The sequence below is a fragment of the Kistimonas asteriae genome, from assembly GCF_018263925.1.
Classification (GTDB): Bacteria; Pseudomonadota; Gammaproteobacteria; order Pseudomonadales; family Endozoicomonadaceae; genus Kistimonas; species Kistimonas asteriae.
On the sequence record NZ_JAEVHF010000010.1, the window covers coordinates 1 to 189,293 of the forward strand.

Annotated in this window: 158 protein-coding genes, 17 tRNA genes and 1 pseudogene; 126 read left to right on the forward strand and 50 right to left on the reverse strand. The window is 51.9% G+C overall.

What is annotated here, in order from left to right:
* The first annotated feature begins 69 nt into the window (after positions 1-69).
* The 11 genes from KHS78_RS12135 (at position 70) to KHS78_RS12185 (ending at position 1,513) form a co-directional block, all read left to right on the forward strand.
* Positions 70-145, forward strand: a tRNA-Glu gene (locus KHS78_RS12135).
* Positions 146-413: 268 nt separating this feature from the next.
* Positions 414-489, forward strand: a tRNA-Ala gene (locus KHS78_RS12140).
* Between the two features lie 22 nt (positions 490-511).
* Positions 512-587 (forward strand) — tRNA-Glu (locus KHS78_RS12145).
* A 69-nt stretch (positions 588-656) separates the two neighbouring features.
* Positions 657-738 (forward strand) — tRNA-Gly (locus tag KHS78_RS12150).
* 34 nt (positions 739-772) lie between these two features.
* Positions 773-848, forward strand: a tRNA-Gly gene (locus KHS78_RS12155).
* 9 nt (positions 849-857) lie between these two features.
* Positions 858-933 (forward strand) — tRNA-Ala (locus KHS78_RS12160).
* A gap of 22 nt (positions 934-955) precedes the next feature.
* A tRNA-Glu gene (locus KHS78_RS12165) sits at positions 956-1,031 on the forward strand.
* A 70-nt stretch (positions 1,032-1,101) separates the two neighbouring features.
* A tRNA-Asn gene (locus KHS78_RS12170) sits at positions 1,102-1,185 on the forward strand.
* A gap of 9 nt (positions 1,186-1,194) precedes the next feature.
* Positions 1,195-1,270: transfer RNA gene (locus tag KHS78_RS12175), tRNA-Ala, on the forward strand.
* Positions 1,271-1,292: 22 nt separating this feature from the next.
* Positions 1,293-1,368 (forward strand) — tRNA-Glu (locus KHS78_RS12180).
* A 69-nt stretch (positions 1,369-1,437) separates the two neighbouring features.
* Positions 1,438-1,513: transfer RNA gene (locus KHS78_RS12185), tRNA-Gly, on the forward strand.
* Positions 1,514-1,656: 143 nt separating this feature from the next.
* On the opposite strand, the gene pgi is transcribed toward KHS78_RS12185, so the two are convergent.
* From pgi to KHS78_RS12210, 5 genes are all read right to left on the reverse strand, one after another.
* Positions 1,657-3,351, reverse strand: a complete 1,695-nt coding sequence (gene pgi / locus KHS78_RS12190; RefSeq protein ID WP_211828749.1) for a glucose-6-phosphate isomerase — start codon at positions 3,349-3,351, stop codon at positions 1,657-1,659.
* A gap of 36 nt (positions 3,352-3,387) precedes the next feature.
* Positions 3,388-4,218, reverse strand: coding sequence for a Cof-type HAD-IIB family hydrolase (locus KHS78_RS12195; protein ID WP_211828750.1), 831 nt, complete (start codon positions 4,216-4,218; stop codon positions 3,388-3,390).
* A gap of 71 nt (positions 4,219-4,289) precedes the next feature.
* On the reverse strand, positions 4,290-6,071 hold the full coding sequence (gene ptsG, locus KHS78_RS12200) for a PTS glucose transporter subunit IIBC (protein WP_211828751.1): 1,782 nt from the start codon (positions 6,069-6,071) through the stop codon (positions 4,290-4,292).
* 3 nt (positions 6,072-6,074) lie between these two features.
* Entirely contained in the window at positions 6,075-8,636 is a 2,562-nt protein-coding gene (gene ptsP, locus KHS78_RS12205) for a phosphoenolpyruvate--protein phosphotransferase (protein ID WP_246506430.1), read from the reverse strand.
* A 340-nt stretch (positions 8,637-8,976) separates the two neighbouring features.
* Positions 8,977-9,052 (reverse strand) — tRNA-Trp (locus KHS78_RS12210).
* A gap of 164 nt (positions 9,053-9,216) precedes the next feature.
* Here KHS78_RS12210 and KHS78_RS12215 point away from each other — a divergent pair.
* The 3 genes from KHS78_RS12215 (at position 9,217) to KHS78_RS12225 (ending at position 9,536) form a co-directional block, all read left to right on the forward strand.
* A tRNA-Ala gene (locus KHS78_RS12215) sits at positions 9,217-9,292 on the forward strand.
* Between the two features lie 22 nt (positions 9,293-9,314).
* A tRNA-Glu gene (locus tag KHS78_RS12220) sits at positions 9,315-9,390 on the forward strand.
* Positions 9,391-9,460: 70 nt separating this feature from the next.
* Positions 9,461-9,536 (forward strand) — tRNA-Gly (locus tag KHS78_RS12225).
* Between the two features lie 57 nt (positions 9,537-9,593).
* Here the strand turns inward: KHS78_RS12225 and KHS78_RS22665 are convergent.
* Positions 9,594-9,722 (reverse strand): annotated as a pseudogene (locus tag KHS78_RS22665) (high-potential iron-sulfur protein); the annotation flags it as partial.
* Positions 9,723-10,064: 342 nt separating this feature from the next.
* Between KHS78_RS22665 and phrB the strand changes: the two are divergent.
* Positions 10,065-11,495 carry a deoxyribodipyrimidine photo-lyase gene (gene phrB, locus KHS78_RS12235; RefSeq protein ID WP_211828753.1) on the forward strand — a complete coding sequence of 477 codons (1,431 nt, stop codon included), beginning with the start codon at positions 10,065-10,067 and terminating at the stop codon, positions 11,493-11,495.
* Positions 11,496-12,149: 654 nt separating this feature from the next.
* Here phrB and KHS78_RS22590 read toward each other — a convergent pair.
* Entirely contained in the window at positions 12,150-12,293 is a 144-nt protein-coding gene (locus KHS78_RS22590) for a hypothetical protein (RefSeq protein ID WP_211828754.1), read from the reverse strand.
* 158 nt (positions 12,294-12,451) lie between these two features.
* Here KHS78_RS22590 and KHS78_RS12245 point away from each other — a divergent pair, with 158 nt between their 5' ends.
* From KHS78_RS12245 to KHS78_RS12255, 3 genes are all read left to right on the forward strand, one after another.
* Positions 12,452-13,426, forward strand: a complete 975-nt coding sequence (locus KHS78_RS12245; RefSeq protein WP_211828755.1) for a YbgA family protein — start codon at positions 12,452-12,454, stop codon at positions 13,424-13,426.
* A 104-nt stretch (positions 13,427-13,530) separates the two neighbouring features.
* Positions 13,531-14,493: a MerR family transcriptional regulator gene (locus KHS78_RS12250; protein ID WP_211828756.1), complete on the forward strand. Its 963-nt coding sequence runs from the start codon at positions 13,531-13,533 to the stop codon at positions 14,491-14,493.
* A 52-nt stretch (positions 14,494-14,545) separates the two neighbouring features.
* Positions 14,546-14,908 (forward strand): YIP1 family protein, encoded by a 363-nt coding sequence (locus KHS78_RS12255; protein ID WP_211828757.1) that lies wholly within the window; start codon positions 14,546-14,548, stop codon positions 14,906-14,908.
* Here the strand turns inward: KHS78_RS12255 and KHS78_RS12260 are convergent.
* Together KHS78_RS12260 and KHS78_RS12265 are read right to left on the reverse strand one after the other, a co-directional pair.
* Positions 14,810-15,343 (reverse strand): lipocalin family protein, encoded by a 534-nt coding sequence (locus tag KHS78_RS12260; protein WP_211828758.1) that lies wholly within the window; start codon positions 15,341-15,343, stop codon positions 14,810-14,812. The two genes, KHS78_RS12255 and KHS78_RS12260, sit on opposite strands and share 99 nt — an antisense overlap.
* A 5-nt stretch (positions 15,344-15,348) precedes the next feature.
* A complete protein-coding gene (locus KHS78_RS12265) occupies positions 15,349-16,299 on the reverse strand; it encodes an alpha/beta fold hydrolase (RefSeq protein WP_211828759.1) in 951 nt (316 codons plus the stop codon).
* 204 nt (positions 16,300-16,503) lie between these two features.
* Here KHS78_RS12265 and rmuC point away from each other — a divergent pair, with 204 nt between their 5' ends.
* Together rmuC and KHS78_RS12275 are read left to right on the forward strand one after the other, a co-directional pair.
* Entirely contained in the window at positions 16,504-18,030 is a 1,527-nt protein-coding gene (rmuC, locus tag KHS78_RS12270) for a DNA recombination protein RmuC (RefSeq protein WP_211828760.1), read from the forward strand.
* A gap of 336 nt (positions 18,031-18,366) precedes the next feature.
* Complete coding sequence (locus tag KHS78_RS12275) at positions 18,367-19,176, forward strand: SDR family oxidoreductase (protein ID WP_211828761.1); 810 nt, start codon at positions 18,367-18,369, stop codon at positions 19,174-19,176.
* A gap of 11 nt (positions 19,177-19,187) precedes the next feature.
* On the opposite strand, the gene KHS78_RS12280 is transcribed toward KHS78_RS12275, so the two are convergent.
* Positions 19,188-19,583: a PA2817 family protein gene (locus KHS78_RS12280; protein WP_211828762.1), complete on the reverse strand. Its 396-nt coding sequence runs from the start codon at positions 19,581-19,583 to the stop codon at positions 19,188-19,190.
* A gap of 208 nt (positions 19,584-19,791) precedes the next feature.
* Here KHS78_RS12280 and KHS78_RS12285 point away from each other — a divergent pair, with 208 nt between their 5' ends.
* The 3 genes from KHS78_RS12285 to queF are packed head-to-tail and all read left to right on the forward strand — an operon-like array spanning position 19,792 to position 22,366.
* Positions 19,792-20,706 (forward strand): ABC transporter ATP-binding protein, encoded by a 915-nt coding sequence (locus KHS78_RS12285; RefSeq protein ID WP_211828763.1) that lies wholly within the window; start codon positions 19,792-19,794, stop codon positions 20,704-20,706.
* Between the two features lie 20 nt (positions 20,707-20,726).
* Positions 20,727-21,524 (forward strand): ABC transporter permease, encoded by a 798-nt coding sequence (locus KHS78_RS12290; RefSeq protein WP_343216910.1) that lies wholly within the window; start codon positions 20,727-20,729, stop codon positions 21,522-21,524.
* Positions 21,525-21,535: 11 nt separating this feature from the next.
* Complete coding sequence (queF, locus tag KHS78_RS12295) at positions 21,536-22,366, forward strand: NADPH-dependent 7-cyano-7-deazaguanine reductase QueF (RefSeq protein ID WP_211828765.1); 831 nt, start codon at positions 21,536-21,538, stop codon at positions 22,364-22,366.
* A 26-nt stretch (positions 22,367-22,392) separates the two neighbouring features.
* Here queF and KHS78_RS12300 read toward each other — a convergent pair whose 3' ends face one another.
* Positions 22,393-23,799, reverse strand: coding sequence for an adenylate/guanylate cyclase domain-containing protein (locus tag KHS78_RS12300; protein WP_211828766.1), 1,407 nt, complete (start codon positions 23,797-23,799; stop codon positions 22,393-22,395).
* A 172-nt stretch (positions 23,800-23,971) separates the two neighbouring features.
* Between KHS78_RS12300 and KHS78_RS12305 the strand changes: the two genes are divergently transcribed.
* Positions 23,972-24,535 (forward strand): nitroreductase family protein, encoded by a 564-nt coding sequence (locus KHS78_RS12305; RefSeq protein WP_211828767.1) that lies wholly within the window; start codon positions 23,972-23,974, stop codon positions 24,533-24,535.
* 31 nt (positions 24,536-24,566) lie between these two features.
* Here the strand turns inward: KHS78_RS12305 and KHS78_RS12310 are convergent, their stop codons facing one another.
* The 3 genes from KHS78_RS12310 to rnd are packed head-to-tail and all read right to left on the reverse strand — an operon-like array spanning position 24,567 to position 26,488.
* The gene (locus tag KHS78_RS12310; protein ID WP_211828768.1) at positions 24,567-25,028 is read right to left on the reverse strand and encodes a YcgN family cysteine cluster protein; all 462 of its coding nucleotides are present in this window, start codon (positions 25,026-25,028) and stop codon (positions 24,567-24,569) included.
* A 1-nt stretch (position 25,029) separates the two neighbouring features.
* Complete coding sequence (locus KHS78_RS12315; RefSeq protein ID WP_211828769.1) at positions 25,030-25,323, reverse strand: YcgL domain-containing protein; 294 nt, start codon at positions 25,321-25,323, stop codon at positions 25,030-25,032.
* Between the two features lies 1 nt (position 25,324).
* Positions 25,325-26,488 carry a ribonuclease D gene (gene rnd, locus KHS78_RS12320; protein WP_211828770.1) on the reverse strand — a complete coding sequence of 388 codons (1,164 nt, stop codon included), beginning with the start codon at positions 26,486-26,488 and terminating at the stop codon, positions 25,325-25,327.
* A gap of 154 nt (positions 26,489-26,642) precedes the next feature.
* Between rnd and KHS78_RS12325 the strand changes: the two genes are divergently transcribed.
* Positions 26,643-26,888, forward strand: a complete 246-nt coding sequence (locus tag KHS78_RS12325; protein WP_211828771.1) for a YecH family metal-binding protein — start codon at positions 26,643-26,645, stop codon at positions 26,886-26,888.
* Here KHS78_RS12325 and ddpX read toward each other — a convergent pair.
* The 3 genes from ddpX to KHS78_RS12340 all read right to left on the reverse strand — a co-directional run bounded on the left by ddpX (position 26,882) and on the right by KHS78_RS12340 (position 30,866).
* Positions 26,882-27,454 carry a D-alanyl-D-alanine dipeptidase gene (ddpX, locus tag KHS78_RS12330; RefSeq protein ID WP_343216911.1) on the reverse strand — a complete coding sequence of 191 codons (573 nt, stop codon included), beginning with the start codon at positions 27,452-27,454 and terminating at the stop codon, positions 26,882-26,884. The genes KHS78_RS12325 and ddpX overlap by 7 nt on opposite strands.
* Before the next feature lie 121 nt (positions 27,455-27,575).
* On the reverse strand, positions 27,576-29,285 hold the full coding sequence (locus KHS78_RS12335) for a bifunctional protein-serine/threonine kinase/phosphatase (RefSeq protein ID WP_211828773.1): 1,710 nt from the start codon (positions 29,283-29,285) through the stop codon (positions 27,576-27,578).
* 111 nt (positions 29,286-29,396) lie between these two features.
* Positions 29,397-30,866: a NarK family nitrate/nitrite MFS transporter gene (locus KHS78_RS12340; RefSeq protein ID WP_211828774.1), complete on the reverse strand. Its 1,470-nt coding sequence runs from the start codon at positions 30,864-30,866 to the stop codon at positions 29,397-29,399.
* A gap of 417 nt (positions 30,867-31,283) precedes the next feature.
* On the opposite strand from KHS78_RS12340, the gene nirB reads away from it, so the two are divergent.
* Genes nirB through KHS78_RS12360 form a run of 4 tightly spaced genes read left to right on the forward strand, consistent with a single transcriptional unit; the run spans position 31,284 to position 38,139 of the window.
* On the forward strand, positions 31,284-33,821 hold the full coding sequence (gene nirB, locus KHS78_RS12345; RefSeq protein ID WP_211828775.1) for a nitrite reductase large subunit NirB: 2,538 nt from the start codon (positions 31,284-31,286) through the stop codon (positions 33,819-33,821).
* Between the two features lie 23 nt (positions 33,822-33,844).
* The gene (nirD, locus tag KHS78_RS12350) at positions 33,845-34,192 is read left to right on the forward strand and encodes a nitrite reductase small subunit NirD (protein WP_211828776.1); all 348 of its coding nucleotides are present in this window, start codon (positions 33,845-33,847) and stop codon (positions 34,190-34,192) included.
* 3 nt (positions 34,193-34,195) lie between these two features.
* The gene (locus KHS78_RS12355) at positions 34,196-35,425 is read left to right on the forward strand and encodes an NAD(P)/FAD-dependent oxidoreductase (RefSeq protein ID WP_211828777.1); all 1,230 of its coding nucleotides are present in this window, start codon (positions 34,196-34,198) and stop codon (positions 35,423-35,425) included.
* A gap of 32 nt (positions 35,426-35,457) precedes the next feature.
* Positions 35,458-38,139, forward strand: a complete 2,682-nt coding sequence (locus tag KHS78_RS12360; protein WP_211828778.1) for a nitrate reductase — start codon at positions 35,458-35,460, stop codon at positions 38,137-38,139.
* On the opposite strand, the gene KHS78_RS12365 is transcribed toward KHS78_RS12360, so the two are convergent.
* From KHS78_RS12365 to gltA, 4 genes are all read right to left on the reverse strand, one after another.
* Entirely contained in the window at positions 38,136-38,396 is a 261-nt protein-coding gene (locus KHS78_RS12365; RefSeq protein ID WP_211828779.1) for a hypothetical protein, read from the reverse strand. The two genes, KHS78_RS12360 and KHS78_RS12365, sit on opposite strands and share 4 nt — an antisense overlap.
* A 99-nt stretch (positions 38,397-38,495) precedes the next feature.
* Positions 38,496-39,098, reverse strand: a complete 603-nt coding sequence (locus tag KHS78_RS12370; RefSeq protein ID WP_211828780.1) for an SCO family protein — start codon at positions 39,096-39,098, stop codon at positions 38,496-38,498.
* Positions 39,099-39,127: 29 nt separating this feature from the next.
* Positions 39,128-39,856: a TerC family protein gene (locus KHS78_RS12375; protein WP_211828781.1), complete on the reverse strand. Its 729-nt coding sequence runs from the start codon at positions 39,854-39,856 to the stop codon at positions 39,128-39,130.
* 163 nt (positions 39,857-40,019) lie between these two features.
* Entirely contained in the window at positions 40,020-41,309 is a 1,290-nt protein-coding gene (gene gltA / locus KHS78_RS12380; RefSeq protein WP_211828782.1) for a citrate synthase, read from the reverse strand.
* A 464-nt stretch (positions 41,310-41,773) separates the two neighbouring features.
* Between gltA and sdhC the strand changes: the two genes are divergently transcribed.
* The 11 genes from sdhC (at position 41,774) to KHS78_RS12435 (ending at position 55,559) form a co-directional block, all read left to right on the forward strand.
* Positions 41,774-42,148: a succinate dehydrogenase, cytochrome b556 subunit gene (gene sdhC, locus KHS78_RS12385; protein WP_211828783.1), complete on the forward strand. Its 375-nt coding sequence runs from the start codon at positions 41,774-41,776 to the stop codon at positions 42,146-42,148.
* Complete coding sequence (sdhD, locus tag KHS78_RS12390; RefSeq protein ID WP_211828784.1) at positions 42,142-42,510, forward strand: succinate dehydrogenase, hydrophobic membrane anchor protein; 369 nt, start codon at positions 42,142-42,144, stop codon at positions 42,508-42,510. Before sdhC ends, sdhD begins: the two co-directional genes overlap by 7 nt.
* 3 nt (positions 42,511-42,513) lie before the next feature.
* The gene (gene sdhA, locus KHS78_RS12395) at positions 42,514-44,286 is read left to right on the forward strand and encodes a succinate dehydrogenase flavoprotein subunit (RefSeq protein WP_211828785.1); all 1,773 of its coding nucleotides are present in this window, start codon (positions 42,514-42,516) and stop codon (positions 44,284-44,286) included.
* Between the two features lie 23 nt (positions 44,287-44,309).
* The gene (locus KHS78_RS12400; protein WP_281417067.1) at positions 44,310-45,014 is read left to right on the forward strand and encodes a succinate dehydrogenase iron-sulfur subunit; all 705 of its coding nucleotides are present in this window, start codon (positions 44,310-44,312) and stop codon (positions 45,012-45,014) included.
* Positions 45,015-45,430: 416 nt separating this feature from the next.
* Positions 45,431-48,271 carry a 2-oxoglutarate dehydrogenase E1 component gene (locus KHS78_RS12405; protein WP_211828787.1) on the forward strand — a complete coding sequence of 947 codons (2,841 nt, stop codon included), beginning with the start codon at positions 45,431-45,433 and terminating at the stop codon, positions 48,269-48,271.
* A gap of 40 nt (positions 48,272-48,311) precedes the next feature.
* Positions 48,312-49,547: a 2-oxoglutarate dehydrogenase complex dihydrolipoyllysine-residue succinyltransferase gene (odhB, locus tag KHS78_RS12410; RefSeq protein WP_211828788.1), complete on the forward strand. Its 1,236-nt coding sequence runs from the start codon at positions 48,312-48,314 to the stop codon at positions 49,545-49,547.
* 65 nt (positions 49,548-49,612) lie between these two features.
* Positions 49,613-51,052 (forward strand): dihydrolipoyl dehydrogenase, encoded by a 1,440-nt coding sequence (lpdA, locus tag KHS78_RS12415; RefSeq protein WP_211828789.1) that lies wholly within the window; start codon positions 49,613-49,615, stop codon positions 51,050-51,052.
* Between the two features lie 178 nt (positions 51,053-51,230).
* Entirely contained in the window at positions 51,231-52,400 is a 1,170-nt protein-coding gene (sucC, locus tag KHS78_RS12420; protein ID WP_211828790.1) for an ADP-forming succinate--CoA ligase subunit beta, read from the forward strand.
* Positions 52,397-53,269: a succinate--CoA ligase subunit alpha gene (gene sucD, locus KHS78_RS12425; protein WP_211828791.1), complete on the forward strand. Its 873-nt coding sequence runs from the start codon at positions 52,397-52,399 to the stop codon at positions 53,267-53,269. The genes sucC and sucD overlap by 4 nt, the downstream gene beginning before the upstream one ends.
* A 172-nt stretch (positions 53,270-53,441) precedes the next feature.
* Positions 53,442-54,563, forward strand: a complete 1,122-nt coding sequence (ald, locus tag KHS78_RS12430; RefSeq protein WP_211828792.1) for an alanine dehydrogenase — start codon at positions 53,442-53,444, stop codon at positions 54,561-54,563.
* A 129-nt stretch (positions 54,564-54,692) separates the two neighbouring features.
* Positions 54,693-55,559 carry a prenyltransferase gene (locus KHS78_RS12435; RefSeq protein ID WP_211828793.1) on the forward strand — a complete coding sequence of 289 codons (867 nt, stop codon included), beginning with the start codon at positions 54,693-54,695 and terminating at the stop codon, positions 55,557-55,559.
* Positions 55,560-55,617: 58 nt separating this feature from the next.
* Here KHS78_RS12435 and gspD read toward each other — a convergent pair whose 3' ends face one another.
* Together gspD and KHS78_RS12445 are read right to left on the reverse strand one after the other, a co-directional pair.
* Positions 55,618-57,615 carry a type II secretion system secretin GspD gene (gspD, locus tag KHS78_RS12440; RefSeq protein ID WP_211828794.1) on the reverse strand — a complete coding sequence of 666 codons (1,998 nt, stop codon included), beginning with the start codon at positions 57,613-57,615 and terminating at the stop codon, positions 55,618-55,620.
* Positions 57,616-57,653: 38 nt separating this feature from the next.
* Entirely contained in the window at positions 57,654-58,289 is a 636-nt protein-coding gene (locus tag KHS78_RS12445) for a type II secretion system protein N (RefSeq protein ID WP_211828795.1), read from the reverse strand.
* Positions 58,290-58,657: 368 nt separating this feature from the next.
* Here KHS78_RS12445 and gspE point away from each other — a divergent pair, with 368 nt between their 5' ends.
* The 12 genes from gspE to bamJ all read left to right on the forward strand — a co-directional run bounded on the left by gspE (position 58,658) and on the right by bamJ (position 67,427).
* Entirely contained in the window at positions 58,658-60,154 is a 1,497-nt protein-coding gene (gspE, locus tag KHS78_RS12450) for a type II secretion system ATPase GspE (RefSeq protein WP_211828900.1), read from the forward strand.
* Between the two features lie 26 nt (positions 60,155-60,180).
* Positions 60,181-61,401 carry a type II secretion system inner membrane protein GspF gene (gene gspF / locus KHS78_RS12455; protein WP_211828796.1) on the forward strand — a complete coding sequence of 407 codons (1,221 nt, stop codon included), beginning with the start codon at positions 60,181-60,183 and terminating at the stop codon, positions 61,399-61,401.
* Positions 61,402-61,425: 24 nt separating this feature from the next.
* The gene (gene gspG / locus KHS78_RS12460; RefSeq protein ID WP_211828901.1) at positions 61,426-61,860 is read left to right on the forward strand and encodes a type II secretion system major pseudopilin GspG; all 435 of its coding nucleotides are present in this window, start codon (positions 61,426-61,428) and stop codon (positions 61,858-61,860) included.
* Between the two features lies 1 nt (position 61,861).
* A complete protein-coding gene (gspH, locus tag KHS78_RS12465; protein ID WP_211828797.1) occupies positions 61,862-62,356 on the forward strand; it encodes a type II secretion system minor pseudopilin GspH in 495 nt (164 codons plus the stop codon).
* 40 nt (positions 62,357-62,396) lie between these two features.
* The gene (gene gspI / locus KHS78_RS12470) at positions 62,397-62,780 is read left to right on the forward strand and encodes a type II secretion system minor pseudopilin GspI (protein WP_211828798.1); all 384 of its coding nucleotides are present in this window, start codon (positions 62,397-62,399) and stop codon (positions 62,778-62,780) included.
* Positions 62,741-63,439 carry a type II secretion system minor pseudopilin GspJ gene (gspJ, locus tag KHS78_RS12475; protein ID WP_211828799.1) on the forward strand — a complete coding sequence of 233 codons (699 nt, stop codon included), beginning with the start codon at positions 62,741-62,743 and terminating at the stop codon, positions 63,437-63,439. Before gspI ends, gspJ begins: the two co-directional genes overlap by 40 nt.
* A complete protein-coding gene (gspK, locus tag KHS78_RS12480) occupies positions 63,439-64,446 on the forward strand; it encodes a type II secretion system minor pseudopilin GspK (RefSeq protein ID WP_211828800.1) in 1,008 nt (335 codons plus the stop codon). Before gspJ ends, gspK begins: the two co-directional genes overlap by 1 nt.
* Positions 64,447-64,449: 3 nt before the next feature.
* Positions 64,450-65,805, forward strand: coding sequence for a type II secretion system protein GspL (gspL, locus tag KHS78_RS12485; RefSeq protein WP_211828801.1), 1,356 nt, complete (start codon positions 64,450-64,452; stop codon positions 65,803-65,805).
* 56 nt (positions 65,806-65,861) lie between these two features.
* Positions 65,862-66,368: a type II secretion system protein GspM gene (gene gspM / locus KHS78_RS12490; protein WP_211828802.1), complete on the forward strand. Its 507-nt coding sequence runs from the start codon at positions 65,862-65,864 to the stop codon at positions 66,366-66,368.
* A gap of 140 nt (positions 66,369-66,508) precedes the next feature.
* Positions 66,509-66,584, forward strand: a tRNA-Val gene (locus tag KHS78_RS12495).
* Positions 66,585-66,606: 22 nt separating this feature from the next.
* Positions 66,607-66,683: transfer RNA gene (locus tag KHS78_RS12500), tRNA-Asp, on the forward strand.
* A gap of 126 nt (positions 66,684-66,809) precedes the next feature.
* Positions 66,810-67,427 carry a BamJ family beta-barrel-assembly machinery protein gene (gene bamJ, locus KHS78_RS12505; protein ID WP_211828803.1) on the forward strand — a complete coding sequence of 206 codons (618 nt, stop codon included), beginning with the start codon at positions 66,810-66,812 and terminating at the stop codon, positions 67,425-67,427.
* Between the two features lie 12 nt (positions 67,428-67,439).
* On the opposite strand, the gene KHS78_RS12510 is transcribed toward bamJ, so the two are convergent.
* Positions 67,440-68,471: an AraC family transcriptional regulator gene (locus KHS78_RS12510; RefSeq protein WP_211828804.1), complete on the reverse strand. Its 1,032-nt coding sequence runs from the start codon at positions 68,469-68,471 to the stop codon at positions 67,440-67,442.
* Between the two features lie 218 nt (positions 68,472-68,689).
* Between KHS78_RS12510 and KHS78_RS12515 the strand changes: the two genes are divergently transcribed.
* From KHS78_RS12515 to KHS78_RS12560, 10 genes are all read left to right on the forward strand, one after another.
* Positions 68,690-70,735, forward strand: a complete 2,046-nt coding sequence (locus KHS78_RS12515) for an NADPH-dependent 2,4-dienoyl-CoA reductase (protein ID WP_211828805.1) — start codon at positions 68,690-68,692, stop codon at positions 70,733-70,735.
* Positions 70,736-71,111: 376 nt separating this feature from the next.
* A complete protein-coding gene (locus tag KHS78_RS12520; protein WP_211828806.1) occupies positions 71,112-72,143 on the forward strand; it encodes a substrate-binding domain-containing protein in 1,032 nt (343 codons plus the stop codon).
* An 82-nt stretch (positions 72,144-72,225) separates the two neighbouring features.
* Positions 72,226-73,755 (forward strand): sugar ABC transporter ATP-binding protein, encoded by a 1,530-nt coding sequence (locus KHS78_RS12525; RefSeq protein ID WP_211828807.1) that lies wholly within the window; start codon positions 72,226-72,228, stop codon positions 73,753-73,755.
* Positions 73,752-74,774, forward strand: a complete 1,023-nt coding sequence (locus tag KHS78_RS12530) for an ABC transporter permease (RefSeq protein WP_211828808.1) — start codon at positions 73,752-73,754, stop codon at positions 74,772-74,774. The genes KHS78_RS12525 and KHS78_RS12530 overlap by 4 nt, the downstream gene beginning before the upstream one ends.
* Before the next feature lie 39 nt (positions 74,775-74,813).
* Positions 74,814-75,788 (forward strand): sugar-binding transcriptional regulator, encoded by a 975-nt coding sequence (locus KHS78_RS12535; RefSeq protein ID WP_211828809.1) that lies wholly within the window; start codon positions 74,814-74,816, stop codon positions 75,786-75,788.
* A 22-nt stretch (positions 75,789-75,810) separates the two neighbouring features.
* Positions 75,811-76,779 carry an aldo/keto reductase gene (locus KHS78_RS12540; RefSeq protein ID WP_211828810.1) on the forward strand — a complete coding sequence of 323 codons (969 nt, stop codon included), beginning with the start codon at positions 75,811-75,813 and terminating at the stop codon, positions 76,777-76,779.
* A 131-nt stretch (positions 76,780-76,910) separates the two neighbouring features.
* Positions 76,911-78,698, forward strand: coding sequence for a glycerol-3-phosphate dehydrogenase/oxidase (locus tag KHS78_RS12545; RefSeq protein WP_211828811.1), 1,788 nt, complete (start codon positions 76,911-76,913; stop codon positions 78,696-78,698).
* Positions 78,649-79,494 (forward strand): class I fructose-bisphosphate aldolase, encoded by an 846-nt coding sequence (locus KHS78_RS12550; RefSeq protein ID WP_211828812.1) that lies wholly within the window; start codon positions 78,649-78,651, stop codon positions 79,492-79,494. Before KHS78_RS12545 ends, KHS78_RS12550 begins: the two co-directional genes overlap by 50 nt.
* Before the next feature lie 20 nt (positions 79,495-79,514).
* A complete protein-coding gene (locus tag KHS78_RS12555) occupies positions 79,515-81,068 on the forward strand; it encodes an FGGY-family carbohydrate kinase (protein ID WP_211828813.1) in 1,554 nt (517 codons plus the stop codon).
* A gap of 24 nt (positions 81,069-81,092) precedes the next feature.
* Positions 81,093-82,277 (forward strand): iron-containing alcohol dehydrogenase, encoded by a 1,185-nt coding sequence (locus KHS78_RS12560; protein ID WP_211828814.1) that lies wholly within the window; start codon positions 81,093-81,095, stop codon positions 82,275-82,277.
* Positions 82,278-82,378: 101 nt separating this feature from the next.
* On the opposite strand, the gene KHS78_RS12565 is transcribed toward KHS78_RS12560, so the two are convergent.
* Positions 82,379-83,818, reverse strand: coding sequence for a catalase (locus tag KHS78_RS12565; RefSeq protein WP_211828815.1), 1,440 nt, complete (start codon positions 83,816-83,818; stop codon positions 82,379-82,381).
* Positions 83,819-84,222: 404 nt separating this feature from the next.
* Between KHS78_RS12565 and KHS78_RS12570 the strand changes: the two genes are divergently transcribed.
* Positions 84,223-85,161, forward strand: a complete 939-nt coding sequence (locus tag KHS78_RS12570) for a 1-aminocyclopropane-1-carboxylate deaminase/D-cysteine desulfhydrase (RefSeq protein ID WP_211828816.1) — start codon at positions 84,223-84,225, stop codon at positions 85,159-85,161.
* Here KHS78_RS12570 and KHS78_RS12575 read toward each other — a convergent pair.
* Positions 85,144-86,079, reverse strand: coding sequence for a DUF1853 family protein (locus KHS78_RS12575; RefSeq protein ID WP_211828817.1), 936 nt, complete (start codon positions 86,077-86,079; stop codon positions 85,144-85,146). The genes KHS78_RS12570 and KHS78_RS12575 overlap by 18 nt on opposite strands.
* A 90-nt stretch (positions 86,080-86,169) precedes the next feature.
* Here KHS78_RS12575 and KHS78_RS12580 point away from each other — a divergent pair, with 90 nt between their 5' ends.
* The 11 genes from KHS78_RS12580 (at position 86,170) to KHS78_RS12630 (ending at position 100,836) form a co-directional block, all read left to right on the forward strand.
* Entirely contained in the window at positions 86,170-87,051 is an 882-nt protein-coding gene (locus KHS78_RS12580) for an NAD(+) kinase (RefSeq protein WP_211828818.1), read from the forward strand.
* 56 nt (positions 87,052-87,107) lie between these two features.
* On the forward strand, positions 87,108-88,106 hold the full coding sequence (locus tag KHS78_RS12585; protein WP_211828819.1) for a metallophosphoesterase: 999 nt from the start codon (positions 87,108-87,110) through the stop codon (positions 88,104-88,106).
* 44 nt (positions 88,107-88,150) lie between these two features.
* Positions 88,151-89,035 carry a rhomboid family intramembrane serine protease gene (locus tag KHS78_RS12590; protein WP_211828820.1) on the forward strand — a complete coding sequence of 295 codons (885 nt, stop codon included), beginning with the start codon at positions 88,151-88,153 and terminating at the stop codon, positions 89,033-89,035.
* 37 nt (positions 89,036-89,072) lie between these two features.
* Positions 89,073-89,345 (forward strand): YeaC family protein, encoded by a 273-nt coding sequence (locus tag KHS78_RS12595; RefSeq protein WP_211828821.1) that lies wholly within the window; start codon positions 89,073-89,075, stop codon positions 89,343-89,345.
* Between the two features lie 36 nt (positions 89,346-89,381).
* Positions 89,382-90,224 carry a DUF2797 domain-containing protein gene (locus KHS78_RS12600; protein WP_211828902.1) on the forward strand — a complete coding sequence of 281 codons (843 nt, stop codon included), beginning with the start codon at positions 89,382-89,384 and terminating at the stop codon, positions 90,222-90,224.
* A 99-nt stretch (positions 90,225-90,323) separates the two neighbouring features.
* Positions 90,324-92,969, forward strand: coding sequence for an aminopeptidase N (pepN, locus tag KHS78_RS12605; RefSeq protein WP_211828822.1), 2,646 nt, complete (start codon positions 90,324-90,326; stop codon positions 92,967-92,969).
* Between the two features lie 429 nt (positions 92,970-93,398).
* Positions 93,399-95,405, forward strand: a complete 2,007-nt coding sequence (locus KHS78_RS12610) for a DUF1302 domain-containing protein (RefSeq protein WP_211828823.1) — start codon at positions 93,399-93,401, stop codon at positions 95,403-95,405.
* Between the two features lie 75 nt (positions 95,406-95,480).
* The gene (locus KHS78_RS12615; protein WP_211828824.1) at positions 95,481-96,851 is read left to right on the forward strand and encodes a DUF1329 domain-containing protein; all 1,371 of its coding nucleotides are present in this window, start codon (positions 95,481-95,483) and stop codon (positions 96,849-96,851) included.
* A 336-nt stretch (positions 96,852-97,187) separates the two neighbouring features.
* The gene (locus KHS78_RS22315) at positions 97,188-98,102 is read left to right on the forward strand and encodes a WD40/YVTN/BNR-like repeat-containing protein (RefSeq protein ID WP_211828825.1); all 915 of its coding nucleotides are present in this window, start codon (positions 97,188-97,190) and stop codon (positions 98,100-98,102) included.
* A gap of 16 nt (positions 98,103-98,118) precedes the next feature.
* A complete protein-coding gene (locus KHS78_RS12625; RefSeq protein ID WP_211828826.1) occupies positions 98,119-100,494 on the forward strand; it encodes an efflux RND transporter permease subunit in 2,376 nt (791 codons plus the stop codon).
* A gap of 126 nt (positions 100,495-100,620) precedes the next feature.
* Positions 100,621-100,836: a hypothetical protein gene (locus tag KHS78_RS12630; RefSeq protein ID WP_211828827.1), complete on the forward strand. Its 216-nt coding sequence runs from the start codon at positions 100,621-100,623 to the stop codon at positions 100,834-100,836.
* A gap of 12 nt (positions 100,837-100,848) precedes the next feature.
* On the opposite strand, the gene KHS78_RS12635 is transcribed toward KHS78_RS12630, so the two are convergent.
* Positions 100,849-101,991, reverse strand: a complete 1,143-nt coding sequence (locus KHS78_RS12635) for a cation:proton antiporter domain-containing protein (RefSeq protein WP_211828828.1) — start codon at positions 101,989-101,991, stop codon at positions 100,849-100,851.
* A gap of 239 nt (positions 101,992-102,230) precedes the next feature.
* On the opposite strand from KHS78_RS12635, the gene minD reads away from it, so the two are divergent.
* The 3 genes from minD to KHS78_RS12650 all read left to right on the forward strand — a co-directional run bounded on the left by minD (position 102,231) and on the right by KHS78_RS12650 (position 105,458).
* Entirely contained in the window at positions 102,231-103,061 is an 831-nt protein-coding gene (minD, locus tag KHS78_RS12640) for a septum site-determining protein MinD (RefSeq protein WP_343216913.1), read from the forward strand.
* The gene (minE, locus tag KHS78_RS12645; RefSeq protein WP_211828830.1) at positions 103,051-103,317 is read left to right on the forward strand and encodes a cell division topological specificity factor MinE; all 267 of its coding nucleotides are present in this window, start codon (positions 103,051-103,053) and stop codon (positions 103,315-103,317) included. The genes minD and minE overlap by 11 nt, the downstream gene beginning before the upstream one ends.
* Before the next feature lie 197 nt (positions 103,318-103,514).
* Positions 103,515-105,458 (forward strand): transglycosylase SLT domain-containing protein, encoded by a 1,944-nt coding sequence (locus KHS78_RS12650; RefSeq protein WP_211828831.1) that lies wholly within the window; start codon positions 103,515-103,517, stop codon positions 105,456-105,458.
* Positions 105,459-105,469: 11 nt separating this feature from the next.
* On the opposite strand, the gene KHS78_RS12655 is transcribed toward KHS78_RS12650, so the two are convergent.
* From KHS78_RS12655 to KHS78_RS12670, 4 genes are all read right to left on the reverse strand, one after another.
* The gene (locus KHS78_RS12655; protein ID WP_211828832.1) at positions 105,470-106,450 is read right to left on the reverse strand and encodes an ABC transporter substrate-binding protein; all 981 of its coding nucleotides are present in this window, start codon (positions 106,448-106,450) and stop codon (positions 105,470-105,472) included.
* A 47-nt stretch (positions 106,451-106,497) separates the two neighbouring features.
* On the reverse strand, positions 106,498-107,259 hold the full coding sequence (locus KHS78_RS12660) for an ABC transporter permease (RefSeq protein WP_211828833.1): 762 nt from the start codon (positions 107,257-107,259) through the stop codon (positions 106,498-106,500).
* On the reverse strand, positions 107,249-108,004 hold the full coding sequence (locus KHS78_RS12665; RefSeq protein ID WP_211828834.1) for an ABC transporter ATP-binding protein: 756 nt from the start codon (positions 108,002-108,004) through the stop codon (positions 107,249-107,251). The genes KHS78_RS12660 and KHS78_RS12665 overlap by 11 nt, the downstream gene beginning before the upstream one ends.
* Positions 108,005-108,199: 195 nt before the next feature.
* Entirely contained in the window at positions 108,200-108,808 is a 609-nt protein-coding gene (locus KHS78_RS12670) for a hypothetical protein (protein WP_211828835.1), read from the reverse strand.
* A 453-nt stretch (positions 108,809-109,261) separates the two neighbouring features.
* Between KHS78_RS12670 and KHS78_RS12675 the strand changes: the two genes are divergently transcribed.
* The 3 genes from KHS78_RS12675 to KHS78_RS12685 all read left to right on the forward strand — a co-directional run bounded on the left by KHS78_RS12675 (position 109,262) and on the right by KHS78_RS12685 (position 114,314).
* Complete coding sequence (locus tag KHS78_RS12675) at positions 109,262-111,421, forward strand: type I secretion system permease/ATPase (RefSeq protein ID WP_211828836.1); 2,160 nt, start codon at positions 109,262-109,264, stop codon at positions 111,419-111,421.
* Between the two features lie 10 nt (positions 111,422-111,431).
* Positions 111,432-112,886: an HlyD family type I secretion periplasmic adaptor subunit gene (locus KHS78_RS12680; protein ID WP_211828837.1), complete on the forward strand. Its 1,455-nt coding sequence runs from the start codon at positions 111,432-111,434 to the stop codon at positions 112,884-112,886.
* A 141-nt stretch (positions 112,887-113,027) separates the two neighbouring features.
* Complete coding sequence (locus KHS78_RS12685) at positions 113,028-114,314, forward strand: TolC family outer membrane protein (RefSeq protein ID WP_211828838.1); 1,287 nt, start codon at positions 113,028-113,030, stop codon at positions 114,312-114,314.
* A gap of 56 nt (positions 114,315-114,370) precedes the next feature.
* Here KHS78_RS12685 and KHS78_RS12690 read toward each other — a convergent pair whose 3' ends face one another.
* A complete protein-coding gene (locus KHS78_RS12690; protein ID WP_211828839.1) occupies positions 114,371-115,450 on the reverse strand; it encodes a malate dehydrogenase in 1,080 nt (359 codons plus the stop codon).
* A 104-nt stretch (positions 115,451-115,554) separates the two neighbouring features.
* Positions 115,555-115,989 carry a universal stress protein gene (locus KHS78_RS12695; protein WP_211828840.1) on the reverse strand — a complete coding sequence of 145 codons (435 nt, stop codon included), beginning with the start codon at positions 115,987-115,989 and terminating at the stop codon, positions 115,555-115,557.
* Between the two features lie 136 nt (positions 115,990-116,125).
* Here KHS78_RS12695 and KHS78_RS12700 point away from each other — a divergent pair, with 136 nt between their 5' ends.
* From KHS78_RS12700 to KHS78_RS12725, 6 genes are all read left to right on the forward strand, one after another.
* Positions 116,126-116,575, forward strand: coding sequence for a hypothetical protein (locus KHS78_RS12700; RefSeq protein WP_211828841.1), 450 nt, complete (start codon positions 116,126-116,128; stop codon positions 116,573-116,575).
* 311 nt (positions 116,576-116,886) lie between these two features.
* Positions 116,887-119,031 carry a fatty acid oxidation complex subunit alpha FadB gene (gene fadB, locus KHS78_RS12705; RefSeq protein WP_211828842.1) on the forward strand — a complete coding sequence of 715 codons (2,145 nt, stop codon included), beginning with the start codon at positions 116,887-116,889 and terminating at the stop codon, positions 119,029-119,031.
* A 79-nt stretch (positions 119,032-119,110) separates the two neighbouring features.
* A complete protein-coding gene (gene fadA, locus KHS78_RS12710) occupies positions 119,111-120,286 on the forward strand; it encodes an acetyl-CoA C-acyltransferase FadA (RefSeq protein WP_211828843.1) in 1,176 nt (391 codons plus the stop codon).
* A gap of 503 nt (positions 120,287-120,789) precedes the next feature.
* Positions 120,790-123,435 (forward strand): type I DNA topoisomerase, encoded by a 2,646-nt coding sequence (gene topA, locus KHS78_RS12715; RefSeq protein WP_211828844.1) that lies wholly within the window; start codon positions 120,790-120,792, stop codon positions 123,433-123,435.
* Entirely contained in the window at positions 123,432-123,941 is a 510-nt protein-coding gene (locus KHS78_RS12720) for a DUF6586 family protein (RefSeq protein WP_343216914.1), read from the forward strand. The genes topA and KHS78_RS12720 overlap by 4 nt, the downstream gene beginning before the upstream one ends.
* Before the next feature lie 78 nt (positions 123,942-124,019).
* Entirely contained in the window at positions 124,020-124,253 is a 234-nt protein-coding gene (locus KHS78_RS12725) for a hypothetical protein (protein WP_211828846.1), read from the forward strand.
* On the opposite strand, the gene KHS78_RS12730 is transcribed toward KHS78_RS12725, so the two are convergent.
* The gene (locus tag KHS78_RS12730; RefSeq protein ID WP_211828847.1) at positions 124,231-124,755 is read right to left on the reverse strand and encodes a SulA-like leucine-rich domain-containing protein; all 525 of its coding nucleotides are present in this window, start codon (positions 124,753-124,755) and stop codon (positions 124,231-124,233) included. The two genes, KHS78_RS12725 and KHS78_RS12730, sit on opposite strands and share 23 nt — an antisense overlap.
* Positions 124,756-124,816: 61 nt before the next feature.
* A complete protein-coding gene (gene lexA, locus KHS78_RS12735) occupies positions 124,817-125,422 on the reverse strand; it encodes a transcriptional repressor LexA (RefSeq protein ID WP_211828848.1) in 606 nt (201 codons plus the stop codon).
* Positions 125,423-125,671: 249 nt separating this feature from the next.
* Between lexA and KHS78_RS12740 the strand changes: the two genes are divergently transcribed.
* From KHS78_RS12740 to KHS78_RS12775, 8 genes are all read left to right on the forward strand, one after another.
* Positions 125,672-126,304, forward strand: coding sequence for a TetR/AcrR family transcriptional regulator (locus tag KHS78_RS12740; RefSeq protein ID WP_211828849.1), 633 nt, complete (start codon positions 125,672-125,674; stop codon positions 126,302-126,304).
* 55 nt (positions 126,305-126,359) lie between these two features.
* Positions 126,360-126,839, forward strand: a complete 480-nt coding sequence (locus KHS78_RS12745) for a L,D-transpeptidase (RefSeq protein WP_211828850.1) — start codon at positions 126,360-126,362, stop codon at positions 126,837-126,839.
* A 15-nt stretch (positions 126,840-126,854) separates the two neighbouring features.
* Positions 126,855-127,889 carry a beta-N-acetylhexosaminidase gene (gene nagZ, locus KHS78_RS12750; protein ID WP_211828851.1) on the forward strand — a complete coding sequence of 345 codons (1,035 nt, stop codon included), beginning with the start codon at positions 126,855-126,857 and terminating at the stop codon, positions 127,887-127,889.
* A complete protein-coding gene (locus KHS78_RS12755) occupies positions 127,880-129,010 on the forward strand; it encodes a mechanosensitive ion channel family protein (protein WP_211828852.1) in 1,131 nt (376 codons plus the stop codon). Before nagZ ends, KHS78_RS12755 begins: the two co-directional genes overlap by 10 nt.
* Entirely contained in the window at positions 129,007-129,750 is a 744-nt protein-coding gene (locus KHS78_RS12760) for an S-methyl-5'-thioinosine phosphorylase (RefSeq protein ID WP_211828853.1), read from the forward strand. Before KHS78_RS12755 ends, KHS78_RS12760 begins: the two co-directional genes overlap by 4 nt.
* A 159-nt stretch (positions 129,751-129,909) precedes the next feature.
* A complete protein-coding gene (locus tag KHS78_RS12765; protein WP_211828854.1) occupies positions 129,910-131,103 on the forward strand; it encodes a PP2C family protein-serine/threonine phosphatase in 1,194 nt (397 codons plus the stop codon).
* A 29-nt stretch (positions 131,104-131,132) separates the two neighbouring features.
* Complete coding sequence (locus KHS78_RS12770; protein ID WP_211828855.1) at positions 131,133-131,462, forward strand: STAS domain-containing protein; 330 nt, start codon at positions 131,133-131,135, stop codon at positions 131,460-131,462.
* Between the two features lie 30 nt (positions 131,463-131,492).
* A complete protein-coding gene (locus KHS78_RS12775) occupies positions 131,493-131,933 on the forward strand; it encodes an ATP-binding protein (RefSeq protein ID WP_211828856.1) in 441 nt (146 codons plus the stop codon).
* Between the two features lie 41 nt (positions 131,934-131,974).
* Here the strand turns inward: KHS78_RS12775 and KHS78_RS12780 are convergent, their stop codons facing one another.
* Positions 131,975-132,892, reverse strand: a complete 918-nt coding sequence (locus KHS78_RS12780) for a CsiV family protein (RefSeq protein WP_211828857.1) — start codon at positions 132,890-132,892, stop codon at positions 131,975-131,977.
* 56 nt (positions 132,893-132,948) lie between these two features.
* Positions 132,949-136,398, reverse strand: a complete 3,450-nt coding sequence (gene mfd, locus KHS78_RS12785) for a transcription-repair coupling factor (protein ID WP_211828858.1) — start codon at positions 136,396-136,398, stop codon at positions 132,949-132,951.
* A gap of 306 nt (positions 136,399-136,704) precedes the next feature.
* Here mfd and KHS78_RS12790 point away from each other — a divergent pair, with 306 nt between their 5' ends.
* The 10 genes from KHS78_RS12790 to sthA all read left to right on the forward strand — a co-directional run bounded on the left by KHS78_RS12790 (position 136,705) and on the right by sthA (position 147,448).
* Positions 136,705-138,141, forward strand: coding sequence for a glyceraldehyde-3-phosphate dehydrogenase (locus KHS78_RS12790; protein ID WP_246506452.1), 1,437 nt, complete (start codon positions 136,705-136,707; stop codon positions 138,139-138,141).
* Positions 138,142-138,630: 489 nt separating this feature from the next.
* Positions 138,631-139,962: a Na(+)-translocating NADH-quinone reductase subunit A gene (locus tag KHS78_RS12795; RefSeq protein ID WP_211828859.1), complete on the forward strand. Its 1,332-nt coding sequence runs from the start codon at positions 138,631-138,633 to the stop codon at positions 139,960-139,962.
* Positions 139,963-139,964: 2 nt separating this feature from the next.
* The gene (locus KHS78_RS12800; protein ID WP_211828860.1) at positions 139,965-141,170 is read left to right on the forward strand and encodes an NADH:ubiquinone reductase (Na(+)-transporting) subunit B; all 1,206 of its coding nucleotides are present in this window, start codon (positions 139,965-139,967) and stop codon (positions 141,168-141,170) included.
* Positions 141,163-141,951 carry a Na(+)-translocating NADH-quinone reductase subunit C gene (locus tag KHS78_RS12805; protein ID WP_211828861.1) on the forward strand — a complete coding sequence of 263 codons (789 nt, stop codon included), beginning with the start codon at positions 141,163-141,165 and terminating at the stop codon, positions 141,949-141,951. Before KHS78_RS12800 ends, KHS78_RS12805 begins: the two co-directional genes overlap by 8 nt.
* A gap of 1 nt (position 141,952) precedes the next feature.
* The gene (locus KHS78_RS12810; RefSeq protein WP_211828862.1) at positions 141,953-142,615 is read left to right on the forward strand and encodes an NADH:ubiquinone reductase (Na(+)-transporting) subunit D; all 663 of its coding nucleotides are present in this window, start codon (positions 141,953-141,955) and stop codon (positions 142,613-142,615) included.
* 2 nt (positions 142,616-142,617) lie between these two features.
* Positions 142,618-143,217, forward strand: coding sequence for an NADH:ubiquinone reductase (Na(+)-transporting) subunit E (gene nqrE, locus KHS78_RS12815; protein WP_211828863.1), 600 nt, complete (start codon positions 142,618-142,620; stop codon positions 143,215-143,217).
* 14 nt (positions 143,218-143,231) lie between these two features.
* Positions 143,232-144,464 (forward strand): NADH:ubiquinone reductase (Na(+)-transporting) subunit F, encoded by a 1,233-nt coding sequence (nqrF, locus tag KHS78_RS12820; RefSeq protein ID WP_211828864.1) that lies wholly within the window; start codon positions 143,232-143,234, stop codon positions 144,462-144,464.
* Between the two features lie 149 nt (positions 144,465-144,613).
* Positions 144,614-145,711: an FAD:protein FMN transferase gene (locus KHS78_RS12825; protein ID WP_211828865.1), complete on the forward strand. Its 1,098-nt coding sequence runs from the start codon at positions 144,614-144,616 to the stop codon at positions 145,709-145,711.
* 46 nt (positions 145,712-145,757) lie between these two features.
* A complete protein-coding gene (gene nqrM, locus KHS78_RS12830; RefSeq protein ID WP_211828866.1) occupies positions 145,758-145,982 on the forward strand; it encodes a (Na+)-NQR maturation NqrM in 225 nt (74 codons plus the stop codon).
* Between the two features lie 71 nt (positions 145,983-146,053).
* Positions 146,054-147,448: a Si-specific NAD(P)(+) transhydrogenase gene (sthA, locus tag KHS78_RS12835; protein ID WP_211828867.1), complete on the forward strand. Its 1,395-nt coding sequence runs from the start codon at positions 146,054-146,056 to the stop codon at positions 147,446-147,448.
* A gap of 98 nt (positions 147,449-147,546) precedes the next feature.
* Here the strand turns inward: sthA and KHS78_RS12840 are convergent, their stop codons facing one another.
* Complete coding sequence (locus KHS78_RS12840; protein WP_211828868.1) at positions 147,547-148,242, reverse strand: hypothetical protein; 696 nt, start codon at positions 148,240-148,242, stop codon at positions 147,547-147,549.
* Positions 148,243-148,461: 219 nt separating this feature from the next.
* On the opposite strand from KHS78_RS12840, the gene KHS78_RS12845 reads away from it, so the two are divergent.
* Positions 148,462-149,805, forward strand: a complete 1,344-nt coding sequence (locus tag KHS78_RS12845) for a sodium-dependent transporter (protein WP_211828869.1) — start codon at positions 148,462-148,464, stop codon at positions 149,803-149,805.
* 1 nt (position 149,806) lies between these two features.
* On the opposite strand, the gene KHS78_RS12850 is transcribed toward KHS78_RS12845, so the two are convergent.
* The 3 genes from KHS78_RS12850 to KHS78_RS12860 form a co-directional block, all read right to left on the reverse strand.
* A complete protein-coding gene (locus KHS78_RS12850) occupies positions 149,807-151,126 on the reverse strand; it encodes an MATE family efflux transporter (RefSeq protein WP_211828870.1) in 1,320 nt (439 codons plus the stop codon).
* Positions 151,127-151,172: 46 nt separating this feature from the next.
* Positions 151,173-154,871, reverse strand: a complete 3,699-nt coding sequence (gene metH / locus KHS78_RS12855; protein WP_211828871.1) for a methionine synthase — start codon at positions 154,869-154,871, stop codon at positions 151,173-151,175.
* A 123-nt stretch (positions 154,872-154,994) separates the two neighbouring features.
* On the reverse strand, positions 154,995-156,272 hold the full coding sequence (locus tag KHS78_RS12860) for a multidrug effflux MFS transporter (RefSeq protein WP_211828872.1): 1,278 nt from the start codon (positions 156,270-156,272) through the stop codon (positions 154,995-154,997).
* A 127-nt stretch (positions 156,273-156,399) separates the two neighbouring features.
* On the opposite strand from KHS78_RS12860, the gene nfuA reads away from it, so the two are divergent.
* Positions 156,400-157,002, forward strand: coding sequence for a Fe-S biogenesis protein NfuA (gene nfuA, locus KHS78_RS12865; protein ID WP_211828904.1), 603 nt, complete (start codon positions 156,400-156,402; stop codon positions 157,000-157,002).
* Between the two features lie 135 nt (positions 157,003-157,137).
* Positions 157,138-157,980 (forward strand): redoxin domain-containing protein, encoded by an 843-nt coding sequence (locus KHS78_RS12870; RefSeq protein WP_211828873.1) that lies wholly within the window; start codon positions 157,138-157,140, stop codon positions 157,978-157,980.
* Between the two features lie 99 nt (positions 157,981-158,079).
* Here the strand turns inward: KHS78_RS12870 and greB are convergent, their stop codons facing one another.
* From greB to KHS78_RS12885, 3 genes are all read right to left on the reverse strand, one after another.
* Positions 158,080-158,583, reverse strand: a complete 504-nt coding sequence (gene greB / locus KHS78_RS12875; protein ID WP_211828874.1) for a transcription elongation factor GreB — start codon at positions 158,581-158,583, stop codon at positions 158,080-158,082.
* A gap of 123 nt (positions 158,584-158,706) precedes the next feature.
* The gene (locus tag KHS78_RS12880) at positions 158,707-159,003 is read right to left on the reverse strand and encodes a hypothetical protein (RefSeq protein ID WP_211828875.1); all 297 of its coding nucleotides are present in this window, start codon (positions 159,001-159,003) and stop codon (positions 158,707-158,709) included.
* Between the two features lie 46 nt (positions 159,004-159,049).
* Positions 159,050-160,135 carry a 3-deoxy-7-phosphoheptulonate synthase gene (locus KHS78_RS12885; protein ID WP_211828876.1) on the reverse strand — a complete coding sequence of 362 codons (1,086 nt, stop codon included), beginning with the start codon at positions 160,133-160,135 and terminating at the stop codon, positions 159,050-159,052.
* 517 nt (positions 160,136-160,652) lie between these two features.
* On the opposite strand from KHS78_RS12885, the gene KHS78_RS12890 reads away from it, so the two are divergent.
* Both KHS78_RS12890 and KHS78_RS12895 read left to right on the forward strand, forming a co-directional pair.
* Positions 160,653-161,882, forward strand: a complete 1,230-nt coding sequence (locus tag KHS78_RS12890; protein WP_211828877.1) for an L-lactate MFS transporter — start codon at positions 160,653-160,655, stop codon at positions 161,880-161,882.
* A 141-nt stretch (positions 161,883-162,023) separates the two neighbouring features.
* On the forward strand, positions 162,024-162,968 hold the full coding sequence (locus KHS78_RS12895) for a 5'-nucleotidase (RefSeq protein ID WP_211828878.1): 945 nt from the start codon (positions 162,024-162,026) through the stop codon (positions 162,966-162,968).
* Here KHS78_RS12895 and KHS78_RS12900 read toward each other — a convergent pair.
* Positions 162,924-163,685, reverse strand: coding sequence for a sulfite exporter TauE/SafE family protein (locus KHS78_RS12900; protein ID WP_211828879.1), 762 nt, complete (start codon positions 163,683-163,685; stop codon positions 162,924-162,926). The genes KHS78_RS12895 and KHS78_RS12900 overlap by 45 nt on opposite strands.
* A gap of 194 nt (positions 163,686-163,879) precedes the next feature.
* Here KHS78_RS12900 and cysB point away from each other — a divergent pair, with 194 nt between their 5' ends.
* Positions 163,880-164,854, forward strand: a complete 975-nt coding sequence (gene cysB, locus KHS78_RS12905; protein ID WP_211828880.1) for an HTH-type transcriptional regulator CysB — start codon at positions 163,880-163,882, stop codon at positions 164,852-164,854.
* Between the two features lie 60 nt (positions 164,855-164,914).
* On the opposite strand, the gene KHS78_RS12910 is transcribed toward cysB, so the two are convergent.
* Positions 164,915-165,208 carry a hypothetical protein gene (locus tag KHS78_RS12910; protein ID WP_211828881.1) on the reverse strand — a complete coding sequence of 98 codons (294 nt, stop codon included), beginning with the start codon at positions 165,206-165,208 and terminating at the stop codon, positions 164,915-164,917.
* 238 nt (positions 165,209-165,446) lie between these two features.
* Between KHS78_RS12910 and thrH the strand changes: the two genes are divergently transcribed.
* Entirely contained in the window at positions 165,447-166,067 is a 621-nt protein-coding gene (thrH, locus tag KHS78_RS12915; RefSeq protein ID WP_211828882.1) for a bifunctional phosphoserine phosphatase/homoserine phosphotransferase ThrH, read from the forward strand.
* 42 nt (positions 166,068-166,109) lie between these two features.
* On the opposite strand, the gene pabB is transcribed toward thrH, so the two are convergent.
* Entirely contained in the window at positions 166,110-167,498 is a 1,389-nt protein-coding gene (gene pabB, locus KHS78_RS12920) for an aminodeoxychorismate synthase component I (RefSeq protein ID WP_211828883.1), read from the reverse strand.
* A gap of 362 nt (positions 167,499-167,860) precedes the next feature.
* Here pabB and KHS78_RS22485 point away from each other — a divergent pair, with 362 nt between their 5' ends.
* From KHS78_RS22485 to prpD, 10 genes are all read left to right on the forward strand, one after another.
* Positions 167,861-167,986, forward strand: coding sequence for a hypothetical protein (locus KHS78_RS22485; protein ID WP_281417066.1), 126 nt, complete (start codon positions 167,861-167,863; stop codon positions 167,984-167,986).
* Positions 167,987-168,156: 170 nt separating this feature from the next.
* Complete coding sequence (locus tag KHS78_RS12925) at positions 168,157-169,494, forward strand: DUF6160 family protein (protein ID WP_211828884.1); 1,338 nt, start codon at positions 168,157-168,159, stop codon at positions 169,492-169,494.
* 109 nt (positions 169,495-169,603) lie between these two features.
* Positions 169,604-170,407, forward strand: a complete 804-nt coding sequence (locus tag KHS78_RS12930; protein ID WP_211828885.1) for a C39 family peptidase — start codon at positions 169,604-169,606, stop codon at positions 170,405-170,407.
* 140 nt (positions 170,408-170,547) lie between these two features.
* Positions 170,548-171,624, forward strand: coding sequence for a transporter (locus KHS78_RS12935; protein WP_246506434.1), 1,077 nt, complete (start codon positions 170,548-170,550; stop codon positions 171,622-171,624).
* Positions 171,625-171,817: 193 nt separating this feature from the next.
* Positions 171,818-173,350: an outer membrane protein transport protein gene (locus KHS78_RS12940; protein WP_211828886.1), complete on the forward strand. Its 1,533-nt coding sequence runs from the start codon at positions 171,818-171,820 to the stop codon at positions 173,348-173,350.
* Positions 173,351-173,421: 71 nt separating this feature from the next.
* Positions 173,422-174,648, forward strand: coding sequence for a MalM family protein (locus KHS78_RS12945; RefSeq protein WP_211828887.1), 1,227 nt, complete (start codon positions 173,422-173,424; stop codon positions 174,646-174,648).
* Between the two features lie 102 nt (positions 174,649-174,750).
* The gene (locus KHS78_RS12950; RefSeq protein WP_211828888.1) at positions 174,751-175,431 is read left to right on the forward strand and encodes a GntR family transcriptional regulator; all 681 of its coding nucleotides are present in this window, start codon (positions 174,751-174,753) and stop codon (positions 175,429-175,431) included.
* Between the two features lie 66 nt (positions 175,432-175,497).
* Complete coding sequence (gene prpB / locus KHS78_RS12955) at positions 175,498-176,385, forward strand: methylisocitrate lyase (protein WP_211828889.1); 888 nt, start codon at positions 175,498-175,500, stop codon at positions 176,383-176,385.
* A 71-nt stretch (positions 176,386-176,456) separates the two neighbouring features.
* On the forward strand, positions 176,457-177,581 hold the full coding sequence (gene prpC / locus KHS78_RS12960) for a bifunctional 2-methylcitrate synthase/citrate synthase (protein WP_211828890.1): 1,125 nt from the start codon (positions 176,457-176,459) through the stop codon (positions 177,579-177,581).
* A 52-nt stretch (positions 177,582-177,633) separates the two neighbouring features.
* On the forward strand, positions 177,634-179,082 hold the full coding sequence (prpD, locus tag KHS78_RS12965; RefSeq protein ID WP_211828891.1) for a 2-methylcitrate dehydratase: 1,449 nt from the start codon (positions 177,634-177,636) through the stop codon (positions 179,080-179,082).
* 59 nt (positions 179,083-179,141) lie between these two features.
* Here prpD and ppsR read toward each other — a convergent pair whose 3' ends face one another.
* The gene (gene ppsR, locus KHS78_RS12970; protein WP_211828892.1) at positions 179,142-179,960 is read right to left on the reverse strand and encodes a posphoenolpyruvate synthetase regulatory kinase/phosphorylase PpsR; all 819 of its coding nucleotides are present in this window, start codon (positions 179,958-179,960) and stop codon (positions 179,142-179,144) included.
* Between the two features lie 304 nt (positions 179,961-180,264).
* Here ppsR and ppsA point away from each other — a divergent pair, with 304 nt between their 5' ends.
* The 4 genes from ppsA to acuI all read left to right on the forward strand — a co-directional run bounded on the left by ppsA (position 180,265) and on the right by acuI (position 186,083).
* Positions 180,265-182,637 (forward strand): phosphoenolpyruvate synthase, encoded by a 2,373-nt coding sequence (gene ppsA / locus KHS78_RS12975; protein WP_211828893.1) that lies wholly within the window; start codon positions 180,265-180,267, stop codon positions 182,635-182,637.
* Positions 182,638-182,928: 291 nt separating this feature from the next.
* Positions 182,929-183,417, forward strand: a complete 489-nt coding sequence (gene rraA / locus KHS78_RS12980) for a ribonuclease E activity regulator RraA (RefSeq protein WP_211828894.1) — start codon at positions 182,929-182,931, stop codon at positions 183,415-183,417.
* 208 nt (positions 183,418-183,625) lie between these two features.
* The gene (locus tag KHS78_RS12985; RefSeq protein WP_211828895.1) at positions 183,626-184,972 is read left to right on the forward strand and encodes a hypothetical protein; all 1,347 of its coding nucleotides are present in this window, start codon (positions 183,626-183,628) and stop codon (positions 184,970-184,972) included.
* Positions 184,973-185,102: 130 nt separating this feature from the next.
* Complete coding sequence (acuI, locus tag KHS78_RS12990; protein WP_211828896.1) at positions 185,103-186,083, forward strand: acrylyl-CoA reductase (NADPH); 981 nt, start codon at positions 185,103-185,105, stop codon at positions 186,081-186,083.
* Positions 186,084-186,152: 69 nt separating this feature from the next.
* On the opposite strand, the gene KHS78_RS12995 is transcribed toward acuI, so the two are convergent.
* A complete protein-coding gene (locus tag KHS78_RS12995) occupies positions 186,153-187,064 on the reverse strand; it encodes a LysR family transcriptional regulator (RefSeq protein WP_246506436.1) in 912 nt (303 codons plus the stop codon).
* A 356-nt stretch (positions 187,065-187,420) separates the two neighbouring features.
* Here KHS78_RS12995 and KHS78_RS13000 point away from each other — a divergent pair, with 356 nt between their 5' ends.
* Entirely contained in the window at positions 187,421-188,494 is a 1,074-nt protein-coding gene (locus KHS78_RS13000; RefSeq protein WP_211828898.1) for a DNA-binding protein, read from the forward strand.
* Between the two features lie 39 nt (positions 188,495-188,533).
* On the opposite strand, the gene KHS78_RS13005 is transcribed toward KHS78_RS13000, so the two are convergent.
* Positions 188,534-188,863, reverse strand: a complete 330-nt coding sequence (locus tag KHS78_RS13005; protein WP_211828899.1) for a MarR family winged helix-turn-helix transcriptional regulator — start codon at positions 188,861-188,863, stop codon at positions 188,534-188,536.
* Positions 188,864-189,293 lie beyond the last annotated feature (430 nt).

Below are 189,293 nucleotides of genomic sequence, written 5' to 3' on the forward strand. Positions count from 1 at the left end.
TGGTAGAGCACAACCTTGCCAAGGTTGGGGTCGCGAGTTCGAGTCTCGTTTCCCGCTCCAGTGTTGTGTGTCCCCTTCGTCTAGTGGCCTAGGACACCGCCCTTTCACGGCGGTAACAGGGGTTCGAACCCCCTAGGGGACGCCACTCTTTTTTTAAGCCGGTCTGAGGATCGGCTTTTTTTTGCCTGAAATTTTTGCGTGTCTTTTAGGCTCGTTGTTCTTATTGATTAAACAGCACTTATTGCATCGGATAGTTGTGCTTTTGTCTCTGTATGTCTTATGCGTCGATATTCGTATATTCCGCAGGTGATTGGGGACGGTTGTCCTTGACAGTATCGGGGGCTGTCCATAAAATTCGCTCCCGTTCGCAGCTGTTACCGCAAGCATTTTGCTGAAACAGTTCAACGGATATCGGGGCCATAGCTCAGCTGGGAGAGCGCTACAATGGCATTGTAGAGGTCGGCGGTTCGATCCCGCCTGGCTCCACCAAATTCTGCTTGTAAGAATTTGCGTCCCCTTCGTCTAGTGGCCTAGGACACCGCCCTTTCACGGCGGTAACAGGGGTTCGAGTCCCCTAGGGGACGCCACTTTTATTTGAGTGGTGTCATCTGCTCGAGACCGGATGTCGGTCGTTAAATAAAGCATCAGGGTTTTAAGCGGGAATAGCTCAGTTGGTAGAGTACAACCTTGCCAAGGTTGGGGTCGCCCAGAGCTGGAGAGTGAGTCTTGTTCCCCGCTCCGACGTTGAAAATGTCGAAAAACAACTTTCATTGCGGGAATAGCTCAGTTGGTAGAGCACAACCTTGCCAAGGTTGGGGTCGCGAGTTCGAGTCTCGTTTCCCGCTCCAGTGTTAGACGGGGCCATAGCTCAGCTGGGAGAGCGCTACAATGGCATTGTAGAGGTCGGCGGTTCGATCCCGCCTGGCTCCACCAAATTCTTCTTGTAAGAATTTGCGTCCCCTTCGTCTAGTGGCCTAGGACACCGCCCTTTCACGGCGGTAACAGGGGTTCGAGTCCCCTAGGGGACGCCACTTTCTATTTGAGTGGTGTCATCTGCTCGAGACCGGATGCCGGTCGTTAAATAAAGCATTAGTGTTTTAAGCGGGAATAGCTCAGTTGGTGGAGCCCGACCTTGTTAAGGTTGGGGTGCGCAGGGCTAGAGAGTGAGTCTCGTTTCCCGCTCCAGTGTTAGACGGGGCCATAGCTCAGCTGGGAGAGCGCTACAATGGCATTGTAGAGGTCGGCGGTTCGATCCCGCCTGGCTCCACCAAATTCTTCTTGTAAGAATTTGCGTCCCCTTCGTCTAGTGGCCTAGGACACCGCCCTTTCACGGCGGTAACAGGGGTTCGAGTCCCCTAGGGGACGCCACTTTTATTTGAGTGGTGTCATCTGCTCGAGACCGGATGTCGGTCGTTAAACAAAACATCAGTGTTTTAAGCGGGAATAGCTCAGTTGGTAGAGCACAACCTTGCCAAGGTTGGGGTCGCGAGTTCGAGTCTCGTTTCCCGCTCCAGATTAAAAAAACCGTCATCATTGGTGACGGTTTTTTTTGTGTTTGCGTATATCCATCCTTTTATATCTGTTGACGTCGTTTCTTGTGCTTTCGATGTTAGCCGGCGAGAAATGTCAGCATTCCCGCCGGCAATGGAAGAGAAGTTATCGGTTGTTGTTACAGCGATTGTGTACTCGGCGATAGCGCTGTATCCATTGCTTCAGTGCCGGGTCTTCTGACGCGCATGGGGTGGTGCCGTGGAGTTGCTCAAAGATCTGGTCACCCAGTACTTTACCCAGTTCGACCCCAAACTGATCAAAACTGTTGATGCCCCAAATTACACCTTGAACGAATATCTTGTGCTCATACAGGGCAATCAGTGCGCCTAATGCTTCTGGGGTCAGGCTTTCCATGACCAGCAGGGAAGCGGGTTTGTTGCCTGGAATGGTTTTCTGTGGCGCCAGGGTATCGATAACTTTCTGGCTGACGCCTTCTTTTGACAGATCATTCCGGATCTTTTCCTCTGAACAACCCAATGCCAGCGCTTGGGATTGTGCTAATGCATGGGCAAACAGCCAATCCTGTTGTTCGCCGATGGGTGCTTGACTGACCATCGGAACAATAATATCGACAGGAATAAGGCGAGTGCCCTGGTGCAGCAACTGATGGTACGCATGCTGACCATTGGTGCCGACACCGCCCCAGATCACGGGGCCGGTCTGCCAGCTGACGGGTTGGCCGTCAGCGGTTACCCGTTTGCCATTACTCTCCATATCCATTTGCTGCAGGTGGGCAGGGAATGCTTCCAGGTCACTGGCGTAGGTCAGCACGGCATGGCTTTGTGCGCCAAAGTAGTTGCTGTACCAGATGCCCAGCAGGGCCATGATCACCGGCATGTTTTGCTCTAATGGGGCAATCCTGAAGTGTTCATCCATGCTGTAGGCGCCGTGGAGCAGTCGCTCGAAGACAGTAAAACTGGTCATCAAGGGGATCATCAGGCCGATGGCTGACCAGAGTGAATAACGTCCGCCGACCCAGTCCCACAGTGGCAGGATGTTATCCGGTGCAATGCCGAACTGTGTGGCTTTGTCGATGTTGTTTGACACTGCAACGAAGTGACGGTGACTGTCCTGCTCTGGCATGCCCTGTTCCAGCATCCAGGCTTTGGCAGCCTCTGCATTGACGCGTGTTTCCAGAGTGCTGAAAGATTTCGAGGCAACAATGAACAGCGTGGTTTCAGGATCAATCATCTTCAAGGTTGCAGCAAGATCCGCCGGGTCAACATTCACAACATAATGTGCGGTTAACCCTTCACGGTGAAAGGGGCGTAATCCATCCAGCGCCGTCTTGACGCCCAAAAAGGAGCCGCCAATACCAATGTTGACGATATGTTTGATCGGTTTTCCGGTGTAGCCGGTCCATTCACCGCTGTGAACGCGCTGGCATAATGCGCGCATCCGGTCCAGTGTGTCTCGGATGGCAGGCATGACATCTGAGCCCTCAACCAGTACCGGCCGCTGGCTTCGATTGCGCAGTGCGGTGTGGAGGACGGCACGTTGCTCCGACGTGTTGATGGTGCTGCCACTAAACATGGCTTCCCGGCACTCTTCTAGTCGGGCTTCTCTGGCCAGTTTAATGAGATCTGACAAGGATTCTGTTGTGACCCGATGGCGGGAGTAATCCAGGCAGAGCCCAGCGGCGTCGATGGTGAGTTGCCGGCAACGTTCCGGTTGTTCCATCAGTCTCGCGAGAGGGGTTTCTGCGAGATTTTTACAGTGTGTTTCGAGCGAGGGTGAAACAGCGTATTGGCGCAGGGGAGAGGGGAGGCCAGGCTGTTGTTCGATTGGGGGTGTTTTCATTTCTGGACTGATGTATTCGCAAGGTAAGTTGGTATCTTACCGCATTGCGGCGCTGATACCGGGATCATTGAGTGAAAAGGTCTTTTCCAGATACGTTGCCACGGCTTCTTCGGCATCGGAACCAATAATTTCAAGCGCTGGCAACCGTTGTTTAAGGCGTTTATCGGCGTTTTGCATGATGAGTCCCTTACCGGCCGTAGTCAGCATATCGGCATCATTCAGGCCATCACCAAAGGCGATGCACTGTTTGGGTGAGATATTAAGGTGTCGGGCTATGCGCTGCATGGCGTTGCCCTTGCTGACGCCTGCCGCAGTAACCTCCATGCTCCAGGGGAGGGAAAAGGCAATGGCTACCTTATCTGAAAAACGGCTTTGCAGTTCCTCGCCATAAGCGGCAAGGCGATGGGTGTCGTGGCAGCTGAAGAAAAGCTTGGTGACGAATGTTGTTGGTAATGCGTCTCTGTTGCAAAAGAATCGCGGCAGGGCGGTGTCTTTATGATAGGACAATAGTGCTTCGTCGTACTGGTTAAAATACCAGCCTGAATCTTGGTAGAGGTGCACGGTGATGCCGGGTTTATCGATGAGGGCTGAAATTATCGCTTCTACAACGTCTGCAGGTAGATCTTTATGGAGTAGTGGTTCATTGGTGGGCGTGTAAGTACGGGCGCCATTGGCTGTGATCATAAAGGCGGGTAGCCCGAGAGTGTTTCTCAGGTCGGATACTTCGCTGGCATGACGGCCGCTGGCTAAAATCAGCTGACAACCTTTTTGGTTCAGTTGTTTAAGGGTCGAGGCTGTGTAAGATCCCAGTCGGTGGTCCGGTGTCAGAAGGGTGCCATCCAGGTCGGCTGCGATCAGTTGAAACATGCGGCTTCTTCTATGGTTTGTCTGTGATGGCAATCAGTATGGGCGCCTTCTGTCGAAGGCGCCCATTATTATCAGGCTATGGCCTCCCTGGTGTGTTCATTCAATGCCTGTTCCCAGCCGGATGTGTTCTGTTCGCCAACCAGCAGGTGAATGACGGTATCGCTGCAGTGCATGGCTTCGGTGATGCCGGCCTGTTTCAGTGCTTGCGTGTCTGGCTCAATACCTTGTCCGAGTTCAACCCTTATACGGGTAAGCGCGCAGGCTTTGGCTGATCGGATGTTTTCTGCACCACCCAGAGCCTGAATTGCTGTTAAGGCATCGCTGTCTTTGATGTTGTTGCGTGGAGCAGTGTTTGTGGCGACAGCTTCTTTAGGCGCTTTCTCGGTCGCTGCAGCATCTGGCTGGGTTTGTGGGTGTTGTTTCAGGTACTGCTCCATATCGGTCTTGAGGTTGTCTGAACGGGTACCAAAAATGGCTTGAACGCCGTTACCGACACGGACGACACCGGTTGCGCCGAGTTGCTTCAGGCGCGCGTCATTGACCTGTTCGGGGTGTCTGACTGCAATGCGCAGGCGCGTAATGCAGGCGTCCAGGCTGGTGATGTTGCCTGCGCCGCCGAAGGCAGCAATTAATTCACCGGCCATTGACGTGGTGTCATAGTCGACAGTGACGTCAGATTCATCTTCACGCCCCGGTGTTTTCAGGTTGAGCCACTGGATGGTGACACGGAAGATGACGTAATACAGGACGGCGAACGCCAGACCCAGCACCAGGATGCCCCAGCCATTGGTGGAATTGCCGTAAAGCAGAGAGAAATCTATGAATCCATGGGAAAACGTCATGCCGTGCTTGATGCCCAGGGCAATACAGGTGAAATAGGCCAGACCCGCCAGCAGGGCATGGATGCCATAAAGAACGGGGGCGACAAACAGGAACGAAAATTCAATGGGTTCGGTGATCCCGGTCAAAAACGAGGTCAGTGCGGCAGAGATCATGATGCTGGCGATTCGGGCGCGGTTTTCCGGTTTGGCGGTGTGCCAGATGGCAATGGCTGCTGCGGGCAGGCCGAACATCTTGAAGAGATAACCACCGGCCATGTTGCCTGCTGTTGGGTCGCCGGCGACATAGCGGGCAATCTCGCCAGTGAATTCCTTGCCGGTTTGAGGGTCGACGTATTGGCCGACCTCAAAGAAGAAAGGCACGTTCCAGATATGGTGCAGTCCAAAAGGGATCAGCGCCCGCTCCACAATACCGTAAATGGTAAAAGCGGCGGCAGGGTTTTCGCTGGCAGCCCAGGTGGAGAAGGACTGGATTGCTGCACCGATGGGAGGCCAGACCAGCGCCAGGATGGCGGCCACGCCAATCGCCGCAAAAGCGGTCGCGATTGGTACGAACCGTTTACCGGCAAAGAAGCCGAGATAGGCTGGTAGCTCAATCCGGTAATAGCGATTGAATAGCCAGCTCGCAACAGCCCCGATAATTATCCCGCCCATGACGCCGGTATCAATAGAATCGATACCCATGATGCGCGTGGTTTCGAGATCAAGCGCCGTGGCGAAAACGCCCATTGTGGCAATCATGACCGCGTAACCGACCATGGCTGCCAGTGCAGCAACGCCGTCATTCTCGGTAAAGCCCAGTGCGACGCCGATGGCGAATATCAGCGGCAGGTTGCCGAACACGGCGCCACCGGCCTGGGCCATGATCGTATTAACAATATCCGGAAAGAGTGAGAACCCCGCGGAACCCACGCCCAGCAGGATGCCGGCGGCGGGCAGTACTGCCACCGGCAGCATGAGTGACTTGCCGATTTTCTGAAGACTGGCAAAGGCGCGATGTGCAATTGTTGTCATGAATTACTCCTTCTCTTTCCATTGCGCCAGCAGCGCGCGCACCTGGGTGGCGTCTTCCAGGGTGAGAGCTTGTTGTGCCAGCGTACGGCAATCAGCAAGGCTGAGTTCACGGATGCGAGCTTTCACTAGTGGCAGGGATGGGACGCTGACGGACAGTTCGTTCACCCCAAGTCCCAGTAGCAGCGGGATGGCGGTGATATCGCTGGCAATGCCGCCACAGACACCGGTCCAGCGATTCTCTGTCCTGGCGCCTTCCACCGTCATGGCGATCAGGCGCAATACTGCCGGGTGCAGGCTGTCTATCCGGCTGGCCAGTTTAGGATGGCCGCGGTCCATGGCGAGGGTGTATTGGGTCAGGTCGTTGGTGCCGATGGAGAAAAAGTCAGCTTCTCGTGCCAGTTCCCGGGCCATCAGGGCGGCGGAGGGGACTTCTATCATGATACCCAACTCAACGGCGCCATTCAGTGATTGACGTTCTTCCTCGACCAGTTTCCTGACCGCACGGAATTCTTCCAGGCTGGCAATCATGGGTAGCATGATACGAAGGTTGCCGGCTTTCGCGCTGCGTAAGAGTGCGCGAATCTGCCGGCGGAGCATGGTGGGGCGATTGATGCCGACACGAATACCGCGTTCTCCCAGGAAGGGGTTTTCTTCTTCGGGCAGTGGCAGATAGGGCAGGGGTTTGTCGCCGCCGACATCCAGGGTGCGGATGATGACCGGACGTTCTTTGCCCATCGCGCTGATAATATCGCTATAGATCTGCGTCTGTTCGTCTTCATCCGGTTCGGTTGTGCGATTAAGGTAGAGGAATTCGGTGCGCAATAGCCCAATACCTTCTGCGCCCAGTTCCACGGCTTTGCGGGCTTCATCCAGTCCGCCCACGTTGGCAGCGACTTCTATAGATATGCCGTCCCGTGTGATAGCGGGTTGCTGGGTGGTTTGCAGGGCGGCCTGGAAGGTGCGTTCAGCCTGGTCTTTTTGTGTCTGACATAGGCTGATTTCATCCTCGGAGGGTGACAGCAGCAGGTAGCCCGCATCGGCATCCATAATGACGTTGGAACCGTCCGGTTGCTCGTTGATGCGGCTATCCATGCCGGCAAGGTAAGGAATGCCTAAAGAGCGAGCAATAATGGCGGCATGAGAGCTGGCGCCGCCTTCGAGGCTGCAGACACCGGCTACTTTGTCGCGGTCCAGACTCAGCAGGTCTGATGGGGTAATGTCGAGGTATACGGGGATCGCGTTGTCAGGCCAGTTTTCTGTGCCGAACGAGATGCCTGTCAATACAGCCAGAACGCGTTGGCCTACGTCATCAATGTCTGCGGCCCGGCCGGCCAGTAGGGGATTGTCCAGTGACTGCAGTGCCCGAACCTGTTGGTTGACTGAATCATTCCAGGCCCATGCGGCACTGCGCCCTTCTGAAATCAGGTTGCTGGCGGTTTCGGCCAGTGCAGGGTCTTCCAGCAGTTGCGCGTGGGCATTGAAGATTTCGGATTGTTCCTGTTCTCCAGCCGCGGCGAGTTTGGTGACCAGCTGTCGCAAATCATCAAAGGTTGATGCAATCGCGGTGTTCAGCTGATCGTGTTCAGCGGCTTTATCGGAGGCCCACTCCTGAAGTTCCGGATGTTGTTGGCGAATATGGGTGAGCTGCCCTATACCGAGACCGGGCGCGGCGCGAACCCCGTATAGACGGCGAGGGTCGCTTTGTTCGTTGGACAGTAGTGGGGTTTCAGTTTCTTCAGTGATAGCGGTTGGGGTGGTTGTTGAGGCAACGTCTTCCCCCAGGCCTGATTCAATGGCAGCAATGATGGAGGATACTGCGTTCCTGGCATCCTCTCCCCAGGCTTTGATGGTGACTACGTCGCCCAGTCGGGTGTTGAGTTTCATCAGTTCGGTGACACTGTCACCCCGGGCTTCGATGCCATTACAGCTCAGCTTCACGGTTGCGTTGCACTGACGGCACAGTTCGGCGAGAACGGCAGATGGGCGTGCGTGAAGACCTTCCGGATTGGGGATGCGAATAGCATCTTCGGCATCCGCTTCACCCTGTTCTTGAAGTGATGTGCCGGGGGCGCTGGTTGATGCTGCGGAGCTGAGTACTAGCAGGCGATCGCTGCCAGCGTTGACATGTCCCGATGCTGGGTGGTTGATGGAGATGCCTTCTGGTCCCGTTTGTATAACGACGGTGATCAGGCTGCGTGCGTGGCAGGCGAGGTAGTCTGCATCAAATTGAAGTAGGGGTTGTCCAGCTTTTACTTTGTCGCCTTCGCTCACCTGTGGGCTGAAACCTTCCCCGCGGAGCGTCACGGTATCCAGGCCGACATGCATCAGGATCTCAATGTCGCTGTCGGTTTTCAGTGTCAGTGCATGGTGAGCGGCATGTAGCTGTACAACTTCTCCATCAGCCGGTGCAAGCAGCATGTTATCGACGGGGTCAATGGCAATGCCGTCACCGAGCATACGCTCGGCAAACACCGGGTCGGGCACCTGATCGATAGGGATAATGGGGCCTGATAGGGGTGCCAGTAATGTGGTGTCATGCTGTACGGGAGGGGATGAAGGATTCAATCGTATTGCTCCGCGATAACAAGGCGTAAGGAAATATCCAGGGAGCGGCCGGCGTAGTGTGAACGTTGATGTACGTCATGCGCTGGTGCTTCCCGCTGCCCACTGTAAGGATTTTGGGGGCACTCATATTGATACAGCTCAAATACGCAAGGTATTTGGGTGCAGAACAGGGCGCCGCTATAAGCGTAAGCTGTAGGCACCTGTTACCGATTTATCATCAGACTGTAGTCTGGTATCGGTAGGGGAAACGTTCAAGGAATTGGGTGTATTTGAAGCGAAAACGCTGATGCTTCAGAAGGTATGTAAAACTGGAATGAGGTAAAATGAACGGCTTTCGATATGGCAGGCCAAGAGGGAATCGAACCCCCAACCCCCGGTTTTGGAGACCGGTGCTCTACCAATTGAGCTATTGGCCTGTGAAGTGGCTGCAGTATAACACGAGAATGACGCTGCTTTTCCAGTCTTTTTTCGAAAAAGTCTTTTTGTTTCAGTCGGTTGACAAGGCTTCTTAAGGTTCATAGAATGCGCTCCATCTTCGCTGAGACAGCTTATTGTTTGTCTTGGTTGAGAGCTTGTATGTGGGGCCATAGCTCAGCTGGGAGAGCGCTACAATGGCATTGTAGAGGTCGGCGGTTCGATCCCGCCTGGCTCCACCAAATTCTTCTTGTAAGAATTTGTGTCCCCTTCGTCTAGTGGCCTAGGACACCGCCCTTTCACGGCGGTAACAGGGGTTCGAGTCCCCTAGGGGACGCCACTTTCTATTTGAGTGGTGTCATCTGCTCGAGACCGGATGTCGGTCGTTAAACAAAACATCAGTGTTTTAAGCGGGAATAGCTCAGTTGGTAGAGCACAACCTTGCCAAGGTTGGGGTCGCGAGTTCGAGTCTCGTTTCCCGCTCCAAGTTAAAAAAGCCGTCATCAATGATGACGGCTTTTTTTTGTTATTTGAGGCCGCGTTTCACTGTGCGGTGCCGGGCTTCAATGCCCATGCTCTACACCAGACATCCGGGTTGACCTTATGGCCCTGAAACAGATCGCAGCCTTTACTTCCTTCGACATAAAGCACGTAGTTATCACTCTTTTGCCCAGCCTCGTATTTTCCTCACCTTTTGCGCCTGATGCGCTGAGGATATAGCCAAAGTTTTTTGCCATCGGCTCATCGACAGACACAGCCTGTCATCCGCAAGGGAGTGTCGCGAGTGGAATCAAGGAAACGCCGATGGCGTTTTTTTTCAAAAAATCACGTCTGCTTTGTATTGGGACTCTCCTCTTTAGATTGTTTGCGGCTAATCACGTATAAAAACCTTCATAAAATGACTAACTTATTGGTCTTTTTGTCTTGATTGAATTTATATTTGTACAGATGTAAGTAATTGTATAAATATATTCTGAGGTGTTCTCAAAGTTCTGCCAGAGAGGAGGGTAAGGGGTGGCTAGAACCCGACAGCTGGTATGGTTCCGAACCGATATCAGGGCTGATGACAACAAGGCGCTTTCCCAGGCATCTCAGTCTGGTGATGTGGTGGGTGTTTACCTGATCCATCCGAATCAGTGGGTTGACCATGATGACAGCCCCAATAAACTGTTCTTCAGGTTGTCCTGTGTCGCATCACTTCAGCGGCGTCTGGCCAGGTTCAATATTCCCTTACTGATAAAAGAAGCCGGTTATTATTCTGACTCTGCAGAGCTCTTGCTCAATCTCGCTCGTTCCCTGAATTGTCAGGGTATCTGGTTTAATGATGAATATGGTGTTAACGAGCAAACCAGAGATCAGACAGTGATAGAAGCGTTTGACGCAGCGGGCCTCTCTTTACATCGATTCACGGATGCGGTCCTGGTGGAACCGGGTCGGGTAACGACAGGCAAGGGGGAGGCTTACAAGGTTTTCACGCCATTCAAGAAAGCCGTTTACCGGTATTTACAGCCCCAGGACTGGATGCCGTGTCCATCACCATCAAAACAGGCGCCACTTGATATCGCTGCGGATCCTGTACCTGTTGATCGTTATTCACCTACAGCATCCAACATCCTGAAGCGATGGACGCCTGACGAAAAATCTGCTCATAAAAGTCTAAACGAATTTATTGAAGCGCGTGTTCAGCGTTATGTTGAACAGCGGGATTTTCCCGCGCTGGATGGCTCAAGCAGTCTGTCACCCTGGCTGGCTGCCGGTGTATTGTCTGTTCGGCAGTGTTTTGATGCTGCCGCTCGTGCCAATGATGGTGAGCTCGATAGTGGGAATCCTGGTGTTACCTGCTGGTTGGGGGAGCTGGTTTGGCGGGAGTTTTACAAGCATATACTGGTTGCGTTTCCCCGGGTTTCGAAACACCGTCCTTTTCAGGTTGAAACTGACAGGCTGGACTGGCGACAGGTGCCTGCTCTACAGGAAGCCTGGGAGACTGGAAAAACCGGGTTTCCTCTGGTCGATGCGGCTATGCGGCAGCTGGTGGCAACGGGCTGGATGCATAACCGTTTACGGATGGTGACGGCGATGTTCCTGTCCAAAAACCTGATGCTGGATTGGCGAGTCGGGGAACGCTTTTTCATGCGCCACCTGGTGGATGGTGATCTGGCGGCTAATAACGGGGGCTGGCAGTGGTCGGCCAGTACCGGTACCGATGCGGCGCCGTATTTCAGGATGTTTAATCCTGTCAGTCAGTCTCAGAAGTTTGATCCGGATGGCGCTTTCATTCGTGCCTGGGTGCCTGAGCTGGCAGCGCTGGATAATAAAACTATTCATCAGCCGTTAACGGGAAAAGTCGGCGATTTGTTGGGTAGATTGGATTATCCAGCGCCGATAGTCGATCATGCTGCATCCCGTCAGCGTGTCATTGAGGCTTTCAAAGGATTGCGTTCATGAGTGATTCTGAACATCTCAGCCGGTTTCTTGAAGTGTGGTCTGCGATAAGCGCTGACAGCATCGGCGGTCACGATGAAAATATTGCGTTTTCTAATCCCTTGCATCACATGCAGAGCTTATCAGCCTTGAGTCAATATATCCTAACATGTATGAGAAAGTGACGAAGTTCGTTTCTCTTTTGGTAAAGCTCTGGTTGATGATCAGGGCTGTGCATTTCTTTATGAACACCTCCTCGTGCTGGGCTCAATTATACGGGCATTGAAGTGAAGGGGGCAGACGGCTGATTATTTTATGAGCCGCTAGATAGCGTTTGGTGGCAGTTATTTCCCCCCTTCGAGTGTTGAGATTTTTTTGCCTTGAGAGCTTCTATTTCCTGTTCCAGCGCTTCAATTATTCTCTAGCTTCCATCTGTTCAGTCACATCTTTCTGGGTGCCGATGTAGTACATCAGCGGGTCATCTCATTAAATACCGGAGAGATGCGAAGCTCATTCCAGAGTATGGGGCCATCTGTCCGATAGTTGCGAATGACCTGGCAGGTAGGTTGATCCTGCTTGAGCGCTTCCTGGATCTGTTGAATGGCATCTTGGGCGGGATACTCTTTTTCTGCAGGAGGCGACAATCCTGGTAAAGAATTTTTTCATGGGTATGGCCGGTCAGACGTTTAAATGCGGCATTGGTGTAAATGAGAATATTCCCATCGCCATCGCCATCGCCATCGCCATCGCCATCGCGTTCGGCGATAGCAATCCCATCATTGGATTCATCCACCAGTTTTCCAGCAGGGTCGGGTCAATCATTACCTTCTCTCACAAAAAACTTGTACAACTATGTGGGTAACCTGCCCGGCTAGCAAGTTTAGTGGCGGCGATACTGATGGATTTGTCAGGGATTGCTTTGCTAAACTGATATAAAGTTATACATAATATTATTTATTGTACAAAAAAAGGAGGTGCTTATGGCTATTGTGCCACTAGAAAAACCACAGCGTCATATAACCTTGGGGATTAGTGCCTGCCTGATGGGCCACAAGGTGCGTTATAACGGCCAGCATAAGCGCTCTACCTTTTGCATGGATACCCTGGCTGATTATTTCAATTTTATTCCGGTGTGTCCGGAAGTGGGGATTGGCCTGGGCACGCCAAGGGAGCCCATTCGCCTGGTTGGCAACGCTGATGCGTATCGGGTTGTCGGAACGGTTAATCCTGACCGTGATGTGACCGATCCGCTGGAAGCTTATGGTCGTGAAAAAGCCCGGGAACTCAATGCAATAAGCGGCTATATCCTCATGCAGAAGTCCCCTAGTTGTGGCATGGAACGCGTGAAGATCTACGGCGAAAATGGTATTCCATCCGGCGATAACGGCCCGGGCGTGTTTGCCCGTGGTCTGATGGTGGAAAATCCGTTACTACCCGTGGAGGAAGAAGGTCGGCTGCATGATCCGATTCTGCGCGAAAACTTTTTCACGCGTGTATTTGCCCTGCACCGCTGGCAAACCGACGTCATGCCAAATCCATCGTATAAGGCAGTGGCTGATTTCTATACGGCCTACAAATACCAGATCATGGCGCACAACCCGCAAAATTATGCCGAACTGGGGCAATTGATTGCAAAAGGTAAGGCGGTTCCGATTGATGAACTTATGGAGACTTTCAGTCATATCTTCATGTCGACGCTGGCCAGGCGGGCGACCCGGAAGTCCCATACGAACGTGATGTTGCATCTGACGGGTTATCTCAAGAAAACGGTCGCTGGCGGTGAGCGTGAAGAAATTCTGAAGCTCATTGAGCAGTATCGGCAGGGGGGGGGGCCCTTGGTGGTGCCCATGACACTGCTGAGAAATTATCTGCAACGCAGTGGCGGTGACTATATTCAGCAGCAGGTTTATCTTCAGCCGCACCCTGAAGTGCTGGGATTAAGAAACACTATTTAGGCAGTATCTGTCTGTTTACTGTGGCCGTCACTCTATCAACCCCGTCTGGGACAGGCGGCGTGTGATTCGGTAGAATCACCCGGGTTCAAAGGAAACCGTAAGTGATGACTGAGAAAGAAGACGTGCTTCCCGATGTTGAAGGCGCTAATGCAGCGATGTTACCCATCCGTGAAGTATCCCGGTTGACGGGTGTCAATGCTGTCACCCTGAGGGCATGGGAACGTCGCTATGGTTTGCTTAAACCCCATCGAACCCCAAAGGGGCACCGCCTTTATTCTGATGAGCATGTCCGGCAGATCCGCGCTATTACGGACTGGATCAATCGGGGGGTATCCGTCAGTAAGGTGCGCAAGTTACTGGAAGACGCGATAGCGGTGCCGGAACCGGCGGCCAGTGTGTCGGATGATGGTGTCTGGGATATTTACCAGCATCGCTTCATTGCTGCGCTCAAGGCACTGAATGAGCAACGGCTGGACAGCGTATTCAATCAGACAATGTCGGAGTACCCGGCTGATACTGTCATTAGGCGGTTGTTTGAGCCGATGTTCGAAACGTTGCGGACGGCCTGGCAGGGGCTGTACGGTGACCGGTTGGAAGAACGCTTTCTGGAAAATTTCCTGCGTACGCGTATCGGGTTGAAATTGTACAACGCGAACCGCCAGTCACAGGCAGAGGATAGCTGCGGTGTGATGTTTCTTACCCTTCCTGGGGAGGTGTCAGAAATGGAGCTTCTCCTGCTGTCACTCTCTGCGGCCTCGCACGGCTGTAAAGCCCATTATCTTGGTACGGGCATACCGCTGGTAGAAATTCCGTTGGCGGCAGAAAAACTGCAGGTGTCAGCGGTTGTTTTGCACAGTAATTCAGCGCTAGACCGGACGACTCTGTCGCGAGACCTGCTTCGGGTTGGCCAGACGTTGACGGTGCCAGTGATTGTCGCCGGACAAAGTGCCAGAATTCATCAGTCGACACTGGCTCCGGCGGGGTTTCATGTGCTATTGCCCGGCACTGACCAGACGTTGGTGTCAGTTATTCCGGATCTCCTTTCTGAGGTTCCGTTGTTAGTCTGAACCAGAGAAAGGTTGGTCGCAGGTAGGGTGTGATCTTTTCTGGAGCCGTTGTGTGATATTTGCGGCTTATACGGCCACGATATTATATTTAACCGGTTTTCTGGGGCTGTTTCCCTCGATCCCCCTGGCCTTGCTTGGCATCCTGGCGGCCATTGCCTATGCCGTCTATCTGCTGTGCGCAGGCTTACCTAACATCATGCATATTCCGTTTGAACAGGGGTTTATGATGGCAACGGCCATTGTTGCGGTCGGGCTCGTGGTGCTGGTATCCATGAAAGTGATGACCATCGTGCTGTGGGATATGGGGCTCACTGACTCAATCCCGGGGTTTCTGTGGGGTATAGATGAGCTGCTCGACAGCAAATCCTTCACGTTCCAGTATGGATTTCGCCAGTGCGACGGTGTCATCCGGTAATGTCGGGGTTCTGCTCAGCAGCCAGACATAGTCACGGTCAGGTTCTCCGACCACCACATAACGGTAATCATCTTCCAGCGCGATGACCCAGTAATCCCCCCAGAAGGGTCGGATGCCCAGGACATTAAAAAAACTGACTTCCAGGCGAGAGTTTTCCGGTGGATTGGTACTGCGAGCCAATCCCTGTGCGGTTTGGGTTTTACCATCCTTGTTGTCGCACTGGTTCAGGACATCAATATCACCGTCTTCCCGCAGTGTGTAGGTTGCCATGACATTGGCTACACATTTGCGTTGAAAAACGTTAGGTAGCCGGGCTATTTCGTACCACTGACCGGCATAACGCGTGAGATCAACCTGCGAAACGGTGGTTAGTGACTGTGCCGTGGCATATCCCGTGGCGAGGCACAGCCAGAGTGCCAGTAGCTGGCGCAGCATGGGTGTTACTCCTGTGAGGCATCCAGGAATTGAATGAGATCCATGGCACTCTGTTCAGGAATCTCTTCCATTGGCATGTGACCAACGCCGGTATACACGATCAGTTCACTGCCTGGAATGGCTTGGTGGTATTTGGGTGCATGACGTACAGGAATCCAGTGGTCTTCGTCGCCCCACATGATCAGCGTGGGCATGGTGAGCAGATGGGTTCGTGAGGTGTCAAAGCCGACGCGGTTACGGATATGGCGGATCAGTCGACCACCGGCAGCCCGGTTGCCTTCCCGGTGCAGTAGCTCGTTATAGCGGCGAATTTCATCGGGTGTGGCTTTGTTTGGATCGGCATAGGCGCGGCGCACCAGTGAGGCGAACAAGCTGTAAGGTGCTTCCGTATAGTCGGCGATACGGCCAATCAGCGGCATTCCCCAGCCAATCAATGCTGCCGGGGGGATGAAAAAGTAACCTGCGGCATTGAGCATCACCAGTTTTTTAACGCGCTGCGGATAACGTGACGCGTACTGGTAAGCAAAATACCCGCCCAATGAATTGCCCGCTAAATGAAAGTGCTCGAGTTTCAGGGCAGTGACAAAATCCTCCAGGAATTGCATGTAGGTCTGGTCATCGACCTTGCGGTTGGGGAAGGGGCCTGTCAGGCCAAAGTTGGGCACATCAATGCAAATGATACGATACCGATCCTGTAACAGGTTGACCCATTTGTCCCAGGTGTGCAGTGAGGAAAACAGCCCATGAAGGAGGATGAGAACGGGGCCTTCTCCTTCATCTCGATAGTGAACCTTGAGTCCGTTGACCTCGACAAAGCGCGAAGGTGACTGCGCCCAGTGTGCCAGTGATTCCACTGACTGTTGTCGTGCACATCCCTTGAGCAGGAAAAGTGCAATGATTATTCCAATAGTCAAAACGACCATCAGAAGAATGGTTAAAAACCCCTCGGAAAACATGCGGCAGTATTCCTTTGCTTGTTCGGTGTGTTGCCGCTGATCATAGGCTGTTCCCTCGGTAATAACCATGACCCTGGCTGACATTTTCTCGCGGTATTGATGTCAGAAAAACCGGGGCTGTGGCCCATGCGAATGGGATGTGATTCCGATCGGTAGTACTATGCAATGAAACCCTCTTAACCCTCAGAACGGATTGTCTGAACGATGACGATGTCCTTCCTTGTTTATACCCTGTTGCTTGTTGCGGTAACGGCCATAGTGGCTGTTGCGGCCTGGAAGATCAGTGCCGCTTCAGCCCGGCAACGTTGTGAAACGGAGTCATTGCGTGAGCAGCAAGCCCTTGAGACCGAACGCCTCCAGTCGGTAGAGCGTCAGGCCTGGCTCGAAACGGAAAACCGTCGTCAGCAGGAAACCGTTACGCAGTTGAAGCAGGAGCAGGAAATGGCTCGGCAGCAGATTCAGTCCCTGGAGCTGGAATTGGCCCGGTCGACAGAACGGCTCAGTGGTATGGATGAGCTACGGACTGTCCTGCGGGATGCGGAGTCGCGCCTGCAGCAGCTGCAGGGAAGCGAAAGTGACCTTCGAACGGCGCTGGCTGCACGGGATAAGGAGCGGGAAGCGGCAGACGATAAAATCAGGTTGCTTGAGCAGAGTGAGGTGAGACTCAACCAGCAGTTTGAAAATCTGGCTAACCGTATCTTTGAAGCGAAGGCCACCCGGTTTACCGAACAGAATAAAATGGCGCTGGATGGTTTATTGGGGCCGTTTAAACAGCAGATTTCCGATTTCCGCCAGCAGGTCAATGATGCCTATGTCACGGAAGCCAAGGAGCGCCGCTCCCTGCGTGATGAAGTCCTGGGGCTTCGTGAGCTGAACCAGCAGATGAGCCAGGAAGCCCTGAACCTGACCCGTGCCCTGAAGGGGGATAAGAAGGCCCAGGGTAACTGGGGAGAGCTGGTGCTGGACCGGGTGTTGGAAGAGTCCGGCTTGCGTGAAGGGCACGAATACGAGCGGCAAGTCTCACTGAAGAACACCGACGGCGAACGACTGCAGCCCGATGTGGTCGTTCATCTGCCCGATGGCAAGGATGTGGTGATCGACTCCAAAGTCTCTCTGGTGGATTACAGCCGTTATCATGAGGCGGAAGAGGATGCGGAAAGGAATCGGGCGCTGGCCGCCCATGTTCAGTGTCTGCGTAACCATATCAGGGGACTGAGCGCCAAAAGCTATCAGGACCTGGATGGCGTCCGAACCCTGGATTATGTCTTGATGTTCATTCCGGTGGAACCTGCTTTTTATGCCGCGGTCGAACATCAGCCATCACTGTTCCAGGAAGCGCTGGAGCACAATATTATGCTGGTCAGTCCAACCAATCTGTTAGTGGCATTACGCACTATCGAAAATATCTGGCGCTATGAACACCAGAATCGGAATGCGGAAAAAATTGCTGAAAAAGCCAGTGCGCTCTACGACAAACTGCGGGGTTTCACGGACGATATGCAGAAACTGGGCAGCCAGCTGGATACCGCGAAGAAGACCTACGATGGTGCCATGAACAAGTTCAGTGCGGGACGGGGCAATCTGGTGCGTCAGGCGCAGCAGTTTGTGGAACTGGGCGTCAAGGTGAAAAAGCAGTTGCCGCAGGACTTGCTGGATCGCTCTGTCACAGAGATCAGCGCGCCAGTGGAAGAGGTAGAATTGCTGGAAGAAAGTGATAAAAATCTCGGCTAATACTTATGGTCTTTTGATGCGTATCAATATCTGGTTCGTCGAGTCAGGTAAAGTGAACCCCGCAGTGAAGAGGGGAGGGGTTGGTCGCTGAAAACAGCTCAGCGATGATCCTGCCACTGCAAGCAAGTGTCATGGCGCCTCGTTATAGCAGACTGCGGTAGAGACAGTCGGGACAGGTCTGCCAATGGTTATTGGCCGGTTTTCTGAGGGGGAAACCGGCCTTTTCTTTCTGCATAACATTCTTCGTATTTCTCACCATAGCTGAAAACCACTAAGGCAGTGATGCTGCCCTTGTGCTTAGCTTTTGTCTCCACTACTACCGGGCTGGAGTTCGTTATGCCGCACATAAGGGCCAACCAGAAGGTCGATGATCAGGGACAGCATGGGGCCGGAAAACCGGCTGTGTTGGTGACCGGGGGCGCGCAGGGAATAGGTCGTGGCATCACAGAGTATTTTCTGGCGAAAGGCTATAGCGTGGTGGTGGCGGACCATGATCGTGAAGCCGGTGAAGAACTGGTCGGGCTGTTGTCCCGGCAGGGAGACGTACGCTTTATTCGCACGGATGTCAGTAATGAAGAATCGGTGCAGCGGTGTATTGCCCGGGTTCAGCACTGGTTTGGCGGCTTGGATGGATTGATCAATAACGCGGGTATTGCAGACCCTTATACCGGTCCGCTGGAATACCTTGATCTCGAGGACTGGCAACGGATTATTGATGTCAATCTGACCGGTGTCTTCCTGATGGTCAGGCAGGCGCTGGGTTTGCTGCGCGTCCGACATGGCGCGATAGTCAATATTGCCTCCACGCGCTATCTGCAATCCGAACCCCAGACCGAAGCGTATGCGGCGAGCAAAGGCGGTGTGGTTTCGTTAACTCATGCTTTGGCAGTATCGCTGTCTGGGCAGATTCGGGCTAACTGTATCAGCCCCGGCTGGATTGAGGTGGGGGAATTACAGAAGTCCCGCTCACGGCGCCCGGTGCACCTGACGGAAACCTGCCATCAGCAGCATCCGGTGGGGCGAGTAGGGGAGGCTCAGGACGTGGCTAGCCTGGCCCATTTCCTTATTTCTGAGGAAGCCGGGTTCATGACCGGCCAGAATATTATTCTGGATGGTGGCATGACCCGGAAAATGGTGTACGAGTAGTGGGTTGATGGTTAGTTGAAGACGAATCTACGGGCTTCAATCCACGACATGTCGCGACCGTTGTGCTCGGCTTCTGCCAGGATATCTTCCAGCCGCTGATATTGGCTGATTTCATCATCGGACATGAAGTGCAGGCATTCCCCACCAAAGAACCAAAGCAGGTCGCGGGGAACCATCGGTGCCAGCTGGGGATGGTTACCGATGAAAGCAAACAGCCACTGCTGGCCCAGGTAGCGTGATTCTTCCAGGTGATCTGCCAGTGCCTGCTTGACGTGCTGTAACTGTTCCAGCTGCTGTTCTTTCTGTTCTTCCGTGCAGACGCTGTCCAGCGCATTGGGCAGCTGCATCATCAGGTTGTCCAGCAGCTGCTGGTGATGTTCGATGTAGAGACGGTGATTTTCAGGCATCAGGAGATTCCGATCTGGTCAGACAACCTGTCACGACAGGTTATCCGTAAAAACGTGACAACGTAGCGAGCGCTGAGCGAGAGGTCAAGTCTGTCGATATTCGACGTTGACGCCATCCGATGTGTTAAGTGCCCATCTGCTTTTGCAATAAAATACTATAAGATGCCCGTTTAAAGACTGATATAAGCATAAGGAACTGAACGGATACATGACCCGGGCACTGCAAATCCACCAGCTTTACAAAACTTACGACAATGGTCACCAAGCGCTGAAAGGTATTGACCTGGAGGTTCAGGAAGGTGATTTCTTTGCGTTGCTGGGCCCTAATGGCGCGGGCAAGTCAACGACCATCGGCATTGTTTCCTCACTGGTCAATAAAACGTCGGGTGACGTTAATATATTTGGTTATGACCTCGATAAAGACATGAGTCGTGCCAAGCGCCAATTGGGTGTGGTCCCTCAGGAAATAAACTTTAACCAGTTTGAGAAAACACGGGATATTGTCATTACCCAAGCAGGTTATTATGGCATTTCCGCGAATGAGGCCAGTGCCCGGACCGAGGTGTATCTCAAAAAACTCGGGCTTTGGGATAAGCGTGATGTGCAGTCCCGCATGTTGTCCGGGGGTATGAAGCGCCGTTTGATGATCGCCCGGGCGTTAGTTCATGAGCCACGCCTCCTTATTCTGGATGAACCAACGGCTGGTGTTGATATTGAGCTGCGTCGTTCGTTGTGGGAATTCCTGCGGGAAATCAATGCCAAGGGCACAACCGTCATCCTCACGACCCATTACCTGGAAGAAGCGGAACAGATGTGTCGCAATATTGCGATCATAGACCAGGGTGTCATCGTCGAAAATACCAGCATGAAAGCACTGCTGGGCAAATTACAGAAAGAAAGCTTTCTGCTGGATACCCGAGAACCCATAAACGATATACCCGAATTTGCCGGTTATGTCGTCCGCAAGGTCGATGACAGCTGCCTTGAGGTTGAAGTGAACAAGAACCAGGGGTTAAACGGGCTTTTCCAGCAATTGAATGCTTCAAGCATTGATGTCATCAGCATGAGAAACAAAGCGAACCGACTGGAAGAACTCTTTGTCGGGATGACCGCCCAGGGATAATTGATAACAGGATGACAGGTGTGAATACGAACAGGGATTCCTATCCGTTCCGGGAAAACTGGATCGCTTTCTATACGATTTTTGTGAAGGAAATTCGCCGTTTCCTTCGGATCTGGCCGCAGACACTGTTGCCACCGGCGATCACCATGGCGCTCTATTTTGTGATTTTCGGTAATGTCATCGGTTCGCGCATTGGTGAGATGGGCGGCTTTGATTACATGACCTTTGTTGTGCCTGGCTTGATCATGATGTCGGTGATCACCAACAGTTACAGCAATGTGGCGTCCAGTTTCTTTGGCAATAAATTCCAGCGCAGCGTAGAAGAGTTGCTCGTATCACCCGTGCCTAATTGGATTATATTAATGGGTTTTGTAATGGGTGGCGTCTGTCGTGGACTCGGCGTGGCATTCATCGTGACACTGCTGTCTCTGTTTTTCGTGGATTTCCAGATTTACGATATCAGCGTCACAGTACTGGCGATATTTCTTACTGCCACCCTGTTTGCGCTCGGCGGGTTTATCAACGCTCTCTATGCAAAATCCTTTGATGATATTGCGATCATTCCGACGTTCGTTCTGACGCCTCTGACCTATCTTGGCGGTGTGTTTTATTCTGTCAAGATATTGCCGGAGTTCTGGCAGGGGCTTTCCCAGATCAACCCTATCCTCTATCAGGTCAATGCTTTCCGTTATGGCCTGCTGGGTTACAGTGGCGTGGTTAACCTGGGGCATGCATTCCTGATGATGGGATTGGCCGTTATCGTCTTGTTTGTCTACAGTCTTTACCTTTTGAATACAGGCAAGGGCCTGAGAAACTGAGTTTCGTTGTAATGAACACATCCGTAGAAACATCCCCACTGGGCAAGCACAGTGATTATGTGGCTGAGTACGATGCGAACCTGATTTTTCCGATACCCCGTGCACCCAAGTGGGAAGCGAATGGGCTGGTGGCCGCCAGTCTGCCGTTTACCGGGGTCGATATCTGGAATGCCTATGAGTTGTCCTGGCTGAATAACCGTGGCAAGCCGATTGTGGCGGCCGGGGTATTCACGATCCCCAGTGATTCGGAGTGCATTATTGAATCCAAGTCGTTCAAGCTTTATCTGAATTCTTTCAACCAGAGCCGGTTTGAGTCAGCGGCGGACGTGCAGGCAACCATGGCCCGTGATCTCAGTCGGGCAGCTGGTGCGCCAGTTCGTGTCGAGATCGTTGCAGTTAATGGGCTGGAACAGAAAGGGCTGGCCTTGCTGCAGGGTGAGTGCATTGATGAGCTGGATATTGCCATCGACACTTATCAGTTAGACAGCAGCCTGGTGCAACCCGCTGAGAATGATGAACGTGTGGCGGAAACACTGTATAGCCATTTGCTGAAGTCCAACTGCCCAGTGACTGGCCAGCCCGATTGGGGAACACTCATCATTGATTATCGAGGGCCGCGTATCGATCGTGAATCGCTGCTGAAATACATTTGCTCCATGCGCCAGCACCAGGATTTTCATGAGCAATGTGTGGAGCGGGTTTTCCTGGATATCATGGCGCAATGTCGGCCGGAGGTGCTGACGGTCAGTGCACGCTATGTTCGTCGAGGCGGGTTGGATATTAATCCGTGGCGGACAAACTGTGGCAAAGAGGCGGATAATGGCCGCCTGGCACGTCAATAAGTATCCCTGTAAATGGAAGGGCCGGGTCAGACAATGATTCGGTCTTTCAGTTTTTCCGAGGCATCTTTCAACGCCTTCAATATGCGCTCCTTGTCATACGACTGAATATTGGTGGTATCCAGATACAGCGAAAAGCCTTTCATTTCGTGTTCCACATAACTTTTCCTGGCGCCGAGGTCCCGGCGGAAATCCATCACTTCGTATACCGGCACTGGGCGTGGAATGCCTTTCACCTGAACCTCGCCTTCCGCCCGACACAGAATGACATCCTTGACCAGTGACCAGGTTTCTTCGGCAATTAAAATCTGATTGGTGCCTGCACGGCTTTCCAGCCGACTGGCCAGGTTAACGTTGCCACCGATGATGGTGTAATCCATCCGTGAGGCAGTCCCAAAATTGCCGACGGTACAGAAACCGGTACTGATGCCCATTCGAATGTTAAGCGGCTTTCGGATGCCCTTGCTGCGCCAGTGTTGTCGCAGCACCTTCATATGTTTGCGCATGGCGATTGCCATGGAGGCGGCGGCCAGTGCATCACGGCGGTCACCCTGGGGACGATGATCACCGAAGTAGACCATCAGGCTGTCGCCAATGAATTTATCAATGGTGCCGCCAAAGTGCAGTGCAATGCGGGACATTTCGTCAAGGTAATGGTTTAGCAGACCTGTCAGCGCCTCTGGATCCATTTCATCCGTGATATCGGTAAAGCCTTCTATGTCAGAGAAAAAAACGGTCAGGCGTTTTCGGCGCGGTTGCAGGTTCGTGTGAGGCTGGCCTGTTCTCAGGGACTCATGAACCCGTGGTGGCAGATAGCTGGTCATGTTGTTGACCAGCTGGGCATATTGCTGCTTTTGTAGTTGAGCTTGTTGCTGTAACTGGTTGATCGAACGGACTTTTATAGAGGAGAGCCAGCTAATAAATAACAGGTAGATCAGCATGCCACCGGCGATGATGATATGGGTTACCAGGGGTAATGGAGGATCGAATGTGGTACCAGGTAGCAGGGTATGTGTCAGAAAGGTCAGCCCCGAAAATAGCAGGGTCTGCATGCACATAAATCGGAAGCCGTGTGCGCTGATACTACTGACAGACAGCAGGATCAGTGTGGCCAGCGAAATAAATAGGGGTATACCTGCGACGGCCAGCAGTACACTGATGATCACGGTGTCCCAGGTGATCAAGAGTCTGGACACGGCACGGGATTTGGCTTTGTTGTTTTGGGACGTGCGCGAGATCCATCCCGTCAGTAAATAGCTGACATACGGCCATGGCAGCATAACGGCCACCACCCAGTACCAGTACGGCGCAATGCCGTTTAACCAGCAGGCTGAAAAAACGGTCGCCGCCGCCGTGAGCCAGAGGAGGCTTCTGGCCAGCAGGAATGCGTTATGGATCAGGAACTGTTTGACGTCAGTGACGGTAACGCTCGTCATAGGTAAGAATTATTATCGTGTCAGGCCATTATTGACGGATTTAATGGTAGTCTCTGCGTACTTGTGTCCCATTATCGTCAGCGGTTTTGGGAAAGCAAACACTTTGTCCGCCAGTGCGATAGTATTGGCGGTTGCATGAATAGTCACCTGTCGTGTTGTCAGGAGGTTTTGAGTGGATGCCATTGAAGCATTAACGGGGCGAGTTTCTGTGCCAAGACTGGCTGAACCCGCACCATCGTCTGAGCAACTGGAAACCCTGTTCCAGGCGACATTGCGAGCGCCGGATCATGCCATGTTACGCCCATGGCGTTTTGTTACGATAACAGGCGCGTCCCGGGAGCGGTTAGGTGAACTCTATGCCAGGGCTGCGCAGGTTGACCAGCCGGATCTGGAAGAGGAGATGCTGGATCGCTACCGTGGGCTGCCATTACGGGCGCCGATGCTGGTAGCGCTGGTGCTCACCCCGAAACAACACCCAAAAGTGCCTGAAATTGAACAGGTGCTCTCCCTGGGGGCGGCCTGCCACGGCATGATGGTGGCAGCGCATGCGATGGGCATTGGTGCGATGTGGCGAACCGGCGCCATCAGCTATCATCCCCTGGTTGCAGAGGGACTCGGCCTGACGGGCGACGAGACACTGTACGGTTTCATGTACCTTGGCACCCCGGATGGAGTCCGGAAAAAACGGCCACAGCTGGCGGTTGCGGATTTTGTATCCGCATGGCCTGAAGGATAAACGGGAAGCTGGTGGGCAGCTTCCTGTGCCATCAGTCAATCCAGTGGATAATGTGCTCTTCCCAGTCCTGTTCAGGTACCCTGTCTTCGCTCATGACTCGCTGTTGGACGGAAATACCCGCGAGATGCACGGTCTCAGGCGTGCCTGAGACCAGGGGATGCCATTCCGGAAGCTCCTTGCCTTCAGCGACCAGGCGGTAAGCGCAGGTTCTCGGCAGCCAGTGGAATTCTGGGATGTCATTGATTGTCAGGTGGATGCATTCGGGGGCAACCGTTGCCCGTTCCGAGTAGACCTTGCAGCGACAGGAGTCGGTATCAAGATGCCGGCAGGATAGCGCGGTGTAGCAGACTTCACCGGTGTCTTCGTCTTCCAGCTTCTGGAGGCAGCATCGCCCACAGCCATCACAGAGTGACTCCCACTGGGTTTTGCTCATGTCTTCCAGGCGAACCGTACGCCAGAAGGTGTCAATCTGCGATGCAGGTGTATTGCTCATATCAAACGGGGTCATTGAAACTCAGGAATTCTTCCGGCAGGGTTTGCAGATAGTCCTCGCGGGCAGGTGGCATCTGCAGGTGGTAACCTTGTGTCTGGATATTATCCATGACTTTGGGCATTTCTTCCCGTGCCAGTTTCCGTTCAGGCGTCAGTAACATATCCATGACAGGTATTGGTTTTCCGAACGCCTTCAGCAATGCTTCCGGTGCTGCCTCCAGCCCTTTCCGTTTTTCCACGTAAAGATACATGTCTTCTTTAGCCGGGCTTTTGTAGATGGATACCAGCAGTTTCACGTCAAGACTCCTCTGACTGTTGCCGCATGTTATTCAAATGGACGACGAGGTTATCCAGAATTTTCTCCTGGCGCCAGCTTCCCAGGGCATTCAGCAGGGGCGGTGTGGCGGTGAATTCACCGGTGTCGAGATACTGTCTGACCAGGGTATTGGCCAGGAGTTTCACGGGAATCAATTCCCGGGCGATATGCAGTGCTTCTGACTCTGTAAGGCAGTAGTTGCGAATGGCTTCGACCCAGGGCTTTGCACGCCGGGATAATGGTGCAGGAAGACGTTCAGGCAATTCGGTTTCAGGCACCTTCAGGGCTTCGCGAATATGCGCCAGGATAGCCTGACCGTGTACTCGGAGGATCGCCGGCGTCATTCGCTCAATACGCTTCAGCTTATCGAGGTTGTCGGGCTGGTATCGGGCCAGTGGCCAGAGGCTGGCTGCATGGATCACCTTGTTGCGGGGGACATCCAGTTGTCTGGCAGTCTTTTCCCTGAACAGGCAAAGGTCACGTAATACGGCCAGTTGGCGGGGATACAGTTTCCAGGCGAGTTTGGCATCACGCCAGGCCTCATGCAGGTCCGGCTCCTGTCGGGCATTACGGATCATGCTGTCACAATCTTCGCGATGCCAGTCCTGTCGCTGCTTGTCCGCAAGCTGTGCCGTCAGGATTGGGTACAGCTGATTCAGGTAGTAGACATCCAGTGCGGCATAACGGATCTGGTTATCACTGAGCGGGCGCGCCAGCCAGTCAGAACGGGTTTCATCCTTGGCCAGTTCAATACCCAGAAAACGTTCAACCAGTCGTTGATAACCCAGGCAGTGGTCTGTGCCCAGGAAGGAAACCGCCAGTTGCGTGTCGAATACAGGGTCGGGCAGGGTGCCCAGCAGGCGTTGGAAAACCTCAAGGTCTTCCCCGGCCGCATGCATCACCTTGATAATGTCGGGGTTTTCAAGCACCGCGCAGAATGGTGTCCAGTCAGTGATAGCCTGAGGATCTATCAACATGATCTGACTGTCATGTCCCGCCTGTATCAGGCCGGGTATCGGGTAGAAAGTGCTTGTGCGAATAAACTCGGTATCAAGCCCCAGGTAGGATACGCCCTGCCATTGCTGGCAGGCCTGTGCGAGGCTTTCGTTATCAGCGATCCATTGAATCAGTGGTGCATCGTCCATCAGGAGGTGGCCTTGCGCAAAAGGTCGATTATATGAGGAATGGCCCCGTGTTGCTTCAAATAAAAAACTGGCCATGCCTGTGGGATTAATACGCATGTTTGAGAACGGCCGACTTTTGTACCTTTGTACGCCTAAACCATCAGGAGTGTTATCCATGGCAAAAACGGTTCACGGACGCAAGGTGCTGAACATGGTGCTGGAGTCTGGGCAGTCCTACAGTCGCGATGCCCTTAAGGAAGCAATGGCTACTCAGTTTGGTCAAGAGGTGCAGTATCACACCTGTTCAGTACAGGAACTGTCCGCTGATGGCCTCATCGACCTGTTCCTGGGCAAGGGCAAGCTGGTGGAGACTGACGCCGGGATCATTGGTGATGCCAGCAAGCAGTGTGGCCATCACTGAGTTGGCATAAGCTGCGTGCCTGCTTCCTGGTCGGTAAGGGTTGGGAAGCGCTCGCAGTCCGGCAGCTGGTAGTGCCACCATTCGTAATCAAATTTCTCAAAGCCTGCCGTGTGCATCAGGCCGGCCAGTAACAGCCGGTTTTTCCTTGCCTCCACTGACACCGTTTCGTTGAGGTGCCAGGCCGCTTCCTCGAAATCATCAAAGCCGGTGCCCATATCCAGCTCTTCGCCGCTGGCACGGTCGATAAGGGTCAGGTCTATCGCGACCCCGCGGCAATGGGGGCAGCGACCGGTATCCGGGTCTGACACATAATCACTGCCAGGAAATGCATGCCAGAGCACCCGCTGTGCCTCGACCGGACGAAAGGCATCCCACAGTTTCAGCTTCAGTCCAAGATTGGCAGCATGGGAGATTGCACTCTTGAGGCAGTCGGCAGCCTCCTGACGCAGGTAACAGCGTGCATTGCGGTAGATGGTTTTTCCCGTCACGTTACGATCTGTGGCGTAGTAGAGTTCAATGTCGACATCAAACTGTTCACGGGTGATTTCGGTCAGTGTGGCTATCACGTCACTACCTTGCGGCTTGTTGGGTTTTGACACTCCTTTCAGTGTAAGTCATAGCCAGAGCTTGTAGAGGTTAACTGTCTCGGTGGATGACAGGAGATTTCTGCCAGCATTCTTCCTCTTCTTAGTGAAAAAACTGCCAGAGATTGATGCCCCCCAGGAGAATACAGAGCAACTGCCAGAACAGGGTGGGATTGCGCGACATCAACGGCTGAAAGTCCGTATGTTGGAATGCCGGGTTGGGCGTCGCAAGATCCTGACAGAATTCCGATAACGCTTCGTAACGTTCCGTGGGGTTGGGGGCAACGGCTTTGGCCAGCGCCTGGTTTATCCAGTCGGGCAGGTCGGGACGGTCAAAGCTCACCGGGCGATACCGGAGATGCTTGTAGTGCTTGATGCGAATACTGTTTCCGGCGACTTCGCGGTAGGGAAGGTTGGCTGTCAGCATCTCGTAGACAATCACCCCGACGGCGAACTGGTCGGCACGGTAATCGATGGCGCCGCCCAGAAAATACTCGGGCGCAACATAATTCTTGGTGCCCTGAGGGGTATTGTCATGGAGGCCTGACTGGATTTCAGTGTCACCGGCCACACGGGCGGCGCCAAAATCAATCAGTCGAATGCGCCCGTTCTGGTCAATCATCAGGTTTTCCGGTTTCAGGTCCTGGTGGAGGATCTGCATTCGGTGCAGGCCGCGCAGGGCGCTGACAATCTGACGGGTCAGGTCCCTGACCGTATTGAGGTCCGGTCTGGGATGGTCCTGCATCCAGCTTCGCAATGTCTGCCCCTGGATGTACTCGCAGGCATGATAAAGAAACTGCTTACCTGCCTTTGGTGCATAGAGTGTCATGATCGCAGGATGGTTGACCCGCCGGCCTATCCATTCTTCCCGGAGAAAACCGTCCAGGTAGAGTGGGTCGTCTTCAAAGTTGACTGACGGTGTCTTGATGACGACCTGTAGGCCGGAATCGATGTCTTCAGCCAGATAGAGCTGGCTCCGGGTACTGGCATGAAGTGTTTCCAGGATGCGATAGCCATCCAGAATCTGTCCTGGCTCCAGATCGGGTGGAAACCGCAGTTGTGCCAGACGCTCCAGGGTTTCATGGTTGTTTTCGACCGGCAGAGCATTAATGCGACAAATCACGGCCGTCAGGTTATCACTGCTACCGGCAGCGAGGGCAGCCTGAACCAGACTGTCGGCTATTTGCTGGAGTTCCGGGTTTTCCATGCAGCTGGCGACGATTTCCCTGTGACTTAAAACATCGTGAATGCCATCAGTGGTGAGAATGAACACATCCTGTGTTTGCAGAGTTTCAGTGCGGTAATCCACTTCGGTATGGCGATGCATGCCAAGCGCCCGGGCCAGGTACTGGCGTTGACCGAGACGAGAGGTATGGTCTTCGGTCAGGCATTCCAGCTGCTGCTTTCTGAGACGGTAGATGCGACTGTCACCAATATGAAGCAGGTGTGCGGTATTGGATTTCAGGACGATGCCGGAAAAGGTCGTACAGAGATCCGTATCGTTGTGAATGTGGTGCTGGCCCTGATAGTGCAGCCAGCTGTTGATCGCGGTAATAACTTTGCCGGCGGCATGACGCACCTGCCAGGAGTCCGGCGTACTGTAATAGTCCGCCATGAAAGATGAAATACTGGTATGGCTGGCTTCCCTGGCCCGTGTACAGGCGCTGACACCGTCGGCGACCAGGGCCACAACCCCTTTGTGCGTAAGGGTATTGTGACTGTCCGGTATGCGGATCGCGCAGGCGTCCTGGTTTTCCGGTTTGATGCCGGCGCTGGTGCTGAAAGCGTAATCCACATCAAGGCTGTTGCTCATACTGCCCGGTTACCTGTCCTGTATAAAAAGAGGGTGACTGCAGCCAGTCACCCGAATGTACCATTGACAGACTCAAGCGGGGGAATCTGTCATGGTATGTGCCGGTTACTGTCAGGACACATCAATCATGGTGACGGTGCCATCCGGCATGACTTCTGTCATCTGTCCCTTCGGTTCTTCGAGGAACAGCAGGGTCATGAAGCCGAGTACCGCCGTGCCGGCAATGACGAGGAAGAAGGTCTGGTACTCCACCAGGGAGAGTACCGTGAGGTAGAAGACAGCGCCCACATTACCGTAGGCGCCGGTCATGCCGGCGACCTGTCCTGTCAAGCGACGTTTGATCAGCGGTACAACCGCAAATACTGCACCTTCCCCGGCCTGTACAAAGAAGGAGCAGGTCATGGCGGCGATCACTGCAAGCACCAGTGGCCAGCTGGAATCGATAATGGACATGGTGGCGTAACCGACCGACAGACCTGCCGTTAACACCAGCAGGGTTGCCTTGCGGCCGAAGCGGTCACTGATCAATCCGCCACCGGGGCGTGACATCAGGTTCATGAATGCGTACGCAGAAGCGACCAGGCCGGCCATGACAGGCGTCAGCTCAAAAGTATCCATGAAGAACAGTGGCAGCATGGAGACAACGGCCAGTTCAGAGCCAAACGTTGCAAAATAAAGGACGTTCAATACCGCAACCTGCTTGAACTTGTACTGGTGGATCGTAGGTACAGGTTTGCTGAAAATCTCTTTGTTAATCTGCCAGGCTTTCCAGGCATCCAGGAGATAAAGCAGTGTCAGGCCAATGTATAACGAGGTAGCTATCTCTGCTGATAGCATGCTGACGCCTTGAGGCGAGAGTTTCCAGGTCAGAAGGGCAAGTGCAGCATACATCGGTATTTTCATGATGAGCAGCAGTGCGAAGTCACCCTTGGAAGTGACTTCCATGCCGCCCAGGTTCTTGGGGCGGAAATAGGTAGAACCTTTTGGTGTGTCAGTCACGCTCATGTAATAGATGACACTGTATGCCAGTGACATCAGGCCGGTCAGACCGACAGCATAACGCCAGCCATCCTCACCGCCAAACAGCAGTGCGATCGTTGGCAGGGTCATGGCGGCAGCAGCCGAACCAAAGTTGCCCCAGCCGCCGTAGATCCCTTCTGCGGTACCCAGCTGTTTGGCGGGAAACCACTCGGACACCATCCGGATACCAATCACAAAGCCAGCACCGATAGTGCCCAGTAAGAAACGGGCGATGGCGGCCTGGATGAAGCTGTCAGCCAGTGCGTACATGAAACAGGGGATGCTGCACAGCGCCAGCAGGGCGGAATAAACACGACGGGGGCCAAACCGGTCAGTCAGCATCCCGATAATAACCCGGGCAGGGATAGTCAAGGCTACGTTAAGGATTAACAGGGTTTTGAGCTGTTCGCGAGAGAGTGACAGTGAGTCAGCAATCGCTGTTACCAGCGGCGCATGGTTAAACCACACGACAAAGGTAATAAAAAAGGCAATCCAGGAAAGATGAAGAGCGCGCATCTTTCCTGTAAATGAAAAAAGGTTGATTTTATCGGATTCTGACATGTCTGCTCCTTGTCGAGGCGTACGTTATCGTTGTCATGCACTCATTGAGCAAGGATCAGGCCAGAGTGTTGATGTAGTGCCGTCGGGGCGGATTTATTACCGGACTAAAGCGTTTTTGCTCCCCTGCTGGCTTCTTACTTAGGGGGTCGGATTAATTACATGGCTGCCTGATGGGCACATTTGTTGTGCCCGGTCAAAATTGTTGCACCAAATTGTGTGCGTCCTGGGGCACTGAAATGAACCTCTATGGTGCGCGGTATTGGTGCGACGCTGTCAGGATGACACGTTTCTGTTGTTAATGTTTTCTCTAATGCCTTGTTATTTAAGGAATAACGGAGTTAGGCGTGATATTTGCTTTATCGGTGCAGTCAGGTTGGTTTCATCCAACGCGAGAACAATAAATGACTGGAGCCAGGTATGCAGCATAAGGAAACACTGGTCGTAGTGGGCAATGGCATGGTGGGCCATCGGTTTATCGAAAAACTGGTGGATGACAGTGGTCTTGAGCAATACGACGTCATTATCTTTGGTGAAGAGCCACGGCCGGCCTACGACAGGGTGCATCTAAGCGAGTTTTTCAGCGGTAAGACAGCTGATGATTTAAGTATGGTTGCCAGTGGTTTTTACGATCAGGCTGGTATTGAGCTGGTACTTGATGATCGTGTCGCCAGTATTGAGCGATCGACACAGGAAGTGGTGTCCGACAGTGGTCGCCGGGTCGCCTACGATAAACTGGTGCTGGCGACAGGCTCCTACCCTTTTGTTCCCCCGGTGCCAGGTCATGACCGGGACAACTGTTTTGTCTATCGCACAATTGAAGATCTGGAAGCGATTCGTGAATCTGCCCGGTCCAGTAAGGTGGGGGCCGTCGTTGGCGGCGGGTTGCTTGGTCTTGAGGCAGCCAAGGCGCTCAAAGATCTGGGTCTGGAAACCCATGTCGTGGAATTTGCCCCCCGTCTGATGGCCGTGCAGGTGGATGAAGGCGGTGGTGCCATGTTGCGCCGGAAGATCGAGCAGCTGGGAGTGGCCATTCATACCAGCAAAAACACACGGCAGATTGTGGATGGAGAGGACTGTTTTCATCAGATGCAATTTGCCGATGGTGAAGTCCTGGATACCGATATTGTGTTGTTTTCAGCGGGCATCCGTCCGCGCGATGAGCTGGCCCGATCATGCGATCTGGCGCTCGGTGAGCGTGGCGGTATTGTTGTTGATAACCAGTGTCGAACATCAGATCCGGCTGTCTACGCGATCGGTGAATGTGCTTTGTGGGACAATCGTATCTTTGGGCTGGTGGCACCAGGTTACCAGATGGCGCAGGTTGTCGTGGACGACTTGCTCGGCACGGATGACAGTGAGTTTGCCGGCGCCGATATGAGCACGAAGCTGAAGCTGATGGGCGTCGATGTCGCCAGTATCGGTGATGCCCACGGCCGTACCCCGGATTCGTTAAGTTATCAGTATGTTGATGAAGAGCGAGAAGTTTATAAACGGCTGGTGGTCTCCAAAAGCCGGAAGAAACTGCTGGGTGCCGTTCTGATTGGGGATGCTGATGATTACGGTTCACTGCTGCAGATGATGCTCAACGACATTCGTCTTCCAGCCAAGCCTGCCCAGCTGATTTTGCCTGCCAGTGATGGGGCGGCGCCGGTTGGGTTGGGTGTCACCGCATTACCGGAGACGGCGCAGATTTGCTCCTGTTTCAATGTCAGCAAGGGCGCTTTGTGCAGTGCAGTCGCGGAGGGTTGTCAGGATATTGCTTCGCTGAAAAATGCGACCAATGCCGGGACCGGTTGTGGTGGATGTTCTGCACTGGTCAAGCAGGTGCTGGACAGCGAGCTTGAAAAAATGGGGGTTGAAGTCAAGAAGGATATCTGTGAGCACTTCCCTTATTCACGACAGGAACTCTATCACTTGGTCAGGGTAGATGAGATCAAGAGTTTCCAGATGATGCTGGAAAAGCATGGCACCGGCCATGGTTGTGACATCTGTAAACCAACAATCGGTTCTATCCTGGCATCCTGCTGGAACGACTATGTCCTGAAAAAAGATCATGCCCACCTTCAGGATACCAATGACTATTACCTGGGCAACCTCCAGAAAGACGGCACGTATTCGGTGGTTCCCCGTGTGCCGGGTGGTGAGATTACGCCGGAAAAACTGATAGTGATCGGTGAAGTGGCCCGGGATTTCAAGCTTTACACCAAAGTGACAGGTGGTCAGCGGATCGATCTGTTTGGCGCCCGTGTTCATGAACTGCCGTCTATCTGGAAACGACTCGTCGATGCCGGCTTTGAAACCGGGCACGCCTACGGCAAGGCGATGCGGACGGTGAAGTCCTGTGTTGGCAGCACCTGGTGCCGTTATGGGGTGCTCGACAGTGTCGGGATGGCCATCCGGGTTGAATCGCGTTATCGCGGTATCCGTTCACCGCACAAGATCAAGCTGGCAGTATCCGGCTGTACCCGGGAGTGTGCAGAAGCACAGAGTAAGGATTTTGGTGTGATAGCCACTGAAAAAGGCTGGAATCTCTACGTCTGCGGCAATGGTGGTATGAAGCCCCGGCATGCGGATCTTTTTGCCACAGAGCTGGATGATGAGGCGCTGATCCGCACCATTGATCGCACCATGATGTTCTATATCCGGACCGCTGACCGATTGCAGCGAACGTCTGTCTGGCTCGAAAGCCTGGATGGCGGGTTGGATTATCTGAAGGAAGTCATTCTGGAGGACAGCCTCGGAATTGGTGAACAGTTGGATGCGGAGATGGCACGATTGGTTGGAACCTATGAATGTGAATGGAAGAAGACCATTGAAGATCCGGAGCAGTTGAAGCGGTTCCGGCATTTCATCAACAGCGATGCGACCGACAATAACGTGGTCTTTGTGAGTGAGCGTCAGCAGATTCGTCCCGCATTTGACAGTGAAAAGTCACTGATTGCGACCAGTGCCTGATCAATGAAGCCAAGGAGATAGTGATGGAACAGTGGACAACGGTTTGCAGTCAAAAAGACCTGATGCCCTATCTGGGCGTATGTGCCCTGGTGGAAGAAAAGCAGATAGCGCTCTTTCAGGTAGGCGACAGCCTCTATGCCATTGATAACTATGACCCGGTCAGTCGTGCGAATGTGATGTCACGGGGCATTGTGGGTGATCTCAAGGGTGAGCTGGTGGTGGCGTCACCGGTCTACAAGCAGCATTACTCGTTACTGACTGGCCAGTGTCAGGAGGAACCTGATATCAAATTGTCTGTGTACCCGGTGCAGATACAGGACGGTATGGTTCAGGTCTCGCCAACGCCTGTAACGCGTGCGCAGGCGGCCTGATTTATGCGACGTCTGAAGCTTGTAGTCATCGGTAATGGAATGGGAAGTGTACGCTTCCTGGAAACACTGGTGGCCGGAGGTGAGCATGGCTATGGCATCACGGTTCTGGGTGATGAGCCGGATCCGGGTTATAACCGGATCATGCTTTCGCCCCTGCTGGCTGGCGAGATCCCCTTTTCAGAGACGGTATTAAGGTCTCGCCAATGGTATGAAGAAAATGAGATCACATTGCATACCGGCTCTGATTTTCGGGTTGTTTCGATTGATCGACTACAGCGCCTGGTTGTAACCGCGGCAGGTGAGTCATTTTCTTATGATCACTTGGTGCTGGCAACCGGTTCTCATGCCTATATTCCCGATATTCCGGGCTCCAGCTTCGAGGGGGTCGTGCCGTTTCGACGTTATGGGGATGTGGAGGCCATGTTGAGTGCAGCAGAATCCGGTAAAGCCGTACGTCGAGCAGTCGTGATTGGTGGCGGTCTGTTGGGTCTTGAGGCGGCCAATGCACTGAATTCTCGAGGAATGCAGGTCACACTGGTGCACAGTCAATCGGTACTCCTGAATCGTCAGCTGGATGCCTATGCAGGCCAATTGTTACAGGATGAGCTGGAATCCCGTGGCATTGCATTTCTGAAACCAAAACGCACAGCGTGTATTGAAGGATGTGATGGCCGAGCATCCGGCGTGGGTTTTAGTGATGGGTCATCCATTGATGCAGAACTTGTGGTGTTTGCCATTGGCATTCGGCCCAATACTCTGTTGGCTGCCGAGTCCGGACTGGCCTGTGAGCATGGCATTATGGTGGATGACCGGATGCTGACCAGTGATCCGTCAATCAGTGCTATCGGTGAATGTATCCAGCACGGTAATGAAACCTTCGGACTGGTGGAGCCCGTTTATTTGCAGGCAGTAACCCTTGCGCGTCGTTTACAGGGAGAGTTGCAGCCATTCGTTTCACGACCCTCGGCAACCAAACTGAAAGTCAGTGGCGTGCAGTTGTTCTCCAGTGGTCAGTTCCAGGGGGAAGGCAGGGATGAAGTCATAACCCTGAAGTATTCCGATGCCGGTATTTATCGACGACTGGTCATACGTGATAACCGGGTAGTGGGTGTGTTGCTCTATGGTGATACCTCCGATGGAGCCTGGTATCAGGAATTGCTGGAGTCCGACCAGGATATCAGTGAGTACCGGAATACATTGCTCTTTGGATCTCAGTTTGCTGCCGTGGCGTGACGGCGCAGCAGGCAGTCATTGGAGGTGTTGTCATGTCTGTAACGGAAGCGGCTGAGATCAGAACGACCTGTGCCTATTGTGGCGTGGGTTGCGGTATCGTCGCAGAAAAACCTGCCGGTGATGCCGAAGTGATTGCGGTCAGTGGTGATTCGTTGCATCCCGCCAACCTGGGGCGGCTATGTTCCAAAGGCAGCGCTCTGGGCGAGACGGTCCATCACGAAAACCGTCTGTTCTATCCCATGGTGAACGGTAACCGTGTGACCTGGGATGCAGCCTTAACCGATGTCGTCAGTCGACTGCAGTCGACAATCGAACAATATGGCCCGCAATCTGTCGCGCTGTATGGTTCAGGGCAGTTATTGACGGAAGATTATTATGTGGCCAACAAGCTGATGAAAGGCTTTGTTGGCAGTGCCAATATTGATACCAATTCCCGGCTTTGTATGGCGTCAACCGTAGCGGGGCAGAAGCGTGCCTTTGGCACCGATACGGTACCGGGTTGCTATGAGGACCTTGAGCTGGCGGACTGTCTGGTGCTGGTGGGCTCGAATATGGCCTGGTGCCATCCCGTCCTGTTTCAGCGGATACGTGCCGTCAAACAGGCGCGGGGCGACCAGATGAAGGTTATTGTCATTGATCCTCGCCGTACCGATACCTGCGATATTGCTGACCTCTTCCTGCCGATACAGCCTGGTACCGATAGCGTGCTATTTAACGGCTTGCTGGTATGGCTTGTTGATCGTAACGTCGTCGATGAAGCCTATATTAAACGTCATACTACCGGTTTTGATCGTTCTCTGGCACAAGCCAGGATGACATCACCCTCGGTGGCCATCGTTGCCACAAAGTGTGGCCTTGAGCCTGATGCGGTAGAAGCATTCTATCGATGGTTTGCAGAGAATGGGCGCTCGGTCACAGCCTGGTCCCAGGGGGTTAACCAGTCCAGTGCGGGAACCGACAAGGTTAATGCCATCCTCAATTGTCATCTGGCGACCGGGCGTATCGGTAAACCCGGTAGCACACCGTTTTCTCTGACAGGTCAGCCCAATGCCATGGGCGGGCGAGAGGTGGGCGGGTTGGCAAACCAGTTGGCTGCACATCTTGAGTTCAACCGGACGGATGACGTTGAGCGGGTTGCCCGATTCTGGCAGGCGCCCAATATGGTCGCTGCGCCGGGTTTAACCGCCGTGGAGATGTTTGACGCTGTGGCTCGAGGGGATATCCGTTTTATCTGGATTATGGGCACCAATCCGGTTGTCAGTATGCCGGACGCTGACCGCGTGAAACAGGCGCTCAGCGACTGTCCAGCAGTGGTTGTATCAGATTGCATCAAAAACACTGATACGGCAGATGTCGCGGATATCCTGCTACCCGCAGCTGGCTGGAGTGAAAAGGATGGCACGGTCACAAATTCTGAGCGTCGTATATCGCGGCAGCGCCGCTTGCGGACTCCTGTGGGAGAATCGCGACCTGACTGGGCGATCATGTCGGAAGTTGGACGACGCTTAGGTTATAGCGAGGCCTTTTCGTTTCAATCACCTGTAGAGATTTTCAGGGAACATGCGGCGTTATCGGCATTTGAAAACTGCGCTGGTCTGCGACCACGGGATTTTCATATTGGTGGTCTGAAGGATATCAGCGGAGATGCTTATGATCGTCTTGTACCGATTCAGTGGCCTGTTCGTGCTACGGAATCAGTTGGGGAGGCGAGATTATTAGGGGATGGGCAATTTTATACTGAAACAGGAAGGGCTAATTTTGTTTCTGTCAGCGAGTTAAAGGCTGACAATGTTCCGGATCAGCGCTACCCGCTGGTACTTAATACCGGACGGGTTCGCGATCATTGGCACACTATGACGCGTACTGCACTTGCACCAAGGTTGAATCAGCATCGGGATGAACCCTTCGTGGAGCTTCATCCCGATGATGCCGCCTCTCGTGAGATTATCGATCAGTCGCTGGTGGTGGTTTCATCGCAATGGGGGCAGGTTATTGTACGAGCGAAGGTGACGACGCATCAGCAGTCTGGCCATGTGTTTGTGCCCATGCACTGGTCCGGACAGTTCAGCCGTTCAGGGCGTGTGGGCAGTGTCGTTAATCCTGTTGTGGATCCGTTTTCCCGTCAGCCTGACAGTAAATATACGCCTGTCGAGTTAAGACGGTTTGTACCCGAACGTTATGGTATTTTGTTGAGCCGGTCACCCGTTGCGTTGCCTGAGACTGAATATGCTGTTTCTGTAAAATCTGCCGCTTGTTACCGTTATGAGCTGGCTGCTGCTGATGATCGTAAAGATGGTTTTAGTGCTTTTTTACCTGAATTTTCGGCAGCTTCAGTGATTGAATACGATGATGTTACAAATGGGGTAAAGCGTTGTCTGTATCTGCAGGATGGCGATCTAGTCGCCATGTTGTTTGAATCGCAAAACTACGAATCCCTGATTGACCGTGCCGGGCTTGAGTCTGCTTTTATCGATGATCAGGATATGGCATTACTGCAATGGCAGCTGTTATCTGGACAGCCAGGTAAGGGGGCAGGTTGCCAGGGGCGCCAGATTTGCGCCTGTTTTGGGGTGGGTGAGAACGCGATTGTGTCGGCCATCCTGAAGGAGAACCTTGAATCTGTTGAATCTGTCGGGAAATTGCTCAAGGCGGGTACTAACTGTGGTTCCTGTATTCCGGAAATCCGGCAACTGCTAGCGTCAGTGGATGGTTAGTGATAGGTGTCGGTTTGAATAATTTCTGCCTGAAGCGGCTGGCTTGCAGAGGTGATTTCGATTAAGTACTGACAGTGACAGGCAGGGCAGTGGCAGGTCAAGGTGCCTGCTTTTTGCCTGATGACACGCACTTCCGGAATGGCAACGGCTTCATCGCTCTGACACTGGCATGGCCAGCTCAATACTGCGTTAATAACGGCTATATCAAAACAGGTGCCGTCAAAATAAAAGCCTGTGTAGCGACTGGCATCATTCATTGCAACATCATGTGTCTGAAAAAAATACTTGCCAATTTAACCGCACGGGTATTGGCAAGTTGTCCATAGTTTGAGTATAGCGATCTGTGCTCACGGCTTTCAGCCGTTGGCAGCATCCCGGATGGTGCTGATTTGTTCTGTCAGATCTGTGACGCTGTGGGGGGGATTGAAGTATTTATACACCTGAAGGTCAGGGCCGATCAGGGTTAACGCACCAGCGTGATCAACCAGGTACACGCCATTACTGTCAGGTTCACCAATACGGTAGGGCAGGTAGAGGCTGCTGGTCAGTTGATCAATTTGGCTTCGCGTACCTGTGGCGGCAGCAAAGTCGTCATTAAAGAAGCGGATATACTCATTCAGGCGTTCCGGTGAATCTCTGTCAGGATCGACGGAGACAAACAGTACATTAACAGGTTGTTCTACCGGTAACTGTTGATGTAACTGGTTCAACAGAGACAGTGTGGTTGGACAGACGTCGGGGCAAAAGGTGTAACCGAGGAATAACAGTGTCCATTGGCCAGCTAGCGATTGCTCCGTGATCGTCTTCCCCTGATGATTGTCCAGTGTGAATACAGGGATGCGGTTATAAGTTGTGGGTTGTGGCTTTTGGGTGATCTGCTGAAACGTATAGGCACCCGCAGCGATGGCTGCTAAAGCAACGACAATCAGTAGCAGTCGTGTAAGAGCTGTGGTTGGCATGGTCAATCCTGTTTTATTGGTATGCGACGCTATCCTCCTGCTGAGCGGGTGGCAGACCTGCGTCGATGTACTTTTATGTTAATTATTTCAACGCAGAGAGAAAAGGCCATGGCGAAATAGATATAGCCTTTGGGGATGTGCAGGGACAACCCTTCGCCAATCAGGGACACGCCTACCAGGATAAGGAAGCTGAGTGCCAGCATTTTCAGGGTAGGGTGCTTGTCGACGAAGTCGCCAATGGGTTTGGCGGCAAATAACATCACCAGCACAGCGATGACAATCGCGATGACCATAACCGGGACATGGTCAGCCATTCCTACAGCGGTAATGACTGAGTCGAGAGAAAATACGATGTCCAGAATCGCGATTTGAACCAGGACCATCATGAAGCCCGATAGCGCGGCTTTGGTAACATTGCTGTTGTCGTGCTCCATGGCGCAATGGATCTCATGGGTGCTTTTAGCGAGTAGAAATAGCCCACCACCAATAAGAATCAGATCTCTGCCGGATATTTCCTGGTTAAGAATGTCAAACAGTGGCTGTGTCAGTTGCATGACCCAGGCGATGGATAGCAACAGAAGCACACGTGTACACATGGCCAGTATGAGGCCAATCGTTCGAGCCTTTTGTCGTTGGTGTTCGGGTAGCCGGCCAGCAAGTATGCTGACGAAGATGATATTGTCGATGCCAAGGACGATTTCAAGGGCAACTAGCGTGATGAGTGAAATCCACGCTTGTGGGTCTGCCAGCCATTCCATGGGCTAATTCCTTTTGCTGCAAATTGCCTGAGCTATATCGGCTTAATGTAGCAGGAAAGTGGGGCTCGACGTATAAAATGTGATGCTGTGTGAGATGTGCACGGAGGAAGCGAAGCGCCACAGAATTCTGTGGCGCTTCTTGTTTGATTAAAAGGAACCGAGATTAACGCTTGTCGACCGGAGGATAATCACGTGCTGCCGGACCTGTGTAGAGCTGACGTGGCCGGCCAATACGATAGGCACCGCTGATCATCTCATGCCAGTGAGCAATCCAGCCAGGTGTACGGCCAATAGCAAAGATAACCGTGAACATCTCTGTAGGAATGCCCAGTGCCTTTAGAATAATGCCGGAGTAGAAGTCGACATTGGGATAGAGCTTCTTGCTGATGAAGTATTCATCTTCCAGAGCAATCTTTTCCAGGCGTTTGGCGATCTTGAACATCGGATCGTCACCCAGCCCCAGCTCGTTCAGTACTTCATCGCAGGTCTCTTTCATCACCTTGGCGCGAGGGTCGAAGTTCTTGTAAACCCTGTGACCGAAGCCCATCAGTCGGAAGGGATCATCCTTGTCTTTGGCCTTGGCAATGAACTGATCAATGTGTTTTTCGTCGCCGATCTCATCCAGCATTTTCAGGACGGCTTCGTTTGCACCGCCATGTGCAGGACCCCAAAGGGCAGCAATGCCGGCAGCAATACACGCAAATGGATTGGCGCCACTGGAGCCAGCCAGGCGAACGGTTGAAGTCGATGCATTCTGTTCATGGTCAGCATGCAACAGGAAGATGCGATCCATGGCTCGAGCCAGTACCGGGCTGACATGATATTCCTCGCAGGGCGTGGCAAACATCATGTGCAGGAAGTTACCGCCATAGCCGAGATCATTTCTCGGGTACATGAAGGGCTGGCCAATAGAGAATTTATAAGCCATGGCCGCCAATGTCGGCATCTTGGAGACCAGCCGATAGGCTGTGATTTCACGATGGCGCTCGTTCGTGATATCCAGATAGTCGTGATAGAAGGAGGCCAGTGCGCCGACCAAACCACACATGATGGCCATCGGGTGGGCGTCACGCCGAAAGCCTTTCAGCAGTTCAACCATCTGTTCATGAACCATGGTATGGCGCAGGATGGTCGTACTGAAAGTCTCTTTGTTCTTTGCGTCAGGCAGCTCCCCGTATAGGAGGAGATAACACACTTCAAGAAAATCCGAGTGTTCTGCGAGTTGTTCTATCGGATAGCCACGATGGAGCAAAACACCTTTTTCACCGTCGATGTAGGTGATTTTGGATTCGCAGGATGCGGTGGATACAAAGCCCGGATCATAGGTAAAGTAACCATTGCTGGTCAGTCCCCGGACATCAATGACATCTGGTCCTGCAGTTCCGCTAAGAACGGGTAACTCCAGAGAGAGATCAGAACCTTCAATGGTCAGCCGCGCAAGCTTCTCAGCCATCAGGCCTCCTATCATGCTGTTCTTGGCTATTGTTTATAGAGAACCCTTGCCGTTTTGTATCAATTATGATCAATCGATCAGGGTTCATTATTGTGAAGTCGGCTCAACTATAGAGACATAAAAGTTTTTGTCAAACGCTGACGTCAATAGAGAATATACTTAAATAAATGTTTGTGTAGTGCTGATTTTTACGCAGGAATCGCGCACCGCGATTGGGCGTTTCGGTGTGTGTGCGTGCTGTTGTGGTGCAGGCATTTTTACCTTTGATAACCTAGGGTTATGGTCAGTATGCAGGGGGGTAAGTCGTTGTAATTAAAAACCGAGATGTCTATACTGCGAGGCCGTAAGCCTTGGGTAGTCGGTACTTAGGTGTGGGATGCTGGCAAGTGACTGCCCTCTTCAGATCACGCACTAAAATCCAGCAAAAAAAATGTCCTTGGCGGACCAGTTAAGGTAGATCACTCGTGAATAGCAAAAGACCAGTCAACCTCGATATAACTACTATAAGGTTGCCGTTACCAGCCTATACCTCAATTCTTCACCGTATCTCGGGTGTCATCCTGTTTGTGGGCATCGCCTTTCTTCTGTATGGGCTTGATTTGTCGCTTGGCTCAAAGGAAGGGTTTGATCAGCTGAAAGAATGCCTGCAAAGCCCGGTGGCCAAATTTATCACCTGGGGATTGTTGTCGGCGCTGGCCTATCATTTGGTGGCAGGTGTAAAGCACCTCTTCATGGATGTCGGTATTGGTGAAGGTAAGGCTTCTGGTGTGATGGGCGCCAAACTGACCATTGCGGTTTCTGCCGCTCTGATTGTTCTTGCGGGGGTATGGGTATGGTAACCAATATTACAAATCTTTCTCGGAGTGGATTGTACGATTGGATGGTGCAGCGTGTTACCGCCATTGTACTTGCTGCTTATTTCGTGTTCTTGACGATTTACCTCGTGGTTAATCCTGGTCTGGGTTTTGATCAGTGGAGTGGGCTTTTTCAGCAGACCTGGATGCGGGTGTTTACCATGATGGCGCTGCTGGCGCTGGGTGGACATGCCTGGGTGGGCATGTGGACGATTTCAACGGACTATTTGACAGAGAAAGCGCTGGGTAACAAGGCGTTGCCTGTCAGATTCTCTTTTCAGGCGATTTGTGGTGTTGCGATGTTCAGCTATGTGGTCTGGGGCATCCAGATCCTGTGGGGGCTATGATTTATGACCGGAATACGAACTCTGTCTTTTGATGCCATTGTGGTCGGTGGCGGTGGTGCTGGCATGCGTGCGGCGCTGCAGTTGACTGAATCAGGATTGAGGACGGCCTGTGTCACCAAGGTTTTCCCCACGCGTTCACATACTGTTTCTGCCCAGGGTGGTATAACCTGCGCGATTGCCAGTTCTGATCCTAATGATGACTGGCGTTGGCATATGTATGACACCGTCAAGGGGTCAGATTACATTGGCGATCAGGATGCCATTGAATACATGTGTTCTGTTGGTCCGCAGGCTGTTTTTGAGTTGGAACACATGGGGTTGCCATTCTCCCGTACAGAAACCGGTCGTATTTACCAGCGTCCTTTTGGTGGTCAGTCCAAGGATTTTGGTAAGGGTGGTCAGGCGGCCAGGACCTGTGCCGCTGCAGACCGTACCGGCCATGCCCTGCTGCATACTTTGTATCAGGCCAATCTCAAGGGTGGCACAACATTCTTTAACGAATGGTATGCCGTTGATCTTGTGAAGAATCAGCGGGGCCAGGTTGTTGGTGTTGTTGCTATTTGTATTGAAACGGGTGAAACCGTCTATATCAAAGCCAAGGCGACAGTGCTTGCTACCGGTGGCGCTGGACGTATCTACCAGTCCACCACGAATGCGCTGATCAATACAGGTGATGGCGTCGGTATGGCGCTGCGTGCAGGATTCCCTGTCCAGGATATGGAAATGTGGCAGTTCCACCCCACCGGTATTCATGGTGCGGGCACACTGGTTACGGAAGGGTGTCGTGGTGAAGGCGGCTACCTGATTAACAGTGAGGGTGAGCGCTTCATGGAGCGCTATGCGCCTAATGCCAAGGATCTTGCGGGCCGCGATGTGGTTGCTCGCTCCATGGTTATTGAGATTCTTGAAGGGCGCGGTTGTGGTCCCAACAAGGATCATGTACTTCTCAAGCTGGATCACCTGGGCGAGGAAACCTTGAATCTCAGGTTGCCGGGTATTTGTGAGCTTTCACGCACATTTGCTCATGTCGACCCCATCAAGGCGCCGATTCCTGTTGTTCCCACGTGTCACTACATGATGGGTGGCCTGCCGACCAATATTGGTGGTCAGGCGCTCACGCAAACAGCAGATGGCAACGATGTCGTTATTGATGGTCTGTATGCTTGTGGTGAGGCGGCTTGTGTGTCTGTTCATGGTGCTAATCGCCTGGGTGGAAACTCGTTGCTGGATCTGGTGGTCTTCGGTCGTGCTGCTGGTTTGCAGATTGAGCAAAGCCTGAAGGAAGGCTTTGATAGTATGGATGCCAGTGAAACGGATCTGGATCAGGCGATGACACGTCTGAATCGCCTAAATGCCAGTACTGCTGGCGAAAGTGTCGCGGCGGTACGTAAAGATCTGCAGAGTACCATGCAGCTTTATTTCGGGGTGTTCCGTGAAGGTGAAAGCATGCAGACAGGTTTGGGTATGCTGGATGAGATTGGTCAGCGACTCCAGAATCTGCATCTCGAAGACAAGAGTCAGGCATTCAATACGGCGCGTATAGAGGCGCTTGAGCTTGAAAACCTCTATGAAGTCGCTTATGCAACGGCTGTTGCTGCGGAAGAGCGGAAGGAGTCTCGCGGAGCGCATGCTCGAAACGATTTCCAGGAGCGCGATGATGATAACTGGCTCAAGCATTCCATTTATTTCCCTGCCGATAAGCGAATTGGCAAGCGGGATGTGAACTTCGCTCCGAAAACCATGGAGCCGTTCCCGCCGAAAATTCGTACATACTAAGGTGATGGGGGAATATTATGACGCTGAATGTAAGTGTGTATCGCTATAATCCGGAGACGGATAATGCGCCTTATATGCAGGATTTCGAACTTGAAGTTCCTGAAGGTAAGGATTTGATGGTGCTTGATGTCCTGAATCTGCTGAAAGAGCAGGATTCGGGCTTGTCTTATCGACGTTCGTGCCGAGAGGGGGTCTGTGGCTCGGATGGAATGAATATTAGTGGCACTAATGGGCTGGCGTGTGTTACGCCGTTGTCTGAAGCCGTCCGAAAAGGGAAGCTGGTATTAAGGCCGCTTCCTGGTTTGCCGGTGATTCGGGATTTGGTCGTAGATATGAGTCTTTTCTACAAACAGTATGAGAAGATGAGGCCCTATCTGATCAACGATACATCCCCGCCTGCCATTGAGCGGCTTCAATCGCCTGAAGAGCGTAGTAAGCTCGATGGGCTGTATGAATGCATTCTATGCGCATGCTGCTCGACATCCTGCCCTTCATTCTGGTGGAACCCTGACAAGTTTGTCGGCCCGGCTGGGTTGCTTCAGGCGTATCGTTTCCTTGCTGATAGTCGTGATACGGCAACTCAGGAGCGCCTGTCGGCATTGGATGATCCGTTCAGCGTATTCCGTTGCAGGGGTATTATGAATTGTGTGAGCGTCTGTCCAAAAGGGTTGAATCCCACAAGGGCCATCGGTCATATCAGAGATATGCTGCTGAGGAGTGGCACTTGAGTTAAGGGCTCCTGCCAGGAGCCCTGTCAAATAATAGACACTGAGAGACTGTCAATCTGATTGTTGTATTTTGCAAATGATCAGTTATCACCGACTTTAATAACATCTATAATTAGTGCGTGGATTCGTACAGTTCGGATTGTTATATTTATCCGGCTGAATTTTGTCTGGATAAACGCTCAAAAAGCGTCTATCCAAGGGGCTGTCTTAATATCAGGTGTTCCTGTCCGTTGTTGTAGCGGAAGGATTGTTTTGTCAGCCAGTAACGGTTTTAACCAGCAGGGGCGGCCGGGTGACACCCGGACTATCTGTGGGGAACAGCAGCTTAAGCAAACTATTACCCAAGGCTTTCACTGCGCTAGTACTCTCCGGTTTCGACATCAGATAGTGACCCAATTGAGTGGGGTTACAGGATAATGCAAGAAGGTGTGATGCAGCGGATGTGGGGCACAGCTCATATATCCGGGGGAAACGCTGCATACGTAGAGGAACTGTACGAAAGTTATCTCCGCGATCCCAATACTGTGCCGGAGGAATGGCGCGATTATTTTTCGCGGCTACCTCAGGTTGCTGACTCCCAGAGTGCTGATGTCCCTCATTCTGCCATACGCGATAATTTCCTTCTCTTAGCCCGCAATAAATCCCGACAGCAGCCGGTTGGTGCGGGTGCTGTCAGCAGTGAACATGAAAAGAAGCAGGTTCTGGTTCTGCGTCTGATTAGTGCCTATCGAGTGCGTGGCCATCAAAATGCCACGATTGACCCTTTGGGGATTATGGGGCGAGAAGTCGTGCCAGATCTTGCGCTTGAGCATCACGGCTTGAGTGAGGCAGACCTGACTACCGATTTTCAAACGGGTTCTCTGTTTATTGGCAAAGAAGAAGCCTCGCTGGGTGAGATTATTCAGCTTTTGCAACGGACGTATTGTGGCAGCATTGGCGCTGAGTTCATGCATATTGTTGATACGCAGCAGCGCCGGTGGTTCCAGCAACGTCTGGAAAGTGTGCAGTCCAGCCCAGCTATTGGGGTCGACGCCAAACACCATTTGCTGGAGCGATTAACGGCTGCGGAGGGATTGGAAAAATATCTTGGTACCAAATATCCCGGGACCAAACGTTTTGGGCTTGAAGGTGGCGAATCACTGATTCCTATGCTGGATGAGTTGATTCAACGAGCAGGAACGTATGGGGCGCGTGAAATTGTGCTCGGTATGGCGCATCGTGGTCGTCTGAATGTATTGATCAATATTCTGGGGAAAAACCCTTCAGAGCTATTTGAAGAATTTGAAGGGAAAAAAATAGCCGAAAATGGATCCGGTGATGTTAAGTATCACCAAGGGTTCTCTTCCAATGTGATGACTCCCGGTGGAGAGGTTCATCTTGCTCTGGCCTTCAATCCATCACACCTGGAAATAGTAAGCCCTGTTGTTGAAGGATCTGTTCGGGCGAGACAGGATCGTAGAAGTGATGCCAAGCGACATTCAGTTGTTCCGATATCGCTGCATGGTGACGCTGCCTTCGCAGGGCAGGGTGTTGTCATGGAAACCTTTCAGCTGTCCCAGACTCGTGCATATGGCACGGGTGGAACGGTCCACATTATTGTGAATAATCAGGTTGGTTTCACAACCAGTCGACGTGAAGATGCGCGCTCCACGGAATATTGTACTGACGTTGCAAAAATAGTCGGCGCGCCCATTTTGCATGTGAATGGTGATGATCCTGAAGCGGTAGTGTTTGCCACGAAGCTGGCCATGGATTATCGCATGGAGTTTAAGCAGGACATCGTCATTGATCTGGTCTGTTACCGTCGTCGTGGTCATAACGAAGCTGATGAGCCATCCGGCACGCAGCCGATGATGTATCAGAAAATCAAGGAACAGAAGACTACGCGTACCCTCTATGCTGAGGATTTGCTCACTCAGAATGTCTTGACGGAAGTGCAGGATAAAAAACTGGTCGATGACTATCGGAATGCGCTTGAGAGCGGTTTGCATGTCGCCAAGAGCCTGGTAAAAGAACCCAATAAAGAACTCTATGTTGACTGGGCTCCCTATCTGGGACATGAGTGGACCGCGAGACATGATACCCGGGTTGCACTTGGCATTCTTCAGGAGTTGGGCCAGAAAGTCTGTGATACTCCGGAAGGCTTTGTCGCCCAGAGGCAGGTAGGTAAGATTCTTGACGACCGCAGGAAGATGGCTGCCGGTGCATTGCCTATCAACTGGGGTATGGCTGAGACATTGGCCTATGGCAGCCTGCTGAAAGAAGGGCATGCAATCCGCATTACAGGGCAAGATGTAGGCCGTGGAACTTTCTCCCATCGCCATGCGGTATTACATAATCAGAAAGATGGTTCTACCTGGGTACCGCTTGCTCATTTGGCCGAAGGGCAACCCCAGCTGCAGATCTATGACTCAGTGCTGTCCGAAGAGGCTGTTTTAGCCTTTGAATACGGTTACGCAACGACTATGCCAAATGCGCTGGTGATTTGGGAGGCGCAGTTTGGTGATTTTGCCAATGGTGCACAGGTTGTTATCGACCAGTTCATTGCCAGTGGAGAGCATAAGTGGGATCGTTTATGCGGTCTGACGATGTTGTTGCCGCATGGTTATGAAGGGCAAGGGCCAGAGCACTCATCTGCGCGTCTGGAGCGTTTCCTCCAGCTTTGCGCGGAACACAATATTCAGGTTTGTGTGCCCACGACACCTGCCCAGGTTTTCCATATGTTGCGCAGGCAAATGCTGAGACCTTTACGTAAACCACTCGTTGCTTTCACGCCGAAAAGTCTGCTACGTCATAAGTTAGCCATCTCTTCACTCGAAGATCTGGCTGATGGATCATTCCAGACGTTGATTCCTGAGGTTGATGCGCATGAAAAGGCTGAAGTCACACGGCTCGTCATGTGTAGTGGCAAGGTCTATTACGACTTGCTTGAGAAACGCCGCGCTGAATCACTGGATCACGTCGCTATCATTCGGATTGAACAACTCTACCCATTCCCTCAGGAAGACCTGGATGAGCTGATTGCTAATTATCCTAACCTGACGTCTATTGTCTGGTGTCAGGAAGAGCCTATGAACCAGGGAGCCTGGTATTGCAGTCAGCATCATATGCACCGTGCCATCGCTCAGCACAGCAATAAACAGTTGCAACTGCAGTATGCAGGGCGCGAAGCATCCGCGGCACCGGCTTGCGGCTACATGTCCATTCATGTAGAGCAGCAGCAGAAACTGGTAGCGGATGCACTGGGTCTCAATTGAAGCAGCACTGAAACAGAATCGCTCAAGGAACTAAATCGACATGGCCATTGAAATCAAAGCACCTACCTTTCCGGAATCTGTGGCTGACGGTACTGTTGCCAGTTGGCATAAGCAGCCGGGTGAGGCCTGCGCCCGCGATGAACTGCTTGCAGATATTGAGACCGATAAGGTTGTCCTCGAAATCGTAGCTCCCGCTGATGGCATCCTCAAAGAGGTGATTAAGGCAGAGGGGGATACGGTTCTCAGTCAAGAGTTGATCGGAATCTTTGAAGAAGGCGAAGGTGGTGTTGTTCAGCCTGCGACAGTAGATGTGGCAGTCGCTGCGACGCAATCGGCGGCGGTTCAGTCTGACGGAGCCGCGCCTCTGAGCCCTGCAGCCCGACGCATGGCTGACGAACATGGTATTGATCATGGTGCAGTGGCAGGTACTGGAAAGGGCGGGCGCGTCACCAAAGAAGATGTGCTCAACTATGTTGAATCCGGTGCCGGTGCCGCCAAGCCCGTGAGCAATGCGCCTGCCGCGAGTGTTGCCAAGGCGCCTGCGCCTGAAGCCATTGCGCCTGTTTTTGGTGGTGATCGTGTCGAAAAACGTGTCCCGATGACCCGTTTGAGAGCCCGTATTGCTGAGCGTCTGGTTGAGGCGCAGCAATCAGCAGCGATGTTGACCACGTTTAATGAAGTGAACATGAAGCCGATCATGGATCTGCGTCGCGAATACAAGGATCTCTTTGAAAAACGGCACAATGTCAAAATGGGTTTCATGTCCTTTTTCGTGAAAGCCTGTGTAGAAGCGTTGAAGCGTTATCCTGTGGCAAATGCGTCTATAGATGGGAATGATATCGTTTATCATGGTTATCAGGATGTTGGTGTTGCCGTATCCAGTGATCGCGGGCTGGTAGTGCCCGTGCTTCGCAATGCTGAGGATATGAGTCTCGCTGAGGTTGAATTAACAATCAGGGAATTCGGTGAAAAAGCCAAGGAAGGGAAACTCTCCATTGAGGAGATGACGGGGGGAACCTTCACGATATCCAACGGTGGTGTATTTGGATCACTGCTTTCAACACCGATTCTGAATCCGCCACAATCGGCGATACTCGGAATGCACAAGATTCAGGAGCGCCCGATGGCGGTCAATGGTGAGGTGGTTGTGCTGCCCATGATGTATCTTGCGCTTTCCTATGATCACCGTTTGCTGGACGGCAAGGAAGCGGTACGCTTCCTGGTCACAGTGAAGGAATTGTTGGAAGATCCTGCACGCATGCTGCTGGATGTCTGATTTGTTTTCGACAGGGGGCGGCTTGTACTGTCCCCAGATAATTGTTTTGAATCCGGGAAAGCGATATGGCTGAAAAATACGACGTGGTGGTAATAGGCTCAGGACCTGCAGGTTATGTCTGTGCCATCCGTGCAGCCCAGCTGGGCCTGAAAACGGCCTGTATCGAAAAGTGGGTAGACGAAAAGGGAAAAGCCAAACTGGGCGGTACTTGCCTGAATGTTGGTTGTATTCCCTCCAAGGCGCTGCTCGACAGCTCCTACAAATATTACGAAGCTAAAAAGCACTTCGATGTTCATGGTATTACGACCGGTGAGGTCGGTATTGATGTTCCTGCCATGATTAAGCGCAAGGACAAGATCGTTGGCAATCTGACCCAGGGCGTAGGCGGCCTGTTTAAGGCCAATGGGGTTACTCTGATTCAGGGAACCGGTACCGTACTGTCAGGTAAGCAGGTTAATGTGACTGCCGCTGATGGTTCCAGCCAGGTTGTGGATACCGAAAATGTTGTCATTGCAACAGGTTCAGTACCCGTGGAAATTCCTCCCACACCGCTGAATGCTGACATCATTGTTGATTCTACGGGGGCGCTGGAATTCCAGCAGGTGCCTGCCCGTTTGGGCGTTATCGGTGCGGGTGTGATTGGCCTTGAACTAGGTAGTGTCTGGGCGCGTCTGGGTGCCGAAGTGGTAGTGCTGGAAGCTCAGGATCGTTTCCTTGCAACTGCAGATCAGCAGATTGCCAAGGATGCAGCCAAGATCTTTAAAAAGCAGGGGCTGGATATCCGTTTGGGCGCTCGTGTCACTGGCTCTGACGTGAATGGTAATGAAGTCACTGTCAAATATATCGACCAGAATGGCGAAGAGCATTCACAGGTTTTCGACAAGCTGATTGTTGCCGTTGGTCGTCGCCCATTGACTGAAAACCTGATTGCACCTGATTCCGGTGTGAATCTGGATGAGCGTGGTTTCATCTTTGTTGATGAGCAGTGCCGGACTGATGTACCAGGTGTCTTTGCTGTCGGTGATGTTGTTCGTGGCCCGATGCTTGCGCACAAAGGATCCGAAGAAGGGGTGATGGTCGCTGAGCTCATTGCCGGCCAGCCTGCACAGGTCAATTATGATCTCGTGCCGTCCGTGATTTATACCCATCCTGAGATTGCATGGGTGGGTAAAACGGAAGAAGAGGTCAAGGCTGGTGCTGAGGAATACAAAGTGGGTACATTCCCGTTTGCTGCCAGCGGTCGAGCCATGGCATCTAACGATACCGATGGTATGGTCAAGGTGATTGCTGACAAGAAGACAGATCGTATCCTGGGAGTCCATGTGATTGGTCCCGCTGCCGCCGAACTGGTACAGCAGGGCGCTATTGCGATGGAATTCGCCGCCAGCTCCGAGGATCTGGCATTGACCATGTTTTCGCATCCGACGGTGAGTGAGGCGCTTCATGAAGCTGCGCTGGCTGTTGATGGACATGCCATTCATATTGCTAACCGCAAGCGTAAATAATCTGCAGGGTGAGACTCTCACCTGATCGAACGATGGCGGGCTTTTTAGCCCGCCAGCTCAAAAACAAGAATAGCCAGCGTGTTTATTTGTTCCAGAAGTCAAAGGGTAGGGCTTCCAGGGCCTGCCATAAAGAGTAATAAAAAACCGAATCATCTGAGATGAGGGAAGGGTCAATAGCATGAACTTGCACGAATACCAGGCCAAGCAGCTCTTCAAGGAGTATGGTCTGCCCGTATCCGTGGGTTTTGCCTGCAAAACTCCTGAGGAAGCGGTTGCAGCGGCGGATAAAGTCGGTGGAGATCACTGGGTGGTGAAGGCGCAAGTCCACGCTGGGGGGCGTGGCAAGGCCGGTGGTGTCAAATTAGTTAAAAGTAAGGATGAAATTCGTGCTTTTGCTGAGCAATGGCTGGGCAACCGACTGGTGACCTATCAAACGGATGAGCGGGGGCAGCCGGTCAGTTGTATTCTGGTGGAATCCTGTACTGCCATTGCCAATGAGTTATATCTTGGTGCAGTCATCGATCGTTCAACACGTCGTGTGGTCTTTATGGCTTCCACGGAAGGTGGCGTTGAGATCGAGAAAGTTGCAGAAGAAACGCCTGAAAAAATCCTCAAAGCGACTATTGATCCTCTCACGGGAGCACAGCCTTATCAGGCGCGGGAGTTAGCGTTCAAGTTGGGCTTGAATGCGGCTCAGGTGAAACAATTTACCAAGATTTTTCTGGGGCTAGCGAAACTGTTCACGGACTATGACCTGGCATTGCTTGAGATTAACCCGCTGGTGATTACCGAAGCCGGGGACCTGCTTTGCCTGGATGGAAAAATCAATATCGACAGTAATGCACTCTACCGTCAGCCAAAGCTGAAATCGATGCATGACCCCTCTCAGGATGACCCTCGTGAAGCGCATGCTGCCCAATGGGAACTTAACTATGTTGCACTTGATGGCAATATCGGCTGCATGGTGAACGGTGCAGGCCTTGCCATGGGGACCATGGATATCATCAAGCTGCACGGTGGACAGCCGGCGAATTTCCTGGATGTTGGCGGTGGTGCAACTAAAGAGCGGGTCTCTGAAGCCTTCAAGATTATTTTGTCAGATGACAGTGTGAAGGCCGTACTGGTTAATATTTTTGGCGGTATCGTGCGTTGTGACCTGATTGCTGAAGGTATCATTGGCGCAGTAAAGGAAGTGGGTGTGAATGTGCCGGTTGTTGTTCGGCTTGAAGGCAATAACGCAGAACTGGGCGCCAAGACACTGGCAGACAGTGGTCTTGATATCATTGCAGCAAGCAGTCTCACAGAAGCTGCTGAGCAGGTGGTCAAAGCTGCGGAGGGTGGCAAATGAGCATTCTCATCAATAAAGAGACCCGCGTCATCTGTCAGGGCTTCACAGGTTCCCAGGGAACATTCCACTCCGAACAGGCCATCGATTACGGTACGCGGATGGTGGGTGGTGTCACGCCAGGTAAAGGCGGTCAGACACACCTGGGATTACCGGTCTTTGATACGGTGCGTGAAGCCGTGGAACAAACCGGTGCAGAAGCGTCCGTTATTTATGTGCCGGCTCCATTCTGTAAAGACTCAATACTGGAAGCTGCAGATGCAGGGATTCAGCTGATCGTTTGCATTACAGAAGGCATCCCGACACTGGATATGCTGGAATGCAAAATTAAGTGTGATGAACTGGGTGTCAGGTTGGTTGGTCCCAATTGCCCGGGCGTCATTACGCCGGGTGAGTGCAAGATCGGTATCATGCCAGGGCACATTCATAAGCCCGGTAAAGTGGGTATAGTGTCCCGTTCCGGCACACTGACCTATGAGGCGGTCAAGCAGACAACAGACTATGGTTTTGGTCAGTCAACCTGTGTCGGTATTGGTGGTGACCCCATTCCGGGTTCAAACTTCATTGATATTCTTGCCCTCTTCGAAGCTGATGACAGTACAGAAGCCATTGTTATGATTGGCGAGATTGGTGGTACTGCAGAAGAAGAAGCGGCAGCTTATATCAAGGATCATGTGAGCAAGCCTGTTGTTTCTTATATTGCCGGTGTTACAGCGCCACCAGGAAAGCGTATGGGACATGCTGGTGCGATTATCTCGGGTGGCAAGGGCACTGCCGATGAGAAATTTGCAGCTTTGAACGATGCCGGAGTCAAGACCGTTCGGAGCCTTGCTGATATCGGTAAGGCCTTGAAAGAAATTACCGGTTGGTAAAAACAAAAAGCTTTAAAAAAAGGGCGCTATATAGGCGCCCTTTTTTATTTCTAAAATAAATAACAAAATAGTGAAAAATGCTGTCTAACACTATAAATACAGTGACAATAATTTGTCTTAGGTGATTATACTTAGTTTTAAGAACTGGGATAAAACAAGAAAGGAGTGGAACATGCTGGTAGGTGTACCCGCTGAAATCAAGAATCATGAGTATCGCGTCGGTTTGATTCCTGCTGCTGTCAAAGAGCTGGTAGGAAGAGGGCATTCTGTTATTGTTGAGAATAATGCGGGCGCCGCCATTGGTTTCGACAACGATGCCTATATAGCGGCAGGCGCTGAGATAGTCTCTACCGCAGAGGAAGTGTTTGCCCGGGCTGAAATGATTGTCAAGGTCAAGGAGCCTCAGGCGATTGAACGCAAGATGCTACGACCTGAACAGACACTGTTCACCTATTTACACTTGGCACCCGATGTCCCTCAGACCAATGACTTGATCGCTTCTGGCGCTACCTGTATTGCCTATGAAACTGTGACAGACGATGCTGGTCGTTTGCCGCTGTTGGCGCCGATGTCTGAAGTGGCGGGTCGGATGTCTATCCAGGCTGGCGCACATTGCCTCGAAAAGGCGATGGGTGGTCGTGGTGTTTTGATGGGGGGGGTGCCGGGGGTTGAGCCTGCGAATGTTGTTGTGATCGGGGGCGGTGTTGTTGGGTATAACGCCACTCTGATGGCGGTGGGTATGGGTGCTAATGTTACCGTGCTTGACCGTTCACTGGATGTGCTCAGACGGTTAGATCAGCAGTTTGGTAATCGTATCAAGACTGTTTTCTCTACCTCTCAGGCGATTGAGGAGTATGTGGCTGAGGCCGATCTTGTGGTAGGTGGTGTGCTGATCCCCGGGGCAGCAGCACCTAAACTGATTACACGTGAGATGATTAGTTCCATGAAGCCTGGCGCCGCCATCGTTGACGTGGCGATAGATCAGGGAGGATGCTGCGAAACCTCTCATGCCACGACGCATGCAGAGCCCACCTATGTTGTTGATGATGTGGTTCATTACTGTGTCGCTAATATGCCCGGTGCAGTTGCGCGTACGTCTACCATTGCGCTGAATAACGCGACGATTCCGTTCGTGCTGCAGCTGGCAGACAAAGGGCCCCGAAAAGCGATGGAAGAGAATCGACATCTGCTCAATGGTTTAAATGTTTGCAAGGGTATTGTGACCTGCGAGAGCGTAGCTGAAGCGCAGAACCTTGATTATCAAAGCCCGGAAGATATGCTGAAAGAACTCTGAAGCAGTACATTGGATAAAAAAACCGCAGGCTATAAACGCCTGCGTTTTTTTTATAGGTCTCTTAACGAATAGCTCAATACCTGTGAATCCTCTATGCTTCGCCACCGGGTTGATAACAGGTTGACAGGCATGCAGCAAGCCATTGACTTTCCGCAGAAGTATCGTTTTTTTAGGGCATTAAGACCTTTCTCTTTTAGTGTGGCGCTGATGACTTGCGGTCTTGGCGTTACCCTCGCCTATCAGTCGGGTGAAGGGCACTTTCTACGAGCCGTTTTAGTGATGGTTGCAGGTGTGCTGTTACAGGCCGCCACGAATCTGTTTAATGATTATGCCGATCTTGGTTTTTGGCGGCGCCAAACAACCACGTTAGCTAAAAGTGTCATACATCAGATCCGCATGAATGCACTGTGTGCCATGGTTATTGCTATTGTGGCTTGTTTGCTCGGGCTTTATTTAGTGAGTCATACGGGATGGTTGCTTCTATTGATTGGTCTGCTCGGTGTGGCTGGCGGGTACTTTTATACGGCTGAGCCGGTCAATCTTAAAGAACGGGGCCTTGGGTTGGTTGCTGTCTTTGTTTTTACGGGGCTGCTGATGGTGGAAGGTGCCTATATGGCCGTCAGTGGTGATTGGTCATTCCGTGTTTTGTTGTTGGCGTTGCCTTTGTCTATTTTGTCGAGCCTGGTACTTTTGGCCAATGAGCTGCGGGATGTGGAAGATGACAGTCGGCGTCATATAAACACATTCACCGTGCGTTTTGGGTATGTAGTTGGCCGCTCACTCTACCTCATTCTTTTCCTTGTGCTTTTTGCGGTTGTTGCATGGCTGGCTGCATCTCGTTATATCAATGAGCCAATGTGGCTTCTTCCATCGGTTTTCTGCCTGTATTGGCCACTTCGCTTGTTGTTTAGCGGGCAAAAGGATTTGTCACGTTTACCTCCCATGACGGGACGTGTCTTTATGGTGTTTGGTCTTGGGTTGATGTGTGCTGTGTAGTTGGATGCGGTCAGGAGCAGAATGTAAATCTCTGCTCCTGACCAAACCTTTTTGAACGTTAATTCTTCAGGCGCAATTCAAACAGCTTGGCTGCTGTATCTGGCATGCTGCCACTAACAGGAGACGAGGCTTTACCGTCGTGAATCAACTTCAGGGTTGTGTATTTCCGGTTGGTTACGTTTGTCAGCGACTCGGGCGTTCTCATGATGCTGGGTTTGATGAAAAGCATCAGGTTTTTCTTGGTGCGTTTATCTGTACTGTTGGTAAATAAGCCGCCTATTAAGGGAATATCGCCCAGGAAGGGGACTTTTGATGAGCCTTTCTGGACATCGTCTTGTAGCAGGCCGCCCAGAATGACGGTATTGCCATCATCGACGATAATCGTGGCCTTAATTTTTCGCTGACTGGTAATGGGGTCGCCACTTTGTGTCAGAGTGGATGAATTATCCAGTAAATTGGAGATTTCCTGTTCGATTTCTAATCGTAAAGATTCTCCATCACCGATGTGAGGTGTGACTTTTAGTGTCAGGCCAACGGGTTTTCTCTCTGTCGTCGTGAATGGATTGGTGCTTGAATCACTGCCAGTGGTGTAAGACCCTGTTTGGAAAGGCACCTCTTGTCCAACGATGAACTCAGCTTCTTCATTGTCGAGCGTTATCATACTGGGCGTGGAGAGCAAATTGGTTTTGGTTCGGCTGCTCAAAGCATTAACCAGCACACCAAAATTACTGTTTCTTAATGCCACGGTACCAATACTAATAGTGGGTAAAGGGGCACCGACTACGGAAACAGGATTTGCTGTATTGCTGGAATAGGTGTTTTTCCCACCAATACCCCATTGAATACCCAGTGCATCATTGACGTCACCCGATACTTCGACAATGGCGGCTTCAATTAATACTTGAGCCCTGCGAACATCCAGCTGCCTCACCAGCGTTTCGAGTTCTTTCAACGTGTTTGGATCAGCGATCATAACCAGGGCGTTGGTTGTTTCATCAGCTTTGATGAAGATATTGCCGGCCAGGCCCTTATTGCTACTCCGTGAATTGCTGCCCTGGCTGGTCGGGGCTGACGGTACACCGGAGGGTCTTGAATTGTTGCTGCTAGATTGGGAACCCGTATTTCCCTCTTTAATGGACTGGGATGCTTCGCTGAGAATCTCGGCGAGATTCTTGGCGTCGGCATGGCGGAGGAATATAACCCGCGTGGATGATGTCCGGATTCCCTGTTCGTCTAATGTGTGAACGAGTTTTCTGACCCGTGCGCGCTTGTTGGCATTGCCCTTGATAACGAGTCTGTTACTGCGCTCATCGGCAATAACCTGAAGGCTACTGGGTAGAGGTCCCTTGTTGCTTGATAGTGTGTCTTGAATGATTTTGCTGACATCGCCGACCCAGGCATGTTTGAGCTTGATGACTTCATAGTCATTGTCACTGGCGTCGTCCAGATCCCTGACCAAGTGGGTGATCCGCTCAACGTTGTCGGCCAAATCGCTGATCACCACTGCGTTGCCTGATGATGACGCTGCGGCGTGGCCGTATTGCGCGATTAAAGGCCGGATGATGGGAATGACTTCAACCGCAGAGACGCTGTGCAGATCTAAGACTCGTGTCACCATAGTGGCGTTGTCGGGCTTTGTCGCAGTGTCCGGCGAGGTGCCTGCGGTTTTGGCCGTGGTGGTGGGAATAATACTCTTGGCATTACCTTTCGGAATGACTGCATAGCCATTGGCGCTCAGGACCTCGAGAAAAATATCGTAAATCTGGTCCTTGTCCATGGGGGTGGATGAAATGACCGTAACGGTATTCCCACCCTTAATGCGGGGATCAATAACAAAGGTATCACCCGTGATATTGGCGATCTGGGCGATGAATTCCCTGATATCGGCATTCTGCTGGTTCAGTGTCCAGTGCTTTTCCGTGGCAGAAGCGTCCTGGCTTGATACCACTTGATGGGGCAGCGCCGACTCTTCTGCAACCGCAGGAAAACAGGTGAACAGCAGAGTGAGTGTCAATGCCCCAAGGCGTTTAATGCCTGCTCGCTCCGTTGAAAACATATTCATTGGCAACCTGTACAATTTATTGTTCGCTAAGGCTAATTCCCCTGAGCCTGCTCTAGACGCTGGCGCAGCTGTTCCATTCGATCTTCAAGGGCCCTGGCGTTCTCCTGGTATTGATCGCTCAGGCCGGGTATCTCTTTGGGCATGGGGGGCGTTTGCGGATAGCTCACCGTTCCCAGCCCCTTGTCATGGGTGATTTCCGGAAAGACCAGCTTTTGCAAAGCGCCCTGGTAGCGTATGACGACGTGGTGAGGGTGCACCTGATCCAGAACCGCGCCTCCGGGGAGTGAATCCCCAATCCGATAAAAGCGATCCTGACCGTTGCCGTCTTGAATGATAGCGCTGGAGTCAGTGGTTGTGTCACCTGCCAGTGCCCCGCGTAATGTCAGGTTCAGACTAGTCTTTGGGAGCTCCCGGGTGGCGAGTTGGGACTCAGACTCCTGGGCTTCACCAAACAAAAAGCTGAAATCGGCGAGAGTGAATGATTTCTGTGCAGTACTGTCTTCTGATGAAATGTCTGAGGCTTCAGGATTGCCCTGAAGGGTGTGATAGAGATTGAATGATTGCACAGTCAGCGTAGTAAGCATCCCTGCAGTCAGCAGGGCCAGGATAATGTTCGACTGGTGCTTCGCAAGCAAATTCAAAGATTTATCAAGCACTTCGTTGTTCATGTTGTCATGATTATCCTGGACGAACAGTGCAGGGAATTAAGCTTATTAATGTAGTTATTATTAAATATGATAACAGCAATTTTTTTTAAAATCGTCAAATGGCTCACAGAGGACTTCGCCTCATGGAAAGAGGAATGCATCATCACCAAAAAACCTGCAAATCGTATGAAATCAAAGCATAATAGCTCATAGTCTGTTACTTGGACGTTATGACTAATAAATCGTTCCCTCTCTGTCAGGAACGTTATACTGATTGACCAGTCCAATAATTATTAATGGGGAAATCAGGAGCTACACGCTTGAATAATCAAAGCCAATCGGAATCCGTTAGGGGACAGATTGTCACTGACGCACAGGGGCGTGAGTCAATGGTGTCCGGTGCATTGGCTATCCCTGAATCGGTGCGAATGCTGCCTTTCGCCTTTGCACGACGCCACAACCTGGTGCTTGATGAGGAAAGCGGGCAACCTGTGTTGCTCATGCTGAATGTGCCATCGGTCGAGCTGCTTGCTGAAGTACGCCGCTTCTGTGGCAGTCCTTTACAGTACCGTCAACTGGACCAGGATGCTTTTGCTGCCGTGATGTCCCGCTGTTATCACGAAAACAGCTCGGATGCCCTGCAGCATGTGGCCGGGATTGGTGATGACCCTGACCTGGTGAGCCTGGCGGATGCAGTACCTGAGACAGAAGATCTCCTGGAACAGTCGGACGATGCGCCCGTCATTAAATTGATTAATGCGCTTTTGACTGAAGCGATTAAGGAAGGCGCTTCTGACATTCATATTGAAACGTTTGAATCCCGCTTGGTGGCGCGATTCCGTGTGGATGGTGTTTTACGGGAAATTCTCTCGCTCAAACGGAATCTGGCGGCACTGCTGGTATCCCGAATCAAGGTTATGGCGCGGCTGGATATTGCAGAAAAGCGTATCCCTCAAGATGGTCGAATTTCGCTACGGGTAGCGGGTAAAGAAGTTGATGTCCGGGTATCCACGCTACCTTCGAGTAATGGTGAGCGGGTTGTACTCCGGCTGTTGGATAAAGCGGCAGGTCGCCTCCGTCTGGAGCATCTGGGTATGCGACAGGCGGTGATGTCAACGATACAGCAAATGTTGGCCCAGCCCCATGGCATTATTCTGGTGACCGGCCCGACGGGATCTGGAAAAACGACATCGCTCTATGCGGGCCTTTCGTCACTTAATGACAGTTGCCGTAATATTCTCACGGTAGAGGACCCCATTGAATATAACCTGGAAGGTATTGGTCAGACCCAGGTGAATACCAAGGTGGATATGACGTTTGCCCGTGGTCTGCGGGCTATTTTGCGTCAGGATCCGGATGTTGTGATGGTGGGGGAAATTCGTGATACGGAAACGGCTGAAATTGCTGTCCAGGCCAGTCTGACCGGCCACCTGGTCCTTTCCACCCTGCATACCAATACCGCGATCGGCGCCATCACACGTCTTCACGATATGGGTATTGAGCCGTTCCTGTTGTCATCCAGTTTGATAGGGGTTATAGCGCAGCGGTTGGTCAGGATTCTCTGTACCCATTGCCGTCAACCGTATGTGGCAGATGAAGTGGAATGCCATCAGCTGGAGGTGGATCCTGCCAATCCGCCCACGCTTTACCATGCGACGGGGTGCAGTGAGTGTAAACACAATGGTTATCGGGGGCGTACGGGTATTTATGAAGTGGTCTCTATTGATGATGAGGTCCGGCGGATGATTCATCGCGAAGCCGGCGAGCAGACGATTAATGATTATGTGCGTCGAACGCTGCCCAGCATACGGGCGGATGGCCGGGAAAAAGTGCTGGCCGGTGTCACCACGCTTGAAGAAGTACTCAGGGTTACCCGTCAGGATTAACAGGCCGGAGGGCGTGGAAGCACATAATGTCTGCGTATGAATATCTGGCGCTGGATGAAAATGGCGCCCAGCAGCGGGGTACCCTTGAGGCGGATAGTCAGCGCCAGGTCAGGCAGGTATTGCGTGATCGGGAGTGGACACCATTGCAGGTTGATGCAGTGGCAGAACATAAAACCCGTCAAGGTGCTGCGAGTTTTCAGGGTATTGGGCGAGGTATGTCGGCCTCGCAGCTGGCATTGATCACGCGTCAATTTGCCACTTTGATCCAGGCGGCCATGCCGATTGAGGAAGCGTTAAGAGCGGTTGCTGCACAGCAGGAAAAACGGCGCCTGAAAAACATGTTGCTGGCCATCCGCTCAAGAGTGTTGGAAGGTTTTACCCTGGCCCAGAGTATGGATGCTTTTCCCAATCATTTTCCGCATATGTACCGTGCCACTATCGCTGCCGGTGAGCATGCGGGTTACCTGGACAAGGTCCTGAATCAGCTGGCTGATCATACTGAGCAGCGCATGCAGTCACGCCAGAAGGTCCAGCTCGCGCTCTTATATCCGGTGATACTGATGCTGGCCTGCGTGGCTATCGTCAGCTTCCTGCTGGGCTATGTGGTGCCGGATGTGATCAAGGTCTTTGTCGACAGTGGGCAGGCTTTACCCCTGGTGACCCGGGGGTTAATTGCCGTCAGTGAGGGGTTTCAACAATATTGGCCGTGGATGGCGTGTGCTGGCGTGCTACTGTTTTTTGCCGTGCGGTATGCCCTGGCAAAGCCCGATGTTCGGTTGCGCTGGGATCGGCGGCTTATGGGTTTGCCGGTTATCGGGCGTTTCAGCCGGGCGCTGAATACTGCCCAGTTTGCCGGAACATTGAGTATTTTGACCCGTAGCGGTGTCTCACTGGTGGATGCATTGATGATTGCGGCCCAAGTGGTGGGTAATGAAGCCATGAAAGCCTCGGTGAAAACAGTGGCAAGGAAGGTCAGTGAAGGGAGCAGCCTGCACCGGGCATTGGAGGAGGCGGGCTATTTCCCACCGCTGATGTTGCATATGATTGCCAGTGGTGAGGCAACCGGTGAACTGGAAGTGATGCTGGACCGTACGGCTGACAACCAGCAGATGGAGCTGGAAAACCGTATGGCCATGCTGGTCGGACTGTTCGAGCCCCTGATGCTGGTCGTGATGGGCGGCGTGGTGCTGGTAATAGTATTGGCGATTTTGCTGCCAATTTTGAATATGAATACATTGATTGGGTAATCGGTGTCAGGAGGTAGAGAAGTGATGCAGGACAGGCGGCAGGGTGGTTTTACACTCATAGAAATTATGGTGGTGGTAGTCATTCTGGGTATTCTGGCGGCGCTGGTCGTGCCCACGATTATGAGCCGGCCGGATCAGGCCAAGGCGACGGTGGCCCGGACAGACGTCAATGCCATAGCCAGCGCCCTGGAAATGTACCGGCTGGATAATGGCTTTTATCCGAGTACCGAGCAGGGGCTGGATGCACTGGTGAAGGAGCCTTCCGGCAGTCCGGAGCCACGGCGCTGGAATCCGGATGGTTACCTGCCCAAGGTGCCGGTCGATCCCTGGGGGCATCCTTACCAGTATGAAGTGCCTGGTACGCATAATGCCCGCAGCTTTGATGTTTATTCACTCGGAGCGGATGGCCGAGTCGGTGGCGACGGCATTAATGCCGAAATAGGTAACTGGGAAGAATAGTGTGCATCAGGCGGCCAGAAACAGGGGCTTTACGCTGATTGAGATACTGGTGGTCATATTGATCATCGGGATTATTCTGGGCGTTACACTCCTCGCTCCCCGGTCGTCAGGACCAGCACAGGTCTTGCAGGATGAGTCTCAGCGGTTACAACTGTTAATGGAGCAGGCCCGGGATCGTGCATTGCTCGATGGCCAGGAGTATGGACTTTCTGCCACGGATGACGGTTATTACTGGTGGCGCTGGTCACGGGATGATGAGGCATGGCGAAAATATGAAGATGCACACTACAGACCGCATCAGTTATCGAATCGTATCCGGATGGACGTGATAGAACCGGTGCCGTCGAATTTGTCCGGTAACGAGCAGAAACCACTCATCGTCATGTTCAGTGACGGCTTGATTTCTCCGTTTCAACTGAACCTGTATAGCGAGATAGATCGACAGCATACCATTCAGCTGTCATCTGATGGTTTGTCTGCGGTGTCAATGCCATGAGAAAGAACCAGGGCTTGGTGATAAAAGGAAAAAACGGTTGATGCGGCGCACATCAGGATTCACGCTGCTTGAGGTCATGATTGCGCTGGTCATCTTTGCCGTGGCGGCCTCAGCCTTGTTGCTCTCTGACGGGAATGCCGTGAAACGAACGGCACAGATACAGGATCGGGTCGTAGCTAACTGGCTGGCGGATCAGGCGATCAACCACTTTTATCAAGATGCGGATAACCTGCAGGTCGGCAGTTTCGGCGGACCTCAGGTGATGTCAGGGCGGGACTGGTATGTGCAGAGTGATGTGATTGAAACCGACAAAGCGGGCTTTTACCGGGTGGAAGTGGCCGTTTTTGCGGGTAATCAGCTGCCTGAAAACAAGAAGGAGGCAATATGGGGTCTAACCGGATTCCTGCACAAGCCCCTTCGCTGAGGCGGTCAGGCGGTTTTACATTACTGGAGTTGTTGATAGCGATTGCCATTTTTGCGCTCATTGCCACAGCCTGCTATCGCCTGCTGAAATCCGTTACCCAGATGCAGGAATCATCGATTGCCGTTTGGGATAATATCGGCGTTATGCAGCGTGCCAGGCTGGTTTTGGAAAAAGACCTGTTGCAGCTTGCGATTCGTCCGATAAAAGATGAGTTTGGTCAGCGTCAATCCGCCATGGTGGCGGGTCAGGACGGTAAATTGCTCGAATTCACGCGTTCGGGTTGGCGTAATATTACCGGGGATCTACGCAGTGATCTGCAGCGGGTGTCCTATGAGCTGACTGACCGCCAGTTGGTTCGACGCTATTGGCCGGTACTGGATCGAGGCATATCCCAGGAACCCCAGCGTCAGGTGCTGATGGAGGATGTGGATGCTATTCGCTTCCGTTTTCGTGACAGTCGGAAGCGCTGGCATAAAACATGGCCACCACAATCAGAGAAACAAAGTCTGCGTCCTTATCTATTGCCGGCGCTGGTTGAAGTCGTCATTGAGCATCCTGAGTATGGTTACATCAGAATGCAGTTGCCGGGTGTCAGTTACGAAACTCAACTGCAAACGGGGCAGACGCCACCATCACCCAATAATGGGGGGAGTGGTTGATGAGGGTGCCTGGTGGGAATAGTCGTGTAAGAACCCGTGAATCCGGTGTCGCATTGATTTTTGTGCTCCTGATTTTTGCCATTATTGCCGTTGTGGCAGCAGGTATTGGGACAAGGCTTTATCACAATACGGAGAAGCAGTCGCGCTATCTGCAGTATGTTCAGGCTAAGCACTACGCCCTTGGTGCTGAACACTATGTGGCGTTATTGTTAGAAGAAGATAAAAAAAATGACAAAAAAGGGGGGAAGCCTGTCGACCACTGGTTTGAACCCTGGGCTGATGCCAATGACCGCTTTGACGTTGCCGAAGGTGAGATTGCTATTCAGGTACTGGATGATCAGGGCCGCTTTAACCTGAACCTTCTGGCAGATGGGCAGAGTAAGGAGATTCTGGAAACACTGGTCAGGATTCTGTCTTACGAAAAAATCGACCCAAGACTGGCGTATCGTATCAGGGATTGGATTGATGCCGGGCAGGAGGTCTCGGGCAGTGGTGCGGAAGACAGTCTCTACCTGACGGCGTCTCCCCCCTACAGAACCGGTGATACCTTGATGGCTTCGGTATCGGAATTGAAGTTGTTGCAGATATTAACGCCTGATGAATATGCACGGTTGTTGCCCCATGTCACGGTACTGCCGGACAGCAAGGCAGGCTTGAATGCCAATACGATGACGGCCACGGTTTTCCAAAATCTGTCTGACCGGCTCAGTGAATCGGATGCCAAAGCGTTTATTGATGGACGGGGGCGTGATGGTTTTGCTGATATCGATACCTTCAAGAAGCATCCCCTCATTAAGGGGAAGGTAGACGAAAATGTGATCAAAAAACTGAACCTTGATGTGAAAAGTCGTTTCTTCAGCGTCTATATCAAGGCGGTTTACCGCGATGTGACGTTTTATCTCCATTCCCGGCTTGCCAGGGATGATGAAGGCAAAGTGGCCGTCATAGGTCGAGAACTGGATGTGTCCCCGAAGTGGGTTGCAGCCCTGCGTGAGTCGGTGAGGTGATTGATGAATCAGGAACTTGTCATTCGTATCATGCCATCTGTGCATGGAGAAGGCGCCACTTCCCCTGTTCAGTGGATGGTGAGAGGGCAAGCGTCAGACGATGAGGCGACCATCCGGCAGGGCAGTCTTCCTGATCTTCAGGTCTGGGCTGAACAGGTGCAACAAGAGGTACCAGAGCAGTGGCCAGAGCAGATCACGGTGTTATTGCCCGGAACCCTGACCGGTCTCCAGCGTTTGCCGGTGACATCGGCCCAGAAAAAACACCTGCAGCAGGCGCTACCTTATCTGGTTGAGGAAAACCTGATTGGCAATGTTGAAGAGCAGCATATCGTCGGTTTGCCGGAAGCCGGGCATGACAGTGTGCTGGTCGGGCATCTTCCGGTAGCTGATATGCAGGAATTGATGGATACATTCGCTGAAAGTGGCATCGCGCCCGTCAGTGTTGTGTCTGAGAATGGCCTTTGGCATACCGATGAAAAAACGATCATGCTGCTGTTTGAGCAGGGAATGGTGACGATTGCCTCCCATGAAAAACCGGCGCAGACCGTGGATCGTGATGCATTATCTTTATTGCTCGGCCAGTATCTTCATCATGATGTCGTTAAGCAGGGCGCAGCGGTGCAGGTCGATGACGATAAGGACACGTCAGAGCCGGAGAATGTGATCACCACAATAAAGGTACTTTCCGAGCACAATGAAAGTGATACGGATATTGCTCTGATTACGGGATTGGCAGGGGACGGCGTCACCATTGAGCATCAGGGAGTCAATGGTGGCAGCGTATTATCGGCGCTCGCGTCATTGTTGTCTGAGCAGCGCAGGGCAAGAGCGCTGGTGGAATTTCGCAGTGGTGCCTTCAAATGCCCCCGGAAGGCGGGCAAGCGCTGGCGGCAGTGGCGTCCTGTGGCCTGGGTTGCAGGGGTATGGCTGGCACTGGAATTTGTGTTTTACGTGGGGCAGGGGGTCTGGTTTCAGTCTCAGGCAGCCCATTATTATGCCCAGAACTATGCACTTTATAAGGAAATCAATCCGGGCGACCGGTCGGTGGTGGATGTCAGAAACCGCTTTAACAGTTTGTTAAAACGGGCTGGCACCGCACAAGCAGACAATGGCTTCCTGCTGGTCTTGAATACCCTGTCCAGGGTCAGTGCTCAGGCATCGGCAAAAGGGGTCGAGCCGAAAAGTCTGGATTTTAATGAGAGTGGTGATGGGGTGACACTGAATGTCGCGGCCGCGAGTTTTGAGGCCGTCAACCGTTACCTGGAAGCGCTGCGTGAAGCTGGTTTGAAGGCGACGATGGAAACCGCGAACCAGGAAGGGGATACGGTGGTTGCCCGGCTCAGTATGAAGTCGTCATAGCGACATGTTGAGGTTCATAAGTTAAGTCGATTCACTGGTAAGGATTAAACGTCATCATGGGTAAATTGACCGATGCATTAGCCCCTTATCTGGAGCGATTGCGGGATTATTATTCGCAACTGTCCAGCCGTGATCAGCGGGCGCTGCTTGCGCTATCGATTTTTTTTACGGTGCTGTTTGTCTATTTTGCGATCTGGCACCCCATCGCCAGCTGGTCAACCAAACAGCGTGATGATTATCTCTACGAAAAAGAAACGCAGGCATTGATGGTGGCTAACCAGGCTCGGGCAAGATCCGTAGTGACAACCTCTTCACAGTCAGCCCCAACGAAAGATGCCGCGTCAGTGATTGCGTCGTCCGGTAAGCGCTCAGGTCTGACCCTGACCCGTGTGCAGCCAGCCCGACAGGGGGTGTCGGTATGGATTGATGAGGTGCCTTACCAGAAGCTGTTGGGATGGTTGATTGACATGAACGAAAAAGAACACCTGCAGATTCGTCAGATTCGTATAGATCGAACAGAGCAAGACGGTGTTGTCAAAGTGTTTATGCGTTTGTCCTATTAGCGTGAACATAATGATGCTGTCGTCTTTTTCTGTGAGAAGGCATTGACCTGCACCAGTAAATCTGTAGAATGCGCTTCCCGTAGCCACTTGCAGACGTCAGTGACAACCTTCTCTGAGAAGGCGGCGTTTGAAAGCGTGTTGGGTGATTAGCTCAGCTGGGAGAGCATCTGCCTTACAAGCAGAGGGTCGGCGGTTCGATCCCGTCATCACCCACCAATACAAGTGCTGCAAAAGAAGCGGACCGGTAGTTCAGTTGGTTAGAATGCCGGCCTGTCACGCCGGAGGTCGCGGGTTCGAGCCCCGTCCGGTCCGCCAGTTTAAAAAGCCTGCAATCATTGGTTGCAGGCTTTTTTATTATCGTCATTACGCGGTCGTCGTGTATCCCTTTCTCTTGTCCAGTCTGATATTCTTGCTCCCTTTATCCAACAGCGGAGCAGTCGAATGTCCCAATACGAAACCCACGAGCAGCAGGCCAGTTACGGTATCGGTCGTCAGATGGGTGACCAGCTGGCCAGTCAGAGCTTTGCCGGGCTGTCCATTGAGGCTGTTCAGCAAGGGCTGGGCGATGCACTGCGTGGGGAAGGCTGGGCTGTTGATCCAGCGTTGGTAAAGGAAGCGTTTTCCGTGATCAGCCAGAAAATGCAAGCTGAGCATGAAGAGAAAGCCAAGGTGTTAATGGCCGAAGGTGAAGCCTACCTGGCAGAAAACGCCAAGCGCGATACCGTTAAAGTGACTGAGTCCGGCCTGCAGTATGAAATTATTGTAGAAGGTGAGGGTCCGCAGGCATCACGTGATAATACCGTGCGTGTTCATTACCATGGCATGCTGGTGGATGGGACCGTGTTCGACAGTTCTGTATCCCGTGGTGAGCCAGCAGAGTTTCCGGTGACCGGTGTGATCGCCGGCTGGATTGAAGCGCTGCAGATGATGCGTGTAGGCGACAAGTACAAGCTGCACATTCCTCATAACCTGGCGTATGGCGAACGTGGTGCGGGTGGCGCTATCCCTCCGTATGCTGCCCTGGTGTTTGATGTTGAACTGCTCGATATCGTTGCCTGATCGCGAACCCTCCTATCGATTCCGGCGGCCAACCTGATGTTGGCGCCGGAATTCTCCCGGTGTCATACCACTCCACCGTTTAAATGCACGCTGGAAGGCTTCCGTTGACGAAAAGCCTGTCATGAAGGCAATTTCTGACAGGGCATAATCTGACTCTTTCAGCCAGGCGCTGGCCAATGATTCCCGGGTTTCATCCAGAAGCTGCTTAAAACTGGTTGCTTCTTCCTGCAGTTTGCGTCGCAAGGTCCATGCCGGCAGGTGCAATTTTTCTGCAACATCATCCAGCCCCGGCGTGGTATCCGGTAGTAATGAGGCGATGATCTGGGCCGTTTTGCTCCGATAGCTGTTCCACTCTGCTAGATTGTGAAGGCGTTGTTCGCACTGGGTGAGAAAGACCGTGTGATCGGCCAGGTTGGCAAACAAGCAGGGGGTCGAAGATGTCTTTGATCCCAGTATCAGTTGGTTGTGCGGTTGGCCAAAGAGCACCGGCAGGTTAAAGGCTTCAACATAGGCTGCCACGTAATGGGGGGCCGGAAATTCAAAATGGATTTCTCTGATAAGGTTGTCTGCGCCAGTTAGCAATGCACATAACTGGTGCCAGCTACTCAGTACGCTATCAACGACAAATCGGTTGTATTCGTTATAAGGCGCTATAGAGTAAAACCGAAGGATACTGGCGCCTGACGTTTCCAGGTAACGGGACTGTCCACGGATATTGCGGCCGTATAAGGGCTCGAGTTTTACCAGTAATGACAGGGCGGCTCCCAATGTGTCTGCGGTCATGGCGGTATAACCACATAATCCCAGCCCGTGCAGGCGGCTGTGTTCACCGGCTTTCAGGCCCAGTGCAGGATTGCCCGTCAGTTCGATCAGGGCGTGACCGAGCCGCATGAATCGTCCAATGGACATCCAGTGGTGCTGGTTGCTGAGTTGTTCTGGTGTAATACTGAACCGTTCAAGCACCGGTGACGGATCGTATCCACTGCTGCGAACTGCGTTCAGCAGGGGCAGGGTAAAATTCAGCGACAGCTCACCCAGCTTCATCGTTTAATGTACATCCACGGTCAGTGATTTGTTGTTTTCGGTCATTGTTTCGGTATGTCCTTACGATTACTGTCGTCTGGACAATAACCTGAATTCTAAACCGTGAATAACGGCGGACAAACCCTCGTGAGCATAACGGGCACATTGAACATCATCAATGCGGCTTGATCACGAATAACAACAGATAATGCCGCCTGCTGATGAGTGAGGAGAATCGTATGTCAGGACACGACAAATACCCGCACCTGCTGGTGCCGCTGGATCTTGGTTTCACTACGTTGCGTAACCGGACCCTGATGGGATCCATGCATACCGGGCTTGAAGAGCGCCCGAAAGGATTTGAGCGCCTTGCTGAATTCTATGCGGAGCGCGCCCGTGGCGGGGTTGGTCTCATTGTTACCGGCGGTATTGGGCCGAATGCCGAAGGCGCCGTGGCCATGGGTGCAGCCAAGCTGAATACGGAAGAAGAAGCGGAAGAGCACCGGGTTGTGACGGAAGCTGTCCATAAGGAAGGCGGCAAGATCTGCATGCAAATTCTCCATGCCGGTCGTTACGCCTATAGCCCTAAAAGTGTTGCCCCTTCCGCTGTGCAAGCGCCTATCAATCCGTTCAAACCCCATGAATTGTCGGAAGAGGAAATCGAAGAGCAGATTCAGGATTTCATCAATTGCGCTGCACTCGCGCAGAAAGCCGGCTACGACGGTGTTGAGATCATGGGGTCTGAAGGGTATTTCATTAACCAGTTCATTGCCGAGCGGGTCAACAAGCGAACCGATCGTTGGGGTGGCAGTTATGAAAACCGTATCCGCTTGCCCCTTGAAATCATTCGTCGAGTGCGCGAACGGGTAGGGACGGATTTCATCATTATCTATCGTCTTTCCATGCTGGATCTGGTGGAAGGCGGTAGTGTCTGGGATGAAATTGTCACGCTGGCCAGGAAAGTCGAAGAAGCTGGCGCCACCTTGATCAATACCGGGATTGGCTGGCACGAAGCCCGTATCCCGACCATTGCTACCATGGTGCCTCGGGCGGCCTTTACGGATGTAACCGCGAAGTTGAAAGGGGAAGTCGGTATTCCGCTGGTAACGACCAACCGTATCAATACACCGGATGTGGCAGAAGAAGTGCTCGCCAAGGGGCAGGCTGATATGGTCTCCATGGCGCGTCCGTTCCTGGCGGATGGTGAATTTGTTATCAAGGCAGCGCAGGATCGTGCAGATGAAATTAATACCTGCATCGGCTGTAATCAGGCTTGTCTGGACCATACTTTCCAGGCCAAGCTGACCAGTTGTCTGGTCAATCCCAGGGCCTGCCATGAAACGGAACTGAATTATATTCCGCTAAAACAGGAAGAAACCCGCAAGAAAATTGCCGTAGTAGGTGCCGGTCCTGCGGGACTCGCCTTTGCTACCGTTGCGGCCGAACGTGGACATGCAGTGACTCTGTTTGACCAGGCCGATGAGGTTGGTGGTCAGTTCAATGTAGCCAAACGGATTCCCGGCAAGGAAGAGTTTTATGAAACCCTGCGTTACTTCCGTCGTCGTATTGAGCTGACGGGCGTTAACCTGCAGTTGGGTCAGAAAGTGAAGGCCGGTGATTTGCTGGGTATCGGGTTTGATGAGGTGGTTTTGGCGACGGGTATCGTACCGAGAACGCCGGCCGTTGATGGTATTGATCATGAGAAGGTGCTGGGTTACCTGGATGTTTTGAAGCATGGCAAGCCAGTTGGTAAGAATGTGGCCATTATCGGCGCTGGTGGTATCGGCTTTGATGTGGCGGAGTTCGTCACTCACGAAGGTCAGTCCAGCAGCCTGAGTAAGGAAGCCTTCTTTAAAGAATGGGGTATCGACAAGGACTTTAATGTTCGCGGCGGTGTCGAAGGGGTGCGGCAGCAATTGCCGGAATCCCCGCGCCAGGTGTTCCTGCTGCAGCGTAAGAAGAGCAAGGTCGGACAGAATCTGGGCAAAACCACCGGTTGGATCCACCGGGCAACCCTTAAACATAAGGGGGTAATGATGCTCAATAAAGTTGAGTACCAGAAAGTGGATGATGAAGGATTACATATCGTTCAGGATGGCGAAGCCAAGGTGCTACCGGTCGATACCATTATCGTATGTGCTGGTCAGGAGCCACTGCGCGAGTTGCAGGCTGAGATCGAATCAGCCGGTGTGCCCGTGCATTTGATCGGTGGAGCCGATGAGGCGGGCGAGCTGGATGCCAAGCGTGCCATTGACCAGGGCTCTCGTCTGGCTTCTGTGATCTGATCCGCCCATGTTGTCCAATAGAGCGCCCCTGCAGCAAAGCTGCAGGGGCGCTTTTTTGCGTCTGGATTTTTTGCAGATCCTTTCTAGCGAGAAAAAAACACCAGCCTATTTGCCATCTTGTTCTGACATTTCCACGGCATAGAGGCGATCTGCATCACACTCCTCTCTATTCACTGAAATACTTTTGTAATTGTTGTTGACACGACATTGAGAGGGCGATTAGTTTAGGTGTCAATATATTTCATCCGTTGAAATATATATCAGAAAGGCGGCAGTAAAACGAAATCAGTGTTATTGACCACTGTAACTCATGTGCTGAGGGGATAGTCGTCAATACACAAAAAAACACATACAAAAATAATAAGGTGTTGTGATCATGAAGAAACTGCTAGCGGGTGTATGCCTCTCGGCCATGGTGGTCTTCGGTGGTGTTCAGCAGGCCAGTGCTGAAGAGCCCATTCCTCCCTTCCGCTGTACACCCGGTGAAACCTTCTACATGAATGTCATGGTGTCCGGGGTTGAGTACTGGTTCCCGGTATATGAAATGATGAAGCAGGCGGCCCAACAGATGGGCTGCAAGACAGTCTATACCGGTACGCCGGAATATGACGTGAATAAACAATTGGCGTCGTTTGAGCAGATACTGGCCAAGAAGCCTGCCGGTATCCTGCTGCATCCCATGAATCCTGATCCTTTCATCGAGCCCATCAACCGGGCTGCCGAAATGGGGATCCCTGTTGTGACCTTTGCTGCTGATTCTCCCCAAAGTAATCGCGTATCGTTCATTACGTCGGATAATTACCGGGAAGGGCAGTACGCGGCAGATACCATTGCCAAAGATATGGGCGGCAAGGGCAAGTACGCGGTTCTGGAAAATCCCGGTCAGGATAACCATGACCGTCGTGTACAGGCTTTCATTCAGCGTATGAAGGATAAGTGGCCGGACATGGAACTGGTGTCGCGGGCCGCCAGTAATACCGATGCTGTCAAGGCGTATAACGCGCTGATGAGCATGGCACAGGGCAATCCGGACCTGGGTGCAGTTTTCATGCCGGAAGCGACGTCTGCCTTGGGTGCGGCTCAGGCTGCCAAAGAACTGGGTGGCAACATTCGTGTCTTTAATGCGGATGTGAATGCCAAGATTCTCGATATGATCAAGGCCGGTGATGTCTTTGGTGCGGTGAATCCCAATCAGGGCGTTCAGGGTTACATGGGCATGATGCTCCTGTACATGGCCAGCCGTAAGGACCAGATTGACCCCATGAACGACTATGCCCGTTCAGGCTTCAACCCGATGTCTGTTCCTTTCCTCGATAATGGGTTCTCCATTGTCTCCAAGCTGAATGCCGACGACTTCTACTGGGATAAATATCTCCAGCGTCGTGGTACTGAAGGTATCAACGAATAACCCGTCAGTGTTCTTGCAGTGAGCCGGTGCTGTTGCGGCTCTCTGTCACCTGAATGACTTAACAGGCAGTGAGGACAGGGTTATGAACCAGGATGTCATGATGGATATTTGCAATGTCCATAAATCATTTGGCGCGACCCAGGCGTTGTCAGGCGTTAATTTCACCCTGCGCAAAGGCGAGATACACGCGGTTGCTGGTGAAAATGGTGCGGGTAAATCCACGTTGATGAAAATCATTGATGGCATTCATCAGCCGGATTCAGGAACGATTCATGTCAAGGGTAAGCCGGTGGTGATCAAAGGTCCCCTGCAGGCACAGGATCTAGGTATTGGTTTTGTGCATCAGGAAATCGTGCTGTGTCCTGATGTGTCCGTGGCTGAAAATATCAATATGGCGCTGATCAACCGAAGCCAAAAGTGGTTTGTTGATTTCGGTGCGCTGAAGGCCACGGCCAAAAAATGCCTTGAGCCGATTGCACCCCATATTGACCCTGGTCAGCGGCTCGATTCCTTGAGTATTTCCGAACAGCAACTGGTTGAAATTGCCAAAGCGTTGTCGTTGAAATGTAACATCTTGATCCTTGATGAACCCACGGCAGCATTGACAGAAACTGAGTCTGAAGCGTTATTCGCTATCATGCAGTCTCTGAAACAACAGGGCATCAGTATCATCTATATTAGCCACCGAATGGCGGAGATATTTGAGCAGTGTGACCGGGTCACCGTACTTCGGGATGGGCAGTGGGTCAGTACTGATGCTGTCAGTGAAACCAGTCCTGATGAGGTTGTGAGGCGGATGGTTGGTCGTGAAATCAGTCATCTCTACCCTGAAAAGTTTTTCGGTGATCCAGGCAATTTGGAAGTGTTGCTGGAAGTCAGGCAGTTAACTGATGAAAACCGTTTTCAGGAAATTAATTTCAAACTTCATAAAGGCGAGATTCTGGGTGTTGCAGGGTTGATGGGGGCAGGGCGCAGTGAAATGGTCAAGGCGATCTGTGGTCTGCACCCCAAGACGATGGGCAAGTTTTTGCTGAAAGGTGAAGAGGTTCGAATCAGCGACTATCAGGACAGTATTGCCTGCGGTGTTGCCTACCTGTCAGAAGATCGAAAGGAAACCGGCGTCTTTCTTGACCTGTCGATTGCCGGGAATGTCTCAGTACTGAAGCTTGGACAAGTAAGTAATCGCTGGGGCGTTATCAGTAAAACCAGTGAGCAGACACAGGCGTCGCGGTTAACAGAACAGCTGCGATTGAAAAGCGCGGGTATGGATAAACCGGTTTCCTCCCTCAGTGGCGGTAACCAGCAGAAGGTTGCCATTGCCAAGATCCTGTCGATTAATCCGTCCATCATCATTATGGATGAACCGACCCGTGGAATAGACGTCGGTGCCAAGGTTGAAATTCATCAGCTGATTCGTCGTCTGGCCAATGAAGGGGTTGGCGTTATTGTCATTTCTTCCGAGCTGCCTGAAGTGGTAGGGCTTTGTGACCGGGTTATGGTTATGCATCAGGGCCAACAGCAGGGGACGCTCAGCGGCGCTGACATTACCGAAGAAAATATCATTCAGCTGGCATCAGGACTCACCACCACAACAGGGCTGGAAATCGCATGAATAACGTAGAAACCAACCCGTCACCGGTACTTCAATCCCGTACGACTTCCGGCTTCTTTGACCGGCTGAAAGGGTTGAAGAATATGCGTGAAGCGACGTTGATTCTGATCATTGTCGCTATTTTTATCGGCATGAGCTTTGCGTCACCCTATTTTCTGACCTGGCACAACATGAAGGCGATGATGCTTTCCTTCTCCACGGAAGGGATTGTTGTGGTCGGTATGACTGTGTTGATCATTGTTGGCGGGATTGATTTGTCCGTTGGGGCGGTGATGTGCCTGGCCATGGTCATTGCCGGCAAGCTATTCCTGATGGGTATGAATCCGTGGTTGGCCAGCCTGATCAGTATTGGCTGCTGTTCATTCGCGGGTTACCTGATGGGTTTGACTGTGACCCGTATCGGACTGCATACCTTTATAGCCTCTTTGGCGCTGATGGGGATAGCCCGCGGTCTCAGTATGACCATTACCCAGGGGACGCCGCTTTCCCTGTTCACTCTTCCGCCGTCGTTTAAGTTTATTGGTCAGGGAACCGTGTTCGGGGTGCCTTTCGTGATTATCATCTTTTTTGTGGTGATAGTGATCAGCGACTATCTCCTGCGCCATGCGGCAGCCTTCAGAAAGGTGTTTTACACCGGCAGCAATGAAAAGGCAGCGGAATATTCCGGCATCAATGTTAATCGTGTGAAGCTGGGCGCTATCGTACTCTGTACGACGTTGGCTGGATTTGCCGGCATTATCTACATGTCCAAGTTTGGCGCAGCGACACCCAATTTTGGTGTAGGACTGGAATTGAATATCATTGCCGCAGCTGTCATTGGTGGCGCCAGCCTGAAAGGGGGTGAAGGCAGTGTGCTGGGTGCCATTCTGGGTATTGCACTGCTGTCGATCGTGTCCAGTTCCCTGATTCTGCTCAACGTCTCTGTTTACTGGCAGGACCTGATCAAGGGCGCCATCCTGTTGCTGGCCGTTTCCATTGACCAGATTTTACATAACCGGCGGAGCTGCGCTGCAAGCTAACCCTTCTTTGCAGACGATCAGCAGCATGGAGAATGATCAGTGAGTACTGATTTGGATTTTGAAAATATCCGGCTTTATAGCAAGGTGGTCAGCCTCCATTACCTGGAGGAGCGCAGTCAGGCGGAAATCGCCAAGATGCTCACCCTGTCTACTGCCAAGGTGAACCGGATCATACGTCATGCCAGGGAACTTGGCTGGATTGATATTACGATCAATACACCGCACAACCACCTGCTGACGATCGAAAACCGTTTGCGCGCAGTGAGTTCGATAGAGAGTGCTGTTATCACGCCTGATTTTTCAACGGATGCGCAGCTGGTGGTGAAATCGGCAGGCCGTGCGGCGGCGGGTTACCTCCTGGAACATCTGGAAGATGGCGATACGATCTGTATCAGTGGGGGGAAGGCGGTCAGCGCCATTGTTGATGAGATTCGCCCTAAACGACTGTATCAGAATATTACCGTTGTGCCGGCTACGGGCGGGGTTCAGGGTAAGCATTATACCGACGTCAACCACTTGGCCAGTCAGCTGTCCGAACGCTTGAACGGCAAGGCTTACCAGTTGCATGCGCCACTGTTTGCCGGTTCTGCCAAGGAACGCGACATGTTGATGGCTGTACGCCCGATTCAGGAAGTCCTTGACCGGGCGCGGCAGGCCCGGTTCGCACTGTTGGGGATAGGCTCTATTGTGCCGGATGACTCAAGCTACTTTGATCTGTATCCGGCATCGAAGCATGAACGGGACAAAATCGTGCAGGCGGATGCAGCCGGTGACCTGTTCGCCCATCTGTTTGACAGCCTGGGTTATCCCTGTCTGGCGGAATATAACAGCAAGCTGGTCGGGCTGACGCTGGATGACCTGCAGCATATTCCTCATTCAATTGGTGTCGCGGCCGGTGATGCCAAGGTCATACCCATCTGTGGTGCCCTGCGCAGTCGACGGCTGAAGACGCTGGTCACCGATGAATGCACATCACTAGCCGTACTGGATGTGCTCGAAAAACATAACAAATAAAACTGCAGGAGTGATGATATCCATGAATTACAAGACACTGGGCAGTTCAGACATCGAAACATCGGTCATCGGACTGGGCACCTGGGCCATGGGCGGCTGGATGTGGGGTGGCGGCAATGACCGTGATTCCATTTCAGCGATTCATGCCGCACTGGATAATGGCGTCAACCTCATTGATACGGCGCCGGCCTATGGTCTCGGGCGGTCAGAATCGCTTGTGGGTGAAGCCATACGGGGGCGTCGTGACAAGGTGGTACTGGCAACCAAGTGTGGACTTGTCTGGCATACCCAGAAAGGTAACCATTTCTTTGATGAAGAAGGTACGCCGGTTTATCGCTACCTGGGCGCTGACGCCATTCGGTATGAGCTGGAACAGAGCCTGAAGCGGCTGGGTACGGACTATATCGACCTCTATATCACCCACTGGCAGGATCCTACGACACCGATCGCTGAAACCATGGATGCACTCCTGCAACTGAAGCAGGAAGGGAAGATCCGTGCGATTGGGGTCAGTAATGTGAATGAAACGGAGCTGCGTGAATACCTGGCGTGTGGGCCGGTCGATGCGATTCAGGAAAAGTACAGCATGCTTGACCGCGAGATTGAGGCAGACCTGTTGCCTTTGTGTGAACAGCAGGGGGTCGGGGTGCTGAGTTATTCGACCCTGGCTCAGGGGTTGCTGACCGGAAAAATTGGGCCGGATCGCCAGTTCAGGGGCGATGATCAGCGTATCACCGATCCGCGTTTTAGCCTTGAAAACCGTCAGAAGGTGGCAGATATGCTCGCGGCGATGGCACCGCTTGCCCATGCGCATAATGTCAGCATTGCGCAATTGGTGATTGCCTGGACGATTGCTCAGTCAGGCCAGATGTTTGCATTGTGTGGCGCCCGGGATGCCAGGCAGTCTGAAGAAAATGCGGTGGCAGGCCAAGTGACACTGACAGCGGCAGAGATCGATCAGGTGTCGACGGCACTGTCAGCGTTCTTTTGATAATGAGAAAGGGTCAGGTTGTTTAATAACAATAACCTGACTGCGTTAAAACAATAAAACAGTTCATCGTACAAAAGTGTTCATGACTTTTGCGGTTTTTCTGTGCCTGGCGATTGATTGAGTGAATCGATATGAACGCTGAAACAAGGAAACAAAAGCGCGCCCGATTGTTGCAGTCGCCGGATGTCTCTGTCGTCATTGTTGGGGGCGGCATCAACGGGATTGGCCTGTATCGTGAGTTGGCATTACAGGGCGTTGATGTCCTTCTGGTCGAAAAAGAGGATTATTGCAGCGGCGCCAGTGCGGCACCGTCCCGAATGATTCATGGTGGTCTGCGTTACCTTGAAAATGGGGAGTTTACCCTTGTCAGGGAGTCCCTGAATGAGCGCAACCGGCTGCTGGCGAATGCGCCCCATTATGTGCGGCCACTGCCTACGACCATTCCGATTTTTTCCCGGTGGGACGGCGTCTGGCAGGCATTGTTGCGGTTTCTTCGGCTATCAGACAAACAGTCACGACGCGGGGCGTTTGTTATCAAATTGGGGCTGATGGCGTATGACCTGTTTACCAAAGGGGCAACATCGATGCCCACTCACCGCTTTCATCGGAAGTGTTCAACGAACACTCAATGGCCAGCACTGAATAAAGAGACTGTTTGCAGTGCAACCTATTATGACGCCTGGATCAGCTATCCGGAGCGGCTGGCTTTCGAACTCCTCGCTGATACGGAACAATTGTCTGATACCGGGATGGCATTGAACTATGCCGAGCTGATCCGGGCGGAAGGCGATCAGTTGATGATCGAAGACAGAACCGACGGGGCACAGATTCGCGTCAAACCACGTGTCGTGGTCAATGCGGCAGGTGCCTGGATTGACTTTACCAATCAGGCATTTTCGATGCCTACGCAGTTTATCGGCGGCACCAAGGGTTCCCACCTGATTATCAATAACCGGGAACTGTATCAGGCGACCGGCGGAGGGATGATTTATTACGAAAATCCCGAAGGTCGCATCTGCATTCTGTTTCCTTATTTTGACAATGTGCTGGTGGGGTCGACGGATATCAGTATCACCAATCCGGATACTGCCGTCTGCACCGCAGAGGAAACGGCCTATATCCTGGAATCGCTCAAATACATATTCCCTGATATCACGATCAGCCATGATGAGATCGTCTATCGGTTCAGCGGTGTACGTCCACTGCCGGCCAGCGATCGTGAGACCAACGGCCAGATATCCAGGGATCATAGCTGTCGGGTGATGCCTGCCAGTGAGGATCAACCCTTTCCGGTTTATTCCATGGTGGGGGGGAAATGGACGACATTCCGCAGTTTTGCGGAACAGGTCGCTGACCGGGTGCTCGCTGATCTGGATGTGACACGGCAGCAGTCAACGCATGCGCTGGCGATCGGGGGAGGAAAGGATTATCCCGAAAGCGACAGTGAACGTGAGCACTGGTGTCAGCAGTTCAGTGAAAAATATGGGTGTTCGATCTTACGTGCAGAACAGCTGCTGATGCGTTATGGCACCTGCGCAGTTGCCTTGGCTGAAAAGTATGATCTTGGCAATGACAGACCGCTGGAGCACCACACTGGCTACTCGTATGGCGAGCTGACTTACCTGATTGGCAGTGAACAGGTTGTCCATCTTTCCGACCTGCTGTTGCGGCGCACAGCACTGGCGATTAGTGGCGAACTGAATATGGCGATGGTTCAGGAGTTCAATGAACTGCTGGCTCGTCAGTCAGGCTGGTCTGCCGAGGTGGCAGAAGAGGAGCTCAGCCGTACGCTCTCTCACCTGGAAAAACACCATGGACTGGATCACAACACACTCAATAAAAGACCCTCAATCAGGAGTGAAGAGCACCATGTATCAAGCCAAGAAAGTGCGTATGAAGCGGTTGTTCAGGCGGGGTAAGTGTCTGGATGTCGCTATTGACCATGGCGTTTGTAATGAACCCGGTTTCCTGGACGGCCTGGAGGATATGGGTAAAGTCGTCGGCCAGTTGGTGGATGCTGGCCCCGATGCCATTCAGATGAATTTTGGGCAGAGTGACCTGTTGCAGGAAATTGAAGGCAAGGAAAAGCCTGCGTTGGTGATGCGCGTTGATTTGGGGAATCCCTACAATGCTGATCGACACCGGGTCATGTGGGCACAACTTCAGAATGATCAGGAACCGCTATTGCCTGCACTGCAAATGGATGCGGCCTGTGTGGTCGTCAACCTGTTCATGCTGCCGGATGAGCCGGACCTGTTCCGTCAGTGTGTGAACAATATCAGCCGTATCCGTAATGATTGCGACAAGTACGGGTTGCCGCTGATGATTGAACCGCTGGTCATGCAGGATAACAGCATCCGGGGCGGTTACATGGTCGATGGCGACCGGGAGAAAATTGTGACCCTGGTGCGTCTGGCCCGTGAGCTGGGAGCCGACATCATCAAGGCGGATCCGACGGCCAATGCAGAAGATTTCCATGAGGTGGTGGAAACGGCCCGCTGTCCGGTACTGGTGCGCGGTGGCGGCAAGGAAGATCTGAGAACCGTCTTCACCAAGGCGCGGCAGCTGCTGGATCAGGGTGCCATGGGGATGGTGTACGGTCGTAATATCTATCAGCACGAGAATCCGCGGCAGGTGGTAAGGTCCTTCATGGCGATGATCCATGACGGTGCCAGTGCGGAGCAGGCGTGGGATATCTACCACTCAGAAAAATAATCGAATCAAGGGAGTCCATCATGCCGCCGTACCTTTTGGGACTGGATAATGGCAACACGGTTACCAAAGCTGCCATCTTTGACCTGACGGGCCGAGAGATCGGCGTAGCGGCGGAGCCGGTTCAGACCCGGCATCCGGCGCCGGGTCATGTTGAGCGGGATATGACCGAGGTCTGGCAACAGACCGCGCGTGCTATCCGGCAGGTCTTGCAGGCAACCGGTATTGCTCCCGGTGACATCGCTGCTATTGGTTGTAGTGGACAGGGCAACGGTGTTTATCTGCTGGATCATGACCAACAGCCGTTGTTTGCCATTCCGTCGATGGATTCCCGTGCCGTAGCGCTGGTGGCTGAATGGCAGCAGGAAGGGCGTGGTCAGACCATTTACCCGATCAACTACCAGGGGATCTGGTCAGCGCAGACCGGTATGTTGCTGGCCTGGCTGAAGCGGTTTGATCCTGTCGTTTATGAGCAGATTGGTACGGCGTTCTTCTGTAAGGATTACATTAATTTCTGCCTGACCGGGGAACGGGCGACGGAAGTTACCGATGCCAGTGGTGGTGGACTGATTGATGTAAAAGACCGGCAGTACAGCGATGCGTTGTTCCGTCTTTATGGTATGCCTGAGGCGGTGAGCTATCTACCGCCTCTGCTTGAAAGCACGGATGTTGTGGGGACCGTCACGGCGGCAGCAGCAGAGGTCACGGGGCTACAGGCAGGCGTACCCGTTATTGCCGGGCTGTTCGATGTGGTGGCCAGTGCCCTGGGGGCGGGAGTGGTGGAAACCGGTGATGCATCCATCATTGCCGGCACCTGGAGTATCAATCAGGTCATTGTCGACCAGCCCATCGCTAATCCTGACGTGTTCATGTCCTGTGTCTTTGACCGGGAACGGTATATCGCCATTGAGTCCAGCGCGACATCGGCCACGAACCTGGAATGGTTCGTCAATGAATGCCTGGGTTTGGAAAAGCAGGAAGCGGATAGTGAAGGACGTTCAGTCTTTGAAACCGTTAACCGGATGGTGGCATCCACCCCGGTTGACGACAGTCTTCCGCTTTTTCATCCGTTCCTTCACGGCACGAATACGCATCCCGGTCTGCGAGCCGGTTTCTATGGTATTTCGGGGGGACAGGGAAAACGGCATTTATTGCGTAGTTTGTATGAAGGGGTGGCATTCGGGCATCTCAACCATATCAATCAACTGCGTCAGGCAGGGGCTGATTTCAAGCAGGCACGGCTGACCGGCGGTGGATCACGCAGCCACATCTGGGCGCAGATGTTTGCCGATATTCTGGAAATACCCATCGATGTCCCTAATGGCATTGAAATCGGCGCACGAGGGGCGGCAATGGCTGCCGGTGTGGGTGTCGGGCTTTACCGGGATCTGGCCGAGGGAGTTCGTCAGACAACGCAAATTGAGCGCCATCATGCCCCGGACCCATCCATGTTCCCCTGTTACCGGACGCGTTATCAGCGTTATCAGCTACTGACGACACTGATGGCGCAATACTGTGCGGCCGTACAGCGACTTGATACGGTGTCCGGTGATCACAAAGTGCTGGAAACCGCATAACAATAACAATGGGAGTCTCCCGTCATGTCTGCTTCTGTCTTACTGCCGAGAATCATGGAAATTGGGGCTGGCGCCAGCCGGAAGGTCACGGCCGTGCTCCGTCGACTGGGTTGTCAGCGCCCGCTTATCGTCACTGATGCGATGATGGTGCAACTGGGGTATGTGCAGCAGATTCAGGCGGAGCTGGAGAAGGCCGGGTTCACTTACGGCCTGTTTTCAGAATGCCAGCCGGAACCGGCAGAGGATTCCATCAGAGCCGGCGTGGGGATGGTGCGTGACGGTGAATTTGACGCCATCATTGCCCTTGGGGGCGGTAGTCCGATTGACAGTGCCAAGGCGATCGCGATCCTGGGGCGTTATGGTGGAGAGATGCAGGATTACCGTTTTCCAAGGGATGTGATAGAGGAAGGCCTGCCCATTATAGCCATCCCAACCACCGCGGGTACGGGCTCGGAAGTGACCCGCTTTACCATCATTACTGATTCGGTCAGCGATGAAAAAATGCTCTGTGTAGGGCAGGGCTTTATGCCAGTGGCAGCACTGGTGGATTATGAGCTGACACTTTCCCTGCCTGCCCGGGTGACTGCGGATACGGGCATAGATGCCTTGACCCATGCGATGGAAGCGTATGTCAGTCGCAAGGCCAACCCTTACAGCGATACGCAGGCATTACAGGCTATGGCATTGATCGCCCCCAATCTTCGGACTGTTTATCGTGAGCCCGGTAACCGACAGGCACGGGAGGCGATGATGCTCGGGGCCACCTTGGCGGGTATTGCTTTTTCCAATGCATCCGTGGCGCTGGTCCATGGCATGAGCCGGCCGATAGGCGCGCATTTCCATGTGCCGCATGGACTCAGTAATGCCATGCTGTTACCGGAAATTACGGCGTATTCAGTACCTTCTGCAACGACTCGCTATGCCACCTGCGCCAGAATCATGGGGGTGGCTGATGAACGGGATTCCAATAGCGTGGCGGTTGATAAGCTGCTGGTTGAACTGAAAGCGCTGAATCGCGATCTGCAGGTGCCCTCATTCGTGGAGTACGGGATCAAGGAAGCGCGCTTTTTTGAGCTGGTGGAGTTGATGGCTGAACAGGCGCTGGCATCCGGTTCTCCGGCCAATAATCCGCGGAAACCTGAAAAAGCGGAGGTTGTCGCCCTGTACCGCCGTATCTGGGAAAATGCTTCGGCGTGTTCTCCCGTATAAACGGTTACACGATGCTTCCATTAACGCAGCAGTCGATGAAATACAGCCATCACGCTGAATAAGTCGGCATGGTTGTATTTCACCTGACGGTTATCAGCGGATTACCCGTTCATCGCCATCGCCTTCCTAATGCCTGCCTCATACGACTCATGAACGTTACCGAACAGTTTAAGTTGTCGTTCAGCGATATCCTCAGGGATGGTGGTTAACTCGCTGGCAATGCGCTGATACATGCGCTGATGTTCCTCGTCGCTGAGCAGATTGTAGAGCGCTTCGACCTGGGAGTAATAGTCATCATCTTCCCGGTGGTTCCAGTGGTCATCGGCTCCACTCAGCGTGAGAGGCGGCTCAGCCGTTTCCGGAGATTCCTGAAACAGGCCAAAGCTGTTGGGCTCATAGGTGACACTGTCACCACTGTTGCTGTCCACCCGCATGGCGCCATCCCGGTGGTAATTATGGAACGGACATTTCGGGGCGTTGACCGGAATCTGGTGGTGGTTGACGCCCAGTCGGTAGCGGTGGGCATCGCCGTAGGAGAAGAGCCGGCCCTGAAGCATCTTGTCCGGTGAGAAACTGATACCGGGCGCAACGCTCGCCGGATTCATGGCGACCTGTTCCACTTCGTTAAAGTAATTATCGGGGTTTTTGTTCAGCTCGAAGTAGCCAACATCCATCAAGGGTGCGTCTCCGTGGCGCCATACCTTGGTCAGATCAAACGGGTTGTAAGGCAGTGTGGCGGCCTGATCTTCCGTTAATACCTGAATCTGCATGGTCCAGCGGGGATGATCGCCCTGTTCAATGGCATTGAACAGATCCCGTTGGGAGGACTCCCTGTCCATGCCCACCATTTTCATGGCTTCGTCGTCCATCAGGTTTTCAATACCCTGCTCGCAGCGGAAATGAAACTTCACCCAGTGTCGCTCATTGTCGCTGTTGATGAGGCTGAAGGTATGGCTACCAAAACCGTGCATATGGCGGTAGGAACGGGGCAGACCCCGGTCGCTGTAATCGATGGTGATCTGGTGAAGGGACTCTGGTAGATGGGAAAAGAAGTCCCATTTATGCGTGTTGCTTCTCATATTGTTCCGAGGATCCCGTTTTACCACGTGGTTGAGATCGGGGAATTTCAATGGATCCCGCAGATAGAAAACCGGGGTGTTATTGCCCACCAGATCCCAGTTGCCCTCATCGGTGTAGTACTTCATGGCAAAACCACGGATATCCCGCTCGGCATCCGCCGCACCCCGTTCACCCGCTACGGTGGAGAAGCGGATAAACATCGGCGTCTGTTTGCCCACTTCCGCAAAAATGGATGCTTTGGTGTATCGGGTAATGTCGTCGGTGACGGTAAAGGTGCCGTAGGCGCCGGAGCCCTTGGCATGCATTCTCCGTTCAGGAATCACTTCTCGGGCGAAGTGGGAGAGTTTCTCCAGGTACCACACATCTTCCAGCATCATCGGTCCACGGGGGCCGGCTGTTTTGACATTATTGTTATCTGCAACCAGTGCGCCTGAAGCAGAAGTCAGGTGACGTTTTGACATACATAATCCCTCTTGATGAGAAACAAAATGTATCTTCCGATGGGGTGTTTCCGTGGTAAGTCGAGGCAAATCAACGGTTTGGCAAATATAGCTTAAGTGGCGGTTTATGAAGTTTCGGGTGAAATTTCTTATTTGAAGGGGGGCTTAATGGGTTCTGCTTAGTGGCTAGACAGGCTTGGTTATGCTGGTGAGCGAGAAGACCTGATAGGCTGACATATGTGTTACTGGAATGATGTTGATGATGGTGCAAGATTTAGCCGGTTAAGCGATTTTATAACGACAAATGACGTTTTTTGAGCTGGTTTATGGATCAGTAATACTCTAGATTAACCGTTCTTTTGGGGTGGTGTTAGCGCTTTCCTGTAACCGTACCCTAGCGCATGACTGTATTCCGGATAGTTTGCATGGCTTCGCCTTCTGATCTGATTCCCGGGTTAATAGAACCTGTTCCCCTACAAAATCTTGTGATTCAACAAGGGCCACTGGCATCCATCCATTTGGATGTGTTGCGCCTGGATCGGGTGCACCCATTAGTCAGCGGCAACAAGTGGTACAAGCTCAAATATAATCTGGATGAATGCCTCAAGTCTGAGGTTAAAACCGTGGTCAGCTTTGGTGGTGCCTGGTCAAACCACTTACATGCGCTGGCTGCGGCTTGCCAGGTGGTTGGGATCGAGTCTGTGGGTGTCATTCGTGGGCATAAACCCGATGTACTTTCACCCTCGCTGCAGGATATGCAGGCGATGGGGATGTGTCTGCATTTTGTGACGCGTGAGGCTTATCGTCGACGGCATGATGTTGAGTTTCATCATGAGCTGATTGATACCCTGGCCTGTGATCCAACGTCGACTCGAATGATTCCGGAAGGTGGCAGTAATGCGTTGGCTATGCAGGGATGTGTAGAAATCCTGTCTCTGCATGGTATTCAGTCAGAGGATTACGATCTTGTCGCGACGGCCTGCGGTACAGGCGCAACCCTGGCCGGACTGATACTGGGGGCAGCAGGGAAGGGGCGTTTCCTCGGTGTTCCGGTCTTGAAGGGGGGCGACTTTCTTATTCAGGATATTCACCAGCGGTTGATGGATATTAAGTGTGATCATCAAAACTGGCAACTACGGACGGAATTCCATTGTGGTGGTTATGCGCGCCAGACAGAGGAGCTGCAACAGTTTGTTCGACGATTTTTCGATGAAACCGGCGTGCCTCTGGATCGGGTCTATACCGGCAAGTTGTTTTTTGCCTTGGAACAGTTGGTCGAGAAAGGGGATGTTCTGCCTGGTTGCCGCGTGCTGGCGATCCATACCGGTGGTTTGCAGGGAAACCGTTCATTGATGGAGTCGTAAGCGAGCCAGATTCTCCCAGTCATCCGGTACAAGGAAGAAGCGAGAGGCTTCGCAGTATTGTTCATCCATTGACGTTAATCCGGCGAGCATGATCGGGCCCCGGTATTGTTTGAATAATGCGGTGGTACTGTTGTGCAGCCAGTCGATTTTATGAATATCGGCTTTGGTGATCGACGATGTGAGGCTGTTCAGTGGGGGTGTCATCCATTGTGTCTTGTTCAGGTGGGTTATCGCGTCGATCTTCCGGGTTTCAATGTAGTGGTTCAGGGCGCTGACCGGTAGCCAGTCGCCATGGAGATGCCGGTCAGACAACAGGGTTGGTGCCGACAATGAACCCTCAAAGGGATAAAACAGGCAGCCCTGCAGCAGGATTTCACTGATAACCCCGGTAATACCCAGAGCTTCCAGGGAGTGACGACCTTCTGGCGTCTGGCTCAGTACGGACTGGTGGTTGAGTAATCGGTCAACCTTGCGGTCGAATCGATCGTCAAGGCCGGGTCCAAACCAGCCGGCAAGCGAATCTGAGTCAGGCAGCCCTAGGTAGAATTTGACCGCCATTTCCCGATGCACATAGGCCTTTCGGATTCGGCAGTAATAAATCAGGTCAAATTCGCCGAGGGTGCGCTTGTCAGCCTGGACCTGGCGATTGCAGCTGATAACCTGGGTATCCGGCAAATGCCGAAAGATGGCTTGCCACAGTGTCTCGTAATAGACGCCGAGGAGATGGTGTCTTTTTCCTTGTAGTTCCTCCTGCAGCGCTTCCATGCTATTCGTCAGGTCCTGCACCACTGGCTGGGAGGCTGGCGGCAGGGCTGATGCCAGAAGGACTGGATGCTGCTGGTGATCCAGTAACACCGGGCATTCAAGCAGCCATTGGATCGATGTCTGTAGCGATTTGGCAGAAAAATTGACGCTCATATCTCAGAGTTCCCGAGAAACCCTGTGACGCTCAGGGCTGTGGACGTTTATAATGGACAGTAACATCTATTTCTCATAACCAATGGTTTTATGGAACAGTTCAAGAACATTGGGATCATCGGTCGTCTGGGCAGTGTCCAGGTTGTGGAGACGCTCAAGCGGCTGAAACAGTTTCTGTTGTCCCGTCACCTGCACGTTATTCTGGAAGAGCCATTGGCGCAACTGTTACCCGGTCACGGGCTGCAGGTTTGTAACCGGAAAATGATGGGGGAAATCTGCGACCTGGTGATCGTTGTCGGTGGTGACGGCAGTATGCTCGGCGCTGCCCGGGCGCTGGCGCGGCACAATGTGCCAGTACTGGGCGTGAACCGTGGCAGCCTCGGATTTCTCACAGATATTCAGCCGGATAACCTGGAAGAGCAGGTTGGCGAGGTGCTGGAAGGCAAATATATCGTCGAGAGTCGGTTCCTGCTGGAAATGACCATCAAGCGGGAAGGTGAGGTGATTGGCCGCGCCGGCGCTTTGAACGAGGTGGTACTCCACCCGGGTAAAGCGACCCGGATGATCGAGTTTGAACTCTTTATTGAAGGTCAGTTCGTCTACAGTCAGCGTTCTGATGGTTTGATCGTGGCGACACCGACCGGTTCTACGGCCTATGCGCTGTCCGGTGGCGGGCCAATCATGCATCCCCGACTGGATGCCCTGGTGCTGGTGCCGATGTTCCCCCATACCCTGAGCAGTCGTCCGATCGTCATTGACGGCAACAGCGAACTGAAAATTGTCATCGGCCGCAATAACCCGACCTATCCGCAGCTCAGCTGCGATGGTCAGGTGCATATCACGGCAGCACCGGGTGATACCGTGACTGTCCATAAGAAACCGTACAAACTGCGTCTCATCCATCCCCTCAATCATAACTACTACGAAGTGTGCCGCACCAAGCTTGGGTGGGGTAATCGTCTGGATAGCTAAGCGCCCCACGCGGTCTAACGTTATTCAGGCACTGATTTCCTGGATTGGAGTACGTCATGGAATATGCAGACAGTGTGTGCCATCAGGGCTATGACCTGATTGGCGATGTCCACGGCTGCAACAACACCCTGTGTCGGCTGCTGGCCGAACTGGGCTACAGACAGGTGGATGGTATCTGGCGCCATCCGGACCGGCAGGCGGTATTTGTCGGTGATATTGTTGATCGTGGGCCTCGGATTCGAGAGTCTCTGCGGACTGTACGGGATATGGTCGAGACGGGTGCCGCACAGCTGGTCATGGGCAACCATGAATATAATCTGCTGGCGTTCCTCACGCCCGGCGCCGAGGGTTCCGGGCTAGAGTACCTGCGCTCCCATACGGAGCGTAACTGCCGGTTGGTCAGGGAGACCCTGGAGCAGTTTGCCGGCCATGCCGATGAGCTGGCTGATCATGCCCAGTGGCTGATGAGTCTGCCGCTGTTTCTGGAATTCAGTCGCTTCCGTGTGGTGCATGCCTGCTGGGATCCTCGCCTGATTGGAGAATTCCGTCGTCGCTACCAGCGCAATACGATCGACAGTGAGTTTCTGCAGGAATCTGCTGTCTATGGCAGCTTTGCCAATCGCACGGTGGATCACCTGTTGCGGGGTATTGATTTGCCTCTGCCGGATGGTATGACCATGACCAGTAAGGATGGCTTGGTGCGGCGATTTTTCCGGGCAGCTTTCTGGCAGCAGTATCCGGATACGCTCAACGATGTGGTGTTTCAGCCTGATCCGCTACCGCCGGAGCTGGGTGGTTGCAAGCTGACACCGGATGACCTTGAGCGTATACCCTACTATGACCCGGATCAGCCTCCGCTGTTCTTTGGCCACTACTGGCGTTCCGGTACACCGGCGCTGATTCGCCCCAATATTGCCTGTCTGGACTACAGCGCCGTGAAATATGGCAAGCTGGTGGCCTATCGGATGAGTAATGAGCGCTGGCTCAAACACAGTCACTTTGTCTGGGTGGATGTGGACCCGGATGAGCCATTCAAGGCTTCGGCTTCTTTTTAATGCTGCGATACTTTTTAGTGCTGCGATAAATCGGCGAGACAATCATGCAACGTGTACTTGAACTGTCTATGGAGATAGACCTGTTACCCTTTTCCGCCTTTCTCTGGCGGGAAGGCATTGCTCACCGGATCACCGAGGAAGGGGGGCGTCAGGTGCTGTGGCTGGATAATCCGGCCAGTGCAGCGCAGGTCGAGCAATATTATGCCGACTGGCAGGCCGGCCTGCTCCAGCTTGGCGAAGTGAAAATTCAGTGGTGGAAGCGTCATGGTCTGATGAGCGGCCCGCTGGGGGACTGGAAACGCATGCCGGCGACACTGCTGTTTCTAGCTGCATGCCTGGTGGTGGCCTTTATAACCCGGTTGGGTAATGACTATCAGACGGTTGCCTGGTTCTCGTTTCTCAATTTTGATATTGCCGGGGAATACATCCGCTTCGTGCCCTTGTCTTACAGTTTGTCCCACGGAGATTATTGGCGCCTTCTGACACCTATTTTCCTGCATTTTGGCATTCTGCACCTGGCGTTCAATATGCTCTGGTTGATGGAGTTCGGTCGGAGGCTTGAGCTTCACCATGGCAGTTTGTTCCTGGCACTGTTAATCGTGGTGACGGGACTGGTTTCCAATGTTGCCCAGTATCAGTTTGGTGGCAGTGTCGCGCTGTTCGGCGGATTCTCCGGCGTCATTTATGGCCTGATGGGTTTTCTGTGGATTCGGGAAAAAGAACAGCCGGGCCTCTATGGCGTGCCATCCGGTATTTACATGTTTATGTTGATCTGGCTGGTCATCGGCTTTACGGGGGTGCTGGGTGCGATAGGATTTGGTCAGATGGCTAATACGGCGCATGCCGGCGGACTCTTGAGTGGTGCCGCCTGTGGCTGGCTGTATAACCGTTTTCGGGGCGAAAAACAAAACGTCATGAAAGACGCCTGAGGGAATGCAATTTTCTGATTTTCTGACTGGGGGTACGATGGAATTTGAACAACTAATCAAGACTATGGCACCTGAAACCGTGGCCAACCTGCGCCGCGCGGTGGAGCTGGGCAAATGGCCGGATGGTCGCAAATTGACGGCAGAGCAGCGTGAATCCAGCCTGCAGGCGGTCATTGCCTGGGAACAGTACCATCTGCCTGACAGTGAGCGTACCGGTTACATGGCCCAGGCCTGTCGTTCGCAGAAAAACGAAGCATCATCGGATGACTCTAAGGACGATGAAACCATTCTGCGGTTCAGGGATGCCTGAACCCGGAAGCAGGAGTGAAAATTGACAGAGAATGTAATGGTGGACACGAAAGTGCTGACGGGCGCACTCAGGAAAATGCAGGGCGAACTGGTCGATGGGGTGGTGCAATACCAGCTGCCGGTGGGTGACGCGCTATTGCCGCTCAATGCGTTGATGGGGGAGAAGTTGTCCATCCACTATGCGGGCGCCATTCATTGCGTTCATTGTGGCCGGAAGACCAAAAAAAGCTTTAACCAGGGATTTTGCTATCCCTGTTTCCGCAAACTGGCCGCCTGTGACAGCTGCATCATGAGCCCTGAGAAGTGCCACTATCATGCGGGGACTTGCCGTGAACCCGAATGGGGTGAGCGCAACTGCATGACTGGCCATGTGGTGTATCTGGCGAATTCATCGGGCGTCAAGGTGGGTATCACCCGCTTGAATCAGGTACCGGTGCGCTGGATTGACCAGGGGGCTGTGGAAGCGCTGCCGATCTTCCGTGTGGCCACGCGGCGATTATCCGGTCTGGTGGAAGACCTGTTCCGCTCAGCCGTGAAAGACCGAACGAACTGGCGTGCGATGCTAAAGGGGCAGATTCCTGAGCTGGATCTTGTCGCTGAGCGAGACACCTTGTTTGAGCGTTTTGGTGACGATATCGCCGCATTGCAGCAGGAGTACGGGGTTCAGGCCGTACAGCCTGTGCTGGATGCAGAGTGTTACCGCTTCAGTTACCCTGTTCAACAATACCCGGACAAAGTGACGTCCTTTAACCTGGACAAGACCCCGCTGGTCGAGGGGGTGTTACAGGGTATCAAAGGGCAATACCTCTTGCTGGATACCGGTGTGATCAATATCCGGAAATTTACCGCTTACCAGGTGGACGTTTCCGTGGCCAGTTGAGACCACACGTCTCACGTTTCACAGGGAATGATTGATCTCAGGAACAAGCCGTCTGTTGGCCTGTCTGAAAGAGGGAGGCCATGACACAAGGAGCATACGATGAAAGACGCACAACCCGGCGCGATCTATCTCAAGGATTACCAGGCACCCGATTACTGGATCGACAAAACGGAGCTGTCGTTTGATCTGGGGGAAAATGAAACCCGGGTGACAGCCCGTCTGCAGATCCGGTTGAACCAGGATCGACATGATCGCCAGCTGCCACCACTGGTATTGCATGGCAATGCGGATATGACTCTGGCCGAGGTGAAAGTGGATGGTGTTGCGCTTTCCGCTGATCAATATACGCTGACCTCGGAAACACTGACCTTGCCGGTGAGCAGTGATCGCTTTGAAACCGAAATCGTCTCGGTGCTGGCGCCTCAGGACAATACGTCGATGGAAGGACTCTACAAGTCCGGCGGTATGTATTGCACCCAGTGTGAGGCGGAAGGGTTTCGTCGTATTACCTGGTATCTGGATCGACCGGATGTGATGTCGCTGTTCACGACCCGGATAACTGCAGACAAAGCGAAATACCCGGTATTGCTATCCAATGGTAACTGCATCGAGCAGGGCGATACTGGCGATGGGCGTCACACGATGGTGTGGGAAGACCCATTCAGAAAGCCGGCGTATTTGTTTGCGCTGGTGGCGGGTAACCTGGCGCATGTTGAAGATACTTTCACCACCCAGAGTGGCCGCAATGTGACGTTGCAGATTTTCACGGAATCACACAACATCACCAAGTGTGACCATGCGATGCGTTCCCTGAAGCAATCCATGCGCTGGGATGAAGAGGTCTATGGTCGTGAGTATGACCTGGATATCTTCATGATCGTGGCCGTGGATGATTTCAATATGGGCGCGATGGAAAACAAGGGGTTGAATATTTTCAATTCTTCTTGTGTGCTGGCCCGGCCGGATACCGCGACGGATGCCACCTTCCAGCGAATTGAAGCCATTGTCGCCCATGAGTATTTTCATAACTGGTCCGGTAATCGGGTGACTTGCCGTGACTGGTTCCAGCTAAGTCTGAAAGAAGGGTTTACGGTTTTCCGGGATTCTGAATTTTCCGCAGACATGAATTCCCGCACCGTTAAGCGTATTGAGGATGTGAATCACCTTCGCAGCGCCCAGTTTGCTGAAGACGCGGGTCCGATGGCGCATCCCGTACGTCCCTCGTCCTTTATCGAGATATCCAACTTCTATACGTTGACGGTCTATGAAAAAGGGGCAGAAATTGTCCGGATGATTCATAACCTCGTGGGTCGGGAAGGATTCCGGAAGGGTAGTGACCTCTACTTTGAACGGCATGACGGCCAGGCGGTGACCTGTGAGGATTTTGTCCGCGCCATGGAAGATGCCAATAGCATCGACCTGGGTCAGTTTATGCGCTGGTATACCCAGGCCGGTACGCCGGTGTTGGATGTGACAGACAGTTATGATGCCGACAATCAGCGCTATGTACTGGAAGTGACGCAAAGCTGCCCGGCAACGCCCGGTCAAGACGTCAAGGAACCTTTCCATATCCCGCTGGCAATAGGGTTATTGTCATCAGAAGGGGATAACCTGCCAATCGGTGACAAAGGGCAGACGACAGTGGTGCTGGAAGTGCGCGAAGCCAGCCAGCAATTTGTCTTCGAAAATAGGATAGAGCGGCCTTTGCCGTCCCTGCTGCGGGGTTTCTCTGCGCCAGTCAAACTGAACTACGACTACAGTCGTGACGATCTGCTGTTCCTGATGCGCCATGATGATGATGGATTTAATCGGTGGGACAGCTGCCAGCGGCTGGCGACGGAGACCATCCTGGATCTCGTGCGCGATATCCAGGCCGCCAAGCCCTTGTCGTTGGATACACGCCTGATTGAGGCCTGGCGCGAACTGCTCGAAGACGAAACCGCCGACAAGGCCATGGTGGCGGAAATGCTGACGTTGCCGTCTGAGCAATGGCTCTCTGAGCAAATGGCGGTCATTGATGTCTATGCGATCCATGAGGCGCGGGAGTTTGTGCGTGGGGAGCTGGCGAAGAGTCTCAGTGAGCCGCTACAGTCGATCTATCGCGGACTGGCTGTCGAAAAGCCGTATAAGCCGGAATCCGCAGATATTGCGGAGCGACAGCTGAAAAATATCTGCCTCGGTTACCTCATGGAATTGGATTCTCCTGCCATGCTGTCGCTGGCTGAAACCCAGTTTCAGAATGCCACCAATATGACGGATCAGATGGCCGCATTGTCTTGTGTAATCAATGGTGCTCACCAGACTGCGCCTGGAAAAGCTGAGACGCTGCTCTCTGCATTCCATGATCAATGGAAAGGCGATGCCAATGTCATGGATATGTGGCTCTCGGTACAGGTCAGTGGGGCGCGCATGGGGTCGCTTGAGCGGGTGAAACAGCTGATGGAGCATCCCGTCTTTGATTACCGTAACCCCAACAAGCTGCGCTCACTGATTGGTGTTTTCTGCATGCGCAACCTGAAGTGTTTCCATGACCTGTCTGGGGAAGGGTATGCATTCCTGGCGGACAACATTATCCGGCTGGATAAACAGAATCCCCAGATTGCGGCCCGCATGTTGACACCGTTGACCCGTTGGCGCCGTTACGACGATCAACGTGGTGCTCTGATGAAGGCCGCCCTTGAGCGCATACAGGCCAATGAGCTGTCAAAAGATGTTTTCGAGGTGGTCAACAAGTCACTGGCCTGATAATTGTTACTTAACAACTGAAACTGTTACCCAGGCGTTGCAAAGTGTTACCGGGTAACTTTTCTGTCACAGATGAGCGGAACCGATTGCTGAATGTGGTCGGTTCCGTTTTTTTATTCCTATCTCTCCGCACAGTTTTACTCGACGAGTGGATTATTTCTTTTTCATTACTGACTTGACAAGCGGCTTACAGACAAAAAAGACACGTTGGTATTGTTTTTGCTAACACTGCATTGAAACGGGCTTCAGACAGGTGCCAGAGCGTCCGGTAGTTGATTTTACGATCGTTGCCTGTCATTCTCGTGCCCGCCTACGGGGGAATTGTCAGTAATTGGTAAGATGCTGGTAAGCAGAGTAGGTGATGGCTAAGCCGAAAATAATAAAGGGGCTCTGGGCCGCCCCGTCACAATCCGCGGAGTTACAACGATAATGAAGAAGAAGCAGAACACACTGCCGACACCGATACGACTCGCACCGGCGGCCGCCGGTTTCACACTGGCCAGTATCCTTGCGGTAGCACCTGTTCAGGCTATCGAAATTGAGTTGATGGATGGTGAGGTTACCGGGTCATTGGATACCACGTTGTCCTATGGTTCAATGTGGCGTGTGCAGGGTCAGGATCGTAATAATGACGGTATTAACGGTAATGATGGTAACCGCAATTTTGATACAGGTCTTGTGTCGCAGGTCTATAAAATTACTACTGATCTGTCGTTAGATTATGAGAACTATGGGGCCTTTGTTCGTGGTACTGCTTTTTATGATACAGAGTTCTGGGGCAGCAATAATTACGGAAAGGAAAGCTGGCAGCCTTCCCAGCCTAGTCAGGCAGGTATGCAGGGGACAAAGCCTAATAATCGCTTTGTAAACGATGCTAAGGATATTTCTGGTAGAAATGCGGAAATCCTTGATGCTTATGTTTATGGCAGCTGGGATATCGGCGAAATGCCTCTGGATGTACGATTTGGTAAGCAGGTTCTGAGCTGGGGTGAAGGGTTGTTTTACCGTAATGGCATCAATACAACAAACCCTCTTGATGCCGCCAAATTTCGCCTTCCTGGCTCTGAGTTGAAAGAGGCGCTGGTACCCGTTGAGAGTCTAGTGTTTAGTCTTGGTCTGACTGAAAACCTTTCAATGGATGCGTTTTATCAGTTTAATTTCCGTAGAACGCAGATTGATCCAGTCGGTTCATACTTCTCTGAAACGGATCTTTTTGCAGAAGGTGCAAATACAGCCTACAACGAAACGACTGCAGGACTCGAGGCATTGATTCCTGTGTATGATGGTCTTGTTGCAGGTGGTGCCGTTACAGAGGCTGAGTATTTTGAGGGGGATGCCTTCAAGGTTGCAGGAATCGGATCAGATATTAATGCAAGTGATGATGGACAGTTTGGTGTTTCTTTTAGGTATGTGGCGGAACAATTAAATGATACTGAATTTGGATTTTATTTTGTAAATTATCACAACAAAGAGCCTGTTATTTTTGCCCAGGTTGATGAAGACTTTAATGGTTCTAATGTCGCGGGTATTGCTAGTGGTATAGATACTGCTTTTTCTCAGTCGGCCGGCTCTACATTGACTGCCCTTGCTACTGCTGCAGCTGGTGGAACGTTGACGCCACTTCAGGAACAGCTCGTTACTGCTGCAGGTGGTGTGGCAGCAGTTGATCTTGGTAATAATTTGACTGGCCAGCGTAAATATCTTGAAGATATTCGTATGTATGGTTTCAGTTTCAGTACTACTTTTGGTGATACTTCGTTTTCAGGTGAAGTAGCCTACCGTCCGAATATGCCTGTAACAATATCAGCAACGGATGATTTGATTGGTGATGTTCTTAATCAGGCAATCTCACTATCTAGTGGTGGAACTGCTCAGGTGGCAGGCCAGCAGGTTAATTACGCAGATTTACGAACGCTTGATAATTATGAGCGTGTAGAAAGCTGGAATCTTTCGGTACTTGCGATTCATAACTTCGGTCCATCGCTATCATTCGATTCTTTATTTGGTGTTGTTGAAGTTGCCTCTGAGCACCTGCGGGGTTCTAGCCTGAGCTACACCGATTTTAATGGTGATGTCAGAGATTTTGCTGGGCGTGGTGACTGTGAGTATGCCTCTTTTGATGAAGGCACTTGTGATGAAGATGATCAGATAAGCCGTAATGCTTGGGGTTATAGTGCAGTATTGGCAGGTACCTGGAATGATGTTTATGCCGGTGTAAATCTTAATCCTTATATTCGCTGGAGCCAGGATATAAAGGGTAACTCACATCGCACCGGAAACTTCCTGGAAGGTAGCAATGCTATGACCGTTGGAATGGATGCGGTTTACCTGAATAACCTTGAAGTGGGTGTTCAGTACACTGAATTCACTGGTCCAAGTACTAGTTCAGTGCGTGACCGGGATAATGTCGGTATCAACGTAAAATACTCCTTCTAATCCTTAATGAAAAAGGTTGCGAGTCGGGTCGTTAGACCCGGCTTGCGAGAACACTAATAAACGACGGATTACAGTATGAAGTCAAAACTCCTCCTGACTGGTCTGGCCACCGCATTGCTGGTGGCCGGCCAGGCGATGGCCAAGGTCACACCAGACCAGGCGGCAGAACTGGGTAAAAGTCTGACGCCACTGGGTGCGGAAATGGCAGGTAATAAAGCGGGTACTATTCCTGCCTGGAAACCGCTTACGGATGCAGAGATTCCTGCAAGCTACAAGAATCCTGGTCAGCATCAACCTAACCCATACCCGAATGACAAGCCGCTGTTTACCATTACCCCGGAAAACCTGGATCAGTATCGTGATCATCTGACGCCTGGTCAGATCAAGCTGTTTGAAACCTATCCGAAAACGTTCAAGATGCCGATCTATGAGACGCGTCGTAACGCGCGGTATCCTGAGCGGATCTATGAGAACACCAAAAAAGCCGCTACCAATGCGGAGCTGCTGAAAGGCGGCAACGGTTTCAAGGGCGCCTATGATGCGTATCCTTTCCCGATTCCGAAGGATGGTCTGGAAGCGCTCTGGAACCATATCGTACGTTACCGGGGTGAATACCTGGTGCGTCGTGCTTCGGAGGTTGCCGTACAGCGTAACGGTAATTACTCGCTGGTAACCTCGCAGCAGGAAGTCTATTTCAACTACAACAACCCTGCCAAGACAGAAGCTGATCTGGATAACATCCTGTTCTACTATCTGTCGTTTGCCAAGGCGCCGGCTCGTCTGGCGGGTGGTGCGGTACTGGTGCATGAGACCCTGGATCAGGTGGACGAGCCCCGCAAAGCCTGGGGTTACAATGCCGGTCAGCGTCGTGTTCGCCGTGCACCGAACCTGGCCTATGATACGCCGATAGCGGCAGCTGATGGTCTGCGTACGGCTGATGATACGGATCTCTATAACGGTGCGCCGGATCGTTACGAATGGACGTTAAAGGGTAAAAAAGAAATTTATATTCCCTACAATAACTTCAATCTGATCAGCCCGGAGCTTAAGTACGATGATGTGCTGATGTCTGGCCACATCAATCCCGAGCACACGCGCTATGAACTGCACCGTGTCTGGGAAGTGGAGGGTACCCTGAAGAAGGGCAACCGTCATATCTACTCCAAGCGTGTCCTGTACCTGGATGAAGACAGCTGGGGCGCCGCCCTTGTGGATCAGTATGATGGTCGTGGTGAACTGTGGCGTGTCAGCATCGGTTACCTGATGAACTTCTATGACCTGCCCACAACCTGGACGGCGCTGGACGTGTTCCATGACCTGCAGGCCCGTCGCTACCACGTGCAGGGACTGGGTAACGAAGAGAGCCTGTTCCTCGATTTCGCCCAGGCGATTCCGAATGACAAGTACTTCAAGCCTTCCGCGCTGAGGCGCAGGGGACGTCGCTGATTCAGTGGCGCAGCACGAAAAAAGCCACTGGAAACAGTGGCTTTTTTGATTCCGTTAATGTGACTTGTGATTTCGGTATGTGCTTATTTTTTCCTGTTTTCTGCGTATAATCAGGCGCGTCCATGACTGTCGTTGACTGAGCGCACTGAATAAGAAGAACAGTCTAACAATAATTCAATGATCTGCTTCCGGGGGATGAGTATGCATGGTCTCTTCACCAGAGGGCCTTCGGGGTCCCGGGCTTTACCTCGCAGAGCCTTGAAGGGGATAACCGCAGCAGTTGCTCTGGCGTCTTCTCTTCACACTGTGTCTGTTCAAGCCAATCCGATCGCTGCCGTGACTAGTGATCACGCGGTGCTGTCTGAGAAGGCGGCTTCCTCGCTGTTACTGGATATTACCCGTGCGGGTAGCGGCCAACGGCTGGTCGCTGTGGGCGATCGCGGCCATATCCTGATTTCCGATAATAATGGCTATGACTGGCGTCAGGTCAGTGTCCCAAGCCGACAAATGCTGACGGCTGTGAGCTTCCCAAGCGCTACTACCGGCTTTGCGGTGGGTCATGACGCCGTAATTCTTAAAAGCACCGACGGTGGCGACAGCTGGGTCAAGGTTTACGATGATCTGGATGCAGAAGTGCCATTGCTCGACATCATGATGATGGATGAGCAAACGGGTTTCGCTGTTGGTGCCTATGGCTATATTGTCCGCACTGAGGATGGGGGTGAAACCTGGGACGACTGGTTTGACATGATTGAGAACGAGGAAGAGTTCCATTACAACGCCATTACCCGGATCGGTGACGGTACCTTGTTACTCGCAGGCGAAGCGGGCCTGCTGTATCGCTCGCAGGATGATGGTGAAACCTGGGAGCTGCTCGACAGTCCTTATCAAGGCTCGTTCTTTGGCATTATTCCCGGCAGTGATCCAGTCTCGGCTGTTGTGTTCGGTCTTCGTGGAAACGCATTCAAGACAACGGATGCCGGTGCAGCTTGGGTGGAGGTGGATACCGGTACGGATCAGACCCTGTTTGGTGCGGTGCATATCGATGGCAATGGGCAAGTGATTGTCGGCAGTTCCGGCACATTGTTTGAAATGAGTGGTCCTGAGCCGCAGGTTCATACGCGCAGTGACCGGGCAACGTTGCTTTCGGCTTCCGAAGCGCCTGACAACAGCCTTGTCGTGGTCGGTGAAACCGGTGTCCACCGGATGCCTGTTGGCAAGCCTGCCGTCGCAACCCTTTCAGAGCAATAATAACGGGGTTTCCTGAATGTCCAGTCATCACCTGAATACTGAACCAGTGCTGGAACGCCTGTTTTTTAATAACAGGGTGTTTTTCCTCGCCTTTTTCCTTTTGGCGACGGTTGTCCTTGGCTGGCAGGCCACGCAATACCGCATTGATGCCAGCTTTGAAAAAATGATCCCACTCAAACATTCGTTTATTCAAAACTGGATGGAGCGTCGTGACGAGCTGGGGAGTGGGGGGAATTCGTTACGCATTTCTGTTGAGGCCAAAGAGGGTGATATCTTCGACTCTGGCTACATGGAAAGCTTGAGACGCCTGACGGATGATGTCTTTTACCTGCCGGGGGTTGACCGGGCAGCGCTGAAATCCCTCTGGACGGCCAATGTGCGCTGGCTGGAGGTGACTGAGGACGGCTTTGAAGGCGGTCCGGTGATTCCCCAGACGTATGATGGCTCTCGTCAGAGTCTGGATGAGTTACGTGTGAATATTCTGCGCTCCGGCCAAGTCGGTAGCCTGGTGGCGAATAATTTCCGTTCCAGCATCATCGAGTTCCCGCTGCTTGAGTTTAACCCGGAAACCGGCGAAAAACTCGATTATAAGGCATTGTCCCAGAAGCTCGAAGAGCTGCGCACGAAATATTCCGTGCAGGGGGTAGACCTCCACATCATTGGTTTTGCCAAGATCCTTGGGGACCTGTTCGAAGGTGTGGATGCCATCAAGATCTTCTTCCTGCTGGCTATTGCGATCACCCTGGTTTTGCTGTTTGCCTATTCCCGTTGTCTGAAGAGTACGCTGGTTGCGGTGTTCTGCTCATTGGTGGCGGTGGTCTGGCAGTTGGGGCTGTTAACCGCCATGGGCTTTGGCATTGATCTTTATTCCATACTGGTGCCGTTCCTGGTGTTTGCCATCGGGGTGAGTCATGGTGTGCAGATCATCAATAACATCGGTATTGAATCTGCCCACGATGCTACGCCGTTGGACGCGGCCCGTCGCACCTTCCGTACACTGTATATTCCCGGCATGCTGGCCCTGGTCTCAGATGCGATTGGCTTCCTGACGCTGCTGGTGATTGAGATCAATGTTATTCGCGATCTGGCCATTGCCGCCAGTATCGGTGTTGCGGTCATCATCCTGACCAATCTGGTGTTGTTGCCGGTGCTGATGTCTTACATTGGTGTCAGTAAGCGGGCCAGTGATCGGTTGAAGGTGACGGAAAAGAAAGATGCTATCACCTGGCGGGTGATGTCCTATTTTGCGCATCCCGTGGTTGCGCCTTTGTCTATTGTACTGGCTGTCGCTGGCTTCGGCGCCAGTTATTACTTCAGCCAGAATCTCAAGATCGGGGATCTGGATCCGGGCGCACCGGAACTCAGGGCTGATTCCCGGTACAACCTCGATAACAAGTTTATCACCGAAAATTATTCCACCAGTGCGGATACCTTTATCACTATGGTGGAAACCGATACTGAGCAGTGTTCATCCTATGCGTTTATGGATGCCCTGGATCGCTACATGTGGCATATGAAAAATGTCGATGGCGTGCAGGATGCGGTATCGATGGTGACGGTCGCCAAGCAGGTTATCAAGGGGTTGAATGAAGGGAATCCCAAGTGGCAGGCGTTGTCGCGCAACCAGTATGTGCTGAACAATGCGATCAGTAATCAGACGGCCCAGCAGCTCTATAACAAGGACTGCAGCCTGGCGCCGGTACTGATTTTCCTGGAAGACCATAAGGCGGAAACCCTTCAGCGTGTGGTTCAGGCAACGGAAGCGTTTGCCGCAGAGAATAACCGGGATGGGCTGACCTTCCTGATGGCTACCGGTAACGCCGGCGTTGAAGCGGCGACCAATGAGGTCATTGGTTATGCCCAGAATCAGATGCTGGTGTTTGTGTATGGCGTGGTCAGCATCCTGTGTCTGATCACGTTCCGGTCAGTACGGGCTCTTATTTGCATCATTATCCCGCTGGCGCTGACATCGCTGCTGTGTCAGGCGTTGATGGCACAGCTGGGTATTGGCATCAAGGTGGCGACATTGCCGGTTATTGCGCTGGGTGTCGGTATTGGTGTGGACTACGGCATTTATATCTACACCCGTCTTGAAGGCTTCCTGCGTCAGGGAATGCCGCTGCAACAGGCCTATTACATGACCCTGCGGACGACCGGTAAAGCGGTCATATTTACCGGTTTCACACTGGCGATTGGTGTGGGTACGTGGATCTTCTCGCCCATCAAGTTCCAGGCGGATATGGGTATGCTGCTGACCTTCATGTTTGTATGGAACATGATCGGGGCAATCTGGCTGATGCCTGCGCTGGCGCGTTTTGTGCTGCGTCCTGAGCTGCTGGCAACAAAAGCTCGTGAGGAAGCTGTACTGAAGTCGCAAACGTCTGCTGGCTAACGCATGTTATGACTTTCATGAAAGGATCAGCCTTGTTGCTGATCCTTTTTTATTGCTCGGAATACCGATAAAACGCGTAAACTGGCGTAAGCTAATAGTGAATGATGACACGATGAGGGTGCAGGGATGACGACCTATCACATTGATGACAAAGACAGTGTTGTAGAAAGCCTCAGGGAAGCAATGGAGCTGGATTCCGGAGAGGACGTTGTCAGAGTCGCGATAGGGTTTCTTGAAGCTATGATGGAATTTGTCGGTGATGGTAATGCGCTGACCATAAGCAATGGTAAAGAAGAAACCGAAGTGCTGCTGCGGCGTGAAACGGCGAGTAGTAGTGAGTGAATCACTCGCCTTTTAATCCTGTCGGAGTGTTCTTGCAGGGGAAATGGGGGTGGGAAGTCTGAAGACGACCAGATAGGTTGACAGGATAAAGGTGATAATCGCCGCGGTTTCAATAATCATGGCGGTGTCATGGGAAAGCTTTCCTGCTGTTAAGGCTCCGCTCGCTAATAATAATGAGAATTCACTGCTTTGCCCTAAGCGTAATCCCATTTCCATCGCATTAGCCGGCGTTGCTTTACCAATGTAGGTCAGCAAGACTCTGAATATCAAGGGTTTCCCTATAAGAATAACCGCCGCTAGCAGGATAATTGGCAGGATTAGCTGTCCAGTTTCAAAAATATCAAATTGTGCCCCGATAGAAAAAAAGAACAGTATCAGGAAGAATTCTCTGAGTGGTTTCAACCCTTCAGCAATAAACAGAGATATCGGTGATGTTGCTATGGCAACACCGGCAAAAAAAGCGCCAATCTCGTAGGACAGTCCAATGGCTTTCGCAATTTCTGCAGCGGTAAAGCACCAGCCTAGCGAAACCAGGAAAATATATTCAGAAATGGTGTCGAATTTCTTGAATAAGGGCAGGGCGATGAAATGGACAATCCACCAGGCTGCAAGTGCAAACAGACCTGTTTTAATTGGCAGTAGGCCGGTTTGCCATGACAGGGCGGCTTCATTGTTATAAATCAGAAGAATGGCGAGAATCGCCAGTATATCTTCGAATAAAAGAATACTGATCATGACCTCGCCCGTGCGCTTATGGTGCAACGTGGTAGTTGGAATCAGTTTCAGGCTGATGACGGTACTGGAAAAGGATAGTGCGACGCCTGATATAACGGCTTCGGCCAAGTTGATATTAAACAGCATCATTAAGCTTGTCGCGACGATTGCTGTGGTAATCACAACGGCTAATAATGTGACAGCGGCGGTTTGTTGAAGTAGTTGCCATAAATTTCTCGGGTGAAGGTGTAAGCCCAGTAAAAACATGAGCAGGATAATGCCCATATGGGATATGGCTTCAATATGGCCAGGGTCGGCAAACAGTTTAAGGCCGTTAGGCCCCGCAATCAGGCCCAGGGCGATATAGGCAAGGATGATGGGTTGCCGAAGCCAGACGAACAGGGTGCCTAATAGTGATGCCCCGCCAAAGATAATGGCCATCTCCAGTACAAAATCACCATAGATACCCTGCACGACAACTCCTGATTACCGCATGACTGCGTAAAAGATGGTTTCAAGGTAGTCAAAGGAGCGTAAAGTGTCAGAGAAAAGAGGCGGGATTGAAAAAAGGCATTCGCTTGATTTAATGGCATGCTTTTTATGCCAGCCAATTTAATTCTATTTGTTAACCATGTATTGTTAACGGTAATGACGATAACTGTCTGTATAAGGAGATGGCAGTGAAGGGACGATGTATAACAGTAACGTCCGGGAAAGGTGGCGTTGGGAAAACAACCACATCGGCCGCAATCAGTTCCGGGTTGGCGTTGAGAGGTTTCAAAACCTGTGTCATTGATTTTGATGTCGGATTAAGAAATCTGGATTTGGTCATGGGGTGTGAGCGTCGGGTTGTCTACGACATTGTTAATGTAATGAACGATGGTATTACACTCAATCAGGCGCTGATAAAAGATAAACACAACAGTAATCTTTGTATTCTTGCTGCTTCGCAGACCCGTGATAAGGACGCACTGACCGATGAAGGCGTTGCCTGGATTATTGATGAGTTGAGAAAAACCTTTGATTACATCGTCTGCGATTCGCCTGCGGGTATCGAACGGGGTGCCATTCATGCACTGTATCATGCGGATGAAGCCGTTGTGGTGGTGAACCCTGAAGTGTCTTCAGTGCGTGATTCTGATCGGATTCTTGGCCTGTTGCAAAGTCGTTCCCGGCGAGCCGTCGAAGGGTTGGAACCGGTAAAAGAGCATTTGTTAATTACCCGCTATGACCCCGTGAGGGCGGCGGAAGGGCAGATGCTTTCGATTGAAGATGTCGTGGATATCCTGGCTTGCCCGCTCCTGGGTGTTGTCCTTGAAAGCCGGGAAGTGCTTGATGCCTCTAACAAAGGGGTGCCTGTTGTTCATGAGCATGAGTCGCTCGCGGCCATGGCTTATATGGATGCAGTTGATCGTTTACTGGGAAAAGAGATTCCCTTGCGACATATCCGTCGAAAAAAACTGTCCTTCCTGGAGAAGGTTTTTTCGCGGGGGGTGAAAGATGCTGTTTGATAAATGGTTTACCTTCGGAAAGCAGGAAAAAAGCGCCAGTGTCTGCAAAGAACGTTTGCAGATTGTGATTGCCCATGAGCGTCGACAGCGCGAAGAGTCGCCTGAGCTGGCGCGATTGCGTAGCGAAATCATGGAGCTGGTTCGCCGCTTTTATGGCATGCCATCCAATGAGGATATTGAGGTTGTCATGGAAAAACAGGAGGAACAGGATATTCTGGCGTTGAATATTCAGATTCCAGCGCGTCCCTGCGGCTAGAAAACAGGCTTGAATCAACCTTAGCCGCTATATTATGTTAGGAGTAGCAAGCTATTTAGAGCTTGGTGGGCGACAGTGAATCGGGAAGGACAACGACTCACTGTCGCGTTGCTCAAAGCGTAACGGAGTGTCGAGTCGTCATGGCGCAGCCGTATTCTCCCATTAGGGAAGGTTTTAACGGGAACGGATTCCTGACTATGAGCCGGTGCGTGCAGCATTTTATCCTTCTGTTTGTCAGTCTCATGGCGATTGCGTCAACAGCGACGGCGGCGGATCTAGCTAAACAGCGAAAAGCCTTTCTGAGTGCAGAGAAAAGTCTCCAGAAAGGCCAGTCATGGCAGCAAATGTGGCACTCAACCCTCTCCGACTATCCGCTTTTCCCTTATCTTGAAATACAGGCGCTTCGTCAACGGCTTTCCAAGGCCTCGTCTGACGAGGTTGACGCTATACGAAATAAATACCCCGACTTACCGGCGATCAGGCAGCTGGAAGCCGCCTGGATGGATGAATTAATCAGCAGAAAGCGCTGGCCGGACTATGTCACGAGTTATAACAGCATAAAGCCCCGGGGGTATCGCTATCAGTGCTACCTGGCTCATGGGTTGCTGGCCACAGGAAAACGGCAGGATGCAATGACTTTGGTGGAATCATTGTGGGTGGTAGGGCACTCTCAGCCCAAAGTCTGTGATCCGGTTTTTTCTGTCTGGCGTCGTGCGGGTCACCTGACCTCGGATTTGGCTTTCAAGCGTTTCTGGCTTGCCGTAGATAAGGGAAATATCACACTGGCACGTTATGTGGCTCGGCAGATCACGACAGCCCAGCATAAGCAGAGTGTGGACGTTTTCTGGCAAATCAGACAGCAGCCCACAGTTTTAACAAAAAACACGTTTTTAAGGCGTAATCTTGCTAATCGTGAAGCGCTGTTGGCGTATGGCGTTAAGCGCTTGGCGCGTCGTGATATTGCCCGTGCGGCCCGGGTTTGGATACGGGATCGCGAACGCTTCTATATGAGCGGTGAGCGTCGAAAATCACTGGATCAGTGGCTTGCCCTGCGGATCGCCCAGCGTTTTGAGCCCGATGCCGAAAAGCTGATCAACTGGATTGACCCGATGTTTGCCTACCCGGAGGTGACAGAGTGGCGTGTACGGGTGGCACTGGCAGATCAGGACTGGTCTCTTGTATCAAACCTTATCGTTAAGTTGCCTGAAGAGTTGCAATTAACGCCCCGCTGGCGCTATTGGAGCATGATGGCCCAACGGCATATTTCACAGCCGGAAAACACCTCTATTGTCACGCTGGCCCAGTTGGGCGGCAGTCGTAGCTTTTATGGTTTTCTGGCCGCAGAGTTAAATAATTCGGTGTTTGGGTTGGAGCAGCGTGAAGGCGTCCTTGACTCGGAAAGGATTCAGGCGCTGAAGACCCGGCCTACTTTCCGACGAATCGCAGAACTTCTGGTGCTGAAGCGTGAGTCTCAGGCTCGGCAAGAGTGGTATGCTGCCATGAAGCAGCTGGATAAAGAGGAGCGCCGACATGCTGCACGGCTGGCTCATCACTGGCAGTGGCACAACCAGGCCATTATGACGGCGGCGCGGGAGTCCATGTGGGACGAGTTAGGTATACGGTTTCCTGTCCCGGATCCCATGCCATTGTTCGAACGTAATGCGCAGACGTTCAGTGTTGACCCGTTGTGGTCATTAGCCGTTGCACGCCAGGAAAGCGCGTTTTACCCCAAGGCACGTTCAGGCGCTGGCGCAAGGGGATTGATGCAGTTAATGCCGGCAACGGCCAAGCTGACAGCCAGCAATTATGGCATTGCCTACCGGGCGACTTATGATTTGTACAGGCCTGCTGTCAATATCGCACTGGGTACTGCCTATCTGGCAGACATGAAAAAGCGATTTGAGGGTAACCGGGTGTATGCGACAGCCGCATATAACGCTGGTCCCAGCCGGGTTAAGCGATGGATTGACCAACGGGGCGATCTTCCGCTCGATATCTGGATTGAAACGATCCCCTTCAAGGAAACCCGGAACTATGTTCAGAATGTCCTGTCGTTTCGAGTGATTTTTGCCAGCCTGATGGGGATGCCCGTCAGGCTGTTTACGGATCATGAAATGAACCTTCTGGCGTATAATCAGTAACTTTTTTAGGGTCAGTCGATGGGCGCCAGCATCGTATTCAGATTCGGCAACTTTTTTATCGCCCCTACCTGTTGCAGATAAGTGGCGTAGTTTTTAAAGCGCTGTCGGTCAATGGCGGCTGGTCGTAGAGCAAAGCGATTGACGGTATCTTTCCATGCCATTTTGTTCAGGGGGGTATCCAGTCCTCCTGGGGAATACGCGGCAAACACTTTCCAGGCTTCCTCTGGATGGTTGATGATATATTGGCTGCTCTTTTCTATCGCTCGAAGGAAACGGCGAATCATTGCGTTATCTGTTTTTTCGCTATTTGCGGCGAACAGGAGTTCCGAGTAGGGGGGTACCCCGAACTCTTCAACATAAAATGCTTTTCCCTTGGCGCCTTCAAGCGCTAGCTGGTTTAACTCAAAATTTCGATAGCCATCCAGAATCGCATCGACACGCTTGCTGAGCAGTGACCCGGTAAGTGCCCATCCGACATTGATGACATTAACGTCTTTTGAGCTTAAGCCGGATGAGGCCAGCATCACGTCCAGCAACTGCTTTTCATAGCCACTGGAGAGTGAGACGCCGATGCTTTTCCCTTTCAGATCTTTCAGGGTTCTAATGGGGCCACCTTCCAGTACGATCAGGCAGTTGAGCGGTGTTTCTATCAGTGTACCTGCCCAGCGCACAGGTAACTGGTTGAGGGAGGATTTCACCAGCTGCTCGCTGTAAATGACCGCCATATCGACCTCACCGGCTGCCAGCAGCTTGATGGGGAGGCTGGGCTCGGCGGGTTCCTGGATGGTAACTGCCAAATTTTCCTCGGCAAAAAACCCTTTCTGTTGCGCAATAATGATGGGTCCATGGTCGGGATTGACGAACCATTCCAACATGAGTGTGATTTTGGCTGGTGTGTCCTGCTTTTGTGGCGTAGGGCTTGCCTGGGCATTGCTCGTCATTACGGAGAGCATTGCCAGTATCGTCAGGATTGAATACGTTATGTGTCGCATGGTTTATACAGTGGTTTCAGAGTGTGGTGGATAAACAGGTGGCTATCTTATTGGTAAATACTGGTTGTCTCAGGCTGCCAGGGTACGAGTTGCTTTGTGATCCAATCAATCAATAGATAAAAAATGATGGTGAATGAGGCCAGGACGACCAGTGCCGCGAAGAGTTCACTGATCATCAGGCGGGCATTGGCCTGTAACATGTAGTACCCAAGCCCGGCACTGGATCCTACCCACTCGCCTACCACGGCTCCGATGGGAGCGATAACAACGGCAATGCGCAGTCCTGCGGCGAGTACTGGCATGGCGGCTGGCCAGCGGATGAAGCGGAGTGTGCTGTATGGTGTGGCGCCCATGGTTTCTGCCAGATCCAGCCATTCCTGCTGTGTATGGCGCAGGCCGTCATAACAGCACATGGTAACGGGGAAGAATAGCGCAATGGCGGCCATAGCGACTTTTGACGCCAGTCCATACCCCAGCCACAACATCAGAACCGGTGCCAGAGCGAACGTGGGTATCGCCTGGCTGATGATCAAAACAGGCAGAAGCCACCGACCAAAACGACGGAAGTAGAGTAGTGCCAGGGCAAAGGCTATGCCGGCAGTTACGCCGAGTAGTGTGCCCAATAAAATCTCACTGGCTGTAATCGCACTGTGATATAGCAGTATGCCTCGATGTTGGTAAAGACTCAGTGCCACATCGCTTGGTTTTGGTAGTATCCAGGCGGGTAGGGAGAGTACCGTGACGAGCAGATGCCAGCCGGAAATCAGCCCTGCAACGAGTACAATCGTGCGCGTGATCTTAGTCCGCATGCTGGATGTCCTCTTGTCGCAGTTTTTCAAGGATATGGCCATGCAGTGCCATCAGCTGCTCGTTGTCGAGAGAGCGGGGCGGTAAATCTTGCGGGTGAAGAGGCTCAGTTAATGTGGCCGGGCTACCTTGAAGGTGGTAGACCGCATGCCCCAGACGCAGGGCTTCCAGTGGGTCGTGGGTAATCATCAGGATTGTGCGATCCGCGAGTAATTCACTGGCCAGATCCTGGAGTTTCAGGCGGGTTAACGCGTCCACCGCGGCAAAGGGTTCGTCCATCAGTACGAAAGGGCGGTCTTCCATGAGTGTTCGTGCCAGCGCGACCCGCTGACGCTGACCGCCCGAAAGCTCTCTGGGGTAGGACGATGCCTGTTGCTGTATGCCAACGGAGAGCAAGAGGTGATTGGCTTGTTCAATCGTCTCCTTTAATAGTGGTTCTTTTCTAAGGCGACATCCGAGAGTCACGTTATCAATAACGGATAGCCAGGGAAGGAGCAAGTCCTGCTGGGCCATCCATGCGACACGATGATGTACCGATAAGCCATCCGAGCTGGTGATATCGCCATTGACCTGGGCGCTATGGCTGAAGGCAAGTCCTGCAATTAAACGCAGCAGGCTGGATTTTCCAACCCCGCTGGCTCCCAGCAGGCAAGTCCACTGATTGGCAGGAAGTGTTAAACACAAATTCGTAAAGATGGGTTTGTTGCTATAGGCGAGTGACGCATTATTAATATGGAGATCTGGCATGGTATTGGGATAAACGCCTTATGCGTTTGCAGCAGTTGGACAAGGCTGGCTTTATTGCAATGAATTGTCGACCATGACTGCCCGCCAAGAAGGGCGATGTTATACGTCAGATGTGCTGGCAGCGGTTGTTCGTTGAGCAAGCCCCATTCGCAAAAGCTGCTGGCTGTGGGGCTCATATTACGAGGTTGCAATATCTCAGGCGGGCTCTGCTTCTGCAACCGGTTGCTGAGTTTTGCTGGACGATTTCGATGATTGTGCCGCTTCAAGTTGTTCTTTCAACTCGTCACGTTCTTTGTTGCTGGCCTCAAGCTCAGTGGTGACTTCGTCAATGCGACGCTTGCGTTCACGGCTTTCCTTACTGATTTGGTCAACCAGTTTCTTCTGTTTTTTCAATTCCTGACTGGCATCATTGAATTTCTTCTTAAGCTTTTCAGGTTCCAGCGCCTTGAGCGTTTTCTGCTCTCGCTTCAGCTTGTTGGCTTCAGTTTCAAGAGTCGCCAGCTTTTTCTCTGCGGTTTCCAGTTTACGACGTAAACTGCTCGCCTCTTTCTCATTGGTGCTTGCGGAGGTTTGTGCCGCCTCAAGTCCATCTTTCATACTGCGGTTATCATCAAATAACTCGCTGTTCCTGCCCTTGAGTTTTTCATTTTCTGCCTCAAGGATCTGAACCCGGCTTTTCAGCTGAGTGAGTTCATCCCGGACACTCTTTTCGTTGGACTCGTAGATTTTCCTGATTTTCTCATCGACGCTCAGATAGTATTCGAGTCGGCTTTCTAGCTCAGCGCGAAACAGCTGCTCACTCATGGATATGATGGCTTCCTTAGAGAATGGTCTTTAACGGAAAGGTTTCAGGTCTTTGAAACAGCAAGAAGTGTAATCCTTTGACTGTTGCATAACAACGTAGCTATAAGATAGACATTGTAGACGAAGTTTATCCAATTTCCCAACATATTTCCTCAAATTAAGCAATTCGTAGTCGCCAATGCTCACTTGTGAAATCTATCGATAATTGATGTCTGTATAAAAAACAGTATTTCATGTGGGTGTGTGACTCATCGAAGAAATAAACAAGGTGTCAAAAAAAAGGGGAAAGCGAGCGCAGGCTTGATTGAACGCAGCCGGTCTTGACGGCTATTTGATACGGTAATAGATAAACTGAATAAATGTTCATCACACCATAAGAAACTTGTTTACTCTGAATCAATATAAGGAACGCAGTCATAGTTGAACCGTTGCACGGATGCTGCAGGTTATTCCATGGATTCGTCTTCATCCCAACAAGCCTCTACCGTTGATCAAGACCGGTTTTCTGACCCGTTGCTGCTTTGCCTGGTCAAAATTTGTCGACTCTATGACAAATCTGACAGTGTGGAGGCCATTACGGCAGGCTTGCCGATGGCGGATGAACCGTTCAGTGTCGACCTGTTTAACCGGGCCGCTGAACAGGTTGGCTTTGTCACGCGGCAGATCCGAAAGAAACTGCTCGATATTCCTCGTTTGGCCTGCCCGGCGGTGCTACTGCTAAGAAATGGTCAGGCCTGCGTACTGATGGACATCAATCACCAGGAACAAATAGCCAGTGTGGTGATTCCGTCAATCAGTGATGATGTCCAGGATGTTGAGTTTGAGCGGCTTGCTGAAGAGTATCTCGGTGTCATGTTGTTGCTCAAGCAGAAGCACCGGTTTGATGAGCGCTCACCCTCTGTATTGGATGACAATGGCAAACATTGGTTCTGGAGTGCGCTGACGGTCTCATTACCGTTATATAAAAGTGTGCTTCTGACCTCGATCATGATCAACTTCCTGGCCATAGTCAGCCCGATCTTTGTCATGAATGTCTATGACCGTGTCGTGCCCAACAATGCCTTTGAAACACTCTGGGTGCTGGTGACCGGCGTTCTGATTGCCTTTGGTTTTGATTTTCTGGTCAAGTGGCTGCGTTTTTATGCACTCGACAAGGCGGGAAAGAAGGCTGATATCATCCTGTCGTCCAGAATCATGAGTCAGGTTTTGGGGCTTGAAATGACGTCGAGACCCAGTTCTGTGGGTTCATTTGCCAGAAGTATGCAGGATTTTGAAAGTATTCGGGATTTTATCGCCTCCTCAACCATTGCCAGCCTGATCGATATACCCTGTGCCATCATCATTCTGACAGTTATTGGCATTCTCGGCGGGTGGCTGGTGGTGATCCCCCTTGTGGCGATGGTATTGATTGTTGCCTACTGCCTGATCATCCAGCCAGCCTTGCGCAATTCCATTGAAAAAACCTACCGCTCTTCTTCGGCAAAGAATGCCACGCTAATTGAAAGCCTGATCGGTCTGGAAACCATTCAGATGTACGGCGCGGAATCCAAAATCCAGCATGAATGGGAGAAGCATATTGGATTCCTGGCCAAATGGGGCGTCAAGAGCAAGATGCTGAGCCACTCTACGTCGATGGTGGCGGGCTTTATCCAGCAATGCAGTACGGTTGTTTTGATCGCAACAGGCGTCTATTTGATTAGTGATCATACCTTGTCGATGGGAGCACTGATTGCCTGCAATATGCTGGCAGGTCGCAGTATGGCACCCATGTCACAGCTGGTCAGCCTGCTGACCCGTTTTTACCAGTCCAAAACGGCGCTGGCTGGACTGGACAACATCATGAATATGCCCAAGAGGCGTAGCCCGGACAGGCAGTATGTCAATCTTGATAATATTACGGGGGATCTGGAGCTGGAACAGGTGACCTTCACCTATCCAGACCAGAAACTCAACACTCTGGAAGACATCACGCTTTCCATCAAGGCTGGTGAAAAGGTTGGGATTATCGGTCGCATTGGTTCAGGCAAGTCGACCCTTGGGAAGATGTTACTAGGCCTCTATCCGCCAAGCAGTGGTTTGATCCGCCTTGATGGGCTGGATGTAACGCTTATTGACCCGGTGGCCCTGCGTAAGGCGGTTGGTTGTGTGCCCCAGGATATTAACCTGTTTTATGGCACTGTCCGGGAAAATATCACGTTGGGTGCGGGCGCGGTTGATGACGAAACCGTTGTCAGGGCGGCCAAGATGGCGGGAGTCACGGACTTCACCAACATTCATCCAGAAGGGATGGATATGCCGGTCACTGAGCGTGGGGCGAACCTGTCGGGCGGCCAGCGCCAAGCGATCGCGGTTGCCCGAGCGTTCATGCACGACCCTTCCATTATGGTGCTGGATGAGCCTACCAGCTCCATGGATCACAAGTCTGAGCAGCTCATCAAGGAGCAACTGCAAAAGTATTGCAGCAATAAAACGCTTGTACTTGTTACACACCGAATGTCGTTACTGGATCTGGTTGATCGCCTGATCGTCATTGATCGGGGGCGAATCGTTGCGGATGGCCCGAAAGTTCAGGTCATGGAAGCGTTAAAACACGGGAAAATTGTCATCAGTTAGCCTGATAACCATGAACACACTATTAGATAAGTTAGGTCAGATGATTGTTGGTACAGCAACCCGGCTGAAGGCATGGAGTCTCAGGCTGGTGATGCTGCCTGTCGACGCGATCAAGAGGCTGGCAAAGAATCCGCGGGCCATCAAAAACTTTTTCTCCCGCTCGGAAGAGAGTGAGTTTAAGTCGGAATCCATCGATGTTTCTCTTCAGGATTCATCTTACGTAACGGTCTTTGTCAGTATTACCGGTACTGCATTGATCGTAATAGCGGTGACATGGGCCTCCTACGCGGAGCTGGATGAGATCACGCGCGGTGCAGGCACGGTGATCCCCTCGTCTCGATTGCAGATCGTAGAAAATCTGGAAGGGGGCGTTATCAAAAAAATCTACGTGAAGGATGGTGACCAGGTCCGTGCCGGTCAACCGCTTTTGCAGCTGGATGATGTCCATTTTTCTGCCAAGTTTCGAGAGAATGAACTGGAATATTTCAGTGAGTTTGCGAAAGTCGTTCGCCTTGAGGCGGAAGTGAATGGTGAAAGCCTCAATTTTCCCGAGGAATTGAGCGGCTATCTCGAATATATCCATCGTGAGCGCGATTTTTATGATAGCCGTAAGCGTACCCTGGAGCAGGGATTGATGATTGCGGAGCAGGAAGTCGCCAAAATTTACCAGGAGCTCAAGTCGATTAAGGCGAAGCATTCGCACCTTGAAAAAAGCTACTCGTTGATGAAAAAGGAGTATGACCTCACGAAGCCGATGGCTGATGAGGGGGTTGTTTCCAAGGTTCAGTTGTTGCGGCTGGAGCAGAAGGTTAGTGAGATTGAAAGTCAGTTAGCGGATGCTCGGCACTCCATTCCAAAACTTGAAGCTGCGTGGAATCAGGCCCAGGGTAAACGGAAGGAGCTAAGCCTGCAATTTCGCGAAAAGGCCATTGATGAGATAAAAACTGCAGAGTTGAAGTTGGCGCAATTAACGGTTAACCGAAATTCGCTGAAAGACAGGGTGGCAAGAACCATTGTCCGCTCTCCTGTTGATGGTGTAGTGAAGAAGATTCATATCAATACGATTAGCGGCGTGGTTGACCCCGGAATGGAGCTGGTTGATATCATTCCGGTTGATGATTCGTTGCTGGTTGAAGTCAAGGTGCCCGCGAAAGATATTGCATTTCTGCGTCAGGACCTGAAAGCCATGGTCAGATTTACTGCTTATGATTTCACCGTTTATGGTGGGTTGACGGGAGAGGTTGTCCATGTCAGTCCGGATGCGCTGGAAGAAGAGGACGGTAGCTATTACTACCTGGCTCAAGTCAAAACTGAAAGGTCATATTTTGGTACTAACGAAAAACAGTTGCCCATCATTCCTGGTATGCAGGCTGAGGTCGATATTATGACGGGTAAAAAAACGGTTCTGGAATATTTAATGAAACCAATTCTAAGGGCCAGAAAAGTGGCGCTGACAGAGCGATAAAAGGAAACGCTAATTAACCGATATTGTTTTAGGTGTTCATTTATTTTCGTTAGTGACGTGTGTGGTGTTTGAGTCAATAGAGGTAAGCGTTCTGCACTTCAGGGAATCCGTATGATTAACAGACGCTTAATAATACGAAATATGTCAATCTGGCTGATATCAGCCTGGATTACATCTTCCAGTGCGACAACATTGGAGGAAGTGATTCTTATTACCCTGAAAGAACACCCGGATATTCTTGCCGCTAAAAGTCGTGTGAATACAGAAAGTCTCAAAGCTGATCAGAGTGAAGCCGGCCTGTATCCGACCATGGATGTCAGTGCCGCCATTGGGGTTCAGCGAAAAGACAGTCCCAGTACCCGCAGTAATGGTAATGATAAAGACAATATAGAGCGGAATGAGTCTTCGCTCATTGTCCGGCAAAATGTATTCAAAGGATTCGAAACCGTCCGTCGTATGGAGCAGTATGACCATGGGGCTAAAGCCAGAGAATATGAATCGTTGAATACGCAGGGCTCTATTGCACTGAAGGTGGCTGAAGTTTATATCGGTGTCCTGGAGAAGAAGAAACAGCTTGAACTGGCTGAAAATAACCGAAATCTGCATGAGAAAACCAAAAAACAGATCACGAGTTTGTTCAATCAGGGGTTGGCAAGTGAATCGGATCTGGCCCAGATTAGTGGTCGAACCTCTCAGTCCAGGGCGTTTGTCGTAGGTGCAAAAAGTGAACTGGACAGGGCGCTTAGCAGTTATATTTCAGTGGTTAACCGTAAAGCGGATAATCTGTTGGTGCCGAAGGTGTTCAAGCTTGGATTCAAGACGCTGGATCAGGTTATGAACCAGCTGGACGTACACCCTTTGATGCGAGCTTCGCAGGAACAGGTTAACAGTGCGGATGCCGCTTACCAGGCGAGTCTGAGTGTTTATTATCCCAGTGTGAATGTTGAATTTACCCATCAGCGGACCCGTGATGCGGACGGTGTGACCGGGCATGATGAGAACTCTGTGGCCAAATTGAGCATGTCATACAATTTGTACCGTGGCGGTGCTGACCAGGCACTGGTTGGGCAGGCCGCATCGCAGGCACAGCTGATTCGTGCGGAAAGACAGAAAACCCATCGACGGCTAGTGCTTGAACTCAAGCAGGCCTGGTATTTGTATGAGTCATTGACTCAGCAAAAACCCTATTTACAGGAACATGTTAATAACAGCATTAAGACGCTGAACGCTTATACCAAGCAGTTTGACCTGGGGCAGCGCACCCTGGTGGATGTGTTGAATACCGCGACGGAATTGTATCAAGCCAGAAAAACGTTTGTCAGGCATGAATTTGATATCATGTTATCAAAGTTCCGCTTATTGAATGCAGCGGGTCAGTTAATGGAGAGGCTTAAACTTTCCTCGATTCAAAATACGCAGGAAGGTTGATAAGGATTAAAAACACACGATAAATTGGCCCGTATCAATCGGGCCAAGCTTTCGATTTAAATCCGATCATTAATTTTTCTTGGGCCAAGATAGTGTTCGGGCACGTTTTCGTTGGCTGCCTGGGCGCAGTGTGATTCCAGTCTTTGCAGGAAATCAGTCGGGATCAGGTGTCGGATGGTATCCCTTTCTTCAAGCAACTCCTGTTCTGTGATTTTGAAATAATCTCTTGAGAGGTCATTCAGTGTCAGGCCATTGATAATCTGGTATCGGCCATAATTGCATCGCACAGGGTAGGAGAAGAATAGGCCTTTCTCGACATCATAGCTGCCATCACTCATCACACTCATGCTGACATAGTCGTTTTGTCGTGTGCCGTGTACCCAGTCATGCATATGATCAATGATCGCCTGTGCCGCTGACGATGTACTGGAGTGTCCGCAAACCTGGATGATTTCGGCGCCACGCTTCTGTATGCGTGGGATATAGCTGTTGCGATACCACTCGGTGTCAATCTGTGGCATCACAGGGTTTCCATGAATCATGGCGTGGTGGAGGTCGGGATACATGGTCGGCGAATGGTTGCCCCAGACGATGACTTTACGAATATCCTGCGGGTTACAGGATTTTTTGCTGGCGAGAATGCCAATGGCACGGTTGTGATCCAGTCGGGTGAGGGCGCTGAATTGCGTTGGGTTCAGGTCAGGCGCATTGCTGCAGGCGATTAACGCATTGGTATTGGCCGGGTTGCCCACCACGATCACCCTGACATCCGGGTTGGCGTAACGATTGATCGCTTTACCCTGTACGGAAAATATCTCGGCGTTCGCCGTTAGCAGGTCGCTACGCTCCATGCCTTGTGCGCGGGGCCTGGCGCCGATCAGTATGGCATAATGGGCCCCGGAAAAGCCGCTGTCAGGGTTGTCATGCAGGCTGATGGAGTGCATGAGTGGATAAGCGCAGTCTTCCAGTTCCATGGCGATGCCTCGAAGTGCATCAATGGCCTGGGGGACTTCGATCAATTGCAGATAAACCGGCTGGTCGTGACCAAACATGTCTCCGGCGGCGATCCTGAAAAGCAGGGCTCGGCTGATACTTCCCGCAGCGCCGGTAACGGCGACACGTACAGGTTTCTTCATAGGGGGTAAACCTTCGTTGTGAAGTGAAACGGGCAGGGGGAAGTGTAGTCAAGAGAACGGGGTAGTCAGTGGGTGACTACCCTGTTTTAACGGGATAACGGAGGTTATTTTCCGACGCGGACCGCGAGAACGTCGCAGGTGGCACCGTGAAGAATGCTGGTGGAGGTGGATCCCAGTATCAGTGCCAGACCGTGCCGACCATGGCTGCCCACCACGATCAGGTCAATACCGCACTCTTCGGCAATGCGGTGCACTTCGCGCTCAGGGCGGCCGTACACCACATGCTGATCCCCTTTTTCAATATTGATCTTGTCGGCCAGCTTGTTGATGCGTTCGCGGGCCTGCTGGGTGATCTCATCCTGCAGGGTTGTTAGGTCGAGGGGGATATCGCTGCCGTAGGCGACACTGAGGGGTTCCACGACATGGACCAGGGTCAGCCGGGCGTCATTGGCTTCGGCGATGGCCTTGGCCTTGTTCAGCACTTCATCAGCTTCCTCGGTCAGGTCGACAGCTACCAGAACGTGCTTGTACAGGCTCATTGTATGTTCCTTTTCCGGTTCGTAAAGAGGCTGTTCCTGATGTCTATCCGCCCGATTTTGCCGGCAGGCCTTGCCCGAAACCGAGACATGCAGGCAGACTTACATCAACATACTAAAACAAATTGCTGAGAAGTGTATGACCTGGCTCATAGTTTTACTGATATTGGCGGTAATTGCAGGGAATTTAATGTGGTTGATGCCATCAAAGCGGGAGCGTCAGCAGATGGTATTCCGGCAGGCGGCTATGGCCAAAAAAATGAAAGTCAGTGCGTTCAAGGAGCTGGAGAAACTGCCTGATTCCTGCGATACGGAGGCTCACTGGATGGAGTATGTCCTGCCAACCGAGCGCTCGTTGAATATTCATGTTCCCATCGTTCTCAAGCGGATGAAAAATCATGCCTGGGTATTGCCTGATACCCTGAATCAGCCGGTTATTACCGGATTACTTGAAGAACTCCCAGCAGGTGTTGTTCAGATCACCATCCGGCAGATGAGTGTGGTGGCTTTGTGGGATGAACGGGGCGATAAAAACGCCATTGATCAGCTTCATGCTGTTTTGACCTCACTCCGAGATACCTGTCTCTGAATCATTGGTTGTTAAAAGCAATGAGGCTGTAGCCGGTTAATAGAACTGCTATTTTGCAGGGTATTCTGTTCGGTTCTTAAGGTTGTTGATGTCGGTAAATACTTAAAACGCCCTTGACATTACCTAGCTTTTCCGTGAAGGTTTCACACCGGATTCAAACGGTCGTATGAATTGCATGCGGCCCTTTGTCAGAACACGAACAGGTGGCCAGGGAATGGCAGTGAAAAAAACCTTCAATGCCCGGTGCGGACCTCGTCTGTAGCGGGTTATTGTACAGGCCTAGAGTGTCGCACAAACGTGGAGAAACGTTCATGATTTACGAAGGCCAGGCCATCACCGTTACATTGCTGGATGATGGCATTGCTCAGCTGAATTTTGACCTGCAAGGGGAGTCCGTCAACAAATTCAACCAGACCACCCTGAAAGAACTGCATGAAGCCACTGATGCCGTCAGGGCCAACAGTGACGTCAAGGGTGTGGTTGTCTCCAGCTCCAAGGACGTCTTTATCGTCGGCGCCGATATCACTGAATTTACTGAGACCTTTGCCCTGCCCGAAGAAGAGTTGATGGGCTGGGTTCTGAAGGCCAATGCGGTGTTCAGTAATTTTGAAGATCTGCCGGTGCCCACTGTGACTGCCATCAACGGCATGGCCCTGGGCGGTGGATTTGAAATGTGTCTGTCATCTGATTACCGGGTGATGTCCACCAAGGCCAAAGTGGGTTTGCCGGAAGTCAAGCTGGGTCTGTTCCCGGGCTTCGGTGGAACTGTTCGTCTGTCCCGCGTTGTAGGTGCAGACAATGCCATTGAGTGGATCTGCATGGGTAATGAGAACCGAGCGGATGCGGCGTTGAAAGTCGGCGCTGTGGATGCGGTCGTTGAGCCCGAGCAGCTGTTGGAAGCGGCCATTGATCTGGTCAAGCGTGCGGGTGCTGGTGAGCTGGACTACCAGGCCAAGCGTCAGGAAAAACTGGATGCGGTCAAGCTGCCCCCCATGGAGCAGATGATGGCGTTTAACTCAGCCATCGGTTTTGTTGCCGGTAAGGCAGGCCCGAACTATCCGGCGCCGGTTGAAGCTATCAAGGTCATGCAGAAGCATGCTGGCAAGAAGCGCGACCAAGCCATTGAAATTGAAGCAAAAGGCTTCGTGAAAATGGCCAAGACGCCTGTGGCTGGCAACTTGATTGGCCTGTTCCTGAATGATCAGGCGCTGAAGAAGACCGCGAAGGCTTACGAGAAGCAAGCGAAGCCGGTCAAGCAGGCAGCGGTACTGGGTGCCGGTATCATGGGTGGTGGTATTGCCTACCAGTCAGCCTTGAAGGGCACGCCGATTGTCATGAAAGATATCAATCAGGCCGGTATTGATCTGGGCCTGAATGAAGCGAAGAAGCTGCTGACCAAGCGCGTTGAACGTAAGAAGATGGATGCGGCGAAGATGGGGGATATCCTGAATCGCATTGTACCCACACTGTCTTATGGTGACTTCAAAGAAATTGATGTCATTGTTGAAGCGGTTGTTGAAAACGTCAAGGTCAAGCATGCAGTGCTGGCGGAAGCTGAGAAGCAGATTCGTGACGATGCGATCCTGACGTCAAACACTTCAACAATCTCCATAAATACGCTGTCAGAAGCGCTGGAGCGTCCTGAAAACTTCTGTGGCATGCACTTCTTCAATCCCGTGCACATGATGCCGCTGGTGGAAGTTATTCGTGGTGAGAAAACCAGCGAAGAAACCATTGCGACGGTGGTCAGCTATGCCAAGGCCATGGGTAAGACGCCGGTTGTCGTGAATGACTGCCCGGGCTTCCTGGTGAACCGTGTTCTGTTCCCGTATTTTGGTGGTTTTGCCGGATTGCTGCGTGATGGTGCTGACTTCCAGCAGGTCGACAAGGTCATGGAGCGCTTTGGCTGGCCGATGGGCCCTGCCTACCTGATGGATGTCGTCGGTATTGATACCGGTGTTCATGCTGAAGGGGTCATGGCAGATGGCTTCCCTGATCGCATGAAGCGTGACTTCAAGAGCGCCGTTGACGTAATGTTCGAAAACAATCGTCTCGGGCAGAAGAATAATATCGGTTTCTACAAGTACGAAACCGACAAGCGCGGCAAGCCGAAGAAAGTGGTTGATGAAGGCACCTATGAGCTGATTGCGCCCGTGTGTGCTGAACGTCGTGACTTTGAAACCGATGAAATCATTGCACGCATGATGATCCCGATGTGCCTGGAAGTGGTTCGCTGTCTCGAAGACGGCATTGTCCAGACTGCGGCGGATGCTGATATGGGCCTCATTTTTGGTATTGGCTTCCCGCCATTCCGTGGTGGCGCGCTGCGTTATATCGATGAAATGGGTGTTGCTGAGTTTGTTGCCCTGGCAGATAAGTATGCGGACCTCGGACCGCTGTACCAGGCAACAGAAGGGCTCCGGAAAATGGCCGCTGAAGGAAAAACCTTCTTTTAAGGTTGGCCAGGATATTCCGTAACAGATAACGCCTGGCTCGGTCTGTACCGGGCCTGATAAGAATTCAGGAGCAAACGACATGAGTCTGAATCCGAGAGATGCGGTGATCGTCGATGCGGTCCGCACGCCGATGGGTAAGTCCAGAAATGGCCAGTTTCGTAATGTGCGGGCAGAAAAGCTGTCTGCCGAGCTGATTGAAGCCCTCAAGGCCCGTAATCCGAACTGGAACACCCGCGAAACGGAAGATGTGATCTGGGGCTGTGTGAACCAGACCAAAGAGCAGGGCATGAACATTGCCCGTAACATTGCCATGCTGGCGGATCTGCCCCGTGAAGTCGCCGCGCAGACCGTTAACCGCCTGTGTGGTTCTTCCATGCAGGCGCTGCACACGGCAGCCATGGGTATCGCCACCGGTAACGGTGATGTGTTTGTAGTCGGCGGTGTTGAGCATATGGGCCATGTAAAAATGGACCATGGTATTGACCTGAACCCTGAAGGTTCCAAGCACTACGCCAAGGCATCGAACATGATGGGCCTGACGGCTGAAATGCTGGGACGCATGCATGGCATTAACCGTCAGCAGCAGGATGAATTCGCACTGCGCTCCCACAAGAAAGCGTGGGAAGCTACGGTGGAAGGTCGCTGGAAAAATGAAATTGTGTCCATTGAAGGCCATGATGCCAATGGCTTCAAGGTCCGGTGTGACATTGATGAAGTCATTCGTCAGGACGCAACGCTGGAAGCCATGAGCAGCCTCAAGCCTGTGTTTGACCCGAAAGGCGGGACCGTGACTGCGGGTTCCTCTTCAGCGTTGTCTGATGGTGCTTCAGCGCTGCTGGTGATGTCTGCTGAGCGGGCGCAGGCGGCAGGACTGAATATCCGCGCCAGAATTCGTTCGATGGCGGTGGCAGGTTGTGAAGCTGCGATCATGGGTTATGGTCCTGTGCCGGCAACCAAGAAGGCGCTCAAGCGTGCCGGCTTGTCCATTGAGGATATCGATTACTTCGAGCTGAATGAAGCGTTTGCAGCACAGGCCTTGCCGGTTGCCAAAGACCTCAAGTTGCTTGATAAAATCGATGATCGTGTGAACCTCAATGGCGGTGCGATTGCACTGGGCCACCCGCTGGGTTGTTCAGGTGCGCGAATCACTGGCACGTTATTGAATGTGTTGGAGTGGAAGGGCGGTACGTTGGGTCTGGCGACCATGTGTATCGGTCTGGGACAGGGGATTGCCACGGTGATTGAGCGCGTGTAAGGCGCTGATTGACTGTGTGAAATGAAGCGGACCCCGGTAACCTTTTGCCGGGGTCTGTTGTTTTTACCCTGACAAATAGAGTAGAGTTTTCCGCCGAAAAAGGATCGCTGTCAGTAGGGATGATGCATTGCATTGTCTCACTTTTTTCTATATCGCTATCTATTCAGAGCTGTCTGACGATGACAGCAAATGACAGGGGATAAGTGATATGTCAGTGTTTCAATCCGTGCTGTTATTGGCGCATCTCGGTTTGATTCACTAGATTCGATTTTAACAGTGTTTGCATTCGGGCGGTGAAGAAGGTATCCCTTAGAAGGTTTTGTGGGGTAGCTTCAGGAGTCACTCTGTAGCTAGAACAGAGAAAATACTATTTGAATCAGTAACCTGGCTCGCTTTCTTGACCCGGCGTATGTTAAACCTTATATATTGACGCGATCTGCTTAGCTCCCCTGTCCCGATCTAAACCGTGAGGCAGGAACCCGCAACAGGATGTGAAAAACAGTATGGGTAAATCACTGGTCATTGTGGAGTCGCCCGCCAAGGCGAAAACCATTAACAAGTACCTGGGAAAAGACTTTATCGTCAAATCCAGTGTCGGCCATATCAGGGATCTTCCGGTCAGTGGCAGTGGTTCTCGCACGCCTGTTGATCCGAAAGCGCGGGCGAAGGCGGCGGCTGAAACCCGCAAAATGACGCCTGAGCAGAAAGAGAAACACAAGAAGAAGAAGGCGCGTGAGCAGCTGATCGGTCGGATGGGGATTGATCCTGATAACGGCTGGGATGCGCATTACGAAGTGCTGCCCGGCAAGGAAAAAGTGGTTGATGAGCTGCGTCGCCTTGCCCAGGCTGCTGATACCGTTTATCTCGCAACGGATTTGGATCGCGAGGGAGAGGCCATTGCCTGGCACCTGCAGGAAACCATTGGTCCCGACGTGGCTGACTATCGTCGTGTCACATTCAATGAAATCACCAAGAGTGCGATTAACGAAGCCTTTCAGACGCCGGGCCGTCTGAATATTGATCGTGTCAATGCGCAACAGGCACGGCGGTTTCTTGATCGTGTCGTTGGCTACATGGTGTCGCCATTGCTGTGGGCCAAAATAGCCCGTGGCCTTTCTGCCGGGCGCGTTCAGTCCGTTGCCGTTCGCCTGATTGTTGAGCGCGAACGTGAAATCAGAAAATTTGTACCTGAAGAGTTCTGGGAAGTGTACGCGGATCTTGCCACTGATAGTGGTGAGGGTGCACGATTCCAGGTGACCAAAGAAAAAGGTGAAAATTTCCGTCCGGTCAGCAAAGCGCAAACGGATGCCGCACTCGCATTTCTGAAGTCAGCGGGCTACTCCGTACGTTCACGGGACGACAAGCCGACGACCACCAAGGCGCCAGCGCCATTTATTACCTCTACCCTCCAGCAGGCGGCTAGTACGCGGCTGGGATTCAGTGTCAAGAAAACCATGACGCTGGCTCAGCGCCTCTATGAGGCGGGGCATATTACCTATATGCGAACCGATTCTACGAATTTGAGTAGTGAAGCGGTGAGTACTGCGCGTGATTATATTAATGGTCGCTTTGGCCAGGATTACCTGCCAGATCAGCCCAACATCTATTCCAGTAAGGATGGTGCCCAGGAAGCGCACGAAGCGATACGCCCTTCTGATGTCAATGCTTCACCGGGCACCTTGTCTGGGCTGGAGAAAGATGCGGAGCGCTTGTATGACTTGATCTGGCGGCAGTTTGTTGCCTGTCAGATGGTGCCTGCACGGTATCTGAGTACCAGTATTACCGTAGAAGCGGGTCAGTTTGAGCTGAAAACCAAGGGCCGTACACTGAAGTTTGATGGTTTTACCCGTGTTCTGCCGCCGATGTCCAAAAAAGGCGAAGATGTTATTTTGCCGGATATCCAGCCTCAGCAGGCCTTGAATCTTAATAAGCTGGATCCTCGTCAGCTGTTTACCCGTCCTCCTGCGCGCTTCTCCGAAGCGGCACTGGTCAGGGAGCTGGAAAAGCGGGGTATTGGCCGACCATCCACCTATGCCTCCATTATTTCAACGATTCAGGATCGTGGTTACGTTTCCCTGAAAAATCGTCGCTTCTATGCGGAGAAAATTGGCGATATCGTCACAGATCGTCTGGTAGAAAATTTTCACGATCTTCTGGATTACAGCTTTACTGCCAAGATGGAAGAGAGTCTGGATGAAGTGGCGGAATCTCGGACGGAATGGAAACAGCTGCTCGATATTTTTTATTCGGAATTCAAACAGAAGCTGGAACAGGCAGAGCGCACCGAAGATGGCATGCGGGCTAATGAGCCGGTTCTGACAGCCATTGAGTGTCCGGCCTGTGGTCGTCATATGCAGATACGTACGGCGAGTACCGGTGTGTTTCTGGGGTGCTCGGGTTATACCCTGCCGCCCAAGGAGCGTTGCAAGACCACCATCAACCTGGTGCCTGGTGAAGAAGCCATCAATGCTGACGATGAGAACGCCGAAGTTAACGCGCTACGGGCCAAGCATCGTTGTGGCAAATGTGGCACCGCGATGGATAGCTATCTGATTGATGAACAGCGCAAGTTGCATATCTGCGGTAATAACCCGGACTGTGACGGCTATGAAATCGAGCAGGGGCAGTTCAAGATCAAGGGCTATGAAGGTCCCACGCTGGAATGTGACAAGTGTGGTTCTGAAATGCAGCTGAAAAGCGGCCGGTTTGGTAAGTATTTTGGCTGTACCAACAGTGAGTGCAGTAATACCCGTAAGCTGCTGAAAAATGGTCAGCCTGCGCCGCCCAAAATGGATCCTGTGCCGATGCCGGAGCTTCGCTGTATCAAGGTTGACGATACCTATATTCTTCGTGATGGCGCGTCTGGTCTCTTTCTGGCCGCTAGTCAGTTTCCGAAGAATAGAGAGACCCGTGCACCGCTTGTGAGTGAGTTGATTCCTCACCGCAAGGAAATCGACAGCAAGTACCATTTTCTTCTGGATGCACCTGCTGCTGATCCTGACGGTAATCCCAGTGTTATCCGGTTTAGTCGTAAGACAGGTCAGCAGTATGTCATGACCGAGGTGGATGGCAAATCAACGGGCTGGCAGGCGGTTTATGAGGATGGTCGCTGGCAGGAAAAACAGACCAAGAAGAAAAAACAGGCATGAGGCAGTCCGTGCGGGCCAGAACCAATCAGAAATTGTATATGGCCCGTCTCAATCTTGATCACTGGGAATCCCTGCTGACCCGTAATGCCTTACCTGTTGAAGGTGAGGCGTGCCGGGAAAGCTTTCTGTTTCATGCCGTTGGAGGTTATCGATCCCTGTTGGCGGAAATGCTGGATGCAGCGGATATTGATGCCAGTGCCGATACCGCCGATCAGGCAGCCATAGTGGCTGAGAAGTACGGTAAAACAGTGGCGGAATTATCCGCGCTGCTTCAACTTGAAGAAACCCAGGAAAGCTGGCTGTCGGCATTGTTGATGAAATGGGATGGCTGCTGGTTGCCTTCAGCTACAGGTGTGGTTGAAGCTGCATCGGTTGAATCCATCCCTCTTAAGGATCTCAGCAGCCATACGGTTAAATTTTCTGATGTCCCTGAAAGCTACCGAATGATTTATGAGTCATTGAAAGCAATGATTGCCTGGGTTCGGTCTCAAATGGTTGAATGGTGATGGTCTACGGCAGTATGCTTGGTCGATTAAGCGTCAAGCCGATCATTCCTTAGCCGTTCAATCAGGAAAGCAGTGTAGATGTCAGATGATTATGTGTTAGAAATTGTTGAGATTTCCGAGGGTGAGATTGTTTTAAGAACCCGTCATGATCACAACACGCTGTTAACCCTGAAATTTTCAACAGATGCACTGGATTACCTGGATAATCGATACCTTGATGTTGCCAAGGTGATGCTCAATGCCGGGATGCAGGCTGCAACCGGCGTTGATGAAGCAGAGGCCTCTCTGTTCATCGGCCGCAGGCTGCACTGAAAAAATCAGGTAATGCTGGTTGCTGGCTGGTTGCTTTACGACCTCGAATCGCCAGAGCATCCGATTTCCCCAGTATGGCGGCCCGTTCCAGTTTCTCAAGACCTTGTTCAGAGAGATCGTTTATCCAGGCGACAACCGTATGGCTATTGCCGCTACTCAAGGCGCGGCAGGCGAGGTTTAATGCCTGCTCAGGTGTGTCAGCTGTCAGCAAGAGCAGCTTGTTGGTATTCAGATCGGCGTTTTTCAGCCAATGGCTGATCTCACTGGTAAAGGCCGATGATGCAATCAAGGTAAGCCAGCGGTCATCGTGATTGCGAGTCAGTTGTGACAGGATAGGCGTGATCAGACAGATGCTGAGGCTACTGAAGGCGGGGGCAATCACTTCATTGACGTGACCATACGGACGATCCTGCTGATAGGCGCCCTGGCTCATGCCAGATGGCTGAGGGAGTCCGATTTCGTGCGGATGAAGCGTTTGTGGTTGAATCATCGAATACATCATCAGTCTCTCCAAAAGCCGTGGTTTATCTTGCCTTAACTGTTTTACTGATCATCCGTATGCCTTAGTGACGAATCACTCCGACACTCAGTCCTTCTATGGTGAGATGGTCGGTTTTTAAATCGACTTCTATGGTGTTGAATTCCTCGTTTTCCGGGTGCAGCAAGACTTTAGCGCCTTTTTTCTCAAACCGTTTCACAGTGACCTCATCGTCGATACGGGCTACGACGATCTGACCATTATGAATATCGGATGTGCGATGGACTGCCAGCAGGTCACCATCCATGATGCCGATGTCTTTCATGCTCATACCCTTAACCCGCAGGAGGTAGTCGGCCTTTGGGTGGAAAAACTCCGGATTGACCTTGCAGTGGTCTTCAATGTGTTCCTGCGCAAGGATCGGCATGCCAGCAGCAACCTGGCCAATAATGGGTAAGCCTTCTGCTTCATGTTTATTGTCATCAGGGATGCGGATACCCCGGGAAGCGCCGGAAATGATTTCAATGGCGCCTTTACGGGCCAGTGCGCGTAAGTGCTCTTCGGCCGCGTTCGGTGAACGGAATCCCAGCTCTTTGGCAATTTCAGCCCGCGTCGGGGGAAAGCCGGTGACCTCAATATGGGATTTTATGAGAGCCAGAATTTCTGCCTGACGGGGAGTGAGCTTGATCATGGCGCTACCTGTTCTGTCGTTATATACAGTAACTGTGATTATATACAGTTGTTTTGTGGCTGCAATAACTAATGTTGTCGGTAGGTTGTAGTAATCAGGGGTTTTCGCAGAAAAAAATAGTCCGGGTGGTGATGATCTGTTTAATAGTCGTGTAATTTTCTTGTAATCATCTGAATTCCTTGACAAAAGGCTCTGGACATACGATCGTTTCAAACGATCGTTTGTTTCAGGCATAAAAAATAAGATGTTATGGCACAGTCAGATACTGTAGACCGAATACTGGATGCTGCGGAATACCTGTTCGCAGAGAAGGGGTTCGCGGAGACATCGCTACGGACAATTACCAGTAAGGCTGGTGTGAACCTTGCGGCTGTCAATTACCACTTTGGCTCCAAGAAGGCCTTGATACAGGCGGTGTTTACCCGCTTTCTGGATCCCTTCTGTGCCCGCTTGGCGGAAGAAGTCGCCAAAATACCCAAGGATAGAGAACCTTCACTGGAAGAGTTGCTTCGTTTACTGGTTAATCAGATTCTTGCAACCAAACCTCGCGGCGAGAAGGATCTGGCGGTATTTATGCGACTACTGGCATTGGCGTTCACTGAAACACAAGGGCATCTGCGACGTTATTTGCAGGATATTTATGGCGATGTGCTTTCCGGCTATCTGAAGCTGGTTGTTGCGGCCTCGCCAGCTCTGCCACGTAATGAACTGTTCTGGCGTATTCATTTCATGATGGGAACAGTGATTTTCTCTATGTCGGGGTTTGAAGCCCTCAAGTCGATTGCTGACTATGAATATGGAGAAAAAGCTACCATTGAGCAAACCCTGCACCGGATGGAACCATTCCTCGCTGCAGCCATGCGTGCCCAGCTAGATTCATAGGTCGTAACCGGTAATACTATGATGGTTGACCATTACTCGTATTCATCGGTTACCTATGCATATCACCATTCATATTGCCTCTCAGGAACTTGTCCTTCACACACCAGAGGGTAAGTGTGTGTATTCCATTTCTTCCGGTGCCAATGGGATTGGCCAGCAGAATGGGAGTTATCAAACACCGCTGGGAAAACATATTATCCGGGCATGCATTGGTGAAGGTCTCCCCGAGAACGCAGTGCTGGTAGGGCGTCGGTTCACGGGAGAGGTCTACAGTCCTGAATTACGGGCCCAACATGCCGAACGTAGGGATTGGATCTTGACCCGTATTCTCTGGCTCAGTGGTCTTGAACCTGGGTTTAACCGGCACGGCAGTGTTGATACCATGCGCCGGTATATCTACATTCACGGCTCGCCGGATACCGCTGAAATGGGTAAGCCTGGTTCCCGTGGCTGCATTCGCATGCATAACCGCGATATTCTTGATCTTTTCCCGCAGACTTCGCCGGGTATGCGCGTCACCATTCTTGAAGACTGATACTGGAGTGTTCCCATGACACAGGGCGTCCTGATGCTGGACCTGAAAGGCCTTCATCCTGACAGTGTTGAAATTGATCGGCTGTCAAAACCGTCAGTGGGTGGCGTGATTCTTTTTTCACGGAATTATCAGGATGCTGATCAGTTAAGGCAGCTGGTTGCGGACATTCGATCGGTCAGGCCGGATATGCTGATAGCGGTTGATCAGGAGGGTGGAAGGGTTCAGCGTTTTCGTGGGGAGCCGTTCACACGATTGCCGCCAATGGGCGTGCTTGGTCAGCTGTATCAGTCAGCTGATCAGCTGGATGCGGTTGACCTCGCCAGGGAGTGTGGCTGGTTAATGGCCAGTGAAGTCCGTGCCTTTGATATTGACCTTTCACTGGCGCCGGTTCTTGATCTTGATCGCGGCCTGTCCCGTGCCATAGGGGATCGATCGTTTGGGGCGCTCCCTGAGTCTGTTACCCCCCTGGCGAATGCGTTTATTGAAGGAATGCGTGAAGTGGGAATGGCTGCCACGGGCAAGCATTTTCCGGGGCATGGCGGTGTGTCTGCAGATTCCCATACGGCATTGCCCAGGGATACACGCACGCTCGAAGAGATTGAGACTGATCTCAGGGTATTCAAGGTAATGATTGAGCAGGGGCTTGAGGCTGTGATGCCTGCCCATGTGGCTTTTGCTGCCGTTGATAATGTACCTGCAGGATTTTCACCTTACTGGCTTCAGACCGTCTTACGGGATCAGCTAGGATTTGAGGGTGTCATCTTCAGTGATTGCCTTAATATGGCTGCGGCCAGTATATCCGGCGGTTTTCCTGCAAGGGCCGAAGCAGCCCTGCAGGCAGGTTGTGACATGGTGCTGGTCTGTAATAACCCGGATGGCGCCCAGGAGGTGTCAGACTGGCTTGAGCTTGAACCTAGAGAAGCCAGTCCCCGTTTGTCTCGCTTGAGGGCTGCTCAAGCGGTTGATTTAAATGCGTTGATGCGTTCTGAGCGCCGACAGGCATGCCGAAAACGACTTGAGGCGCTGGTCAATGAAGGATTATGGCGGTGATTGATTATGAGGTGCTGTTCCGGTTCATACAGGATCGTGATGGCTGGATTTTCCACATTGGTTTAATTTTACTGGCAACCCTTGCTATACATGGCTTGATGCAGGTTGTGCTGAAACGGCTGGAGGCTGGTTTTGCCAGAACGACCACCCTGTGGGACGATGCATTCATCCTTGCATTGAGAACCCCGGTTTTGCTCATTATCTGGGTGGCGGGTATCTCCTTTGCCGGTGATATTGCCCAGAATGAGACTGGGGCAGCGATATTCAAAGCCATTGATTCGATCAGGGATCTGATTGTTATTGCCGTTGTGAGCTGGTTCTGCATTCGCTTTATTCGCGAAGTAGAACGTAAAATTTTATCGAGTACATCCAACACCCGTCATCTTGATGAAACGACTGCGCAGGCGCTAAGCAAACTGCTAAAAGCTGTGGTCATCATGTCGGCCATTCTGGTCGCTATGCAGACCCGAGGCTTCAGTATTTCCGGATTGCTGGCTTTTGGCGGGGTGGGTGGCCTGGCGGTAGGGTTTGCGGCGAAAGATATGCTCGCAAACTTCTTTGGTGGTTTCATGATTTATCTGGATAGGCCATTCAAGGTGGGGGATTGGGTACGCTCTCCAGATAAGAATATTGAAGGCGTGGTTGAATACATCGGCTGGCGTCAGACGCGCATCCGTACATTCGACCAGCGTCCCCTTTATGTGCCCAATGCGACATTTAGCAGTATCTCGGTTGAAAACCCATCGCGCATGCGTAACCGAAGAATCAATGAGGTCATCGGGATTCGCTATCGAGATGCGCACTGTATTATCCAGATTCTGGATGATGTCAGGGACTATCTGGCCAATAATCCAGAAATCGCCAAAGACAGAACGCTGATGGTCAATTTCACCCGATTCGGCCCATCCTCGCTGGATTTCTTTATTTACTGTTTTACCAAGACGACCGACTGGGTCATGTTTGAACAGATCAAGGAAAATGTGTTGTTGAGAATCATGGCCATCATTCATTCGCATGGCGCAGATATTGCCTTTCCTACCACCACGCTGGATATTCCTGAGCCTCTGCCTAAGTCTGTGCAGGACACTACGTCAGAGCCAGCAGAAGGTGATGCATCATGAGCATAACAGCGATTATCGGCGGTACCGGGCTGACAGCGCTGGATGGTTTAGCCATTCATCGGGAGGAGGTCGTCGACACCCGCTGGGGCGCAGTATCGGCACCGGTACTGGTCGGGGAGTTTCATGGTCACGAGGTGGTTTTTTTAGCCCGTCATGCATCGGATCACTCACTGCCGCCGCATAAAATTAACTACCGTGCCAATATCCAGGCACTGAAGACACTCGGTGTTGATCGGATTATTGCTGTCAATGCGGTCGGAGGGATCACTGACAGTATGGCCAGCGGGGTCATCTGCATCCCTGACCAGATCATTGACTACACCTCGAATCGTGAGCACACCTTTTTCAGTGATGACTTTGAGGTGACAAACCATATCGATTTCACCCTGCCCTATGATGAAGCGCTGCGTCAGTCACTGATTCAGGGGGCGAATGATGCAGGGCTGGATGTCATGCAGGAAGGGGTTTATGGCTGTGTCAACGGGCCAAGGCTGGAGACGGCCGCTGAAATCCGGCGGATGGAGTGCGATGGGTGTGATTTGACCGGCATGACTGGAATGCCTGAGGCTGCGCTGGCCCGGGAGCTGGGTCTGCCTTATGCCTCTGTCTGTCTTGTCGTGAACCGTGCAGCCGGTAAGGCTGTTGGTGAGATTACCATGGATGCTATACGGCAGGTGCTGGCAGACGGCATGCAGAGGGTCAGGCAGTTAATTGCAGCGTCACTGGTTTCACCCCGTTGAGCGTCTTTTCAGACCATGTAAGTAGCTATATGACGTAATTTTGGCGGTTTTTCGAATGCTATACTGACAGTGTTTTAATGCATTCTTGAGCCTGCTGCTACAGGAGGTGGTGGCAGGTTTGATACGGGTAATAGCCAACATTCGGAGTCGGCGAAGTATATGGATATTCTGATTGCCGAAGATGCGAGGGATCAACGCCTCCTGTTGTCCACCTTCATACGAAAGCTAGGTCATACTGCGCACGAAGCAGAAGATGGCCGTGAAGCGCTTGCCTGCCTTGAAAAGAATCCTCAGATTCGTGTTGTGATCAGTGACTGGATGATGCCGGAAATGGACGGGATCGAGCTGTGCAAGACGATCCGTGATCAGGATATGGGGCATTATGTTTACTTTATATTGCTGACCGGCAACCAGGATCATGATGCGGTCGTGCAGGGCATGAGTATCGGGGCCGATGATTTCCTGCACAAGCCTGTCAATTTTCGTGAGCTGGAAGCGCGCATGAAGGCAGGACTTCGTATCATTGAGCTTGAGCGTAAGCTTGAAGAGCGCAATGAAGAACTGGCAAAAGCATTCGAGACGATTAAGAAAGACCTGGAATCCGCCGCCAATACCCAGGCTGAACTCCTGGTGCAACCGACAACCATTGATGCCGTCAGTTTTGACTGGTTTTTCAAGCCCAGCAAAATCATTGGCGGTGATATGTTCGGCTACTTTGCCCTGAGCGATGAGCATGTCGCGTTTTATCAACTGGATGTGGCAGGGCATGGCATCCCATCGGCGCTGTTCTCGTTTACCCTGAATAACCTGATGGGGGATACCACCAGCAAGACATCCCTGCTCAGGGAAGAAACCGTTGATGCGCCGTACTACCGCATACTGGAGCCTCATGAAGTGGTGAGTCGCCTCAATGACCGTTTCCAGACGTCGGTGGAAAGCATGCTGTATTTTACCATGGTCTACGGTGTCATCCATACGCCAACCGGGAAGTTGACCATCAGTCATGCCGGGCATCCGCCGTCCATGTGGATGCGGCCTGCGACCAGTGATGCGCATTTCGTCGAGGGAGGCGGAGTACCTGTTGGAATGATACCGGGCATGGCCTATGACACCCAGCAGATGCAGCTGTCACCCGGTGACCGGTTATTTCTTTATTCTGATGGCATTATCGAATGTGAGAACCGTCAGGGAGAAATGTTCGGCAAAGACAAGTTGAAAACCCTGCTGAAAGAATCACAGACATTGCCGATTAAGGACATGATTGAGGCCGTTCAGGTTCAGATTGAAGGGTGGCAGGGCAACGATCAGTTTGAGGACGATGTCACCTATCTGGTGGTGGAATGGAAGCCCTGACGGAGACGGGTTAAAAAAGGAGCTGGAGTATGGGGTATAAAACCAGGCAGGAGGGCGATACAACCGTTGTCACGGTAGAGGAAAGTCGCCTGGATGCGAGCCTTGCCGGAGGATTCAAGGATTTCATGGTCGATTTAATAGATGCCGGCAACATGGATTTTGTTATCGATATCTCAGGCGTCAGCTTTATGGATAGTAGCGGTCTCGGGGCGGTTGTAGCAGCGCTCAAGCAGGTGGGATCTAACGGCAGTGTAAAACTGGCAGGGCCTCAGAAAGCGGTCAGCGACCTCTTTGATCTGACATGCATGGATCGTATTTTTAAAATTTATGCTACTGTTGATGAAGCGTTGAACGCGTAAGTATTAAAACAAGAGAAAAGGCAGGTTTGCATGGAACCGCGAACCCAGACAATACAGCTGCTCATTGATAGTCGACTGGAAGACACTGTTCTGGTCGCCATGGCAATACGTGGCCTTTGTGCGATGACGGGTTTAACCGCCGAAGAAGTCAACCGTGTCGAGCTCTGTGTCGTTGAAATCACCAATAACGCGATTGAGCATGCTTACAGCAGTGCTTTGGGGAATGCTGTAGAGGTCGTGATTAATCTCAGCACTGATGAGCTGGAGATTGTGGTCAGTGACTGGGGGCAGGCAATGGCCGCTGTTCAAAGTAGTGGTATGTCAGATCTGCAGCATTTAACCGCTGCAGATCCTGAGAGTTGGAGTTGCAGCGGTCGGGGTCTTAACATCGTTGAGCAATTAATGGACGATGTCAGTTATATTTCATCGGATGGCAAAAACAGCTTCTATATGAGTAAAAACCTCAATTAAACACTGTAAATTGCACGTCACAATATCAAATTCTGTAGTTATCAAGCACCCTCACGCTTTAGCGTTTGCGTTTTGTCAGCGCTACTCTGTTTGACTTTCTTGGGTATTTCATAGGGCGTAATAGAGAGCAGAACAGCCAGTGACGGGCTATCAAAGTAATTGATGGTATCAAATTTTAGTCGGCGACTTTCTGCCATCAGTAAATTGCCGGTGTAATGAGTGTCTATAAGTGTCGCCAGACCGCCAGTGCGGGACAATGTCAGAAACGGTTGATTGTTTACAGGGGGTGCCAGCAGCTGATTGGTCAGTAACAATTTGTCGATTGGCAGGACTGGATTCAGGCGATTCAACCAGAGTTGTGGTGCGGCGTGGACAAAGCGGCGCGCGGAAAGCGTAATGATCCCTTCCAGCTGACTGTCATTGCCTACTTGCTGGCCGGCTTCGATATAAATGTGAGTCGGCTGACTATCCGGCTGCAGCGGCATGCGCCAGCTTGCCTGATAGAGCAGGCGATAATCGCGGCTGCGCCGGATGGAACCGGCTTCACTGTTCAGCTGTCTCAGGTTGTCGGGTAGCAGTATGAGAGGCTGTTTGGTGACGTTAGGGATTCTATCTAGAGGGGTACGTTTGGCAGTGGCGGCATAGGTTGCCTCATCGATAGGGGACGGGCTATGGCGCTGCTGGGTAACCTGTGTTGGGGCAGGCAGGAATTTTTTGCTTACCGTCTGTTGCTGGACAGTGTAAAGCTTCACTGCATCCAGTGGGAAGCGGTGTTCGGCGACAGACGGCCAGCGTTCCGCAGAATCCATGGCCTTGTCCAGACGACTGATCACCAGAACATCAACCTGGTACCAGTCTTCTTCATCGTTTGAAGAGGTCTGTTTGTCAGTGTTGGCGCTGGCACCTGTACCGAGAACGAGCAGCAGGCTGGTCAGCAAGAGTGTACGCAGTATCATCATTATGGCGATGTCACTTTTTGATAGTGTCTAACGTTGATTGCCAGTGACTCTCTCCGTCAGGCAGACAGAGAGAGTTCTTCCAGCAGATTCTGTGTGATTTGCAGGCGTTGCTCAACCGTTTCCATGGATGTTGTGTATTTCAGGGTTGAAGCGCCCTGCAGGCGATAGCGTTGAGGTTCACGCTGAACCATCCTGACCAGCTTCATTGGATCAACGTTAGGTGTCGTTGAAAAATCAATGGTGCCGGCCTTTTCACCGGTATCGATTCGGCCAATCCCCAGCTTCTGTGCCAGCAGCTTGATCTCAGTTACCCGGAACAGGTATTTGACAGGATTTGGCAACAATCCAAAGCGGTCGATCATCTCCACCTGCAGCTCTCTCAGTGTTGCACTGTTTGAGGCGGAGGCTATCCGTTTATAGAGTACCAGACGGGTATGAACGTCGGGTATGTAGTCATCCGGGATGAGTGCAGGTAGGCGAAGGTTGATATCTGTGTGGGTGGCCAGCGGTTTCTCGGGGTCAGGTGTGCGGCCATGACGGATATCGTCGACGGCACGTTCCAGCATCTCCATGTAGAGGGTAAAGCCGACGGTCTGGATCTGGCCGGACTGCTCGTCTCCCAGTAGTTCACCCGCACCCCGGATTTCCATGTCATGGGTGGCCAGTGTAAAGCCCATGCCCAGGTCGCCGGCCTGCTCAATGGCTTCGAGCCGTTTGACAGCATCTGCCGTCATGCTTCTGCGACTCGGTGTCATGAGATAAGCGTAAGCCTGGTGGTGCGAGCGTCCGACCCGGCCACGAAGCTGGTGCAGTTGCGCCAAGCCAAACTTGTCGGCACGATCGATGATGATGGTGTTAGCGCTGGGGATATCAATCCCGGTCTCAATGATCGTTGTACAGACGAGTACGTTGTGCCGTTTGTGGTAGAAATCCTGCATGACCTGCTCCAGCTCCCGTTCACGCATCTGGCCGTGGCCAATGGCGACCCGGGCTTCAGGCAGCATCTCCTGAAGATCACTCGCAACCTTTTCAATCGTTTTGACTTCATTGTGCAGGTAGTAGACCTGGCCGCCACGCAGCAGTTCCCTGAGTATGGCTTCCTTTATCAGAATGCTGTCTGCTTCCCTGACAAAGGTTTTGACGGCGAGTCTTCGCGCTGGAGGCGTTGCAATGATGCTCAGATCACGCATATTCGCCATAGCCATGTTGAGGGTTCGGGGGATGGGGGTGGCGGTAAGCGTCAGTATGTCCACCTCTGCCCGGAGTGACTTGAGTTTTTCTTTCTGTCTGACACCAAAGCGGTGTTCTTCATCAATGATCAGTAACCCAAAATCTCTGAAGGTTGTATCTTCCTGCAGCAGCTTGTGGGTGCCGATGATAATGTCGATGGAACCTTCCGCGAGACCGTTTTTCAATTCGCTGATTTGCTTGGCGGTCTTGAAGCGGGACATGACTTCTACTTTGACCGGCCAGTCGGCAAACCGGTCCCGGAAACTTTCAAAGTGCTGTTGGGCCAGTAGCGTGGTCGGTACGAGCACAGCGACCTGGCGACTGTTGTGAACGGCCATAAATGCGGCACGCATGGCGACTTCGGTTTTGCCAAAACCTACATCCCCACAGATCAGGCGATCCATCGGACGGTCTGCCATCATGTCACGAACCACTGCCTGAATGGAGACTTCCTGGTCCGGCGTTTCCTCAAAAGGAAAGGCAGAAGCAAAAATCTGGTAATCCGAGCCGGGGTCAGTACAGGCAAAACCGGACTGCGCTTCCCGGCGGGCATAGATATCCAGTAATTCGGCGGCTGCATCCCGGGCTTTTTCAGCGGCTTTCTGGCGCGCTTTACTCCATTGTTCTGTACCGAGACGGCTGATAGGGGCTAGTTGATCATCGGCGCCGCTGTAGCGGGATACCAGGTGTAGCGACGATACCGGGACGTAAAGCTTGGCTTCGTCCGTATACTCAATCGTCAAAAATTCCTGGGGCTGGTTATTGAGATCAATGGTTTGCAATCCCCGATAACGCCCAATGCCGTGGTCCAGGTGAACAACCGGCGCACCAAGGCTGAGTTCGCCAAGATTGCGAATGGCCAGATCGGTTTCATCAGTCGCACGTTTGCGGCGCCGACGTTGCATGACCTGGCCACCCAGTAACTGGGTTTCCGTTAATAGCAGGGTGTTGTCTTTATCCAGCCACAAGGCGGAATCAATGGGGGCTGTGGTAATGGCCAGTGAGGCATCGGATGACAGAAAATCATGCCAACCGGTCGTTGCCGCAGGGGCGATGCCATGGCGGCTCAGGAGTTCTGTCAGGTTTTCGCGTCGACCTGCAGATTCTGCACACAGAAGCACGCGGCTCGCATCACACATCAGGCCTTGCAATGCAGTGAGAGGTTCACTGGATTTGTGGTCAATTTCGACAACAGGTACTGCGCGAACAGGTAAGTCGTAATGGCCTGCCTTATTGGTGACTGGCTCATCTTCCAGTTGTATTCTCGGGAATGACTTGCACTGCCTGAACAGCTCTTCATCAGCGAGAAATATCTCGGCTGGTGGAAGGATCGGGCGTGAAGGATCCACTTTTCGGTTCTCGTAACGACTGTTCAGGTCATCCCGGAAATGGGTGACTGCCGGCTGGATGTCACCTGTGGTGATCAGCAGGGTGTTATCCGGCAGGTAGTCAAACAGAGAGGCTGTTTCCTTAAAAAACAGGGAAAGATAGTATTCGGCTCCCGGTGATGCCAGGCCACGACTCAAATCCAGGTAGAGGGGGCACTCACGGTAATCGACGTCGAAGCGACTGCGAAACGCCTGTTTGAAATGGGAGATGGCATCCGATGTCTGCGGATATTCCCGTGCAGGCAGCAGATGAATACGTTCGACCTGCTCAATAGAGCGCTGGGTTTCCGGATCAAAGGTCCTTAAGGTATCGATCTCATCATCGAACAGGTCAATCCGGAAGGGGGTGTTACTGCCCATGGGAAAGATATCGATGATAGAACCGCGCATGGCGTAATCGCCGTGTTCATACACCGTATCGACACAGTGATAACCTGCACTTTCCAGTATGTGTCGCTGCTTCTCGCGGTCAAATGCGTCGCCCGTTGCCAGTACCAGGCTGTTTCCCTCCAGGAAAGAGGTGGGAGGTGTTTTGTGCATCAGGGTGCTGGCGGCAACGATCAGGATGCCCCGGGATGCCCGTGGTAGCTTGTGCAGGGTGTGGAGGCGCTGGGAAATAATGTCCTGATGGGGGGAAAAGGTGTCGTAGGGCAGGGTTTCCCAGTCAGGGTAGGTCAGCAGGTCAAGCTGCTGAGTTGGGTCAATAAAAAAATCAAGTTCCCTGCGCAGGCGTTCGGCCTGCTCCTGGTCTGGCGTGATGATCAGGCTGAAACCGGCATGACGCTGGGCGGCATCGGCGACCGCGAGCGATAACGCCGCACCCTGTGCGTCTCCCCAGACCTGCTTGTCGCCGGGTTTGACCGGAAGCGGGAATGTGAACTGTGTCATGAACATCCTGTAACGGCTGGATTCGGTAAAGTGCCGATTCTAGCAGGAAGGGAAAATCCCGTCCTCCTGCGTCGAAAACAAACAAAAAAGAACAGAAAAAGACGCTTTCGCACGATGGGTGTGTTGCGAAGTGTAAGCTGAATCGCGATAATGGCGGCGCGCTAACCCGAGTCGGTACCAGGGGGTCGTTGTATCATGGGCCGGGTCGGGGCCGATAAACAACAGCCATGGGCGAACAGGGGGTTTCCCGGGCGCTTCCTGGTTGTCTCGCTAGAGAATGCAGGTAACAGAGTGACTCAAGAGAAAATGCTTGATAGTTTCGCCGACTGGAAAGAACGTGAAGCCATGGCCGAGTCCATGATTCCACTGGTTGGCAAACTGTACAGGGATCATAACGTTGTAACCTCTCTTTTTGGCCGCCCGATTATTAACCGTTCTGTTATTGATATCATCAAGGCTCACCGGTTTGTTCGTCAGGTTGAGCAGAATGGCCTCTCTGTCCGTGAAACCCTGCCGGTGCTGGAACAGTTGGCGACATTGAAGCTGGGCCCGTCCCGCATTGATATTGGCAAGTTGGCCATGAAATTCAAGTCGCAGGATCAGTTTGCGGAATTGAATGATTTCCTGCGTGATGAGCTGAAAGATGTTCTGGGGGGAGAGCAGCCAGAATCTGAGAATGGTCAGGATGTGGTGCTGTATGGCTTTGGCCGGATTGGTCGCCTGATGGCACGTATTCTGATTGAGCGTGCGGGTGGCGGTGCGGGTCTCAACCTTAGGGCGATTGTTGTGCGTAATGGTGGTGCGGAGAATGATCTGGCCAAGCGGACCAGTCTGCTGCGTCGTGATTCAGTGCACGGTTCCTTCCGCGGTACTCTCAGCATTGATGAAGAGAATCAGTGCATCATTGCAAACGGCGTACGTATTCAGGTTATCTATTCCAATTCGCCGGATTCCATTGATTACACCCAGTACGGCATCAATAGCGCCATAGTGGTCGACAATACCGGTAAATGGCGTGATGAAGAGGGGCTGGGCCTGCATCTGAAATGTCCCGGTGTGTCCCGTGTGGTTCTGACGGCACCCGGCAAAGGTGAAATGAAGAACATCGTTTATGGTGTGAACCATAACCTGATCAGTACGGATGACCGTATTGTGTCGGCCGCATCTTGCACGACCAACGCCATAACGCCGATCCTGAAAGCGCTACTGGACAAGTTTGGTATTGCCAATGGTCACGTTGAGACCGTGCATGCTTACACCAATGATCAGAATCTCATTGATAACTACCACAAGGGTGATCGTCGCGGTCGTGCGGCTGCCCTGAATATGGTGGTTACTGAGACGGGAGCGGCGAAGGCGGTTTCCAAGGCCATCCCCGAGCTTAAGGGTAAGCTGACAGGGAATTCGATTCGGGTGCCGACACCGAATGTCTCTCTGGCGATCCTGAATCTGAACCTGGAAAGCAGCACCACGGTTGATGAACTCAACGATTATTTGCGGGAGTGTTCCCTGTACTCAGATCTGCAAAAGCAGATTGATTATGTGAAATCCCTTGAAGTGGTTTCCAGTGATTTCGTCGGTTCTCGTTATGCGGGAATTGTCGACGCTGAGGCAACCATCGTTGATGGTGATCGCTGTGTGCTGTATGTCTGGTATGACAATGAGTTTGGTTACAGCTGCCAGGTGAATCGCATTCTTCAGCATATGGCGGGTGTCATGTATCCAGTGTTCCCGCACAGCTAATTCCATCGCGTCATTTCTGCTTAATCCAGCCTGCTGGTGGTGAAAATACGGTCACTGCCAGCAGGTCGGCTTCCATTCTGATTTTTTCTGCTTTACTTCAGTGTGATAAATCGTGATTAGTGATAGCGTGTCTTGCTGGCGTTGATTGATCAATGCTGGAATGCGCGTTTCAGAAAAAATGCTGTACAGGGAATGTCGGCTTAATGGCATTACCAGCTATATGAGGAGCAAATCTGTATGGCATATTGGCATAACGGTCATTATAATTCGCCCTTGGGATTTCAGGGGAACACTATTCGGAATAATCGATCGCTAACTAGACGATCGTTGTTCCTTCAAGTCGTAGACTCCCCCTATACCTGAAAGTGAAATTAGAACGGGCACAGGCCTGCACGGGGCGGATATAACATCATAATCAAGCTTCCGTCCTGCCAGTCACCTGGAGAAAGGTTTTCCTTCACCTTGCATGCAACCGGTTAGGCGAAACGTATGATCAACATAAAACGGGGCCTGGATCTACCGATAACGGGATCGCCAGAGCAGACCATTGCCGAGGGGCGTCATGTGCGCTCCGTGGCGGTGCTCGGCTCTGACTATGTGGGTATGAAGCCCACCATGGCGGTCGCAGTCGGAGACCGGGTAAACCTGGGGCAACTGCTTTTTACTGATAAAAAAAATACCGATGTCCGTTATACATCTCCGGCGAGTGGTGTCGTCGCTGCGATTCACCGTGGTGAAAAGCGCGTCTTCCAATCACTGGTCATTGATGTTGACGGTGAGGGAGAAGAGTCGTTCTCCCAATACGCACCTGCAGACCTTGACGGTCTGACCAGAGAACAGGTGCAGGCGAATCTGGTGCAATCCGGCTTGTGGACCGCATTGCGCACCCGTCCTTACAGCAAGGTGCCGGTACCGGGTACTGCGCCGGTAGCGCTGTTTGTGACCGCAATGGACACCAATCCGCTTTCGGCCAATCCGGAAGTGATCATTGCCGAGCAGGCCGAAGCCTTCGAGCAGGGGCTGAAGGTGCTCAGTAAGTTGGCGGATGGCAAACTTTATCTTTGTAAGGCGCCTGGTGCTGTTATGCCAGAGGGGCCTGCACAGGTTGAAGAGTTTTCCGGTCCTCACCCTGCAGGTCTGGTGGGAACCCATATTCATTTCCTCGAGTCCGTCGGCGCTAACAAGACAGTCTGGCACATTGGTTATCAGGATGTGATTGCTGTCGGCAAACTGTTTGTGACAGGTCGCCTGTTTGTCGAGCGTGTAATTGCACTGTCCGGCCCCCAGGTGGAAAAACCGCGCCTTATTCGGACACGTCTGGGTGCAAGTACGGAAGAACTGACCGCGGGCGAGTTGCTGTCAGACGAGAACCGTGTGATTTCCGGCTCCGTCTTTGGTGGTTTTACGGCCAGCGGACCTTATGCCTATCTGGGGCGCTATAGCAACCAGATCACCGTGTTGCGCGAAGGCCGTGAGCGTCCATTGCTTCATTACATTATGCCGGGCTCCGATCGTTTTTCTGTCATGCCGATCTACGTATCCCGGTTCATGAAAAAGTTGTTCCCTTTCAGTACAACCACGAACGGTAGCGAGCGCGCCATGGTGCCCGTCGGTGCGTATGAAAAGGTGATGCCGCTGGATGTGCTGCCAACACAGCTGCTTCGCTCCATTATTGTCGGCGATACTGAAACGGCCCAGAAGCTGGGTGTGCTGGAACTGGATGAAGAAGATCTGGCCCTGTGCACTTATGTTTGCCCGGGCAAGTATGAGTACGGTCCGATCCTGCGTGATAATCTGACCACCATCGAGAAAGAGGGGTGACCATGGGGTTGCGAAAAGTTCTTGATTCCGTCGCGCCTCTGTTTGAGAAAGGGGGCAAGTACGAAAAATGGTATCCGCTGTATGAAGCGGTTGATACCGTCTTTTATAGTCCGCCGTCAGTCACCCATACCACGTCACATGTTCGGGACGGGATTGACCTGAAGCGTATCATGATCACCGTTTGGGCCTGTGCGTTTCCCGCCATGTTCTATGGCATGTGGAACCTGGGTTATCAGGCGAACATGGCCATCCAGGGTGGTTTGTCTGCACCGTCTGACTGGCATGGCTTGCTGATCAGCCTGTTTGCGGGGCACGATCCCTCCAGTATCTGGGACAACATGATCTACGGGGCAGCCTACTTCCTGCCGGTGTATCTGGTCACGTTTATGGTGGGCGGTTTCTGGGAAGTCCTGTTTGCCACTGTGCGCAAACATGAGATAAACGAAGGTTTCTTTGTTACTTCCATTCTGTTTGCTCTGATTGTGCCTCCGACCATCCCACTATGGCAGGTTGCTCTGGGTATCAGCTTCGGTGTTGTCATTGGTAAGGAAGTCTTCGGTGGTACCGGTAAGAACTTCCTGAACCCGGCGCTGACGGGACGTGCGTTCCTGTTCTTCGCGTATCCAGCACAAATGTCCGGTGACGCGGTATGGACCGCAGTTGATGGCTTCAGTGGTGCGACTGCACTGAGCCTGGGTGCTGATGGTGGTGTTGAAAACATCATGAGCCACGGCATTACCTGGTTTGATGCTTTCTACGGCAGCATTCAGGGTTCTATCGGTGAGACCTCGACGCTGGCCATTCTGCTGGGTGGTGCGGTGATGATTGCCATGGGTATCGCGTCCTGGCGGATTGTTGCTGGCACGATTCTGGGCATGATTGCCATGAGCACACTCTTCAATGTGATCGGTTCTGACACCAATCCGATGTTTGCCATGCCCTGGTACTGGCACTTTGTCTTGGGTGGTTTTGCCTTTGGCTTGATCTTCATGACGACGGATCCGGTGTCCGCAGCAATGACGCATACCGGTCGCTGGCTATTTGGCGCCCTGATTGGTGTGATGGTCATCCTGATTCGTGTCGCCAACCCGGCCTTTCCGGAAGGCATGATGCTGGCAGTTCTGTTTGCCAACCTGTTTGCACCGTTGATTGATCATTTCGTGGTGCAGGCCAACATCAAACGTCGGGAGGCACGCGTCAATGGCTAATAACGACACAATTAAAAAGACGCTGCTGGTCACCATCACACTCTCTCTTGTGTGTTCGGTACTGGTGTCCGGCGCAGCGGTTGCATTGAAATCTCGGCAGGACGAGAACAAGGTGCTGGATGTCCAGCAGAATATTCTTGCCATCTCCGGGCTGGTGGAAGATCCCAAGGCGCTGAACCGCCAGGAAATCCAGGAAGAGTTCAGCAAGATCACACCAAAGCTTGTGGATCTTGAAACCGGCAAGTTTGATACCAAGCTGAATGTCGACACATTTAATCAGCAGGCGGCCTCCAAGGATCCTGCGATGTCAAATGTGTTGCCTGCCGATCAGGATAAAGCGTTAATCAAGCGCTTGGAGAAGACGGCCAAGATCTACGTGATCGAGAAGGATGGCAAGCTGGATACCGTCATCCTCCCCGTGCGTGGTTATGGCTTGTGGTCAACCCTACATGGCTTCCTGGCACTGGAAAGTGACCTGAATACCGTAGCGGGCTTTGGCTTCTATCAGCATGCTGAAACGCCAGGCCTGGGCGGTGAGGTTGATAATCCTCGCTGGAAGGGATTGTGGGTCGGTAAAGAAGTATTTGATGACAAGGGTAATATTGACATTACAGTCGTCAAAGGCGCTGTTGATCCATCGGCATCTGATGCCAAGCATAAGGTGGATGGCTTGTCTGGTGCGACCTTGACCAGCCGTGGCGTCGATAACCTGGTGAAGTTCTGGCTTGGCAAGAATGGCTTTGGCCCGTTCCTTGATAATCTGAAGAAGGGGGAGGCGTAAGATGAGCGAAAAGAAAGACGTCATACTGACGCCCATATTCAACAACAACCCCATCGCATTGCAGATACTGGGTATCTGCTCCGCGCTGGCGGTAACGACCAGTATGAAGGTCAGCCTGGTTATGGCGATTGCCGTAATCTTTGTAACGGCCTTCTCTAACCTTTTCGTCTCATTAATCCGGAATCAGATTCCGAACAGCATCCGGATCATTGCCCAGATGACGATCATTGCGTCGCTGGTTATCGTGGTCGATCAGGTATTGAAAGCCTACGCTTATGAAATCAGCAAGCAGTTGTCGGTGTTTGTGGGGCTGATCATTACCAACTGTATCGTTATGGGGCGTGCTGAAGCCTATGCCATGAAGAACCCTCCGGGTATGTCGTTCCTGGATGGTATTGGTAATGGCCTGGGTTATGGTGCCGTTCTGCTGGCTGTTGGTTTCTTCCGTGAGCTTCTGGGCTCTGGCAAGCTGTTCGGCTTTGAAGTACTGCCCCTGGTTAACAATGGCGGCTGGTATCTGCCGAATGGCCTGATGCTGCTGGCACCTAGCGCCTTCTTCCTGATCGGTCTGTTGATCTGGGCATTACGCGCCTGGAAAACCGAACAGGTCGAGGCACCTGAATTCAAGATGGCGGCGCACACGACGGCTAAGGAGGCGCACTGATCATGGTAGAACATTATCTCAGCCTGTTCGTCAAGGCGGTGTTTGTTGAGAACATGGCGCTGGCGTTCTTCCTGGGCATGTGTACTTTCCTGGCCGTGTCCAAGAAAATCCAGACTGCACTGGGTCTGGGGGTTGCTGTTATTGTGGTACTGGTCATCACCGTGCCAGTCAATAACCTGATCTTTACCCATGTGCTGAAAGAAGGCGCAATTGTTGAGGGCGTTGATCTGACGTTCCTCGGCTATATCACTTACATTGGTGTTATTGCTGCCATCGTTCAGATTCTGGAGATGTTCCTGGATCGCTATGTGCCGGCACTGTATAACGCATTGGGCGTTTTCCTGCCCCTGATCACGGTGAACTGTGCCATCCTGGGCGCCTCCCTGTTCATGGTGGAGCGTGACTACAGTTTTGGTGACAGTGTTGTCTACGGCCTGGGTGCAGGTACGGGTTGGGCGCTGGCTATCGTGGCACTGGCGGGTATCCGTGAGAAGCTGAAATACAGTGACGTACCTCCGGGGCTCCGGGGGCTGGGCATCACATTCATTACCGTAGGACTGATGTCGCTTGGCTTCATGTCCTTCTCCGGTGTCCAGTTGTAAGGGGGTGAAAGAACATGAGTGATACGCAGATCATTATACTGGGTGTCGTGATGTTCACGCTCATCGTGCTGAGCCTGGTGGCGATTATCCTCGCCGCCCGTTCGAGGCTGGTCAGCACCGGTGACGTGACCATTGAAATCAACGGCGATCCCACCAAGACCATCACGGCGCAGGCTGGTGGTAAACTGCTGCAAACTTTGTCTGGACAGGGAATTTTCCTCTCTTCTGCCTGTGGTGGCGGTGGTACCTGTGCCCAGTGCAAGTGCCAGGTAAGCGATGGCGGTGGTTCTGCACTGCCGACAGAAGAGCCTCACTTTACTCGTCGTGAGTTGAATGAAGGTTGGCGTTTGTCCTGCCAGGTACCGGTCAAGCAGAACATGCAGATCGAAGTGCCTGAAGAGTTCTTCGGCGTCCAGAAGTGGGAGTGTGAGGTTGTTGCCAATGATAACGTCGCGACGTTTATCAAGGAACTGACCCTGAAGCTGCCGGAAGGGGAGAATGTGGATTTCCGCGCCGGTGGTTACGTGCAGCTTGAAGCGCCACCTCATGAAGTTGACTACAAGAACTTTGCTATTCCTGAGGAGTACAAGGGTGACTGGGACAAGTTTAACCTCTGGCAGTATAAGTCCAAGGTTAACGACACCGTTATCCGTGCGTACTCCATGGCGAACTATCCCGAAGAGAAGGGTATTCTGAAGTTCAATATCCGGATTGCATCTCCGCCGCCAGGAATGGATGTACCGCCGGGGCAGATGTCTTCCTATGTCTTCAACCTGAAGCCGGGCGATAAGATCACTGTTTACGGTCCATTTGGTGAGTTCTTTGCCAAGGATACCGATGCCGAGATGGTCTTTGTTGGTGGTGGTGCGGGCATGGCGCCGATGCGTTCCCATATTTTTGATCAGCTCCGGCGCCTGGATTCCAATCGCAAGATTTCGTTCTGGTATGGCGCGCGTTCCATGCGTGAATCCTTCTATAACGAAGAATATGATCAGCTGGCCGCTGACAACGAGAATTTCAACTGGCACCTGGCTCTGTCTGATCCGCAGCCGGAAGATAATTGGGAAGGTCTCACCGGGTTTATTCATAACGTACTGTATGAAAACTACCTGAAGGATCATTCTGCCCCTGAAGACTGTGAGTTCTACATGTGCGGACCGCCCATGATGAACGCAGCGGTTATCAAGATGCTGGAAGATCTTGGTGTAGAGCGGGATAATATCCTCCTCGATGACTTCGGCGGCTGATAGGCGCTGAAGGAAAAAGCCCGGTTTTACCGGGCTTTTTTGTGCCTGGTGAATTGTGGATGGAAAGCCGTTCATCGGAAACTCGCATGGTAACGTTAGGGCGATCACGGTAGAATCCGTGCCTTGATTCACACTCAGGATATGGTTCCTTGCCTAAGCGTTTCCCCTTGACCCTGGTGCTGATTGCCGCTCTGGTATTGGCTGCGGCGGTCTACTATCAGTCGACAAGACCCTCCATACATGTCCTCCATGGTAAAACCATGGGCACGACCTACAACATCAAGTATGTTGCCGATAACGCGATCCCTTCCGAAGATGTTATTGGTAAGCAGGTGCATCGTGCCTTACAGGATGTCGATGACCGCATGTCGACTTATAAGCCGGATTCAGAATTGATGCGCTTTAACCGGCATCCAGTTGAGCAACCGTTTACCGCCAGTGCCGATTTGGCTGCCTTGATCCGTGAAAGTCAGCAGATTTCCCGAATGTCGGGTGGCGCTTATGATGTGACGGTCGGACCGCTGGTGAATCTTTGGGGGTTTGGCGCTGGTAATAAGGCGACAGCCGCATCACTAGATCCCGAAAAGGATGATCCTGCGTTTATCCAGTGGTTGGCGGAGAGTGGCGCGTCACGTGTGCCACCTGCGGATAAAATCCAGGAAGCCATGAGAACGGTAGGGTATGACAGCGTGGCTGTTGATGATAATCAGCAAACACTGACCCGTCTGAAGCCCGTCTTTGTCGACCTTTCTTCGATTGCCAAGGGCTATGGCGTCGATCAGGCCGCCAGGGCGCTCGAGGCCCAGGGCATTACGGATTATATGGTTGAAGTCGGTGGTGAGATCCGAATTCGGGGTCATAAGCCAGACGGTCAGGCCTGGCGAATTGCTATCCGGCAGCCGGAATTGCTGACTGAACAGGCAGATGGCATCATAGAAGCTGATAATAAGGGAATAGCCACCTCCGGGGACTACCTGAATTACTATGAGCAGGATGGCGTACATTACTCCCATTTGATTGATGCGCGAACCGGCTACCCTGAGAAACACCGTCTCGCCTCTGTGGCCGTGGTGTCTGACAACGCCGCCACTGCTGATGCTTATGCCACGATGTTTATGATCCTGGGGGAAGACAAGGGATTAGCGCTGGCCGAAAAAGAGGGCTTGGCGGCCTACTTTATCTATCATACGGGTAAGGGCTTTGAATCGGTCGCCAGTACGGCATTTCGGCCATACCTGGTTCAATAACTGTTTGCGATAAGTTGTACGACAACGTCTAATTTGGTGATATGTAATGACCGTTATGCTCCTGACGTTTGCACTGTTGATTCTCGTCATACTCGCCATGTCGATCGGTGTCATTTTTGCCAATAAACCGATCAAGGGGTCATGTGGCGGTTTGGGGAGTCTGGGCTTGAAGGAGGACTGCCCGATTTGTGGCGGTGGTGACAAGGCGGCAGAAAAACTGCCGGAGAGTGCCGAATCCCTGTTTTATGATGCCGGTAAGAAGCCGTTATAAGCGGTCGCACCGGACCAGCTAATAATCAGGCGGTATGATCACCGCCGTTAACAGACCATTGGAGTGCCTTGATGGGTGTCAGCAATTATGATGTTGTCGTACTTGGCAGCGGGCCGGCCGGCGAAGGAGCTGCGTTTAATGCAGTCAAGCTGGGAAAGCGCGTCGCAGTTGTCGAGCAGATGCCGACGGTTGGCGGAAACTGTACCCATCTCGGCACCATTCCGTCAAAGACACTCCGTCACTCCGTTAAGCAGATTTATAGCTTTAACAATAACCCTATGTTTCGGGAGATTGGTGAGCCGCGCTGGTTCAGTTTCCCGAATGTGCTGAAAAGTGCCCATGAGGTTATTCAGAAGCAGGTCAAATCCCGTACTCAGTATTATGCGCGGAACCGCATTGACCTCTATTTCGGTATGGGCTGTTTTGTCGATGAAAACACCATCGAAGTGGTGGAAAATGGCGGTAATGTTGAGCATCTCTCGGCGCGTCATATCATCATTGCCACGGGGTCACGGCCTTATCGTCCCGCTGACGTAGACTTCACGCACCCTCGTATTTATGACAGTGACACGATTCTTCAGCTCAACCATACACCGCGACGGATTATCATTTATGGTGCAGGTGTTATTGGTTGTGAATACGCGTCGATATTTTCCAGTCTTGGTGTGCTGGTCGATTTGGTTGATACGCGTGATCGATTACTTTCCTTCCTGGATAACGAGATTTCGGACGCCCTGTGTTACCACCTCCGGAAAAACAATGTGATCATCCGCCATAACGAGGAATACCAGAAAATCGAAGGGACGGATGATGGGGTGGTGATGCACCTTAAGTCGGGCAAAAAGATCAAGGCGAACGCGCTGCTATGGGCGAATGGACGCAGTGGGAATACCAAGAACCTCGGCTTGGAGAATATTGGGCTGGAAGCCAATAGCCGTGGCCAATTGAGCGTGAATGAGTATTACCAGACAGATGTTGACAATGTCTATGCGGCGGGTGATGTCATTGGTTGGCCAAGTTTGGCCAGTGCATCCTACGATCAGGGGCGATTTGCAGCTAACAATATCAAGGGTGATGAGCCTCCACTGTTTGTTAGCTCGGTACCTGCCGGTATTTATACCATTCCGGAGATCAGCTCGCTGGGTAAAACAGAAGAAGAGTTAACTGAGGCCGCTGTTCCTTACGAAGTCGGTAAAGCCTTTTTCTCTCGACTGGCAAGGGCCCAAATTACCGGTGAAACTGCGGGTATGCTGAAAATACTGTTCCATCGGGAAACACTGGAAATCCTGGGTATTCACTGTTTTGGTGACCAGGCAGCCGAGATTGTCCATATCGGCCAGGCCATCATGGAGCAACCCAATGAGGTCAACAGCCTCAAGTATTTCCTGAATACGACCTTTAACTATCCCACCATGGCGGAAGCTTATCGGGTTGCCGCACTGGATGGGATGAACAGAGTTTTTTGAGTATTTGATCACAGTACGGGAAAATTGATGGATTAACTCGTTAGGGACACCGACGCGTGGAATTTCATTGGTTTTTCCGACACATGTTGCGAGTCGAATCATGAACCTCGAGCCAGAATTTTGACAGGTATCAATGTGCCGATATTTATGGCTATTATCCATGCATCAGATACTGCAGCTTGTTCATCTTCATACAGTTCTGCTCCCATGCAAAGTACATCAGATAGTTCTACTTTGACGACAGCATATTCACCTTTACCTGATGCGTAGACTTTTGCCCCTTCAATAACGCCGGACTCATCGGTACCTGCTGGTAATATAAATGCGTTCACAAATGCTTTATTTGGAATGTCATGTGTCCTAGTGAATGACGGGTGAAAACCTACCCAGCCTTGCTTGGATTTTTTGTAATTCCGAATTCGTACATTAGGGAGGCTACTGGTTGTCAATAGAGCCGTATCGCCTTGTATATTCTCAAGAAATCTGATGGGTACGCCTCGAATGACTGATGATGCAGGGGTCAGATTACGTATATTCATATTAGCGGCTGTATATTTATCAGTCATATGTATCCAGGGAATATAACCATCATCGAAGTCTCCCGTAGCGAGGAATTGCCGTTCAAGAGCATCCCCCATAGCATCGGTCATACTTTCAAGATCAACGCGCCCATGTCGCTTAGTTGCGTCTGACTGAACAGAATCTGACAGTGACTGCCTCAGCTTTTTTCGTCTTTCTGGTGTCATAGGATGAGGTGGTTGTCTATACATATTTCGAATACCCAATGTGTGCATTACATAAGATTCCAAGCTCTTAGTGGTTATATCCAAAGGCTGCCTGATCGACCAGTAGGAATATTGATTAAAAGCTAGACGTTATTCCTAAATTGATATGAACTTTGAAATAACAAATACCTCTAAAAGTATGTATAAAGCTGTTTTGTCAGCTTTAGGTATATCGGTAGAAATAAAAGTATCAAGTTACCAGTAGTGGAGGACAGGAAAGGAATCTCTATGGAATATGGCAGCCTTTTATCATCAAATAGGGCCTTTATTCTGGCCATTGCAGGTGCCGCTATTGGGCTGGGCAATATCTGGCGTTTTCCCTATATGGCGGGTGAGCATGGTGGCAGTCTTTTTTTTGTCCTGTACCTGTTCTTTGTTCTTCTATTAGGCATGCCGGTCATGATTTCTGAAATTATTATCGGTCGTGCAGGGCGCGCTAAACCTGCCACATCAATGCGTCAGTTGGCCGTTTTGTCCGGCGGCTCCCAGCACTGGGGCAAGCTGGCATGGCTAGGTACACTGGCTGCGTTGCTGATCTTGTCGTTTTACTGTGTGGTATCAGGCTGGGCGTTGTTTTATTTCATTCAGTCGGTGACCGGTCAATTAGGCCAACTGACCGCACGTCAGGCGCAGGATGTTTTCGAGACATTTCTGGCAGACCCGCTCACTGTTGTCAGTTTTCAGCTGGCATTTATTGTCATGACCCTGTGTGTCAGTGCGCGGAATATCACCAGTGGTATTGAGGCGCTGAATAACCTGATGATGCCATTGCTTTACGTGATACTGGTCGCCCTGGTCATTGTGACGTCACAATTTCCCGGATTTTCCAGTGCAGTCTCTTACCTCTTCACGCCCGATTGGCAGAAGTTGGAGTGGTCAGTCGCTCTGGAGGCTATGGGGCATGCATTTTTTACGCTTGCGGTGGGCGCCTGCTGCCTGATGGCTTATGGCGCTTATATGCCTGATCGGCAGTCGGTGTTTAAGGCGGCCGGTATTGTGATTGTGCTGGACCTGTTGGTTGCCGTGCTGACGGGGCTGGCCACCTTTTCCGTCGTGTTTTCGGAAGGGCTGGCACCGGCATCCGGCCCAGGGTTGATGTTTGAGACACTTCCCGTTGCGTTGGGCGGGCTACCAGGAGGGCTGTGGCTGCTGCCCCTGTTTTTCCTGCTGCTGGTCATTGCAACCTGGACGTCCTCAGTGAATCTGGCCGAACCGCTGGTTGTTGCTATTGCGAGAACCGGCAATTTCAGCAGGAAGAGGGCCGCGATGATAACGGGAGGCATTGTATGGCTGCTGGGATTGATTCCCGCATTGTCATTCAATATTTTCGATTCAGTACAGACCCAGTCCGGCCAAACGTTATTTGACCTGTTTACGGCGTTTCCTACTGACATCCTGCTGCCACTGACAGGTTTTTTGATACTGATATTTGCCGGCTTTGTAATGGATAAAGAGATTCTGGTGAGCCAACTGGGTATACACCAGAAACTGTTTAAACCCTGGCAGATCATTGTGCGTTATATCAGCCCGGCACTGGTTGTGCTGGTCTTTTCCTGGTCCTGGCTGCACTAAATTAAATGGTAATCTGGCCCCAGCGTCGGCGTTGCCAGACCGTCAGAAGTGCCGTCGAAAGCAACAGTTTCTGAAGTAGGAGAACAGACCACACGGCCGTCAGGCTGGCCGTGCCATCATGGGTGACCAGCCAGATGCCGGGTAACATGAACAGCCATAGCGTGCTGAATCGAATGGCCAGTACCGTTTTATTGGCCCCCGCACCCAATAGTGACTGGGTCAATACCAGGGCAAATGATTCAATGATGATACTGAGCCCCGCTAACTGAAGGGGGAATACCGCCAGTTTAACCAGTGTCTCATCACTACCGAGGAAGGGACCCAGAAACCATTCCGGGACGATCAGTACCGGTACACTGAGCAGTGTCAGGATGCCACAGGCCAGCAGCGAAACATCCAGCCCCCATCGCCAGGCCTCCTGTTGTTTGCCTGCGCCCAATGCGTGACTCACCAGCGTGGTTGATGCCATCCCAAGCCCGATACCCGGGAGAATCAGAACCAGTGAAATATTGATCAATACATGGGCAACAGCCATGGCCTCGCTACCCAGTCGGGCGATGAGCCAGAACATGAGCGACATGCCAAGGGCAAAACAGGTCTGTTGTGCTGAATCGGGAATGGCGAGGCGTACCAGGCGAACGAAACCTTGCCGTGACGGGAGCTTGAAACGAAGCCCCCCCTGCAGTGCTCGTTGACGGATAAAGTAGTGATTCAGTAGTGCGCCAAGGTACATGGCGATCAGGGTACCCGTGGCCGCCCCGGCGACGCCCATTGAGGGAAAGCCCAGCAGACCGTAAATCAGGATGTAGCTGATGATGGCATTGCATAAGTGCGTAAACAGCAGCAGGCGGAAGAATGCGCCGGATTCCCGAATGCCATTCCAGAATCCCCGGTATGAAAGGTTGAGCACGGCAGCGGGCAGGCTAAGGATCCGAATGGCAAAGTAGAGCGCGGCAGCTTCTGTCACTGCCTGATCCGCCTGGAAGATCGGCATAATGTTTCCGGCTTCCAGACTGAGCAGGATGCAGAGGGGGAGTGCAAAGAGTAAAGCAATCAGAAATCCACCACAGACGGGCTCCAGCGGATTACCCGCGCCTTCTCCTCGACGGCGCGCCACCTGGGCCTGGATAGCGGCAGACAAACCACTGATTAATCCGAAACTGACAAAAATCGCATAATTACCGGCCCCGACAGCCGCTAACGCCGACTCCCCCAGCTGACCCACCAGGAGCGTATCGACCAGGTTGATCAGGCTTTGTGAAAACATGGTGCCGATGATCGGCAGGCCAAGGGACAGAATTGTGCGGATACGGTCTTGCACAACTACCTCTATCGGTGGCTGAGGAAACGGGCCAAAGGCCCGTGTCTTATGCCGGATCGTAGTTCAGGTTTGGCGCCAGCCAGCGCTCTGCCTCTTCAAGCGTGATGGATTTTCGGGCTGCATAGCTTTCCACCTGATCCCGATCAATTTTGCCAACGGCAAAATATGTCGATTCCGGGTGAGAGAAGTACCAGCCGCTGACACTGGCAGTTGGGAACATGGCGAAATGTTCTGTCAGGCATACACTGGCTTGCTGTTCCGCATCGAGCAGGCGGAACAGGGTGGATTTCTCGGTATGGTCAGGACAAGCGGGATAGCCCGGTGCAGGACGGATGCCCCGGTAGGTTTCCCGGATCAGTTCGGTATTGCTGAACTGCTCATCAGGGCAATAGCCCCAGTATTCCTGTCTGACCCGTTCATGCATGTATTCCGCCAATGCTTCCGCAAGACGATCAGCCAGTGCCTTGACCATGATGCTGTTGTAATCATCATGGGCCGCTTCATAGTGCTTGGCGAGTGCTTCTGCCCCGATGCCGGCGGTTACTACGAACCCGCCGATATAGTCATGGATGCCGCTATCCCGTGGGGCAACAAAGTCAGCCAGGCTGGCGTTGGGTTTGCCGGGTACTTTCTGGGTCTGCTGGCGTAGATGGTGCAGCCTGGCAAGTTCTTCTGTCCGGTTCTCATCGTGATAGAGCACAATGTCATCGTGGTCTACCTGGCTGGCTGGCCAGAAGCCTATGACTGCTTTAGCCTGAATCTGGTCCTCACTGATCAGCTGTTGCAGCATGGCCCTGGCATCATTAAAGAGTTTGCGAGCCTCATTGCCGATCACTGCGTCATCGAAAATCTTTGGGTATTTGCCATGTAGATCCCAGGTAATGAAGAAAGGCGTCCAGTCGATGTAGTCAACCAGCGAAGCGAGTGAAACATCAATGTTGCGATGCCCCAGGAATGCCGGTCTTGGAGGCTGATAACCGTTCCAATCGATGGGGGTTTTATACTCGTGCAGCGTGCCATAAGGGCGTCGCTCTGCCTTGGGACGTCGGTTGGCATTACGTTCCCGAACCTTCTCGTACTCCGCCTTGGTGGAAGCGATAAACGCGTTTTTCCGCGTTTTGCTCAATAATTGTGTCGCCACACTGACGCTGCGGGAAGCATCCGGAACATAGATAACGGCATCCTGCTTGTAACAGGGCTCTATCTTGACTGCCGTGTGGGCGCGTGAAGTGGTTGCTCCGCCGATCAGCAGTGGAATGCTGAATGATTGGCGCTCCATCTCACGGGCGACATGCACCATCTCATCAAGGGAAGGCGTAATCAGGCCGGAGAGGCCGATGATATCGACATTTTCGTCGCGAGCTGTCTGCAGAATTTTCTCGCAAGGTACCATGACGCCAAGGTCGATTACTTCGTAGTTGTTACACTGCAGGACAACTCCAACGATATTTTTACCGATATCGTGGACATCGCCTTTGACGGTAGCCATCAGGACCTTGCCCTTGCTTTGGGTCTTGCCGTTTTTTTCCTCTTCGATAAAAGGCACCAGGTGCGCGACGGCCTGTTTCATCACCCGTGCGCTCTTGACCACCTGGGGCAGGAACATCTTACCTTCGCCAAACAAATCGCCAACGACGTTCATGCCATCCATCAGCGGGCCTTCGATGACCTCAATGGGACGTGACGCAGCGAGTCGGGCCGCTTCGGCATCTTCTGTGATGTAGGTCGTGATCCCTTTGACCAGTGCGTGCTCAAGCCGTTTGTTGACGGGCCATTCGCGCCAGGCCTGGTCTTCTTCGGGCTTTTCAACACTGCCATCGCCACGGTACTTGTCGGCAATCGTCAGCAGGGCTTCGGTTGCACCGTCGTGTCGGTTGAGTACGACGTCCTCGACACCGTGTCGCAACTCTTCTGGAATATCTTCATAAATGGCCAGCTGGCCGGCATTCACGATGCCCATATCCATACCCGCACGAATCGCGTGATACAGAAACACGGCATGAATCGCTTCACGTACCGGGTTATTACCACGGAAAGAGAAGGACACATTACTTACCCCGCCAGAGATCATGGCGTGAGGTAAATTCTCTTTAATGAAGCGGGTGCTGTTGATGAAGTCGACAGCATAATTGTTGTGTTCATCAATACCGGTAGCGACAGCGAAGATATTGGGATCAAAAATAATGTCCTGGGGCGGGAAATCCAGCTGATTGACCAGAATATCGTAGGAACGCTGGCAGATGGCATTCTTGCGCGCTTCGGTATCCGCCTGGCCGGTCTCATCAAACGCCATGACCACAACTGCCGCGCCGTAACGCTTGCAGAGCAGTGCCTGTTCCCGGAAGTTGTCTTCACCTTCTTTGAGGCTGATCGAGTTAACGATACCTTTGCCCTGGATACACTTGAGGCCGGCTTCGATGATCTCCCATTTTGAGGAGTCAATCATGATTGGCACACGGGAAATGTCCGGCTCAGAAGCAATAAGGTTGAGGAACCGCACCATGGCCCGAAGGCTATCCAGCATGCCTTCATCCATATTGATATCAATGACTTGCGCGCCATTCTCAACCTGGGTTCTCGCCACATCCAGCGCTGTATCGTAGTCCTCTTCCTTGATAAGACGTTTGAAGGCCGCCGAGCCGGTAATGTTGCAGCGCTCGCCGACATTGACAAACAGGGAGTCCGCATTGATGTTGAAAGGCTCCAGGCCACTCAAACGACAGGAAACGGGTATATCGGGAATGCGTCGGGGAGGGAGTGACGTCACGCGGCGCGCAATTTCGGCAATATGTGCGGGGCTGGTGCCGCAGCAACCGCCGATGATATTAACCAGCCCAGAACGGGCAAATTCTTCAACGACATCGGCCATCTGTTCCGGTGTTTCGTCATATTCCCCGAATTCATTCGGCAGTCCGGCATTGGGGTGCGCACTGACGTGGGTATTGGCTTTAGTCGCCAGCTCCTGCACGTAAGGGCGAAGCTCTTTGGCGCCCAGGGCACAGTTCAGGCCTATGCTGACAGGCTTTGCATGGGAAACGGAGTTCCAGAAGGCTTCGGTGGTCTGGCCGGACAGGGTTCTGCCGGAAGCATCCGTAATCGTCCCGGAAATCATGATGGGTAATTCAAACCCCAGCGCTGCATAAACATCCTGCACGGCAAAGATTGCCGCTTTTGCGTTAAGGGTATCAAACACGGTTTCGATCAGAATGATGTCAGCGCCACCCTCGATCAATGCACGGGTTGCTTCGCGGTAACCTTCCGCCAGTTCATCAAATGAGGTGTTGCGAAAACCGGGGTCATTGACGTCCGGTGAAATGGACGCGGTCCGGCTGGTAGGGCCGAGGACGCCTGCAACAAAGCGGGGTTTTTCTGGCGTCTCTAGCGTCATGGCGTCTGCCACGTTCCGGGCAAGACGGGCGGATTCCCGGTTGATCTCACTGACATGGCCTTCCATGCCGTAATCCGCCATGGCGACTGCTGTGGCGTTGAAAGTATTGGTTTCCAGAATGTCGGCGCCGGCGTCGAGGTAGGCGCGGTGGATACTTTCAATGATGGCCGGTTGGGTCAGTGACAGCAGGTCATTATTGCCTTTCAGGTCTGAAGGCCAGTCCTGGAAGCGTTTCCCCCGGTAATCAGCTTCCTCGAGTTTGTGTTCCTGGATCATGGTTCCCATGGCACCGTCCAGAATCAGGATGCGGTTGGCTAAGGCGTCGTGCAGCAGGCTGATACGTTTCTCTCTGGACATCGTTATTGTTTCGTCTGGCCTTGGATGGATTAGCGCAGCGCAATAGTACCAGAATTATTCCTTGCAATGGGATGGGGCAATGGAAATGCCGCACGCGCGCTGGCATTCCCATTGTTTTTGCGGTCAAGCCTGGACGGTGGGCTGGTGAGGGGTAGAAAACAGTTTAAACGCAATGGTCAGAATAAGCGCAATACCCAGTGTGGTAGCGGTCAACATCGCCAGCGGCAGGGTGCTGCTATGATCAATCTTACCCGCAAGGGTGCTGACCAGGCTGGCAACCAGCATTTCCAGGAAGAATATCAGGCCGGACGCGGTACCCACATGCTTCTTCAGATGGCTGAGTGCATTCGCCTGGCAGGCAGGCATGAACAGACCCAGGCCTGCTTCATAGATCGCGATACCGGCGACATAACCGATAATGGATTGTCCGTCAGTGATCAGGGCGCTGATTACGGCGACCAGTGTACCTGTGATCAGGATGCACCAGGCCAGTCGCTGGCTGCCGGCTTTGCCCAGCCAATCGGTAATGCGACCTGCCAGCAGGCTGCTGCCAATATACGCACCCATGATGACCGCGAACAGCATGCCATAGGTTTTCGGGGCAAGCTCAAAATGACCGATCAGGACAAAGGGCGCGCTGGCGACAAAGACAAAAGCGCCTGAGAATGCCAGAGCTGCGGTCAGGGTCAGGCTCATGAAGCGACGATCGCTGAACAGGTCACGGTAACCGGCCAGCATACCGGCCAGGGATGTCTCGGTATCCGGGGTGTTGCTTTCCGGCAACAGGCTGACCGCGCTGGCGACAAAGGCACCGAATACTATCATGGCCATAAAGCTGGAATGCCAGCCAAACCATTCCTGCAACACGCCACCGATAATGGGGGCTACCATGGGGGCGATGCAGAGGGTCGCGCTGATCATGCCAAGGATTCTGACATCATTTTTGTCTTTATAGAGGTCCCGGGCAATGGCGCGGGAAAGCGCGGTGCCGAAGCAGCCAGCCACGGCCTGAAGGAATCGTGCGGCAATAAACACTTCAATGCGGCTGGTCCAGAGAATGACGCCAGTGGCAATCAGATACACCAGATAACCGGCAAGCAGGGTTTTGCGACGGCCGAATCGATCAGAGAGCGGGCCGCAGATCAGCATGGATACGGAAAAACCGATCATGAATATGCTAACGGTCCACTGAGTGACGGCGGCGGAGCTGCCAAAGGCGTCAGTAATGGCTGGCAGGGAAGGGGTAAACAGGTCTATGGAAAGCGGTCCGACCATGGCGCTCAATACGAGAATGAGCATAACCAGGCCTGAATGTCGATTATGATCGATTTTCAGCACATTGCCACCGGGGATATAGAGGAAAAAAGGCGGCAAAATAGCGATGTCTTGTCTAACGGGCAATCCGTGGAATTACTTCTTGTTCTATAGAATGCGAGAACCTGGCCTTTAACTGAGTGGTTTGGTCGGCTTTTCAGCGGGTCAGGACAGGAGTAGAATTCAGCCAACAGCGATCAAACTACAGGCAGTAATAACGTTGACTACCACGGATCTCAATATCGATATTACCCCATCCGCTCAGGATTATCTGCGTGAACTGCTGGATAAGCAGTCGGTCGAAGGTATTGGTGTGCGTCTGTTCGTAACGCAGCCCGGTACTCCTCATGCTGAAACCTGCCTGGCGTACTGCAAACCGGGTGAGCACAAGGAAGCCGATCTCAAGATCGAATTGGAAAAGTTTGATGTCTGGATTGAGGCGGAAAGCGAAGAGTACCTGGAAGAAGCGACCATTGATTATGCGACCGATCGAATGGGTGGTCAGCTGACCATCAAGGCACCGAATGCCAAGACGCCAAAAATTGGCGACGATAGCTCGCTGGATGCCAAGATCAATTATTACCTGACCACCGAGATCAACCCGGGGCTGGCCTCCCACGGCGGCATGGTTCAGCTGGTCGAGATTGATGAAGGGGTTGCGATTCTCCAGTTTGGTGGCGGTTGCCAGGGCTGCGGCATGGTCGATGTGACTCTGAAAGACGGGGTAGAAAAAACGTTGAAGGATCGCATTCCTGAGCTGGTCGGTGTCCGTGATGTCACTGACCACTCGAATCGGGACAATGCTTTTTATAAGTAAAGGCAGGTTCCGGACAGAAAAAAGGCCTGAATAATCAGGCCTTTTTTATTTTCCCATTTTTTGCATCCAGCCTTATTGATTGTGCGTACTCTCAGGCGTTGGAACAAAAAACGGGCTAGGGGAGCGCATAACAGAATGAAGAATAAGCTGAAATCAATTTTCATCAGTACGTATATTACAGCACTGCTGTTAGGTACCGCTGTCGCCATTTGGCATCTGGTTGCAGGACGTTCTGGAGCTTGGCTGAGCGTATTAATCGCCTTGTCACCCGCTCTGTTGTTCTTTGTGAGGCTGTTTGTGCGTCCCATCGCTCGTACCAGTCAACATCTTTATGGGTTATTAGGTTTTGCCGCTATTGGGGCCTGTTCCACACTGATCCTGTCACCTGCGAGTTGGGTTCCTTTTTCACTGAGCCTGGTGGTCGGACTAGGTGGCGGAGTTCTTTATGTATTCTGGTATTCGCGGTTAAGTCGTCCAGAGAATGATCGGTTGGTCGTGGGGCAGCGATTACCGCTGTTTACGGTGATGGATACTGATGGAAATCTCATTCCGTCAGATACATTCCAAGGACGTCCACATCTATTGCTTTTCTTTCGTGGCAACTGGTGTCCATTGTGTATGGCGCAGATACGAGAAGTCGCAGCCCAATACCGGGAATTACATGCGCGAGGTGTGAGAGTCGCACTGGTCAGCCCGCAGCCTCACGAGAATACCCAGGCACTTGCGCAGCGGTTTGACGTTCCCATGGAGTTTTATACCGATTCTGATAATAAAGCGGCTCATGCCCTGAAAATCAATCATGATGCTGGGCTGCCTGAAGGGTTGCAGGTGATGGGGTATGACTCAGACACCGTTTTTCCGACGGTGATTATGACCGATGCTGGTGGACATATCATCTTTGTTGATCTCACGGACAACTATCGTATCAGGCCAGAACCTGATGTTTTCCTGAGTATTCTTGATAAATATATAAAGTAAGTATTATATACAATCATATACCTTTAGTAATAAAAATAACCTGACAGACCTGAGTATCGAAAGGGCGCATAAATTAATGTGCCCTAATTCATTAGTTAATCATGGTTGATGATAGGTAATGCTAATGATGCAGTAACAGGTTTCTTTCTCTTCCACGAGGATAACAATCTCATCATCAATAGTTTTCCCCATCAGTGCACGGGCCAGAGGGGAATCCATGCTGAGCAGGCCGTTTTTCAAGTCAAATTCGTCAGGGCCTACAACTCGCCAGGTAGTTTCTATGCCTTCTCCATCTTCAACGGTAACCCAGGCGCCAAAGTAGACACGGCTGGTATCCTCGGGCAAAGTAGTAACAACTGTGAGCTGATCCAGTCGCTTACGCAGAAAGCGAACGCGACTGTCAATCTGGCGCAGTAGCTTCTTGCCGTAGATGTATTCGGCATTTTCCGACCGGTCACCCAGCGCCGCCGCTTCAGAAACGGCCTGTGTGACTTGCGGTCGCTGGGTTCGCCAGAGATAATCAAGTTCGTCCTTGAGCGTGGTGTACCCTTCAGGCGTAATGTAAAAGGATCCGGGCTTGCGTGATGGTCGGTATCGGGACATGGGACTTTTACGTATCCTTGTCAGTTACTGATAGGAAGCATGAAAAAAATGCGATATCTTACGCGGCTTTTTTAAACCCTGTTGGCACTGAGACCTGTGAAGCGTTACAAACAGAGCATACTGTCAGACTACTTTGTTACGATAGGACACTCTGGCCCTGCGCATGTTGTCGAGGCCAATTTCGATATAGAGTCCAGCCAGGATCGTACACTCTGCACCGATGTCATCCAGGCCACCTGGCGGTTTGAGGTGCTTACGAATAAGCATTTGCCAAGCATTTGCCCGATCTGTATCGCCATCCTTGATCGTCGTATCAGCAATATGCCCCGCCTCAAGCGTCATGTCCTGGTAGAAACCGTGAAACCCCTGCAGTTTGAGTTGCCAGTCTGCCAGCTGGGCCTTGATTTTTAACTGGACCATAAAAAAGGGCAAGTTCAACTTGCCCTTTTCGTAAACTATCTTGTCATTACAATGCATCTGACCGGTCACGCACCGGCAATATCTCTCTCAGTTTTTCAGCCATCTTCTTGATGGTTTCTTCCGTGGTATGCCAGTCAATACAGGCATCGGTGACTGAAACACCATATTTCAGTTCGCTGAGATCTTCCGGGATCGACTGGCTGCCCCAGCCTAAATTACTCTCAATCATCAATGATGTGATGGAATTGTTGCCTTCCAGAATCTGGTTGGTGACATTCTCCATTACCAACGGCTGCAGGCTGGGATCTTTATCCGAGTTCGCATGGCTGCAGTCGATCATGATATTGGGGGCAATGTCCGCTTTTCTCAGCGCCTGCTCACACAGGGCAACACTGACGGAATCATAATTGGGCTTCCCGTTGCCACCACGCAGTACGACATGGCCGTATTTGTTCCCCTTGGTATGCGTGATCGCTACCTGTCCTTTCTTATCAATACCGAGGAAGCGATGGGGGCTGGACACAGACTGCAGCGCATTAATGGCGACCGTGAGGCTCCCATCAGTACCATTCTTGAAACCAACCGCAGAGGAAAGGCCACTGGCCATTTCACGGTGCGTCTGCGATTCAGTGGTACGGGCACCAATGGCAGACCAGGAAATCAGATCCTGCATATATTGTGGTGTAATGGGATCCAATGCTTCGGTGGCGGTTGGTAATCCCATTTCAGCAATATCCATCAATAACCGACGGGCGATATGAAGCCCTTCCTCGATTTTGAATGAATCATTCAGGTAGGGGTCGTTGATCAGTCCCTTCCAGCCGGTGGTGGTGCGGGGCTTTTCAAAATAGACTCGCATGACCAGATATAGCGTATCTGAAACTTCCTCTGCCAGCTTCTTGAGTTTTTCAGCATAATCACGCGCAGCATCAACATCGTGGATAGAGCAGGGGCCTACCACAAGAAACAGACGTTTGTCGGTTCCACTCAGGATATTGCGCACCGTCTGCCGCCCCAGGGTCACGGTGTCGCGCGCCGTATCACTCAACTGGATTTCAGCTTTAATCTGTTCCGGGGTGACGAGGATTTCCTGGGATTCAATATTCAGATCGTCGATCGGTAACTGTGCCATAGCGTCTTTCACTTCCGGTCATGCGTAATGGAATAGTTATAATCCGGATTCCCTTTGCGTAGAATCCCGCGTCAAGAGTAATGTATTGGTTACCTTTCGACAATCTATGGGACGGATAAACAACGTTTACGCAGCGATATGAACGTGTCTTCGCATCAATAGAAATAGTGAGGTGAACATTGCAGTCACGAATGAAATGCGCGACGTAACACGTTGAAAAAAAAGATAATTCAAATTTGCGTCAGGCTTCATCCTTTATTTACGCGATGCTTACGTAATTAGGTGTCAAACGCAATAGACACCGTGAACTCCCACCATATAATCCGTCGAAAATAGAAACGGGTTCATCAGAAACCCGATTGTCTCTGTAAAACACTTTATAAACTGTCTTCTGGCTGCTTAATGAAAACCTGTTGGTTGTGACAGGCCATTACGCATTTGGTAAGTCATTCCTATTAGCTTTTAGTGCTCCTTTTCCTCCGGGGAGGAAGGGCTCTTCTGTTATTAGAGCATTTCAATGAATCGAGCGGTAAAAATCCTGCTGGCAGGTGTCTGTATTAACCTGTGCATGGGTGTTCTCTATGCCTGGAGTGTATTAAGTAAGGCATTGGTCAGTGAATGGGGTTGGTCCAACGCCAGCGCCTCTATGCCCTATACCGTGGGTATCGTTACATTTGCTGCTGCCGTACTGTGTTCCGGTGTTCTGCAGGATCGTATGGGTCCGCGTAAGATGGTTATCCTGGGCACCACGCTGGTTGGTCTGGGCATGATCGCATCAAGCTTCGTTGCTAATCCTGTCGGTCTCGTGTTGACCTTTGGTGTGCTGGTCGGTACCGGTATCGGTTTTGCCTATGCCTGCCTGAGCCCTTCTGCGATGAAATGGTTCCATCCGTCCAAGAAAGGACTGGTGAATGGCCTGATCGCCGGTGGTTTTGGTATGGCACCACTTTACCTGGCGCCGACCACATCCGCTTTGATCGGCACTGTGGGTATCAGCAGTGCGTTCCTGTACCTTGGTATTGGTGTGCTGCTGGTTGCTGTACCGCTGTCTTTCACCATCGTCAACCCACCGGCTGGCTATACCCCGGCACAGCCTCGTGGTCTTAAGGACGCAGGTAATGGAGGCACTGCAGCAGCTGATTTCAACTGGCGCCAGATGCTGAAGACCCGTCAGTTCTATTACCTGTGGGTCATGTTTGCATTTGCCTCTTCTGCAGGTCTGATGCTGATCGGTAACATTACTACCATCGCTAGTGTTCAAGGTGGTATTGCCAATGCCGCGTACCTGGTGTCTATCCTGGCGCTGTTCAATACCTGCGGCCGTGTTTTGATGGGTATGCTGTCTGACAAGATTGGCCGTATCCAGACGCTGCTGCTGGTTTTTGTTCTGCAGGGCGTAAACATGATGATCTTCCCGATGCTCTCTACTGACATGGGCTTCATCTTCGGCGCGATGCTGGCGGGTATCGGTTACGGCGCGCTGCTGAGCGTATTCCCGTCTATCACTGCGGATTACTATGGCCTGAAGAACTACGGCAGCAATTTCGGTGTGCTGTACTCCGCATGGGGTGTGAGTGGTTTCATTGGCCCGGTGGTCGCAGCCGTGGTTGTCGATGCTACCGGTTCTTTTGCGATTGCCTATACCGTTTCAGCCGTCATGCTGGGTATTGCTGGTGTTCTGGCTCTCTTCACCAAGCCCGTTACCGAGCTTCCTGAAGAGCAGCAGGCGCCGCTTGTGGCTGCTTGATGTCTGAATGATTTTTTTAGCCCGCTTAGGCGGGCTTTTTTATTTTTGGCATTTCTATAACTCATCGTACAAATCCCGTCTTTTTATCTTGTACGGCAGTAGTACACTGGCAGTCACTGATTCATACCAAGAACGCCACGCATGCCGGATACATTGAACGACAAACTGGTTGTTGCTATCTCATCACGGGCCCTGTTCAACCTTGAGGCTGGCCACAAGGTCTTTGAAGAAGAGGGGCTGGAAGCCTATCGCCATTACCAGGTAGCGCATGAAGACTGTGTGCTTGAACCCGGTGAAGCATTCCCGCTGGTTAGAAAACTGCTCAATATCAATCACCTCCTGGGTGATGTGTCGCGGGTTGAGGTGATTCTCCTGTCACGCAACAGTGCGGATACCGGACTCCGTGTCTTCAATTCCATTGAAGAGTATGGGCTGGATATCCGGCGCGCTGCATTTTGTGGTGGCGAAAGTCCGTACCGTTATGTCCCGGCATTTAATTCCCACCTGTTTCTCTCAACGGATGTTGATGATGTACGAAAGGCGCTGGCGGATGGTTTTGCCGCTGCAACGGTGCTGTCGTCGATTTCCAAGGAGCGCCAGGAAACCGATGAACTTCGCATTGCGTTCGATGGCGATGCCGTGATTTTTTCTGATGAAGCCGAGCGTGTCTATCAGCAGTCTGGCCTGCAGGCCTTTACGGAAGCGGAGCGTTCGTCTGCCCATCAGCCATTACCAGGTGGTCCTTTTAAACCCTTTCTGGCGATGATTCAGGATATCCAGCTGGAGTTCGGTGAGCGCCATTGCCCGATTCGAACGGCGTTGGTGACAGCGCGGAGCACAACAGCCCATGAGCGAGTGATTCGCACACTGCGCTCATGGAATATCCGTCTTGATGAAGCCATCTTCCTCGGCGGGTTGGATAAGGGCGCATTCCTCAAAGCCTTTCAGGCGGATATGTTTTTTGATGACCAGGTGCGTCATTGTGACTCAGCGCGGGCGCATGTCAGTACCGGACATGTTCCTCACGGCGTCACCAATGAATCAAAAGAGGGTGTATTTTATACCGAGTCCCAGCAGGAGGAGTGACAGTACACGCTGGAGGAATACATCCGGTAATTTGTGCCCAACCTTTGTGCCGAGGTAAATGGCAGGCAGGGAGCCAATCAGTAGCGCTCCAAGTAGCTGGAAATCAACATTCCCCAGGTAGAGGTGACCCAGGCCGCCAGCCAGTGTCAACGGAACGGCATGGGCCAGGTCTGTCCCGACGATTCGGCTTGCGGACATCACCGGATAGAGCAGAATCAGAATCGCTGTACCGAGTGCGCCCGCGCCAACCGATGACAGTGTCACGAATACACCCAGCAAAACGCCCATTATGACGGTAATGAATGCAGCACTTTTGTCACTTAAAACGGGGGCATGCCTTAGCAGCTGTTTTCTTAACAACAAGACGACAGACGATAGGATCAACATAAAGCCCAGCGACACGGTCAGTACATCCGTATAACTGTCACTGCCGGTAAAAAACAGGTCAAGGGCTACAATAGTGAGGCCTGCGGCTGGCAGGCTGCCGACAGCCATTCGTTTCACCACTGACCAATTGATGCTTTTCTGACGATGATGGGCGAACACGCCGCCCGCCTTGGTAATGGATGCGTACATCAGGTCAGTACCGATAGCGACAGGGGCGGGGAACCCAAACAGTAACAGCAGAGGGGTCATCAGCGATCCTCCCCCGATGCCTGTCAATCCTACGGCGAATCCGACGCCCGCGCCCGCAACGATATAAAGCAGTGCATCCATGAATAAATTATGGTCTAAAGTTATAAGTATTCTTCGTAAGCATAGTATTCGCACTTAACACGCCATCGAAAGATTGATGTGTATCAATGAAGCAAGTGCGGTGGTAAATGTAGCGATAAGCTACTATTCTATAAAAGAATATTTATTCATATTTTTATGCTTCATTCGAATAATGGGTTTTTGCGGAGGCCATAATGAAGCTGCAACAGCTGCGCTATATCTGGGAAGTCGCTCATCACGAGCTGAATGTGTCGGCAACGGCGCAGAGTCTCTATACCTCTCAACCCGGTATCAGTAAACAGATTCGTCTGCTTGAGGATGAACTCGGTGTCGAGGTCTTTGCCCGCAGTGGCAAGCACCTGACCCGGATCACTCCCGCCGGCGAAAAGATTATTGAAACCGCCGGTGAGATTCTTCGGAAAGTGGATTCCATCAAGCAGGTTGCCCAGGAATTCAGTAACGAGAAGAAGGGGACTCTGGCTCTGGCCACCACCCATACTCAGGCACGTTACGCCTTGCCACCGGTGATCAAGCAGTTCATTGGCAAGTATCCGGACGTTTCTTTGCATATGCATCAGGGGACACCGATGCAGATCTCGGAAATGGCGGCCGATGGTACGGTGGATTTTGCCATCGCTACCGAAGCCCTGGAACTGTTCAATGACCTGATCATGATGCCTTGCTACAGCTGGAACCGTAGCGTCCTGGTGCCCAAGAATCACCCTCTGGCTCAGGTGTCTGAACTGACGCTGCAGGATATCGGTAAATTCCCGATTGTGACTTACGTGTTTGGCTTTACCGGTCGTTCGAAGCTGGATGAGGCCTTCATGAATGAAGGGATTGCCCCCCGCGTCGTCTTTACCGCTGCCGACACCGATGTTATCAAGACCTATGTTCGGCTGGGGCTGGGCATCGGTATTGTTGCCGGTATGTCCTATGATGAGGAGCTGGATGCGGATCTTGTCGCACTGGATGCTTCCCATCTGTTCGAGGCCAGTGTCACCAAGATTGGTTTCCGTCGCGGAACGTTCCTGCGTGGATTCATGTACGATTTCATCGAACTCTTTGCGCCACATCTGACCAAGGAGATTATTGATGAAGCCGTATCACGCCATAACAAGGCGGAAGTGGACGAGCTGTTTGAGCACATCAATCTGCCCGTACACTGACGGTTGACGATCGCACAGAACGGGCTGATCTGGCATGGTTTGGATCAGCCTTTTTCTTTGTCAGTTTGTTTCTTCTGCCGTTGCTTTATCCAGTACTTCTTTGACCAGCTTAAAATAAATCGTATACGCGATGGGGGCTTCCCCAGGCTTTTCGACGACAAAGAAAGGTGCCTTGTCGACATTCAGCATAGTGGCAATCTGCATGCCTTCACTGAGCGGGTCATTTTCATAGGCTTCGACAATACGGTCGATTCGCTTGATGTGACCTGACTGCTCCAACCGTTCCAGCACTTCACCGCATTTCTTGCAGGGCGATCCATCGGCCAGAATTTTTTTGACCATCGTTATTTTCATCGGGAATTCCTTCTTTTCCTTGGCAACACAGCGTCATGGCGATTCTATCAATGCTAACGCAATCTACTAATAACATTTCCGCATAACTTAATAGCACCCGGTTAGGGTTTGCATGGCGGTAAGCTCAGGGGTAGAGTGTGCGCTGCTCCGCTGTCATTATCAGCATCAATAAACAGCCGAACTGCATTAGAAGAACCGTATAACACCGTAAAATAAACAGAAAAAATCAGGAGTCGTTGTGGAAATAGCCTGCCTGGATCTGGAAGGGGTACTGGTTCCCGAAATCTGGATCAAATTCGCCGAGCAAACCGGCATTGATGAACTCAAAGCCACCACCCGAGATATTCCCGATTATGATGTCCTGATGAAACAGCGACTTAAATTGCTGGATCAGCATGGTCTGGGATTGCGGGAGATTCAGGCTGTCATCGCCGAGATGGCGCCACTGCCCGGTGCCCGTGACTTTATCGACTGGTTACGGGAACGTTTCCAGGTTGTCATTCTCTCTGATACGTTTTATGAATTCGCCCAGCCTCTCATGCGTCAACTGGGATTCCCGACGTTGCTCTGCCACCGTCTCGAAGTTGATGATAAGGGCAAAGTCACTGACTATAGCCTGCGTCAGAAAGATCCCAAGCGGATGTCCGTCAAAGCGTTTCATAGCCTGAAATACCGGGTGATCGCCGCCGGTGATTCCTACAACGACACTACCATGTTGGCTGAAGCGGATGCCGGCATCCTGTTCCATGCACCGGACAATGTCATCGAAGAGTTTCCGCAGTTTCCGGCAGTACATACCTTTGATGACCTGAAAATGGCATTCTGTCAGGCCAGTGTGCGAGACATTCCATTGCAGTAAACAACAAGATACTGAAGATATTGTACTGACGGACGGGTAGGGCTAGAGCGCTACCCGTTCTGCTTCGAGGCTTTCCAGAACATTCATCAGGTTTCTGACCTTGGTGATGGATTCCTGATACTCCATCTCGCAATCAGAATCCGCGACGATGCCGCCGCCGCCCCAGCAGTGGATCTGCTGACCATCGGCAACCAGTGTGCGAATAGCAATATTGGTATCCATCCGGCCATGGCTGCTGATATAGCCGATAGCACCGCAATACACGGAGCGGGGAACCGGCTCCAGCTCCCGAATGATTTCCATCGCACGAATTTTAGGTGCGCCGGTGATGGAACCTCCGGGGAAGGCATCCCGTAGCAACATCAGGTTGTCATGTCCCTCGGCCAGTTGGCCGGTCACCGTGCTGACGAGGTGATGCACATTGGCGTAACTTTCCAGACCAAACAATACGGGGACTTTAATAGAGCCAGGTTTGCAGTTACGCCCCAGGTCATTACGCAACAGATCAACAATCATCAGGTTTTCAGCCCGATCCTTTTCGCTGGTCAGGAGTTCGGCGGCGGACGCGATATCTTCGTCCATATCCCGTCCGCGAGGGCGAGTGCCTTTGATAGGACGGGTTTCAACGTCACCATTATCAGAACGCAACAGTCGTTCAGGTGAATGGCTGAGCACCTTGAGTTCATCGAAATCCAGAAACGCGGCGAAAGGGGTAGGGCTGGCAGCTCTCAGTGCCTGATAGGCTGACCATGGGTCACCCTGATAGTGGGCGGAAAACCGTTGTGTCAGGTTGACCTGGTAGCAGTCACCGGCGGCAATCCAGTCCTTGATATGATGGAAAGCATTCTGGTACTCGGACGGTGACATACTGGCCGAAAAGGGCGTATTCAAATGGAACGCTGATGGAAACACCGTTGCTGGTTTATGCAGTCGCTGTTCAATGCGATGGCGCTTTTCCTCTGGCATATCCGGATGGGCCACCAGCCAGGTTCTGCCGGTGTGATGGTCCACTACAACCGCCCAGAGATAAAGCCCCACCAGCATGGACGGGTGTGATGAGTTGCGCGGTGTAATGCGTCCCGGCTCCAGGCTTTCATTCAGTTCATAGCCCCAGTAACCGGCCAGACCGCCAGTAAACGGCATTTGTTGGCTATCAACCGGAGAGGGGAGTGCTACATGCAGGGTTTCAAACGGTGCAGTCGTCAATGGTTGCCAGTTGTCGCTTGTTGACGGTTTACACCAGGTGACACCTGCTTTGTGGCGGTAGAGATTTTCCGGTGCGGCAGTCAGGATGTCGTACCGGTAACGGTAATCGCCGGTAGAGCGGGCGACACTGTCGAGCATCAACGCATTGCCCAGCGGCCGAAGACGCTCGAACCACTGGACGGAATCCGTCAGGTGCGGCAGTTCGGTGATGGAAAGGTGTTTCATTGACGTGTTTCACTGCGGTTTGGCCGGCATTGTATACCGGATGCCAGGCGTTCAAAAGGAAGCAATGCGCATTCTCACTGACATACCGCAATGCATTGCCCAAACCAAACGACACTATCTGACCAGTGAATGGAGCTCGTCTGAAAAATAGACCTGACAGTCAACAACGTATTCTTTGTTGACACTTTATTTACAAAGCTTGCACTTATGTCCCAAAGCAGTTATAAAATTCCGCATACCTTGAACAGGTTGAGCCACAGCGCACAATAATAAAACTGTTGTCCGGGATGTTCGAAATTGCCGGCAAAACAGACAGAACAATAAAAGCAGCATAATAAGAACAATAAAGCGGAAACCTCACAATGTTCAGAGACCCATCCTCAGACCGACACTCCGTCGACGCCCGGAACACCGAAGCCCTGGTCTGCGCTGGCAATGCCTGCCTCGCCGTCAGTCTGGCCGTTGTGTTCCTCTGGACGCTCTGGTAACCGCGGATTCCGCAGGAATCCAATCGGCTTCGTGCGTCCGCTCGTTGTTAAGCATTCGCGGAATGGACGTGGAAGGCGGTCCGGGTCGCTCCCGGTCCGACATGCAATGTACACTGCATTGCAGTACAGGGAAGGCTAACGCCTGAACATGCAACTGGAGACTAATAATAATGAAAGGCCTTAAGAAACTGCCTCTGGCAATTGCCATCTCCTCAGTCATGGCTGCCACAGCCCAGGCTGAACTGAAAGCGCTGGAAGACGAAGCCATGTCGGAAATGACGGGGCAGTCTGGTATTACCATTGAAATGGAAATGCAGGCTGAAGTCGGTGCTGTTACGTATACCGATGAAGGCTCTATCCGTCTTGAAGGTATTACTCTTGATAACAATGGTGGCGCACTGAACCAGACCATCAATATTGATATGCTTGAAAAGTCTGACTTGGCTGCTGGTCCTGGCGCTGCAACCAAGGCTGCTGGCGATATCATCAAGGTTGGCATCAGCAATATGGAAATGGATGTTGAAGTGGATGCGATTCGTACAGGTGATGCCAGCGCAGCCAGCTTGGGTCAGCTGAATATTGAAGACATTGCTATGAATGGCACAGACATGTATGTCTACGCCCTCGATGGCAAAAAAGGTATCGGTGTTGATGCAATTATCAACCAGTCAATCGGGCGCGTAAGCTTCACCGATATTGATCCTAATGCTGCAAATGGTGCTGAAGATGGCGGTACCGTAGCACTCAACGATATCAAAATATCCACTTTGGATATGACAGGTACTGAGGTTACTGTTATTGATGGCGCTGAAAATCCTTACGGCACTTTCGATGCTGTGAAAGTAACCATGCCTGGTATCAATAATGGATCTATTTCTGTTGGTGGTATTCAGGTTGGTAGCGCGACTGATGATACTTATGACCAGTTCAATCAGACTATCGGTGCTGTAGAGCTGAATGGTCTCAATCTTGCCGGTACTGATATGTACGTTTATGCACCAGATACTGGCAGCGGTATCCGTGTGACCCAGCAAATGAACGTTACCTTGGGTGAAGTCACTTATGTTGCTGGCGTTCTGGATGCAGATACTGCTGATAAAACCGTTACTGCTTTAACAGCGAAGAAAGCTCAGGTAGATGGACTGATAGGCACGCTTGATCCTGTCGCTGATGCCGCTCAAATTGCTCAATTGACTGCAGCATCTAACGATCTGGGTAACAAGATTGCCGTTGCTGATAAGGTTTACTATAAGAGCGGTGAGCTTGGTGGAACAGGAAGAACTGGTGATGGCGTAGGTTCTGTGACATTGTCAAATGTCAGCCTGACTTCAGATATCAGCACTATCGCTATTGATGTTGATGCAAGTAATCACCTTGTAATTGACGCCCCAATGACTAACGCCAATATCACAGTCGGTGCCATCAATGTTGGTGACGGCAATCTGGGTGGTTTGGCCATCACTGGTCTTAATATGACAACCAATAGTATCTCTGTATATGCACATTAAGTTCGTATGACGCGATGAATAAAAGGCCGACCGGTTTACCGGCCGGCCTTTTTTACTTAAACTGCACGAAAGTACGAAAAAATAAAAACAACAAAAAAGACTGACTTCCATGATTGAGATTCTGCTGGGCAGCCTGCTTGCCGTTTTCGGCGTCAATACCGCGTTTGAGGTCAAGCCAAAGGACGAGGGAACGGTCTACTTTGAACAGCAGACCGCCAGCATCCCGGTGACGGATCAGACCGCCGTTGAACCACTCTCTAAGTTTAAATACAAAAACATCATCCGGCAGACCTATGACTACAGTTGTGGGTCTGCCGCACTTACAACATTGCTGGATTACTATCTGGGACGAAACCTGACTGAACGCCAGGTCATGGAAGGGCTGCTCAAATTCGGTGAAGCCGACAAGATTGTCGCCCGTCGCGGCTTCTCTCTGCTGGATATGAAACGTTTCACCCGTGCCATCGGTCACAAGAGCGGTGGATTCCGCGCCAGTATGGATGACCTGGCCGATCTGGATCACCCGGCTATCGTGCCCATCGAATACGCGGGCTTTAAGCATTTTGTCGTGGTGCGGGAAGTGTATAACGGCCATGTCTATGTGGCCGATCCGGCAGTAGGGAATATCAGTTTTACCACTGAGCGGTTCAAGGAGGTCTGGGATCGCAATGTGCTGTTTATCGTATTCCCGAACGGCCATGCGCCGCTGCCGAACCTGGAATTGCGTAACGAAGATATGCGGGTCGTCGATGAAAGCACGATTAACTACCTGGCTTTCCAGGAGTTCCCGCAGTTCAACAACCCGATGGAAAACCGCCTGAAAGATGCCGCCGCCATTCGTCGGCTGGAAAATGCTACAAGCAGCGGTGAGGTTGGCGGAAGTGTCGGTGGTATGTCTTATAAAAGGCAATAACATCGGATAAAAAAAGCCGGTAGAATGCCGTGAACTGGATCACAGCCGAGTGATACACCCACAACGTATCGCCGGCAAAGAACGAATAAGAAACATATAAAAAATAACAATAACAAGAGCGTATCAGGATGAAGTTTCGCATGTCTGCGTTAACCATGGGGATTGCCCTTGGCGGCCTGGCCTGGACCGGGTACGCTGCCGCCGCCAGCTCAACAGACGCCCGCAGCGCCCTGGCCAAACAGGACGGTGACGCCGACCAGAGTAAGCAGCTTGAGGAAGTCTTCCAGGCGGCTGAGAAAAGTTACTCGCTGCTTAAATCCGGTGATACCCGGCTGACTTATTCCTTCAATTATTCCAATACCCGTGACGCCAGGATTGATTTTGCCAATGCCACCGGCACCAATGGCACCGAGGTCGTCACCAACTTTGTCCGGAATACCACCGACCATACCTTCACCAATACCTTCAGTTTTGATTACGGAATCTGGGACAACCTGACGTTCTCGGTGCGGATTCCGCTGGTTGCCAAGTATTCCGAGAATAAGTCTGTGGCGGCCGGCAGTTATATCAGTAAAGAAAAGACAGTGTATGGGGTTGGTGACGTTGGTTTAAGCCTCCGCTGGCAGCCATTTGAAGTTCGTCCCGGCCGGCCATCTCTGACACTGAACAGTTCCTTTAACCTGAAAACCGGCGAGAGTCCCTACGAGATCAATCCCGACAAGGATCTTTCCACGGGTAGCGGTTATTTCTCTCTCGGTTTCGGGGCGAGCCTTTCTCATGTTCTGGATCCGGTCGTGCTGTTTGGTTCTGTCGGTTACAACATCAACTTCGAAGAAACCGGCCTGAACCAGTACCAGGGGGATCCCACCAACCGGAACCTCAACCCGAATCAGGACACCCTGACGCTGTCATCCGTTAATCCCGGTGACAGTTACTCCATGAATATGGGGTTTGCCTATTCGCTCTCTTATGACGTTTCCATGAGTGCGTCCTATCAGATGTCCTATAGCCGGGAGAGTGTGTTCACGTTCAAGGATGGCCGGAGCGTGGATTCGCCCTCCAGCACCTCGGGGATTGTCAATATGTCCCTGGGGCTGCGGATGTCGCCTACCTATATCGTCAATATCAATGCCGGTTTCGGCCTGACCGAGGATTCCCCGGATATCCTGCTGGGCTTTTCGCTGCCGCTCGACCTGGAGGGTCTGAAGGCGGAATAGTTGTTCTGGCTGTTGAATGCCCCGGTTGTCCCGGGCTGCAAGACAAGCGAACGCTGGCTGACAGCTGATCTAATAACAAGAACAAGAAGAAATGCGCAGTATGATCAGGACTTTTTCAGGCTATGACAGACCCGGGTGGTGGGCGACGACACTAGTACTTTCGTACTTTTTGGTGTCGCCACTTCAGGCGCAGATGGCCCAGAACCTTACCATCGGCAATCCAAAAGCCATGGCTATGGCCAATGCGGTCACGGCGGACTTTGTCGGTTTGGACAATGTGCATTACAACCCGGCGGGACTGGTTGACCTGAAAGGTCGGCAGTTTGAAACCAAGGTCATTGCCGCCTACATGGATATCCGCGCCGAGTTTGAGCCCGGGGAAAATTACGACTTCTTTGGTTTTGATGCGGATGATGATCCCGTCTCCTACACCAAAAGTCAGACAGCGACGCCTGCCATGTATATTCCGGGTGTCGGACTGACCTCGGTACCGGCATTGATTGCACCCCTTAATGGTGTCTCCTTTAATCCCCCCGGCTCAAAGTTCACGTTTGCCAACAATCTTTATGCCCCCATGGCGCTCGGTTTCAGCCGGGATGAAGGGGATGATCCTGCGGCATTTCAAGGACAAAAGGTGGCGCTGCAGCGGATCACTTATCTGTCACCCTCCATTGGCTACAAAGTGAATGATCAGTTGGATGTGGGTCTGTCCGTTGGGTTCTCCCATCAGGCGCTGGCGATGGAACAGAAATTCCGTAGTCCGAATGATCTTTTGGCGTTGAATGCTAACCCGGCGATTCAGACATTGTTCTGTGATACGCCGGGCATCGATATTTTGACGGCGATTTTCCTGGATATCTGTCAGGGGGATGCGAACCCTTTTGCGAATATGGCCGATATGTCACTCGAAATGACAGAAACCCTGTCTCCCACTTATAACCTCGGCCTGCGTTGGAAGCCCTATGACTGGCTGCGCTTTGGTCTCGTATATCAGAGTGAAGCGAAGATGAATCTCAAGGGTGACTACTCCTTTGAGTATTCCGATGATTTTTTTGAATTCATGAAAGGCTTTGCCGGTGCCTATAACCCTTCGATCTTCGGGGCAGCGTTGATTGGTCCGATCAGTGCCAAGCAGAAGGAGGAGGGTATTGCTTCCATGAAGCTCACCTATCCGCAGCATATCTCGGGTGGCGTGAGTGTGGATCTGACGCCCAGGCTGACCATGAACTTTGATTTGAAGTGGACCGATTATGATGTCTGGGAAAACTTCGTGATTGAATTTGACCGGCAGGTGATGGCCATGCAGTTTGCCACTATCCTGGCGCCGGCCAATGCGCAACCCAACAGGATTGTCATGCCGCGGGGGTATGAGAGTAAGTGGAGCTGGGCGGTCGGATTTGAGTACGATGTCAGCAACCGTCTCAGCCTGCGTTGGGGCTATGAAAACCGGCCATCCTCCATCCCGGAAGACAAAGCCGATATCATGGCGCCCCTGGGGGACGCCCATATCATCGGTTTAGGCTTTGGCTACCAGTGGGATAAGGAATCTGTCGTGGATGTCGGTTTCCAGTATTTCTGGTCCAAGCAGGAAATTCCCGCAGGCACCAGCTGTAACGTCAATTGTGACGGCATCACTGATCTGGTTTACAACCCCTATGCCGGAATGGATCTGGAGACCAGCATTAATGCCTACATCTTCTCACTCTCTTATCGGACCCGTTTCTGACCCTCTACGGTGTCGATTGGCTTGAAAGCGGGGCGGTAAGCAGGGAAGATGAGATCCGGGAGGGCGGCAGTATGACAATAATAACCCGGTGCTGTTCTGGCAGTTTATTGATGTTGGGTGCAATGGCAGGCCTTGTAGCGTTGCCCGCTGGCGCATCGGAACGTTATTTCACGTATATCGACGAGACCGGTAAGATTCGCAATCTGTTTCTGGATGACGATTTCAAGGAACAGCAGGACGAAGTCCGTCATCGCATCAGCCTGTCGAGCTATATCGATCCTTACGATAACCCCAGCTCTATTGCCTATCAGAATTTTTCATCGTCATCTGAAAAGAAGCGTCGCTATTTCACCTGGGTGGATGCTGACGGTACGGTGCAGAGCAGTTTCTATTCAGACCAGTCCGATATCAAACCACGAGACCAGTATGTGCTCGGTTCCGGCGAACGGGCCAGCAGTTACGTGGATGCAGATGTGCTCGAAGGGCGTGGTTTTGTCCGTGGTGAAAATGGCCAGCCGTATTACACCTGGACCGACGCAGAAGGGCGCATCCAGAATACGGCTATCACAACGGAGCAGCGGGCACAGGCCTTCAAACGCCCGAGGCTTCCGGGGATCGGTAGCCGCAATCACGATTTTACCGATGGCAATGAATTGCTGCTGAAAGCGATGCCGGCACCAGTAAGTCAGAACATTGCGTTAAGCCCGGAACTGGCGGGTATTCTCGATGCAAATCGAGAGCAGCGACGTCAACCCCAGCGGGCTCGGGATGCGGAGTTGGCCCAGGCGTTTTCCGACGGTTGCTGTATCCAGATGGACGTGCGCAATTTTGAAAAGCCGGGGCTTGATCAGGCGAAGTATGATGAATTTAATCGCTTCACGCCGTTGTTCGATTTTCCCACCGGGCTCAGCTATTACAGCGGTTATGTTATCCCGGATGATAAACCCAGCTCAGCCGTTCGCGTTCGCAGCTTTTCCAATCAGGATGTGATGTATCCCAGCCTCTTATTTCTGGATGCCGCCCGGCGTCCGACGCGCCTTGTGACCGATGCCATCTACCGCCTGAACCCGGAAACCTGGCACAGCTATGCCTATATCGAAGGCATCGTTGCGCTTAAGCCCTGGCTGGGTGAACGTTATGTTGTTGTCATGACGACCGAGGAAGCATTAGAGCAGCAAACCCTAGACAACAAACCCTTTGCCCGGCCGCTGGATATGAAATCAGTTGCAGTGGAGGAGGGGATGGTGGTTCGAGAGCATGCCTCCACGGGTTCCTTTGAGGTGACGTTCCTGAAATAAGTCAGCATTGTTGACAATGTGATCCTTGACGCTCGGTTTATACGTATATAAGCTCAGCGTCACTGATTAATTGTCGACAATATCTAAAATAATACGATTTCAATGAACCAGCCGGAACCCCGCACTTTATCCGATCGCGTGTTCACGCATATTCAGCGTGCCATTGTGCGTGGGGATATTCCGGGGGGCAGTAAACTCAGTGAATCCAGTCTGGCGGAACAGTATGGCATCAGCCGTGGGCCGTTACGTGAGGCTATCCGTCGCCTCGAAGGCTGCAAACTGGTGGTTCGTGAGCCCCACAGCGGCACCCGTGTTGTCTCCCTGTCTGCGGAAGAACTCCTTGATATCTATCATATCCGTGAAGTCATGGAAGGGCTGGCCTGTCGCCTGGCGGCTGAGAATATGACCCAGGCCCAGATTGACGATATGCGGCGTTTGCTGGATCAGCATCGGGAGCAGTCTGAACTCAAGGACGGGGTGGCCTATTTCCAGCAGGAAGGGGATCTCGATTTTCATTACCGGATTATCAGCGCATCCGGCAATCGTAAACTGGTCGAATTACTGTGCGGTGAGCTTTACCACTTAATCCGTATGTATCGCTACCGGTTCAGTACGCAGCAGAATCGGCCCTTGCGGGCTTTCACGGAACATCAGCAGATCATTGATGCGTTAGCGGATCGGGACGGCGAGCTGGCCGAACTGTTGATGCGTCGGCATATCCGGGTCTCCCGCAACCGACTGGAAGAACGGATCAGAAACGGATGTGAGGCTGTGCCACCGTGACAGTGGGGCAGACTGTACTAAAACAATAGCGATGACAACGACTGCACGAATCACAGGAAACCGCGTATGACCGAACTGACACCCGGCCAGAAGTTTCGCAAGGCCGTTGAAGCGAACAACCCGTTACAGGTGGTGGGCACCATCAATGCCTATTGCGCCATGATGGCTGAAAAGACGGGCCATCAGGCGATATATTTGTCGGGCGGGGGCGTGGCCAATGCCTCCTATGGATTGCCGGATCTTGGCATGACGTCGATGAACGATGTGCTGGAGGATGTTCGCCGGATCACTGCAGCCAGCACGCTGCCACTGCTGGTTGATATTGATACGGGCTGGGGCGGTGCTTTCAATATTGCCCGTACTATTCAGGAAATGATTCGGGCGGGCGCCGCCGCAGTCCACATTGAAGACCAGGTGGCGCAGAAGCGTTGTGGTCATCGCCCGAATAAAGCCATTGTCAGCAAAGAGGAAATGGTGGACCGGGTTAAGTCGGCCGTGGATGCCCGTACGGATGAGAGTTTTGTCATCATGGCCCGCACCGATGCGCTGGCTGTCGAAGGGATGGATGCCGCGATTGAGCGCGCCTGTCTCTGTGTCGATGCCGGCGCTGACATGATCTTCCCGGAAGCCATGCAGACACTGGACGATTACCGTCGTTTTGTTGAGGCCGTCAAGGTGCCGGTATTGGCCAATATCACCGAATTTGGCCAAACACCGCTGTTCAACAGTCAGGAACTGGGGGACGCCGGCATTGCCATGGTGCTTTACCCATTGAGTGCGTTCCGTGCCATGAATCAAGCGGCGCTGAACGTCTATCAACACCTGCTGGCAGACGGCGATCAGACCCAGGTAGTCGACACCATGCAAACCCGGATGGAACTGTACGATTTCCTTGGTTATCACGCCTATGAGCAGACTATCGACCGCCTGTTTGAAGAAAAGGGCGAGGAATAAACTGGCAGAACAACGCGTTAGCAACAATTCTTAACGACGTCTCTTACACACAAGAACCAGAGGGAGCACGTATGGCTGAGAAGAAACTGACCGGCGCCGGCCTCCGGGGCCAGACGGCAGGACAGACTGCACTCTGTACCGTGGGCAAAAGCGGCACCGGTCTCACTTACCGGGGTTACGACATCCATGAGCTGGCGAAGTACGGCACGTTCGAAGAAATCGCCTGGTTGTTGTTTCACGGTGAGTTGCCCAACAGTGAAGCGTTGGCGAATTACAAGAAGAAGCTGCAAGGGTTACGTGGGTTGCCGGAACCGCTGAAGCAGTGCCTGGAATTGATTCCTGCGGATGCGCATCCCATGGATGTCATGCGGACGGGTTGTTCCATGCTGGGTAATCTGGAAACGGAAACCGATTTCAGTCAGCAGCAGGATGTGACCGACCGCCTGCTGGCAGCGTTTCCCTCCATCCTCCTTTACTGGTACCGGTTCAGCCATGATGGCGTCCGTATTGATACAGAAACCGATGATGACTCCATTGCTGGCCATTTCCTGCATCTGCTGCACGATAAAAAGCCGGCTGACAACCATCGTCGCTGTATGGATGCGTCCCTGATTCTTTACGCTGAGCATGAGTTTAATGCGTCGACGTTCACGGCACGCGTCTGCGCTTCAACCCTCTCTGATATGCATTCCTGTATCACGGCAGCTATCGGTTCTCTGCGCGGGCCGCTGCATGGTGGCGCCAACGAAGCCGCGATGGAAATGATTGAGCGTTTCCAGTCAGCCGCAGAAGCCAAAGAAGCCATTCTTGGCATGCTGGAGCGCAAGGACAAGATCATGGGCTTTGGGCATGCGATCTACAGCACGTCTGACCCCAGGAACGGCATCATCAAAGAATGGTCCAAGACTTTGGCGGACGAAGTCGGGGATACCGTGCTGTATCCCGTCTCGGCCATGATTGAGCAGGTCATGTGGGATGAGAAGAAGCTGTTCCCGAATGCCGATTTCTTCCACGCCTCGGCTTATCACTTCATGGGTATTCCCACCAAGCTGTTTACGCCGATCTTTGTTTGTTCGCGGCTGACCGGCTGGGCTTCCCATGTGATGGAACAACGCGCCAACAACCGGATTATCAGGCCATCGGCGGAGTATACCGGCCCTGAGCCCCGCGCCTGGGTGGGCATAGAAGCACGCTAATAACGGTAATACCGCATTAATAACGTCATACAACCAGAAGTCAGAGAAAACAATGAGTGCAAACGTTGATGTAAATGAACGCCCGGATTACGACCAGGTACTGCAGGATATCGCTGATTATGTTCTCAACTACAAAATTGAGTCCGATGAAGCGCTGGATACTGCCCGTAACTGTCTGATGGATACCCTCGGCTGTGGTCTGCTGGCCCTGCGTTTTCCCGAATGTACCAAACACCTTGGCCCCATCGTCGAAGGCACCGTTGTTCCCCACGGTTCACGTGTCCCAGGCACATCGTTCCGTCTGGATCCAGTGAAAGCGGCCTGGGATATTGGCTGCATTATTCGCTGGCTGGATTACAACGATACCTGGCTGGCGGCCGAGTGGGGGCATCCGTCTGATAACCTGGGTGGCATCCTGGGTGCAGCGGATTACCTGTCACAAAGCCGGATGGCCAATGGTCAGGCGCCGCTGACCATGCGCGATGTGCTCGAAGCCATGATCATGGCGCACGAGATTCAGGGGTGCCTGGCGCTGGAAAACAGCTACAATCGTGTAGGTCTTGACCATGTCGTGCTGGTGAAAGTGGCGTCGACGGCGGTTGTTGCGAAATTGAAAGGCGCCAACCGTGAGCAGTTGCTGTCCGCGCTGTCCCATGCCTGGGTTGATGGCCAGTCTCTGCGTACCTACCGTCATGCGCCGAATGCGGGTTCCCGGAAGTCCTGGGCAGCGGGTGATGCCACTTCACGGGCAGTTCGTCTGGCGGATATCGCCATGCGCGGTGAGATGGGCGTCCCCGGTGTGCTGAGTGCGCCTAAGTGGGGCTTCTATGATGTACTGTTCAAGGGGCAGGAATTCAAATTCCAGCGTCCTTACGGCAGCTATGTGATGGAGCATGTACTCTTCAAGATCTCTTTCCCGGCCGAATTCCACTCTCAGACAGCTGCTGAAGCCGCTGTTCGCCTGCATGACCAGGTGAAGGGACGGGTTGATGAGATCGAGCGGGTTGAGATCACTACCCATGAATCCGCGATCCGCATCATCTCCAAGGTCGGCCCCCTGGCCAATGCCGCCGACCGGGATCACTGTCTCCAGTATATGACGGCCGTCCCCCTGCTGTTCGGCAACCTGGTGGCTGAGCACTATGAAGACGATTTCCATGCGGCGCATCCTGAAATTGATATGCTGCGTGAGAAGATGGTCATCCTGGAAGATGAGCGTTATTCCCGCGAGTACCACGAGCCGGAGAAACGCTCCATTGCGAATGCGATCCAGGTGTTCTTCAAGGATGGCAGCAGTACTGAAAAAGTGGCGGTGGAGTATCCGATCGGTCATCGTCGTCGCCGTGAAGAAGGGATTCCGCTGTTGGAGTCCAAGTTCAAGGCCAATCTAGCGACCCGGTTCCCGGCTGGCCGTTGTGAGGCGATCTTTGAGCTGTGCAAGGATCAGGCGAAGCTGGAAGCCACGCCGGTCAATGCCTTCATGGATCTGTTTGTGATTTAATCGCTATAGAAAACGCCCAGTATTTTGCTGGGCGTTTTTTTTCTGAGCGATTTCCAGCCTTATTTCAACCGACGCTCAATGCCGGTCTGGGCAATGATGCGTGTCGCAATTTCTTCAACGGAATAGCGGGTGGTATTGATATAGGGAATGTTTTCCCGCTGGAACATCTGCTCCACCTCATTCACTTCCATTTCACATTGACGGGCAGACGAATAGCGGCTGTTAGGCCGACGTTCGTTACGAATCGCTGCCAGATGCTCAGCATCAATTGTCAAACCAAACAGTTTGTTTTTGTGTTCCTTGAGAATGGAGGGCAGGCGCATCATATCCAGATCATCTTCGGTGATCGGGTAGTTTGCGGCACGAATCCCAAATTGCAGTCCCATGTACAGGCAGGTGGGGGTCTTGCCACAGCGGGAGACGCCAACGATCAGGATATCCGCTTTGTCGTAGTAGCGGGTCTTGGCGCCGTCGTCGTTGTCGAGGGCGAAGTGGACAGCATCAATCCGCTGGTTGTACTGGGTATTGGCGGCGATGGCGCGCTTCTGGCCAATCTTGTGCATGGCGTGCTGCCGTAATTCCTGCTCCAGCCCGGGCATGAAGGCCTGAAAGATATCCGTGGTGTAGGCGTTGGCGCCTTTCATAATTTCACTGATACTTTCATCAATGATGGTACTGAACAGCAATGGCTTGTGTTCACTGGTATTTGCCTCCCGGTTGATGTCAGCGACAATTGCCAGAGCCTTTTCAGGGGTATCAATGTAGGGCAGGGTGAGGTTATCGAACTCAACATGGTCAAACTGCGCCAGCAGGCTCTTGCCAAAGGATTCCGCGGTAATACCGGTACCGTCCGAGATAAAATAGACTTTGCGTTTCATTCCTGTGTTCCAGACCACGGAAGTGGCTTCAAAGGTGCCCAACTGTCAGAAAAACTGACAAAAATCATAGGCACTGGCTGTTTGTTCGTGTTACAAAGACGCGCTTTCAGATAGGTAAAAGTCCCTAATCCTTGATGACGGGATTCACAACCAGTGTCTGCTGGTCGTATAGTACGGCCATCTGACGTTGCTGACAAAGGGCTCCGAACCTTCGCATTTTCCGTTTATACTTGTGCGACCTTGTTCGAGCCACTGACTTTTTTGCCGGAAACCCGGATAAAGTTCCAAATCAGGGGGTGATACCTTGGAAGAGTATGTAATTGCCTTTGAGCACCTGGGAGCAGGTGACGTTGAACGTGTGGGCGGCAAAAACGCCTCTCTGGGAGAGATGATCAGTAACCTGGCGGGCGCCGGGGTGTCTGTTCCCGGAGGTTTCGCCACCACCGCAAAGGCGTACCGGGAGTTTCTGGAAAAGAGCGGCCTGAATGAACGTATTCATTCGCTGCTCGACACCCTGGATGTGGACGATGTCCGTGCATTGGCCGAGGCTGGCGCCAAGATCCGCCAGTGGGTGATGGATGAGCCGTTCCAGCCGGCGCTGGAAGACGCCATCCGCACAGCATTCATCAGCCTGCAGAATGGCAATGAGAACCTCTCCGTTGCGGTTCGCTCTTCTGCCACCGCCGAAGACTTGCCAGATGCTTCTTTTGCAGGCCAGCAGGAAACCTTCCTCAATATTCGTGGTTATGACAATGTCATCCATGCCGCAAAAGAAGTGTTCGCTTCCCTGTTCAATGACCGTGCAATCGCCTACCGGGTGCACCAGGGCTTTGATCATCGTGAAGTGGCACTGTCTGCGGGTATTCAGCGCATGGTGCGCAGTGAAACTGCGGCTTCTGGCGTTATGTTCACGTTGGATACCGAATCGGGTTTCCGTGACGCAGTATTCATTACCTCTTCATACGGTTTGGGTGAAACCGTTGTGCAGGGTGCTGTGAATCCTGACGAATTCTACGTACATAAGCCGACCCTGGAAGCTGGCCGTCATGCGATTCTGCGCCGTAACCTGGGTAGCAAAGCCATTAAAATGATGTATACCGATGACCACAGTGCGGGTCGTTCGGTAAAAACCCTGGATGTGGATATGGCCGAGCGCCAGCGCTTCTCCGTTTCGGATGACGAAGTGCAGGCCCTGGCGCGTCAAGCGCTGATTATCGAAAAGCACTATGAGCGCCCCATGGATATTGAATGGGCCAAAGATGGTGATGATGGTCAGCTGTACATCGTTCAGGCCCGTCCTGAAACCGTGAAGAGCCGCACTGAAGGCAACACCATGGAACGTTACCTGCTCAATGAGAAGGGGACGGTTCTGGTGGAAGGCCGCAGTATCGGCCAGAAGATCGGCAGCGGTGTGGTCAAGGTTATTCATAACCTGGCTGAAATGGACAAGGTGCAACCCGGCGATGTGCTGGTCACCGATATGACCGACCCGGACTGGGAACCGATCATGAAGCGGGCCTCCGCGATCGTGACCAATCGTGGCGGCAGAACCTGTCACGCGGCGATCATTGCCCGTGAACTGGGTATTCCGGCCGTTGTCGGCTGTGGTGATGCCACGGAAAAACTCAGTGAAGGTCAGGCGGTTACCGTTTCCTGCGCGGAAGGTGATACCGGCATGATCTACGAAGGTAAGCTGGACTTCGCTATTCGCACAAACAGTGTCGACACCATGCCGGATCTGCCGTTCAAGATCATGATGAACGTGGGTAACCCGGACCGTGCCTTTGACTTTTCTGCACTGCCGAATGCCGGTGTTGGACTGGCGCGTTTGGAATTCATCATTAACCGGATGATCGGTGTTCACCCGAAAGCGCTGTTCAATTATGAAAACCTGCCGGCGGATATCCGCAGCAGTGTTGACAAGCGAATCTCCGGTTATGCCAGCCCCATCGACTTCTATGTTGAGAAACTGGTGGAAGGTGTCGCCTCTATTGCGGCGGCGTTCTATCCGAAGAAGGTCATCGTCCGGATGTCTGACTTCAAGTCCAACGAGTATGCGAACCTGATTGGCGGACGTCTGTACGAGCCGGAAGAAGAGAACCCGATGCTGGGATTCCGTGGCGCATCCCGTTATGTGTCTGACAGCTTCCGTGACTGCTTCGAGCTGGAATGCCGCGCCATGAAGAAGGTGCGTGACGAAATGGGGCTGACTAACGTCGAGCTGATGATTCCATTTGTCCGTACTGTTGGCGAAGCCAAGCAGGTCATCGATCTTCTGGCAGAAAACGGTCTGCGCCGCGGTGAGAATGGTCTGCGCGTCATCATGATGTGTGAGCTGCCTTCTAACGCGATCCTTGCCACTGAATTCCTCGAGTACTTCGATGGATTCTCTATCGGTTCCAACGATATGACCCAGCTGACGCTGGGGCTGGATCGGGATTCCGGTATCATCGCGCACCTGTTTGATGAGCGGAATGCGGCCGTGAAGGCGATGCTGTCCATGGCTATCCAAGCTTGTCGTAAGGCGGGTAAATACATCGGTATCTGTGGTCAGGGGCCCTCAGATCATCCGGATCTGGCCAAGTGGCTGATGGAAGAGGGGATCGAAACAGTTTCCCTGAATCCGGATTCCGTGCTGGATACCTGGTTCTATCTGGCGGATCAGAAGATTAACTGAGCCATACGTCCTTAGATAGTGTGATGAAAAAGGGTGGAACAGCATAATGTTCCACCCTTTTTTGTATGGCAAATATAAGTACCTTTAAACACGTTGCCACCCACAGCACACGGAACGTGAGCTGATTCGCTGAGAAAACACAGGCCTCGGCCTTACGATGAGTTGTCTCTGCTGGATAAGAGTGTATTTCCCTCAGAGGCTACGTTTTTATCTTGACTGGTACGGAGTCTAGAATTGCGAAAATTGGTCGGCATGTAATAATCACCCCACCAGACGTTGAGGATAATAACAATGCAATATGTAACACCTGATCTATGTGATGCTTACCCTGATTTGGTCCAGGTTGTAGAGCCAGGTTTCCGTAACTATGGTGGCGTGCTTTCCTTTGGGGGAGAAATCATCACAGTTAAATGCTTTGAAGATAACTCCCGCGTGAAAGAACTGGTTGAGGAAAATGGTGAAGGGAAAGTCATGGTGGTGGATGCCGGCGGCTCAATGCGTCGCGCCTGTCTGGGGGATATGCTGGCAGAGAAAGCCGCTAAAAATGGCTGGGCTGGTATCATCATGTATGGCTGCATTCGCGATGTCGATGTGATTGCACAACTGCCTCTTGGCGTTCAGGCGCTGGGCTCGCATCCGATGAAAACGGATAAAAAAGGCATTGGCGAGGTTAATATTCCTGTCACATTTAAAGGGGTAATGTTTAACCCTGGCCACTATACCTACGCTGATAACAATGGAGTTATCGTTTCTTCTGAGCCTTTAATGATGCCGTCTTAACAGTTATGGTAACCAGGTGCGACTATTGGCGCTTGGTTACTTTGTATATTCCCGTTAGTTATTAATTGCTTGCTGTTTTGCTAAATATGCTGCATTTAAATGGTCTGAATGTAGACAAAGGTTGTAGAAAATAACATTTATTGGAACAAAAGAGTATTATTCTGCTCTAACCACGAAAGACTTTAAATGGATAGAAGTGGTTTAATCTATGGCTTGTGTAGCAGTCAATACACCCACAGCTAGTTTGCATATTGAGCATAGTTCTCAATGTATCAATTACTCTATGAGTGTAGAAAGCACCTCTCCCTATCTGGGTGATGAAAAAATTGATAGCAGCAAGACGCCTGGGAAAACAATATCAGATTATATTGTTACATCTTTTAGAGATGTAGCGATTTCATTCTTGATCAATTTATTGAGCTTTATTCTTACGATTGCTTTTTTTCTTCAAAACAAACCAAAGCTCGATAATATTGAACCATTATCTGCACGGCAAGTTTTACAAGCCGAAAAACAGGCTAAAGAAAAAATTGAGAGCCTTGCAAAGAAACTTAAAGATACTGCTGGCGATGTTAGCGCATCAGTAGTTAGGGATAAATTTACTAAACTGGGTTTAATTAAGAGTGACGGGGAATGGTATTCTGACAAAATTAAATCGTTCGGTGAAAAATTACTGAAGGATGTTGATGGTAGATATGTTGAAAGCTTCATAGATAGAGCGGTTCATGCTGCTGAGGAAAACGATTATTTAATGGGTGCTATTTCAGAAATTATGAATAATCATGAAGATACGGATAACACTGATGAATATTTGAAAAGGATTCCTGATCTAATCGGCTTTGCAATCGTTTTAAATGAGCTAACTCAAGGGCAGGCCGACGATATTGATATTTTGGAGGACTGTCTGAAATGTTGGCGTGAACAGAGGAATGCTAAAGGTGGCGTTCTGAAGAGTCTGGGGTTATGTGGGGCAATAAAAATGTGGTCTGTTGAAAAGCCTATTGAAGAATCTCTTAAGTATAGAAAGGCGGATGAAATACCCCATGATTTTGCAAAATGGATCTTGCCCATAAATATACTTGAAGCCTGTTTTTTTGATATATTGAAAGGAAATTTCGATAATGCACTAACAGGAATAAGACTCGCTAAAAATCACCCTGGCAAATATGATGCTAGCTGCGCAGAACTTGATCGCAATGGTCATATTCATGTTAATTTGCCGCAACCAAAACTGTGGGCAGATCTCTATGGGTCATGGAATATGGCATTTGTTTCACAGCTTGTTTCAATGCCCTTTTATATGATTAAACTGCTTGTCCCAGCAGTGAATGATTATAAAGACAGACCTAAAGAATACATCTGTCTAAGAGCATTTGCTTTAAAGACAACGCTTGAATATCTAGCGGTGCTCAAGGAAGAGGAGAAGGAATGCACACCACTGCCTAAGTCTGTGACACGTGCTTGGGGAGGGGTAAACCGGTGTTCTGCTCGCGCTTACCAGAATGAGGTTGACGCTACTGCTAGTCAACTACTACCTAATGGCGCTGGTGCATGAAGTAATGCTATTGAGATAATATATGTACAATAATCATATATTTCATGATTAACTTTCATTTTTATCATAATAAACATATCAATACACTTGAGCTATTTTTGGATTGGCAAGCTTTTTAGTGAAGGTTGGTATGTTTAACGCATTGATTCTTAACCAAGTTGATAAAAAAACGCAGGCGTCAGTTTCTCAGCTGGACGAGTCACAGCTTCCCAATGGTAATGTAGTTGTTGAGATTGACTATTCATCCTTGAATTATAAAGATGGCTTGGCAGTAACGGGGAAAGGCAAAATTATACGCCAGTTCCCAATGGTTCCAGGGATCGATTTTGCGGGTCATGTAGCGCAATCTTCAGATAGTCGATTTAAGCCAGGTGATTCAGTCGTTTTGACGGGCTGGGGTGTCGGTGAAACACACTGGGGCGGAATGGCTGAAAAAGCCTGCGTCAATGCTGACTGGCTGGTGCCCCTCCCGGATGGCCTTGATGCTAAAAAAACCATGATGATCGGAACTGCCGGTTTAACCGCCATGCTGTGTGTAGATGCACTGATTGAGGCTGGGGTGGCGCCAGAGCAGGGCGAGATACTGGTTACCGGTGCGAGTGGAGGTGTAGGCTCCGTGGCTGTCACCCTATTGGCACGGTTAGGCTACCAGGTTGTCGCACTGTCGGGTCGATCAGAAGAAAACCGGACGCTGCTGACCCGGCTGGGGGCTTCGCGCATCATTGATCGCTCCGCATTTGAAGAATCCGCTAAGCCATTGGAAAAACAATGTTGGGCAGGGGCTGTTGATACAGTCGGCAGCCATGTCCTCGCAAAATTACTGGCCCAGGTTCAGTATGGCGGTGCGGTCAGTGCCTGTGGTCTTGCTGGAGGGTTTGATTTACCGACGACTGTTATGCCGTTTATCTTGCGTGGCGTAAGACTACTGGGCGTGGATTCTGTTATGTGTCCAATACAAAAGCGTCAAAAAGCCTGGGCTCGCTTGAGTGAATTGCTGCCTGAGAGCTTTTACCAGCAGGCTTGTCGAGAGATTGAGCTAAAAGATGTACCTGCTTATGCGGAAGCGATTACTCAGGGCAAAGTCACCGGTCGTGTCGTGATTAAGCTTTAACACTGATTTTTATTACCACGACGTACGTTTAGGCCAGTTTAGACTGGCCTTTTTTATGCCTCGTGGTTTTCAAATAAAGCCCATCTCGTGAATCCGTTTTGCGATCAAATGCCCACATTCCTCCTTCAGCAGATGGCGCAGCCAGATCTGTGCTGCGGAATGTTCACAGCGCGGATGCCATATCATCGAATAATCAAAGGGTTTGAAGTCAAAGGGGAGGGGTTTGATCACCAGCTGATGCTGGTCGGCTGCAAGATACGCAAGGTCTGCCGGTACAGTGATGATCAATGCCATGGTTTCAATAATGGCAAGGGCTGCTTCCAGGTGGTAGGCACGGAGTACCATCCGCCGTTCAGGATACCCTCGTAGGGCGTCATCTATTAATGACTTTACGCCATCACTCACGGCAATCATTGCATGGGGACAGGAAAGGTAGTCGGCCAATGTTAAAGTGTTGGTTGCCTGCGGGTGATGCTTCGACAGTAAGCAGAAAACGCTGACAAGCCCCAAAATTTCCTGATGCAAGGGGGTAACCGAATCGGTTGGACGACACAATGCGATGTCGCAACCGTCTGTCGTTAATTGGGTTAGCAAATTGTCATGATGTAACGGCACAAACTCCAGTGAAACCCCAGGTGCTTCGCGATAAATCCGGGGTAATGCAAAGGGCAGGATAGTTTGCATTGCATAATCGGTTGTGGCTATGACAAAGCGCTGTTGGCATAGCTCGGGTTTGAAGCGTTCAGGTGAGAGCACCTTTCTTAACGCTTCCAAAGGATCATGTAGTAAGTGCTGCAGCTGCAGGGCTCGTTCTGTCGGAATTAATTTTTGCCCGTTGCGTGTAAACAAGGGATCGTTCAGCAATTCACGTAAGCGCCCCAGGATCCGGCTCATGGCTGACTGGCTCAGGTTTAACCTGATTGCGGCACGGCTCACACTGTTTTCCTCCAATAGTACTTTCAGTGCAACCAGCAGATTCAAGTCTCTCCGGTAAATCTCTTCGAGTTCCAACCGTCATTTCTCACAGTGGTTTAGGTAAAACGAAATAGCACGCCAATCGATTAGGTATCTGGCTGCGTGGATCTTTGCAGGGAATCTCATGGGGTGCAATTTACTCTATGGCTGAGGCGGATATTTGTCCATTTCCACTTCTGTATGAGCCTGGATGACCACCCATTATTCTTTTTGACTGCCTGTTCTTGCAGTGTCTCGATGGATAGCATTTTAAATCATTAAAGTACCGGTAATTAATATTACCGGTACTATTTATGTATTGTTAATTAAATACTGATACCTATAATACCAGTATCATAATACCGGTATTATAGGTGGTTTAAATGTCACAAGATAAGAGTTCGTTGCGCAGAACCAAGGTGTTCGGTGCGTTGGATGCAATGAAAGAGGCCGGGGAGAAGATTACAGCCCAAAAGCTGGCTGCCGTGGTTAACATGGGCAAGCAGACCGTCTTGCCTCTGTATCGGGAGTGGCAGGAATTGGAGATACTTGGGGATAGCGAAGGTATCGAGCTCTCCGAGGAATTAATTCGCGCACTCAAACGCGAATTGGCACGTGATAAGCTCAGACAATCAACCCAGCTGTTAGAGCTTGAAGAGCGAATTGAAGATCAACGTCAAGCCTTCACTGAAACCATTGATCAGCTCGAGCAGGAAATAAAGGGGCTAGTAGATCAGGTTAAATCGCTCGAAACGCTGAACCAATCATTGAGTAGCGAGAAGTTACTGCTACAGAAAGATAGCGCAGATCAACTTTCTCAAATAAAGGATATTGCATCGCAGTTACACCATTCCCAGAAACAACTGGAAACAGCCGAGAACAAGTTGACGGCCAGTGAAAACGGCAAGGAGAGGGCACTACAGGAGCAGGAAAAACGGCTTGATGACGCGAATCAGAAGCTACTGAACCACTGGTTATCCGTGGTAGATAATGAGCGTCGCGAAAAAGAGCGCCTCAGCAAGCAGCTTGAGCGAGAACGGGAAAAACAGGCGAAAACCGAACGAGAGCTGGCAGATACCCGTCTGGATGTGAATCGCCTGGATAGTGCGCTTGAAAAGGCGAAAGAAGCGTCTGCAGAGCTGCTTCAGCGCATGAAGCAATTTGAGCAGCAGGTAACAGTCACAGAGGCAATTTCATTGATGCTGGACAAACCGAAGGATTTGATGGCGTCCATTAAAAACCTTCAGGATGACGCTAAATCTCTTGGGTCGTACGCAACAAAAAATCGAGAACTAGAGCAATCACTTCAGGTCGTTGATAAAAAACTTGAAGCGTTTGATGATCTTCAAAAATCCAATGTAGCCTTGGAAAAGGAAGTCATCAGGCTTCAGGCCTATACTGATGGCCTTAAGGCAGCCTCCAAGACCAAAAGTTCAACGAAGAAACAGAATGCTTAAGCATTATCTCCAGAAGTAAACCGGTACAGCGAGGCCGGTTTACTTAATGTTGCGCAGTTTTTGTTTGAGCTTGTCGACCAGCTTTTTACCTTTGGGGCTGAGAGAAAGCCGGAAATAACGGCCATCATCTTCGTGCTGTTGCTTTTTAAGAAGACCAAGCCCTGGACGATCATGGCGGCCTTCACCCAGACGCTTAACGCTGACCGCAATATCGCTGGGCGTGCCGCAATCCAGCTTGCCGTCATTAACAAGGTCTGTAATGGTTTCGCCAGGGTTTTCTGCAACAACCAAGAGTATCTGCCACTGGATAATGGTCAGAGGAGGCTCCTGGAGTAATGTGGTCAGCTTAATCAGGCCATTAAGGGTCATGGTTCGTTTTATCCTCTTGGTTATCCGTTACCGCTTCAGTGTAGTACATTCACTTTGTCGTTTAGACAGGTAAAAAAAGGCGCCACGTCATCACTACCAACGTATTCAGTGACTTCACAGCACACATCTTTTGAATAAATAGTAGGCAGACATCTGCACTCTTTGCAAATTGAACGCTATAAATTTCTGGAAATTTATTCAATTCTGTTTCATAGCGTTAATTCTTGCAGTCTTTGCAGCGAATACCTCCAGATAGTGTAAATAGTCCATTTCTATATATGGCTGTGTTGTAACTGACCAGCATGCGCATAATCTATATTACACATGGCGTAACATGCCGTTACGCGAACGGCATGATGTGAAAAAAACCTATTAATAAACAAGCAGTTAAAGACATTGCAGCCGGTGCCCAATCCTGAGCCTTTTGGTA

Excerpts from the sequence above, each read along its gene's own strand:
- pgi (WP_211828749.1), bottom strand. The coding sequence starts at position 3,351 with ATGAAAACACCCCCAATCGAACAACAGCCTGGCCTCCCCTCTCCCCTG.
- KHS78_RS12195 (WP_211828750.1), bottom strand. The coding sequence starts at position 4,218 with ATGTTTCAACTGATCGCAGCCGACCTGGATGGCACCCTTCTGACACCG.
- ptsG (WP_211828751.1), bottom strand. The coding sequence starts at position 6,071 with ATGACAACAATTGCACATCGCGCCTTTGCCAGTCTTCAGAAAATCGGC.
- KHS78_RS22590 (WP_211828754.1), bottom strand. The coding sequence starts at position 12,293 with ATGATTGACCCGACCCTGCTGGAAAACTGGTGGATGAATCCAATGATG.
- KHS78_RS12245 (WP_211828755.1), top strand. The coding sequence starts at position 12,452 with ATGGCTATTGTGCCACTAGAAAAACCACAGCGTCATATAACCTTGGGG.
- KHS78_RS12250 (WP_211828756.1), top strand. The coding sequence starts at position 13,531 with ATGACTGAGAAAGAAGACGTGCTTCCCGATGTTGAAGGCGCTAATGCA.
- KHS78_RS12260 (WP_211828758.1), bottom strand. The coding sequence starts at position 15,343 with ATGCTGCGCCAGCTACTGGCACTCTGGCTGTGCCTCGCCACGGGATAT.
- KHS78_RS12265 (WP_211828759.1), bottom strand. The coding sequence starts at position 16,299 with ATGTTTTCCGAGGGGTTTTTAACCATTCTTCTGATGGTCGTTTTGACT.
- rmuC (WP_211828760.1), top strand. The coding sequence starts at position 16,504 with ATGACGATGTCCTTCCTTGTTTATACCCTGTTGCTTGTTGCGGTAACG.
- KHS78_RS12275 (WP_211828761.1), top strand. The coding sequence starts at position 18,367 with ATGCCGCACATAAGGGCCAACCAGAAGGTCGATGATCAGGGACAGCAT.
- KHS78_RS12280 (WP_211828762.1), bottom strand. The coding sequence starts at position 19,583 with ATGCCTGAAAATCACCGTCTCTACATCGAACATCACCAGCAGCTGCTG.
- KHS78_RS12285 (WP_211828763.1), top strand. The coding sequence starts at position 19,792 with ATGACCCGGGCACTGCAAATCCACCAGCTTTACAAAACTTACGACAAT.
- queF (WP_211828765.1), top strand. The coding sequence starts at position 21,536 with ATGAACACATCCGTAGAAACATCCCCACTGGGCAAGCACAGTGATTAT.
- KHS78_RS12300 (WP_211828766.1), bottom strand. The coding sequence starts at position 23,799 with ATGACGAGCGTTACCGTCACTGACGTCAAACAGTTCCTGATCCATAAC.
- KHS78_RS12310 (WP_211828768.1), bottom strand. The coding sequence starts at position 25,028 with ATGAGCAATACACCTGCATCGCAGATTGACACCTTCTGGCGTACGGTT.
- rnd (WP_211828770.1), bottom strand. The coding sequence starts at position 26,488 with ATGGACGATGCACCACTGATTCAATGGATCGCTGATAACGAAAGCCTC.
- KHS78_RS12325 (WP_211828771.1), top strand. The coding sequence starts at position 26,643 with ATGGCAAAAACGGTTCACGGACGCAAGGTGCTGAACATGGTGCTGGAG.
- KHS78_RS12335 (WP_211828773.1), bottom strand. The coding sequence starts at position 29,285 with ATGAGCAACAGCCTTGATGTGGATTACGCTTTCAGCACCAGCGCCGGC.
- KHS78_RS12340 (WP_211828774.1), bottom strand. The coding sequence starts at position 30,866 with ATGTCAGAATCCGATAAAATCAACCTTTTTTCATTTACAGGAAAGATG.
- nirB (WP_211828775.1), top strand. The coding sequence starts at position 31,284 with ATGCAGCATAAGGAAACACTGGTCGTAGTGGGCAATGGCATGGTGGGC.
- nirD (WP_211828776.1), top strand. The coding sequence starts at position 33,845 with ATGGAACAGTGGACAACGGTTTGCAGTCAAAAAGACCTGATGCCCTAT.
- KHS78_RS12355 (WP_211828777.1), top strand. The coding sequence starts at position 34,196 with ATGCGACGTCTGAAGCTTGTAGTCATCGGTAATGGAATGGGAAGTGTA.
- KHS78_RS12360 (WP_211828778.1), top strand. The coding sequence starts at position 35,458 with ATGTCTGTAACGGAAGCGGCTGAGATCAGAACGACCTGTGCCTATTGT.
- KHS78_RS12365 (WP_211828779.1), bottom strand. The coding sequence starts at position 38,396 with ATGAATGATGCCAGTCGCTACACAGGCTTTTATTTTGACGGCACCTGT.
- KHS78_RS12370 (WP_211828780.1), bottom strand. The coding sequence starts at position 39,098 with ATGCCAACCACAGCTCTTACACGACTGCTACTGATTGTCGTTGCTTTA.
- KHS78_RS12375 (WP_211828781.1), bottom strand. The coding sequence starts at position 39,856 with ATGGAATGGCTGGCAGACCCACAAGCGTGGATTTCACTCATCACGCTA.
- gltA (WP_211828782.1), bottom strand. The coding sequence starts at position 41,309 with ATGGCTGAGAAGCTTGCGCGGCTGACCATTGAAGGTTCTGATCTCTCT.
- sdhD (WP_211828784.1), top strand. The coding sequence starts at position 42,142 with ATGGTAACCAATATTACAAATCTTTCTCGGAGTGGATTGTACGATTGG.
- sdhA (WP_211828785.1), top strand. The coding sequence starts at position 42,514 with ATGACCGGAATACGAACTCTGTCTTTTGATGCCATTGTGGTCGGTGGC.
- KHS78_RS12405 (WP_211828787.1), top strand. The coding sequence starts at position 45,431 with ATGCAAGAAGGTGTGATGCAGCGGATGTGGGGCACAGCTCATATATCC.
- odhB (WP_211828788.1), top strand. The coding sequence starts at position 48,312 with ATGGCCATTGAAATCAAAGCACCTACCTTTCCGGAATCTGTGGCTGAC.
- lpdA (WP_211828789.1), top strand. The coding sequence starts at position 49,613 with ATGGCTGAAAAATACGACGTGGTGGTAATAGGCTCAGGACCTGCAGGT.
- sucC (WP_211828790.1), top strand. The coding sequence starts at position 51,231 with ATGAACTTGCACGAATACCAGGCCAAGCAGCTCTTCAAGGAGTATGGT.
- sucD (WP_211828791.1), top strand. The coding sequence starts at position 52,397 with ATGAGCATTCTCATCAATAAAGAGACCCGCGTCATCTGTCAGGGCTTC.
- ald (WP_211828792.1), top strand. The coding sequence starts at position 53,442 with ATGCTGGTAGGTGTACCCGCTGAAATCAAGAATCATGAGTATCGCGTC.
- KHS78_RS12435 (WP_211828793.1), top strand. The coding sequence starts at position 54,693 with ATGCAGCAAGCCATTGACTTTCCGCAGAAGTATCGTTTTTTTAGGGCA.
- gspD (WP_211828794.1), bottom strand. The coding sequence starts at position 57,615 with ATGTTTTCAACGGAGCGAGCAGGCATTAAACGCCTTGGGGCATTGACA.
- KHS78_RS12445 (WP_211828795.1), bottom strand. The coding sequence starts at position 58,289 with ATGAACAACGAAGTGCTTGATAAATCTTTGAATTTGCTTGCGAAGCAC.
- gspE (WP_211828900.1), top strand. The coding sequence starts at position 58,658 with ATGGTGTCCGGTGCATTGGCTATCCCTGAATCGGTGCGAATGCTGCCT.
- gspF (WP_211828796.1), top strand. The coding sequence starts at position 60,181 with ATGTCTGCGTATGAATATCTGGCGCTGGATGAAAATGGCGCCCAGCAG.
- gspG (WP_211828901.1), top strand. The coding sequence starts at position 61,426 with ATGCAGGACAGGCGGCAGGGTGGTTTTACACTCATAGAAATTATGGTG.
- gspI (WP_211828798.1), top strand. The coding sequence starts at position 62,397 with ATGCGGCGCACATCAGGATTCACGCTGCTTGAGGTCATGATTGCGCTG.
- gspJ (WP_211828799.1), top strand. The coding sequence starts at position 62,741 with ATGGGGTCTAACCGGATTCCTGCACAAGCCCCTTCGCTGAGGCGGTCA.
- gspK (WP_211828800.1), top strand. The coding sequence starts at position 63,439 with ATGAGGGTGCCTGGTGGGAATAGTCGTGTAAGAACCCGTGAATCCGGT.
- gspL (WP_211828801.1), top strand. The coding sequence starts at position 64,450 with ATGAATCAGGAACTTGTCATTCGTATCATGCCATCTGTGCATGGAGAA.
- gspM (WP_211828802.1), top strand. The coding sequence starts at position 65,862 with ATGGGTAAATTGACCGATGCATTAGCCCCTTATCTGGAGCGATTGCGG.
- bamJ (WP_211828803.1), top strand. The coding sequence starts at position 66,810 with ATGTCCCAATACGAAACCCACGAGCAGCAGGCCAGTTACGGTATCGGT.
- KHS78_RS12510 (WP_211828804.1), bottom strand. The coding sequence starts at position 68,471 with ATGAAGCTGGGTGAGCTGTCGCTGAATTTTACCCTGCCCCTGCTGAAC.
- KHS78_RS12515 (WP_211828805.1), top strand. The coding sequence starts at position 68,690 with ATGTCAGGACACGACAAATACCCGCACCTGCTGGTGCCGCTGGATCTT.
- KHS78_RS12520 (WP_211828806.1), top strand. The coding sequence starts at position 71,112 with ATGAAGAAACTGCTAGCGGGTGTATGCCTCTCGGCCATGGTGGTCTTC.
- KHS78_RS12525 (WP_211828807.1), top strand. The coding sequence starts at position 72,226 with ATGAACCAGGATGTCATGATGGATATTTGCAATGTCCATAAATCATTT.
- KHS78_RS12530 (WP_211828808.1), top strand. The coding sequence starts at position 73,752 with ATGAATAACGTAGAAACCAACCCGTCACCGGTACTTCAATCCCGTACG.
- KHS78_RS12540 (WP_211828810.1), top strand. The coding sequence starts at position 75,811 with ATGAATTACAAGACACTGGGCAGTTCAGACATCGAAACATCGGTCATC.
- KHS78_RS12545 (WP_211828811.1), top strand. The coding sequence starts at position 76,911 with ATGAACGCTGAAACAAGGAAACAAAAGCGCGCCCGATTGTTGCAGTCG.
- KHS78_RS12550 (WP_211828812.1), top strand. The coding sequence starts at position 78,649 with ATGTATCAAGCCAAGAAAGTGCGTATGAAGCGGTTGTTCAGGCGGGGT.
- KHS78_RS12555 (WP_211828813.1), top strand. The coding sequence starts at position 79,515 with ATGCCGCCGTACCTTTTGGGACTGGATAATGGCAACACGGTTACCAAA.
- KHS78_RS12560 (WP_211828814.1), top strand. The coding sequence starts at position 81,093 with ATGTCTGCTTCTGTCTTACTGCCGAGAATCATGGAAATTGGGGCTGGC.
- KHS78_RS12565 (WP_211828815.1), bottom strand. The coding sequence starts at position 83,818 with ATGTCAAAACGTCACCTGACTTCTGCTTCAGGCGCACTGGTTGCAGAT.
- KHS78_RS12570 (WP_211828816.1), top strand. The coding sequence starts at position 84,223 with ATGGCTTCGCCTTCTGATCTGATTCCCGGGTTAATAGAACCTGTTCCC.
- KHS78_RS12575 (WP_211828817.1), bottom strand. The coding sequence starts at position 86,079 with ATGAGCGTCAATTTTTCTGCCAAATCGCTACAGACATCGATCCAATGG.
- KHS78_RS12580 (WP_211828818.1), top strand. The coding sequence starts at position 86,170 with ATGGAACAGTTCAAGAACATTGGGATCATCGGTCGTCTGGGCAGTGTC.
- KHS78_RS12585 (WP_211828819.1), top strand. The coding sequence starts at position 87,108 with ATGGAATATGCAGACAGTGTGTGCCATCAGGGCTATGACCTGATTGGC.
- KHS78_RS12590 (WP_211828820.1), top strand. The coding sequence starts at position 88,151 with ATGCAACGTGTACTTGAACTGTCTATGGAGATAGACCTGTTACCCTTT.
- KHS78_RS12595 (WP_211828821.1), top strand. The coding sequence starts at position 89,073 with ATGGAATTTGAACAACTAATCAAGACTATGGCACCTGAAACCGTGGCC.
- KHS78_RS12600 (WP_211828902.1), top strand. The coding sequence starts at position 89,382 with ATGGTGGACACGAAAGTGCTGACGGGCGCACTCAGGAAAATGCAGGGC.
- pepN (WP_211828822.1), top strand. The coding sequence starts at position 90,324 with ATGAAAGACGCACAACCCGGCGCGATCTATCTCAAGGATTACCAGGCA.
- KHS78_RS12610 (WP_211828823.1), top strand. The coding sequence starts at position 93,399 with ATGAAGAAGAAGCAGAACACACTGCCGACACCGATACGACTCGCACCG.
- KHS78_RS12615 (WP_211828824.1), top strand. The coding sequence starts at position 95,481 with ATGAAGTCAAAACTCCTCCTGACTGGTCTGGCCACCGCATTGCTGGTG.
- KHS78_RS12625 (WP_211828826.1), top strand. The coding sequence starts at position 98,119 with ATGTCCAGTCATCACCTGAATACTGAACCAGTGCTGGAACGCCTGTTT.
- KHS78_RS12630 (WP_211828827.1), top strand. The coding sequence starts at position 100,621 with ATGACGACCTATCACATTGATGACAAAGACAGTGTTGTAGAAAGCCTC.
- KHS78_RS12635 (WP_211828828.1), bottom strand. The coding sequence starts at position 101,991 with ATGGCCATTATCTTTGGCGGGGCATCACTATTAGGCACCCTGTTCGTC.
- minE (WP_211828830.1), top strand. The coding sequence starts at position 103,051 with ATGCTGTTTGATAAATGGTTTACCTTCGGAAAGCAGGAAAAAAGCGCC.
- KHS78_RS12650 (WP_211828831.1), top strand. The coding sequence starts at position 103,515 with ATGAGCCGGTGCGTGCAGCATTTTATCCTTCTGTTTGTCAGTCTCATG.
- KHS78_RS12655 (WP_211828832.1), bottom strand. The coding sequence starts at position 106,450 with ATGCGACACATAACGTATTCAATCCTGACGATACTGGCAATGCTCTCC.
- KHS78_RS12660 (WP_211828833.1), bottom strand. The coding sequence starts at position 107,259 with ATGCGGACTAAGATCACGCGCACGATTGTACTCGTTGCAGGGCTGATT.
- KHS78_RS12665 (WP_211828834.1), bottom strand. The coding sequence starts at position 108,004 with ATGCCAGATCTCCATATTAATAATGCGTCACTCGCCTATAGCAACAAA.
- KHS78_RS12670 (WP_211828835.1), bottom strand. The coding sequence starts at position 108,808 with ATGAGTGAGCAGCTGTTTCGCGCTGAGCTAGAAAGCCGACTCGAATAC.
- KHS78_RS12675 (WP_211828836.1), top strand. The coding sequence starts at position 109,262 with ATGGATTCGTCTTCATCCCAACAAGCCTCTACCGTTGATCAAGACCGG.
- KHS78_RS12680 (WP_211828837.1), top strand. The coding sequence starts at position 111,432 with ATGAACACACTATTAGATAAGTTAGGTCAGATGATTGTTGGTACAGCA.
- KHS78_RS12685 (WP_211828838.1), top strand. The coding sequence starts at position 113,028 with ATGTCAATCTGGCTGATATCAGCCTGGATTACATCTTCCAGTGCGACA.
- KHS78_RS12690 (WP_211828839.1), bottom strand. The coding sequence starts at position 115,450 with ATGAAGAAACCTGTACGTGTCGCCGTTACCGGCGCTGCGGGAAGTATC.
- KHS78_RS12695 (WP_211828840.1), bottom strand. The coding sequence starts at position 115,989 with ATGAGCCTGTACAAGCACGTTCTGGTAGCTGTCGACCTGACCGAGGAA.
- KHS78_RS12700 (WP_211828841.1), top strand. The coding sequence starts at position 116,126 with ATGACCTGGCTCATAGTTTTACTGATATTGGCGGTAATTGCAGGGAAT.
- fadB (WP_211828842.1), top strand. The coding sequence starts at position 116,887 with ATGATTTACGAAGGCCAGGCCATCACCGTTACATTGCTGGATGATGGC.
- fadA (WP_211828843.1), top strand. The coding sequence starts at position 119,111 with ATGAGTCTGAATCCGAGAGATGCGGTGATCGTCGATGCGGTCCGCACG.
- topA (WP_211828844.1), top strand. The coding sequence starts at position 120,790 with ATGGGTAAATCACTGGTCATTGTGGAGTCGCCCGCCAAGGCGAAAACC.
- KHS78_RS12720 (WP_343216914.1), top strand. The coding sequence starts at position 123,432 with ATGAGGCAGTCCGTGCGGGCCAGAACCAATCAGAAATTGTATATGGCC.
- KHS78_RS12725 (WP_211828846.1), top strand. The coding sequence starts at position 124,020 with ATGTCAGATGATTATGTGTTAGAAATTGTTGAGATTTCCGAGGGTGAG.
- KHS78_RS12730 (WP_211828847.1), bottom strand. The coding sequence starts at position 124,755 with ATGATGTATTCGATGATTCAACCACAAACGCTTCATCCGCACGAAATC.
- lexA (WP_211828848.1), bottom strand. The coding sequence starts at position 125,422 with ATGATCAAGCTCACTCCCCGTCAGGCAGAAATTCTGGCTCTCATAAAA.
- KHS78_RS12740 (WP_211828849.1), top strand. The coding sequence starts at position 125,672 with ATGGCACAGTCAGATACTGTAGACCGAATACTGGATGCTGCGGAATAC.
- KHS78_RS12745 (WP_211828850.1), top strand. The coding sequence starts at position 126,360 with ATGCATATCACCATTCATATTGCCTCTCAGGAACTTGTCCTTCACACA.
- nagZ (WP_211828851.1), top strand. The coding sequence starts at position 126,855 with ATGACACAGGGCGTCCTGATGCTGGACCTGAAAGGCCTTCATCCTGAC.
- KHS78_RS12755 (WP_211828852.1), top strand. The coding sequence starts at position 127,880 with ATGGCGGTGATTGATTATGAGGTGCTGTTCCGGTTCATACAGGATCGT.
- KHS78_RS12760 (WP_211828853.1), top strand. The coding sequence starts at position 129,007 with ATGAGCATAACAGCGATTATCGGCGGTACCGGGCTGACAGCGCTGGAT.
- KHS78_RS12765 (WP_211828854.1), top strand. The coding sequence starts at position 129,910 with ATGGATATTCTGATTGCCGAAGATGCGAGGGATCAACGCCTCCTGTTG.
- KHS78_RS12770 (WP_211828855.1), top strand. The coding sequence starts at position 131,133 with ATGGGGTATAAAACCAGGCAGGAGGGCGATACAACCGTTGTCACGGTA.
- KHS78_RS12775 (WP_211828856.1), top strand. The coding sequence starts at position 131,493 with ATGGAACCGCGAACCCAGACAATACAGCTGCTCATTGATAGTCGACTG.
- KHS78_RS12780 (WP_211828857.1), bottom strand. The coding sequence starts at position 132,892 with ATGATGATACTGCGTACACTCTTGCTGACCAGCCTGCTGCTCGTTCTC.
- mfd (WP_211828858.1), bottom strand. The coding sequence starts at position 136,398 with ATGACACAGTTCACATTCCCGCTTCCGGTCAAACCCGGCGACAAGCAG.
- KHS78_RS12790 (WP_246506452.1), top strand. The coding sequence starts at position 136,705 with ATGCTTGATAGTTTCGCCGACTGGAAAGAACGTGAAGCCATGGCCGAG.
- KHS78_RS12795 (WP_211828859.1), top strand. The coding sequence starts at position 138,631 with ATGATCAACATAAAACGGGGCCTGGATCTACCGATAACGGGATCGCCA.
- KHS78_RS12800 (WP_211828860.1), top strand. The coding sequence starts at position 139,965 with ATGGGGTTGCGAAAAGTTCTTGATTCCGTCGCGCCTCTGTTTGAGAAA.
- KHS78_RS12805 (WP_211828861.1), top strand. The coding sequence starts at position 141,163 with ATGGCTAATAACGACACAATTAAAAAGACGCTGCTGGTCACCATCACA.
- KHS78_RS12810 (WP_211828862.1), top strand. The coding sequence starts at position 141,953 with ATGAGCGAAAAGAAAGACGTCATACTGACGCCCATATTCAACAACAAC.
- nqrE (WP_211828863.1), top strand. The coding sequence starts at position 142,618 with ATGGTAGAACATTATCTCAGCCTGTTCGTCAAGGCGGTGTTTGTTGAG.
- nqrF (WP_211828864.1), top strand. The coding sequence starts at position 143,232 with ATGAGTGATACGCAGATCATTATACTGGGTGTCGTGATGTTCACGCTC.
- nqrM (WP_211828866.1), top strand. The coding sequence starts at position 145,758 with ATGACCGTTATGCTCCTGACGTTTGCACTGTTGATTCTCGTCATACTC.
- sthA (WP_211828867.1), top strand. The coding sequence starts at position 146,054 with ATGGGTGTCAGCAATTATGATGTTGTCGTACTTGGCAGCGGGCCGGCC.
- KHS78_RS12840 (WP_211828868.1), bottom strand. The coding sequence starts at position 148,242 with ATGCACACATTGGGTATTCGAAATATGTATAGACAACCACCTCATCCT.
- KHS78_RS12845 (WP_211828869.1), top strand. The coding sequence starts at position 148,462 with ATGGAATATGGCAGCCTTTTATCATCAAATAGGGCCTTTATTCTGGCC.
- metH (WP_211828871.1), bottom strand. The coding sequence starts at position 154,871 with ATGTCCAGAGAGAAACGTATCAGCCTGCTGCACGACGCCTTAGCCAAC.
- KHS78_RS12870 (WP_211828873.1), top strand. The coding sequence starts at position 157,138 with ATGAAGAATAAGCTGAAATCAATTTTCATCAGTACGTATATTACAGCA.
- greB (WP_211828874.1), bottom strand. The coding sequence starts at position 158,583 with ATGTCCCGATACCGACCATCACGCAAGCCCGGATCCTTTTACATTACG.
- KHS78_RS12880 (WP_211828875.1), bottom strand. The coding sequence starts at position 159,003 with ATGGTCCAGTTAAAAATCAAGGCCCAGCTGGCAGACTGGCAACTCAAA.
- KHS78_RS12885 (WP_211828876.1), bottom strand. The coding sequence starts at position 160,135 with ATGGCACAGTTACCGATCGACGATCTGAATATTGAATCCCAGGAAATC.
- KHS78_RS12890 (WP_211828877.1), top strand. The coding sequence starts at position 160,653 with ATGAATCGAGCGGTAAAAATCCTGCTGGCAGGTGTCTGTATTAACCTG.
- KHS78_RS12895 (WP_211828878.1), top strand. The coding sequence starts at position 162,024 with ATGCCGGATACATTGAACGACAAACTGGTTGTTGCTATCTCATCACGG.
- KHS78_RS12900 (WP_211828879.1), bottom strand. The coding sequence starts at position 163,685 with ATGGATGCACTGCTTTATATCGTTGCGGGCGCGGGCGTCGGATTCGCC.
- cysB (WP_211828880.1), top strand. The coding sequence starts at position 163,880 with ATGAAGCTGCAACAGCTGCGCTATATCTGGGAAGTCGCTCATCACGAG.
- KHS78_RS12910 (WP_211828881.1), bottom strand. The coding sequence starts at position 165,208 with ATGAAAATAACGATGGTCAAAAAAATTCTGGCCGATGGATCGCCCTGC.
- pabB (WP_211828883.1), bottom strand. The coding sequence starts at position 167,498 with ATGAAACACCTTTCCATCACCGAACTGCCGCACCTGACGGATTCCGTC.
- KHS78_RS22485 (WP_281417066.1), top strand. The coding sequence starts at position 167,861 with ATGTTCAGAGACCCATCCTCAGACCGACACTCCGTCGACGCCCGGAAC.
- KHS78_RS12925 (WP_211828884.1), top strand. The coding sequence starts at position 168,157 with ATGAAAGGCCTTAAGAAACTGCCTCTGGCAATTGCCATCTCCTCAGTC.
- KHS78_RS12930 (WP_211828885.1), top strand. The coding sequence starts at position 169,604 with ATGATTGAGATTCTGCTGGGCAGCCTGCTTGCCGTTTTCGGCGTCAAT.
- KHS78_RS12935 (WP_246506434.1), top strand. The coding sequence starts at position 170,548 with ATGTCTGCGTTAACCATGGGGATTGCCCTTGGCGGCCTGGCCTGGACC.
- KHS78_RS12940 (WP_211828886.1), top strand. The coding sequence starts at position 171,818 with ATGGCCCAGAACCTTACCATCGGCAATCCAAAAGCCATGGCTATGGCC.
- KHS78_RS12945 (WP_211828887.1), top strand. The coding sequence starts at position 173,422 with ATGACAATAATAACCCGGTGCTGTTCTGGCAGTTTATTGATGTTGGGT.
- KHS78_RS12950 (WP_211828888.1), top strand. The coding sequence starts at position 174,751 with ATGAACCAGCCGGAACCCCGCACTTTATCCGATCGCGTGTTCACGCAT.
- prpB (WP_211828889.1), top strand. The coding sequence starts at position 175,498 with ATGACCGAACTGACACCCGGCCAGAAGTTTCGCAAGGCCGTTGAAGCG.
- prpC (WP_211828890.1), top strand. The coding sequence starts at position 176,457 with ATGGCTGAGAAGAAACTGACCGGCGCCGGCCTCCGGGGCCAGACGGCA.
- prpD (WP_211828891.1), top strand. The coding sequence starts at position 177,634 with ATGAGTGCAAACGTTGATGTAAATGAACGCCCGGATTACGACCAGGTA.
- ppsR (WP_211828892.1), bottom strand. The coding sequence starts at position 179,960 with ATGAAACGCAAAGTCTATTTTATCTCGGACGGTACCGGTATTACCGCG.
- rraA (WP_211828894.1), top strand. The coding sequence starts at position 182,929 with ATGCAATATGTAACACCTGATCTATGTGATGCTTACCCTGATTTGGTC.
- KHS78_RS12985 (WP_211828895.1), top strand. The coding sequence starts at position 183,626 with ATGGCTTGTGTAGCAGTCAATACACCCACAGCTAGTTTGCATATTGAG.
- acuI (WP_211828896.1), top strand. The coding sequence starts at position 185,103 with ATGTTTAACGCATTGATTCTTAACCAAGTTGATAAAAAAACGCAGGCG.
- KHS78_RS13000 (WP_211828898.1), top strand. The coding sequence starts at position 187,421 with ATGTCACAAGATAAGAGTTCGTTGCGCAGAACCAAGGTGTTCGGTGCG.
- KHS78_RS13005 (WP_211828899.1), bottom strand. The coding sequence starts at position 188,863 with ATGACCCTTAATGGCCTGATTAAGCTGACCACATTACTCCAGGAGCCT.